Source organism: Streptomyces sp. NPDC101132 (assembly GCF_044759225.1).
Lineage (GTDB): Bacteria > Actinomycetota > Actinomycetes > Streptomycetales > Streptomycetaceae > Streptomyces.
Window position 1 is genome coordinate 244,959 of the sequence record NZ_JBIVYX010000007.1, and the last position, 172,879, is coordinate 417,837.

Genomic DNA, 172,879 nt, shown 5'->3' on the forward strand with positions numbered 1-172,879 from the left:
CTCGCCGCTGGCGGGCACGCCGGTGGCGTTCGACAGCGGGTTCACGAAGTTCGACCTGACGGTGCAGCTGTGGGAGGCGGAGGACGCGGCGGGCGGGCCGGCGGGCCTGTCCGGGGTGCTGGAGTACGCGACCGACCTGTACGACGCCCCGGTGGCCGCGCAACTGGCGGAGCACCTGTGCCGGGTCCTGCGGGCGGCCGCGGCCGACCCGGAGGTGGCGATCGGTGACGTCCGGCTGCTGGACGCGGCGGAGGAGCACCGGCTGCTGACGGCGTACAACGACACGGCGGCGCCGGCCGCCCCCTGCGGGCTGGTGCACGAGGTGTTCGCGGCGCGGGCCCGGCGTACCCCGGACGCGCCGGCCGTGTCGTACGGGGACGAGACCCTCACGTACGCCGAGCTGGACGCCCGGGCCAACGTGCTGGCGCACCGGCTGCTGGCGGCGGGGGTGGGCCGGGACGACGCGGTCGGGGTGCTGATGGACCGCACCCCGGACCTGCCGGCCGCGGCGCTGGCGGTGCTCAAGTGCGGTGCGGCGTACGTCCCGCTGGACCCGCGGCTGCCGGACGCCCGGGTGCGCATGGTGATGGAGGACGTGGCGGCGTCGGTGCTGCTGACGCAGGAGGCGCACCTGGAGTCGGCGCCGGTCCGGCAGGAGCGGGCGCACGGTGTCCGGGTGCTGGCGGCCGACTCCCCGGCCCCCGGGGGCACCCCGGAGCACGACCCGGGGATCGAGGTGGGCGAGGACGCGCTGATGTACGTGATGTTCACCTCGGGCTCCACCGGGCGGCCCAAGGGCGTGGGCGTGACCCACCGCAACGTGGTGGAGCTGGCCGCCGACCGGTGCTGGGACATGGCCAACCACCGCCGGATGCTGGTCCATTCGGCGATCGGGTTCGACGCCTCGACGTACGAGCTGTGGGTGCCGCTGCTGGGCGGCGGCGAGCTGGTCGTGGCGCCGGGCGACGGCACGGACGTGGCCGAGCTGGACGCGGTGGTCCGCGAACGCGGCGTGACGGCGGCCTACTTCACCATGGGCCTGTTCCACATCATGGCCGACGAGGGCCTGGAGACGCTGAAGCTGCTGCGGGAGGTGTGGACGGGCGGTGACGTGGCCTCGCCGGCGGCCCTCCAGCGGGTGCTGGACCACTGCCCGGACACGGTGCTCGTGCACTCGTACGGGCCGACCGAGACCACCTTCGCCTCGCACCACCAGCGCTTCGAGACCTCCCAGCGGGAGCTGCCCGGGGTGTTCCTGGGCGCGGCGATGGACAACACCCGGATCCACGTGCTGGACGGGCGGCTGCGGCCGGTGCCGGTGGGCGTGCCGGGCGAGATGTACATCGCCGGCTCGCACGTGGCGCGCGGTTACGTCGGCCGGCCGGGGCTCACGGCGGAGCGGTTCGTGGCCGACCCGTTCGGCGCGGACGGCGGGCGGATGTACCGGACCGGCGACCTGGTGCACTGGACGCCCGGCGGTGAACTGCGGTTCATCGGGCGGGCGGACGGCCAGGTCAAGCTGCGCGGCTTCCGGATCGAGCCGGGTGAGATCGAGGCGACGCTGGCCCGGCACCCGTCCGTGGGGCAGGCGGCGGTGGTGGTCTTCGAGGACCGTCCGGGCGACAAGCGCCTCGTCGCGTACGTGGTCCCGCGCGCCGGCGGCGCCGGGGTGGACCGGGACGCCCTGCTGGCCTGGGCGGCGCAGGAGCTGCCGGAGCACATGGTGCCGGCCGCGCTGACGGTCCTGGACGCGATCCCGCTGACGGTGAACGGCAAGCCCGACCGGGCGGCGCTGCCGGCGCCGGAGCTGCGGGCGGCGCCCTCGGGGCGGCGGCCGCGCAACCCGCGCGAGGAGGTGCTGTGCGGGCTGTTCGCGGAGATCCTGGGGCTGCCCGAGGTGGGCATCGACGACAACTTCTTCGCCCTGGGCGGGCATTCGCTGCTCGGTGTGCGGCTGGTCAGCCGGATGCGGACGGTGCTGGGCGTCGAGCGCGGGGTGCGGGACCTGTTCCGCACCCCGACGGTGGCGGGCCTGCTGGGCGGGGACGGGCAGGAGGACGGCGCGTTCGACCCGATGGGCGTGCTGCTGCCGCTGAGCACGCGGGGCACGCAGCTGCCGCTGTTCTGCATCCACCCGGGTACGGGCGTGGGCTGGCCGTACGCGGGCCTGGCCCAGCACCTGGGTCCCGACCAGCCGCTGTACGCGATCCAGGCGCGGGCCCTGAGCGAGCCCGGCCACTCGCCGGCGAACGTCGAGGAGATGGTGGAGGACTACCTGGAGCGGATCCGGCAGGTGCAGCCCTGGGGCCCCTACCGCTTCCTCGGCTGGTCCTTCGGCGGGACAGTGGCGCACGCCCTGGCCGCCCGGCTCGAGGAGCTGGGCGAGCGCACCGAGCTGATCGCGATGATGGACGTGCACCTGCTGCCGACCGAGCCGGTCCGCCGGGCCATGACCCCGGCGCAGAAGCGGGACATGCTGGTGGGCGACACGGATGAGCCCGAGGACGCGCCGTTCGACGTGGGCGCCCTGATCGAGCTGGTCCGGGCGCAGGACCCGGTGCTCGGCGGGTTCTCCGACGAGGAGATCACCTCGGTGATCGGGGCCTCGGTCAACCACGCCGAGATCATGAACCTGTACGCGCCGCGCCGGGTGACGGCCGACCTCCTGTTCTTCTCGGCGACGGAACCGGGCGTGCCGACGGACGCCCTGGTGACCAACTGGATTCCGTACGTCGACGGCGCCGTGGAGAACCACGTCATCGACTCCATTCACACGAGAATGGGCGAGCCGGAACCGCTCGCCCGTATCGGCCGCGCACTTTCCGAGAAATTGCAGACCCTTTCCCGCACCCGCGAGAATTACCCGACGAGGAGCCAGTGATGACCAATCCTTTCGACGACAACGAGGGCACGTTCTACGTCCTGGTGAACGAGGAGGGCCAGCACTCGCTGTGGCCCGGCTTCGCCGAGATCCCGGCCGGCTGGCAGATCGCCCGAGGTGAGGGCAGTCGGGCCGAGGCGGTGGCGTACGTCGAGGAGCACTGGACGGACATCCGGCCGAAGAGCCTCGTCGCGCAGTACGCCTGACACCGGCCCCGGAAATCCTTTTGCGAGCCGTGTCCGCGGCGCTTTCACAGCGCCGCGGACACGGCTTTTCCATTTCTCGCCGGCAGACCGGGACTTCCCTCTTCCTGCCGCTCCAACTTCCCCTTCCATTCCGGCTTGCCGCCGATAATTCCATCATGCGACGAGGGACTTTGAAGATTCTGCTGAGCGGCACGGCATCGGATTCCCACACATGGAACCTGGTCTACCTGCAGCTCTTCCTGGAGGAGCTGGGACACCGGGTCGTCAACCTCGGCCCCTGTGTCACGGGCGACCTGCTGGCCGCGGCCTGCCACGAGCACGCCCCGGACCTGCTGGTCATCAGCAGCGTCAACGGCCACGGCTACCGGGACGGGCTGACCGCCGTGTCCCGGGTGCGCCGCGAGCCGGCACTGGCGGCCCTGCCCGTGGTGATCGGCGGGAAGCTGGGGGTCGCCGGGGTCAGGGACCCGGCCGCCGCGGCGCGGCTCACCGCCGCCGGCGTCGACCGGGTCTTCGACGACGGGGACGTGGCGGCGCTGCGCTCCTACGTCGGCGCACTGGCGGAGGACCTCTCCCCCGCCCGGGTCCCGGCATGACCGCCGGGACCCTCGCCGCGCCGGCCGCGGCCCCGGCCGCCGGGGCCGGGGCCCTGGAGGCCCCGTCCTTCGGGGGGTTCGTGGCCGCGGCGGCGGCCGGGGGGCGGCTGGTGGTGCAGCCGCGGATGGGATTCTCCGACCCCGGCCTGATGCGGGCCGGCCTGGCCGCCACCCGGGGGGCCGCAGCCACCTCGGTCGGCACCCTGACCATCGACAGCTACACCCGGGTGGGCGACCAGGCGGCGGCCCGGGCCTGCCTGGCGGAGGGGGTGCCCCTCAACGGCTACCCCATCGCCACCCACCCCGGGCACGAGACCCGGGCCCTGCTCGACGGGGTGCTGGACGCGTCGTTCCCGGTTCAGGTCCGGCACGGCTCGTCCCGCCCCGAGGCGATCATCCGGGCGCTGGCCGCGGCCGGCCTGGACGCCACCGAGGGCGGCCCGGTCTCGTACTGCCTGCCCTACGGCCGCACCCCGCTCGGGGAGTCGGTGGACAACTGGGCGCGCGGCTGCGAGCTGCTGGCGGCCCTGGCGCCCGCCCCGCGGGTGCCGCACCTGGAGAGTTTCGGCGGCTGCATGCTGGGGCAGCTCTGCCCGCCCGGCCTGCTGGTCGCCCTCAGCCTGCTGGAGGGGCTGTTCTTCGTCCGGCACGGCATCCGCAGCGTCTCGCTGAGCTACGCGCAGCAGACCGACCCGGGCCAGGACGCGGAGGCGGTACGGGCGCTGCGCCGGCTCGCGGCCGAGTTCCTGCCGCCCGAGGTGGACCGGCACGTCGTGCTCTACACGTACATGGGCGTCTACCCGCGCACCCCGCACGGGGCGGTCCGGCTGCTGGAGGCCTCGGCGCGGCTGGCGGTCCGGGCGGGCGCCGCCCGGCTGATCGTCAAGACGGCCGCGGAGGCGCACCGCATCCCGACCGTCGCGGAGAACGTACGCGCCCTGGAGACGGCGGCGGCCACCGCGGCCCTCACCGAACGGCCCCCGGAGGGCGACGAGTTCACCGACAGCGAGGTGTACGCGGAGGCGCGGACGCTCGTGGAGGCGGTGCTCTCCCTCTCCCCCGACCCGGGCCGGGCCCTGCGCACCGCGTTCGCCCGGGGCCACCTCGACGTCCCGTACTGCCTGCACCCGGACAACGCGGGCCGGTCCCGCAGCTTCGTGGACCGGGACGGGCGGCTGCGCTGGTCGGCGGCCGGGGCGATGCCGGTCGCGCCGTCGGCGGTGACCGGCGGACGCACCGCGATGACGGCGGACCGGCTGCTCGCGGCGGTGCACGGCGTCGCCGCCCGCTTCGACCGAGAGACCACTTCACCGACGGATCCAAGGAGTTGACCATGCAGGAGTCGTACGAGGACCAGCCGGCGAGCCGGACCGGGGGCCGGGCCGCGGAGCAGCCCGAGGAGCAGGCCGCGGGGCCGCTGCCGCTGGGCGCCCACCTGCGCTCGCCGCGGCTGCGGGCGGCGATGCTCGTCCAGCAGGAGGCGCTGTTCGCGGCCCGTGCGTTCCTGCGCGGCGAGGGCTTCACGGAGCTGCTGCCGCCGCTGGTGGGCCCGGTCACGGACCCGGGCGGACGCGGCGCCAAGGCGCTGGACGTGGACTACTACGGGCACCCGTACAAGCTGATGACCAGCGCGATCCTGTACAAGCAGGCCTCGCTGCGCGGCTTCCCGAAGCTGTTCTACATCGCGCCGAACGTGCGGGTGGAGCCGCCGGAGACCGCGGGGACCGGCCGGCACCTGGTCGAGTTCCACCAGATCGACGTGGAGCTGGCGGGCGGCAGCCGCCGCGACGCCCAGGAGGTCGCGGCCGGACTGCTGACGCACGTGGTGCGGCACGTCTGGGCGGCCGTACCCGAGGTGCTGCGCGAACTCGGCCGCGACGAGCTGGACTTCGCGGAACTGCTGGCCGGCAAGTTCGACACCTGCACGCACGAGGAGGCGGTGGCGCGGCTGACCGGCCGGGGGCACGCGCAGAGCCCGGACGCGGAGATCGACTGGGCGGGTGAGCGGCTGCTGTCCCTGGAGGCGGACCGGCCGTTCTTCATCGAGGACTACCCCAAGGGCTCGCGCGGCTTCTACGACCGCGAGGACCCCGAACGCCCGGGTGTCCTGCGGAACTTCGACCTGATCGCGCACGGCGGCTACGGCGAGCTGGTCAGCGGCAGCGAGCGCGAGGCGGACTACGCGACGATCGTGACCCGGATGCGGGAGAGCGGGGAGAACCCGGCGAAGTACGCCTGGTACCTCGACCTGGCCCGCGAGGGCATCCCCGCCAGTGCCGGCTTCGGCATGGGCGTGCAGCGGCTGGTCCGCTTCCTGACCGGGCTCGACGCCCTCTGGCAGGTCAGCGCGTACCCGAAGCTCCCCGGGGTGGTGGCGCCGTGAGCGGGCTGCGGGCGGCCGGGTTCCCCGAGCACGAGGTGCGCGCGCGGGCCCGGAACGGCACGGCGGAGGTGTTCCCCGCGGCTGGTTCGTACGGCGGGGAGCTGTTCGGGGCGCGCGGGACGCACGCGCACGACGAGCTGGACCGGGCGCGGCTGGCGCCGCCGGTGTTCATGCCGCTGCGCCTGGAGAAGCTGATCGAGCTGGGCCGCGAGCCGGGGTACGAGGACGTGGACCTGCGCACCGGCATCGGCGGGTTCGCCGCCGAGCTGCCCCTGTACCTCTCGGCGTTCGGGTCGACCCGGGCCGGCAGCGGCGACCTCGGGGTGGCCGCCTCCCGCCAGGCGGCGCGGCTGGGCGTCCCGATGGTGATCGGCGAGAACATGGTGCCGGTGCACGGCTACTGGCGCGGGGACGGGGCCGTCCGCTCGGCGCTGCTGGCGCGGATCGCGGCGTACGCGGAGGAACTCCCCGACGGGGTGGGCGGCGTGGTGGTGCAGCAGTCCACGGAGGACGCCGACTCGGAGGTGTGGAACCTCGTCTACAGCGACCCGGGGACCCGGCCGCTGCTGGAATCCGGGCGGCTGGCGTTCGAGCTGAAGACCGGGCAGGGCGCGAAGCCCGGGCTCGGCGGGATGACCGTGGTCGGGGCGGCCGAGGCGGAGCGGCTGGCCGGGCGGTTCGACGTGCGGGAGGTCTTCGGGGAGGACTCGGAGCACCGGCTGCGCTGCGCCACGGCCGGGACCTTCACACAGGAGATCGTGCGCCAGCAGCTGCGGTTCATGCGGAACAACTTCCCCAAGGCCAGGACGTGGGTGAAGTTCCACCCGGGCCGGGACGTGGCGGAGGCCGCGGCGACGGCCTGGGCGGCCGGCGCGGACGCGGTGACGGTGGACGGCGCGGAGGGCGGTACCGGCTGGGCGCCCCGGGTCTTCCTGGACCAGGTGGGGCTGAGCCTCGCGGAGTGCCTGCACCGGATCGGCCGGCCGGCGGGCTGTCTGCTGGCCTCGGGCCGGATGTGGGAGGGCGGGCGCGCGGTACGGGCGCTGGCCCTGGGCGCCCGCGCGGTGGGCCTGGGCCGGGCGGCGCTGATCGCCGTGGACGAGGACCCGGAGGCGGGCCTGGTCCGGCTGGCGGAGGCCCTCGCGCTGGAGATCCGCCTGCTGACGGGTGCGCTCGGCAAGTACCGTACGGACGCCCTCGACCCGGCGGACCTGTGGTGGCCGGACGCGCCGGCGGTGCCGTCCCGTGCCGCCGCTCCGGAGGGGGAGGGCACGGCGGGACACGCCGCTCCCGCCCCGACGGGGAGCACGCGGTGACCCGGCGGGGCCTCCCCACCACGCGCGGCCGGGCCGGGGCGCTCGTGGCCGGGCGGGTCGCTTCGGGGCTGCCGCGGCACCCGGGCGCCGGGCGCTCCCGCGGGCCGGCCTCCGTACGGCCGGGTGGCCGCGCCGAGGCCGCGCGGACCCCGGCCGGGGGCCGCGGGCAGGTGCTGGCGCGGTTCACCTTCGGGCCGTTGCCGGGCGTCGAGGTCCGCCCCGCCCCGGCGGGCGCCGGGTGCGGCGCGGCCGCCGTACGGGTGCTGGCCGCGCACGGGCGGCCGTACCTCGGCGGGCTGCTGGAGCTGCGCACCACGGGCCGCCCCTCTGCGGCGGCCCGGCGGCGGGCCGCCGCGCTGGCCGTGACCTCCGCCCTCCGCGGCGGCCCCGGCGTGGCACGGGTGCGGTCCGCCGCGCCCTGACGCCGCCCACCCCTTCCTCTGGTCTTTCCCTCTCCCTCCCGATGACAGAAGCAGGCAGGTACTCGATGGACAGCTCCGCACGCCCGGCCACCCTCCACTGGGGGAAGGTGGGCTCGCTCGTCGGCGGTCAGGCCGCCGTACAGCTGGGCAGTTTCGCCCTGCTGATCGCCATGAACTGGACGGCGGTGCAGATCGGCGGCACCGGTGCCGTCACCCTGCTGATGCTGGCGGCCACCGTGCCCAGGGCGCTGATGCTGGTCTTCGGCGGGGCCGTGGCCGACGTCCTCGGGCCGCGCTGGGTGCTGCTGCGCACCACCACCGCGCGGGTCGCGGTGCTCGCCGCGGGCACGGTGATCACCGCGTCGACGGACCGGCTGTGGCCGCTGGCCCTGGTCGCCCTGGTGGAGGGGGCGCTGCTGGGGCTGGCCGGGCCGGCCTCGGGGGTGCTGATGCCGCAGCTCGCGGCGCCGGAGCACCTGGCCCGCGCCAACTCCCTGTACGCGATGGTGCTGCGGATCGCACCGGTCCTCGGGGCGCCCGCGGGTGCCTGGCTGATCACGGTCGGGGAGCTGTGGGTGGCGCTGGCGGTGGCCGCGGTCACCGGCCTGGTGTGGCTGGGCTGCCTGCTGTACGTCACGCACGGCTTCCGGCGGCCCGACCCCGAGCCGGGTGTGTCGATGGTGAAGCGGTCCGGCGACGGTTTCCGGCTGCTGGCCCGGAACCCGCGGCTGCGCTGGATGTTCGTGGCGTCGTTCTGCCTGGACCTGGCCTTCGGCTGGCCGGCCGAGGTGGCGCTGCCGCTGCTGGTGGACGAGCGGGGCTGGGGCGTCGGCGCGGTGGGCGTGGTGCTGGCCGCGTTCAGCGTGGGCGCGCTGGGGTCGAGCGCGCTGGGCGCGGTGCTGGCGCACCGGATCTCGCTGTTCGTACGGCTGGTGGTGTCCGGGGCCGGGCTGGCGGTCGGCATCCTCGTGATGGCGCTGATGCCGTCGGTCGTCTCGCTGACCGTGGTGGCGGCCCTGGTGGGGCTGCTGTCCGGGCTGAACGGGCCGGCGCTGGTGACGGTGTACCAGCAGGCGGCGCCGGAGGACCGGATGGGCGCGGCGATGTCCACGCTGTCGCTGGCCGGCATCGGCACGGCCCCGCTGTCGATCGCGGTGTTCAGCAGTCTGGCGCTGGTGCTGGGCGTGCAGACGACCTGGCTGATCTGCGGGACGGTGGCCTTCGTCTCGCCGGTGGCCGCGCTGCTGGCCCTGCGCCACCCGGTCGCGTCCGAGCAGCCGGCCGAGGAGGCGTCCGCCGGGCAGGCGCCCGCCGCCGCGGCACCCGCCGGGCAGGCCACCGCCGGGCAGGCGCCCGCCGGGGTCACGCCGGCGGCTGCCGCCGCCGACGCCTCCGGAGCCGTACTCGTCAGTCCCTCCCCCGCATCCGTGTGAGGTTGCCATGTCACGTGTGATCGCCCCTCCCGAGCTGATCGCCCCTCCCGAGCCCCGGGCTCCCCTTTCCCCCACCCCCCTCGCCGCCCTGTACGTGGCCCCGCCCCCGGTGCCCGGGGCCGGCGCGGCCCCGCAGGTGTGGCTGGTCGAGACCGCCGTGCACCGCGCGTCCTCGGCGCGGCTGGCGCCGGCCACCCTGGACCCCCAGGAACTGGCCCGCGCGGCCGGGTTCCTGCGGGCCGAGGACCGGGACGCGTACGTCTGCGCGCACGTCGCGCTGCGCCGGCTGCTCGGCGCCTACCTCGGGCTGGCCCCGCGCGGGGTGTCCGTGTCGCGTGCGCCGTGCCCGCACTGCGCGGAGCCGCACGGCCGCCCGGTGCTGCCGGGTGACACGCTGCACTTCTCCCTCTCGCACTGCGCCGGGCTCAGCCTGCTGGCCTTCGCCGCCACCCCGGTGGGGGTGGACGTGGAGGCGGTGCCGCCGCCGGCCACGGTGGCCGAGACGGCCGACGTGCTGCACCCGCGCGAGGCCGCGGAGCTGGCGCTGCTGGACCCCGGGGAGCGGGCCCTGGCCTTCACCCGGGTGTGGACGCGCAAGGAGGCGTACCTGAAGGGCCTGGGCATCGGGCTGTCGGAGAACCCGGCCGCGGACTACGTGGGTTCGGGCCCGGTGCCGTCGCACCCGCCCGGCTGGTCGCTGAGCGATGTGGAGGTGCCGGCCGGGCACTGCGCGGCGGTGGCCCTCGAACTGCCGTGAAGCGGCGGAGGGGGCCGGAGGGAGCGGACCTGTCGGTCGCTTCCTCCGGCCCCCTCGAAGGCCGTTGTTCAGTTGTGCGGCTGTCCGTTCGGCCGGTTCAGCCGTCCCGGGTGACTACCAGGGCTTGAAGAAGCTGGAGTCACCGTGCTTCGAGACCGCCCAGTAGAAGCCGTTGGCGGCGCCGTTGCAGACCGTCTCGATGAGCTTCGGCTCGCAGATCCGCTTCTTCATGTCGTACTTGAAGCGGGAGTCGATCCGGTCCTTGTTGGCCCGGGTCCGGCGGTTCTGCTTGCGGTAGTTGCGGTAGCCGAAGTCGTGCCGGGCGCAGGGCCAGTAGAACTGGCTGGAGTAGTAGGCCAGCGGGGCCCCGATGATGATGTAGCCGTACCAGGGGGCCGAGCAGCCGTCGTCGGACCAGACCAGGTCCCGGCGGTGGCCGGAGCGGCGCTTCTCGTCCCGGAAGGCCCAGAGGCCGCGCTCGAAGAGCCAGTAGTCCGTGGCGGACCGGGCGGTGCCGGTCGGGGAGCCGTAGGCCGTGACGCTCATCGTGGAGGCCAGCGGGGTGACCTTGCAGCCGGGGCACTGGCCCAGGAGGCTGGCCGCGCCGGTGACGTCCTGGCCGCTGATCTGGCCCGCCAGGGCGCCGCCGGAGGCGAGGCCGCCCGCGTTGTCCTGGACGAAGAAGGCGCCGGTGCCGGGGCTGTACTGGATCTGGCCCTCGTCGGTGGCCTCGTTGAGCTCGATGGTGACCGAGCCGTCGGAGTCGATCGCGGCGATGCCGTTGAGGTCGTCGACCTCGGTGATCAGGGTGCGGGTGATGCCGTTCGCGCCCTGGGTCCAGACGAGCTGGTCGGCGTCGTCGTAGTGGAACTTCTGGGTCTCGGCGACGGTCCAGGTGCCGGCGTTGCCGGTCTCGATGACGGCGCCGCGCTTGCGGCCCGCCGGGTCGAGGGTCCAGGTCTGGCGGCGGTCGCCGGCGGTCTGCCGCTGGAGCAGGTCGTTGGCGAAGTAGTCCGAGGTCAGTCCGTCCGGGCTGGCGGTCAGGCGGCCGCGGCCGTCGTACTGGTAGCCCGCGTCGACGATCCGGCCGGCGGAGTCGTACGTGTGCTCGGTGGCGGTGCCGGCCGAGGTCGGGCAGCCCGCCTCGGTGGTGCCGGCGGCCGAGGCCTCGCTCTTGCGGCTGCCGTTGGCGTTGTAGGTGTACGCGTACACGCTGCAGGTGCCGGAGCCGTCCTGCGCCTCGTTGGTGGTCTTCACCAGGCGGCCGGCTGCGTCGTACGTGTTGCTGGCGACGGTCAGGCCCGAGCGGTCGAGCAGCTGGCCGTGGACCGAGGTGCTGCCGGCGCTGGCGAAGAAGGGCTCGCTCTGGCCGTCGAGGGTGTAGGAGCGGGCGACCGTCTCGCCGTTGGGCGCGTTGGTCTGGCGCATGGTGACCCCGCCGGGCAGGGTCTGCTGGACGGTCTTGCCGTCACCGTCGTACTGGCTGGTGAAGACACCGGCGGCGGAGTCGGTCACCTTGGTGGCCAGGCCGCGGGGCTCGGCGTTCGCGTCGTACTCGTAGGTGATCGTGTACGGGGCGGAGCTGGCCGTCTTGACGACCCGGTTGAGCGCGTCGTACTCGGTGGAGGTGGTGGCGCCGTCGGCGTCGGTGTACTTCACCAGGCGGCCCAGGGCGTCGTACTCGGTGGTGAGCGTGCCGTCGGCGGTGGCGGTCCTGGCGACCCGGCCGCTGTCGGCCTCGTAGGTGGTGGTGCTCTCCGCGATGGCGGTGCCGAGGCCGGTGACGCCGGTCTTCACGAGGCGTCCGGCGGCGTCGTAGGTCTTGGTGGTGACCTTGGAGGTGCCGTTGGCGGTCTCGGTGACCTTGGTCTGCTGGCCGTGGCGGTCGTACTCGAAGGTGGTGGTGGGCACCTCGTCGGGGTTGCCGTTGCCGCCGGTGATCTTGGCTGCGGGGGCGGTCTTGCAGACCAGGTCGGCCCATTCCGGCCGGCCGGAGCAGTCGCCGGTGCCGCCCGCGGACCAGTAGGTGGTGACGGTCGCCGAGGCGTCCGTGCCGCTGGAGGCGGGGATGGTCGCCAGGATCGGGCGGCCCGCGGTGTCGTACTTGGTGGTGCGGGTCACCGCGAGGGCGCCCGGGTCCTCCGTCTTGGCGGTGGGCAGGCCCTTGGCCCAGTCGTAGGCGGTGCTGATGGTACGGGTCTCGGCCTCGGCGTAGCCGGTGACCTGGACGCCGACCGTCTTCCTGGTCTCCTGGTGGCTGACCTTGGCGCTGCCGTCGGTGGGGCGGCCCTCGTCGAAGGTGGTGCGGGTGTGCTCGCGGCCGGGGACCTCGCTGCCGGCGGCGACGGCCGGGAGGCCGTTGGTGGCCGGGAGGCCGGCGGCGAGGCCGGTCAGCTTCAGCGGGCCGTAGGCGTCGGTCTCGCTGACTCCGTCGGCGCTGTAGGAGCTGGTGGAGGAGAGCAGGTCGGCGCGCTCCGCGGTGCCGAGTTCCGAGATGTTCAGCGCGTCGAGCGTCTGGGTGGCGCCGGCGGCGGTGCCCAGGGCCAGCTCGCGGTTGGCCGCGGTGAGTTCGCGGACCTGGTTGCCGAAGGTGTCGTACTCGGTGGTGGAGATGTGCCCGCCGGGTGCCGCGGTGTTGACCTGGCGGCCCGAGGCGTTGGTGTAGGTGATGGCGGCGCGCTTGTAGTCGGCGGCCGTCAGCTGGTCGCCGGTGGTGCCGGCGGGGACCTGGTCGGCGGGGAAGAGCGCGGTGGCGTCCGTGGGGACGTCGCTCTGGCCCCAGGCCGCGACCTGGGAGGCGCCCATGCCGTACGGGGCCTTGGTGCCGGTGAGCGGGACCTCGTAGACCACGGAGGTGGCGGCCGTGCCGTCGGTCTCGGTGGCCGAGCCCTGCTTGAGGGCGGGGCGGGAGGCCTTGGTCAGCATGCCCTCGCCGGCGACCGGCGAGGTGCCGGCCTTGGCGTAGGAGAAGGTCCACGCGAGTTCGCCGATGGGGGTGAGCTTGCTGACGCGGCCCGCGCTGTCGTAGTCGTACTGCGTCTTGAGCGCCGGGGAGACCCGCGGGTCCCACATCTGGCGGAGCCGGCCGGCGTTGTCGTAGGCGTAGGCGACCGCGTCGGTGGCCGTGGCGGCCGCGGCGCCCGGGTTGGTGGCCCACAGCCGGATGCCGGTGACGCGGCCGGCGTAGTCGCCGAACTGCGTGTCGGTGGCGGTGGTGGTGGCGGCGTACACGTACTCCAGGACGCGGCAGCCCTTGGTGGCCGGGGTGGCCTTGCACAGGTCGATCGAGGCGGCGCTGGTGCGGGAGACCAGGTACTTGGGCCTGGCGACCTGCTTGCCGTTCTCGGTGACGACCGTGGAGATCAGCACGGTGCTGGGGTTGGCCGGGTCGTCCGCGGGGCGGGCGGTGCCGGACAGCGTCCAGGTGTCGGTGCCCGCGGGCTTGGTGAAGGTGCTGGTGACGCCGTTGGTGTCCTTCAGCGTGTACGTGCCGTCGGCGGCCTTGGTGAGGGTGAGGCCCTCGGCGCCGGGCTCGGGCTTCCAGCCGCCGCCGGTGGTGGCGGTGAAGCCGGTCTGCTTGCCGTCGGCGTCGGTGACGGTGGCCAGGCCGGTGCCGGGCTCGCGGACCGTGGCCCAGTTGCTGCCGGTGGTGGCGAGTTCCAGGCCGGAGGCCCATTCGGGGCCGAAGATCGCGGCCTGGCCGGACTGGGCGGCGCCCTGGCCGGGGCGGCGCGAGGAGGCGCTGCGGGTGACCGACATGCCGAAGACGGTGGTGTCGGTGGAGCCGAGCGTGAAGTCACCGGTGAGGGCGTTGACGCTGCCTGGTCCGACGGGGAGGTCGGGGGCGGCGCCCGCGGCGCGGTCGACGGTGACGGTGTTGGCCGGCGAGTACTCGGTGGAGGTGCCGTCGGTGACGACGGCGCGGACGTCGGCCGGTCCGTCGGCGGTGAGCGTCTGGGTGATGTTCCAGCTCAGCTCCGGAACGACGCCGCCGGTGATGGCGACGGGCCAGGCGGCCGGGGTCGCGCCGGTGGCGGCGACCCGTACGTCGGCGAGCGGGACGTCCTTCCAGGTGTCGGTCTCGCCGCGCCGGTACTGGTAGCGCACGCCGGTGTCGCCGGGCTTGGCCTGGGCGATCAGGGCGGTGCGGCTGGCGGGGCGGTCGCCCTCGGCCGGGGCCAGGAGGGCGGCGCCGGTGCCGGCGTAGAAGGTGTACGTGACGTCGGCGGAGGCGTTGCCCGCGGCGTCCCGGGTGTGCACGGTCAGGGTGTGCTTGCCGGCCCGGAAGGTGAGGGGCTTGGTGACCGCGGCGCCGGTGGTGGCGGCGGTGGTCCAGGTGCCCGCGTCGAGCTTGTACTGGATGTCCTTCACGTCGCTGGTGGGCGGGGTGAAGGTGAAGTTGCCGGTGAAGTCGCCGTTGGAGTTGGCGGTGCCGGACCACTGGCCGGCCGGGAAGGCCGTGGAGGAGACGGCCGTGGTGGCCGGCTTGGTGGTGTCGACCGTGAAGGTCTGGAAGGCGGACCAGGTGCCGTTCCACGTGTTGCCGTCGTAGACCGCGGCGCGCCACTTGTAGCTGCCGGGGGCGAGCGCGGTGGTGGGCGTCCAGGGGGCGTTGGAGCCCGAGGCCGTGTAGGCGGACTTGCCGGTCTGGAGGGCGGCGGTGCCGTTGGCGGCCCAGATCTCGTAGGAGAGCTGGACGGTGTTGCCGTCGGCGTCGGTGGCCTTGCCGGTCAGCGTGGGGGTGGTGTCGTTGGTCGAGGCACCGGTGAGCGGGGAGACCGGCACGGCGGCGCCCGGCTTGGTGTTGTAGCTGACCGTGAGGGAGGGCTCGTACGTGGCGTTGTGCGAGCCGTCGACGTAGTTGGCGCTGCGGTAGCGACGCCAGGTCAGCGGGTCCGCCTCGTTGGCGGAGGCCACGCGGAGGCCGTAGTTGGGCTGGCCGGCCGCCCAGTCGGCGGCGATGCCGTCGATCTCCCAGGTGGACTGGCCGCCGGGGCAGGAGGTGTTGTAGCCCTTGGCGTCCTTGTTGAGGGCGGCGGAGTCGGTGGTGGTCGCCGGCTGGTTGGCCCAGGTGATGGCCGAGGGGTCCCAGGCGGCGGTGACGCGGCGCACCTGGATGCCGGCGTTGGCGGTGTTGCAGGTCGACGCGTAGTACGAGTACATGCGCAGCTTGGCGTCGAGGATCTGCTTGCCCTTGTACTTGTCCACGTTGAACTGGAGGAACGAGCGGGCCTTCTCGTTGCCGTCGTACGTGCCGGCCTTCAGCTCGGTGGAGCCGCGCTGCGAGGTCAGGTAGTCGTCGTACTGGATCCAGGTGTCGGTGACCGCGCCCATCAGGGAGTCGGTGGGGTCGATCGTCACCGGGTACTTGAGGCCCGGGTCGTTGAGGAACGCGGCGCTCGGCTTGAGGACGAGGACCTGTCCGCCGTCCTTGCCCTTCTCGATCTCCACGTCGACCGCGGCGATCTTCTCGGGCTCGCCGGAGGCCTTGTCCATCGTGGCGCCCCACATGACGGGGGCGGGCGCGGTGGCCTTGGCCTTGTTCTTGGCGTCGTCCCAGCGCAGCCGCTTGTCGGCGGTCTCCTTGAGGGTCAGGCCCTCGGCCTCGACGGGCAGGCGGTACTCGACCGGGCCCTTGGGGCGCTCGCGGAGCACGACGTTGTGGGTGAAGCCCTCCTTGAGGGCCGTGACGACGAGGTCACCGCCGGGGACGGCGTCGGGGTAGGTGGCGGTGGGGCCGTCGAGCTTCGGCTTGGGGAGCTTGCCGAGCCAGGAGACGCCGAGGGAGTGCTTGCCCTTGTCCACGGAGGCGAGGGGTTCGCCGGTGCCGCCGTCGGAGAGTTCGACGTCGGCGGCGGCCTGCTTGGGCTGCACGACGCCGTCCTCGGTGACGAGGGTCATGTCGATCGGGGCCCAGTTGCCGTGCTCGTCCTTGGCGCGGATGGCACCGGTGAAGGTCTCGACGGTGGTGGTGCCGTCGGGGTTGGCGAAGGTGGTGGTGGAGTCGGTGCGCTCGGAGAGGATCTCGATCCGGCGCTTCTGCACCTTGGCCATCAGGCGGGCGGAGGCCGCGTTGGGGGCCTCGGCCGGCCCCTTGGGCTTCTTCACCGTGGGGGCCGCCGGGGCCGTGCGGGGGGCGGACTGGGCGGTGGTGGCGAGGGCGATGCCGGTGTCGCTGATCATCAGGACGGCGATCGCGGCGGCTTGCCACATGAGCCTGCGCCGGTTGTTGGGCAGCGCTCTTCTCTCGGACGAGTCGGGTATGTCGGACTCGTTCAGGCCGGAAGGCATGGGGGAGTTACCTCACTGTGAACTGGGAGGAAGGGGGGTGATGTTCAGGACCTGAGCGGGCTCAGGGAATGGGGTGGGGCTGTCCGGTGGAGCGCGCCCCGCCGGCGGCGGCGCGCTCGGGGACTACTGCCAGCCCATGGTGTTCTTGGCGGACGTGGCGGCCGGGGCCTGCCAGCCCATGGTGTTCTTGGCGGACGTGGCGGCGGGGGCCTGCCAACCCATGGTGTTCGCAGCCGTCTTGGCCGTCGGGGACTGCCACCCCATCGTCTTCGTCGGGGCGGTGACCGCCGAGGCGGCGGCCGGGGCCGTCAGGACGAGGGCGGAGGCGGCGACCGCGGCGGCCAGAACGGTGTGGATGCGAAGCATGGGGAGTCCTCGGAGATGCGGTGGGAGGTGGTCGGGAGAGGCTGGTCCCGGTCTTCGAGCGCCCCGCGGTGGCGCTGTCCGTTTCCGGTCCCTGGCCGGTTGCCCCGGCCGCTGACCACTAGTTTTCGGATCCCCAGAGGTGGTCGGAAGGGCTTCGGGATGGACGGATCCGGCCCTGACCGGAACCGTCCCGGCCCTCGGCGGAAGCGGCCGCGAACTCCATCAGGGGAGCGATGAGCGGCACCTCCGCGCACAGCACGGTCCAGCCGCGCAGGGCGGCGAGCAGTTCGGTGCCGCGGCGGCCGACGGCGTGCGCGGCGCGCTCGGCCTCCGCGAGGGAGCCGGACAGCAGGAAGAAACCGAGCACGGGGTACGGGAGGGAGTCGGGATGGGCCACCACGTGCTCCACGCGCTCCTCGGGACGCGCCAAGGACCGGAGCAGGAGGGGGAGTTCGCGAGAGAGGGCCGCGCCGGGCGGCGGGCGCAGCGCGACGTGTACGAGATACATGCACCCAGGGTGTGAAATCCGGCATGCCGGGATCCAGGGGACAGGCTGGCCGGTTCCGGGCCTGTCCTAAAGAGGCCATCTTTCGGACCGTCAGCTTTTCGACCGCACCGTGCAGGTTCTGCGAAGATCACGCAGGACCGCGCAACACAGGGGGACCCGTCATGCTCACGACATTGGGATTGGACACCACCGCCGAGCTCGTCTACCGGGCGATGCTCCGGCTGCCACAGGCGGGCGTGGCCGCACTGGCCCAGGACTGCGGGATCACCGAGGACGCGGTCCGCTCCGCCCTCGACCAGCTCAGCGCGCTCGCCCTGGTCCGCCCCTCGCACACCGGCGACGGCAGCCTGAAGGCCGTCTCACCGGACGTGGGCATGGAGCTGCTCATGGTCCGCCAGCAGGCCGAGATCGCCGCACACCAGCAGCGCCTGGAGCAGTCCCGGGCCGCCGCCGCCCAGCTGATCGCCGAGTACGCCGACCTGCGCCCCGCCACCTCCAGCCCGGGCGTCGAGCACCTGCTGGGCCTCGACGAGATCCGCGAACGGCTGTCCCGGCTCACCCGCGAGGTGCGCCACGAGGTCATGACGCTGGCCCCCGGCGGCGCGCAGACCCCCGAGAACCTGGCCGCCTCCCGCCCGCTCGACGAGGAACTGCTGGCCCGCGGCGTGCGGATGCGGTCGATCTACCAGTCCAGCGTGCGCAACGACCGGCCCACGGTCGAGTACACCGACTGGCTCGCCGAGCGCGGCGGCGAGGTCCGCACCCTCACCACCCTGCCCACCCGGATGATCATCGTGGACCGGGCGACGGCGGTGATCCCGGTCAGCAGTGACGACACCGGCGCCGGCGCCGTCGTGCTGACCGGACAGGGCACGCTCAGCGCCCTGACCGCGCTCTTCGACGGCCTGTGGGAGTCGGCCGAGCCGCTCGGCGGCGCGCACCGGGCCGCCCCGGCCGACGAGGAGGAGCTCTCCCCGCAGCTCGACGCGGTGTTGCGGTTCCTCGCCGACGGGCACACCGACGACGCGATCGCGAAGCGGCTCGGCGTCTCCCCCCGCACCGCCCGCCGGCTGGCCACCGACCTGATGGAACGCCTGGGCGCCCGCAGCCGCTTCGAGGCCGGCGTGCGCGCCGTACAGCGCGGCTGGCTCCCCATGCCCCGCTAGACCGGGCGGCGCCCCGGACGCGCCACCACCCCCGTGCTCACCCCCACCCCGGCTCCCGCCCCGCCGCCGCCGGGTACTTCACCGGCTCGCCCGGTTACTTCACCGGCGCCCCCGCAAACGCCACCGGCTCCCCCGCCCTGTCGGGCGGGGGAGCCGGTGCTGTGCGGGCCACCTCCGCGTCCGCCGGGCCACCGGAGCCGTCCGGCGGTGCGGCGGGGGTCGGCGCCGAAGGTCAGACCATCGGATCCATGTTCGGTCCCGCGCCGCCCCGACGACGGGAACCCAGCCGCGAGCCGCCACCGGTCATGGCCGCACCGGCCATGGCCAGCCCCAGCAGCAGCGCGACGCCACCGGTGATGCAGTTGCTGACGATGCTGCGGGTGGTGTCCATCTCACCCACGATGACCCACGGCGCGAGAACGGTCCAGGCGCCGATGGCGACGGCCGCCCAGGCCATGGAATGGGTGCGCTCGTACGCGTTGCCGAAGCCGCCCATGATCAGACAGTAGGCCACACCGCAGATCAGGTTGTTCACCGCGAGTGCGGTGAGGTCGTTGAACCCGGCGATCCACGGCGAGGCCGCCAGGTAGACACCCGTGAGCAGCGCCAGCGTCTCGATGGCCTGGGCCCGGGGGGTGGTGGTCGCCCGCTCGAACCGAGAGCGCATCTCGGCGAGGTCGGGGTGTTGCTCAATGCTCGGATGGGTGGTCATGTCGGGCCGCCTCCCGCTGAAGCTTTATATGCCCTTTATCCCTTTTGTAACGCTCACCCGATTCCCCGGTCAAGCGGCTTCGGGCCCGGAATCACGGGAGTGCCGGAGCGACCGTCCGGACGCCAACCGGCCTAGCCGGCACAGACCCCCGGAAGGCCTGCCAGGATCAGCCGGAGCCCCAGGCCGAAACCCCGCGCGTCCAGGCCGGCCAGGCCCCCGGCGGCGGCCTCGGCGGCCCCGAGCGAGTCGGCCAGGGCCGGGAACCCGGGCCGGTACTCGGCCGGGGCGCGGGTGAAGCCGGCGGTGAAGGTCTCCAGGGCGGAGCCCAGGACGAGGTTGTCGATCGCTGCGGCGGCCTCGGCGGCCTCGGCGGGCCCACACCCGGCACCGGTCAGGGCGGCGAGCAGCGCGTCGTACCCCCGCAGGGCCTTGTCGGAGGAGACCCGGTGGCGGGCGACGAGCGGGATCATGTGCGGGTAGCGGAGGTAGACCTGCCGGTAGCCGTGGGCGTACGCGGCGATGCCGGCGGTTCCGCCGGGGTCGGCGAGCGGGCCCAGGTCGATCTCGTCGTTGATGAGCTCCGCGACCGCGTCGAGCAGGTCGTCCTTGGACTTCACGTGGTGGTAGAGCGAGGCGCCGCGCACGCCGAGCCGGTCGGCGATGGTGCGCATCTTGAGCGCCTCCACCCCCTGCTCGTCCAGCAGTTCCAGGGCCGCGCGGGCGATGATCGCCCGGCTCAGCAGGGTCTGGCTCGGCCGTGGCATGCGCGGCTCCTTCCCGTCCGGTTCCGGCAGATTACCTGTCAGGAACGCTTCACAAGCACGTGGTGCTGCGGCTACATTCACGCCACCCGTTTACCTAACGCGGTTAGATTTATGGATGGGGTGATCATGAGCGAGGGCATGGACCAGCCGGCCGACGCGGACGCGGCACGGCTGCGGGACCTCGGTTACAGCCAGGAGCTGCGGCGCAGCCTCGGCATCCTCGGCAACATCTCGATGGGCTTCGCGGTCGTGTCACCGGTGGTCGCCCTGTACGCCGTCTCGATGGTCGGCACGACGGTCGCCGGGCCGATGTGGGTGTGGGCGCTGCCGCTGGTGCTGGCCGGCCAGTGTCTGGTCGTCAACGTGTACGCCGAGCTGTCCGCGCAGTGGCCCCTGGCCGGCGGCCCGTACCAGTGGGGCCGGCGGCTGCTCGGGCCGGCCTTCGGCTGGCTGGGCGGCTGGGTCTGGCAGTTCGCGGTGATGTTCGGCAACACGACCGTCGCGTACCTCGCGGCCCCGTGGGTGTACGCCCTGTTCGGCGCGGTCCCGACACCGGGCGGCCTGGTCGCGGTGGCCCTCGGCATCCTGCTCGCGGGGATGCTGGTGAACGCGTACGGGATCACCATCCTGCGGCGCTTCATCTCGCTGGGCATCGCGGCCGAGGCGGTGGCCTCGGTGCTGGTCGGGCTCGCGCTGCTGCTGTTCTTCCGGGAGCACGGCTTCGCCCTGTTCACGAAGACGCTGGGGGCCGAGGCACTGTCCGGCGGCTCCACCGCGCTGGGCCTGCTCGCCGCGGTCGCCGTCGCCGGCTGGGCGTTCATCGGCTTCGACGCCTGCGTCTCCACCGCCGAGGAGACCAGGGACGCCGGGCGCCAGGTGCCGCGCGCCATGTGGTGGGCGCTGCTGAGCGTGGGCACCGTGGTGATCCTCAACGCCATGGCGGTGGCGCTCGCCCACCCGCGCCCCGCGGACGTGGTGGCCGGCCAGGACCTCGACCCGGTGACCACCGCGGTGGTGCACGCCTTCGGCGGCTGGTCCGACAAGCCCTTCGTGGTGGTCGTCCTGATCGGCTTCCTGGCCTGCGCGGTGGCCTCCCAGGGCGGCGCCGCGCGCGGCCTGTTCTCGCTGGCGCGGGACGGGGTGTTCCCCTTCTCGCGGCAGGTGCGCAGGGTCAACGGGCGTCAGGCGCCCCTCGGCGGCCTGGTCGCCTCGACCCTGATCAGCGGCTCGGCACTCGCGCTGGGCCTGAACGCCACCGCCATCGGCTCGCTGATCGCGTTCGGCACGGCGGCGACGTACCTGCCCTTCTTCCTGGTGTCGCTCGCGGCGTTCATCGCACGGGTGCGCGGCACGTGGGTGCCGTCCGGGCACATCCGGCAGGGCGCCCGGGGCACGGTGCTCAACGCGCTGGCCGTGCTGTGGACCGCCTTCGAGGTGGTCAACGTCTGCTGGCCGCGGGCGGTGCTGGCGCCGCCCGGCGCCCCCTGGTACCAGGTGTGGGCCGCCCTGCTGGGGACCGCGGTCGTACTGGGCAGCGGGCTCCTCTACCTGCTGGCCAGGCGGCCGCAGGACCGCCTGCGCGACGGTGCCGGCGGCCCGAATCCGGCCCCGGCGGAGGGCGCCGTGGAGGGCGCCGTGGAGGACACCACGGAGGAGGATGCGGCGCACACCGCGGACGAGGATGCGGCGCCGGCCGCCCCCGAGGGCGCCGGGCCCGCCGCCCGCTGACGGGACGTCAGCCTGCCGCAGCAGCCCCGCGCGTACGCCCGTACGCGCGGGGCCCTCCGCCGTGCCCGCACACGCCCTTGGGTGAACACACAATGGAATCGGCAGCACTGAGCCGTACTTTCCATCGATTCCCAAGTTACTTACGGGTTTTGCTTTCGGAACATTGCCCCGCAGCCTTGCGTACGAGTGGTTCCTTCCGCCAGGATCAGTGCCCGTCGGGCCGTGGAACGGCCCGTTCCGCCTCGGCTCCCGGCCGCGCACCGGCAATCCCCGTGCCATCGGCCGTCCCATGCCCGCCCCATCCGCGCGGCCGGCCGCACACCTGCCCTGAGGCCCCTTCCTTCTCATTCACCTACCCTCAGGCAAGGCAGAGATGGCTCCTTTGGCCGCGCGCCGCAGAAACTCCGCATCCGTCCACCCCGTCGACGAGGTGCTCCCCCTCCCCAAGCTGTCGCTCTACGGCTTCCAGCACGTCCTCGCGTTCTACGCCGGGGCGGTCCTCGTCCCGGTGCTCCTCGGCAACAGCCTCGGCCTGCCGCGCCACGAGCTCGTGTACCTGATCAACGCCGACCTGGTCACGGCCGGCATCGCCACCGTCATCCAGGCCTGGGGCTTCTGGCGGATCGGCGCCCGGCTGCCGCTGGTCCAGGGCGCCACGTTCACGGCCGTCTCCCCGATGATCGCCATCGGCCAGGGCGCGGGCGGCGGCACCGCCGGACTGCTGGTCGTCTACGGCGCGGTGATCACGGCCGGCGTGGCGACCTTCCTGCTCGCCCCGTTCGCCGGCCGGTTGGCCGCGTACTTCCCGCCGATCGTCACCGGCACCCTGCTGACCGTCATCGGCGTCACGCTGATCCCGGTCGCGCTCCAGGACGTCGGCGGCGGCGCCGGGCTCATCGGGGGTCCGGGTTACGGCGACCCGGTCCACCTCGCCTACGCCGGCGGCACGTTGGCCTTCATCCTGCTCGTCACCCGGTTCGGGCCGCCCGCGCTGCGGAGCGTGGCCGTGCTGCTGGGCCTGGTGGGCGGCACCACCGTCGCCTGGCTGTGCGGCGACGCCGACCTCGGCGCCGTGGACCAGGCGGAGTGGTTCGGCGTCAGCACCCCCTTCCACTACGGGATGCCGCAGTTCTCGCTCTTCCCGATGCTGGCGATGGTGGTGGTCATGATGATCACCATGGTGGAGACCACCGGGGACGTGTACGCCATGGGCGAGATCACCGGCCGCCACGTCGACGGCGAGACGGTCGGCCGCGCACTGCGCGCCGACGGCGTCGCGACCGTACTCGGCGGGGTCTTCAACTCCTTCCCGTACGTGGCCTTCGCGGAGAACATCGGCCTGGTCCGGATCTCCCGGGTCACCAGCAGGTTCGTCGTGGTCGCGGCCGGCCTGTTCATGATCGCGCTCGGGCTGGTGCCCAAGGCGGGAGCCGTCGTGGCCTCCGTCCCGCACCCGGTGCTCGGCGGCGCGGCCGTCGCGATGTTCGGCATGGTCGCCACCGTCGGCATCCAGATCCTGGGCAGGGCGGACCTGAAGGAGGAGCGCAACGCGCTGATCCTGGCCGTCAGCCTCGGAGCGGCGATGCTGCCGACCGTGGTCGGGCCCTTCTTCGAGCGGATGCCCACCGAGATACGGGCCGTGCTGGGCAGCGGGATCACCCTCGGCAGCCTCAGCGCCGTCCTGCTCAACCTCTTCTTCCACCGCCGGGCCGACCGCGGGTCGGGCGAGGAGATCGACTGGGACGCACTGACGGAGGCGGACACGCCCGCGGGACGGTGACCGGCCCGTGTCCCCGCACCCGAACCCCTCGCCGCACCCGCCCTTCTCGCCCGCCGAGGCCCGCGCCGCGCGCGAGCGCATCGGCCTGACGCCGCACCAGGTGGCTTTGCACATGGCCCAGTTGGGCCTGGACCGCGACTCCGGGGCGGTCCTCGCCTGGGAGTCGGGGACGGCCGCCCCCAGCGAGCCGGAGCTGTTCGCCCTCGCGGACGCCCTGTGGTGCCCGGTCGCGGTCCTGATGGCCCGCCGGCCCGTCACCCTCCGGGAGCACCGGCTGGCCCGGCAGTTCACACCGGACCGCCTGGCGCTGCGCATCGGGATGGCGCCGGAGACGTACGCCCTGGCCGAGCGGGAGCACCGCTGGTCCGGCGACGACCGCCAGACCCTGCTGCTGGCGGACGCGCTGGGCATGGGCCCGGAGGAGGTACGGGCCCTGGTCGCCCGCACCTCCGAACTCGACCGGCTGCTGCGCCAGGCCGTCGAGGGCCGCTGGAAGCAGTACGTCGACCCGCTCGCCCGGCTCGCGGCGGCCGACCGGGCCGGGGTCGGCCGTGCCCTGCGCACGCTGCACCAGGAGTACGCCCGGTTCAACGAGCGGTACCTCGGGCACCTGGTGGCCCGGAGCGGCGACGAGCGGCTGCGCGAGGTCGCGGCCGACCGGGCCGCCTGGCTCCGCGCCCTCCCGGACCGCTTCCGCCACCTGGCCGGCGGGGCCTGACCCGAAGGCCGCCCCGGCCGACGGCGGGGCGGCGGCGGCCCGTACCGAGGCGGCCGGCCGGGACCCGCAGGGCGGGCCCCACACCGCGCCCCATCGGACCGGTACATCCGGCCGGTGGGGCGACGGCGGTACTCGCGGCGACCGGCAGCGGCAGCCGCCCGGCGCCGGCCACGCGGGTGTCCAGCCTCTCGCGTCCCCGGAGGACCGGCATCTCCGCGGCCGGGTGTCACCCGAACGGCCCCACCCGCCCTGCGGGTCGCCGTGCCGCGCCCGAGCCTGGTGCCCTGCCACCACACCACAGGGAGGGCACATGGCATCGATGGACGTCCCGGCCGAACTGCCGAAACGGGAGGCGGTACGGACCACCGCCCCGCCCACGCTCACCTGGGTGACGCTGGCGCTGATGACGACCGCTTCGGTGGCCAGCCTGCGCGCCGCGCCGACCATGGCCGTGTACGGCCTGGCCTGCGTGTTCCTCTACCTGCTGCCGGCGGTCGTCTTCCTGCTGCCGACCGCGCTGGTCTCGGCCGAGCTGGCGTCCGGCTGGTCGGGCGGCGTCTACCGCTGGGTGGCCGAGGGGCTCTCGAAGCCGCTGGGCTTCCTCGCCGTGTGGTGCCAGTTCGCGATGACGATCTTCTACTACCCGAGCCTGCTGGCCTTCGTGGCGTCGACCATCGCGTACGTCATCGACCCCTCGCTGGCGTCGAACGGCGTGTACACCGCGATCGTGATCATGGTCCTGTACTGGACCGGTGTCTGGGTCTCCTCCCGCGGCACCAAGGCCCTGGCGGGCCTGTCCAGTTGGGGCCTGATCATCGGCACGCTCATCCCGGGCACGCTCCTGGTCGTCCTCGGCATGGTCTTCCTCGGCCAGGGCAACCCCTCGGCCGCGCCCATGAACAGCAGCCACCTGCTCCCCCAGTGGACCGGTCTGGCGAGCCTGGTGCTGATCGTCAACAACTTCCTGTCGTACTCCGGCATGGAGATGAACGCCGTGCACGTCTCCTCGCTGAAGGACCCGGCGAAGGAGTACCCGAAGTCGATGTTCCTGGCGATGGGCCTGGTGCTGCTCATCTTCATCCTGCCGGCGCTCGCCATCAGCTGGGTCGTCCCCGCCGACCAGCTCAGCCTCACGGCCGGCGTGATGCAGGCCTTCGACGCCTTCTTCTCGTACTTCGGCATCGGCTGGATGACGCCGATCGCGGCCGTCATGCTGATCTCCGCCTCGCTCGGCGGCATGCTGACCTGGCTGGCCGGCCCGTCCAAGGGCCTGCTGGAGATCTCCCGCAGCGAGGGCTACCTCCCGCCGTTCCTGCAGAAGCTCAACAAGTACGGCATCCAGCAGAACATCCTGGTCACCCAGGGCATCGTGACCTCGGTGATCGCGCTCGGGTACGCGCTGATCCCGAACGTCTCCAGCGTCTACTGGATCTTCTCGACCATCACCACGCAGGTGTACCTCATCGTCTACCTGCTGATGTTCGCCGCGGCCATGCGCCTGCGGAAGACCCAGCCCGACCACCCCCGCGGCTACCGCGTCCCGGCGCTCGGCCTGGTGTGCGTGGTGGGCCTGCTCTCCTCCCTCGCGGCCCTCGCGATCGGCTTCGTACCGCCCTCGCAGTTCGGCGGCAGCAGCGTGCTCCAGTACGTCGTCATCGTCGGCGGCGGCCTGGCCCTGCTGGGCCTCCTCATCCCGTACGCCTTCCTGAAGCTGCGCAAGCCCGGCTGGCGCACCGCGGAGGCCGGGTCCGCCGACACCACGGGAGGCGCGTCATGAGCCCCACCCGGTTCGCCTCGGAGCACCGGTGGCTCTACATCGGGGCCATCGTGATCCTGGTCGGCCTGGTCGTCACCGGCCTGATCCGGTACAGCAGCGTCCGGCAGACCAACGAGACGGCGAAGAAGGCCAACCAGCTCCGCGAGGAGCTGACCGCGGCCGGCTACCCGGCCCCCGACCAGGAGACCACCGAGCGCCTCCTCGGCACCGACGGCGGCCCGGTCTGCGAGGACCCGGGCAACGCCCTGAAGCAGGCGCTGTACCAGCTCCAGCAGCTCTCCAACGGCGCGACCGGGCCCGGCATGCGGCCGGTCATCGCCGACTCCAAGGCCGTCGGCGTGGAGCGGATCGTCCTCCAGGTCTACTGCCCCGACCAGGTCGACGACTTCGACGAGGCGGTCGAGGACCTGAAGACCGACGACACGGTGAAGAGGTGACGCAGCAGATGGACCCGCAGTCCGCCCCGTCCCGCCGGCCCGCCGGCGACGACGGCCTCGCCGCGAGGATCGCCGCCCTGATGCCGCGCGCCCGGGAGGACCTCGCCGAGCTCGTGGCCATCCCCTCGGTCGCCGACCCCCGCCAGTACCCGCCCGAGGAGTGCCGGCGGGCCGCCCAGTGGGTGGCGGACGCCTTCGCGGAGGCCGGCCTGGAGGACGTACGGCTGGCCGAGACCCCCGACGGCAGCCACGCCGTCATCGGCCACCGCCCGCCCCCGCCCGGCGCCCCGACCGTGCTGCTGTACTGCCACTACGACGTCCAGCCGCCCCTCGACGACGATGCCTGGACCACCCCGCCCTTCACGCTCACCGAACGCCCCGACGGCCGGTGGTACGGGCGCGGCACCGCCGACTGCAAGGGCAACGTCGTCATGCACCTCACCGCCCTGCGCGCGCTCGGCGACGACATCCCCGTGGGCCTGAAGTTCGTCGCCGAGGGCTCCGAGGAACAGGGCACCGGCGGGCTGGAACAGTACGTCGTCCGGCACCCGGAGGAGTTCCGCGCCGACGCCCTCCTGGTGTGCGACACCGGCAACGCGGAGGTCGGCACCGGCACCGCGACCATCACCCTGCGCGGCCTGGCCAACCTGGTCGTCACCGTCGACACCCTGCGCGGCGAGATCCACTCCGGCATGTTCGGCGGGCCGGCCCCGGACGCCCTGGCGGCCCTGATCCAGATGCTGTCCACGCTGCGCGACCCGGCGACCGGCGCCACCCGGATCGACGGGCTCGACTGCGAGGGCACGTGGGACGGCGTCGGCTACGAGGAGGAGACGTTCCGCGCCGATGCCGGTGTCCTGGACGGCGTACGGCTGACCGGCACCGGGACCGTCGCGGACCGGCTCTGGGCGCGCCCCGCGGTCACCGTCCTCGGCATCGACTGCCCGCCGGTGGTCGGTTCCGCGGCCGCCGTCCCGGCCACCGCACGGGCCCGGGTCAGCCTGCGCGTCCCGCCGGGGACCGATCCGGAGACCGCGCGCGAGGCACTCACGAAGCACCTGACGGACGCGGCCCCGTGGGGTGCGCGGGTCACCGTCGAGACCGAGGGCACCGGTTCGCCGTTCCGCGCCGCCACCGACGGCCCGGCGTACGCGGCGCTGGGGTCGGCGATGCGGGAGGTGTACGGCAAGGAGCTGGCCTTCCTGGGCCAGGGCGGCTCGATCCCGCTGTGCAACGTCTTCGCCGCGACGTACCCGGAGGCGGAGATCGTCCTCATGGGCGTGGAGGAGCCGCGCTGCCTGATCCACGCCCCGAACGAGAGCGTGGACCCCACCGAGATCCAGCACATGGCACACGTGGAGGCCCTGTTCCTCCGGACCTTCGCGCAGCACCGCTGACGCCCTCGCCGCACGGCTCCGCCCCGGCCCCCTGAGGGGGCCGGGGCGGAGGGCGTGCCGCTGTGCTCAGTACCGCAGGGCGTTCTCGACCTCGGCCGTCACCTGACCGTCCAGCTTCCGGTGGCTCTGCGCGGTCCCCTCCCCCGTCTTCCCCGCGGCCACGTCGTCGACCGTCACCACGACGGTGTCGAGGAGCTTCCCGCTCCCGTCCTTGAACACGACCTGCACGCCGAAGGACTTGGCCGAGTCGGCCGTGTTCCGCACGGTCACCTTCACGGTGGTCCGCCCGTCCGGGTCGGTGGCGGCGGAACCGAGCGTCACGTCCCCCTTGGCGTCCACGCCGTCCTTGATCTCTTCCAGCTTCTTCCCGGCCTCGGCCGTGGCCGACGCGAGCACGTCGCCCGCCTCACTCGCCAGGGAGGAGCCGACGGAGGACAAGGCGGACGCCGCCTTGCTCGCCGCGTCGGAAGGCCCGCCGGAGTCGTCCGAGCACCCGGCCACACCCCCCAGCAGCACCCCTGCCACACCCGCGCCCGCCACCGCCCGCTTCCACCGCACCACCATGCCGCCTCCGTTCGCGCGTACCCGTCGGCCCGCCTGACCAGGGCCCGCCCTCCAGGCAACCCCGCGCCGCCACCCCCGGCGACCGGACCGACCCGGCCGGGTGACGTGCGCCACACCGTGTCACAACGGGACGTGCCGCGCCGTCCCGTATCCGACCCCGTACGACGCCACGCACCGGAAGCCGAGGACCCGATGGCCACGCACCCGCCGACCACCCGGATCGCGCCCCCGACCACCGCCCGTACCGCCACGCTCCTGAAGACCACCGCGGCGCTGCAGACCCTCACCCTCTTCTTCCAGGCCGCCACGGCCGGAGCCCTGCTCACCTCCTCCACCGCCCACGAGCTGCACCACATCGGCTCCCGCGTGATGTACGGCGCGTCGATGCTCCACCTCCTGGCGACGGTCCTGGCCTGGCGCCCCGGCGGCGCCTCCCCCCGCCCGGTCCTCCACGCCACCCTCTTCCTCGCCCTGGCCACCGCCCAGGTCGTCCTGGGCATAGCCCACGTCCCCTCCCTCCACGTCCCCCTGGGCGTCCTCCTCTTCGCCCTCAGCACCCTCACCCTCGCCCACCGCCTCCGCCCGGCACGCGGACACGGCTGACCGGGCCGGGCCGGGCCCGGGCGTCAGGCCGGCAGGCCCGCGCGCATCCGGCGGTCGCGGGGGGCCTGCGTCCGTTCCAGGCGGGCGTCCAGGAGGCGGGCCGCAGCGTCGCAGCGGCCGTCCGCCGTCAGCGCGTACAGCAGGGTCTCCTCGACGACCTCGCGCTGCGCCGCGCTGCCGCCGACCCGGCGCAGCACGGGCAGGAGCGCGTCGAGGCCGCGGGCGGCCTCCCGGAAGCGTTCCTCGACGAGCGCGGCGAACGCGTCGCACAGCGGGGCGATGACCTCGCGCTGCACCTCGTCGGCGGCCGCCGCGTGGTCGCGCAGGCGGCGCAGCGCGGCCAGGTCGCCGGCGGCGGTGAGGGTGATGGCGCAGTGCAGGGCGGTGAAGGCGGTCGCGGGGCGTTCCAGGACCTCCGCCTGCACCGCGTCCAGGACGTCCGCGGCGGGCAGGTCGCCGTGCCAGCTGTCGCTGAGCCGGGCCCGCCACAGCAGCGACCCCGAGTCCACCAGGGCGCGTACGCCGGTCACCCGGCCGGGGGCGAGCTGCGTGAACCAGCGCCTGCGGACGGCGGCGGGGTCGTCCAGGGCCAGTTCGTGCAGGGCGATGTGCCAGGAGAAGTGGGCCCGGTGCACGGCACCGCGGCCCCGTCCGGCGACCCAGCGCTCCAGCCAGTCGCGGCCCGCGCGGTGCGCGCCGCTCTCGTAGTGGACGTGGGCGAGCGCGTGCACGGCGTGCCCGGAGGCGGGCTCGACGGCCAGGGCGCGGTGGGCGAGTTCGCCGGCCTCGTGCAGGCGGCCCTGCTCCTGGCGCAGGAAGGCCAGCAGCGAGGTGTGGAACCAGTGGCCGTCGTACGCGGCCGAGGTCCGCTCGACGAGCCGCAGCGCGTAGTCGTCGTCGAGGTCGTCGACCCCGGAGAAGGCGATGGTGGGCACGGCCACGGCGAGGGCGAGCGCGTCGGCCGGGTGGTGCTCCAGGTGCCGTACCAGGGCCGCGTCGCCGTCGTCGCCGTGGACGCGGCGGGTGACGACCTCCACGAAGGAGCGCTCGCGTTCACACGCGCGCTCCCTGGCACAGCGCTGTGCCTCCGCCAGGGCTCTGGGTACGTCGACGGCGGCGCCGCACTCGTGCCCCAGCAGGGCGAGGGCCGCGTGGCCGAGGGCGAAGCCGGGGTCGAGGCGGACCGCGCGGGTGAGGGAGTCCTCGGCGCCCGCGCGTACCTTGAGGATCCGGTCGAGTCCGGTGCGGTAGGCGGCTGCCGCCTCGGCGTGGGTGGAGAGGGCGAGGCCGTGCCCGTCGAGCGGGCGGCGCGTGGTGCGCGGCCGGGGGGCGAGCGGTGCGAGCAGCTCCTGGGCGAGGGCCGCCGCCTGGACGCGGATCTCGGGGATGGCGGTGGTCTCCCACAGCTCGCCGCGGCGCGGGGCGCCGAGGGTGAACAGGGGCAGGCGCGCGGTCCCCTGCTCGTCGAGCAGACGCCCGTCGAGGGTGGCGACGCCCATGCCGAGCGGTCCCGGCACGGCGGCGCCGGCCTCGAACAGGGAGCCCCACAGGGGGTCCGCCTGCACCGGGCCGGGGCCCGTGCAGTCGATGACCCAGCCCACGCGGAGCCCACGCCCGCCGGAGAGCGCGACGTCGAGCGATCCGTCGGCGCGGACGGCGGCGCCGGTGACGGTGCCGGCGTGCAGGGCCAGCCGGCGCGCGGTGCGGGCGCGCAGGATGGACTCGCCGGTGGCGGGCGCCATGCGGTGGCGGTGGGTGTTCCACAACGCGCCGTCGCGGCGCAGGAATTCGGCGCGCTCCTCGGTCGTGAGGCGGCTCCACAGGCGTGCGGTGTGCGGGCGCAGGCTGTCGAGCGCGGGGCGCCAGTCGCCGTGCAGGCGCACGGCGCGGGCCACGTGGCGGTAGACGATGCGGCGCAGCCGTTCGTACGGGGCGTCGTCGTGGAGGCCCTCGGGGGCGGGCAGGGGGCCGGCCGGGGTCAGGGTGTGCGGCTGGGGCAGCAGCCCGTTGCGGGACACCGTGTGCACGGTCCGGCCGGGCCGTTCGAGGGTGAGCGCGAGATCAACAGACGTGAGACCGGAGCCGACGAGCAGCACATCGCTGTCGTCGCCGAGGGGCCCCTCCAGCGCGCCTCCGGCCCACGGCATGGCGATGAACCGCTCGGCGGTACGCAGCTCCGCGGGCGCCCAGGCGGCGGTCGGCGCGGCCGGCCCGGTCGCCAGGACCGCGGCATCGGCACCGACCCGCGTACCGTCGGCCAGCGTCACCGTCACCCCGCCGTCCGCGCCTGCCCCGACGTGCTCGGCACGGGTGGCGACCCGGCGCACGGACACGGTGCCGTGGGCGCGCACGATGGCCTGGGCGAGCGTGTCGGCGAGGTAGGCCCCGTACCGGTACCGCGTCGCGAACTCGCCGGCGGTGACGCCGGGCTGGCCGTGGCGGCACAGCCACCGCACGAAGTGGCCGGGGTCGTCGGGGTAGCAGCTCATGCCACCCGCGGGCACGTTGAGGCGGTGCCCGGGATCCCGCGTCGAGTAGGCGGTACCGCGGCCCGCTTCGGGGGCCGGGTCGACCAGGACCAGATCCACCGGCGTCCGGCGGCGCGTGGCGGTCTCGCAGAGATGAACGGCGGTCAGCGCGCCGGCCGCACCCGCACCGACAACGGCCACCGTGTACCGCTCACGAACTGGACTCATGTGATCCTCCGGAAGTGATCGGCGGAGCCGACGGACCGCTCTCCGCCTTCGGTTCGCACACGCTTTTCCCACCGACTAAGTAGGAAAAGCCCTCCCCCAGAGGAACTCACCAACGACTAGAGACCCACTCAGGCCCCACTCGCAACACCCCACAACCGGACCCGGAACCGCTCCGAAAGGGACACCCGATTCCCTGCGGCGCGGCACGCCCCGCCGGCAGGGTCGTCGCCCCTCCACGCTCGTGCGTCCCTCGAAAGGTGCCACATGCCCGAGCCCGCCGCGGTGGACCCTACGAAGGGCTCCCCCCGAGTCCCCCTGGACGAGCACGGCGTGACCTCGGGCCTGATCAAGGTCAACCTCGACTGGAACTCGCCGCAGGCCGCGGCGCGGCGGGCCGGCGGTGAGGCGCCTGGCCTGCTCGGCCGGATCCGGGCGTCACTGCGGTCGGCCGCGGCCAGGACGGTGGATCTCGACCTCGGCTGCATGATCCGCTGCACCGACGGCTCGACCTCTACGAGCCGAGGCCAGGACGTGGGCGAAACGGGCCGGCGTCCAGGTCCCGTCGCCGCCGGTGCACCGCGGACGACGTCGTCCGCTTCGACGTCAAGCCGCCCTCCGACCGGGTGCTGCTCCGGTCAGGAGGGCGGCTTTCGCGTGCGGGCGGCAGCCGGCCCAGGAGGTCAGGCCTGCGTCCGCACCGGGGGCGGCGTCAGGACGGATCGCCGTACTGGAGGCCGCGTCCGTTGGTGCCGACGTAGACGCGGCCGTAGGTGTCGGGATCGCCGGTGATGACGCCGACGCCTCCGATGGCGCCCCACCGGTGGGCGTCGTCGTTGACGCGGAGCCAGGTGGCGCCCTTGTCGGTGGAGCGGAAGACGCCGGTGACGTCCTTGACGGTGCCGATCAGGTACAGGGCCTGGTAGGAGGCGCCGGGTGCGGCCTTGCCGAAGCCGAGGGCGGAGGCGGACTGCACCGTGGTGAGGGTGGTGAAGGTCCGGCCGCCGTCGGTGGAGTGCAGCAGTCCCTTGCCGCCGCCGGCGATCCACAGGTCTCCGGCGGTGCCGGGGAGGGCCGTGAGCCGGCCGGCGGGCAGGTTCGTGGCGCGGGCGGCGAAGGTCGCCCCGCCGTCGGTGCTGGCGTGGAGCGTGCCGCCGGACAGGGAGTAGAAGGTCCTGGCCGAGGAGCGGTCGGCGACGACGGCGGCGTCGGCGCCCACGAGAAACGCCCGCATCACCGCGCGGTAGAGCAGCACGTTCGGTGCGGTGAGATGCGCGAACGGCCCGTAGCCGACCGGCGGATCGCCCGGCCGCAGCGAAGTCATGTCCATCGCCCGCCATTGTCCCGACCCCACGACCATGATCGGCAGGGACGAAAGCACTTGGCTGATTCACGCTGCCGCGGCACCAAGAAGACGTGCACGAACACCACAAAACAGATACGCGCATCCCCTCGGCCAGCAGCCACCGCCCTGTATCGGATCCCACCCCGCAGGCTGCATCCGGCCAGGACGAACGGGCCTACCCCGGACCGGGCCATACGTCGTATCCTTCGTCGCCGCCACCCGGTCTCGGGACACTCTCGCCATCTTCTGGCACGGCCGCCCAAGCCCGTTCCTCGACCCCCTCATCCGCCTGCCCACTTGATGCACGGAACAAGCCGCCGCGACTGGGCCCGCCTGAACGATCAGCTGGGGCCCATGTCACCTTCCGCCGCCGGACCCTGGGGCCTTCAGGGACGCTTCCTACCGAAGACAAGTAGCTGTAGTCCCGGCGGGGTTTCGATCGTCGATTGGTACGCCAAGTCGGCCGCGCTCGCGAGCTCGCGGAGCTGGGCCGCGGTCTGTTCCTTTCCGCCGAGGAACAGGAACATACGCAGATCCATGGCGGTGATCGCCCGGGTGTCGGCCTGGTCCACGAGTCGCTCCACGATGACGAAGGTGGAGTCCTCCCGACCTGCTTCGGCACACCGGCGCAGAATGGCGGCTGCCCGTTCGTCGTTCCAGTTGTGAACGACGTTGACGAGCGTGTACACGTCCGCGCCGGCCGGCAGGGGGTCGAAGAAGCTCGCGCTCACCGGGGTGAACCGATTGCCGAAGCCTGCCCCTGTAATACGGGCGGTGGCGGCCGCCACCGCAGCGGGGAGGTCCACAAGCACGGTGCGCAAGGTGCTGTGGGTGCGCATGAGGGCTTCGACGAGAACTCCCGTGCCGCCACCCACGTCGACCATGCACCTGGCCTGGTCCCAGGGATACGCGGCCATCAGGTCCGAGACGTAGCTCTCGGCGTGCATGTGGCGCAGGTCGTCGAAGGCCGGGCCGCTGCTGTGGAGGGCGAGGTCCTCGTAGAAGGGCCGCCCGTGCAGTCTGGCGTAGGAGGGCTCGCCACTGCGCAGTGCGCCGAGGAGGTCTCCGACCGCGGCGTCCATGCGTGCCCCGGCTCCTGAGGCGTCGAGCCAATCACGGAGGCCCGAGGGGTGGCCCTTCAGGAGGGTGAGGGACAGAGGGGTGAGCGCGTACGTTCCCGGGCGAGGCTCGGCGAACACGCCACGGCATGCGAGGAACCGGAGTACGCGACTGAGCAGGTCCGGGTCGGTGCCCGTCCGCTCGGCCAGCGACAGGACGGTGTCGTGGCCTGCGGCGATGTGGTCGGCCATGCGCAGAGTGGCGGCAGCACGGAGCGCGATGGGGGCAAGTCCGCTCGCCGCCTCGGCGAACTCAAGCTCGGCGGTCACTTCTGCACTCCCGAGAAGTCGGTGTGTTCGTCGTCCGTGATCTGGGTGCCCAGCAAGAGCCGGTAGTGCTCACTGGTGCGCACCAGTTCGTGATGACTGCCTGTTGCGACCACCTCGCCATCGTCGACGACGAGGATGTGGTCCGCGTCGCGCACCGTCGAGATGCGGTGGGCAACGATCAGCACGGTGACGCAGTCCCCGTGGAGGCGGCGCAGTCCGTCCATCACCGTCTTCTCGTTCTCCGCATCGAGACTGGAGGTCGGCTCGTCGAGAAGCAGGAGCGCCGGCCGGGTCAGCAGAGCCCGCGCGATCGCCAGGCGTTGGCGCTGGCCACCGGACAGCTGCGACCCGTGCTCACCCACCTGGGTGTCCACGCCATCGGGCAGGGTCTCGACCCAGTCATGCAGGTTGACCTGCCGGAGCACCCTGTCTATTTCGGCTGCATCCGCGGACCGTCCCATGCAAAGGTTCTCCCGTATCGATCCGTGGAGTACCGGGGCACTCTGCTCGACAAGCGAAACGAGCTGGCGGCATTGGACGCGGGTCAAGGCGGCTGCGTCGTGGCCGAGATAGCTGATGGTGCCGCCTGTCGGCTCGTAGAACCGGCAGATCAGGGAGAGGATCGTCGACTTGCCGGATCCGGAGGTGCCGACCAACGCCGTCCGCGACCCGCGAGCGACCTCGAAACTGACCCCGCTCAGCGCGGGTCGGTCGTCATAGGAGAAGCGGACGTCGGCAAAGACGAGCGCTGGTGCGCCCGGAACGGCTGCTGCGATCGCGCCGGGCGTGCCGTCGTCGGACTCGATGGGCAGGTCCAGTGCCTCCTGCACACGCTGAAGAGCTCCCAAGGCGCTCTTGAGCGTGGTCAGGCCTTCCAGCAGGTTGCCGAGGGGCATCACCAGGTAGGTGGCGTACAGCAGTACGGCGACCAACTCACCGAGTTGGAGTTCCCCGGAGGCGACGCGCATGCCACCGACCACGAGGACGAGGAGGAAGGAGCCGGACGCGGCGAGCTGGATCGCAGGGTGGGCGGTGGCTGCCAGGCGCGCGCCCCTGACCCCCGCATCGAACGCCGCGTCGGCCGAGGCCAGGAGCCGTTCCGTCTCCGACTGCTCCGCCTGGTGGATGCGGATGGTCCGGATCGCTGACAGGCTCCTTTCGAGATCCGCGGTCAGCACACCCACTGCCGTCCGCGACTGCTCCGCCGCTTCCCGAATGCGGTTCAGTACAACCGTCACCCCCAGCGCCGCGACGGCGAAGACGCCCAGAACGACAAGGAACAGCACGGGGTCGATCGCAACCATGAGCGCAGTCGCACCCGTGACAGTGAGGGCTCCCACCGCGATCTCCACGAGACCGCGGGTGACGCTGTCACGCAGTGCCAGGGTGTCACCGGTGGCCCGGGAGATCAGATCTCCGCTGCGATGGGTGAGGAGTGCGGGCAGCTGCAGGCGAATCAGGCGCCGGACGAGCAGCTGCCGCAGCCCGCGGACAACGCTCTCGCCGGTGCGTTCGAGGAGGTAGCGGCCGGCCGTGTCGATCAGGGTCTGCGCCACGAAGAGCAGGGTGAGGGTCAGCACGAGGCCGGCGATGGGCTCGGACGTGCGGACACGGTCGATGATCCGGCCGGCCAGCACCGGCTGCGCGAGACCGAGCACGGAGGCCGCGATCACCAGAGTGACCGCGCCGGCCACAAGACCCCGGTGCGGCCGGAGCACGCGAAGGAGTGCCGCGAGCCCCACGGGCCCGGCCGTGTCCCGGCTAGGAGACATCGGCAGCCCCCACGTGCATGAGCACCCCGTAGGCCGCCGGCGTACCCGGCTCGGCGACGACCCTCCCGTCCGCTTCGAGCCAGGCATGGGCCGCGAAGGGCGGCGTCCGGCGGACACCGACGTTCCAGTCTGGCCACCTGCCCTCCGCCCGGCACAGGAGCGCCACCGCGATCGAGCGGGGGAGGCATCCCTGCCACCCGGCACAGCGGGGGCTGGCCGCGGCTACAGCACGGTAGTAGGCGGCCACCGTCTCGTACTCCGCCTGCCGGGCTCCCCCCGCCGCCCGCCGCATGAAGAAGCGGATTCGATGCGGGGCCATCCGCGCCAGCAGCAGCCCGGCCAGGACAGCGGTCCTCACCTTCGCCCGCCGCCATAAGCCGCCCGGCTCTCGGGCGGGCATGGTCATTCCGGCGCTCACGGCTGGACCAGCTCCGCCTCACGCAGCTGGGCGATGAGTGCTGCGACATCGGAGGCCGCCTGCTCTTCGCCGATGTCGTACTCGGCCACGAGCCTCCTCGCGACGTGCGCCGCGTCGTGCTGCTCGATCAGACCGGTCACCACTTCCGTACCCGTGGGGTTCAGCTGGAAGTAGGCACCGCTGCGCTCGTCGAGCAGGACCGATCCGTATTCGGTAGGCACCATCGAGATGTGGTCGTACAGCTTGAAACCCATGAACATCTCCTGTCTGTGCTATTCGTGTTCCAGGCCGCGCAGCCACAGCTCGCAGGCCACTGTGGTGAGTAGCGCACCGTCGTCCAGTTCGACGGAGTCCGGGCGTGCGCACAGGCGCGCCAGGCGCTGCCCGTCGACCAGGCCAAGCTCCGCAAGCCGTGAGTCGGACCACAGCCGGCTGAGATGCGGTGCGTAGGTGCGCAGCCCCACTGCCAGGTCCATGCTCCCTACCCCCTTTGTCTCCCTTGTGAGCAGGTCGGGGGGCACGATGCCGTGCATGGCGGCGGCGAGCAGCGGCTTGTAGGCGAAGGGCCGTGCCCGGGCCTCGATACGCACTGCGAGTGCGGCTTCCATGACCCGGTCATCGAAGAAGGGAGTGGAGAGGGGCAGTCCGGCACAGGCGGTGATGTCCGTCAGGGCTCGTGCGAGGCGGGCTCCGTCACGTATCCCGTCGAGTTCGAGATGGCGTCCCGGGGTAGCGGCCAGCGGTGCCGCCGTCTGCGCGGCCTGCCTGACTTCCTCGTGAATCGCCTCCACGGCGGACGGTGTGAGCCAGGGCGGCATGGTCGCCCCGAGTCCCCAGGTGAGGATGGGGAACTGCGGGTCCGCCCCGGTGCCCGAGGTCGCCGACGTCGCCAACCAGCGTCGGTAGGAGCCGGGGCTGATCAGTTGTCTGGCCATGCCGATCCATGGCCAGCCGAACATGCCGCGATAGGCATTCATGTGGCGCAGTGCCAGCAGGGGCCGGCTGCGCAGGAGGTCTGTGGTCAGCGTCGGCAGTCCAACGAACAAGTGATCACCGCCGTGGCCGGTGAGGTGAAGGTCGGCGCCCTCCCGGCGCGGTATCTCCGTCATCGCCAGGACCCGTGCCCGGCTTGCGACGGCGATGGACGGCTCGTCCAGCGGCTCGGTCGCCCGGTCCAGCTGTGCGTAGACCAGCGGCAGGCGCTCGGCCGGGACCACCCGGTGGTCGACCTTGCGGGCGTGGCTCACCGCGCGTGCGGCCCACGCCGCGTCCTCGTCCAAGGGGTCGCGGCCGGCGGCCGTCACGGCCATGACCCGTTGCTCCCGCTCGGCGAGGAAGAACAGTGCCGTGGAGTCGAAGCCACCCGACAGTTCACTGCTGACTCTCGTCCGCCCCCGAAGATGCAGCCGCACCGCAAGGCTCAGGGCTTCCCGTACCCGATCCGCGCCGACGGACAGCGTTCTGCTCGGTGCCGGCGGGCGCCACCAACACTCGACCTGCCTGTCCCGCCCACCGTCCAGGACGAGACAGTGCCCCGGTGGCACCGTCTCGATGCCACGCCACAAGCCACGCTCAGGTAAGGGATGGGGTACGGGCTCCAGCAGCCGAAGCGCCAGCGCGGACCGATCCAGCGCTGCCCCCGTCAGCCGTGCGAGCGTGCGGGCCCGGTCGCTTGCCCAGATGTGGCCGGCGTGCTCTGCGTAGGACACCTGCCGGAGCCCGGACGCGGTGCCTTGCACACGAGATCTCCCGGCAACCCGCGCGATCACGTGGAACACCCCGGGCAACGAGTTGATGAATCCGTCCAGGTCCGCAACGCTCGCGCACGCTGAAAGGGCAGCTGCCATCTGGTCCTCGGGCACGTCGCCCGGCCCTATGAGAGCGAGCGTCTTCCCGTCCCCGTGGACGACGGAGAGAGTGGCAAAGGGCAGGTTCCCCAGGATCCAGGGCCGTCCGGAAGGGTGGGACACGACATGTGTCGGCTCGAAGGGAAGGCACCCGACAGCCGCCGTGGCCGCATCGTGGTCAGGTGCCACCACAAAACTGTCCATGGGATGCCGGGTACCTTCCTACGTTGTCGAGCTGCGGTTACGGGATCAGTCGGCCGACCAGCTGGTCGGCGAGGAGCCGGCCGAATCCGGCCGTTGCAGCCGCGAACGCGCCGCGTTCGATCAGAGCAGGGGCCTCGTAGAACTTCTTCATCTCATTCACCTCCTCCCGTGCTGTGATGACTCCACTCTGACCCCCCTGCGGCCCCACGCCCATTGGCTTCAGAGCCAGTCTTTGCGTGTATGCGAACGCGGTCAGACACACCTTCAGGCGTGACTGGAGTTCCAACTTCGAAAGGATGCTGCCGGTGTGGGCGCGTACCGTCCGCTCCGTCACCACCAGTGCGGCGGCGATCTCGGCGTTGCTGGCCCCGTCCGCAAGTAGCCGGAACACCTGGAGTTCTCTGCTGCCGAGCCGGCTGACGCGGTGCAGAGCCGGTACCCACTCGGGCATCGTTGATCTCGGTCGCATGACGACGTGCCTCCCCCTGTGCCTGAGGACGGAAAGAACCGCTGGCGGGCGAGTCGTAAGGCCTCATCGCTGCCACAACTCAGGTGAAGACCCAGTGAGCGGTGGGTCTTCACACCAGTGGAACTTACGTGAGGGGGACGATAACTTGACGACCTACGCCCTTCAACTCATGTCACGGAACTGGCAGGATCACTGTTGACACGGGTGGAGACCGGTGAGGGCCGGAGGGGACATGGACGACAAGGCAGGGCAGAGTCTGGCCGACAGGCTGAACCAGCTCTTCGCGACGGTCCGTCCCGATCCGCATCACGAGTACAGCAACGAGTACGTCGCCGCCGCCATCCGGCAGTCGACTGCAGACGTCTCGATCTCCCAGAGCTACATCTGGCAGCTCCGCAACGGGCGAAAGAACAACCCGACGCTCAAGCACCTTCAGGCATTGGCTGGGTTCTTCGGCGTGCCGACCGCCTACTTCGTCGAGGACGAGGCGGCAGACCGTATCACGCAACAGCTTGAGGCCCTCGCCGCCGAGCAAGCCCGCCTCCACGAGGCATCCAAGAGCAGCGACGTGAAACTGATGGCCATGCGAGCCGGCCAATTGTCGCCCGAGCATCGGAAGCAGGTGATGGACCTGCTCGATGTCGTCTATCGCCTGGAGCAGGCGGAACGGGAAATCCATCCTCGTGATTGACTGATTCTCCGCTGGCCGCATGCAGATTCGCGCTGTTGGATGGGGTCGCACCCTGGCAACGCGAGCGGAGAGAGCCTTGAAAGAGCGAGAGCTGAGACGCCACTGCAGGCGCACTCTCCAGTCCCTCGACATCCAGCCACCACTTCACGTGCCGACCTTCTGCCAGGTATGGGGAGAACACAGGCGGCGCCCCATCCGATTGATCGACTACCCGCTGCCCGTTCCCGGAGCGTACGGCGTGTGGATCGCCGGCAAATCGGCGGACTACATCTTCTACCAGAGGGAAACCAGCAGGGCGCATCAGGATCACATCATCCTGCATGAGGTCGGCCACATTCTGGCAGGCCATCAGAGCGACGAAATGGATGACGAGTTCTTGCAGTCGCTGGCCCCGGAGCTCTCCGTCGACGTCATCAAGCGAGCACTGCGACGAACCTCGTACGACGACGACCGGGAACGGGAAGCCGAGCTGGTCGCTACCATCATCCTGGAATGGGCCTCCGTGCTGAACCGCGTGACCCCGAAGACAGGGGGCGATCAGTCGGCTCGACGCATCCATTCCGCACTGGGTGACAGACTGGGGTGGTTATAGCCGTGGTGCTGTCCTCACTACTCGGTGGAATTCTCCTGCTGGCGCTGTCCTGGAAGATGAGGCAGCTGGCCAAGGCGCCCTCCGACAGGGTCCTCCGCTCGGTAGCGCTATGCATCCTCTGCGGCTCGCTGTCATTCCCTCTCGGGCTCAAGTCAGTTGCACGGTACGTCGATTCACTCACCACTGGCGGAATCGCGAAGCTGCTGCAGAACGCACTGCTGCTCCTGCTTGTCTACTTCCTGCAATGCGTCTACCTCTATTCGGCATCGGATCGGACGGCGGGCAATAGGCGCGCACGGTGGGAACTCGTACCCCTGGCATCCGCCATCGGAATCGCCACCTTGGCCATGGCCCTCACACCGGGACCAGAACGCGCCCACACGTACGCGACGGCGAACATGCGCGAACCGGGAGTCGCGCTCTTCTACCTGGCGGCAGGTCTGTACCTCGTCTACGGGCTGGCCTTGGCGCTGTGCTGGACATGGCGCTACATACGGGTGTCGAACGGCCCGTTGCGCACGGGGTTGCGGTTGGTGGCAGCCGCGTTGACCGCCATGGTGCTGATGGGGTCGCTTCGCGAGATGCTGACCCTGATGCGCTGGGCCGGCGGCTCCGTGCCGGCAACCCCCACAGTCGGTGCGAAGCTCCTGCTGGACATCGCGATCCCGCTCTTCGTCACCGGGATTCTGTATCCCGCGGCCGCCACGCGGTGGATGGCCATCCGGCTGTGGGCGCATCGGCGTCGGATGTACCGGCGGCTGGCACCGCTGTGGACGGCCCTGCACGAGGCCTTCCCGGAGGACTCACTCCAGCGCACGCCGACTGCAGGCTGGCGTGACGCGTTCCGCGTCCGGGGGGTTCACCGCCGGCATTACCGGCGAGCGATCGAGTGCCGGGACGGTCTCGTACGGATCAGCCCCTACCTGGCACAGCTGGAGGCCCCGATGGAACCCTCCGCCCCACTCCCACCAGGACGAGCAGCGGTACACCTTCGCGAGGCGCTGGCCGCGTACAGGGCGGGAGCACCGGTACCCGGACGAGCCATTGCCGTGGCCCTGCCCGGAGGAAATGACCTCGACGACGACGTGCGGCAGCTCGTGGCACTCTCGGACGCACTGCGCACCCACCAGGAAGGCTCATGATGAACACCGTGATTTCGGCGGGGCGGATGGTCGCCGCCCCCGGCGGGAGGGTGGTCCTCGACGGGGCCGTGCACGTCGAGCGTGGCGTGATCGTGGCCGCCGGTCCGCGTACGGAGGTCGAGGCGCGGGTCGAACCCGCCGTTCCCCGCCTCCACTTCCCCGACGGCACATTGCTGCCCGGGCTCATCGACGCCCACGTCCACCTCGCGCTCGACGCCGGTTCCGATCCCGTGGAGACCCTGCGCACCGCTTCCGACGCCGAGCTCTACGCGGGGATGGCGACGCGCGCGGAGCAGCTCCTCGCGACGGGGGTGACGACCGTACGCGATCTCGGCGACCGAGGAGGGCTGGCCGTCCGCCTGCGGAACGAGATCGCGGCGGGCCGGCTGCCCGGCCCGCGCATCCTCGCCGCCGGCACGCCGCTGACCGCACCCGGCGGCCACTGCTGGTTCCTCGGCGGGGAGGTCGAAGGCGAAGCCGCGATCCGCGCCGCGGTACGGCGCAATGCGGCGAGCGGTGTCGACCTCATCAAGGTGATGGCCACCGGAGGCGGCATCACCAAGGGCGGACCACCCGTCTGGCAGGCCCAGTTCACTCCGCGCGAGATGAGCGTCGTCGTGGAGGAGGCCCGCAGGGCCGGGCTTCCGGTGGCCGCCCACGCGCACGGTACGGAGGGCATCGCGGCCGCCGTGGCAGCAGGAGTCGACAGCATCGAGCACTGCACCTGGATGGCACCCGACGGCTTCGACGTACGCAAGGATCTGGTGGCGGCCATGGTCGGCCAGGGCATCGCGGTCTGCCCCGCGGCCAGTCCCGACTGGCGGGGCTTCGCCGAGCGCTTCGGTCCGGAACGGGCCGAGGAGATGTTCGGGCGGATCCGGTGGATGGCGGAGAACGGCGTACCGCTCCTGCCCGGAACCGACGCCGGCGTTCCCCGCGCGGTCTTCGACGGCTTCGTCTCCAGCCTGGAGTTCTTCGAACACATCGGAATGACGCCGGCCGAGATCATCGATCTGGCCACGGCAGGAGCGGCCACGGTCCTGGGTATCGCCCACGACACCGGCCGCCTCACCCCCGGCCACCGCGCCGACCTCCTCGTCGTCGAGGGCGACCCACTCACCGACCTGAGCGCCCTGCGCAGGGTCCGCCTGGTCCTGGCGCAAGGCCGGCCGCTCAGCCCCAGCCCGCGAACCCCCTCCCGTGCGCTGTCCTGAATCGGCAGGAGCACCCCTCCGACACCCGGCTCCTGACCGGCCGGACTCCGTCGCTGACAGCCCGGCCCGGCAGGTCAGGCGTCGTCGCGGATCGGCTCCAGGATCGCGACGCACTCCACGTGGTGGGTCACAAGAAACAGATCCATGCAAAACACGTTAAGGAAAATCGCAGGTCAGCTGCGCGCAGACCGCGAAACGGACACAAGACCAAAGTGCATTACGTGCATGACGGGCGCTACGCGCGGTCTCCGATGCCCGACCGCTCGGCACTCAGGGCTCTACGCCACCGAAATCCCGCGGCGCACTGCGCCATGTTCAGCTGCTCGGTGGGCACCTCACGATGGCGGCTGCACAAGCCCGGCGGACAGGGCGGGAAACCGCGTGCCTCCGGTACCGGCACAGGGCTCCGGAAGGGCAGTCGAGCCCTCGCCGCCGGTTCTGCGAGGATGGCATCTGACCAGGTCAGGTGGCATGCGCCAGGTAAGATGCGTCTCTTCGCTTATCGGATGGCTTCGGAGGATAATGTGGGGGATTCGCCGGAGAGGGGGCCTGCGTCGATCGCGGAGGTCCGATTCACCTTCCTCAGTGGTGTCGAAGCGCTGCAGGGCGACCGGCGGCTGCCTCTGGGGCCCCCTCAGCGGAGAGCGGTGCTGTGCGCGCTGGCGTTCCGGCGCCGCCAGTGGGTGTCCACCCAGAGCCTGCTCGCCGCCCTCTACGAGGACTCCGCGCCGGCGAGTGGTGTCGGGGTGATCCAGACGCATGTGGCCGGACTGCGCCGAGTGCTGGAGCCGGAGCGAAGACCGAGGTCTGCCGGTACCGTGCTGCTGTCGGGGCACGGCGGCTACCAGCTGCGCATCGAGGACGATCAGACGGACCTGGGCGAGTTCGAGCACGTGGTCGCCGAGGGCAACCATGCACGCGAGCACTCCGAGTGGCAGAAGGCCGAGCAGCTCTACGACCGAGCACTGCGGCTGTACCGTGGCGAACCCCTGGCCGGTATACCCGGCCCGTATGCCGCCATGTGGCGGGCGACCTTGACAGAGCGCCGTCTGGCCGTCCTGGAGGACAGTCTCGACGTCGAGATCGCGCTCGGCCGGCACGACTCCGTGATCGACCAGCTGAGGGTGCTGACGGCCGAGCACCCTTTGCGCGAACGCCCGCGTGCCCTCTTGATGCGCGCACTGCATCTGGCCGGCCGGCAGTCCGACGCACTGGAGGTCTACACACGGACCCGGCGGCTCCTGATCGACGAGCTGGGGGTCGATCCTGGCCCTGAGCTGCGCGCCCTCCACGGCCGGATCCTGTCCGGGTCGCCGTCCGGCGCGTACGAGGAGACGTCGCCCGTCATCGTGACCGCCACGGCCCCCGCTGTGCTTCCGCCGGCAACGAAGCCCTCCGCCGAGGCCGCTCGATTGGTGGAGCGAGAGGACCAGCTCGCCGCGATCGTGACGCTCGCCGAGCGGGCGGCAGTCGCCGAGGGCGGCTTGGCCCTCGTGTCCGGCATCTACGGGCACGGCAAATCGCGTTTCCTGGATGAAGCCGCTCGCCTGGTACCGGCTGCGCGGCGGCTCAACCTGCCGAGGACTCCTTCCGTCGCCGACGCGCCCCTCGGTCTGCTCAACGCGATTCTGGGCGGCATCGGTCGCGGAGCAGGTGACGGTCGTGCGGATTCGTCCGCTCTTCAGGCCCACGTCACGGACCACCGGCTGGCGGAGCAGGTGACGGCCCTTCTGGTCGACAGTGCCGCAGGGGCCCCGTTGGTCCTCCTGGTGGACGATGTCCTGTGCATCGACGAGCGCTCGATGAAGGTCCTCACGCTGGTGGCACAGCGGTTGCGTGCCACACGCGTCCTCTTGGTGCTGGCGGTGGAGGACCGCCCATGGGACCCGGAGGCGTACCGGCGGACTCTGGACCTGGGAAACGTCTCCTCGGCGACTCTGCACCTCGGCAGGCTCACCCGATCCGGGATCGCCGAGCTCGCGGCGGCTCGGGTGGACGCTCCTCACCTGCAGGAGTTCGCCAGGAGTGTCCATGAAGCGACGGCCGGCATCCCCAAGCTCGTCGTCGCGCTGATCGCGGACCTGTGTGCCCTGCCCGACGCCGACCTGCGGCGCGTGCCCGAGCACACCCCGGACGTCCGCTTCAAGCGGGCGCTGGCGCTGATGCTGGACAACTACACGGACGACCGGGCGCAATTGCTCCGGGCGATCGCGGTCCTGCACGAGTTTCAGCCGACGCCCGACGTACTCGCGGAGGTGTGCCAGGAGACCGTGGCCGAGATTCAGGCCCGGTGCGAACGCCTGACGGCGATCGGCATCCTGTCCACGGCCGCCCCCGCCCGCTTCCGGCACCCCCTGGTGCCCAACACCCTGCGCTGGCTCTGCTCGCCGGACGAGGACAGCCGGCTCCGGGTGGCAGCCGCGCGTTACTCCCTGAGCTCAGGGCACAGCGCCCGACAGGCCGCCCGGTACCTGGACGCGCTGACGGGCACCCAGTGGTCCCCGTGGACGAGCGTCCTGGTGGAAGCGGCCGACGAATGCCTTCGGCAGCACGCGGTCCGGGAGGCCCTCCACCACCTCCAGGCGGCGCTCCGCATCGCCGGCCCCGACCAGCGCGCCGCCGTGCTCGTCCAGCTCGGTCAGCTGGAGCTGTGGGTGAACCCCACCGCTTCGCTGACCCATCTCCACGAGGCACTCGAGGAACAACGTGCCGCGCGGAGGGAACCGACCGCTCTGATCCCCCTGGCCTGGACGATGGCATCCAACCGTCGCGCCAGAGCCGCACTCACCCTCATGGACGAGGTGATCGCCGAGACCGAACCGCTCGATCCGGCCTCGGCGGAGGCCGCTCGTGCTTCTGCTTGGATGGTGGCCGCGCTGACCCCCGAAAGCTGGGCCGTACATATCGAGCGGCTGCGTGCGGCGCGAGCGTCAGGGGACCGGGCCGACGACCTGGTGACGAATGCCGTCCTCACCTGGGAGGACACGTACCAGGTGCGGTACAGCGCCGCGGAAGCGATGTCCCGTTTCCCCGCGGAGTGCCACCAGGACGGGGCGTGGGAGAAACTGCCGCGCGAAGTGGTGGGCGTTCTGACGCACATCGCGAAATGGGCCGGGCAGTTCGCTCTCGCCGGACAGTTGAGCGACCTCCACGAGGACCGCTACTTCGGGACGATGGATATCTACCGACGCATCATGCGTTCCGAGGTCCACATGCGGGGCGGGGACTACCTGCGGGCACTCGAGACGTGCGCCCCCGTGGCCGGACTGTCCCTGGAGCAGGTGCCGCGCCGCCCGGCCGCACTGGTCGCCCAGTACGCCCAGGCCCTCCTGGGTCTCGGCCGGGCGGACGAGGCCGAGAAGTGGCTCGACAGCGCGACGGAGCACGCCAACACCGAGACGTGGGAACTACCGGTGGTGAAGTGGGTACGCGGCCTGCTCCACTCCGCGCGCGGGCAGGCACACCAGGCAGCTGCCTGTTTCCTCGACTGTGGTCGCCGCAATTCTGCCTGGGGTCTGCACAATCCCGGGTACCTCGCCTGGCGCAGCTCCGCCGCCATGGAGCTGCTCAAGACCGGTGAACGCGAGCGCGCCAGGGAGCTGGCGGCGGCCGAACTGGCCCTCGCGCAGCGGTGGGACACCCCCGTGACGCTCGGTCGCGCCTGGCGGGCCGTCGCACTGACGTCAGGTGACGACAGCACCCTGCCCCTGCTGGAACAGGCCGTCGGCCACCTGCGGGGCAGCGAGGCAGTCACCGAGCTGACCGCGGCCCTCATCGACCTCGCCCGTGCCCGCGCCGACCACGACGACCACGGGCGGGCCCGCGCACTCCTGCTGGAGGCTCGCGCGCTGTCCGAGCCCCGTGGCCTGACACTCCTCACTGCCGAGATCGACAGCGTCCTGCGCGACCTGCCCCGTGTCGGCTGAGTCACCCCACGTCGACACAGCGTTGTTCGGAGGACGTTGAGAGTGCGTTGAGAACGGGCTGCAAGAGTCCTCCCATGAACCTTGCGATGTCGTCGGCCGAGACCACGGCCATGAGGGAGCAGTACGACGGGAGTCGTGCAGCAGGGGCGGCCCATCGGTTCAGCCGCGTCGGCGGCGCTGCGCAGCCAGGTAGGCGGCGCTGCGGTCTCTCGCCAGCCGGTCGAGTGGGGCGGCGATGCCCTGCGGCAGGCGCAGCGGATCGAAACCGGGCTCCGAGGCGGGGACCTCCGCCCGTTCGAGGGTCAGGGTGCCCAGCGTCACCGACTGCTCCGAGGACCACGGACGGGTGGGGTCGTGTACCTCGTCCTGGGCGGCCGGGAGGTGGGCCACGAGGGCGAAGCGAGCAGGCAGTTCGGCGTGCAGCCCGGCACGGAGATAGTCCCGCGGCCGGCTGCGGGACTCCTCGGGGGTCAGCGGCTGCGCCGCGCGGAGCGGTCGCCAGCTCAGCCGGGCCCACAGGGTCGTACCGGTCGGGTCCAGCAGGCCGAACGCATGCACCGAGTGGTACGTCAGGCCCGTGAAGCTCGCTGCAGGGCGGGCTTGCCGGGCCAGGTCGAGGGCGACGGCCGCCTCGGGGTGGCGGGCCACGTACGCGGGTACGGCCGACGCCGGGTCCGGGGAGTTGGCGGCCCGGAGGAACTCGACCATGTCCGCGCCGGTGCGTGCGAAGAAGACCGGGAGGGTGAACATCACGAGGTCGAGGTCGCCGATCCGGGCGGCCATGCCGTGGTCCGACGGGTCCCCGTCGTGTCCGTGTGCGCCTCCGAGTGTGCTGGAGAAGCGGACCGTGGCAGGGGTCCTGGACACGGCGAAGATCTCAGCCGCACTCAGGGAGGCGGCGATCTCCGACGGAGTGAAGGCACCCGCCGCCCAGGCGCCTCGGGTGTGCAGGAGACGGTCGCTCGGGTCGGCGCCGGTCGCCGAGGCGACCTGGTCGGCGAGCCGGGCGCCGTCTTCGAAGGAATGACTGCTCATGGCGGTGACGGTAGGCGGCCCGGCCGGACGGGCGCATCGGTCACCGTATCGGTCGCACATGAAACTGCGACCTCCTCTTCGCTCGCGAGGGGAAGCACGTGTGATGTACGGGGAAGAAGCGGGGAGCACGGAAGTGAATCTGTACGGACGGGATCGAGAGCGGCAGGAGCTCGACCGACTTCTGGAGGAGGCACGGCGGGGAAACGGATCGGCCCTCGTACTTTGGGGAGATCCAGGCATCGGAAAGACGGCGTTGCTCGAGTACGCCGCCGCACAAACGACCGGCTTCACCGTCCTGGGCTGCCGGGGCAGCCGGATGGAGTCCAGACTGGCCTTCGCCGCCCTGCACGGGCTGCTGTGGCCACTGGTCGACCGGATCGGCACGCTTCCGAAGCCGCAGGCCGACGCGCTTCGCGGGGCCCTGGGACACACCCAGCACGCGACCGACCAATTCCTGATCGGCGTGGCGACCCTCACCTTGCTGACAGAGCTCGCGGCTGAGGAACCCTTGCTGATCACCGTGGACGACACGGACCAGTTGGACGAGCCGACTGCGGCGTGCCTGGCCTTCGTCGCCCGACGGCTGGACACATCACGGGTGGCCATGCTGCTCGCAGCCCACAGCGATCCGGCGGCCGAAGGCCCCTGGGAGGGCCTGCGAGCGATCGGCCTGGCCCCGATCTGTGACGCCGACGCGGAGCGGCTGGTCCGCACCGAACGTCCGACGGCACCCGAGGAGACCGTGCGCCGTACCGTCGCGGCCGCCTGCGGAAACCCGCTGGCACTCCGGGAACTGCCGACCCTCACGGCCGGCCCGGGGGCGCGGCTTCCCGTCGGCCCCCTACTGCGCCGCGCCTTCGGGAGCCGCACCTCGCTGCTCTCCCCCGGTGCTCGGTCTCTGATGCTCGCCGCGGCCGCGGAGGACCGCGGCGATCAGCACCTGGTGCGCGCCGCGGCGGCGACGCTCGGGGCCGGCGCGGCGGCCTGGGACGAGGTACTGCGGTCGGGGTTTCTCTCCCTCCAGGGCGCCTCGCTCCGGTTCAAGGCACCGCTGGTCGGAGCCGTCGTGTACGACGCGGCCTCCTTCGCCGAACGCCAGGCGGCCCACAGGGCCCTGGCCCAGGCACTCGAGCGGGACGCCGCCGAGGAGGGACTGCGGGCCTGGCACCTGGCAGCGGCCACCGACGTGGCCGACGAAGCGGTGGCGGAACTGCTGGAACGCACCGCACGCCATGACGCGGCCTCCGGCGGCAACGCATCGGCTGTCCGAGCGCTGCTCCGGGCCTCCGAGCTGTCGCCCGACCCCGTGAACGCGGCCCGCCGCTTGTCCCTCGGGGCCCTCGCGGCCTGGGAGTGCGGGCAGATGGCCAGGGCTCGGGATCTGCTGGACCAGGCGGGTCGGCTGGCGCCCACGCAGACAGTGGCGGAGGACAGCGGCGGTCTGAGCGGCCTCATCGAGTTCGCTCACGGTGACCAGGAAGTCGCGCACCGACTGTTGCTGCGCGACGCGAGTTCGGTGTCGGACCGTACCAGGGCCATGGAACTGGCCTGCCTGGCGGTGCGGGCCGGCTGGGCCGCGGGATCCCCCGACCGGCAAGCCGCGGCTTTGCGCCGGTTGTCGGAGCTGACGTGCGGGGCGGACACGCCGGAGGCGAGCGTCCTGTCCGCTCTCGCTCCGTGGTGGAGCGACGCCGAAGCGGTGCCGCCCTTCGCGGAGGACGTCACGGCTCCTCTTGGCACGGTGTCATGGCGGTTGATGCCACCCGCACCGCTCGCCGCGGCGTGGGGTGCCGAGCGGGCGGTCTCCGACGTGCTCGGCCGCAAACTGGAGGTGATGCGTTGCACGGACGCGACGAACGCCCTCGTCCTGACGGTGCCGCAGACAGCCACCCTGGACATCATCACGGGTCGCTGGAGCCAGGCCCGCGCCAGCGCCACCGAGACACTGCGGCTGGCCGAGGAGATAGGCGCCGACCACGCCGCCTCGCAGTGCCGCAACTCCCTGGGCTGGCTGGCCGCACTGAGCGGTGACGAAAAGGAGGTTGCCGAACTCAGCGCTGTCACCCTGCAGCTGTCGGTGCCACGGCGCGTGCGTGCGCTGACCGCCGCCGCCTACTGGAACCAGGGCCAGGCCGCCCTGTTCGCCGGGCGCGCCGAAGAGGCGCTCGAATTCCTGGTCCGGCTGACCGAACCCGGTCATGACGCGGCCCACGGCACCTTCGCGCTGCTCGCCGCTGCCGACACGGTGGAAGCGGCCGTCCGGGCCGGTCGTCCAGAGGTCGGCGAGGCCGCCGCCGAAATCCTCGGTTCCTGGGCCCGGCGCGCGGGCGTGCCCTGGGCCGTTGCTGCGGCGCACCGCAGCACGGCGTTGCTCAGCGGCGACCGGGCAGAGGAGTGGTTCGAGCGGGCGCTCCGCGTGCCCGGGGCCGCCGACCGGCCGTTCTGGCACTCCCGCACCCGTCTGCTCTACGGGGAGTGGCTGCGCCGTGCGAAGCGGCGCACCGAGGCACGGCTGCATCTCGCCGAGGCCGCCGAGACCTTCGCCCGACTCGGCGCCCAGCCGATGCTCGTACGGGCACGCAGTGAAATGGAGCTGACAGGGTTCCAGCCGAGGCCCGTCGGCGTGGCCGAGGAGTCCGTGCTGACACCTCAGGAGCTGCGGGTGGCCAAGCTCGCCGCAGGGGGCCTCACCAACAAGGAGATCGCCTGCCACCTGATGATCAGTCCCCGCACCGTGGGCCACCACCTGTCCAACGTGTTCCCGAAACTTGGGGTCGTTGCCCGCTCGGAGCTGGCCCGCGTCGATTTCGACAACGGGCTGCGGATGATCGCGTGAGAGCACGGCCGGTCGCCGCTCATCTGACGGATACGGTGACCGATGCCGGGACGCGCGCACCTGCATAGCGTCGTCGGCATGAACGACGCAGCCTTCACCACCATCGTCGTCGGAGGCGGCTCCGCCGGAGCCGTCCTCGCGACCCGCCTCACCGAGAGCCCCGACCGCCGCGTGCTCCTGCTGGAGGCCGGCCCCGCCTACGCACCGGACGCCTACCCCGCAGGGGTGGCCGACAGCGGCACGCTCGGCGGCTGGACCGGGCACGACTGGGGCTACCGGTCCGAGCCCGGATTCATCGGCCACCCCGTCGACGCCTTCCGCGGCAAGGTCCTCGGTGGCAGCTCGGCTGTGAACGGCTCCGTCGCGGTGCGATCCCTGCCCTCGGACTTCGCCCGCTGGTCGGAGCGCGGTCTCAAGGGGTGGACCTACGAGGACCTCCTGCCCGCGTTCAAGACGCTGGAGGCCACCGAAGCCGGCGACGACGAACTGCACGGCCGCTCGGGTCCGCTCCCCGTCTCCCAACTCACGCGCGACGACCTCAGCACCATGCAGCGCGCCTTCGTCGACGCTGCGCTGGCCGACGGCATCCGGCCCACCGACGACTTCAACGGCGCCGACCCGCACGGCGTGGGACCGTACCCGATGAACGCGCGCGACGGCGTGCGCGTGAACACCGGCATGGCCTACCTGACCGAGGAAGTCCGTTCCCGGTCCAACCTGACGATCCGTGCCGGCGTCCTCGTCGACCGCGTGCTCTTCGACGGCGCGAGCGCGACGGGCGTGCTCCTCGCCGACGGCACCGAACTGCGCGCCGCCGAGGTGATCCTCAGCGCGGGCGCCTACGGCAGCGCGGCGATCCTGCTGCGATCCGGCATAGGTCCGGCAGACGACCTGCGCGCGCTGGACATTCCGGTGATCGCCGATCTCCCGGTGGGCCTGAACCTCCAGGACCACCCCTTCTACTACAACGCCTACGCCGCCGATCCCGATCTGATCGGCGAGCAGACGCCTGTGATCGGCGCCAAGTCGTGGACGGCCAGCTCGACCGCAGCCGCGGGCGAACTGGATCTCCACATTACCGCGACGCACCTGTTCGACCACTCCACGAGCCCGACCGGTGTCGGCTTCGTGCTCGCCGTCGCCCTGGTCCGCCCCCGGTCCCGTGGCACCCTCACCCTGGTCAGCAGGGATCCGGCGGAGGCTCCCAGGATCGACCTCAATTTCCTCGCCGAACCGGAGGACCGCCGCCGGCTCCTCGAAGGCGTCAAGCTCGCCCGCCGGCTCGGGGCCACCGAACCTCTGGCCGGGTTGGTCGAGCGTGAGCTCAACCCTGGCCCTCAGGCGAAGGACGACACCGAGATCCTGGCCTCCGTACTGACCACCCTGGACACGTACCACCACCCGACGTCCACGGCTCCGATGGGAGGCGAGGGCGACCCGGCGGCCGTCGCAGACCGGCTCGGCGCGGTGCGCGGAGTGCCCGGCCTGCGGGTGGTCGACGCATCGATCTTCCCCGACGTCCCCTCCGCCGCCACGAACCTCACGGTCATCGCCGCGGCGGAGCACATCGCCCGTCAGATCTGAGCCGGCGCCGGACTACGGCCGCTCCCCTGGCGTGGCCGGCCGTAGTCCGGTCTCCGACCGGGCCCGGCCACCGCAGGCCGAGCGACGGATCACGTGACGGATGCGGCGCGCGCCCCGCACGGACCCAGTGGTGCCGTGCCGACCGGACAGGTCCGGCCGACGGCTCCCTGACCCGGTCCGACAGGCATTCCTGAAACAAGAGGACAGCAATGAGCACCAACGAGTTCGACAACATCGTCGTGGGCGCCGGTTCGGCCGGCGCGGTGATCGCACGGCGCCTGGTGGACGCGGGCCGCAGGGTCCTCCTCCTGGAGGCGGGCCCCGTGGACGACACCGAGGCCATCCACGACCCCACCGGCTCGATCCAGCTGTGGAACAGCGCCTGGGACTGGGCTTTCCAGACCGAGCCGCAGACCTACGCGGACGGCCGCCGGCTCCCCTGGCCGCGCGGCAAGGGACTGGGCGGTTCCAGCTCGTTCAACGGCATGATCTACGTCCGGGGCGCCGCGGCGGACTACGACTCCTGGGCGTACCAGGGTGCGGCGGGCTGGTCCTGGCAGGACGTCGAGCCCTACTTCCGCCGACTGGAGGCTTTCGAGGGAGGTGCGGCAGGAGGGCGCGGAACGGCCGGACCGCTACACGTCCAGCGCAACCCCGGGCCCGACGCACTGGTGCGGTCGTGGGTCGAGGCGGCCCAGCAGTACGGTCTGCCGTTCAACGACAGCTACAACAGCGGCGACCAGTACGGAGTGAGCTACACCGAGCACACCATCAAGCACCACCGCCGCCAGTCGACGTGGGTGGCCTACGGCCGCCCGGTGCAGGACAGTCCTCTGCTCACCGTGACCACCGGCGCCCTGGTGACCCGGATCGTGTTCGACGGCGACCGCGCGACCGGCATCGCCTACGCCGTCGACGGCGAGGAGCGGATCGCCCGGGCCGTGGACGACGTGGTCCTTTCCGGCGGCGTCTTCGGCACCCCTCAGCTGCTGATGCTGTCGGGCATCGGCCCCGCCGACCACCTGCGTGACCTCGGGCTGCGGGTGCGGGCGGACCTGCCGGGGGTGGGTCAGAACCTGCAGGACCACTGGTCGGCTCCGCTGGTCTGGAAGTCCAGGCAGCCGCTGCCGGCATGGTCGGCACAGGGCCTGGAGGCCCACTACTTCGCCTCGACCCGTCCGGGCCTGCCTGCGCCCGACGTCCAGCCGCTCTTCCTGTCGTTCGCCTACCCCGTACCCGGAGCCGACCTGCCGGAGCACGGCTTCTCCGCCGTGGGCCAGCTGCTGCACCCGCACAGCCGCGGAGAGGTACGGCTGCGCTCCACCGACCCGACGGCCCCGCTGGTCCTGGACCCGAAGGTGTTCTCCGATCCTCGCGATCTGGAGACGCTGGTCGACAACCTCGAAATGCTCCGCGACATCGCCGCACAGGGCGCGCTCAAGGAATGGAACGACGGCGAGGTGCTGCCCGGTCCCGGGACGGCGACCCGTGCCCGGCTGCGCGACCACGTCCGTGCCACGGTCGTCTCCGGGCACCACCAGATCGGCACCGCCCGGATGGGTCTGGACTCCCTGTCCGTCGTCGACCCGGAACTGCGGGTCCACGGCGTGGAGAACCTCCGCGTCGCCGACGCCTCCGTCATGCCGCACGAGCCCAGCGGGAACACCAACGCCCCCAGCATCATGATCGGCGAGAAGGCCGCCGACCTGGTGCTCGGCCGCTCCGCGCGCTAGTCGATCACAGCAGGGGTGGTGCGGCCCCGCTCCGCCTCACCGGCCCTCACCACCCCTGCCGGTCCCTCCCGCGGTACCCGGACTCATACCGGGACCGCACTCCTGAGCCTGAGAATGCGAGCACATCGCCATGCCCACCTCGGTCACTGCCGCCGTGTCCCGAAACGCCGGTTCGGAATTCCTCATCGAGGAATTGACGCTCGACGACCCGCGCCCGGACGAGATCCTGGTCCGTTACGAGGCCGTCGGAATCTGCCACACGGACCTGGAGGCGGCCGCAGGCCACCTTCCCACTCCGCACCCGGTCGTTCTGGGACACGAGGGCGCCGGCACCGTAGAGGCAGTCGGCGCGGCCGTGACCGGTTTCGCACCCGGCGACCGCGTCGTACTGAGCCTGGACTCGTGCGGCACCTGCCGCAACTGCCTGGCGGGCCAACCGGCCTACTGCGAGCAGCACATCCCGCTCAACTTCCATGCCCGCCGCCCGGACGGCACGGTCGGCCTGCGTGACGTGGCGGCCCGCCCCGTCCACGACCACTTCTTCGGCCAGTCCTCCTTCGCCTCGCACGGCCTGGCCCACCCCCGGAGCCTGGTCAGGATCGCGGACGACAGCCTGCCGCTGAGCACGCTGGCCCCGCTCGGCTGCGGGATCATCACCGGCGCAGGAGCGGTCCTCAACTCCCTCCAGGTCCGGGCAGCGAGCACGGTGGCGGTCTTCGGTCTCGGCACCGTCGGCCTGGCCGCCCTGATGGCCGCCGTCGCAGCGGGCGCCACCCGCGTCATCGCGGTCGACCGCAAGCCCGAACGACTCCTGCTCGCCAAGCAGCTGGGCGCCACCGACGTGGTGGACGCCGCGACCGCTGACGCCGCCCAGGCCGTCATGGACCTCACGAACGGCCGCGGGGTGGACTACAGCGTGGAGTCAACGGGTGTCATTCCCGTGATGAACACCGCCGTCGCGGTCCTCGCGCCGCTCGGCACAGCCGCCGTCCTGGGAGTGGCCGCCCTGGACGCCGACCTCAACGCGAACGCCTTCGAACTCCTCAAGGGCCGCACCGTCACGGGCTCCGTGATGGGCCACCAGGCCCCGGGCGTCCTCATCCCCCGCCTGCTGGAACTGCACCGCCAGGGCCGCTTCCCCTTGGACCGCCTCATCAGCACCTACCCGCTGGCCGAGATCAACCAGGCCGTCGCCGACATCCAGGCCGGCACAGCGGTCAAAGCCGTCCTCACCCACCACGCGTAACCGTCGCCCGGCGCACCCAGCTCATGAACTGGTATTCCCACACCCGGCGTGCCCTGGCCCTGCACGCAGCCTCCGGAGGAGGCGACGAGCTTCCGCCCAACGTGGAAGCCGCCCGAACCGATCCGGCCGTCGCGGCCCTGGCCGGCCCCGCGCCGGAGACCGGGACCACCACCGACCACGGGCTCGACACCTCAGGCGGCGCCCTTCCCGTACGGGTCTACGAGCCGTACGGCAGAGGAAAGCCGGGCCGATGCCTGCAGGGATCGTCTACTTCCACGGCGGCGGATTCGTCGTGGGCGGACTCTACAGCCACCACGCCTGGGTGGCGGCGCCGGCCGCGATCATCAACTGCCGCCCGGTACGCCCGCTCCCGATTACACGTCGTCCTGCTCCGCCCGGCCTTTCCCCATCACAGAGGTACTCACCCGCATGCCCAGCTCCCCGTTCAAGCGCTCAGCCGTCGACCGTTCACTGCCGCCAGAGGCGATGGGCGGTGCCTACCGGCCGATCACCGAGACCGGCGATCCCGTGCTTCACCGGCGCTGTGCCGACGTGGTGGAGTTCGGGACGCCGTATCTGGCCCGACTGCTGCGGGACATGTACTTCACGATGCACGCCGCTCACGGAGCCGGTCTGGCGGCCAACCAAGTAGGCGTCGACCTCAGGCTCTTCGTCTACGACTGCCCGGACGAGGAAGGCACTCGGCGTATCGGCCACATCCTCAACCCCGAGCTCCGGCTCGCCGGTGACATCTGGAGTACGCGTGGTGAAGGCTGCCTGTCCGTCCCCGGCGCCCAGCAGGAGCTGAGGCGCCTGACGGAGGCCACCGTGCACGGGCAGGACTGGGAGGGAAACGCCGTCACCGTCCATGGCACCGGCCTGCTGGCACGCTGCCTCCAGCACGAGACAGACCACACCAACGGAACCCTGTACCTCGACCGCCTCGGCGTCGAAGCCCGCACCAGAGCGCTGCACCAGATGCGCAGGAACCGCGCCCGCACCGTCGCCGAGCGCGACGAGCGAGCCCGGCTGCTGGCCGCCCAGCCCCAGACCCGGTGACGGCTGATCCCCATGCGCGAGGGCGGATCCACTCCGCCCGCAGGCGACCGTTCCCCAACTACCGGACGGCTCCTCGACACCACAGCGGAGCAGTCCCACCAGCGAATCCGGAAACCACCATGGCACGACCGTGCAAGACCGCCGTCTCCCGTCCCACAGCCTTCTCACGTGCCCCCGTCGCCGCTGTCAGGGCCGTGTCGGGACCTCTCCTGGCATTCGCTGCCGTCTACCTCGTCGCGGTATGGACGCCGTTCGGACAGCGGGCGGAGAACGCACTGGTGGTCGGCTACGCCGACGGTGCGTGGATGGCCGACGCCTCCCAGTCCTGGGGGCCTCCGCCACTGATCCAGGACCTGGAGACCATCGCCGTGGGCCTGACCGCGATCGCCTCCATCGCCCTCGCCCGGAGGCGTTGGCTCGCCGGCTGTACGGCGATCGTGACCGTCCTCGCCACCATCGCCGCGTCACAGGTGCTCAAGAACGTTCTCCTCATCCGCCCGGACCTCGTGGGGGCGGACGACAACCTCGTCGAGGTGAGCTTTCCGAGCGGCCACGTGGCACTCACCGCCGCCCTCGTCGCAGGTGTCGCGCTCGTCGCCCCGGAGCGCTGGCGGCCCGCCCTCGCCGCCGTCGGTGCCGCCTGGCTCGCGTTGACCGCCGGAGCGGTCCAGGCACTTTACTGGCACCGGCCGAGCGACGTGTTCGGCGCAACACTCCTGGCCTGCGCGGGCTACCGTGCCGCCCACCGCTTCCTGCGCCCCGGCAGCAGACCGAGCATGCCCCGGCCTTTGGCGTGGACAGCGCTTCTCCCGGCCGTGGCGGCCGCCGCGACAGGCGCCGGCCGCGAGGGGACCGTAGCGGGCCCACTCGTGTTCGGCTCGGTCGCCTGGGTCTGCTCGGCCCTCCTGTGGATCGTCATCGCCCGCACCGAGGCGGCTCCGCCTCGGCACCCATGCCCCGCACCGCCACGGCGATGACAGCACGTCCGCGCGTTCCGCCGGACGCACCGCCCGTCCACAGCCTCCACACGACCGGGCCGATCGCGCTGACCCGGCGCACGGCCACCTCCGATGCGGCTCTTGCCGCACACACCCCATAAGGAATCACGTGAGCAAGCAGAAGCGGACTCGCCGCTCCGTCACCCTCGCCGCCGCATCCGCCGTCGTGGCGGCCGCCTCCGTGGCCTCCCTGCCCCTCGCATTCGCGGACGCGGATTCCGACGCGGACCTCGGCGCGGACAGGGCGGCGCCCAAGCCCACCGTCGTCCTGGTTCACGGGGCCTTCGCCGACGCCTCGGGCTGGAACGGCACCGCCGCCAGACTGCGCGACCAGGGCTTCACGGTACGGGCGGTGGCCAACCCCCTGCGGGGCCCGGACTACGACGCGGCCTACCTGCAGAGCCAGCTCCAGAGCGTCAAGGGCCCCAAGATCCTTGTCGGCCATTCGTACGGCGGCGCCGTCATCACCAACGCGGCCACCGCCATCCCCGACGTCAAGGCACTCGTGTACATCGCCGCGTTCATCCCGGAGAAAGGCGAGTCGCTCGGCGGGCTGATGGAGCAGCATCCCGACACGGGGGTCCCGCCCCTGCCGACGGCGCCATTCCCGTTCACCCGGCCCGACGGCACCAACGCCACCGAGGTCATGCTCGATCCCGCCAGGTTCCACGCCGCCTTCGCGGCCGACGTCCCGGCCGCGACATCCGCTCTGATGGCCGCCTCCCAGCGGCCGATCGCGGCGGAGGCTTTCGGTCAGCCGCTCAAGAACGCGGCGTGGAAGGGCATCCCGTCGTGGGCTCTGGTCGCCAGGAACGACCAGGCGATCGGCCCGTCTCTGGAACGCTTCATGGCCAAGCGTGCCGGCGCCCGTATCACCGAGGTCAACGGCTCGCACGCCGTCATGGTCAGCCGCCCCGACGCGGTCACGAACCTCGTCAAGCAGGCGTACCGAGCCACTCGCTGACACCGCCGCACCGCCACCGGCCAGCTCTTCTCTTCCGAACGGGCCCCCGCCGATCAGCGCAGGGCCCGCTCCCACCTCCAGGCACCACCGATCGGATCACCTCAATGCCCGTCAAGACGTTCCTCGCCATCTCCGGCAGCCTCCGCCGGTCCTCCCACAACACCGGCCTTCTGCGCGCCCTGCAGGCACTCGCACCGACCGGCGTCACCATCGACCTCTACCAGGGCCTGGACACCCTCCCCTTCTTCACCCAGGACCTGGAGAACGGGGCGGGACCGGCCGCCGTCGCAGATCTGCGCCGACGCGTACGCGAGGCGGACGGCGTCATCATCGCCACGCCCGAGTACAACTCCGCCATCCCCGGTGTGCTCATGAACGCCCTCGATTGGCTCTCCCGTCCCGCCGACGGCGACCCGGTACTGCGCGACAAGCCGACCGCCATCCTCGGCGCCTCCCCATCCCAGTTCGGCACCGCCCGTGGCCAGCTGGTCCTGCGCCAGATCCTCCACCGCATCCAGACTCCTGTCGTCGCCCATCCCGAGGTCACCGTCTTCCAGTCCCACCAGCGCTTCGCCGCCGACGGCACCTTCGCCGGGGACGACTTCACCGAGAGCCTCCTGAAGGCTCTGCTGGCGGAGCTGGTTCTGCTGACCGAGCGCAAGTCCCTGGTCGGCATCGCCTGACCCGCACCGTCGCCGGCCCCGCCCTGGCGGGGCCGGCCTGGGCACCCCACCGAGGTCCCCCCGGTCGTCATGACCGATACCGTGACCGATTTCGCGAGGCAGACACCGCCGTAATGTCGAAGCAGTCGGGGTTGTCGACCGACGAGCAGCTCTACTCGCCGAGCTCGTGGGACCCCCGCCCCGCGCTGACGGGACCTCATCGCCCACCGGAACCGCCCGCACGCTCCCCCACGCCGGAGCCTGCACCTCACACATGCAAGGACCCATCACCATGCAGCACGCCCGCAACTTCATCGACGGCCAGTGGGTCGACTCGGCCAAGCAGACCGAGTCCCTGAACCCCTCCACCGGCACGGTCCTCGGCACCTTCGCCGACGCAGGAGCGGAGGAGGCGACAGTAGCGATCGCCGCCGCGCGTCGTGCCTTCGACACCACCGGCTGGTCGCGTGACCGCAACCTGCGCGCCCGGGCGCTCTTCGAGATGGCCGACCGCTTGGCCGAGCGCCGTGACGAGTTCGTCACGATGCTCGCCCGTGAGAACGGCAAGATCCTCGAAGAGGCCGCCTTCGAGATCGATCTCACGATCCCCAAGCTCCGCTACTACGCCGCGCTCGCCCTGAGCGACCACGGCAGCTCGGCCGAGGTCCGTCCAGGCCTCTACTCCATGACGCTCCGCGAGGGCGCGGGGGTCGCCGCCGTCATCGCACCCTGGAACTCCCCCGTCGTCCTGGCCGTCCGCTCCTTCGCCCCTGCCCTGGCCGCCGGCTGTACCGTGGTCATGAAGCTTCCGGGCCAGACCGGTCTCGTCAACGGTCTGCTCAGCGAACTCGTCGCGCAGACCGAGAGCCTCCCGGCGGGCGTGGTGAACATCTTCACCGAGTCGGGCAACGATGGTGCGCCACTGCTGATCAGCTCGCCGGATGTGGACGTCATCAGTTACACCGGCTCCACCGTGGTGGGCCGCCTCATCGCCGCGAACGCCGCGCCCACCCTCAAGGCTCTCTCCCTGGAACTCGGCGGTAAGAGCCCGATGATCGTCTTCGACGATGCGGACCTGGACGCCGCCGTCCCGGTCCTCACGAAGGCCATCACCACCTTCACCGGCCAGTTCTGCATGACCGGCAGTCGCATCCTGGTCCAGAGCGGCATCGCGGACGAGCTCCGGCGCCGCATGGTCGCCTCGCTGCAGGCCGTGAAGGTCGGCCCCGGAGACGATCCGGCCAGCGGGATGGGCCCGCTCATCGACGAGCACAATGCCCGGCGCGTCGAGGGCGTCGTCGCCGACGCTGCCACGTACGCCAAGGTCCTCGTACACGGCCGACGCGACGGAGCGTTCCTTTCGCCCTCCCTGGTCGAGGTCGCCGACCTGAACGCCCCGATCGTGCAGCAGGAGGTGTTCGGACCCGTCGCCACCTTCGAGGTGTTCGACACCGAGGCGGAGGCCGTCACCCGGGCCAACGCCACCGAGTTCGGCCTGGCCGCCTCGATCTGGACCCGCGACGTCGACCGTCCGCTGCGTGTGGGACGCGAGCTCGAGGCCGGGACGGTGTGGACCAACACCTGGGCGATCGTTCACGACATGTTCGAGGAGGGCGGCTTCAAGCAGTCCGGTGTGGGCCGCCTGAACGGAGTGCGCGGCCTGGAGGAGTTCCAGGAGACCAAGCACTACGTCCACGCCGCGCCCCGCGCCTGAACAACGGCCGTGGCCCCGCCATCACATCCCATCAGGAGCCCCGTGAACGCCCCGGCCGAGAGCACCGTCCTCAGTTCACGCGGAGACAGGGCGCTGATCGCCGCCCGGATCGTCGAGCACGGCCACGAGGAAGCGTTTCAGCGGTGGGCACAGGACGTCCTGGCAGCAGCAGCCACCATTCCCGGCAACCTGGGCGGCGGCCTCTTCCGCCCGGTGGATGACGGCGGCTCCTGGGTCGTCGTCCACCGTTTCCGGGACCGCGAAGCGCTGGAACGCTGGCTCAAGTCTCCGGTGAGAGAGAAGCTGTTCACACACCAGGAGCATCACCACGAGGTCGCCCGCCGGGAACTGGCCGGCCTTGAGGCCTGGTTCGCCGAGCCCGGCGGGACGGCGCCTCCTCCGCCCCGGTGGAAGACGGCGGTGAGCTCCGCCATCGGAATCTTCCCGATCTCCCTGCTGGGCAGCGTGTACCTGGCCCCCTCCTTGACGGTGCTGCCGCAGGTGGCACGAACCGCCGTCTTCGCCCTGCTGTTCAGCGTGCTGATGACCTACGTGGCCATGCCCGCCGTCACCCGCGTGCTACGCCGCTGGCTCAACCCCGACACCCCGCCTCGTCCCGTACCGAAGGAACGCCTCTCATGACCACAGCCATCATCGGCACCGGCAACATCGGCGGCCGACTGGCCGCGAACCTCGTCCAGGGCGGCGAAGACGTCCTGATCGCTGGCAGCGACCTCAAGGCCGCGCAGTACCTCGCCACTTCGCTGGGCAGCCACGCCACGCCGCTGACGGTAGAGCAGGTGATGGAGCAAGCAGACGTGATCGTCTTCGCCGTCTGGCTGGACACGATCAAGGAGTTCATCACCCGGTACGGCGGCAAAATGTCCGGCAAGATCCTGGTCGACCCGTCCAACCCGATCGCACCAGACGGTGCCGGCGGCTTCGTCAAGACCATCGGAGCCGGAGAATCCTCCGGCCGGCTCCTGGCAGACCTCCTCCCAGAAGGCGCCAAGCTCGTCAAGGCGTTCGGCACCCTCTCGGCCGGAAGCCTGACCTCCGCCTCCCGCAGGTCGCCCGAACGCGCAGTCGGCTTCTACGCGACCGATGACGACGCAGCCGGCCGGGTGGTGGCCGAACTGATCACGGCCGCGGGCTTCGACCCCGTCAAGGTGGGAGGCATCGACGAGTCGATCCGCATCGAGGTCTTCGGCGACCTCCACGAGTACGGGGCGCTCGGCAAGGCCGTGACCCGCGACGAAGCGTGCGCAGCCCTGTGACGCCGACCACCTCGGCTCAACCCGGCAACCCCTCGATCTGAAAGAGCAAGCACATGACAGAGCCAAGGCCTCTCACCGCCACGGACCGGTTCGAGATCTTCGAACAGCTCACACTCCACCAGCGCTGCATCGACAACGACGCGAGCCGCGAGTCCGCCGACAAGTACGTGGACCTGTACTGGCCCGAGGCCACCTTCACCGTTCACGACCTGCGCAGCCAGACCTTCACCGGCCGCGACGAGCTGAAGAACCTCTACGACTACGCGCACAGCGTGTTCCCGCTGGAGAAGTGGTTCCACGAGGTCGGATGGTTCGAGATCACCGGCGCGGGGGACGTCGCCACCGTGTCATGGCGCTGGCGCGTCAACTGGAAGCAGGATGGCGAAGGGGTGGTGTCGAGCGGCACTTACCAGGATCGCTTCGAGCGCCGGAAGGGCGTGTGGAAGGTGATCGAGCGCGTCTCGGACATCGACCCCAACTGGCCCGCAGCACTCTTCCAGCCGTACGTCGACCGCCAGAACGAGCTGTTCAGGGCGTCCTGACCACCCACGAGACCCGAGGCCGCAGCGGCAAGACGGCCGCGGCCTTTCTCAGCCCCCGGCGCCGCGCGCCGGTGCACCCGTCGAGTATGGGAACCGAATCGAACCGAACCGAACGCCCGGGCGCCGTTGCGGCATACGGAGTCGGCAAGCGCCCTACGCGCTGGATCTGGCACATGCCTCCAGGACAGTCCCGACGCGAAGCAGCCGCGTGAAGCGACTCCGCAATAGCACGCGTGAAGGGCTCAGTCTCTCCAAGCGCACACCTGCGGCTGATGGGCGTCCCCGAACTGCGAGCTGACGGTCTCGGGCTCTGAGTGCGTTGTGGCAAACCGGATCTTGTTCGAGCGGCAGCAGGTGATCGTCTGGACTGAGGTTCGGGTGCGGCCGCGGGCATGAGAGAACGGGCCCCTTGGTAGTGACGCGGTTACGACACCAGCACGACCAAGGAAGCCCGTTGCCTGATCAGTTGAGCAGTACCACTGTGGCTGCGTCCACTGCGGTCACCCCTGGGTGTGACTGCTACGTGCACCGGTTCGGATCGATCGCTCCGCGACAGCGGGCAGGCTGCTATCCGAGTGACATGACGGACGCGGAGTGGGCCGAGGTCCGCTCCGCGATGCCGGTGCCGGCCTGGCTCCTGAAGCGGGGCGGGCGTCCGGAGGCGTACTGCCATCGCGAGATGCTCGACGCTGTGCGCTACCTGGTCGACAACGGCGTGAAGTGGATGGCCATGCCGGTCGACTTCCCGTACTGGCGGGCTGTCTACGACTTCTTCCGCCGCTGGCGGGCCTGCGACTACGTGCGTGAACTGCACGAACGCCTGCGCCGCACGGCGAGGGAACGCTCAGGCCGCAACACTGAGCCCAGCGCGGGAGTCATCGACAGTCAGTCCGTGGACGCCTCCGAGACCGTCGGCGAGGACAGTCGCGGATACGACGGCGGCAAGTCACGTGACGGGCGCAAGCGCCACATCCTGACCGATACCGAGGGCCTGCTCCTGGAGGTGACCGTGACCACGGCCGATGTGCACGACTCCAAAGCCGCCCCCGCACTGCTGGAGACGTATCTGGACCAGCCGGGCCGGCTGCTGAAGCTGGTGTGGGTCGACAGTGCCTACCAGGGCCCCGCACTGGCCGAGGCGTTCGCCCGTCACGGAGTGCGCGTCGAGGTCGTGCGCCGCTCCGACGGGCGCCGCGGATTTGTCGTGCCGGCCCGCAGGTGGGTGGTGGAGCGCACGCTGAGCTGGCTGTCGCGCTCACGCCGCCTCAACCGCGACCACGAACGACGCCCCGACCACCACACCCAGATGGTGTGGTGGGCCGCCGTGATCAGGCTGTCGAGGCGCCTGGCCGCAGACGCTCCGCGCTGGCCGGAGAAGCGTCCCGGCCGACCGCCCCGGGCGCGGGCATGAACCGTCCGTCCCTCGCCCGCACCAGCCAGCCCCGCTTCTCCAGCACATAGGCACGGTGACGGATCTTCTCCACCTCGTTCTTGATCTCCGCTTCCCGGCCCACCGCCCGCGTCAACTCCACCCCGTTCACCGGCCCCGAAGCAGCCACCACCGCGGCGAACACCTCCCGATACAGGCCGCCGAGCACCTCCTCACCCATGCCCGACCGCCACACCGGCGGCCGCTCGCCATGCCCCGCGCCGGGGCCGCCCGATCCCACGGCGGCAGCCATTTCACCACCAGACGGCACGGAAACCGGCGTATCCACCGGGCTCTCCTCGGCCAGCACCGACATGAGCTCCTCACGCCCCACCCGGGCCCGATCGACTCGCTCCCGCGCGGCATCCACCTCCGCCTGAGCCTGCTTCAGAACCTCCGTCCAGGACTCCAGATCCCGCCTCGCCCGCGCCTCACGCTGCTCCATCAACCCCAGCACCGACGGCATCGCACCCTCCTCAATCCACAACAAGCCGTCCGCTGCCTGCCCCTACCCCGTCGCGATCATGCCCCGCACACGAAGAAGCCCCTGCTCATCGAACAGGGACTCCCTTTGCCACAACGCACTGAGGCGGCCTCACCGGAGACCCAACCTGGCTTCACGGAACGTCACTACCGAGAGACGGATGGGGCTCGGGTGCCCAACAGCTCGAACCCGTGCTCCAGCCGCTTCAAAATTCCATCCGTCGCACAGGCAAGGGCTCCGCCCAGCAGCCGCGAACAGAGGTGACGGCCCATCAGAACGTACGCCGTTCGTGCGTCAAACGTGCGTCACGTGCGTCGAATATGCGTCAAGATATCGCACCTAACGCACGTAACGCCCATAACGCACACTCGGAGAAACGGCAGGTCAGCGGCCCTTTTCAATGGGCTCAAGGATCGCGACACACTCGACATGATGGGTCATCGGGAAGAGGTCGAATGCGCGGAGGGTGCGGGGCTTGTAGCCGGCCTCGCGGAAGTACGCCAGGTCGCGGGCCAGGGCGGCCGGGTCGCAGGCGACGTACGCGATGCGGCGGGCCGAGAGGGAGGCCAGGTGGCGGACCGTGGCCTTGCCGGCGCCGGCGCGCGGCGGGTCCAGGACGATCAGGTCGCACTCCGTGATGCGGGTGCGCGGCAGGACCTGCTCCACCTTGCCCTGCTCGATGCGGACCCGCGGGAAGTCCGCCAGGTTGTGCCGGGCGTCCTCCACCGCGCGCTTGCCCGACTCGATGCCGAGGACGGCACCCGTCTCGCCGATGCGCTCGGCCAGGGCGCCCGCGAAGATGCCCACCCCGCAGTACAGGTCCAGGGCCATCTCGCCCTTGCGCGGCATCAGGCCCTGCATCACGGCGCGGACCAGGGTGTCGGCGGCCTGGGGGTGGACCTGCCAGAAGCCGCCCATGCCGACCCGGTACGTGCGGCCGTCGGAGCGCTCGCGGACGAAGGGGCGGCCGTGGACGCGGTGGACGCCGCCGTCCTTCTCCTCCACGCGGAGGACGGAGACCGGCTTGTCGAGCTCGACGAGCGGGAGGCGGCCGCCGGGGCGCGGGGTCAGCACGACCTGGCGGTCCTGGGAGCCGGAGGCCGCGATGGCCTCGACGGTGGCCATGTCCGGCCAGGTGCGCTTCTCGATGCCGAGTTCGCTGACGCCGGGGGCCGCGATCATGCAGTGGTCGATGACCTCGACGTCGTGCGAGCGGTGCTTGCGCAGGCCCGCGCGGCCCTCCTCGTCGACGGCGTACTGGACGCGGGTGCGCCACTGCGGGACCTCGCCCGCGGGGAGCTTGTCGCCCTCGGCCGGCATGACGGTGCCGTCCCAGCCGGCCTCCTCGGGCGTCAGCCCGGCCAGCCGCTGCAGCTGCTCGGCGATGACCTCGCCCTTGAGGCGGCGCTGGGCACCGGGCTTGGCGTGCTGCCAGTCGCAGCCGCCGCACTTGCCGGGGCCGGCGTACGGGCAGGGGGCCTCGACCCGGTCCTTGGACGCCGTCACGACCTTCACCGCGTCCGCGCGCAGGAAACGGGAGTCCACGTCGCCCTCGGTCACCTTCGCGACGACCGTCTCGCCCGGGAGCGCATGGCGGACGAAGAGGACCCGGCCGTCCGCGGTGCGGGCGATGCAGTGGCCGCCGTGCGCGACGGGCCCGACCTCGACCTCGTACTCCTCCCCGACCAGTGACTGCTTCTCGTTCTGGTTCTGCATGGTGGGGAGTGCTCCAGGGTTCATGGGGTGGGTGGGGCGTGCGCGCGGTGTGCCGCGCACCGCCGTGAAGCATGTGCAATGCCGCCGGACGCGAGCCGGATGCGAGCCGGACACGGGCCGGACGCGACCCGTCAGTCTACGTCGGGTCGCGTCCGGTCCCCAACCGCGCGGGGCGCGGCCTCAGCCCTTGCCGCTCGGCTCCTTGCGGCGCGTGTCCACGGGGCCGCGGCGGACGGCGCCCGGGGCGCTCCACTCCTGCCGCTTCTTGGCCCGCTTCTTCGCCGCCTCGGAGGACTGGAGCTGGTACGGCACCGAGGTGACCATGACGCCCGGCGTGAACAGCAGGCGCCCCTTGAGCCGCAGCGCGCTCTGGTTGTGCAGCACGTGTTCGTACCAGTGGCCGACGACGTACTCGGGGATGTACACGCTGACCGCGTCGCGCGGGTTCTCGGTGCGCAGCCCCTTCACGTACTCGACCACCGGCCGGGTGATCTCGCGGTACGGCGAGTCGAGGATCTTGAGCGGTACGTCGATCCCGCGCCGCTCCCACTCCGCCTTCAGGGCACGGGTCTCGGCCGGGTCCACGCTGACGCTGAGGGCCTCCAGCTGGTTGGCGTGCAGCAGCTTCGCGTAGGCCAGGGCCCGCAGGGTCGGCTTGTGCAGCTTGGACACCAGCACGACCGAGTGCACGCGCGAGGGGCGCACGTACTCGTCGGGGCGCTCCTCGGCGGCGGCGATCTCGGCCGCGACCTTGTCGTAGTGGCGCCGGATCGCGGACATCGTCGCGTAGAAGATCAGCATGCCGAGCAGGGCGACCCAGGCGCCGTGCGTGAACTTCGTGGCCAGGACGACGACCAGCACGAGGCCGGTGAAGGTGGCGCCGAAGGCGTTGATGCCGCGCGAGCGGTGCATCCGGCGGCGGGCCGCAGGGTCCTGCTCGGACCGCAGGTGGCGGTTCCAGTGCCGGACCATGCCGATCTGGCTGAGCGTGAAGGAGACGAACACGCCGACGATGTAGAGCTGGATCAGCTTGGTCGAGTCGGCGTCGTAGATCCAGACCAGCAGTATGGCCGCGCCCGCCAGCAGCACGATGCCGTTGGAGAAGGCGAGCCGGTCGCCGCGGGTGTGCAGCTGGCGCGGCAGGTAGCGGTCCTGGGCGAGGATCGAGCCGAGCAGCGGGAAGCCGTTGTACGCGGTGTTCGCGGCCAGGAAGAGGACGAGCGCGGTGGCGGCGGCGAGCAGGATGAAGAGGAAGCTGCCGTCGCCGAAGACGGCCTCGGCGACCTGGGAGATCACCGGGTCCTGTACGTACTCGGGGCCGACCGGCACGCCGTTCACGAGCAGGTCCTCGGCCGGCTTCTCGGCCATCCGCACGTCGGTGGCCATGGCCAGGCCGATGATGCCGCAGAACATGGTGACGGCCAGGGCGCCCATGAGGGCGAGGGTGCTGGCGGCGTTCTTGCTCTTGGGCTTGCGGAAGGCGGGGACGCCGTTGCTGATGGCCTCGACGCCGGTGAGGGCCGCACAGCCGGAGGAGAAGGCGCGCAGCAGCAGGAAGACCAGGGCGAAACCGGCGATGCCCTGGTGCTCGGGCTTGATCTCGAAATCGGCCGTGGGGGCCTTCATCGTGTCGTCGAGGACGAGGCCGCGCCAGGCGCCCCAGGCGATCATCAGGAAGACGCCGGCGACGAACACGTAGGTCGGGATCGCGAAGAGCTTTCCCGACTCCTTCACGCCGCGCAGGTTCATCAGCGTCAACAGCAAGATCATTACGACCGCGCTGAGGACTTTGTGCTCGATGACGAAATGGACGGCGGAACCGAGATTCTCCACGCCGGAGGAGATGGAGACCGCGACGGTCAGCACGTAGTCCACGAGCAGGGCGCTGGCGACGGTGAGTCCGGCCTTCGGCCCGAGATTGGTGTTCGCGACCTCGTAGTCGCCGCCACCGCTGGGATACGCGTGGACGTTCTGCCGATACGACGCGACCACCGTGAACATCAGCACCACGACCGCGAGCGCGATCCAGGGGCTGAAGTGGTACGCCGACACGCCCGCGATGGAGAGGACGAGGAGCACCTCACCCGGGGCATATGCCACGGAGGAGAGCGGGTCGGACGCGAACACGGGGAGTGCGATGCGCTTCGGGAGGAGCGTTTCACCGAGGCGGTCGCTGCGCAGCGCCCGGCCGATCAGGATCCGTTTGGGCAGGTCGGTCAGTTTGGACACGGAGAGGATGTTAAGCGTTCGAAAAGAGCGCTGACCAACCACCACCCGAACCCCGCCCCAATTACGCACCACCACCGCACAAGAGGTCACACTGGTGACCGCCCGTGTGTAGCTTGGGCCATGGTCTGAGACCCTGTGAAGCCAGAGGATCACCCGGGCGGAACGGGGTCCGAAACTATTGACAGCCGGAAGGACGGCCGTGCACATCGTCATTATGGGCTGCGGAAGAGTGGGCTCGGCCCTCGCGCAGACCCTGGAGCAGCAGGGGCATACGGTCGCCGTCATCGACCAGGACCCCACGGCGTTCCGTCGGCTGGGGTCGGGCTTCGGCGGCCGTCGCGTCACGGGCGTGGGCTTCGACCAGGACACCCTGCGCGAGGCCGGCATCGAGGACGCGGGGGCCTTCGCCGCGGTCAGCAGTGGTGACAATTCCAACATCATCGCGGCCCGGGTGGCCCGCGAGATGTTCGGCGTGGAGAACGTCGCCGCCCGCATCTACGACCCGCGGCGCGCCGAGGTCTACCAGCGCCTGGGCATCCCGACGGTGGCCACCGTCCGCTGGACCGCGGACCAGATGCTGCGGCGTCTGCTGCCCTCCGGCGCGGAGCCGCTGTGGCGCGACCCGAGCGGCGGCGTGCAGCTCGCCGAGGTGCACACGTCCCCGGCCTGGATCGGCCACAAGGTGAGCAAGCTCCAGGACGAGACGGGCGTGCGCGTCGCGTTCCTCACCCGGCTGGGCGAGGCCATGCTGCCGTCCTCCCAGACCGTGCTGCAGGAGGGCGACCTGGTGCACGTGATGATGCGCACGGACGAGATCGCCAAGGTCGAAGAGGCGTTCGCGCAGGGTCCCGAGGAGGCACACGCATGAGGGTCGCGATCGCCGGAGCCGGCGCCGTGGGCCGCTCCATCGCGGGCGAGCTGCTGGAGAACGGGCACGAGGTGCTGCTCGTCGACAAGGCGCCGACCGCCATCTCGGTCGAGCGGGTGCCGCAGGCGGAGTGGCTGCTGGCCGACGCCTGTGAGATCACCTCGCTGGACGAGGCCGCGCTGCAGCGGTGCAACGTGGTCATCGCGGCCACCGGTGACGACAAGGTGAACCTGGTCGTCTCGCTGCTGGCCAAGACGGAGTACGGGGTGCCGCGCGTGGTGGCCCGCGTGAACAACCCCAAGAACGAGTGGCTGTTCAACGAGTCCTGGGGCGTGGACGTCGCCGTCTCCACCCCGCGCCTGATGTCCGCCCTGGTCGAGGAGGCGGTGAGCGTCGGCGACCTGGTGCGCCTGCTCCGCTTCAGCCACGGTGACGCCAACCTGGTCGAGCTGACGCTGCCGCCGGAGTCCCCGATGGCGGGCGTGCGGATCAGCGAGATCAGCTGGCCGCAGGACACCTCGCTGGTGACGATCATCCGCGGCAACCGGGTGCTCACCCCGCACCCGGAGGAGAGCCTGGAGGCCGGCGACGAGCTGCTGTTCGTGGCCGCGCAGGCCCGCGAGGAGCAGCTGGAGGAGCTGCTGAACGCGGAGCGCACCGCGGAGTAGGCACCCCGCCCGTGTACGTGAGGAGGGCCCCCGGAACCGATCGGTTCCGGGGGCCCTCGTCACGTACGGGGTCCGCGCTACGCCTCCCCGCGCCGCGCGGCCGCGGCGGCCTCCTTGCGCTGCCGCTCGGCCTCCTCCTCCGCCTCCATCTCGGCGAAGACGTCGATCGGCGGCGGGGCCTTGGCCAGGAACACCCAGGTGAAGTACACCGCCAGCACCATCGGCGGCAGCTTGAGGGCGATCAGCACCCAGCCCAGCTGGGTGGTGTCGCCCCACCAGTACAGCGGGAAGAGGATGGCGTACTTGGCCAGGAAGACCAGGCCCCAGGCCAGGCTGGCCTTGGTGTACGCGGCCTTGCGGCCGGGGTTGCGGGTGCGCCAGGACAGGTTCTCCCGGAAGATCGGCCCCAGCACCACGCCGAGCAGCGGGAAGCCCACGAGCGCGGAGACGGTGAAGGCGACGCCGAGCCCGGCGCCGTAGATCATGCCCGGCAGGTAGAAGTCCTTGGCGTTGCCCGTGACCATGGCGAAGGCCACGCCGAAGCCCACGCCGAAGACGCCGCTGAAGGCGTGCTTGACGGTGTCCCTGCGGGCCAGCCGGACCACGACCAGCACGAGGGCGACCGCCACGGCGGCGATGGCGGAGAGCTTGAGGTCCTTGTTGACCGTGTAGATCCCGACGAAGAGCAGGCCGGGGAGCATGGTCTCCAGCGTGCCCCGGATCCCGCCGAAGGCGTCGAAGAGCGCCGCCTGCGTCACGGCCCTGGCGTCGGCGTCCGGGTCCGCGCCCGGCGCCCGGTCGCCCCGGATCTCCTCCGAGCCCTCGTGGCCCTTTTTGTCGAGTGACGTCACCGGCTAATGCTCCTGTCCGAGCGGTCGGAGTTCGTACTTCGGATTGAAGAGCACCCGGCGGCCGTGGCTCATCGAGATGCGGCCGGAGGCGATCATCTTGCGGCCCGGTTCGATGCCCACGATCGAGCGCCTGCCGAGCCAGACCACGTCCAGCGCGGCGGAACCGTCGAACAGCTCCGCCTCCAGGGCGGGAACCCCGGCCCGCGGTCGCAGGGTGACGGTGCGCAAGGTACCAGCCACCTTGACTATCTCGCGGTCGTGGCAGTCACAGATACGGGTGCACCCCGCGGCCTCCGCGTCCTCCTGGAGCTCCGCGGAGTGCAGCTCCTCCTGTGAGGAGGACAGCCGCTCTATCATCCGGCGGAAGCGCCCGGCAGGCTTCGCGGGCTTCTCGGAACGAGGTACAGCACTCATACAGGAAGCCTACCGGCGCGGGGGTCACCTCTCGAAGCGGTATCCCATGCCCGGTTCGGTGATGAAGTGGCGGGGGTGCGCCGGGTCGGTCTCCAGCTTCCGGCGCAGCTGCGCCATGTACACGCGGAGGTAGTTGCTCTCGGTGCCGTAGGACGGTCCCCAGACCTCCTGGAGCAGCTGCTTCTGGCTGACCAGGCGGCCGCTGTTGCGGACCAGCACCTCCAGCAGGTGCCACTCGGTCGGGGTGAGCCGTACGTCCCTGCCCTCCCGGCTGGCCTTCTTCGCCGCGAGGTCCACGGTGAAGCCGGCGGTCTCGACGGTCACCTCGTCCCCGCCGCTGCCGGGCACCGGCTCGGCCCGGCGGACGGCGGCGCGGAGCCGGGCCAGCAGCTCGTCCATGCCGAAGGGCTTGGTGACGTAGTCGTCGGCGCCGGCGTCGAGCGCCTCGACCTTCTCGTCGGAGCTGTGGCGGGCGGAGAGGACCAGGATCGGGACCCGGGTCCAGCCGCGCAGACCCCTGATCACCTCGACGCCGTCCATGTCCGGCAGGCCGAGGTCGAGCACGACCACGTCGGGGTGCCGGGCGGCGGCGAGCTCCAGGGCGGTGGCCCCGTCGGGGGCGGCGTCGACCTCGTACTTGCGCGCCTTCAGGTTGATCACCAGGGCCCGTACGATCTGCGGCTCGTCGTCCACCACGAGCACCCGCGTCATGGAGTTCCTGCTTTCTGTCGTCATCGCGTCACCACGTCATCCTCCACCGCCGCCCGTGACGTGTCGCGGTCACAGGTGGCGGCCGGCAGGCTCAGGACCATCGTGAGCCCGCCGCCCGGGGTGTCCTCGGCGCCGAGAAAGCCGCCGATGGCCTCGGTGAACCCCCGCGCCACGGCGAGCCCGAGACCGACCCCGGCACCGCGCGGGGCGTCCCCGTACCGCTGGAACGGGGCGAAGATCCGGTCCTTGGCCTCGTCGGGCACGCCCGGTCCCCGGTCCACCACGCGGATCTCGACACGGTCCCCGAGGGCGCTGGCCTTGACGTGGACCGGCGTCCCGGCGGGGCTGTACTTCACGGCGTTCTCGACCACGTTGGCCACCGCCCGCTCCAGCAGCCCCGGGTCGACGGCCACCATCGGCAGGGTCTCCGGTACGTCGAGCTCGACGCTGCCCTCCGGTACGCCGCCCAGCGCCATCGGCACGACCTCGTCCACGTCGATCTCGCGGATCAGCGGGGTCACGGTGCCGGTCTGGAGCCGGGACATGTCGAGGAGGTTCCCGACCAGGTGGTCGAGGCGGTCGGCGCCGTCCTCGATGCCGGCCAGCAGCTCGGCCCGGTCCTCCTCCGACCACTCCACGTCGTCGGACCGCAGCGAGCTGACCGAGGCCTTGATGCCGGCCAGCGGCGTGCGCAGGTCGTGGCTGACGGCGGCGAGCAGGGCCGTGCGGATGCGGTTGCCCTCGGCCAGCTCCCGGGCCTGCTCGGCCTCGCCGACCAGCCGCTGCCGGTCCAGGACCACGGCCGCCTGGGCGGCGAAGGCGCCGAGCACGCGCCGGTCCTCGGCGGGCAGCACCCGGCCGGACAGCGCGAGGGCCATGTGCTCGCCGACCGGCATGTCGACGTCGGCGTCCTCGGGGCGCTCCGCGGGGTGCGGGCCGACACTGGCGGCCGGCGTCCAGGGCTCGACCTCGCCCTCGCGTTCGAGCAGGGCCACGGACTCCATCGCGAAGGTCTCGCGGACGCGTTCCAGCAGGGCGTCGAGGGTGGTCTCGCCGCGCAGCACGCTGCCGGCGAGGAAGGACAGCACCTCCGACTCGGCCCGCAGCCGGGCGGCCTGGTGGGTGCGCCGGGCGGCCAGGTCCACGACCGAGGCCACCGAGGCGGCGACGGCGAAGAAGACGCCGATGGCCAGGATGTTCTTGGGGTCGGAGACGGTCAGCCGGTGCAGGGGCGGGGTGAAGAACCAGTTGAGCAGCAGCGAGCAGATGGCCGCCGAGGCCAGGGCCGGCACCAGCCCGCCCAGCAGCGCGGCGGCCACCGTGAGGGCGAGGAAGAGCAGCATGTCGTTGGCGAGGCCGAGATCGGTGTCGACGTGCGTGAGCAGCAGCGCGAGCAGGGTGGGCAGGACCACGCCCACCAGCCAGCCGGCGACGGTCCGGGTGCGGCTGAGGCGGGCCTTGCGGCTGACGGGCAGCCCCCGGCCCTTGGCCACCTCGTCGTGGGTGACGATGTGCACGTCGAGGTCGGGACCCGACTCGCGGGCCACCGTCATGCCGACCCCGGGACCGAACACGTACTGCCAGGGCCTGCGGCGGCTGGAGCCGAGGACGATCTGGGTGGCGTTGACGCCCCGGGCGAACTCCAGCAGGGCCTCGGGAACGCTGTCGCCGATCACGTGGTGAAACGTTCCGCCAAGATCCTCGACCAGGGTCCGCTGCACCGCCAGCTCCTTGGGCGAGGCGGCGGTCAGGCCGTCGCTGCGGGCCACGTAGACGGCGAGCACCTCGCCCCCGGCGCCCTTCTCCGCCAGCCGCGCGGCGCGGCGGATGAGCGTCCGTCCCTCGGGACCGCCGGTCAGGCCCACGACGATCCGCTCCCGGGCCTGCCAGGTGCTGCGGATGCCGTGCTCGCCGCGGTACTGCCGCAGGTACTCGTCGGCCCGGTCGGCGGTCCACAGCAGCGCGAGCTCGCGCAGGGCGGTGAGGTTGCCGGGCCGGAAGTAGTTGGAGAGCGCCGCGTCGACCTTGTCCGGCTGGTAGATGTTGCCGTGGGCCATCCGGCGGCGCAGCGCCTGGGGCGACATGTCGACCAGCTCGATCTGGTCCGCCCGCCGCACCACCTCGTCCGGCACGGTCTCCCGCTGCCGCACCCCGGTGATGGACTCCACCACGTCCCCGAGGGACTCCAGGTGCTGGATGTTGACGGTGGAGACCACGTCGATGCCGGCCCGCAGCAGTTCCTCGACGTCCTGCCAGCGCTTGGGGTTCCGCGAGCCCGGCACGTTCGTGTGCGCCAGCTCGTCCACCAGGGCTATGGCGGGCCGCCGGGCGAGCACGGCGTCCACGTCCATCTCGGTGAACACCGTCTCGCGGTACGCCAGCTCCCGCCGCGGCACCTGTTCGAGACCGGCCAGCATCGTCCGGGTGCGCTCCCGCCCGTGGTGCTCGACGAACGCCACGACGACGTCGGTGCCGCGCTCCACCCTGCGGTGGCCCTCGGAGAGCATGGCGTAGGTCTTGCCGACGCCCGGTGCCGCGCCGAGGTAGATCCGTAGCTTGCCGCGTCCCATGTCCCTATTGTCTTTCACGCCCTGGAAACTCACCGTTGCGGGGGGTCATCACCCTCCGAGGGAACCCCGGTTCCCCGGCGTCCCGGCTTCCGTTGACGCCCTCCATACGCCCGCGGCCGCGCCCTTGACGGTTTCCTGACGCCGCGCCTCCGTCCCGTCCCGGGTACGCCGATGGGCCGCACCCCGGAGCGGGGGTGCGGCCCATCGGCGCGAAAGTGCCCGTACGGCGCCTCCGGCGGGCCCGTGGGGACCGTCGGCGCCCGGTCCGGGACCGGGGCGGCTAGCGGACCTCGGTGATCTCCGGGCCGCGCTCCAGCTGGCCCATGCCGCCGGAGAAGCGGGAGCCCTCCTGGTCCTCGGTCTGCACGCCGTCCGGCACCATCTGCGCGTCGTTCGGCAGCTTGAGGACGATCGGGTCGCGCGGGGCCATCGGGCCCTCGCCGCGCACCACGACGGTGTCACGGAAGATCTGCTCCAGCAGACCGGCGGCCTCGGGCTGCACCGCGCCCTGGCCGGAGATCACACCGCGCAGGAACCAGCGGGGGCCGTCGACACCGACGAACCGCACCAGCTGGACACCACCGGTGCCGTCCGGCAGCTGTACGGGGACCTGCGCGCGCAGCTCCCAGCCCAGCGGGCCCTCGACCTCGTCGATGAGACCGCCCTGCTGGGTGATGCCCGAGGCGATCTCCTCGCGGACCTCGCCCCAGATGCCCTCCTTCTTGGGGGCGGCGAAGGCCTGCAGCTGGATCGCGCTGTCGCGCAGCACCACGGTCGCGGCGACGATCGCGTCCCCGGCGACCTCCACCCGCAGCTCCATGCCCTCGACACCGGGCACGTAGATGCCGCCCAGGTCCACGCGGCCCTCGGCGGGCGCGCCGACCTCGGAGATGTCCCACGGGCCGTCGGGCCGCGGGGCCGGCGGCAGGTTCACCCTGCGCTGCTCGCCCGCGGCGGGCCCGGCGAGCTCATCGGCGTCCTGCTCGACGCCGTCGACGACCTGCTCGGCCTCGCCCGCCACACTCTCGGCGGCGCTGCTCTTCTTGCGACGTCCGAACACGTCACTGTCCTTCCCGGTCGGATACGACCGAAGCGTAGCCATTCCCACCCTGCTGCCCAGCGCCGGATCCGGACACGGCCGCGTGACCGCCGGTCGATCCGAATCCCCCCTCGGCACGTGCCGAGCCGGGAAGTTCCGCCACCTCGTGGAAGCGCACCTTCTCGACCCGCTGGACGACCAGTTGGGCAATGCGGTCGAACCGCTCGAACCGCACGCTTTCACGGGGGTCGAGGTTGACCACAATCACCTTGATCTCCCCACGGTACCCGGCATCCACCGTCCCCGGGGCATTCACGAGCGCGAGCCCGCAGCGGGCCGCGAGTCCGGAACGCGGGTGCACGAAGGCGGCGTACCCGTCGGGCAGCGCGATGGACACCCCGGTGGGGAGTACGGTGCGCTCGCCGGGGGCCAGCTCGGCGGCCTCGGTGGTGACGAGGTCGCAGCCCGCGTCGCCGGGGTGGCCGTAGGCGGGCAGGGGCACCTCCGGGTCGACGCGCTTGATCAGCACGTCGAGGGGTGCGTGGTTGAAGGACATCAGGGGTTCACCTCGAAGGCGCGGGCGCGCCTGACCTGGTCCGGGTCGGCCATCGCCGCCTGGATCTCCTCGGGCCGACCGTTCTCGATGAAGTGGTCGACCTTGACCTCGATGAAGAGGGCGTCGGCGCGGACGGCGACCGGGCCCTCCGGGCCGCCTATCCGGCCCACGGCGGTGGAGTAGATCTTCCGCCCGGCCACGGCCGTGACCTCGGCCTCCAGGTGGAGGACGGTGTCGACCGGGACGGGGCGCACGAAGTCGGTCTCCAGCCGGCCGGTCACCGCGATGACCCGCAGCAGCCAGTTCAGCGAGCCGAGCGTCTCGTCGAGGGCGGTGGCCAGCACGCCGCCGTGCGCGAGGCCGGGGGCGCCCTGGTGCGCCGGCTTGACCGTGAACTCCGCGGTGACGCTGACGCCCTCGCCGGCCCGTGCCTCCAGGTGGAGGCCGTGCGGCTGGCCCCCGCCGCAGCCGAAACAGTGGTCGTAGTGCGCACCGAGGAGCTCACCGGGGGCCGGGGCGTCGGGGTGCCGCACCGGCGCCACGGCGTCGGCAGGGGGCGTCAAGGCTGTGTTTCGTCCACTCACAGGCGCAGACCTTACCCGCGCGGCTACCCGCCGGTCGCCCCGTGCCAAGCTTGGGGTCATGCAGCTCTCCCCCGCGCACCACGACGAACGCCTCACCGCTCCCCGCTCCTGGTGGGCGATCACCGCTCTCGTCGGCGTCTCCGGCGCGCTGATCATGCTGCCGCTGGGCCTGCTGCCGATGGTGGCCGGGCTGGTCGGCGGGACGGCGCTGGCGGGGGTGCTGGTGAGTTCGTACGGTTCCGCGCGCGTGCGCGTGGTGGGCGGCTCGCTGGCCGCGGGCGAGGCCCGGATCCCGGTGACGGCTCTCGGGGAGCCGGAGGTGCTGGACGCGGCGGAGGCGCGGGCCTGGCGGACGCACAAGGCCGATCCGCGGGCGTTCATGCTGATGCGCAGCTACGTGCCGACGGCGCTGCGGGTGCCGGTCACGGATCCGGCCGACCCGACCCCGTACGTGTACGTGTCCACGCGCGAGCCGGAGGCCCTGGCCGCGGCGCTGCGGGCGGCGCGGGGCGCCTGAGCCCCTCGGGGGCGGGGCTCACTCGCCGGGGCCCGGCTCCAGGGCGTGGGTGTTGTGCCCGGCCGCGGGCGGCAGGGGGTGCGCCGGTTCCTCCAGGGGCGGGAGCTGCTTGAGCAGGGCCCAGGGGACGGCGTTGGCGCGCAGGTCGCCGCGGACCTTCTCGGCGAGCTTCCTGGTGTCGCGCCGGTTCATCGCGGCGCCGACGGCGGCTCCGATCATGAAGGGCATCAGGTTCGGGAGGTTCCGGACCATCCGCTTCATGATCTGCTGGCGGAGTTCGCGCTTCATCTGCCCGCCGAGCGCCGCGTTGATGGTCGTGGGCTTGGTGACGTCGATGCCGCGTTCCTCGGTCCAGGCGCCGAGGTAGGCCAGGCTGCGCTCCCTGAGCCCGCCGGGGGGCCGGCGGCCGTAGACCTCGTGGAGTTCCGCGACGAGCTTCAGCTCGATGGCGGCGACGCCGGTGATCTCGGCGGCCAGCTCGGTCGGCATGGCGGGCGGCACCGGCAGCATGGCCGCCGCCCCGATGCTCGCGCCGACCGTGGACGTGGCGTTGCAGGCGCCCGCGATCAGCTTGTCGGCGAGCTGGTCGGCGTCGAGTCCGGGGAACTGCGCGCGCAGGGTGTCGAGGTCCCGTACGCGGACGCGCGGGGCGATCTCGATGACCCGGTCGGCGAGGTACGCGATGACCGTGCGGGCGCCCGTGAGGGCACCTTCTCCGCCCTTGCGTACGCCGTCCTTGACGGCGGCGCGCAGGCGAGCCCCGGCCGCGCCTCGGGGCCCCGTGGTGCCCTCCGTGACGGCGGGCGGCGGGGCGGAGGGTACGTCGCCGGCGTCGTGACCCGTCTCCGGGCCCGTGCCGCTGTCGTACGCCTCCGCTGAACCCTGCTGCCTCCGGAAGCGGCGCTTCCGGGACGGCGTCGAGCCTGCCACGGCGGCTGTCAGTCGCAGTCGCGACAGATCGGCTGGCCGTTCTTCTCGCGTGCCAGCTGGCTGCGGTGGTGGACCAGGAAGCAGCTCATGCAGGTGAACTCGTCAGCCTGCTTGGGCAGCACCCGGACGGCCAGCTCCTCGTTGGAGAGGTCGGCGCCCGGCAGCTCCATGCCCTCAGCGGCCTCGAAGTCGTCCATCTCGATGGACGAGCTCTGCTTGTCGCTGCGCCGGGCCTTCAGCTCTTCGAGGCTGTCGTTGTCGACGTCGTCGTCGGTCTTGCGTGGGGTGTCGTAGTCCGTTGCCATAGTCGCTCTCCCCCTCTGGGTGTTGGCGGTGTCTCAGCGCACGTAACGCGCGAGAGGCCGGACTTGTGCCCGACCTGAGGCGGAGATTTTGCCTCACATCAAGGTCTGTTACTCAATCGACACCCAGCCGCACGCCTGAAGGAGCGATCGGCGGGGATGTCGAGCGGGACCGTACACGGTTCGACGGTCGCGCCGCATCGGTGCCACCCCGTGTATTTCCCGCCATTCGGGGGGCCGGAAACCCGGACTTTCCCGGGCTTTCCGGCACCCCAGAGGGTCACTGAACGTACAGGACCCGGCACGGCACAATGTGATCGATCACACAGAAATCGACCTCTCGCCACCGTACCCGATTTCGCTCAGGGCGAAATTCCGTCCGGATGCTAGATGGGCAGCGTGACACGCATCACCAGGCCACCGCCCTCCCGGGGCTCCGCGACGATCCGTCCGCCGTGCGCCCGGGCGACCGAGCGGGCGATGGAAAGACCCAGCCCGACGCCCTTGTCGCTGCCGGTCCGCTCGGTGCGCAGCCGCCGGAACGGTTCGAAGAGGTTGTCGATCTCGTATGCGGGAACCACGGGACCCGTGTTCGACACCACCAGGACCGCCTGGCCGTGCTGGACCTCGGTGGTCACCTCGACCCAGCCGTCCTCCGGGACGTTGTACCGGACGGCGTTCTGGACCAGGTTCAGGGCGATCCGCTCCAGCAGCACGCCGTTGCCCTGCACCACGGCCAGGGCGCGCTCCCCGCGGATCTCCACGCCCTTGGCGTCGGCCTCGGCGCGCGCCTGGTCGATGGCGCGGGAGGCGACCTCGGCCAGGTCCACGGGCTTGCGCTCGACGATCTGGTTCTCGCTGCGGGCGAGCAGCAGCAGGCCCTCCACGAGCTGCTCGCTGCGCTCGTTGGTGGCCAGCAGCGTCCTGCCCAGCTGCTGGAGCTCCACGGGCGCCCCGGGGTCCGAGAGGTGCACCTCCAGCAGCGTGCGGTTGATGGCCAGCGGGGTGCGCAGCTCGTGGGAGGCGTTCCCGACGAACCGCTGCTGGGCCGTGAAGGCCCGCTCCAGCCGGTCCAGCATCTCGTCGAAGGTGTCGGCGAGCTCCTTGAGCTCGTCGTCCGGTCCGTCCAGCTCGATCCGCCGGGAGAGGTCCGAGCCGACCACGCGCCGGGCGGTACGGGTGATCTTGCCCAGGGGCGAGAGGACCCGGCCGGCCATCGCGTAGCCGAAGGCGAAGGCGATGATGCTCAGGCCCAGCAGCGCCATCAGGGAGCGGCTCAGCAGGTCGTCCAGGACCTGCTTCTTCTGCTGGTCCATGCAGGCGGAGATGGCCTGGTTGAACTGGTCGATGGTCTGGTCGCCGCCCACCCCGGGGCAGGTCGCGCTGGTGACCTCGATCTTCTGCCCGCCGACGATCTTGAACGGCGGGAAGCTGCCCCCGTGCACCGCCTGGGCGGCGAGCAGGTAGATGATCGACAGCAGCAGGATCCCGGCGATCAGGAACATGCCGCCGTAGAGCAGCGTCAGGCGTATCCGGATGGTCGGCCTGAGCCAAGGGAAGGGACCCTCGGGCTGGCCGGGGTCCCAGGTGGGCTTCGGAGGCGCCGGTGGCGGCGCGGGGGTCGATGCCACCGCCGTCAGATCCGGTATCCGGAACCGGGCACGGTCACGATCACCGGCGGCTCGCCCAGCTTGCGGCGCAGGGTCATGACGGTCACGCGCACCACGTTGGTGAAGGGGTCGGTGTTCTCGTCCCATGCCTTCTCCAGCAGCTGCTCGGCCGAGACGACGGTGCCCTCGCTGCGCATGAGCACCTCCAGCACCGCGAACTCCTTGGGCGCGAGCTGCACCTCGCGGCCGTCCCGGAAGACCTCGCGGCGGTTCGGGTCGAGCTTGATGCCGGCGCGCTCCAGGACGGGGGGCAGGGCGACGGTCGTACGCCGGCCCAGCGCCCGCACCCGGGCCGTCAGCTCGCTGAAGGCGAAGGGCTTGGGGAGGTAGTCGTCCGCCCCGAGCTCCAGGCCCTCCACACGGTCGCTGACGTCGCCGGAGGCGGTCAGCATCAGGACCCGGGTGGGCATGCCCAGCTCGACGATCTTGCGGCAGACGTCGTCGCCGTGGACCAGGGGGAGGTCGCGGTCGAGGACGACCACGTCGTAGTCGTTCACGCCGACGCGCTCCAGGGCGGCCGCGCCGTCGTACACGACGTCCACGGCCATGGCCTCACGGCGCAGTCCGGTGGCCACCGCATCGGCGAGCAGCTGCTCGTCCTCGACGACGAGTACGCGCACGTCGATTTCCTTCCTCATGGGCCCGTGGGGGGCAGCGTCTGTTGCGCGTCCATCCTGCCCTTTTCTCCGGTAAACCGGCTGTAAGGCGTCACTGGGCGACCCACTGCGGAGGCCGGAGGCGAGGATTCCCGCGCCCTGCGAGGTTTCTGCGTTCCGGGGGGCGGGGAGGAGGGGGTCACACCCTCGATCACCCGGCCGTGGCAGACCCACGCGTCCTGGTGACCGGCGATGGGCCCCCCGGCACCCCCGTGCCGGGCGACCGAACCCCCGGCACCCCCGTGCCACCGACCCCGACCCACGAAGAGGGGGCGCACCATGGACGCATTCACCGCAGGTCTTCTGCAGCGCATCAAGACCACGGAGTCCGACCTCACGCAGGCGCGCGAGACGGGCGACGACTTCCTCGCCGAAGTCGAGCAGGCCGAGCTGGAGGACCTGCACCGCCTCGCCGCCGAGCACGGCGTGCAGGTCAGCGCCGCATAGCGCGCACCGGCCGCACGAGAGGCGTCCGAGGCGATTCCGGACCTTCCGGAACCTTCGTAGCCGCTCGGTCCGTCACGACGCACGACACGGGGGCCCCGGTACCGCGGGACGGTACCGGGGCCCCCGTGCGTGCGCGTACGGGTCCCGGGCGGGACGCCGGGCCGGCGGGCGGTTCAGTCGTGCCAGGCCCCCGCCTCGTCCAGCAGGCCCTGGAGGGGCCCGAAGACGGCCGGGGTGGCCGCCACGGCCAGCTCGCCCGACGGGGGCAGTCCCGGCCGTCCGCCGGTCAGCGCGCCGGCCTCCCGGGCGATCAGGTCGCCGGCGGCCAGGTCCCACGGGTGGAGGCCCCGCTCGTAGTAGCCGTCGAGCCGCCCGGCGGCGACGTCGCAGAGGTCCACGGCAGCCGAGCCGCCGCGCCGGATGTCCCGGACCAGCGGGATCAGCCGCTGGGCGACGTCCGCCTGGTGGGCGCGGACGGTCTGCACGTAGTTGAAGCCGGTGGCGACCAGTGCCTGGTCCAGGGGCGCGGCGGCCCGGCAGCGCAGCGGCCCGCCGCCGGCCAGCCAGGCGCCGCCGCCGAGCACCGCGTGGTACGTCTCGCCGCGCATCGGCACGGCCACCACGCCGACCACCGTCTCGCCGTGGTACTCGGCGGCGATGGAGACCGCCCAGGACGGCAGCCCGTAGAGGTAGTTCACCGTGCCGTCGAGCGGGTCGACGATCCAGCGCACCCCGCTGGTGCCCGTGCTGCTGGCGCCCTCCTCGCCGAGGAGGCCGTCGTCGGGCCGATGGGCCCCGAGGTAGCCGGTGATCAGCTTCTCGGCGGCGATGTCCATCTCGGTGACGACGTCGATCGGGCTGGACTTGGTGGCGGCCACGCCGAGGTCGGCGGGGCGGCCGTCGCGCAGCAGCTCTCCGGCCTGCCGGGCGGCCTCCAGGGCGATGCCGAGCAGTTCGGCGTTGAGCGGGTCTGTCATGGATCTCCCCTCAGCGGGCGGGCGGGTGCGGGCGTCAGGCGTACGGGCTGTCCTCGCCGGCGGCGGCCGGGCGGGGCGCCCGGGCCGGGCAGCAGCCCACGGGGCACCGGTCGTGGCCGGCCCCCAGCCTGCCGACCCAGCAGCGCTCGGCCTCCTCGCCGCGCTCGACGGCGGCCCGCTCGACCACGAGGTCGCGCACGGCGGCCGCGAAGCGGGGGTCGTCGCCGACGGTGGCCGAGCGGGCGACCGGCAGGCCCAGTTCCGCGGCCTTGGCGGTGGCCTCGGTGTCGAGGTCGTACAGGACCTCCATGTGGTCGGAGACGAAGCCGATGGGGACCATCACGGCCGCCGGGGTCCCGGAACCGTGCAGGGCCTCCAGGTGGTCGCAGATGTCCGGCTCCAGCCACGGGATGTGCGGGGCGCCGCTGCGGGACTGGTAGACGAGGTCCCAGGCGTGCGCGACGCCGGTCCGGGCGGCCACGGCGTCCGCGATCAGCCGGGCGACGTCCAGGTGCTGCCGGACGTACGCGCCGCCCTCGCCGTGCTCGGTGTGCTCCCCGGCCGGGCCGGAGGCGTCGGCCGCGGCGGTGGGGATGGAGTGGGTGGTGAAGACGAGGCGGGCGGCGTCCCGGGCGTCCTCGGGCAGCTCCGCGAGGGAGGCGACCACGCCGTCGATCATGGGCTCGACGAATCCGGGGTGGTTGAAGTAGTGCCGCAGCTTGTCGACGCGCGGCAGCTCCAGGCCCTCCTCGGCGAGGGCGGCGAGCGAGTCGGCCAGGTTCTCGCGGTACTGCCGGCAGCCGGAGTACGAGGCGTACGCGCTGGTGGCCAGGACGGCGATGCGGCGGCGGCCGTCGCGGACCATCTCGCGCAGGGTGTCGGTGAGGTACGGGGCCCAGTTGCGGTTGCCCCAGTACACCGGCAGGTCCAGGCCGTGCTCCGCGAAGTCCTTGCGCAGGGCGTCCAGCAGGCGGCGGTTCTGGTCGTTGATGGGGCTGACCCCGCCGAAGCCGAAGTAGTGCTGCCCGACCTCTTTGAGGCGCTCGCGCGGGATGCCCCGGCCCCGGGTGACGTTCTCCAGGAAGGGGACCACGTCGTCGGGGCCCTCGGGGCCGCCGAAGGAGAGCAGCAGGAGGGCGTCGTACGGGCGGGCGTCGGCGGCGGTTTCGGGAGTCGCGAGCTGGTCTGGCATGTCCCGAATCCTGCCACCCGGCTCGGACACCCGGTAACCGCCCCGCCACGGGACCGCAGGTAAGGTTCACCTAACTTCTTTCCCCCGGGAAACCCCCTGCCGCCCCGTACCCGGCGCACGTAACCTGTACGGGCCATCTACGTCCCTTACGGAGGGCCCCTTGCCCAGTCCCTACCGCGCGATCTTCGCGGCGCCCGGCACCCGGGCGTTCACGGTCGCCGGATTCTTCGGGCGGTTGCCCCTCTCGATGCTCGGCATCGGCATCGTCACGATGATCTCCCGGCTCACCGGACGCTACGGCCTGGCGGGAGCCCTCACGGCCACGCTGGCGCTGTCCGCCGCCGTGCTCGGCCCGCAGGTCTCCCGGCTGGTGGACCAGTACGGCCAGCGCCGGGTACTGCGTCCGGCAGCGCTCATATCGGTGGCCGCCGTGGCGGGCCTGCTCGTGTCGGCGCGGGAGGGGGCGCCGGACTGGGTGCTCTTCGCCTTCACCGCCTGCGCCGGAGCGGTGCCCAGCGCGGGCGCCATGCTCCGGGCCCGCTGGGCGGCGCTCTACCGGGACTCGCCGGACCGGCTGCACACCGCGTACTCCTTCGAGTCCGTGATGGACGAGGTCTGCTTCATCGTCGGCCCGATCGCCTCCATCGGGCTGTCCACCGTCTGGTTCCCCGAGGCCGGGCCGCTGATCGCGACGGTCTCGCTGCTGATCGGCCTGTTCTGGCTGACCGCCCAGCGCGCCACGGAGCCCGTCCCCCACCCGCGCGAGCCGGGCGCCGACCGGAGCTCCGCGCTCCGCGCCCCGGGCCTCCAGGTGCTGGTGGCGACCTTCGTGGCGACCGGCGCCATCTTCGGCTCGGTGGACGTGGTGACCGTGGCCTTCGCCGAGGAGCGCGGCAACCAGGCGGCGGCCAGCGTGGTCCTCGCGGTCTGGGCGCTGGGGTCCTGCCTCGCCGGACTGCTCTTCGGTCTGGTGCGGCTGAAGGGCCGCAAGGAAAGGACCTGGGTCCTGGGCATCTGTGCGATGGCCGTGAGTATGATCCCCCTCCTACTGGCCGGGAACCTTCCGTTTCTGGCCGTGGCGCTCTTTGTCGCGGGCCTCGCCATCGCTCCCACGATGGTCACCACGATGGCCCTGATCGAGACGCACGTACCGCGCGCGAAGCTGACCGAAGGCATGACCTGGGTGGGTACGGGCCTGGCCGTCGGCGTCGCGCTCGGGTCCTCCGTGGCCGGCTGGGTGATCGACGCGGCCGGTGCGCGGAGCGCGTTCGTGGTGTCGATCTCGGCAGGGGCCGCCGCGGCGGCGGTCGCGTTCGCGGGTTACCGCAGGCTGACGAGGCCTGCGCTAGGGGAGGAACCCGATGGGCACGCAGAGCAGCACGAGGACGGCCGGCGCGACGACGCCCGGCACGTGGCGTAACTGGGCCGGCAACGTCACCGCGCGGCCCGCGCGCGTGGTCGCGCCCCGCACCGTCGAGGAGGTCCGGGAGGCCGTGCGCCGCGCCGCGGCCGACGGGCTGAAGGTGAAGGCGGTCGGCACCGGCCACTCCTTCACCTCGGCGGCGGCCACGGACGGGGTGCTGGTGCGCCCCCAGGCCCTGGCCGGCATCCAGCGCATCGACCGCGAGGCGGGCACGGTGACGGTCGCGGCCGGCACGGCCCTGAAGGACCTGAACGCGGCCCTCGCCCGGGAGGGCCTGTCGCTCACCAACATGGGCGACATCATGGAGCAGACCGTCTCCGGCGCCACGAGCACCGGGACGCACGGCACCGGCCGCGACTCCGCCTCCATAGCCGCCCAGATCCGGTCCCTGGACCTGGTCACGGCCGACGGGGAGCTGCTGACCTGTTCCGAGAAGGAGAACCCGGAGGTCTTCGCGGCCGCCCGGGTCGGCATCGGCGCGCTGGGCATCGTCACCTCGATCACCTTCGCCGTGGAGCCGCTCTTCCTGCTCACCGCGCGCGAGGAGCCGATGTCCTTCGAGCGGGTGACGGACGAGTTCGAGCAGCACTGGGCCGAGAACGAGCACTTCGAGTTCTACTGGTTCCCGCACACCGGCAACTGCAACACCAAGCGGAACAACCGCAGCGCGGGCCCCGCCGCCCCCAACGGCCCGGTGAGCGGCTGGATCGAGGACGAGCTGCTCTCCAACGGCGTCTTCCAGGCCGCCTGTTCGCTCGGCCGGGCGGTGCCGGCGACGATCCCGTCGATCGCCCGCGTCGCGAGCCGGGCACTGTCCGCGCGGACGTACACGGACATCCCGTACAAGGTGTTCACCAGCCCGCGCCGGGTGCGGTTCGTGGAGATGGAGTACGCCCTGCCGCGCGAGGCTGCCGTCGGCACGCTGCGCGAGCTGCGGGCCATGGTCGACGCCTCGGACCTGCGGATCAGCTTCCCCGTGGAGGTGCGCACGGCCCCGGCCGACGACATCGCGCTGTCCACCGCGTCCGGGCGCGAGACGGCGTACGTCGCCGTCCACATGTACAAGGGCACGCCGTACCAGGCGTACTTCACCGCGGCCGAGCGCATCTTCACCGCGCACGGGGGCCGTCCGCACTGGGGCAAGGTGCACACCCGGGACGCGGCGTACTTCTCCGAGGTCTACCCGCGGTTCGGCGAGTTCACCGCGGTGCGGGACCGGCTGGACCCGGACCGGGTGTTCGGCAACGACTACCTGCGCCGGGTACTGGGCGACTGAGGCGGCCGGGCCTCCGCGGCGGGTGCTAGTTCCCGCCGCCCGCCGGATCCGGGTCCGCGTCCGCGGCCGGGCCCGTGCCGCCGTCGGCCGGGCCGGGGCCGGTCTGCGATCCCGTCGACTTCCCGGGGCCCGGGGTCGGGGTCGGGGTGGGCCCGGGCGGGCTGGGCGTGGGGGTCGGCGGGGTGGGCTCCGGGGTCGGTTCCGCGGACTGCGACGGTGCCGGCCCGCCGCTCCGGCCGGGGGTGGCGCCGCCCGGCCGCGACCGGTCGGGCGCCGGGGTCCCGGAGTGCGTGCGCCCCGGCTCCTCCCGCCCGTTCCCCGGAGGTGCGTCCTCCGGGGTGGTGCGGTGCTGCTGCGACCTGGTGCCGCCGGTGGTGACGCCGCCGAAGGTGGAGGTGTTGCCGGAGACCAGCTCGTACGCGGCTATGCCGCCCATTGAGACCCCGAAGACCAGGGCGGCGGCGACCGCCTTGGCCTTCCAGCCGCGCACCCGGGTGCCGTGCGTGGTGGCCGTGCCGAACTCCGCCGGCGGGCCGGCCGAGGGACCCGGCCCGTGCGGTACGGCGTCCATGGCACGGGTGGCGTCCGGCGGTCCCACCGCGCCGAGCACCATGGTCCGGTCGTGGCGGGGCGGCGGGTCGGCCGGACCGGCGGACGGCATCGGGCGGGTGCACGCGTCGTCGTCCGCCACCGGCACCTGCCGGCCCTTGGGGCGGGCGGCCTCGCCGGTCTCCCTGAGGGTCTCGCCGGTGCGCTTGAAGAGGTGCTGGATGACCGGTCCGCCCGCGGTGGCGACGACGCTGACGACGCCGGCGCCCAGGATGGTCCCGTAGACGCCCATCTTCGACGCGAGGTAGGCGGCGGCGACGGTGGCGAGGGAGCTGCCCGCGACCTGGGCCACGCTCAGGTCGAGGCGCTTGTTGTCCGCGCCGTCCGCGTGCGCCCCGTCCGCGCCCTCGGCGCGCGCCTGCCGATCCGTCACTCCCGTCGCCGTCGTCCCAGCCGACGCGGTGTCCGTTTTCCGACCCATCCCCAGCCTCTGCCGTCACCGACCACTCCACTTACAGCAGTTACTGACATGTGGGCGAAGCGGATAGTTCCACCGAGAGGGATTCTGTGAATCAAGACACCAGAAAACGCCCGTCCATCAGGCCCGCCTAAGGAATCCCATGCCCCAACTCCCCTGCCGCGGGACAAGTTCGGCGGCGCGGCGGTCCACCCAGGTGGCCCGAATGGAGTACTGTGGCGAGCCCTGGGACCGCGCTTCCTTTCGGATGCCCGGACTCGGGAGAGGGGGCCGGTCTTCGGAGAAACGGCGCTCGCAACCGGCGAAGCCGTGGGTTCGTACGGTGCCCCGCTGCACAGAGTGACCACGTCGTCACTATGAGTGGCGAACAGGTAACCGTGCCATAACGGCGATCAAGGGCGCATGCCCGACACGCCGGTTTAACTCGGCAAGGTTGTGGCAGGCTGCACCCGGGCAGGCCACACTCGACTAGCGGAAGCAGCGACGCACGTGACGTCGGCAGGCACCACCCGGGAGGTCCCCATGCCCGAACTGCGTGTCGTGGCCGTCTCGAATGACGGCACACGACTGGTGCTCAAGGCTGCGGACGGCACGGAGTACACCCTTCCGATCGACGAGCGGCTGCGCGCGGCCGTGCGCAACGACCGGGCCCGGCTCGGCCAGATCGAGATCGAGGTGGAGAGCCACCTCCGCCCCCGCGACATCCAGGCGCGGATACGTGCCGGTGCCTCCGCTGAGGAGGTCGCACAGCTCGCCGGCATCTCGGTCGACCGGGTGCGCCGCTTCGAGGGACCCGTGCTCGCCGAGCGCGCCTTCATGGCCGAGCGCGCCCGCAAGACGCCCGTGCGCCGGCCCGGCGAGAACACCGGACCCCAGCTCGGCGACGCCGTGCAGGAGCGGCTGCTGCTGCGCGGGGCCGAGAAGGACTCCGTGCAGTGGGACTCCTGGCGCCGCGACGACGGCACCTGGGAGGTCCTGCTGGTCTACCGGGTGGCGGGCGAGCCGCACTCGGCGAGCTGGACGTACGACCCGCCCCGGCGGCTCGTCCAGGCCGTCGACGACGAGGCGCGCTCACTGATCGGCGAGGCCGACGACCTTCCGGCGCCGGAGCCGAGCTTCCCGTTCGTGCCGCGGATCGCGCGGCTGCCGCGGGACCGGCCACTGGACCGCGCCCTGGACCGGCAGCTGGAGCGGGCCCCCGCGCCGGCTCCCGAACCGGAGGAGGAGCGGGACTCGCTGACCAGCCTGCTGGAGGCGGTTCCGAGCTTCCGGGGCGACCTCGTCGTACCGGAGCGGACCGCGCAGGCCGAGGAGTCCGAGGCCGAGGCGGAGGAAGCGGCCGCGGCCGCCCCCGCCGCGTCGGCCGGGGCCGGGGCGGCGTACGCGGACGTGCTCATGCCGCGTTCGGTGGCGGGCCACCGGGAGCGGCTGATCGGGACGACCGACCGGCAGGCCGAGGCGGACGGCGTCCGTCCCGGCCGCCGCGCGGCCGTGCCGAGCTGGGACGAGATCGTCTTCGGCACGCGCCGCAAGAAGCAGGAGTAGCAGCAGCCGGGGCCGCGTCCGCGACCCCGGCGGACAGTCAGGGCGTACGGGCCCGGTACCGCGAGTGGCGCGGTGCCGGGCCCGTACGCGCGCACGCCCCCGCGCGACGCCTACTGCGGGTCCGGGCCCGTCGCCACCGGCCGGGACGGGTCGGAGCACCACTCCGACCAGCTGCCGGCGTACAGCGCGGCCGGCACCCCGGCCACCGCCAGCGCCAGCACCTCGTGGGCGCCGGACACCCCCGACCCGCAGTACACGCCCACCGGGCGCGCCCCGTCCGCTCCGAGCGCCGAGAAGCGCGCCGCGAGCTCCGGCGCGGGCAGGAAGCGCCGGTCGTCCCCCACGTTGTCGGTGGTCGGCGCCGAGAGCGCGCCGGGGATGTGACCGCCGACGGGGTCGATGGGCTCGACGTCGCCCCGGTACCGCTCACCCGCCCGGGCGTCCAGCAGCACACCTGCGCGAGCCAGCTCCGCGGCGCCCTCGGCGTCCAGCAGGCCCACCGCACCCGGACTTGGCTTGAAATCACCCTCGGCCGGCGACGGGATCTCTGCCGACAGGGCACCGCCCGCGGCCACCCACGCACCCAGGCCCCCGTCCAGCACACGGACGTCCTCGTGCCCCGTCCAGCGCAGCAGCCACCAGGCGCGAGCCGCGGCCCAGCCCAGGCCCCCGTCGTACACGACCACCGGGGTCTCCCGGCCCACGCCGGCCCGGCGCATCACCGCGCCGAAGGCCTCGGGGTCGGGCAGCGGGTGGCGGCCGCCGGCACCGGGCGGACCTGCCAGTTCGCGGTCCAGGTCGACGTAGACCGCGCCCGGGACGTGCCCGGCCTCGTACTCGGCCCGCAGGTCGGGACCGCCCAGCTGCCAGCGGACGTCCAGCAGCACGGGCCGCGCGGGACCGGCCGTCGCGGCCAGGAGCTCGGAAGCGGAAATGATCGGGTTCATGGGCACATCCTCCTCCAGCCGCCACGCCCGGCGTAACAGGCACGAAATCGCCCGGGGGCATCGATTCGGACATCTCTGTCCCGCGGGCCGGAAAGGCGGCGCGGCCGGGGCGCGCGGCGCGGCGGGGAGTGCCACCATCGTCACCATGACCGAGCAGGCGATGCGGCGCTCCCCCGGCACCCCGTGCTGGGTCAGCCTGATGGTGCACGGCCTCACGACGACCCAGGAGTTCTACAGCTCCCTCTTCGGCTGGGAGTACGTGCCCGGCCCCGGGCAGCTGGGCCCGTACGTGCGGGCACGGCTGGACGGCAAGGAGGTCGCGGGCATCGGGCAGCTGCCGCCCGACCGGCACCTGCCGACCGCCTGGACCCCGTACCTGGCCACGGACGACGCGGACACGACGGCCGAACTGATCCGCAGCTGCGGCGGCACGGTGGCGGTCGGCCCGCTGGACGCGGACCACGCGGGGCGGATGGCGATCTGCTCGGACCCGGTGGGCGCGGTCTTCGGCATCTGGCAGGCCTCCGCGCACGTCGGCTCGCGCCTGACCGGGGTGCCGGGCACGCCGGTGTGGAACGAGCTGGTGACCCAGGAGACCTCGACGGTGGCGAAGTTCTACCAGAGCGTCTTCGGGCACGAGCTGGAGGCGCTGGTGTCGGCGGACTTCGACTACGTCACCCTGCACCTGGAGGGCCGCCCCGTGTGCGCGGTGCACGGCGTGGGCCGGGCCCTGCCGCACGACCGGGGGGCGCACTGGATGACGTACTTCGAGGTGACCGACCCCGACGAGGCGACCCGGCAGGTCGTGGACCTGGGCGGCCACGTGATCCAGCCGCCGCGCGAGGGCGCGAGCGGCCGCCTGGCCACGGTCGCGGACCCCGAGGGCGCGGTCTTCACGATCATCCGTACGGAGCGCTGACGACGACGGCGGGCGGGGGGGGGGGGGGGGGGGGGCCGCCCCCCCCCCGGGGGGGGCGGGCCCCCCGCGCCCCCGCCGCGGGCCCCCCCCCCCGCCGGGGGGGGGCCGCCCCCCGCGCCCCCCCCCCCCCCCCCCGCCTGGTCGTCACGCCCGGCCGCCGACCGCGGTCTTCACACCCGGCCGGCGGGCGTCGGACAGCAGGGCTGCCGGGCATCGGACCGGACTAGCGGATGACGTCGAACTCCAGGGCGACCACGCTGGCGTCCTTGGCGTCGATGTCGAACTGCTCGGCCGGCGGGCGCGGCACGCCGTTGGCGGCCGAGATGCCGAGCTTCTTGAAGTAGCCCTCGGTGCCACCGGGCGTGTACCAGGCGAGCATCTTCACCGGGGTGTCGCCGAGGACGCTGTACGTGTGGGCCTTGCCGCGCGGCAGGAAGACGAACGAACCCGGTCCGGCCGTCTCGACGCGGCCCTCCCAGCGGAGTTCCAGGCTGCCCTCAAGGAGGTAGAAGGCCTCGTCCTCGCCGTGGTGGGTGTGCGGCGGGGCGCCGGAACCCGGGTGCAGCACGACCTCCAGCAGGCCGAACGCGCCGCCGGTGTCCTGCTTCTCCGCCTTGAAGGTGTAGTGGTCACGGAATACCCACCGGGTGTCACCCTCGCCCTGGGCGACGTGGATGAGTTCCGGAGCCGACTGTTCCTGAGTGGTCACTGCTCTCTCCCTCTGTGGAAAGTTCTTCTGTGTGGCCTTCGCGTGGGACGGCGCCGGTCAAGGGGCGTCACGTCCGCTTCGGTTGACGGTTCACGGACCCAATGGGCCACCACCTCCTCTCCCTGCCGCGGGACTTCGTCAAGCGGTTGCGTGGCGGCGGGCGGACCGGGCGGCGAGGCCGACGAGCCCGATGCCGACCACCAGGGCGGCCGCGAGGAGCAGCGCCAGGCTGGACAGACCCGGCATGCCCTGCGGGATCTGGGCGCCCAGCGCCACGCCGCCGTTGAGGATGAAGCTGTAGATCGCGGTCGCGGTGGCCCGGGCGGGTCCGGCGCTGGTGCCGACGGCCTGCACGAGGGCCGGGCTGACGGTGGAGATCGCCAGCACGTAGACGAAGAGCGAGACGCCCAGGCCGATCACGGAGTCGGCGTACAGGGCGGCCGCGAGCAGACCGACGGCGCCGACCGCGAAGCCGATGACCGTCCGGGTGAGCGCGGACAGGCGTCCCATGACCGGGGCGAGGAAGACGGCACCGACCATCGCGGGGAGGGCGCTGGCGCGGAGGGCCAGCATGGTGTCGTGGTTCCCGACCACCTCGGCCGGCCCGTAGAGCTGCACGCCGGTGTAGATCGCGGTGAGGCTGCCGAGGACGCCCAGGGAGGCCACGAAGAGCGCGACGATCGAGCCGTTGCGCAGCACGGCGCCGACGGGGGACGGGCCCTTGGCGCCGCGCGCGGGCAGGTCCCGGGCCTCGTCGGGCAGCAGGACCTTCCAGGCGACCGCCGCCACGACCGCCAGCAGCGGCGCCACCAGCCAGAACACGGACTGCCAGCCGAGCGAGGAGCCCAGGATCTGCGCCATGACCTGGCCGACGCACAGCGCGACGCCGAGCGCGCAGGACACCACGGTGAGGGCCAGGGCGAGCCGGCGCGTCGGGACCCGGTCGCTCAGGTAGATGTACACCACCGGCGTGAACACACCGGCCATGGAGCCCTGCAGGGCCCGCAGAAGGGAACCGGTCACGAGATCGGACGCGAGCGGCACGAGCGCCGTCATCACGGCCATGATCGCGATGCTCGCGACGACGACGTTGCGACGGCCGTACCGGTCGGCGAGGAAGCCGCTCGCCAGGGAGGCGCACGCGTAGGCGGCGGAGAACGCCGTGGTCGCCCACGCCGCGGACCCCTGGGACACGCCCCACGCCTCGCCGAAGTCCGGCATGAGCGGGATCGCCACGTAGCCCTGACTGACGACGACGACGGCGGCGAGGGCGAGGACCGCCAGGGTCGTGGCGAAGGGGAACTGCTCGGCGCGCTCCTCGGCCGTGAGGCCGTCCGCCGGTTTCGACGCCACTGTTCCGGTGGTGCGGACCGCGGCTGTTTCGCTGTCCGAGGCCGATGTGTTCGACATCAGAAATAATCTCCTTTGTGCGGCCAGGGCCGGGGAACGTACCTGGGCACGCTCGCGGTTGGCGCTCTCTTCGCAGCGACGGAGCACAGCCCGCCGGCCAACCTTTGTGAAGGTTGCGGAGCGGGCTCGGGCAGGGTCAAAGGGGCGGGCGCGGGTCCGTCAGGTCCTCGGGCCGGCCGCCGCGGAGGGCATCGGCGGGGCTCCCGCCACCCCGGTACGCGGCTCCGGGTGCACCGGGACCGCCGCTCCGGGTGCGCCCGGACCGGGCATCGGGTGCGCCCGGACCGGGCATCGGGCGGCAACCGACCACAGTCCTGACAAACTCCCGGAATCGGATCCCGGCTCCTCCGCCGCCTGCCGGAGCATGGCCGCTGGGTGCGCACGCGAGCACGATCCGCGCGCGGGCCCCGTACCCCACCACACCGGGAGATGACCATGCAGATTGACGCACTACCCGCACAGCCCGGCACCGAGCCGGACTGGGGCGCCGAGAAGCTCGACCTGGACGCCTACCTGGCCCGCGTCGGCTACGACGGCCCGCGCACCGCGGACGCGGCCACGCTCCGCGCGCTGCACCGCGCGCACCTCGCCACGTTCTCCTTCGAGAACGTCGCCCTGGCGCTCGGCGGCGCCATCGACATCGACATCGACGCGATCCAGCGGAAGATGGTCGGCGAGGGGCACGGCGGCTACTGCTACGAGAACAACCTGCTGTTCGCCGCCGTCCTGGAGCGCCTCGGCTTCCCGGTCTCCCGGCTGCTGTCGCGCGTACGCCGCGGGAACGCGCCGGTCCGCTGGCGCTCCCACACCGTCCTGCTGGTCGAGGCGGACGGGCGGCGCTGGATAGCGGACGTCGGCTTCGGCGACGAGGGCCCGCTGGAGCCGGTGCCCTTCGAGGCCGGCGGCCTGATGTCGGCGGGCGACTGGACCTGGCGCCTGGACCAGGAGGGCGACGACTGGATCCTGCGCAACGAGCACGCCGACGGCTGGTTCGACGTGTGGGCGGTCCGCCTTGAGCGGCAGCACGCCATCGACTTCCAGGTGGCGAACTACTACTCGTCCACGCACCCGCGCTCGCCCTTCGTGGGCCAGCTCGTCGCGCAGCGGCCCGAGGCGCACGTGCGCTACAGCCTGCGCAACCAGGAACTGGTGCGCACGTTCCCGGACGGCCGCAAGGAGACCGTCCGGCTGTCCGCCGACGAACTCGTCGACACCCTGCGCGAAACGTTCCGCATCGCGCTGACCGACGACGAGGCGAAGCTGCTCCGCGACCTCTTCCCGGCCGCGCAGTAACAGCCGCCCGGCGGCGCGTAACGGACCCCGCCACGCGCCGCCCAGGGCCGCCCACGCACCCCCGGCACCGCTCCCGGGCGCCCGCCCGGAGAGTCCCGGAACCGGGGGGTCAGCCGGAGGCGACCGGGAGGACGTCCGGGGAGAGGGGGCTGGCGTGGGCCGAGGCGCTGGTCATGTGGCGGCGGTGGTGGCGGCGGCACAGGACCTCGTAGCCGATCTCCTCCGCGGGGCGGTTCACATCGCCGACGACGACCTGTTCGCCTTCCACGACCATGACGCCGCCCACCGTGCGGGCGTTGTGCGTGGCGCGGGCGCCGCACCAGCACAGGGCCTCGACCTGGAGCTGCTCGATGCGGTCGGCCAGTTCGATCAGGCGCTGCGAGCCCGGGAAGAGCTTGGTGCGGAAGTCGGTGGTGATGCCGAAGGCGAAGACGTCCATGTCCAGGTCGTCCACGATCCGGGCCAGCTGGTCGATCTGGTCCGGCGTCAGGAACTGCGCCTCGTCCACGATCACGTAGTCGGCCTTGCCGCCCGCCGAGAGTTCCCTGACCAGGTACGCGTACACGTCCATCGAGTCGGTGACCTCGACCGCGTCCGTCACCAGCCCCAGCCGCGACGACAGCTTGCCCTCGCCGGCGCGGTCCTGCCGCGTGAAGATCACGCCCACCAGACCACGGGCCGAGCGGTTGTGCGTGATCTGGAGCGCCAGAGTGCTCTTTCCGCAGTCCATCGTTCCGGAGAAGAACACCAGCTCGGGCATGGGGAAGCGCTGACCTTTCGGGTCGGGGAGGAGAGGCGGGACGGGTCGCGGTGGCGTCAGGCGGCAGGCGTCAGGCGTCAGGTGCGGACTTCGAGGAGCGGCACGAACTGCTCCGCCGGGGTCATCGAGCCGTGCATGCCGGTGAGGGCAGACTCGTTGACCTCGGTGCGGGAGGCGATGATCGCGACGTCGTCCCGGGCCGCGGCGATCACGTCGCCGATCCGGCCCAGCACGCGCTCGTCGCACTCCCCCGGCGCCCCGAACCAGCCCAGGGCGAGGGCCTCCTCGCGGCTCGCCACCCAGAAGCGGTCCCCGAGCACCTCGCGCCAGACCGTCAGTACGTCGGCCTCCGCGCCCGGTACGGCGTACACGTGCCGCGCCCGGCCCTCGCCGCCGAGCAGCGCGACGCCCGCGCTCAGTTCCCAGTCCTCGTCGAAGTCGTAGCGGGACTCCTCGTCGAACGGGATGTCCACCATGCCGTGGTCGGCCGTGACGTACAGCGCCGACCGCGCCGGAAGCTGCTCCGCCAGCCGCTGGACCAGCCGGTCCACGTACATGAGCTGGCCGCGCCACGCGTCCGAGTCGACGCCCTGCCGGTGGCCGGCGCCGTCCAGCTCGCTGTAGTACGTGTAGACCAGCGAGCGGTCCCCGGCGCCGAGCAGCTCGGCCGCGAGGTCCATCCGCTCCTCGCCGGTGATCCGGCCGTGGAAGGTGCCGCCGCTCAGCGCGACCTTGGTCAGCGGCGTCTGGGCGAAGTCGGGGGACGACACCTGGGCCGTCGCCACCCCGGCGTCGTGCGCCATGCGGAAGACCGTCGGGTACGGCTGCCAGACGGCGGGCGCGGTCCAGGGCCGCCAGCGCAGCTGGTTCATCAGCTCACCGTCGGCGGGGTTGCGGACGGCGTAGCCGGGCAGGCCGTGCCGGGCCGGCGGCAGGCCCGTACCGACCGAGGCCAGCGAAGTGGCGGTGGTCGCCGGGAAGCCGGCGGTCAGCGGGCGGCCGGTGCCGCCGCGCGAGCTGCCGAGGAGCGAGGTGAGGTACGGGGCCTCGTCCGGGTGCGCCTTGATCTGCTCCCAGCCGAGTCCGTCTATCAGGAACACGCAGTTCCGGTCGGCCGGGGTCAGCTCGGTGATCGTGGCCGTCAGCCCGGGCACGCCCTGGCCGGCCGCGAGCGTGGGCAGCAGGTCGGCGAGCGAGCCCGACCCGTACTGGGGCACGGGCGCGCCGTCGAGGTCGAGGAGTACCGGCTCGGGCTCCTGCCAGGCTGAGTGCACCATCAGCGGGCGCCGGTGGCGGCCGTGGCCTCGGACAGGGCCTGGGCGAAGGCGAGGGTCTGGCGCACGGCCTCGGGGCCGTCGCCCGCCTCGCTGACGCGCAGGCTCAGGTCGTCGGCGGTTGAGTTGCCGGTGTAGCCGTGGTCGGAGTCACAGTTCGGGTCGCCGCAGGCGGCCGGCTCCAGGTCGATGCGGGAGACCGCGCCCCACCCGATGGTCAGGACGACCTCGCGGGGCGGGGTGCCGGGGGTGTAGGACTCGGGGTTCGCCACGACGCGGCTGACGACCACGGAGGAGATCGCGCTGATCTTGACCGACTCGGTCGAGGTGGTCGCGTACGGGGACGGGGAGCCCGCGTCGGCGGCCTGCTCGTCGGTGTGGCTCACGATGAAGCGGTTGCCGGTCAGGACCAGGACGGTGACGTGCCGCCGCACCTCGTTGGAGTCGAAGGTGGTCTCCTGGTGGACCAGGTACGACGAGATCGGCTCGCCGCCCACCGCGGCCTCCACGGCCTCGGCCACGAGGGCCGGGTAGTAGCCGCTGCGCTCGATCGCCGCGCGCAGCCCCTGGGTCGTCGTACCGGATTTCGCCATGGGGTCCATCCTAAGGCCCGCAGGAGGCGCCCAAGCCGCTCCGTACGGCCGCTGCCCGCGGCGCCGGTCAGTAGCTCGGCAGCGTGCGGGGCCCGAGGTCGGTCCTGACCGGCGGGCGGGCGATCCGCACCTGCGCGCTGAGCACCGACAGACCCTCGGTCGCGACCACCACGGGCTCCAGGGAGACCCCGGCGACCTCGGGGTGCTCGTCGACCAGCCGGGAGACGCGCAGCAGCAGCTCCTCCAGGGCGGGGGTGTCCACGGGCGCGCTGCCGCGCCAGCCGAAGAGCAGGGGCGCGGTGCGGATGGAGCGGACGAGGGCGGCGGCGTCCCGGTCGGTGGCGGGCACGAGGCGGTGGGCGGTGTCGCCGAGCAGCTCGGAGGCCACGCCGGCCAGGCCGAAGGAGAGGACGGCGCCGACCGCGGGGTCGATGACGGACCGGACGACGGTGTCGACGCCCCGCGGGACCATCGCCTGCACCACGGGCTGCAGCTCGGCCGGCTTGCCGAGCAGCTCGGTCAGCTCGCCGTAGGCCCGGCGCAGCTCGTGTTCGTTGGCAAGCTCCAGGCGTACGCCGCCCAGGTCGGCGCGGTGCCTGAGGTGCGGGGCGGTGGTCTTCAGGGCCACGGGGTAGCCGAGCCGGCCGGCGGCCTCCGCGGCGGCGTCCGGGGTGGGGGCGGGCAGCGTGGGCAGCACCCTGATCCCGTACCGGGCGAGCAGCGCGTGGGCGTCGGCGTCGGCGAGGGTGGTGCCGGCGTCGCCGTCGGTGCCGGCGAGCAGCGCCTCCAACTGGGCGGCGGCTCCGGCGGTGTCGATGTCCTCGTACTCGGGGACCTGGCCGGACACCGCGGTGCCGCGGCGCCACTCGGCGTACCGGACGGCCTCGGCGAGGGCCCGGACCGCCCGCTCCGGGGAGGGGTAGGCGGGGATGGGGCCGCGGGGCGGGCGGGTGGGCTCGGGGGCGGGGGCGGCATTGCCGGGTGCCGCGCTGCGGGCCGCGGGCGCGGAACCGCCGCGGGCGGCGGGCGTGGCGGAGGCATGAGCGGATCCGGCGGAGGCCGCGCCCGGGCGGGCCAGCCGCGCTGCGGTGGCCGCCGGGCCCGTCCCGGCCTGTGCGCCGGACGCCGGGCTTCCCGCGGCCGGCGCGGTCCCTCCGGTCGTCCCGGTCGCCCCGGTCCCGTCGGCCGCCACGGCTCCCTCCGCCGTCCCGGCCCCTCCGGCCCCTCCGGCCGGCGCCGGCACGCCGGTGCCCGCCGGGTCCTCCGCCGTACCCTCCGTACCCGCCCTACCGACCGTGCCCGCCGTCGTCGTCGAGGCCGCCGTCGAGAGCGCCTCCGCCAGGTCGCCCAGCTCCACGTGCACCACGGCCACCGGCTTCGCCGGGCCCTCCGCCGCGGCCGCCCCGAGCGCCTCGGCCAGGTCCTCGGTGAGCGTGCTCTCCCCCACGGACGGGATGGCGGTGACGATCACCGCGTCGTTCCCGGGGTCCCGCAGCGCCGCGCCCAGCGCGGCCCGGAAGTCCGCCGGCTCCGCGGCCGTGGTCAGGTCGAGCGGGGCGTGCGGGCGCAGCCGCTCGGTGAGGCAGGCGTCGTACGAGAGGAGGCCGAGGGACTCGGAGTTGCCGAGGATCGCCACGCGCGGCCCGGCGGGCAGCGGCTGGTCGGCCAGCAGCAGGCCCACGTCCACGAGTTCGGTGACCGTGTCCACCCGGATCACGCCCGCCTGCCGGAGCAGTTCGGAGACGGTGGCGTCCGGCAGCCGGGTCTCGGGCACGGTGTGGCCGGCCGGGCTGACCCCGCTGTGGCGGCCGCCCTTGGCGACGACCACCGGCTTCACGGCGGCGGTCCGCCGCGCGAGGCGGGTGAACTTCCGTGGGTTTCCCAGGGTTTCGAGGTAGAGCAGGGCCACGTCGGTGGCGGGGTCCTCGTACCAGTACTGGAGGAAGTCGTTGCCGGAGACGTCGGCGCGGTTGCCCGCGGAGATGAAGGAGGAGAGCCCCGCGCCGCGCCGCACCAGGCCGGAGAGCAGGGCGATGCCGATGGCACCGGACTGGGCGAACAGGCCGATGCGGCCCGGCTCCGGGGAGCCGGGCGCGAGGGAGGCGTTGAGCCGGACCTCGGGGTCGGTGTTGATGACGCCGAAGGCGTTCGGCCCGATCAGCCGCATCCCGTACGAGCGTGCCTGGCGGACGAGTTCGCGCTGCCGTTCCAGCCCCGCCGGGCCGCTCTCGGCGTATCCAGCGGAGAGCACGACCAGGCTCTGGACGCCGTGTTCGCCGCAGTCCGCGACCGCCTCGGGCACGCGTTCGGCGGGGACGGCGACGACGGCGAGGTCGACCGGGCCGTCGAGGCCCGCGAGGGAGCGGTACGCGGGTACGCCGGCCAGCGTCCCGCCCGTACCGTCCGGCAGGGCGGCGTTGACGGCGTGGACGGTCCCGGTGAAGCCGGAGTCCAGGAGGTTGCGCAGGGCGGCCCGGCCGACGCCGCCCTCGGTGCGGCTGACGCCGATCACGGCGACGGAGCGCGGCGAGAGCAGCCGCTGCACGGAGCGGGCCTCCGCGCGCTGCTCGCGGGCGCGCTGGACGGCCAGGGACTCGGCGGTGGGTTCGAGGTCGAGGGTGAGGTGGACGGAGCCGTCCTCGAAGCTGCGCCTCTGGGTGTAGCCGGCGTCCGTGAAGACCTTGATCATCTTGGTGTTGGCCGGCAGCACCTCGGCGGCGAAGCGGCGGATGCCGCGCTCCCTGGCCACCGCCCCGATGTGTTCGAGCAGTGCGGAGGCGACCCCGCGGCCCTGGTGGGCGTCCTGGACCAGGAAGGCGACCTCGGCCTCGTCGGCGGGGCCGGTGGCGGGGCGGCCGGTGGCGTCGATCCGGTCGTAGCGGACGGTCGCGATGAAGTCGTCCCCCACGGTGGCGGCCAGGCCGACCCGGTCGACGTAGTCGTGATGGGTGAAGCGGTGCACGTCCTTGGCGGACAGCCGCGGGTAGGGCGCGAAGAACCGGTAGTACTTCGACTGGTCCGAGACCTGCTCGTAGAAGCTGACCAGCCGGCCCGCATCCTCGGTGGTGATCGGCCTGATCCGGGCGGTGCCGCCATCGCGCAGCACGACATCCGCTTCCCAGTGGGCCGGGTACGAAGGGTCCGACGGCGTCCGCATGGGCCAAGAGTACGGCCCGGGGCCCGGCGGACCCCACGCGCGCGGCGGGTTGGGCAAGAGGGACAAACAGGGCAAGCTGGGAGGTCGAACGGCGGACTCCTTCGGGCCGAAGGTCGGTCGGATGCAGCCCGGCGGTCGTGAGATAGTGGTCTAGACAACCCGTAGAACCTGAAGGGCATCACCATGGCAGAGCGCCGCGTCAACGTCGGCTGGGCCGAGGGCCTGCACGCTCGTCCCGCCTCGATCTTCGTCCGGGCGACGACCGCTTCCGGTATCCCGGTCACCATCTCCAAGGTCGACGGCACGCCCGTCAACGCCGGCTCCATGCTCGCCGTGCTGGGCCTGGGCGCGCAGGGCGGCGAGGAGATCATCCTGGCCTCCGACGCCGAGGGCGCGGACGCCGCTCTGGACCGCCTGGCGAAGCTGGTCGCGGAGGGACTCGAGGAGCTTCCCGAGACCGTCTGAGCTTCCGGCCGGTTTCCGGCCGATCTCCGGCCGGTCTCCGGCCGCCGAATGAGCCGTACCCCGCTCGGCGGGGTGCGGCTCATTTTCATTCTCCACACCCGGGACTCCGGGCCGGGCAGGAAATGTCCGCGCCGATATCAGGGCACGGGAAATTGGCGGCCCAACAAATTCCGCAGTCCCTTTGTATACGGACTTTGTTAAAAGCGGCCACCCGCGGTGTTTACGGCAGGTTGCGAACCCCTCACTTGCCCCTCGCCCCGCGCCCGCCGCAGCCGGTGCGCCCCCGTGGTCCGGTGCATGTGCGCGGCGGTGAGCGCCCGCGCCCGGTCGGCGTCCCCGCGCGCCACGGCGTCGACGATGGCACCGTGCTCGGCCCAGGACTCCACGGGGTGGGCCGGGGCGTCCACCACGTACATCCAGGCGATCTTGTGCCGCAGCTGGGTGAGCATCGAGATCAGGCCCGGGCTGCCGGAGGCCTGGGCGAGCGTCTCGTGGAACCAGCCACCCAGGGAGCGCAGGTCCTCCCCCTGGCCCCGGCGGGCGCGTTCCTGGCCCAGGCGCACGAGCCCGCGCAGCACCTTCAGGTGGCCCTCGGTGCGGCGCTGCGCGGCCCGGGAGGCCCCCAGGGGCTCCAGCAGCACCCGCAGCTCCAGCAGGTCGGCCGCCTCCTGTTCGGTGGGCTCGGCGACGCAGGCCCCGGCGTGCCGGCGGGTGGTGACGAAACCCTCCGACTCCAGGGTGCGCAGGGCCTCGCGGACCGGGACGCGCGAGACGCCGTACCGGCGGGCGAGGAGTTCCTCGGTGAGCCTGCTGCCGCGCTCGAAGACGCCGGCGACGATGTCGTCGCGGATCGCCGTGCACACCGCGTGCGCGGGAATGCGCATGACCGGACCTCCGCTTAATCCCCGCGAAACGCGGTCGGCGTCGACATGTGTGCCGCCGACTCTATTGCAGAAACGAGGAATTCCGGAGCGCGGCGATGAATTCCGGAATGGTTTTTTGCCAGATCCGCACATGCCGGGTCCCGACCGCCGGTCCCGACCACCGGTCCCGACACGCCGGCTCTCCGCGCGCCGGGCACGCCGAAGGCCCCGGCTCGGGGAGCCGGGGCCTTCGGGAAGCGGGGGTCGCCGCGGGGCGGCGGGGGCGCGGCGTGGCGCGGGTCAGATGCTGACGCCGTGCGAGCGCAGGTACGCCAGCGGGTCGATGTCCGAGCCGTAGTCGGCCGAGGTGCGGGCCTCGAAGTGGAGGTGCGGGCCGCTGGAGTTGCCCGTGGAGCCGGAGAGGCCGATCTGGTCGCCCGGGGTGACGCGCTGGCCGACCGAGACGTTGATCGACGAGAGGTGGCCGTACTGGGTGTACGTGCCGTCGTTCATCTTGATGACGACGTTGTTGCCGTACGCGCCGCCCCAGCCCGCCTCGACGACCGTGCCGAGGCCGACCGCGTGCACCGAGGTGCCGGAGGCGGCGTGGAAGTCGATGCCGGTGTGGCTGCCGGAGGACCACATGGAGCCGCCGGCCTTGTACGAGGTGCTGACGTACGAGCCCGCGACGGGGGCGACGTAGGTGAGCAGACGCTTGCGCTCGGCCTCGCGGGCGGCGCGCTCGGCGGCCTCGCGCTCGGCCTTGGCCTTGGCCTCGGCCTTCGCCTTGGCCTCGGCGGCACGCTGGCGGGCCTCGTTCTCGGCCTGGGCCTTGGCGGCGGCGATCTCGGCGGCGGCCTGCTGGGACTCGGCCTGGGCCTCGATCTGGCCCGCGAGGTCGTCCGCGACGACGACGGCGTTCAGGCCGGTGTCCTCGGGGCCGCGGGAGTCGGCGTCGGTGGCGGCGAAGGCCGGGCCGGCCAGGGTGCCGACGACACCGGTGGTCGCGAGGGCGGCTATGCCGGCCACGTTCGCGCTCTTGCGGCTCAGACGGCTGGGGCCACGGTGCTTACCGGTGGCACGACTGCCAAAGGCCATGGAGAGGCTGATCCTTTCCTTCCCTCTCGCCTACCGGGTTAGCTGACGGGTTCGGAGCAGGAAGGTCTCCTACGGGCCACCTCTGGCGAGGCGGTCCGATTCACCCCAGGGACTGATGTGGGTCCCCGGCTCCCCAGGCTCGCGCCTGACGGGGACTCGGCGATTGCTGTCCGGTGCCGCGGGTGCGGCTGTTACAGCTGACGGACAGCGAGGTTGACGCTAGGCGGATCGTCGGACAATCACCAAACGGACACGCTGTTTTGTGGCGTACGCCACGGGTCATTCAGGCAACGAACGCCCTGAAACGGACAGAAATCGCAAACGGGGCCCTGATGGACAATCCATCAGGGCCCCGCTCCATGTCGGGCCGGAACCGGGTCAGTTGGTGACCACGGTCACCTCTCCGATGCCCAGCGCCCGCACCGGGTCCGCGATCTGGGACGCGTCACCCACGAGCACCGTCACCAGACGGTCCACCGGGAAGGCGTTCACCACGGCCGAAGTCGCCTCCACCGTGCCGGTTTCGGCGAGCCGCGCGTACAACTGCGCCTGGAAGTCGTCCGGCAGCTCCTGCTCGACCTGGTCGGCCAGGGTGCCGGCGACGGCCGCCGCGGTCTCGAACTTCAGCGGCGCCACGCCGACCAGGTTCTGCACGGCCACGTCGCGTTCGGCGTCGGTCAGGCCCTCGGCGGCGAGGGTGCGCAGCACCTGCCACAGGTCGCCCAGCGCGGGGCCGGTGTTGGGCGTGTCCACCGAGCCGCTGATGGCCAGCATCGAGGCGCCGGTCCCGTCGGCCGTGGAGCGCAGCACCTGCCCGAAGGCGCGCACGCCGTACGTGTAGCCCTTCTCCTCCCGGAGCACGCGGTCCAGGCGCGAGGTGAGCGTGCCGCCGAGGCAGTACGTGCCGAGGACCTGCGCGGCCCAGACGCGGTCGTGGCGGTCCGCGCCGATCCGGCCGATCAGCAGCTGGGTCTGCACGGCGCCGGGCCGGTCCACGATCACCACGCGGCCGGTGTCGTCCGCGGTGACCGGCGTGACCGGGTACGCCTCGCCGGAGCCGCCGGTCCAGGAGCCCAGGGTGTCGGCGAGGACGGCGTCCAGGTCGGTGCCGGTCAGGTCGCCGACCACCACCGCCGTGGCCGTCGACGGGCGCACGTGGGCCTCGTAGAAGGCGCGCACGGCCCCGGAGTCGATCCGGCCGACCGTCTCCTCGCTGCCCTGGCGCGGACGCGACATGCGCAGGGTGGCGGGGAAGAGCTCCTTGGAGAGCTGCTTCGCGGCCCGGCGCTGCGGGTTGGCCAGCTCGTGCGGGATCTCGTCGAGGCGGTTGCGGACCAGGCGGTCCACCTCGCTGTCGGCGAAGGCTGGGGCGCGCAGGGCCTCGGCGAGCAGGGTCAGGGCCTTGTGCAGGCGGGAGGCGGGCACCTCCAGCGAGACCCGGACGCCGGGGTGGTCGGCGTGCGCGTCGAGGGTGGCGCCGCAGCGCTCCAGCTCGGCGGCGAACTCCTCGGCGGAGTGCTTGTCGGTGCCCTCCGACAGGGCACGGGCCATGATCGTGGCCACGCCGTCGAGGCCCTCGGGCTCGGCCTCCAGGGGGGCGTCGAGGATGACCTCGACGGCCACGACCTGCTGGCCGGGGCGGTGGCAGCGCAGGACGGTCAGGCCGTTCCCGAGCGTGCCGCGCTCGGGGGCGGGGAAGGCCCACGGCTTCGGCTGTCCGGCCTGCGGCTGGGGGTGGAAGGTCATCGAGGAAGCGACGTCGGCGGTCACTGGTCTGCCCCTTCGGCGTTGTCTTCGGTGGCGGGCAGCGGTTCGTACACGAGGACCGCGCGGTTGTCCGGGCGGAGCCGGGCCGCGGCGACGGCCTGCACCTCTTCCGCGGTGACGTCGAGCACCCGCTCGACGGCGGTCAGCGCCAGCTGGGGGTCGCCGAACAGCACGGCGAACCGGCACAGTTCGTCGGCCCGGCCGGCGACGGTGCCGAGGCGGTCCAGCCACTCGCGCTCCAGTTGGGCCTGGGCGCGCTCCATCTCCTCGGAGGTCGGGCCGTCGGCGGCGAAGCGGGCGAGCTCCTCGTCCACGGCCGCCTCGATGCGGGGCACCTCGACGCCGCCGGAGGTCTTCACGTCCAGCCAGCCCAGGGAGGGCGCGCCGGCCAGGCGCAGCAGGCCGAAGCCCGCGGCCACGGCGGTCTGGTCGCGCCGGACCAGGCGGTTGTGCAGGCGGGAGGACTCGCCGCCGCCGAGGATGGTGAGGGCGAGGTCGGCGGCGTCGCACTCGCGGGTGCCGTCGTGCGGGAGGCGGTAGGCGGCCATCAGCGCGCGGGCCGGGACCTCCTCGACGATCTCCTCGCGCAGCTGCGCGCCCATGACGTCCGGCAGGCTGCCGTCCCGCGGCGGCTGCTTGCCGTCGTGGGAGGGGATGCTGCCGAAGTACTTCTCGATCCACGCGAGGGTCTGCTCGGGGTCGATGTCGCCGACGACCGACAGCACCGCGTTGTTCGGCGCGTAGTAGGTACGGAAGAACGCTCGGGCGTCCTCCAGCGTGGCGGCGTCGAGGTCGGCCATGGAGCCGATCGGCGTGTGGTGGTACGGGTGGCCCTCGGGGTAGGCCAGGGCGGTCAGCCGCTCGAAGGCGGTGCCGTACGGGACGTTGTCGTACCGCTGGCGGCGCTCGTTCTTCACCACGTCGCGCTGGTTCTCCATGGACTCGTCGTCCAGCGCGGAGAGCAGGGAGCCCATCCGGTCCGCCTCCAGCCAGAGCGCGAGCTCCAGCTGGTGGGCCGGCATGGTCTCGAAGTAGTTGGTGCGCTCGAAGCTCGTGGTGCCGTTGAGCGACCCGCCGGCGCCCTGCACCAGCTCGAAGTGACCGTTGCCCGAGACGCTCGCCGAGCCCTGGAACATCAGGTGCTCGAAGAGGTGAGCCAGACCGGTGCGCCCCTTGACTTCGTGGCGCGAACCGACGTCGTACCACAGGCAGACCGCGGCGACCGGGGTCAGGTGGTCCTCGGACAGCACCACGCGCAGGCCGTTGGCCAGGCGGTGCTCGGTCGCTGTCAGGCCGCCGGAGGCGGCCTGCGCTGTGGCCGTGTGACCCATGGGCATGTGATCCCTTCGATCGCGATGAGAGAAGTCCTGCCACTGTATGCAAGCGCGCCGACGGGCGGAGAAGTTCCCGGGGCCTTCCGCGGACCCTTCGCCGCACCCCGTCCGGGGGTACCCCCAGGGTCGGGGTCGGCGTTGTCGGCGGGGCGGTCCACAATGGACCGCGTCAGACCGATCTCGGATCACGAGGAGCCGCAGCAGCGATGGCCCGCCGCAGCACGAAGACCCCGCCGCCGGAGGATTTCGAGGAGAGGATCCTCGACATCGACGTCGTCGACGAAATGCAGGGCTCCTTCCTCGAGTACGCGTACTCGGTGATCTACTCCCGCGCGCTGCCCGACGCGCGGGACGGGATGAAGCCGGTGCACCGCCGCATCGTCTACCAGATGAACGAGATGGGCCTGCGCCCCGACCGCGGGTACGTGAAGTGCGCCCGCGTCGTGGGTGAGGTGATGGGCAAGCTCCACCCGCACGGCGACGCCTCCATCTACGACGCGCTGGTGCGCATGGCGCAGCCGTTCTCGATGCGCCTGCCGCTGGTGGACGGCCACGGCAACTTCGGCTCGCTGGGGAACGACGACCCGCCGGCGGCCATGCGTTACACCGAGTGCCGGATGGCGGACGCCACGTCGCTGATGACGGAGTCGATCGACGAGGACACGGTCGACTTCACGCCGAACTACGACGGCCAGGAGCGCGAGCCCGTCGCGCTGCCCGCGGCGTACCCGAACCTGCTGGTCAACGGCGCGTCCGGGATCGCGGTCGGCATGGCCACGAACATGCCGCCGCACAACCTCGGCGAGGTCATCGCCGCCGCCCGCCACCTGATCCGCTACCCGAACGCGGACCTGGAGGCGCTGATGCGCTTCATCCCGGGTCCCGACCTGCCCACCGGCGGCCGGATCGTGGGACTCCAGGGGATCAAGGACGCGTACGAGTCGGGCCGCGGCACCTTCAAGATCCGCGCCACGGCGACGGTGGAGAACGTCACGGCGCGCCGCAAGGGCCTGGTCGTCACGGAACTCCCCTTCACGGTCGGCCCGGAGAAGGTGATCGCGAAGATCAAGGACCTGGTCGGGTCCAAGAAGCTCCAGGGCATCGCGGACGTCAAGGACCTCACGGACCGCTCGCACGGCCTGCGCCTGGTCATCGAGATCAAGAACGGCTTCCACCCCGAGGCCGTGCTGGAGCAGCTGTACAAGCTGACGCCGATGGAGGAGTCCTTCGGCATCAACAACGTGGCGCTGGTCGACGGCCAGCCGCTGACGCTGGGCCTCAAGGAGCTGCTGGAGGTCTACCTCGACCACCGCTTCGACGTGGTCAGGCGGCGCAGCGAGTTCCGCCGGGGCAAGCGCCGCGACCGCCTGCACCTGGTCGAGGGCCTGCTGGTGGCCCTCCTCGACATCGACGAGGTCATCCGGCTGATCCGGTCCAGCGAGAACTCGGCGCAGGCCAAGGAGCGCCTGATCGAGCGCTTCTCGCTGAGCGAGGTGCAGACCCAGTACATCCTCGACACCCCGCTGCGCCGGCTCACGAAGTTCGACCGGATCGAGCTGGAGTCGGAGCGCGACCGCCTGACGGCCGAGATCGAGGAGCTGACGAAGATCCTCGAATCGGACGCGGAGCTGCGCAAGCTGGTCTCCTCCGAACTGGCCGCCGTGGCGAAGAAGTTCGGCACCGACCGGCGGACGGTCCTGCTGGAGTCGGCCGGCGCCGCGGTCTCGGCCGTGCCGCTGGAGGTCGCGGACGACCCCTGCCGGGTGCTGCTCTCGTCGACGGGCCTGCTCGCGCGTACGGTCACGGGCGACCCGCTGTCGGAGGGCGACGGCAAGCGCGCCCGCCACGACGTGATCGTCTCGTCGGTGCTGGCCACGGCCCGGGCCGAGGTCGGAGCGGTCACCTCCGCGGGCCGCCTGCTGCGGCTGTCGGTGATCGACCTGCCGCAGCTGCCGGACACGCACGCCGCGCCGAACCTCGCGGGCGGCGCCCCGATCACGGAGTTCCTCTCCTCCCTGGCGCCCGACGAGAAGGTGGTCTGCCTGACCAGCCTCGACGAGGCGAACTCCCAGGGCCTGGCGCTGGGCACCGAGCAGGGCGTGGTCAAGCGCGTCGTGCCGGACTACCCGGCGAACAAGGAGGAGCTGGAGGTCATCACCCTCAAGGAGGGCGACCGGATCGTCGGGGCCGTCGAGCTGCGCACCGGCGAGGAGGACCTGGTCTTCATCACCGACGACGCCCAGCTGCTGCGCTACCCGGCGGGCCAGGTCCGCCCGCAGGGCCGCCCCGCGGGCGGCATGGCCGGCATCAAGCTGGCGGACGGCGCGAAGGTCATCCACTTCTCGGCGGTGGACCCGGCCACGGAGGCGTACGTCTTCTCGGTGGCCGGCTCGCACGGCACCCTGGACGCGTCGGGTACGTCGGCCAAGCTGACCCCCTTCGACCAGTACCCGCGCAAGGGCCGGGCCACCGGCGGCGTCCGCTGCCAGCGCTTCCTGAAGGGCGAGGACCTCCTGGTGCTGGCCTGGGCCGGCTCCGCCCCGGTCCGCGCCGCGTCGGCCAACGGCACCCCGGTCGGCCTCCCGGACCCGGACCCCCGCCGCGACGGGTCCGGCACCCCCCTGGCCAGCCCGGTCGCCACCCTCGCGGGCGCCCCGCTGTAACCACCACGCGGAGGTCACGCACCCCTCGGGCCCGATCCACGGATCGGGCCCGAGGCACATCCCGCTCAACTACAGTCGAGCGGGGACTGTAGGTGGGGGAAGGCACAGCGGATGACCCGGCGATCGAGCGGTGTGTTCAGCACGTGGGCCGAGGCCCAGCGGCACCTCCAGCAGGCGCAGCTGGCGGAGCGTCGGGAGCTCGAACGCCTCCGGCGTGCCCAGGAGCGGGACCTCGCCCGCAGCAGGCGTGAGCAGCAGGCCGCCTACCGTCAGTACCGGGACGCGCAGGCGGCGCAGCGCACCACCGAGCTGGAGGCCAGGGTCTCGGAGCTGGAGGGCCTCCTCGCCCTCGGGTGCCGGGCCCCGGCCTTCAGGCTGGCGGCCATGCTCCGGCCCGAGCACGTCCAGGCGTACGACCCGGGCGACCTGGCGCATCCCGTGCCCATGCCGGACCCGGCCGCCTTCCAGACCCAGCCGGGCTGGGGGTTCAGCGCTTCGCGGCGCGCACAGGCGCAGCAGGAGGCCCAGGCCCGCTACACCCAGGCCTGGCAGGCCGCGCAGGCGGCCGAGGCCCAGCGGCAGCAGCGGCTGGCGGCCCATCGGGCACAGCACGACCGGTGGGCGGCCGAGCAGCCCGCCGAGGTACGCCGCCACAACGCCGGCGTCACGGAGCTGGAGGCCGCGCTGCGGACGGGCGACGCGGAAGCGGCGGTGGAGTTCTTCTCCGCCGCCCTGTACGCGTCCACCGCCTGGCCGGCCGACCTCCCCCGCCGGCTGACCGCCTCCTACGACCGCGGCGCCCGGCAGCTCGTCCTCGACTGGGAACTGCCGAGGTTCGACGTCGTGCCCGCGGCCAAGTACGTCCGGTACATGCCCGGCGTGGACCGGGACAAGGAGACGGCCCGGCCGGTGACCCAGCGTCGGGCCCTGTACCGCGGCGTGCTGGCGCAGTGCCTGCTGCTGGTGCTGCACGAACTGTTCGCCGCGGACTCCTTCGGGCTCCTCGACTCCGTCGCGGTCAACGGATTCGTCGACGACCACGACCCGGTGACGGGACGGCGCGCTCAGCCGGTGCTCGCCACCGTCGCGGCGGACCGGGCCGCCTTCGCCGGGCTGCACCTGGAGCGGGTGAGCGCGGTGGACTGCCTGGTCGAGGGGCTGCGGGGACAGCTCTCGGCGCGTCCCGACCAGATGGCCGCGGTGCGGCCGGGACGCACGCCCCAGGACGTCGGCAGCGACGTGGTGACACATGGAGCCGGGGGCGACGCCGGGGAACCCGACCTGTACGCCATGGACCCGATCGACTTCGAGGGCCTGGTCGCCGACCTCTTCCGGGCCATGGGCATGGACGCGGTGACCACGCAGCGGTCGAACGACGGCGGCGTGGACGTGGACGCCCTCGACCCGGCCCCGATCCGCGGCGGGCGGATCGTGGTCCAGGTCAAGCGGTACCGCAACACGGTGCCCCCGACCGCCGTCCGGGACCTCTTCGGGACCGTGCAGCACCGCGGTGCCAACAAGGGCGTGCTGGTCACGACCTCGTCCTTCGGCCCGAGCGCCCGGGCGTTCGCCGAAGGCAAGCCGCTGGAGCTGATCGCGGGGCCGGAGCTGGTGGACCTGCTGCGACGGCACGGCCTGCGCGGTCGTCTGGGCGACCCCGCCCAGGCCCCGGCGCAGCCGGTCCGGGACGCGGGCACCCGTACCGGCTCCGGCGCCCGGAACGGCCCGGCGCCCCGTACCGGCCCCGACCCGCGGACCGTCCCGGACCCACGACGCTCCGAACCCGCCGGCCACAACACCCTGGGCATGACGTGGTCGGGGTCGGTCCCCCTCGACGTCTGCGCCCTCGTCTGCGAGGGGAGCCGCGTCCTCGGGGACGACTGGTTCGTCTTCTACAACAACCCGCGGACCCCGGACGGAGCGGTGCGGACCGCCACCGGGAGCGGACCCGACAAGGCCGCCATCGACGTGGCCTTCGAAGCGCTGCCCGCCCGCGCCGACCGGCTCGTCATCGTCGCCGCGGTCGATCCCGAAGCCGCGCCGGGCGCGGACCTGACCGGATTCACCGGTGCCTGCATCCGCCTGCTGGACGGCGACGGGCAGGAGCAGGGCCGCCTCGACGTCTCCGACGGCCGGCCGCTGGAGACCGCCCTGGTCCTGGGCTCCTTCCGGCGGCGCGCCAACGGCGACTGGGACTTCGTCATGGGCGGCAAGGGCTACCGCGACGGACTCGCCCAGCTGCTCGGCGACTTCGGCGTGGACGCCACGTGAGGCCTACTCCTCCTCGGCTGCCGGTGCCGGGGGACGGGGGACGTAGCGGAGGACGGACCACATGGCCTCCGGCGGGGTGTGCCGGGGGGACGGTTCGCGGCAGGCGGCGAGGTCGCGGGTGAGGGCCTCGGGGTCGGTGCCGGAGCCGATCAGGACGAGCTGGGTGCGGCGCGGCTCGTCCCGGCCCCAGGGGGCCGGGTCGAAGCGCAGGAACCGGCCGACCGCGTGGACCTCGTACTTCTCCTCGTGGCCCGGCACCCCGAAGTACACGTAGCCCTTGATCCGGTACAGCCCGGCCGGGCGCCGGTCCAGGAAGTCGATCAGCCGGCGCGGGCTGAGGGCCTGGTCGGAGACGAACTCCGTGCTCTCGTAGGCGTGGTGGAGGTGGGCCTCGCCGCACGACGGGCCGCAGACGCCGGCCCCGGCGCCGGGGTCCGCGTCGCCGGCCGCCGCCTGCTCCGCCTCCGCGATCAGGTCCTCGAAGGACAGCTGCCCCCGGGTCTCGGTCCAGGGCCTGCGGTCGAAGAGCAGCTCCGGGTCGATCCGGCCGTGGTCCGCGCCGACCACCGGGATGCCGGGACAGAGCGCGCCGAGGACCCCCTCGGTCCGCTCCCGCTCCTCGGGTGCGGTCCGGTCCGTCTTGTTCAGCACCACGAGGTCCGCGATGCCGAGGTGCCGGTCGGTCTCGGGGTGCCGGGCACGGGTGGCCTCGAACTCCGCCCCGTCGACCACGTACACCAGTCCGCCGTACGTAATGCCCGGGACCTCGCTGGCCACCAGCATCCGGACCATCTCCTGCGGCTCGGCCAGCCCGCTCGCCTCGATGACGATCACGTCGATCCGGTGGACCGGCTGCGCCAGCTTCTCCAGGTAGGCGTCCAGCTCGCTGCCGTCGACGGCGCAGCACAGGCAGCCGTTTCCGAGGGAGACCATCGAGTCGCCGACCTGTCCGGCCACGGACATGGCATCGATCTCGATCTGCCCGAAGTCGTTGACCACGACTCCGATCCGGGTACCACGGCTGCTCCTGAGCAGGTGGTTGAGCAGGGTGGTCTTGCCGGAACCGAGGAATCCGGCGAGGACGACGACGGGGATGGGCTGCCTGCTGGTCACGCCGTCCGATCGTAGCCGGATCCCGCGGCCCGGCCCGCCCCGGGGCGGCCCCCATCACCTGACGGCCCGGAAGTACCGGAAAGCGCGGGCCCGGCTTACCGTTCTCAGTCATGAGCGCCGCCCCGGGAACCCTCCGCCGCACCGCCACGCACCCGTGGCGGCTCGGTCTGCCCCGCCGGGTCTTCTCCCAGGTGCTCCTGATGCAGCTGGCCGTCGCGGCCGGCGTGGCCGTCCTGGCCACCGGACTCTTCCTGGCACCGCTCGGCTCCCAGCTCGACGACCAGGCCATGCGGCGCGCGCTGGCCATCGCGCAGAGCACCGCCGCCGACCCCGGGATCTCCGCCGCCCTGATCTCCTCGGGCCCCGCCCCCGACGGCCCGGTGCAGGAGGCCGCGGAGCGGATCCGCCGGGCCACCGGAGCCGAGTACGTCGTCGTGCTCGACCGGCACGGCATCCGCCGCTCCCACCCGAGCGTGGAACGGATCGGCCGCCACGTGTCCACCGACCCCGCCCGCGCCCTGGCCGGCGAGGAGGTCATGGAGATCGACGACGGCACGCTGGGCCGGTCCGCCCGCGGGAAGGTCCCGCTGCGCGACGCCGACGGCGCGATCGTCGGGGCGGTCTCGGTGGGCATCGCGTACGAGGGGGTGCGCGACCAGCTGGTCGGCGCGATCCCCGGCCTCCTCGCCTACGCCGGCGGCGCGCTCGCGGCGGGCGCGCTGGCCGCGTACCTGATCTCCCGCCGGATCCAGCGGCAGACCCGTGACCTGGCCTTCTCCGACATCTCCGGTCTGCTGGCCGAGCGCGAGGCGATGCTCCACTCGATCCGCGAGGGCGTCGTGGCGCTCGACCGCGACGGGCGGGTCCGGCTGGTCAACGACGAGGCCCAGCGGCTCCTCGGCCTCGGCCCCGACGCCACCGGCCGCTCCCTGGACGAGCTGCTCGGCTCCGGCCGCACCACGGACGTGCTCGCCGGCCGCGTGACGGGCACCGACCTGCTCGCCGTGAGCGGCCCCCGGGTCCTGGTGGCCAACCGGATGCCCACCGAGGACGGCGGGGCCGTCGCCACCCTCCGCGACCGCACCGAGCTGGAGCGGCTGGGCCGGGAGCTGGACTCCACCCAGGGCCTGATCGACGCGCTGCGCGCCCAGGACCACGAGCACGCCAACCGCCTGCACACCCTCCTCGGCCTGTTGGAGCTGGGCCTGTACGAGGAGGCCACCGCCTACATCACCGAGGTGTCCGGCGGGCACCGGGCGACCGCCGAGGAGATCACCGAGCGGGTCCGGGACCCGCTGCTGGCAGCGCTGCTGGTGGGCAAGGCCACGGTGGCCGCCGAGCGCGGCGTGTCCCTGCGGCTGGCGGAGCGCACGCTGCTGCCGGCCGGGCTGGTGGACCCCGGCGGGCTGGTGACCATCGTGGGGAACCTGGTGGACAACGCCCTCGACGCCCTGGCCGGCACCGTCGACGCCCGGGTGGAGGTGGAGCTGCTCGCCGAGGACACCACGGTGGTGCTGCGGGTCCGCGACACCGGTCCCGGCGTGCCGCCCGGCCGGCTGGAGGAGATCTTCACGGAGGGCTGGTCCACGAAGTCCCCACAGGCGCACGGCGGCCGGCGGGGCCTCGGACTGGCGATGGTACGGCGCCTCGCCGAGCGGCAGGGCGGCAGCGCCCGGGCCGCCGCGGCGGCCGGCGGCGGCGCGGAGTTCTGCGTGGTGCTGCCGGAGGCCCTGCGGTGACCGGCGTACCCGGGACCCCGGCCGGCACCCGGCGGGCCGACGGGCCGGACGCCGCGATCGGCGTCCTGGTCGTGGACGACGACACCCACGTCGCGCGGATCAACGCGGCGTACGTGGCCAAGGTGCCCGGCTTCCGCGTGGTCGGCGAGGCGCACAGCGCGGCCCGGGCCCGGGCACTGATCGAGGACGGGCCCGTCGACCTGGTGCTGCTCGACCACTACCTGCCGGACGGGACCGGGCTGGACCTGGTGCGGGACCTGCGGCAGAGCGGCCACCACACCGACGTGATCATGGTGACGGCCGCGCGGGACCTGGCCACCGTCCAGTCCGCGATGCGGCTGGGGGCGCTCCAGTACCTCGTGAAGCCGTTCACCTTCGCGGGCCTGCGGGCCAAGCTGGAGGGGTACGCGGAGCTGCGGCGCAGCCTGGCGGGCGGCGGCGAGGCCGAACAGGCGGAGGTCGACCGCATCTTCGGCGCCCTCGCGACGGCCGCGGGACCGGTGGAGCTGCCCAAGGGCCACTCGCCCACCACCGCGGAGCTGGTGCGGCAGGTGCTGATGGCAGCCGACGGCTCCCTCTCCGCGCAGGAGATCGCCGACCGGGCCGGGCTCAGCCGCCAGACCGCCCAGCGGTACCTGAAGCTGCTGGAGCGCGGCGGCCGCGTACGCCTCAGCCTGCGGTACGGGGAGACGGGCCGCCCGGAGCACCGGTACGCGTGGCTGCCGGCGGGCCGGCCGGGCGGCTGAGCCGGGCCGTGGAGGTCAGACGGCCCCCGCTCCGGTGAGGGAGCGCACCTCGGTCTCCGCGTGCTTGGCCTCGTCCGGCACCTCGGACGAGGTGACCGTGCCGAGCCAGCCCGCGAGGAAGCCGAGCGGGATGGAGACGATGCCGGGGTTCTGCAGCGGGAAGAGCTGGAAGTCGACGCCCGGGAAGAGCGCGTCGGGGCTCCCGGAGACGACGGGCGAGAGGACCACCAGCAGGACGGCCGGTACGAGTCCTCCGTACACGGACCAGACGGCACCCCGTGTGGTGAACCCGCGCCAGAACAGCGAGTAGAGCAGCACCGGCAGGTTCGCGGAGGCCGCAACGGCGAACGCGAGGCCCACCAGGAAGGCGACGTTCAGGTCCTGGGCCAGCAGCCCGAGGCCGATGGCGGCGGCGCCGATGCCGACGGCCGCGATCCGGGCGACCGTCACCTCGCTGCGCTGCTTGGCCCGGCGCCGCTTGAGCGAGGCGTACAGGTCGTGCGCGACGGAGGCCGAGGAGGCGAGGGTGATGCCGGCGACCACGGCGAGGATGGTGGCGAAGGCGACCGCGGCGACGAAGGAGAACAGCACCGTGCCGCCCATGCCCTCCCCGCCCAGCAGCTTGGCGAGCAGCGGGATCGCGGTGTTGCCTGAGGCGCTGGAGGCCCGGACGGCGTCGGTGCCGACGAGGGCGGCGGCGCCGAAGCCGAGCACGATGGTCATCAGGTAGAAGCCGCCGATCAGGCCGATGGCCCAGACGACGGAGCGGCGGGCGGCGCGGGCCGTGGGCACGGTGTAGAAGCGCGAGAGGATGTGCGGGAGTCCGGCGGTGCCGAGGACCAGGGCGAGGCCGAGGCTGAGGAAGTCGAAGCGGGCGGTCCAGTCGACTCCGTACTTCAGGCCCGGCTCCAGGAAAGCCCGGCCGTGGCCGCTGCGGTCGGCGGCGGTGAGCAGCAGTTCGTTGACGTTGCCGTGGAAGCGGAGCAGGACGAGCAGCGTGAGGGCGACCGCGCCGCCCATCAGCAGCACGGCCTTGACGATCTGGATCCAGGTGGTGGCGCGCATGCCGCCGAGCGACACGTAGATGACCATCAGCGCGCCGACGCCGACCACAGCCCAGGCGCGGGCCGCCCCGCTGGTGGTGCCGAGCAGCAGGGAGACCAGGCTGCCGGCACCGACCATCTGGGCCACCAGGTAGAGCACGGAGACGACGACCGAGGAGGTGCCCGCTGCGATCCGCACGGGACGCTCGCTCATCCGGGCGGCGACCACGTCGGCGAGGGTGAACCGGCCGCAGTTGCGGACCAGTTCGGCGATCAGGAACAGCACGACGAGCCAGGCGACCAGGAAGCCGACGGAGTAGAGCAGCCCGTCGTAGCCGAAGAGGGCGATCAGGCCGGAGATGCCGAGGAAGGAGGCGGCGGACATGTAGTCGCCCGCGATGGCGAAACCGTTCTCCAGGGGCGAGAAGAGCCTTCCGCCGGCGTAGAACTCCTCGGCGGAGCCGTGGCGGTTGCGGCTGACCCAGGTGGTGATGCCGAGGGTGGCCGCGATGAAGAGGCTGAAGAGTACGAGTGCCAGGGTGCGGTCGCTCACCGTCCGGCCCCCCGGGTCCGCTCCTGGTCGCGGGCCTGCTCGAAGACCGTCCAGCGGAGGTCGAGGGCTGCGCGGTCCCTGCGGAGCCGGGCGTGGCGGGCGTACGCCCAGGTCAGCAGGAAGGTGGAGAGGAACTGGCCCAGCCCGGCGACCAGCGCCACGTTGACCGCCCCGGCCACGGGCCGGCTCATCAGGCCGGGTGCGGCGACGGCGGCGACGACGTAGGCCACGTACCAGGCGAGGAAGGCGGCACAGCCGGGGATGACGAACCGGCGGTAGCGGCTGCGCACTTCCTGGAAGGCGGCGCTGCGCTGGACCTCCAGGTAGATGTCCGCCGCTCCCGGGGCGCGGACCGCCCCGGCGGGCGAGGGGGCGGGGACGGCGCGGGGCTCCGGGCCCGCGTCCTGCTCGTCGCCCTCGCCCCAGCCGGAGGCCAGTGCGTCGTACCAGGGGTCGTCGAGCCGGATCGTTCCGGCATCGGGACCTTCGTGCTTGTCCACCGAACTCTCCTTGTCCGCCGCCGCATTGGCCGCGTGCGCACAAGGATGCGCGGAAGAGGTGGTTTCCGGACTGGTGTCCCGGTGCTCTTCACCCCATCAGGTGATGGGGTGAAGAGCGGACGGGATTCCGGAACGACCGGATCAGGCGTCGATGCGGGACCGGTCGAGGGTGGCCGCGGAGCTGGTGATGAACTCCTTGCGGGGGGCCACCTCATTGCCCATCAGCAGGTCGAAGACCTGCTCCGCGGAATCCAGGTCGCCGATGTTGATCCGTCGCAGGGTGCGGTGGCGGGGGTCCATCGTCGTCTCCGCCAGCTGATCGGCGTCCATTTCGCCGAGGCCCTTGTAGCGCTGGATCGAGTCCTTGTAGCGGATTCCCTTGCGCTGGTATTCGAGGAGGGTCTGGCGGAGTTCGTTGTCCGAGTACGTGTAGACGTACTTGTCCTGGCCCTTCTTCGGCTGGACCAGCTCGATGCGGTGCAGCGGCGGCACCGCGGCGAAGACGCGGCCGGCCTCGACCATCGGTCGCATGTAGCGCTGGAAGAGGGTGAGCAGCAGGCAGCGGATGTGCGCGCCGTCGACGTCGGCGTCGACGAGCAGCACGATCTTGCCGTACCGGGCGGCGTCGATGTCGAAGGTACGGCCGGAGCCGGCCCCTATGACCTGGATGATCGCGCCGCACTCGGCGTTCTTGAGCATGTCGGAGACCGACGACTTCTGGACGTTCAGGATCTTGCCGCGGATGGGCAGGAGGGCCTGGAACTCCGAGTTCCGGGCGAGCTTGGCGGTGCCGAGGGCGGAGTCTCCCTCGACGATGAAGAGCTCGCTGCGGTCGACGTCGTCGCTGCGGCAGTCGGCCAGCTTGGCGGGGAGCGAGGAGGACTCCAGCGCGGTCTTCCGGCGCTGGGCCTCCTTGTGCTGGCGGGCCGCGATCCGGGTGCGGGCGGCCGCGACGATCTTCTCCATCACGGCGCGGGCCTGCTGCTTGTCGTCCCGCTTGGTCGAGGTCAGGAACGCCTTGAGCTCCTTGGCGACCACGGCGGCCACGATCCGGGCGGCCGCGGAGGTGCCCAGCACCTCCTTGGTCTGGCCCTCGAACTGCGGCTCGGCGAGGCGGACGGTGACGACGGCCGTCATGCCCTCCATGGCGTCGTCCTTGACGACGTCGTCCTCGGCGACGCGGAGCAGCTTGGCGGCCCGGAGCACCTCGTTCACCGTCTTGGTGACCGCGCGCTCGAATCCGGACACGTGGGTGCCGCCCTTGGGGGTGGCGATGATGTTCACGAACGACCGGACCGTGCTGTCGTACCCGGTGCCCCAGCGGAGCGCGATGTCCACGCCCAGCTCGCGGGTGACCTCGGTGGGGGTCATGTGGCCGCGGTCGTCGAGGACCGGGACGGTCTCCTTGAAGGTGCCCTGGCCGGTCAGGCGCAGCACGTCGCAGACGGCCTTGTCCTCGGCGAGGTAGTCGCAGAACTCGCTGATGCCGCCGTCGTAGCGGAACGTCTCCTCGGTCTTGCCGGCGCCGTCGATCGCGCGCTCGTCCCGGACGACGATGGTCAGGCCGGGGACCAGGAAGGCGGTCTGGCGGGCGCGCTGGTACAGCGTCTCCAGGGAGAGCTTGGCGTCCTTGAGGAAGATCTGGCGGTCGGCCCAGTAGCGGATGCGCGTGCCGGTCCGGCCCCTGGCCACCCGCTTGCCCTTGCGCAGGCCGCTGCCCGGGTCGAAGGGCGCGTCGGGGCCCTGCTCCGTGAAGATGCCGGGGACGCCGCGGCGGAAGCTGATGCTGTGGGTGGTGCCGCGGTCGACCTCGACGTCGAGCCGGGCGGAGAGGGCGTTGACGACGGAGGCGCCGACGCCGTGCAGACCGCCGGAGGCCGCGTACGAGCCGCCGCCGAACTTGCCGCCCGCGTGGAGCTTGGTCATGACGACCTCGACGCCGGACAGTCCGGTCTTGGGCTCCACGTCGACGGGGATGCCGCGGCCGTTGTCCTTGACCTCGACGGAGCCGTCCTCGTGCAGGACGACCTCGATGTGGTCGCAGTACCCGCCCAGGGCCTCGTCGACGGAGTTGTCGATGATCTCCCAGAGGCAGTGCATCAGGCCGCGGCTGTCGGTCGACCCGATGTACATGCCGGGACGCTTGCGGACTGCTTCGAGGCCTTCGAGGACGAGCAGGTGCCGCGCGGTGTAATTGGAACCGTCCCGGTCTGCTCCGGTCAGCAGCGCGCTGGAAGGCACGGACGTGTCGGCGGTCACGCAGTTCGCTCCTCGCTGAATTTCTTTTCTGGCCCGGTCGGGCGCAGCCCTGGCTCACTAGCCGGTCTGAGGGTACCGAGGCCTGGTAGAGCCGATGCAACGCCACCCTCGTGGTTCTTCAGCCTAGTGCAGACTCGCATGGATGTTCGATCCCTCGTTGGAGTGAAGGAAACATCACGTTCCCTTCCAGGCATGAACCATTTAGGGTTCGGGCACGTCCTCATGAACAACCGGCAAGACCGCCGGAGGTGGACGGACCCGCTCGGCATCGAGGCCGGGCAACGACCAACAACGCGAAACCGTAAAGCAACGCAATACGGCTCCTTCGCCGCCAACCGGCAGCAGCCGACCAGCTTCGGGAAGGAAGTTTCGAGGAAAAGCCGAGGGCGGGAACGTTTTCGGCCTGGTTGGATGTTGACCCTGGTACGACAGCTCGTCGAGCTAGAGAAGAGGCGACGTGACTACTGTTCTGACCCCCGCGACCCCGCTGACGGCCGCTGACCGATGCGACCGTTGCGGCGCCCAGGCATATCTGCGCGTCGTCCTGATGAGCGGCGGTGAACTGCTCTTCTGCGCCCACCACGGGCGTAAGTTCGAGCCGGAACTCAAGAAGATCGCCGCGGAAATACAGGATGAGACTGAGCGGCTGACGGCCGTCCCGGCCAGCGCCGACACCGAGGAACGCTGACCCTCCCATCCCGACGAGCACGACCGGTCCCGGACCGGCCGACGGGCGGCACCCCTGAGAACCAGGGTGGCCGCCCGTCCTCGTGTCCGCGGCCGGCCGGGTCCCCGCCCGTGACGGACCGGCCGCACCGCGTCACCTTCCGCGGCCCCCCTTCGGCGCCGCCAGCAGTTCGAGCACCGGAGCGATCCGCGTGTAGACCCCGGGGCTGTCCGAGCGGCCGCAACCGCGCCCCCAGGACACCAGCCCGATGAGCCTGCCCTGAGCCACCAGCGGCCCGCCGCTGTCGCCCTGGCAGGCGTCCCTGCCCCCTTCCCGGTGCCCTGCGCAGACCATCGTCGCCCGGGTGTACCGGCCGGCCGAGTCTCCGGGGTAGGCCTCCTCGCACGTCTCGTCCGGCAGCACCGTCACGCGCGCCGCCCGCAGCCCGGACGCGTAGTCCCCGTACCCGCTCGTGTCCCCCCAGCCGTATACGGTCGCCTCGGCCCCGGCGGCGTAGCCGGGGTGCCCGGCAGCGGCCATCGGGAGTACGTACCGCGCCGGGAGCTCCTCGGCGAGGGTGAGTACCGCGAAGTCCCCCGAGTTCGTGACCGGGTCGTAGGCGGGGTTGGTCCAGGCGCCCCGTACGGCGATCTCGTGGCCGTCGGCGGCGAGCAGCTGCGTACGGCCGGCGATCACCCGGAAGTCCCGCACCGACTCGACGGGGCCGCCCAGCACCGCCCGGCCGAGGCAGTGGGCCGCGGTGAGCACCGCCGTGGGGGCGATCACCACACCCCCGCAGAACTGGCCGGCCCGCGTACGGCCGAACCGGTCACGGCTGGAGAGCGCCACCACCCAGGGGCTGTCGCCCGCACGGACCGCCTTGCCCCCGATGACGACGCCGTCGGCACGGGCGGAAGGGGCCTGGGCCAGGGGTGCCACGGCCGTCCCGGCCAGCAGGGTCAGCGCTCCCGCCAGGGCTCGGGCAAAGGAACGTCGCATGGGGCCTCCTGACTCCGGGTGTGCGTGACTCCACTCAGAGTGGGCCGCCCTCCCCCGGCGCGCACGGCGAAGGCCCGCGGTCCCCGAGGGGGCCGCGGGCCTTGGCGCGTACCGCCGGTGCGACTAGTCGAGGTAGTCGCGCAGCACCTGGGAGCGGGACGGGTGGCGCAGCTTCGACATCGTCTTCGACTCGATCTGCCGGATCCGCTCGCGCGTGACGCCGTAGACCTTGCCGATCTCGTCGAGGGTCTTCGGCTGGCCGTCGGTGAGGCCGAAGCGCATCGAGACGACGCCCGCCTCGCGCTCGCTCAGGGTGTCCAGCACGGAGTGCAGCTGCTCCTGGAGGAGCGTGAAGGAGACCGCGTCGGCCGGGACGACCGCCTCGGAGTCCTCGATGAGGTCACCGAACTCGCTGTCGCCGTCCTCGCCGAGCGGGGTGTGCAGGGAGATCGGCTCGCGGCCGTACTTCTGGACCTCGATGACCTTCTCGGGGGTCATGTCGAGTTCCTTGGCCAGCTCCTCCGGGGTGGGCTCGCGGCCCAGGTCCTGGAGCATCTGGCGCTGCACGCGGGCGAGCTTGTTGATGACCTCGACCATGTGCACCGGGATGCGGATGGTGCGGGCCTGGTCGGCCATGGCGCGCGTGATCGCCTGCCGGATCCACCAGGTCGCGTAGGTGGAGAACTTGTAGCCCTTGGTGTAGTCGAACTTCTCGACCGCACGGATCAGACCCAGGTTGCCCTCCTGGATCAGGTCCAGGAAGAGCATGCCGCGGCCGGTGTAGCGCTTGGCGAGGGAGACCACGAGGCGGAGGTTGGCCTCCAGCAGGTGGTTCTTCGCCCGGCGGCCGTCCTCGGCGATGATCTCCAGCTCGCGCTTGAGCTTCGGGGCGAGCTTGTCCGAGTTGGCCAGCTTGTCCTCGGCGAACAGGCCCGCCTCGATGCGCTTGGCCAGCTCGACCTCCTGCTCGGCGTTGAGCAGGGGGACCTTGCCGATCTGCTTGAGGTAGTCCTTGACCGGGTCGGCGGTGGCGCCGGCGACGGCGACCTGCTGGGCGGGCGCGTCGTCCTCGTCCTCGTCGGAGAGCACGAAGCCCTTGGCCTCGCCGCTCTCCTCCTCTTCCTCGGCTCCGCCCTTGGCGCCGGGGCCCTCCTCCAGGGGTTCTTCCTCGGAGAGCTCGTCGTCCTTCTTCGCGGCGGTCTTCTTGGCCGCGGTCTTCTTCGCCGCGGTCTTCTTGGCCGGTGCGGCCTTCTTCGCGGCCGCCTTCTTCGCCACGGCCTTCTTGGCGGGCACGGGCTCGGTCTCGTCGGCAGGAGCGTCCACGTCCACCGTCCCGGCCTCCGGCTCCGCGGGGGCCGTGGCCTTGGGGGCCGCGGTCTTCGCGGCCACGGTCTTGGTGGCCGTGCGCTTGGCGGGAGTCTTCGCTGCGACGCTCTTGCGGGGGGTGCGCTTGGGCGACTCCGCGGCACTGACCATCAGCGTCACACCCTCTTCCTCGAGGATCTGATTGAGGCTGCGCAAGACATTCTTCCACTGGGTCGGCGGAATCTGGTCAGCCTCGAAGGCCCGACGCACGTCATCGCCGGCGATCTGCCCCTCAGCCTTTCCCCGCTCGATGAGCGCCATCACAGACTCGGACTCGGAGATCTCCGGGGGGAGCGTACGGGATGTGCTGGCCGACACGAACAACCTCTCGGAACGAAGGGAACGGCTTCCGGCCCCCGTCCTGGTGCTGGACCGGAGCCGACGACCACCGGCTGGGAAGGTCCGGCGGCGCGGGCAGCGACCGGGGAGCTGCACAGCGCCCTGAGAGGCTGCTGTATTCCCTCCGTCGGCCATCACCTCTTAGGTCATCGCGTGACCTCGCGGAGCGTTACGCCCAATCTTCGTGGCCCGAGTCACACCCCGTTTGATCCGAAAACGGTTTGGACAGCCGTTCTGCGGGTCGTGCACGCACCCGCACACCCGTGTCGCCGGACCCGTCGGGGTCCGGCGACACGCGGTCCACGGGTACGGGCGGGAGGCCGTCCGCGGGGTCGCCGGGAGTCCCGTCCGGGGTGTTCCCGGGTCGTCGGCGCCGTCAGTGCTCGCGCGGGGCGGGGACGACGCGCTCCACCTCCGGATGCACCGTCAGCAGCTGACGCATGGCGTTCTCGGCCGCCTGGGAGTCGCCGGAGGCGAGGGCCTCGACGATCCGGGCGTGGTGGGCCACCGAGGTCTCGCTGGGGCGGTCGCAGGCGGTGGCGGGGTTGCCGGAGACCTGGAGGGCCGCCGAGACGATCCCGGAGAGGTGCTCCAGCATGCGGTTGCCGGCGACCTGGATCAGCAGCGCGTGGAACTCGTTGTCGGCGCGCGAGAAGGTGATCGCGTCGCCCTGGCCGAGGGCGTGGCCCATGATCTCGACCATGTCGGACAGCCGCTGCTGGATGTCCTGCCGGCCGTGGCCGGCCGCCAGCCGCGCGGCGAGCGGCTCGATCGTCCAGCGGAGCTCGTTCAGCTCGCGGCGCTGGTCGTCGCGCTGCGGGCCGAAGGCGCGCCACTCGATGATGTCGGGGTCGAGGAGGTTCCAGTCGCTGACCGGGCGGACCCGGGTGCCGACGTTGGGGCGGGCGCTGACCAGGCCCTTGGCCTCCAGGACCCTCAGGGACTCACGGACGACCGTGCGGGAGACCTCGAAGCGCTGGCCGATCTCCTCGGGGACGAGCGGGCGGTCCGCGCCGAGGTCGCCGGAGACGATCATCTGGCCGAGCTGCTGGACGAGTTGGCCGTGCAGGCCGCGGCCGCGGCTGCCCGCGGCGCGGCGGCCGACCCGGCTCAACTCGACGTCGGGGCCGTCCCAGTGGGGCGCGCCGACGCGGTCGGCGCCGGGGGCCTCCGCGTAGGGGTAGCGGTCGAGTTCGCCCGGTCCTGCGAGGCCTGATTCGGCATGGCGGGCGGCGGTCATCATGGTGTGCGCAAGGGTACTCACGAATCCTTTGTCGGCGCGGCTTCCACGACCCTTGAGGTCTTTGGTGAAAAGCACACGAAAGGGTGATCAGCGCCACCTGCGCAATTGACGCCTTATCGTAAAGAACCGGGCCTTTTGGGGGGAGTTGCGGTCCCCCCGGTCCGTTGCGGTCGCTCCATGATCCAAAACGATCACCAACGCACCCGACTGCGGAGTCCCGTGAACCCGTACGCGCACATGAGGACCGTCAGGGACAACGCCAGCGCGGTGCCGACGGGTTGGGCCATCACCCGCAGGGCCCCCATGACCAGCCGGTCGGCCTCCGGCGGCCACTGCGCCCAGGCGAGGCCGCGCAGCCGCGCGGAGAGCCCGGCCACCGGGTACGCGGAGGGGCCGTCGAACACCTTGCGGACCAGCGGCACGACCAGCACCGGTACGGCCAGCACCGCGGCCAGTCCGGCGGTCGCGGACCGGAACACGCCGGAGGCGAGCACCCCGGCCCAGGCGCAGCCGACCAGCAGCCCGGCCCAACTGACGGCGGGCGACATCCAGTCGGCCGGCGTCCTGATCAGGTCGGTGTCGAAGACGAGCCGCAGGGCGGCGGCATCGGCCGTGACGGCGAGCCCGCCGAGGAACAGGGCCAGGCCCGCGGAGACGCCGAGCTTGGCCAGGAGCAGGCCGAGCCGCCTGGGTACGGTGCCGCGGTCGGCCGCGAGCGCCGGGAAGCGGTACTCCTCCCCGAAGGCCAGCGCACCGAGCAGGCCGGCGGCGAGCGCGGCGGGGGGCAGCGGCAGGTACGTGGGCCAGGCCGCCAGGAGCCGGGTCTGCGGGACGTGGCCGCCGCGGGCGAGGAGGAGGGTGATCAGCACGGACAGGACGGCGGCGGCCGCGGTGACGACGGGCACGACGGCGGTGCCGAAGGCGCGGCGCAGCTCGTAGCGCCAGGGCCGCAACGGCCCGCCGACCCGCCGGACGGCGGAGACGGGCGCCCCGGTCCGCGCGTGCCGCGGCCCGCCGGCGGAATACCGCCCCTGCCCGGGCACGCCGTGGGCCCCAGGGCTCGGCTGACGGCCCGCGTCGGCCGCCGGCCCGGCGCCGGTGGCATCCGCAGAGTCCCCCCGGGCCGGCCGCGGACGGCCGTCGGCATCCGCACCCCGGGCCGCACCGCCCCGGCCGGACCGCACCCGGGCGTCGCCGTCGACGCCCCGCTCCGAGCCGGGCACACGGCCGGAGGCAGGCCGACCGCCGGCGTCGCGGCCCGAGGCCGGCACCCCGTCGGGCAGCGGCTCGTCGCCCGCCGCCCCCGTCCCGGGCACCAGGACGGGCAGAGGACGCGTGTCGGCGTCCGTCCCCTGACCCGACCCGGCGGGAACGTCGACGCCCAGCCGTCGCGCAGGCTCCCGGACGGCCAGGGACCGGGCAGCGGCCTCCGCCCCCTCCCCGGGCACCCGGAGGGGCCGGAGGGAGTGCGTGCCGGCGCCCGTCGCGAGGATGAGCCGCGGGTCGGCACCGGCATCCGGCGTGGGGGCGGGAGCCCGGACCGGCAGAAGGGGGGTGCCGGTCTCGGGCTCCGGGACGGCAGCCGGAGCAGGGCCGACACGCTTCGCGTCGGCGGCGACGCGAACGGGCCTGCTTCCCGATCCCACGAAGAACCCGCCGTCGGCACCCAGGACGGTCCCCGGCTCCGCGGCCCGCGCGGGTACCCGGTGGCCGACGCCGTCCGGCTCGTACCCGGAGAGGACTGCACCTTCCGGGGCGGCGCCGCCGTGAACGGCGGGGCCGTCAGCTCCGGGAACCGGGGCGGGCTCGTGGCGAGTGCCGGGTTCCGCCTCCGGCACGGACGGGGACGGGGACGGCCAGACGGACCCGGCGGCAGGCGCGGGCGGAATCCGGGCCGCACCGGCCGGGTCTCCGCCCTCGGCCGCCAGGAAGGCCGCTCCAGCGGCTCCGGGGGCCCGCACGGCGCCCGGCCCGTCACCGTACCCGGGTGCCGGGGCGGCTTCCGGCGACGCCGCCGGGATTCCCGCGCCGCGCGGGTCGCCGGCGGGCGCCGGGGGGTGGCCGGGCTCGGGGCCACTGGTGGCGGAGGGCGCCGTGGGCCGCCGGGAGGAGGTGGGGCCGGGGGTGCCGGCCCGGTCTGCCGTGGGGGTCGCTGCCTCCGCGGCGCCCGGGGGTGGCGTGAGTGCCGCGCGGGTCGCCTCGGCGCACGCTCCCGCCGCAGGACGCCCCGCTGCCGCGGGACGCGTCGTTCCGCCCGTGTCGGGGCGCGGGGCCGTGCCGGCCCCCGCCACGGAACGCGGCGCCGTCGGACGGGGCAGCGTGGGGCCGGAGTCGCCCGTTTCGTCGGCCAGCTGGTGGACCAGCACGCCGTGCCGGAAGGCGGTCTCGCCCACCTCCGCGCAGCTGCTGCCGTAGACCGACAGGCGGCTGCCGCTCTCCTCCACGATCTCCACCGACTTCTGCGCGGCACGGGCCTCCCGGCCCAGCAGCGCGGCGAGGCGGGCCGCGTGCGGGGTGCGCACGGCCACGCGCGGGCGCAGCCGGGTGCGGGCGAAGTCCGCGGCCTCCTGGTCGGCGACCAGCCGCCCTCCGGCGATGCTCACGACGCGGTCCGCGCTGCGGGCCGCCTCCTTGGCGTCGCTGGTGGTGAACAGCACCGCGCCGCCCAGCTCCGCGTGCCCCCGCAGCAGCCGGTACAGCCAGCTCTGGTCCCGCGGGGAGAGGCCGGCGGAGGGCTCGTCGAGCAGCAGGGTGCACGGGTCGGCGAGCAGCGCGGCCGCCAGGCCCACCCGGCGGTCCATCCCGAGGGACAGGGAGCCGAGACGCTGGTCGCGCAGCCCGGAGATGCCGACGACCTCCAGCATGGCGTCGGCCCGGGAGGCCGGTACGCCGACCGCCGCGCACAGCATCCGCAGCTGTCCGCGGACCGTGCGCGCCGGATGGCCGGGCACGTCGCCGAGCAGGACGCCCACCTCGCGGGCCGGATGCGGGATCCGGTGCAGGGGGCGGCCACGGAAGTAGGTGACGCCGCGGCCCGGTTCGAGTTCGAGCATCAGCCGGAGCGCCGTGGTCTTGCCCGCGCCCGGCTCGCCGAGGAGGGCGGTCACCCGGCCCGGGCAGGCCTCGAAGGTGAGGTCGTCCACGGCGGGCGGGAGGTCTTTGCGGGGGGCACTGGTGAGTCCGATGGCCTGGAGCATCGCTTCTCTCGCGGGGTGTGAGACCGCCATGCGGCAGGGAGGGTACCCCCAGAAGATAACGCGATATGTCCGATTTTGGGCGTAACTTGGCGGTTTCCTGTGTCGGACCGTCAGACCTCGGGCCGCAGCATCGGCGGGTTCAGCAGGGTGGCACCGCCGGCCCTGAACAGCTGTGCGGGCCGCCCGCCCTGACGGGTGGTCGTACCTCCGGCGGGCACGAGGAAGCCCGGCGTGCCGGTCACCTTGCGGTGGAAGTTGCGCGGGTCGAGGGCAACGCCCCACACCGCCTCGTACACCCGGCGCAGCTCGCCGACCGTGAACTCCGGCGGGCAGAAGGCGGTGGCGAGCGAGGAGTACTCGATCTTCGAGCGGGCGCGCTCGACGCCGTCGGCCAGGATGCGCGCGTGGTCGAAGGCGAGCTGGGCGGATTCCTCGCGGTCGAAGCCGGTCTCGGCGTCCAGGAGTTCGTCCACCGGCGCCCAGCGCGCGAGGTTGGCGTCGCCGCCGGCGCGCGGAGCCGGGAGGTCGGGGGCGAGGACGAGGTGCGCGACGCTGACCACCCGCATCCGCGGGTCCCGCCCGGGGTCGCCGTAGGTGGCGAGCTGTTCCAGGTGCGCGCCGTTGCCCGCGCCGGGCTGGGCCGGGTCGTGGGCGCACAGGCCGGTCTCCTCGGCCAGCTCCCTGGCCGCGGCGCCCGCCAGGTCCTCGTCGCCCCTGACGAATCCGCCGGGCAGCGCCCAGCGGCCCTGGAACGGCTGCTCACCACGGCGGACCACGAGCGCGCAGAGCGCGTGGCGCCGCACGGTGAGCACGACCAGGTCGACGGTGACGGCGAAGGGCGGGAAGGCCGACGGGTCGTAGGGCGACATGCGGCGATCATAGTCGTCTTCCTGACGATAAACAGTCCTTTCGCGATCTCCTTCACCACACGCATCACGGACCCCGTCCGCTCAGACACCCAGCTGGAGCGCACCGGCGGCCTCCTCCACCATGCCCAGCCCGAGCCTGCTGACCCGGACGGCGAACGGTTCGCCCGCCACCTGCAGCCCGGAGAGCCGCAGGGCTCCCAGGGGCGCGCTGCCGAGCGGTTCCAGGGCGACCGTGCCGGCGGGGGCGTCCGGGCGGATGCCGGCCAGGGCCACCAGGACGTGGATGCCGGCGGCGGCGGCCACCGCGGCCGGGCGGCAGGCGGCCGGATGGGGCAGCGGGGCGCTGCCTGCCGTGCGCTGGGGGGCCGCGTACATCTCCGGAAGCCGGTGGCCGAAGAACTCCGCGGCGTCGAGGAGCCCCTTCAGCAGGCCGCCGGCCTCCTTGTCGAACCCGGCGGCCGCCAGGCCGACGACGGCCACCGCGCTCTCGTGCACCCTGACCGCGCCGGACCGGTGGCCGAAGGGGTTGTGTCCCGGCTCCTTGACGCCCAGGCTGCGCAGTCCCCATCCGGAGTCCATGGCGGGGGCGCCCAGCAGCCGGGCCAGCTGCTCGGTGCGGACCCGGTCGAGCAGGCCGGGGGCGAGCCGGCCGCCGCCGAGCAGTCCGGTGTCGAGGAGGTGGGCGCTCGCGCCCGTGAGGTGGGCCAGGGGTCTGCCGTCGGGGTGGACGGCGGCGGCGGGCGCACCGCCGGACGGGGTCTCGGTCCAGAAGGAGGCGCGGAAGCGGCCCCGCAGGGCCTCGGCCCACTCCCGCCACTCGTCCGCTCCCGGCCGCCCGCAGTCCTCCAGCAGGTCCGCGCCGAGGAGGGCGGCCCGGTGGGCGTGGGCCTGGGTCTCGCAGCGGTAGGGGCCCGGGACGGGATCGGCGAGGAAGTCCGTGCCGTCGGTGCGGCTCCGGAGCCAGGCCAGGCACCGCTCGGCGGCGGGCAGCAGGGCCGCCACCTCGCGCTCCGGCATCCCCCACCGGCGGGCCTCGGCCAGTACCACCGGGAAGGCCAGGGTGGCCTCGGTTGCGGTGCAGCCGGGCGGCAGGCCGGGCCCGGCCGCCCGCAGCGGGCCGGGGATCCGCCCGCCGTCGGGTCCCCGGCCCTCGACCTGGGTGCGCGCGAGGGTGCGCAGGGTGGCGGCGGCCAGGCCCGTGCCCAGCGGCAGGGCCATCCTGGCCGCCCAGAGGGATTCCGCCGGGGCGAGACCGCAGCGCCAGGGCACCCCGGCGGCCGCGTAGGCGTCGGCGGGCTCGGCGGGGTCGCGCAGGAGCAGGGCGCGCAGGTCGTCCAGACCCGTGCGGAAGAGCGCCTCGGCGCGGGGGTCGTCGCCTTCGGCGCGGGCCGCGGAGAGGGGCCCGGCGAGCTGGGCCACCGGCGTTCTGGAGACGCGCTCCTGGGCGGTCCGCAGCTCGATGGTGACCGCCTCGCCGGGTCGCAGCTCCAGCTCCCAGCGGAGCAGGCCCAGGGACGCCAGCGCGTCGTCGGGCGGGGGCTCCGCGGTGGTGAAGGCCTGCGCTCCCCGGGTGCTCCAGCGCAGGCCCGCCGCGTGGACGCCGGCCGGGAGGTCGGGGCCCGCCCGGCCGGCGGCGACCGCGCCCAGGTCGGCGAGGTCGGTGCCGAGGGAGATCTCCACGGGCAGCCGGAGCGGGCGGGGGGCGTGGCTGCGGAGGGTGATCCGCTCGGTTCCGTCGGCGTGCCTGATCCGGTCGACGCTGACGTCCGGGTCGGGGCCGGGCGCCGCCCCGGTGCGCACGGTGGCGGTGAATCCCGCCCGGTCGGCGCCGAGGCTGCGGCCCTGGACGGCGACCGGGTCGCGTCCCGCGACCCGCAGGAGGCAGCGGGAGAGGAGGCGGCGGCCCGAGCGGTAGATGCCGTCGAGGCCCCGGCCGGTGAGCTGGCCGTGCTCTGGAGAGATCGCGAGGCAGGGCGCGGCCACGCAGATCACCGCGGCGTGGACCGGGGGCAGTTCGGCGGGTGCCCGTGCGGGGCCGCGTGGCCGTCCGGCGGATGGGCCCTGCGGGGGCGGGGACGTGGGTCTGCGGGCGGGGGGAACGGGGTGTGCCATGGGTCGCCTCGGGTGCGCGCCGGTCGGGTGGGTGGGGCGGCGGTGCGGCGGGGCGTCCTCCACCCCCCAACTGAACGGTGCGGCGGGCACCCGGGTCACGGGCCCCCGTCGGCGCTGACGGAGGCTCATTCCGGCTTCCTCTCGGGCTGCTTCGGGATCCGCAGGGACGGTGGGGCGCCCTTGGGCCGCCTGGCGCGGGGCCGCGCCCGCTGCGCCTCGGGCCCGCCCCGGCCGGGCCCCGTCGGCCCGGCCGGTCCCGCGGGGGCTGCCCCGGCGCCGGGCCGGCGTGCCGCCGGGTGCCCCGGGTCGGTGGGCTTCCGCAGGACGACGGGGCGCGTCGGGTCCGCGGACCCCCGCGGCACGGAGCGACCGTCCGACGCCCCCGCCTCCGGCGCGTCCGCACCCCCGCGCCCTGGGAGGCCCGCCGCCCCGGGCCCGTCCGGAGCGGGTCCGTCCGGAGCCGGGACCACGCGGTCCGGCACGCCCGCCGGGCCCTGCGCGGACCGGGACCCCTCCGGCACGGCGCCGGACGGGGCCGGGACCTCAGGCGCCCCGGGGCCGCCCGGCGCGTGGCCCGCCGGATCCCGGTCCGCCGGGCTCGGCCCGGACCCGGTACCGGACGGTGCGGGGCGGGCGGGGGTCCGTCCGGCGGGCGGATCCTGGTCGGTGCGGGGTCCGGTCGGGGCCGGACGGGACTCTCCGGGGGCCGGCTTCCGCGGTGCGGGGACGGCGTGCCGGGGGTCGGGCTCCGGGGGCCGCGCGGCCGGGGTGGCCGGTCGGGTGGTGCCGGGCGGGGGCGTGCCCCAGGTGCCCGGCGCCACGTCTCCCGCGCCTTCCGGGGCCGTGGCGGTGTACCGGCCGGGGTGTTCCGTGGGCCCCTCCCCCGGGCCGGCGGCGCGGCCGAGGTCCAGGCCGGTGCCCGGTGGTTCCGGGGCCAGGCCCAGGGGGAGCCGTTCCTGGCGGGGCCGCCGCCACCGGGCCTCGGCGAAGGCCGGCCCGTCCCGCCGGCGCCGCTCGTCGCGCAGGCAGCGGCGCAGGCTCTCCGGGTCGACGCCCTCGTTGCACGCGTGGTGGAGGAGCAGTGCGAAGCGGTAACCGGGGTCGGCCCGCAGTGCGAGGGAGAAGGCGATCCGGGCGTACGGCTCGTCGCCCATGGACCAGGTCACCCAGCCGGCCAGCGTCAGGGGAGCGGCGGCGTGCTCGTGGTACTCCCCCGCGCAGCGGCGCGCGAGCGCCCGCCAGAGGCGCAAGGCGGGCCCGGCCTCCTCGCCCTCCATCCATTCCGCGGCCACGTCACGTGTCTCGCGGTCCTGGAGCCCCAGGACGAGCAGGGCGGCCTCCTCGTCGTCGATCAGGGCGTCGTCCCATGCGTCCGAGCTCGGGCCGCCGTCGGACGGGGTGGCCCGGGCCAGCCGCCGCATCACGGTGCGGGCCAGGGCGAGGGTCTCGGCGGCGACCTGGCCGCGGTCGGTGCCTTCGAGGATCCGCGGCACGAGGGCGGCCGCCGCCCGGTCCAGGGCCCGCACCATGTCCTCCGCGGCGGGTCCGGTCACGGGACTGAACCTGGCCTGGAGCTCCTTGAGCGTGCCCCGCACCTGGAGTCCGGCGTACGTGGCGGCCGCCGCCATCACCGAGGTGCCCGGCATGGCGAGCGCGGTCCCCTCCGGAGGGCAGCAGCGCGGGTCGGGGCAGCAGTAGCTCCAGTACCGGCCGCCGGAGAGGCAGAGCGCCTCCAGGACGGGGACGTCGAGCGCGCCGCAGGCGAGCCGGATGCCCTGGGCCAGGGGCCGCAGCCGGGCCATCACCCGGGCGGGGTCCTCCCCCGCGGGCGGGTCCTGGCAGAGGAAGAGGACGATGCCGTCCGGCCGGGCGCCGCGGCGCTCGCTGCCGCCGATGAGGGTCTCGGCGACCTGGCCGGAGAGTTCCTCCCATTCCTCGGGTGCGGGTGGGATGCCGACCCGCAGCCTGCCGCCGAAGCGTCCGCCGCTGCCGTGGACGGTCACCATCACGATCGAGTCGTCGGGGTGGAAGCCGAGCATGTACGGCAGCGCGTCCGCCAGTTCCGCGGGACTGCGCAGGGTGATCTGCCGGCCGGAATCGGGACCTGTGGTGTCGAAGTGGTTCGTCATGCCCCGACGTTCCCGCGAACCCGCCGATCTCCGCGACCCCTGTGGATAAAGTTGTCCACAGGCTGGCGGGGGCGTTCGCGCGATGTCGGTGGCATCGGGTTGCATGGGGGTATGAACGCAGACCTCAGGGCCCAGGCCGATTCCGTACTCGCCCGCCTCGTCGGTGACCCGACGGGCTCCGCGCGGCTGCGGGAGGACCAGTGGCGGGCGATCGAGGCCCTGGTCGCGGACAAGCGCCGGGCCCTGGTGGTGCAGCGCACCGGCTGGGGCAAGTCGGCCGTGTACTTCGTCGCGACCTCCCTGCTCCGCGCGAGCGGGAGCGGACCCACCGTCATCGTGTCCCCCCTGCTGGCGCTGATGCGCAACCAGGTGGACGCGGCCGCCCGCGCGGGCATCCACGCCCGGACGATCAACTCCGCGAACCCCGAGGAGTGGGAGACGATCCAGGCCGAGGTCGCGGCGGGCGAGGTGGACGTCCTGCTGGTGAGCCCGGAGCGGCTGAACAACCCCGAGTTCCGCGACCAGGTGCTGCCCAAGCTCGCGGCGGCGACCGGTCTGCTGGTCGTGGACGAGGCGCACTGCATCTCGGACTGGGGCCACGACTTCCGGCCGGACTACCGCCGGCTGCGCACGATGCTGGCCGACCTGCCGCCCGGCGTCCCGGTGCTGGCCACGACGGCGACGGCCAACTCCCGTGTGACGGCGGACGTGGCGGAGCAGTTGGGCACCGGCGCGGGCACGGACGCGCTGGTGCTGCGCGGCCCGCTGGACCGGGAGAGCCTGAGCCTGGCGGTGCTGCGGCTGCCGGACAACCCGCACCGGCTGGCGTGGCTGGCCGACCACCTGGACGAACTCCCGGGTTCCGGCATCGTCTACACCCTCACGGTGGCCGCGGCCGAGGAGGTGACGGCGTACCTGCGGCACCGCGGCCACGCGGTCGCCTCGTACACCGGCCGCACGGAGAACGCGGACCGGATGCAGGCGGAGGAGGACCTGCTGGCCAACCGGGTGAAGGCCCTCGTGGCCACCTCAGCCCTGGGCATGGGCTTCGACAAGCCGGACCTGGGGTTCGTGGTCCACCTGGGCTCGCCCTCCTCCCCCATCGCGTACTACCAGCAGGTGGGCCGCGCCGGACGCGGCGTCGAGCACGCGGAGGTGCTGCTGCTGCCGGGCCGCGACGACGAGGCGATCTGGCAGTACTTCGCCTCGGTGGCGTTCCCGCCCGAGGAGCAGGTCCGCCGCACGCTGGACGCGTTGGCCCAGGCCGGCCGCCCGTTGTCGCTGCCCGCGCTGGAGCCGCTGGTGGACCTCAGGAGGACGCGCCTGGAGACCATGCTCAAGGTGCTCGACGTGGACGGGGCGGTGCACCGGGTCAAGGGCGGCTGGACGTCCACCGGGCAGCCCTGGGTCTACGACACGGAGCGGTACGCCTGGGTGGCCCGTCAGCGGGCCGCGGAGCAGCAGGCGATGCGCGAGTACGCGGCCACGGACGGCTGCCGCATGGAGTTCCTGCGCCGCCAGCTGGACGACGAGGAGGCCGCGCCGTGCGGCCGCTGCGACAACTGCGCCGGGGCCAGGTACACGGCGGACGTCTCGCAGGCCGCGCTGGACACCGCCCGCGGCGAGCTGAGCCGGCCGGGCGTGGAGCTGGAGCCGCGCCGGATGTGGCCGACCGGACTCCCGGCCGTGGGCGTGGATCTGAAGGGCCGTATCCCGGCCGGCGAGCAGGCGTCCACCGGGCGCGCGCTGGGCCGGCTCTCGGACATCGGGTGGGGCAACCGGCTGCGCCCGATGCTGGCCCCCGGTGCTCCCGACGGCCCGGTTCCCGACGACGTGACCCAGGCCGTGGTGAGCGTGCTGGCCGACTGGGCGCGGGGGCCGGGCGGCTGGGCCTCGGGGTCGCCGGACGCGCCGCCCCGTCCGGTGGGCGTGGTCGCGATGGCCTCGCGTTCCAGGCCGGTGCTGGTCGGCTCGCTGGCGGAGCGGATCGCGGAGGTCGGCCGGATGCCGCTGCTGGGCACGGTCGAATACGCCGCCGAGGCGCCGCCGTACGGGCTGCCGTCGTCCAACAGCGCCCAGCGGGTACGGGCCTTGCACGAGCAGCTGACGGTCACTCCGGAGCTGGCCGGGGCGGTCGCCGCGGCGGCCGGTCCCGTGCTGCTGGTGGACGACCGCTCCGAGAGCGGCTGGACACTGGCCGTGGCCGCGCGGTTGCTCCGCCGGGCGGGAGCGGGGGAAGTGTTTCCGCTGGTCCTCGCGGTTCAGCAGTAAGGCGATGCGTCAATAGCGGTGTGACTGGGCAAGGATATGAACGGCATACCGGCGCAATCCGGCCGGTGACGTCAATTGCTCGTTGCCGCGCACAGACGGGCCACGCAAGAATTGGAGTGCTCCCGCATGGCTCGTCAGCCCTCTCTTAGGGCTGCGCCGCGGCGTGCCTGCACCCACTCGTGCCCCACCGCGGGCACCACCGAAGGGAGGACCATGACCTTCGGATTCGCTCCGTCCGCAGCCGCTTCGACGCCCGCCTCGCAGGGCAGCGCCAGCCGCCACGGTCGCGTGCTGGAGCCGGCCGAGTGGGCGGCGGCGGGAATCCCCCTGCTGAGCAATCCGCGCGAGGTCGTCAGCGGCCTGCACTCCCGGCACAACCCCGGTGTCGCCACGGCCGTGATCGCCGTGCTCGGCCCCGAGGAACGCCTGGTCGCCAGCGCGTCCTTCACCCAGCGGACCGCCTCGGCGGACGGCTGGGACTACCGCAACTCCCTGCTGTCCGCACTGCGCCGGGTGATCCCGCACGACCTGCGGCGCAAGACGCCGGCCCGGACCGCCGTGCTGCTCTTGTGCCGCGAGGGCGACGAGCGGTGGACCGAGGAGGACGGGGCCTGGATGTGGGGGCTGCGCGACGCGTGCACGCTCCACGGGCTGCGCTGCGGCGCGTACATCACGCTCACCCGTGCCGGCTGGCAGGTGCTGGGCGAGGGCCGCGGCGGCAGACACCCCAGCGCCGGTTCCCGCCCCGTGCGGCTGGAGGACGCCGGGATCGATCCGGGGCCCCCGTCACTGCGCACGGTGGCCGGCGCGATCGAGCCCCTGCGCCGCACGGCCGCGCGCTGACCGCAGGGCGGCGGGCCGGCCCGGCGGCGGCCCGCTGACGGCATGCCGGCCCGTCGGCTGATGTCGGCCCGCTGACGGTACGTCGCCCCGCTCGCCGCACAGGGGCGCGCCCGCGTCGGCGCCGGGCCGGAGCCCGGACAGCGGGCGGTCCCGCCGATGTCACGCGGCGGGACCACAGAGCGTCAGACGCCCGCGCCCAGCACGGAGTTGATCTGCTGCGGGTCGCCGCACACGACCAGCAGCGCGGTGGCCCGTCCCAGCGCGACGGGAAGGCTGCGCGCGACGTCGTCCGGCGCACCGCCGTTGACGGCGAAGACCACGACCGGACGGGCGGCGGCCCGCTCGGCCTGCGCGGCGTCCGCGTAGAAGACGTCGTCCCGGGCGTCGTGCTGCGCCCAGTAGGCGGCCTCGCCGAAGGACAGCTCGTGCGCGGCCCACGGGTGGAGCTCGCCGGCGGTCAGGACCAGCACGTCACCGGGGGCACGGCCGGTGTCGAGGAGCAGGTCGACGGCTTCCTCCGCCGCGTCGAGCGCACCCTCCGCCGAAGCGGGGATCAGCTGGACCTGCGGCACCTGCGTGGAGACGGAGGGGGTGGTGGCGGCCGGTCCGGGCTTCGCCGCCTGCTGCGGGGTGCGCTGCGCGGGCGGGGCGGGACGGGGGCCGGGGCGCCCGGGCCGCGGTACGGCTGCGGGACGCGGACCAGGTACGGGGTGGGGGGTCGGCGCGGTACGGCTCGGGGCCGGGGTCGTCGCGGGACCCTGGGCACTCTCGTGAATCTGAGGCTCCTCAGGAGGCTTGAGTGGATGGGAATTTCAAACGCCGGTACGAGTCATACCGGATGGTGGCACATGCGTGCGATCAGAAATCGAAGCCGAGTTGGCCTCCGTTTTCCAGTTCGATGGCCTCTTCGCTCCTGCGGACCTTCTTCAGGTGCCGCCACTGCGGGAGCGCGTCGAGGTACGACCACGACAGGCGGTGGTGCGCGGTCGGGCCGCGGGTCTCCAGCGCCGCCCGGTGCACGGGCGAGGGATAGCCGGCGTTGGCCCCGAAGGCGAAGTCGGAGAGGTCCGGGCCGAGTTCGGCCATCATCCGGTCGCGCCGCACCTTGGCGATCACCGAGGCGGCGGCCACCGCGACGCAGGACTGGTCCCCCTTGATCACCGTACGGACCCGCCAGGGCGCCCCGAGGTAGTCGTGCTTGCCGTCGAGGATCACCGCGTCGGGCCGGACCGGCAGTCCGTCGAGCGCGCGCACCGCCGCCAGCCGGAGGGCCGCGGTCATGCCGAGTTCGTCGATCTCCTCGGGTGAGGCGTCGCCGAGGGCGTACGCGGTGACCCAGCTCTCCAGCACCAGGGCGAGTTCGTCCCGCCTCTTGGGGGTGAGCAGCTTCGAATCGGTGAGTCCCTCGGGCGGGCGACGCAGTCCCGTGATCGCCGCGCACACGGTGACCGGGCCGGCCCAGGCCCCTCGTCCGACCTCGTCGACCCCGGCGACGATCTTGGCGCCGGTGGTTGCGCGGAGGGAGCGCTCGACGGTGTGGGTGGGTGCTTCGTACGGCATGGCGCCATTAGGTTACGCCGCCCGGTTCGCCCGCGACACCCCGGGCCACGCCCCTCTCACCTGCTGGTCGGGGCGGAGGCGCTGAACCGCGCGTTCCGCCCCGGCACCGGGTGCCGCAGTGCTCAGCCCGCAGTGGTCAGCCGGTGGCCTCCGGGACCCATTCCGGCAGCCGCTCGGTCTGCGCCAGCCACGTGGCGGGGACGTGCCCGTCCCCGCGGCCGGCCAGCACCCCGCCCACGATCGCGCAGGTGGTGTCCACGTCGCCGCCGACGCCCGCGGTGGTCCAGAAGGCACCGGCGTAGTCGTCGAGGTTCCTGGCCGCCGACCAGAGCGCGAAGGGCACCGTGTCGTGGGCGCTCGTCCGCCGCCCGCAGCCGAGTACGGCCGCCACGGTCGTCGCGTCGCCGTAGTCCAGCATGTCCCGCGCCCGCCGCAGGCCGGCGCCCACGGCGCTGCGCGGCACGAGCGCGATGACCCCGTCCAGCAGGGCCTCGGCCGTCGGCGGCCCGGCCGGGTCGGCGGCGATGGCGGCGGCGGCCGCCACGGCCATCGCGCCCATCACCGCTTCCCGGTGCTGGTGGGTGGTGTAGGCGGAGATCTCCGCCTGGTGGGTGGCCTGCTCGGGGTCGTCGGCGTAGTACGCGCCGAGCGGCGCGATCCGCATGGCCGCGCCGTTGCCCCACGACCCCTGGCCGTTGAACAGCTCGGCGGCCAGCTCCCGCCAGTCCTGGCCCTCCCGGACCAGCCTCAGCATGCGGTTGACCGCCGGGCCGTAGCCGCGGTCGAAGTCGTGGTGGTGCGCGAAGGACGAGGCCAGCGCGTCCTGGTCGATCCGGCCGTGCTCGGCGAGCACGGCGAGCACGGAGCAGGCCATCTCCGTGTCGTCGGTCCACTGCCAGGGACCGGTGGGCAGCTCACGCCGCTTGAGCAGCGGATAGTTCGCGGGGACGAAGAACTGGGAGCCCAGGGCGTCACCCACCGCCAGTCCGCGCAGGCTGGCCAGGGCGCGTGCGTAGCGCCGGTCGGGAGAGGAGTCAGGGGTCATCCCGCGTAACTCTATCCCCAAAGGTCAAATGTCTGGGGTGTGGTCCACCTCTCGAAGGGGCGGTCCAGCCGATAGCGCCCGTCCGGACCCAGCACCAGCGTGCGGTGGGAGCCGTTCTCCGGGTTGGACAGGCACTCGAACTCGGCGACCGACCAGTGGAACCAGCGCATGCAGAACAGCCGCATGGTCAGCCCGTGGGTGACGAGCAGCACGTTCGGCGGGTGGTCGGGGGCCTCGAAGCTGCGGTAGAGGCTCTCCAGGAAGGACCCCACCCGGTCGTACACGTCGGCGCCGGACTCGCCCTGCGCGAACCGGTAGAAGAAGTGCCCGTAGGCGTCGCGGTACGCCTTCTGGAGCCGTACGTCGGCCAGGTCCTGCCAGTTGCCCCAGTCCTGCTCCCGCAGCCGCGGTTCCTCGCGCACCCGAACCCGCGCGCGGTCGAGCCGCAGCTCGCGGAAGGTCTCCAGGGTGCGCCGGTACGGGGAGACGTACGCGCTCACCCGCTCCTCGCCGAAGAGCGCGCGCAGCCGCTCACCGGCCTCGGCCGCCTGGGCGAGGCCGGTGGGGGTCAGGGACAGGGCGTGGTCGGGCTCGCGCTCGTACACGGTGTCGTCGGCGTTCCCCTCCGATTCCCCGTGCCGGACAAGGACGATGCGCCGCGGTCGTGCCATGCGTCGACCCTAAGCCGGGGGACGCCCGTTCGAGCGGCGCGACGGGCCGGAGCGTGCGCCGGGGTACGCTCCGGCGCGCCCGGCCCGGGCCCCGGTCAGACGGTCCAGGACGGTTCGAGGTCGACCACGTCGCCCGTGAGCCCCTCCAGGTCGGCCTCGATCTGCGCCCGCAGCGAGAGGCGTTCCACCCGCTCCTCGCGGTACTTGCCGTGTTCCGCGGCCGAACGCCACATCGACAGGATCAGGAACTCGCGCCCCGGCGCCTCGCCGAACAGCCCGCGGATCATGCCGGGGGAACCCGCCATCGCCGGGTTCCACACCTTCTCCTGCATCAGCGCGAAGTGTTCGAGACGGCCCTCCCGGACCTTGCAGTGCGCCACGCGCAGCACGTCCGAGTCCGTGAAGCGCGGCTCGAAGCCGGTCTTCACGTCGAAGCGGTGGTCGAAGAGGGTGACCCGGGAGTCCTTGTACGTGCCGTTCTGGGAGGCGGCCAGCCGGTCGTGGGAGCGCGCCATGAACGAGTCGTAGAAGGACCGGCTCTCCCAGAACGCGAAGACGTGCGCGACCCCCGGGCGGCTGCGGCTCCATCCCCCGCCCTGCCCCCGGAAGCCCGGTTCCCCCGGCAGTCCCGCCCACTTCCGCTGCCCGCGCTCGAACCCCCGGCGGTCCACCACCGTGCAGCGAATCCACTTGACCAGCACCGCGCCATCGTACGGGGATCAGCGCGGCCCCGTTCGGACTCCGGGCCAGTACGTGCCGACGAGTTCCGCCGTGTCCGCCTCGGACAGCCCGATCCCGAACTCCCGTGCCAGCAGCCCCGCCAGTTCCGCAGGCCCGGCGGTGCGGCGCGCGGTGCTCCCGTCCGCCCGCAACTCGGTGAGCGTGTCGCGTACGAGGGCGGCGCGCAGCCCCTCGCCGGCCTTCTGGACCACGATCTGGCCGGTGAAGTGGGAGCGGGGGTGGGTGGAGCTGTAGTGGTTCATCGGCACGAGGTCGACGGGGTAGGTGCGCTGCGGCGCGAAGGCGTACAGGTCCCGCCACCCCTCGTCCCGGAACATCCGCAGGACCAGGACCCCGTCGTCCTCCCGCCCGACGGCATACGTCCAGGCCCCCTGCCGCACCTCGCCCGGGGCGTCCAGCGGCACCGGCTCCAGCGGTCCCTGGTGACCGAACCCGGCATCGGCGAGCCAGGACCGCCCGCCGGCGGCGACGACCAGGACCGCGTGGGTGACCGGGGTCAGGCCGGCGCCCCGCGTGCGGTTGCGGGCGCCGCGGCCGGCGACCTCGAAGCCGAGCCGTTCCAACGCGGCGGCGAGCAGGGAGTTCTGCTCGTAGCAGTAGCCGCCCCGGCGGCGGCGCACGAGCTTGTCCTGCACGCTCGCGAGGTCGAGCGGCACCGGGCGGCCCAGCGCCACGTCGAGGTTCTCGAAGGGCACGGACGTCACGTGCGCCCGGTGCACCCCCGCCAGCGTCTCCGCCGTGGGCTCCAGCGGCCCCGCGTACCCGATCCGCTCCAGGTACGCGTCCAGATCCAGCTCGTCACCACTCCACATGACCCGTGCCCCCCGGTCGTCCGCGCACCGTGCGCGCGGGGAGCCTAGGCCGGGGGGTGGTAGCGGGGGAAACGATTACTCCCGGTGCAGGGAACGCCGGAGGGGACCGCCCCTTCCGGGACGGTCCCCTCGTCGGCTACTCAGCGGCGCGGATCAGCTGCAGCCGCTGGTCGAGCCGCAGCCCTCGCAGATGTAGCAGGAGCCGGCGCGCTGCATCTTGGTGCCGCAGGAGAAGCACAGCGGAGCGTCGGCGCTCACGCCCAGCTGCATCTCCACCAGCTCGGCGTTGGTGTGGGCCTGCTTCGGCGCCGGGGTCTGGACGACCGGCTTCGGGGTCGCGGGGACCGCCGCCAGCGGGGCCGACTGGGCCAGGCCCTCGACGTCGATGTCCTCCTCGACCGGCTCGTACGAGCCCGTCTCCAGGTGGCGCTGACGCTCCTCGGCGGAGTGGATGCCGAGCGCGGAGCGGGTCTCGAAGGGCAGGAAGTCCAGCGCCACGCGGCGGAAGATGTAGTCGACGATCGACTGCGCCATCCGCACGTCCGGGTCGTCCGTCATGCCGGCCGGCTCGAAGCGCATGTTGGTGAACTTCGAGACGTAGGTCTCCAGCGGGACGCCGTACTGCAGGCCGACGGAGACGGCGATGGAGAAGGCGTCCATCATGCCCGCGAGGGTCGAGCCCTGCTTGGACATCTTCAGGAAGACCTCGCCCAGACCGTCGTCCGGGTAGGAGTTGGCGGTCATGTAGCCCTCGGCGCCACCGACCGTGAAGGAGGTGGTGATCCCCGGGCGGCCCTTGGGCAGGCGCTTGCGGACCGGGCGGTACTCGACGACCTTCTCGACCTTGGCCGGCTCGACGACCTTGGTCTCCGCGGCCTTGTCGGCCTTGTCGTCGTCCTTCTTCTTGGCCGACAGCGGCTGGCCGACCTTGCAGTTGTCGCGGTAGATCGCGAGGGCCTTGACGCCGAGCTTCCAGGCCTCGAAGTAGATCTCCTCGACCTCCTCGACGGTGGCCGTCTCCGGCATGTTGACCGTCTTGGAGATGGCGCCGGAGATCCAGGGCTGGATCGCGGCCATCATGCGGACGTGGCCCATCGGGGAGATGGAGCGCTCGCCCATGGCGCAGTCGAAGACCTCGTAGTGCTCGGTCTTCAGGCCGGGCGCGTCGATCACGTTGCCGTGCTCGGCGATGTGGGCGACGATCGCCTCGATCTGCTCCTCCTGGTAACCCAGGCGGCGCAGGGCCTGCGGGACGGTGCCGTTGACGATCTGCATCGAGCCGCCGCCGACGAGCTTCTTGAACTTGACCAGGGCCAGGTCCGGCTCGACACCGGTGGTGTCGCAGGACATCGCCAGACCGATGGTGCCGGTCGGGGCGAGGACGGAGGCCTGCGAGTTGCGGAAGCCGTTCTTCTCGCCGAGGCGGATGACGTCCTGCCAGGCCTCGGTGGCCGCGGCCCAGACCGGGGTGTCCAGGTCGTCCATGCGCGGCGCGGCGGCGTTGGCGTCGGCGTGCTGCTTCATGACGCGCTTGTGCGGCTCGGCGTTGCGGGCGTAGCCGTCGTACGGGCCGACGACGCCGGCCAGCTCGGCGGAGCGCTTGTACGCGGTACCGGTCATCAGCGAGGTGATGGACGCGGCCAGCGCGCGGCCGCCGTCGGAGTCGTACGCGTGGCCGGTGGCCATCAGCAGGGCGCCGAGGTTGGCGTAGCCGATGCCCAGCTGGCGGAAGGCGCGGGTGTTCTCGCCGATCTTCTGGGTCGGGAAGTCCGCGAAGCAGATGGAGATGTCCATCGCGGTGATGACGAGCTCGACCACCTTGGCGAAGCGCTCGACCTCGAAGGACTGGTTGCCCTTGCCGTCGTCCTTGAGGAACTTCATCAGGTTCAGCGAGGCGAGGTTGCAGGACGTGTTGTCCAGGTGCATGTACTCGCTGCACGGGTTCGACGCGGTGATCCGGCCGGACTCGGGGCAGGTGTGCCAGTTGTTGATCACACCGTCGTACTGGATGCCCGGGTCGGCGCAGGCCCACGCCGCCTCGGCCAGCTTGCGGAAGAGCGCCTTGGCGTCGACCTTCTCGATGACCTCGCCGGTCATGCGGGCCCGCAGGCCGAACTCGGTGCCGTTCTCGACGGCCGTCATGAACTCGTCGTTCACGCGGACGGAGTTGTTGGCGTTCTGGTACTGGACGGACGTGATGTCGTCGCCGCCCAGGTCCATGTCGAAGCCCGCGTCGCGCAGGGCGCGGATCTTCTCCTCCTCCTTCACCTTGGTGGCGATGAAGTCCTCGACGTCCGGGTGGTCCACGTCGAGCACGACCATCTTGGCCGCGCGGCGGGTGGCGCCGCCCGACTTGATCGTGCCGGCGGACGCGTCGGCGCCGCGCATGAAGGAGACCGGGCCGGAGGCGTTGCCGCCGGAGGAGAGGAGCTCCTTGGAGGAGCGGATGCGGGAGAGGTTCAGGCCGGCGCCGGAGCCGCCCTTGAAGATCATGCCCTCTTCCTTGTACCAGTCGAGGATCGACTCCATGGAGTCGTCGACGGACAGGATGAAGCAGGCGGAGACCTGCTGCGGCTGGGGCGTGCCGACGTTGAACCAGACCGGGGAGTTGAAGCTGAAGATCTGGTGGAGCAGGGCGTAGGTCAGCTCGTGCTCGAAGATCTCGGTGTCCGCGGGCGACGCGAAGTAGCCGTACTCCTCGCCGGCCTTCGTGTAGGTCTTCACGATCCGGTCGATCAGCTGCTTGAGACCGGTCTCGCGCTGCGGGGTGCCGACCGCGCCGCGGAAGTACTTGCTGGTGACGATGTTGACCGCGTTCACCGACCAGAAGTCGGGGAACTCGACGCCGCGCTGCTCGAAGTTCACCGAGCCGTCGCGCCAGTTGGTCATGACGACGTCACGGCGCTCCCAGACCACCTCGTCGTACGGGTGCACGCCGGGGGTGGTGTGGATGCGCTCGATACGCAGGCCCTTGCTCGCCGCCTTGGTTCCCTTGGCGCGGGAACCACGTGCCGGACCGCTCGCCGTCTCTGTCATGCCGCTGCCTCCCATATACGGGCGAAAACGCCCTAAAGTGCCCGCGAAATTCCGTATCCGTTGGCACGGTGTGTGTCTGATGTAGCCGGTTCGTCCGCCCGCCCTCAGGCGTGCGGACAGGTCTGTGGTCCCGCCCTGCGGGACGGCCGCCGCGCGGCCGTCCGGTCAGTCGGCGGCGGAGGCGGGCACGGGGACCGAACCGGTCCCGCCGGGCTCGCACTCTTCGTGCGGAGGACGCCGGTCGCGCAGCTCGGCGATGGCGGCCTCGAAGTCTTCCAGGGTGTCGAAGGCGCGGTACACCGACGCGAAGCGCAGGTACGCGACCAGGTCGAGCTCCTGGAGCGGGCCGAGTATGGCCAGACCCACGTCGTGGGTGGTCAGCTCGGCGCTCCCGGTGGCGCGCACCGCCTCCTCGACCCGCTGGCCGAGCTTGGCGAGGGCGTCCTCGGTGACGGGGCGTCCCTGACAGGCCTTGCGCACGCCGGAGATCACCTTCGTGCGCGAGAAGGGCTCGGTGACGCCGGATCTCTTGATCACCATCAGTGACGCGGTCTCCACCGTGGTGAAGCGGCGGGAGCAGTCCGGGCACTGGCGGCGTCTGCGGATCGACGTTCCGTCGTCCGTGGTGCGGCTGTCTACGACGCGGCTGTCGGGATGCCTGCAGAAGGGGCAGTGCACGGCTCCCATCCCTCCCTCATGGCACGACTGAATCGCCCCGGAGCACCACCGGACAGGTCTCTGTCTGGGCTCTCGAAGCAGCCACCAGCATATGCGATGTCGGGACCCCCGGCAGACCGAGGACCACAACTTCTGGGTGGCCGCGCCAATCCAACCACTAGATCTTGGGTTTCGGCAGTACGTCACACCTGGGCGTGTCGCCCGTCGCCGAAAGAATCCGGACATGCCGGAAGCAGCTCACGAGCCTACTGGGGCGCGGGCCGGTCCGGGAATTCCGGGGCCCCGGATGCCACACTGTGCGAAGACCCCGAGCGGTGGCGATCCGACCGGGAAGGGTACCGTAATGAACGGATTCGACACCGAACCCTCGTTCGGTGCGCTGATCGTCCATACACCTCTTCATGTGATCACGTCCGGTGAACTGCGATTTTTCACTCGAACGTGTGTTTGGCGCAACCTTTCGAAAGCCACTACCGTTGTCCGCTAGGGAGAGCAAGCACATTTCGAGAGGGGCCGCCGACGTGACCACCACCGCAGACAGTGCCACCATCACTGCCCAGAACCGCTCCCACAGCCGACTCGAGCCGGTGCATGCCATGAACGACGCAGCCATGACCCCGGAGCCGGACGCGATGCGCCCCGCACGCTCGCTGCCCGGCCGGCCTCCAGGCATCCGGGCGGACAGCTCCGGGCTCACCGACCGGCAGCGGCGGGTCATCGAAGTGATCAGGGACTCGGTGCAGCGTCGCGGCTACCCACCGTCGATGCGGGAGATCGGACAGGCGGTCGGCCTCTCCAGCACCTCCTCCGTCGCCCACCAGCTGATGGCCCTGGAGCGCAAGGGCTTCCTCCGCCGCGACCCGCACCGCCCCCGGGCGTACGAGGTGCGCGGCTCCGACCAGCCCAGCACGCAGCCGACGGACACCACCGGCAAGCCCGCCGCCTCGTACGTGCCGCTCGTCGGCCGGATCGCCGCCGGCGGCCCGATCCTCGCCGAGGAGTCCGTCGAGGACGTGTTCCCCCTCCCCCGCCAGCTGGTCGGCGACGGTGAGCTCTTCGTCCTCAAGGTCGTCGGCGACTCGATGATCGAGGCCGCGATCTGCGACGGCGACTGGGTCACGGTCCGCCGCCAGCCGGTCGCGGAGAACGGCGACATCGTGGCCGCCATGCTGGACGGCGAGGCCACCGTCAAGCGCTTCAAGCGCGAGGACGGCCACGTCTGGCTGCTGCCGCACAACGCCGCGTACCAGCCCATCCCCGGCGACGAGGCGACGATCCTCGGCAAGGTCGTCGCCGTGCTGCGGCGCGTCTGAGCGACCGCCCTCCCTGAACCGGACCCCGGGACCCACTGCGCCGGTCCCGGGGTCCTGCCATGCCCGGTATCCCCTCTCCGGGACAGCAGGGAGAGGGGATACGGGATACGGACTACCTGCCGTCGGCCTTCGCGGCCGCGTCGATCGCCGCGAGGGACTTCCGCACCTGGTTGCGGTCGGTCGTGTACCAGAAGTCGGGCAGCGAGGACCGCAGGAAGCCGCCGTACCGCGCCGTGGCGAGCCGCGGGTCGAGCACCGCCACCACACCCCGGTCGCCCGAGGCGCGTACGAGACGGCCGGCGCCCTGCGCCATCAGCAGCGCCGCGTGCGTCGCGGCCACCGCCATGAAGCCGTTGCCCCCGGCCTCCTCGACCGCCTTCTGCCGGGCGCTCATCAGCGGGTCGTCCGGACGCGGGAACGGGATCCGGTCCATCACCACCAGCTGGCAGCTCGGGCCGGGCACGTCCACCCCCTGCCACAGCGAGAGCGTGCCGAACAGACAGGTCGCCGGGTCCCCCGCGAACGTCTTGATCAGCTCGCCCAGCGTCTCCTCGCCCTGGAGCAGGATCGGGTTGTCGATCCGCCCCCGCAGCTCCTCCGCCGCCGCCTGCGCGGCCCGCATCGAGGAGAACAGCCCCAGCGTCCGCCCGCCGGCCGCCCCGATCAGCTCGGCCAGCTCGTCCATCATGTCGCCGCGCGTGCCCTCCCGGCCGGGCGTGGCCAGGTGCTTCGCGACGTACAGGATCCCCTGCTTCGGGTAGTCGAACGGGGAGCCCACGTCCAGGCCCTTCCACACCGGTACGTCCTCCCCCTGCACGCCCTCGGGCGGCAGGCCCAGCGAGGCGCCCACGCCGTTGAAGTCGCCGCCCAGCTTGAGGGTGGCCGAGGTGAGGACGACCGAGCGCTCGGCGAAGAGCTTCTCCCGCAGCAGGCCGGAGACGGACAGCGGAGCCACCCGCAGCGTGGCCCCGGCGGGCCGGTACGCGGCTCCGCCGCGGGGCTCGTGCCGCTCGTACCAGACCACGTCGTACTCGGAGCCCTGGGTGATCCGCTCCGCCACGGCGTGGACGTTCTCCACCGAGGCCAGGGCCTGCTTGCGCACCGCGTCCTCGTCCTGCACGGACTTGTCGCGGGTGGCGCCCAGCGCCGAGATCACGTTCCGCGCCGCGTCCCGCAGGGCCAGCAGCGCGTACCCCAGGTCCTCCGGCACCTCCTCCAGGCGGCCCGGCAGCGCCAGCTCCATCACCCGCTCGAAGGACTCCGCGGCGGTCTGGAGGGAGTCCGCCGTCTTCTCGTTGACCAGCTTGGCCGCGCGCTTCACCGCGCGGTTGACCTGGCCCGGGCTGAGTTCGCCGGTGGCCACCCCGGTCACCCGGGACACCAGCTCGTGGGCCTCGTCCACGATCAGCACCTCGTGCGAGGGCAGCACCGGCGCGCCCTCGATCGCGTCGATGGCGAGCAGCGCGTGGTTGGTGACCACCACGTCGGCCAGCTTCGCCCGCTCCCGGGCGGCCTCGGCGAAGCACTCGGCGCCGTACGCGCACTTGCTCGCGCCCAGGCACTCGCGCGAGGACACCGACACCTGGGACCAGGCCTTGTCGGAGACGCCCGGGGTCAGGTCGTCCCGGTCGCCGGTCTCCGTCTCGTCCGCCCAGTCCCGCAGGCGCAGCAGGTCCTTGCCGAGCTTGCTGGTCGGCGCCGCGGCCTCGAACTGGTCGAACAGGCCGTCCTCCTCGTCCTGCGGCGCGCCCTCGTGCAGACGGTGCAGGCAGAGGTAGTTCGACCGGCCCTTGAGCATCGCGAACTGCGGGCGGCGGCGCAGCAGCGGGTGCAGCGCGTCGACCGTGCGCGGCAGGTCGCGCTCGACCAGCTGCCGCTGGAGGGCCAGCGTGGCGGTGGCGACCACCACGCGCTCCCCGTGCGCCAGCGCCGGCACCAGGTAGCCGAGGGACTTTCCGGTGCCGGTGCCGGCCTGGACCAGGCGGTGCGACTGTTCGTCGATGGCTTCGGCGACGGCTTCGGCCATGGCCACCTGGCCGGGACGCTCGGTGCCGCCGACGGCGGTGACGGCGGCGTGCAGCAGGTCGGGGAGGGAGGGCTTCGTCATAGCACTCACCACCCTACGCGGCCCCGCTGACAGCGGGGTTCACCGCCGGTACAGGGGGTTGGGCACCGTACCGTCGACCACCGCGTGCGGGCGCTCGGCGCGGTCCCGGTAGCCGTCGGCGTACAGCCGGTTGCGGTTCAGGCAGAGCCGCTCGATCCGCGGGGTGAGGAGGTCGAACATCTCGAAGCGCTCCTTCAGCTCCGGGAAGCGCTGGTGGTACCGGACGATCTCCGCCCGGACGAGCGACCAGAAGCGCTCCTCCGGTACGTCCAGCCTCTCCGCGCAGAGCGCCGAGAGGTACCGGAAGACGCCGACGAACAGGCCGGAGTGGATGAACTGCGTGAGGAAGCCGGGCGGCTCGGTGAGCAGCACCGCGCGCACCTCGTCCGGCATCGAGGCGTGCTCGGGCAGCGGGCGGGCGCTGACGTTGATGTCGTCGACGAAGTCCTTGACCGCCAGCCGCACCGGCACGTCGTGCTCGTCGTAGACCACGATCGCGTTCTCGCCGTGCGGGGAGAAGACCGTCCCGTACCGGTAGAGGAAGTGGAGCAGCGGCGGGAGCAGCGCGGCGAAGAGCCGCTGCAGCCAGACCTCGGGGGTGAGGCCCGAGCGGGCGACCAGTTCCTCCGTGAAGGCGCGCCCCCGCGGGTCGGTGTGGAGCAGGGACGCCAGGGTCCTGGCCCGCTCGCCGGGCGCGAGCCGTCCGGCGAGCGGCTCCCGCCAGATCGCGCCGAGCAGCTCGCGGTACTGGTAGGGGACCTCGGGCAGCGCGTCGTAGACCGGGTGGGCCACCGTGACCGAGGCGACCTCCCCCAGCAGGATCACGCCGCACTCGGTGTGCAGGAAGGGGTCGGCGTCGCGCAGCGCGTGCACCCAGGCCGTCACGGCCGGGGCCGCGAGCGTCCGCTCGGTGGGCAGGCCCCGCCAGACCAGGGTGTTGAGGACGGACAGCGGCAGCTTGACGGTGTGCCGCTCGGGCCGGCTCAGGTTGAGGAAGGTCCGGATCGACTGCTGGGGCAGGCGTACGTCGGGGTCGGCGCGCAGCGGCACGAGCGTCCCGGCCGCCAGCGCGGGCGCGAACAGCGGCAGCACCACCTCGTCCCACTGCCAGGGGTGGACCGGCAGGTAGAGGTAGCCGGCCGGGTCCAGTCCGCGTTCCCGCAGCTCCTGGTCGAAGGCGGCGCGGGTGGCCGGGTCGAGCTCGTGGGCGTACAGCCGCCCGGGGTCCGCCAGGGCGCCGGTGCCCCGGTAGGCCGCGAGCGAGGTGTGCGCGGCCAGCCAGGGCAGCCGCCGGCGGACCCGGGCCTCCGGTGCCCAGGCGGCGGTGTCGCTGCCGGAGAAGCCGAGCCGTCCCTTGTTGAGGACGAGCCAGGGGTGGCCGGTCTGGTGGCCTTCGAGCTCGGCGTAGTCGAGCCCGGCCAGCACGTCGGCCGTGCGGGCGGTGTGGTCGAGGCGGGCGTCCGCGGCCAGGGTGGTGCTCAGCTCCCGGAGCAGGTGCCCGAGGGTGGCCCCGTCCAGGTGCAGCAGGCTCCTGGCCAGGACGACGAACCGGAAGGGGTCCCCGAACTCCGCGGGCGCCGCGTCCGGTCCCGGCGGGGTGTGGGTGATCGACCGGGCGTCGACGCGCCAGCCGTCGTAAGCGCCCCGGCGCGCCCGGAAGCCGAGCGTGCCGCCGCCCTCGTCCAGCGGGAGGGCCCAGGCGTCCTCGCCCTGGGCGGGCACGGGGGTGACGATGCCCTCGTACGCGAACTCGCCGAGCATCTTGGCGAGGAGCCGCCGTGCCGCCGCCTCCCAGGTGGGGCCGTTGAGTTCGGGCGGGCAGTGCGGCGGCCGGGAGGCGGGGGGTTCTGCCGAGTCGTGGGCGGCGGGGAAGGACGGCACGGGACTCCTCGGTGGCGCTCGGGGTCAGGGAGCGGGGGCGGGACGGGTGACGGGGTGGGTCACGGTCACGGTCACAGGAGGGTGCGCAGCGCCCGTTCGCGGATCATCAGGGCGGCGCGCTTGGCGGGCAGTTCGATCTCCGCGGAGTAGCGGAAGCCGGAACTGAGGAAGGCCGACACGGACGGGACGTTCGCCAGGTCGGGTTCGGCGACGACCCGGGCGCACCGGGGCCGGTTGTCGAGCACCAGGTCGGCGACGGCGCGCAGCAGCAGGGTGCCCAGGCCCCGCCCGCGGTCCGTGGCGTTGCCGATGAGCAGGTGGAGGCCGGTGTCGTGGGGGCGGGCCGGGTAGTGGCGGGAGAGCGGGTCGAGGTCGGCCCGGTAGATCTCCCAGTAGCTCATCGGGGCGCCGTCGAGGGTGCCCAGACAGGGGATGCTGCGACCGTCGCCGTCGAGCTGGGCGCGCAGGTGGGCCTCGGTGAGCGCCTCGGGGCCGGCCAGCTCCCAGAAGGCGGCGACCTCGGGGTCGTTCATCCACCGGGTGATCAGGGCGAGGTCGCGGTCCACCCGTACGGGTACGAGCTGGAACGCGCCGGCGACGGTGGGGACCGGGCCCCATTCGGCGGGCGAGTCCAGCAGGTCGGCCTCGGCGAGGTAGGGCAGGGTGCTGACCGCGGTGGCCCGGGCGGTGGCGGCGGCGCTCTCGTCGGCGAGCAGGGCCAGGATCTCCGTGGGGATCCGCAGGTCGAGCGTGTCCTCGCAGCCGCTGCCGGTGCGCGGCGCGGAGGTGGGCGCGTGAGCGGGAGCGGGAGCGTGGGCGGGGGCGGTGTCGGCGTCCGTGGGCGGCATGGCGGGCTCCGGTCAGCTCGGGTCGTGGAGGGGGTTGGCGATGGTGACGTACACGGACTGGGTCTCGACGGGGCCGACGAGTTCGTCGAGCCCTTCGAGCCGGGTGCGCAGGTTGGCCTTGCAGCGCAGGGTGGGCGAGTCGAGCAGCAGGGCGGGCAGCGGGCCCAGCCGGCTGTTCTGGCCGAGGAAGCGGCGGAAGGCGGCGAGCAGGACCCGTTCGTCGGCCAGCCGCTGCGCGCCGAAGGCACCGATCAGGCCGAGGACGTTGTTGATCCCGACGTAGTACGCGAAGCGCTCGTCGGTGACGGCGTCGGGCACGAAGGTGTCGCTGACGGTGCCGATGCCGGGCAGCCGCCGGTCCAGCTCCGCGCGGCGGGAGTCGCGGAAGTAGTAGCCCTGGTTGTCGCGGTAACGGCCGCCGACGGGCCAGCCGTCGGGCGAGAGCAGCACGAGGGTGTTCTGCTGGTGGGCCTCCAGGGCGATGCCGGCCAGCGCGTCGAGGGCCAGCACGGGCCGGACGACCTGGTCGAGGTAGCGCAGGAACCACTCGGCGGAGACGGCGGAGCGGGGGCGGCCGGTGCGGGCGGCGAGCCGGGAGACGGTCTCGGCGAGCCGGGAGCTGACCGTGGGGCGGCCGGGCCAGGGGCGGAGCGAGGTGAGGGACGCGATGCACACGGCGTCGTCCGCGGGCCCGAAGGGGTTGTGGCGCAGGAGGACGTCCAGGCCGGGGACGGGGTCGCCGTCGGGGCCGTCGACGGCCACCCAGGCGGGGTCGCGCACGATGTCGAAGCCGGGGTGGCGGAACGTCCACTCCTTGGCCAGGCCGGCCCGGAGCAGCCGGTGGACCTCGACGCCGCGGTGGAGTTCCTTGCGGAGGTTCTCCCGGCGGGAGTTGGTGATGGGCAGGCCCAGCGAGAGCTTGAGCATCGCGGGCGCGCCGGGCCGGTGCACGGTGCGCACGGAGGACGTGGGGTGCCAGTCGGCGCCGAAGGGGCCGAGGTCGTGCAGGGCTCCGGTGTCGAGGAGTTCGCGGACGGCGGGCCGTTCCAGCAGGTCCCGGGCCTGCCAGGGGTGCAGGGGCAGCGGGGTGCTGCCGGCGGGGAGGGGCAGTCCGGGGGCGAGGCGGGCGAGCAGCTGCGCGGCGGGCACGGCGCGGCCGCTCTCGGTCCAGGCCGAGTCGGTGGCGAGTGCGGAGCGGTCGACCGCCGTCCAGTGCAGGGGGAAGGAGCCGTACAGCTCGGGCGAGTAGCGGCGCCCCTCGGCCTCGGAGAGTCCTTCGCGGCTCTTGGGGGTGGGGTGCAGCGGGTGGCCGAGTACGAGCGACTGCTCGGCGGCGAGGAAGGGGTCGGCGGTCTCCGGCGGGGCCGGGCGCCGGCGCCGGTCGGCGATGAAGGCGGCCGTGCGGCGCACGGAGTCGGAGACCCGGCCCACGAGTTCGGCCCCGCCGCGGGACCCGCCCTCGCGGACCAGCAGCCCGGCGAGGGTGACGGCGTCGAGGGCGGGCGCGCCGGGCGGCGCGGATTCGAGGCGCGCCGGGGCGAAGCGGTGCCAGCCGGCCTCGGACCAGTGGCGGACCGGCACGAGCAGGGCGGTGCCGGAGGCGGTGAGGGGGATGCGCAGCACGGGCCCGTCGGGGCGGGCGAGGGTGTTCTCACGGACCCAGCAGCGGAGCAGGTTCTCCACGGCGGCGGCCTCGGCGGCGACCGCGGGGTCGGCGTGGTCGAGCAGGTCGGGCTGGTCGGCGGGGTGGCTGCCGAAGTCGGCGGGGGTGGCCGGCCGGTGGCGGGTGACGCAGTCCTTCTGGCGGGGCACCGTGGCGGGCGGGGCGGCCGGGGCGGGGGGCTGGGGGCCCGACGGGCCGTCGGCGGGGGGCGGTTCCGGTGCGGGGGTGGAGTTCACGGGTGCTTCCTTGGAGGGTGTCCGGAGCGGTTCCGGAGGAGTTCGGCGGCGGCGACGGCGTCGGCGAGCCGGTCGAGCACGGCCGTGGCCTGTTCGTCGGTGAGGGTGAGCGGGGGGAGGAGCCGGACGACGCTCTGGTGCCGGCCGCCGAGTTCGACGATCAGGCCGCGCCGCAGGCACTCCCGCTGGACCGCGAGGGCGAGTTCCGGGTCGGCGGGCGCGGGTTGCCCGGGGACCGGTTCGGCTTCGGGGTCGACCAGCTCGATGCCGGTCATCAGGCCGCGGCCGCGCACGTCGCCGATGCCGGGGTGGTGTCCGGCGAGGGAGCGCAGGGCGGTCAGGATGCGCTCGCCGAGAGCGGCCGCGCGTTCGGCGAGGCGGTTCTCCCGTACGTACGCGAGGGTGGCGGTGCCCGCGGCCATGGCGAGCTGGTTGCCGCGGAAGGTGCCGGCGTGGGCACCTGGCGCCCAGGTGTCCAGTCCCGCCCGGTAGACCACCACGGCCAGGGGCATGCTGCCGCCGATGGCCTTGGAGAGGACCATCACGTCGGGGGTGACGCCCGCGTGGTCCACCCCCCAGAAGGCGCCGGTCCGGCCGACGCCGGTCTGCACCTCGTCGGCGATCAGGGGGATGCCGCGGTCCTCGGTGGCCTTGCGGAGGCGGCGCAGCCAGTCGTCGGGGGCGGGGTGGACCCCGCCCTCGCCCTGGACGGGTTCGAGGATCATCCCCGCCGGGGCGGGGACCCCGCTCTTGGGGTCGTCGAGCAGGTTCTCGGCGAGCCGGGCGCACAGGTCCGCCCCGCGCGCGCCGCCCTCGCCGAAGGGGCAGCGGTAGTCCTGGGGGTACGGAAGCCTGGTGACGCGTACGTCGGTGGCTCCCCCGGAGGCGTCGAGCGCCCCGGCGGTCATGCCGTGGTAGGCCCCGGTGAAGGCGACGATGCCCTGGCGGCCGGTGGCGTTGCGCACCAGCTTCAGGGCGGCCTCGACCGCGTCGGTGCCGGCGGGGCCGCAGAACTGGACCCGGGCGTCGGCCGCGAGGGCGGGCGGCAGGTTGGCGAACAGCTCGGTGGTGAAGGCGTCCTTGACCGGGGTGGCGAGGTCCAGCACCTGGAGCGGCGCCCCGGAGTCGATGACCTTGCGGATGGCCTCCAGCACCACGGGGTGGTTGTGGCCGAGCGCGAGGGTGCCGGCGCCGGAGAGGCAGTCGAGGTACCGGCGGCCGTCGGCGCCCTCGATGGTCAGCCCGCGGGCCCGCACGGGCACGACGGGGAGGGCGCGGGCGTACGTGCGCGCCGCCGACTCCCGCAGGGACTGGCGCCGCAGGATCGCGGCCGGTCCGCCGGCTCCCTGGCCGGCCGGGGCCCCGGGCGCGTCGCGCGGGACGGGGACGGTGGCCCGTACGCCGGCCGGGTCCGCGGCGCCCGCCGTGGCGGGGTCCGGCGCCCGTACGTCTGCCGGGTGGTCCGCCGCCCGGGCGCCCGCCGGTTCCGGCGCCCGCGAGCCCGGTTCCGGCGCCCCTGCGGCCGGTTCCGCCGCCTGCGCGCCGGCAGCCGGATCCTCCGCGGCCGGCTCGGTGCGGTGGTCCTCCGTCCGTACGGCGCGGGGGCCGTGGGGCGGGGCGTCCGCGGGCACGTCCGCCGGGCCCTCCCCCGGTCCCCCGGCCGGCACGGACGCGGCAGGCTGCTCGGTCACGGCCACGGTTCTGGTCCTCCCGCATCGATCGCATGTCGAATCGAACGCTGCCCTCGCGTTCCCCCGTACGTACCAACGACGCGGACCCCGGGGGATCACGGGTGGATCCGGAGATCCTTGCGAGCGGACGCCGCCGGCGGACGGGAACCGTGGACCCGGCCTGCACCGTCACCAACGGCAGCGGCATAGTGGGGGGGTTGCACTCCACGCCTCGAAGCACCAGGGGGATTCACGACATGCGACCGATCCGACCGGCCTCCGCCGCCCCTCGCGGGCGCAGCTCCCGTCGCGGATCCCGGACCTTCGCGGCCACCGCACTGTGCGCCGCCCTCGCGCTGACGGCGGCGGCCTGCGGGTCCGGTTCCGACCAGGCGGACGGGCAGCCTTCGGTGGCGGCCAGCGACCCGGCAGGTGGCCCCGAAGGGATCAAGATCCCGGACGACATCAAGCAGAAGCTCAAGGAACACGGCATCGACGTCGACAAGTGGCGGGACGGTGCGTGGAAGAACTGGGACCGCGACAAGTGGCTCCGTGAGGCCGAGGACTTCGTCAACCCGATCATCGAGGACCTGTGGGACCCGGACCGGATGGGCCGCGCCAAGCAGCCCGAGAAGCCGACGGTCGACCCCGACCTCGGCAAGGACCAGGGCGTCACCGATCCGGCCCCGGCCCCCGTCCGCGCGCGGACGGTCGAGGCGCCGTACCACCAGAGCGTGCCGGAGGCCGGCAAGGTCTTCTTCGACGGCCCCGAGGGGTCCATGGTCTGCTCGGCGACCGTGGTGGAGGACCCGGCGCACCCGGGCAAGTCCAACCTGGTGTGGACGGCAGGCCACTGCGTGCACGCGGGCAAGAAGGGCGGCTGGTACCGCAACATCGCCTTCGTGCCCTCGTACAACGACGCGGGCCGTTCGGCGGCCCGGCTGAAGGGCGCGACGCGCGAGCAGGTGGCCCCGTACGGCGTCTGGTGGGGTGACTGGGCGCAGACCTCCGACCAGTGGATCGCCGGCGGCGGCCCGACGGGCGGCGCGGGTGCGCCGTACGACTTCGCGGTCATCCACGTGACCCCGGAGAAGGGCAACTCGAAGTCCCTGGAGGAGACGGTCGGCTCCGCGCTGCCGGTGGAGTTCAACGCCCCGGCGGTGGCGAAGGTCAGCCGGATCACGGCCACCGGCTACCCGGCGGCCCCGCCGTTCGACGGCCAGCGGGCCTTCCAGTGCGCGGACCGGCCGGGCCGGCTGTCGATCGACGCGGCCGCGCCGGTGATGTACCGGATCGGCTGCACCATGACCGGCGGTTCGTCGGGCGGCGGCTGGGTGGCCGAGGGCCGCGACGGCCGGCCGGCTCTGGTGTCGAACACGTCGATCGGGCCGGTGACGGCGGGCTGGCTGGCCGGGCCCCGGCTCGGCCCCGAGGCGAAGGCCGTCTTCACCGCGGTGAGCGGGAAGTTCGCGCGGTAGTCGCACCGTGGAGCGCGGTGGTCGCACGGCGCCGCGGCGCGCATGACGGAGGGCCCGCCCCCTGGATGGGGGCGGGCCCTCCGTCGTACGCCGGCCTGGAGAGGCTGCGGTCCGCGGGCTGCTGCGCGTCAGTGCGCGGCGGGCACGAACGGCGCGAACTCCGCCGCCAGTTGCTCGTGGACCCGGGCCTTGAGCAGGGTGCCCTCCGCGGTGTGCTCCTCGGAGATGACCTCGCCCTCGGCGTGCGCGCGGGCGACCAGGCGCCCCTGCGTGTACGGGACGAGCGCCTCCACCTCGACCTCGGGCCGCGGCAGTTCGGCGTCGATGAGCGCGAGCAGCTCGTCGATGCCCATGCCGGTGCGGGCCGAGACGGCGATGGAGTGCCGCTCGATGCGCAGCAGGCGCTGGAGGACCAGCGGGTCCGCCGCGTCCGCCTTGTTGACGACCACGATCTCGGGGACGTCGACGGCGCCCACCTCGCGGATCACCTCGCGCACGGCCGCCAGCTGCTCCTCCGGTGCCGGGTGCGCGCCGTCGACCACGTGCAGGATGAGGTCGGAGTCGCCGACCTCCTCCATCGTGGAGCGGAACGCCTCGACGAGGTGGTGGGGCAGGTGGCGGACGAAGCCCACGGTGTCGGCCAGGGTGTAGATCCGGCCGGCCGGGGTCTCGGCCCGCCGGACGGTCGGGTCGAGGGTGGCGAACAGTGCGTTCTCCACCAGCACGCCCGCGCCGGTGAGGCGGTTGAGCAGCGAGGACTTGCCCGCGTTGGTGTAGCCGGCGATCGCGACGGACGGCACCTTGTTGCGCCGGCGCTCCTGCCGCTTGACCTCGCGGCCGGTCTTCATCTCCGCGATCTCCCGGCGCATCTTCGCCATCTTCTCGCGGATCCGGCGCCGGTCCGTCTCGATCTTGGTCTCACCGGGGCCTCGGGTGGCGAGGCCGCCGCCCTTGCCGCCGCCCATCTGGCGGGACAGCGACTGACCCCAGCCTCGCAGTCGCGGCAGCATGTACTGCATCTGCGCGAGCGCGACCTGCGCCTTGCCCTCACGGGACTTGGCGTGCTGGGCGAAGATGTCGAGGATCAGGGCGGTCCGGTCGATCACCTTGACCTTGACGACGTCTTCGAGGGCGATGAGCTGGCCGGGGCTGAGCTCGCCGTCGCAGATGACGGTGTCGGCGCCGGACTCGATCACGAGGTCGCGCAGCTCCAGAGCCTTGCCGGAACCGATGAAGGTCGCCGGGTCCGGCTTGTCGCGGCGCTGGTAGACACCGTCGAGGACGAGGGCGCCGGCCGTCTCGGCCAGTGCGGCGAGCTCCGCGAGGGAGTTCTCCGCGTCCTTCAGGGTCCCCGAGGTCCAGACGCCGACCAGCACGACCCTTTCGAGTCGCAGCTGGCGGTACTCGACCTCGGTGACGTCTTCGAGCTCGGTGGAGAGGCCCGCGACGCGGCGCAGGGCCGCGCGCTCGGAGCGGTCGAGCTGGTCGCCGTCCCGCTCTCCGTCGATCTCGTGGCTCCAGGCGACGTCCTCTTCCATCAGGGCATCGGCCCGAAGGCTCTCGGTGAAGCTCTGCGCGTCCTGCGCGTCCTGGGAAGGGTACGAAGAGGAGGTCATTGGATCCTTACGTCGATGCGAATCTTCTGCGTCGGCTACAACATGTGACGGCCGGCGATGATTCCCCGGCCTGCGGGAGACTACCCGGCCCGGGGAGATCCACCCGCGGCGCCCGCCGACACGTCGATGGTGACATGCCCCCGCGAAGGCCGTCACACGCTTTTCGCCGCCGGCCGCCGGGCCGGACCTGCCGCGGGCCGGGCCCGGTCCGGGCTCAGCCCCTCGGGGCGGGGACCGCGGCCGCCTTCCACTCCGGGTGGCCGGGCACCTTCGGGGTCTTCTGCCCGTAGAGCCAGGCCTCGAAGAAGCCGGTCAGGTCGCGGCCGGCCTCGGCGGACGCGAGCCGGACGAAGTCGTCGGTGCCGGCGACGCCGTCCCGGTGGTCGGCGACCCAGCGGCGCTCGATCCGGTCGAAGGCGGCGGTGCCGATCTCCTGCCGGAGCGCGTACAGGACGAGTGCGGAGCCGTCGTACACCACCGGCCGGAACAGGCCGATCTTCTGGCCCGGTGCGGCGGGCTTCGGGGCGGCCGGGGGGCCGCCGGCCGCCCGCCACCCGTCGGAGCGCTCGTACGCCTCGCGCATGCGCCGCTCCAGGGAGTACGTGCCGAGCCCGTCCGCGTACAGCGCCTCGTACCAGGTGGCGTGGCCCTCGTTGAGCCAGAGGTCGGACCAGCTGCGGGGGGTGACGCTGTCGCCGAACCACTGGTGGGCGAGCTCGTGGACCATGACGGCCTCGACGTACCACTCGGGGTAGCCGGCGTCGGTGAACAGGCCCCGCTCGAAGAGGGAGAGCGTCTGGGTCTCCAGCTCGAAGCCGGTCTTGGCGGCGGCGATCAGCACGCCGTAGTTCTCGAAGGGGTACGGGCCGACGCGCGCCTCCATCCACTCCAGCTGGCCCGGGGTCTTCGCCAGCCAGCGCTCCAGGGCGGCCCGGTCGGCGGCCGGCACCACGTCGCGGATCGGCAGGCCGTGCGGCCCGGTGCGGTGCACCACGGCGGACCTGCCGACGGACACCTGGGCCAGCTCGGTGGCCATGGGGTGCACCGTGCGGTACGTCCAGGTGGTGCCGCCGGCGGCGGCCGGCCGGCGCGCGGGGGCGTCGGCGATGCCGTTGGCCACCGCGGTGAGCCCTTCGGGGGCGGTGATCCGGAAGGTGAAGTGGGCCTTGTCCGAGGGGTGGTCGTTGCAGGGGAAGACGCGGTGGGCGGCGTCGGCCTGGTTGGCCATGGCCAGCCCGTCCTCGGTGACGACCCAGCCGCCGTCCCGGGCGCCCGTGGGGTCGCTGGTGTGGCGGACGGTGATCCGCATCAGGCCGCCCTCCGGGACCGGCCGGGCGGGGGTGAGCACGAGGTCCTCGCCGGCGCTCGCGAACGTCGCGGGCAGGCCGTTGACCTGCACGGACGCCACCTTGCCGCGGGTGAAGTCGAGGTTGATGCGGTCCAGGGGCGCGGTGGCGCGGGCGTCGATCACGGTGGTGGCGTCCAGCGGCTGCCGGTTGGTGCGGTACGTGAAGGACAGGTCGTACGCGAGCACGTCGTAGCCGGGGTTGCCGAGCGCGGGGAAGAGCGCGTCGCCGATGCCGAGGGGGCCCGGGGGCGGGACGGTGGCGGCGACCAGGGCGAGGGAGGCCGCGGCGAGCAGGACGGCGCGCGGGCGGCGGGAGGAGAGCTGCATCCCCCACCGCTACCAGCGACCGCGCCGCGGCCGGGCCCGACGCGCGACGGGCCCACCCGAACGGGAGACGGCCGGGGGTCAGGCCCGGCTGACGTCGTACACCCCCGGCACGTCGCGCATGGCCCGCATCAGCGCGGGGAGCAGGGTCGCGTCGGGGAGCTGGAGCGTGTAGGTGTGCCGTACCCGCTGCTCGCTGGGCGGCTCGACGGTGGCGGAGACGATGTCGACGCCCTCCCGGGAGATGGCCTCGGTGAGGTCGGCCAGCAGGTGGGGGCGGCCGAACGATTCGGCGACCAGAGTGACGCGGCAGTCGGCGGTGGCCCGCCAGTGGACGGCGACGGAGGTGCGGCCCAGGCCCCGCATCTGCTCGACGGCAGGGCACTGCACCCGGTGTACGGTCACGGCTCCCCCGCGTACGACGAACCCGGCGACGGAGTCGGGCGGTACGGGCGTGCAGCAGCCGGCCAGCCGCACCGTCGCGTCCGGCAGGTCCGCCACGGCGTTGCCGCCGCCGCCGCGGGCGCCGACCATCGGCAGCGGGGCCCGGGGGGCGGCGGGCTGCACCTTCGCCTCCTCGGGGTGCTCGCGCAGCCAGCGCTGGATGGCGATCCGGGCGGCCGGGGTGCGGGCGTGGTCGAGCCACCCGGACGCGGGCCCGGAGGCGGCGTCCTGGGCCAGCAGCAGCTGGACGGTGTCGCCGTCCGAGAGCCCGGTGCCGAGGGCGGCGAGGCGGCCGTTGACCCGGGCGCCGATACATCGGTGGGCCTCCTCGCCGTGCAGGGCGTAGGCGGCGTCGACGCAGCTGGCGCCCGCGGGCAGGCCGATGCTGCCGCCGTCGGCGCGGTAGACGGTGATCTCCCGGTCCTGGGCGAGCTCCTCGCGCAGGGAGCTCCAGAAGGTGTCGGGGTCGGGGGCGGACTGCTGCCATTCGAGGAGCCGGGACAGCCAGCCGGGGCGGGTGGGGTCGACGCGCTCCTCGCCGGGGTCCGGAGCCTCGGCGGGGGCGTAGGGGTTGCCGAGGGCGATGACCCCGGCCTCGGCGACCCGGTGCATCTGGTGGGTGCGGATGAGGACCTCGGCGACGTCCCCGCCCGAGGTGGCGACGGCGGTGTGCAGGGACTGGTAGAGGTTGAACTTGGGGACCGCGACGAAGTCCTTGAACTCGGAGATCACCGGGGTGAAGCAGGTGTGCAGCTCGCCGAGGACGCCGTAGCAGTCGGCGTCCTCGCCGACGAGCACGAGGAGCCGGCCGAAGTCGGAGCCACGCAGCCGGCCGCGCTTGAGGGTGATGCGGTGGACGGAGACGAAGTGCCGCGGCCTGACGTGCACTTCGGCGGGGATGCCGGCGTCGCGCAGGACGGCGCGGACGGAGTCGGCGATGGCCGGCAGGGGGTCCTGCTCGCCGGCGTGCGCGGCGATGAGGGCGCGGGTCCGCTCGTACTCCTCGGGGTGCAGGATCGCGAAGACGAGGTCTTCCAGCTCGGTCTTGAGGGCCTGGACCCCGAGGCGTTCGGCGAGCGGGATGAGGACGTCGCGGGTGACCTTGGCGATGCGGGCCTGTTTCTCCGGGCGCATCACGCCGAGGGTGCGCATGTTGTGCAGCCGGTCGGCGAGCTTGATGGACATGACGCGGACGTCGTTGCCGGTGGCGACGAGCATCTTGCGGAAGGTCTCCGGTTCGGCGGCGGCGCCGTAGTCGACCTTCTCCAGCTTGGTGACGCCGTCGACGATGTAGCAGACCTCATCGCCGAACTCGGCGCGCACCTGGTCGAGCGTCACCTCGGTGTCCTCGACGGTGTCGTGGAGGAGCGAGGCCGTCAGGGTGGTGGTCTCGGCGCCGAGTTCGGCGAGGATCAGCGTGACGGCGAGCGGGTGGGTGATGTACGGCTCGCCGCTCTTGCGCATCTGGCCGCGGTGTGACGATTCGGCGAGGACGTACGCCCGGTGCAGTACGGCGAGGTCGGCGTCCGGATGATGGGCGCGGTGCGCGTCGGCCAGATGGCTGATGGCGTCGGGCAGCCGGTCGCGCGGTGCGGGACCGAGGAGCGCGGCGCGGCCGAGCCGCCGCAGGTCGAGTCTGGTGCGGCCGCGGCGGCGGCCTGGAGCAGTGTCGGAGCGGAGCTCCGGGCCCGTGTCGGGGTTCGTGGCCTCTGCACTCATGGGCACCTCCGGCGGCTTCGACCGGCGGTGGCGGGCATGGGGTGAGCCCTGAGGGCCGGTGTCTGATGCTACCGACCCCACCACGTGGCGCAGTCCGCCTCTCGCCGAGCGTGAAACGGATCACCCATTCGAGGGAAGCTTCAGCCGAAAGCCGTTTCGGTCAGCCAGGCGGGGTCGATCTCGCCTTCGGCCACGATCACGGCGGGCCCGGTCATCTCGATCTCGCCGTCGGGGTGCTCGGCGATGACCAGGGTGCCGCCCGGGAGGTCGACGGTGTACGTGGCGGTCGTACCGGTGACGGCCGGGTCGGCGCCGTCCCGCCGGGCGGTGGCCACGGCCACGGCGCAGGCACCGGTGCCGCAGGAGCGGGTCTCGCCCGAGCCGCGCTCGTGGACGCGCATGGCGACGTGGCGGGGGCCCCGGTCGACGACGAACTCGACGTTGACGCCCGTGGGGTAGGCGGAGGCGGGGCTGAACGGCGGCGCGGCGTGGAGGGTCCCGGCGTCGGCGAGGTCGTCGACGAAGGCGACGGCGTGCGGGTTGCCCATGTTCACGTTGGTGGCGGGCCAGCTGCGCTCGCCCACGGAGACGGTCACCTCGCCCTCGGGCAGCACCGCGCGGCCCATGGAGACGGTGACGTCCCCGTCGGCGGTCAGCCGGACCGTCTTGACGCCGCCCCGGGTGGCGACGGCCAGCTCGCCCTCGCCCGCGTACCCGGCGTGCCGGAGGTAGCGGGCGAAGACCCGGACGCCGTTGCCGCACATCTCGGCGACGGAGCCGTCGGAGTTGCGGTAGTCCATGAACCACTCGGCGACGTCGGCCATGGCGCGGGCCTCGGGGTGCTCGGCGGACCGCACGACGTGCAGCAGCCCGTCGCCGCCGATGCCGGCCCGGCGGTCGCAGATCCTCGCGACGGCGGACGGGGGCAGGTCGACGGCGTTGTCCGGGTCGGGGATGATCACGAAGTCGTTCTCGGTCCCGTGGCCCTTGAGGAAGCTGAGCTGCGCGATGGTCACCCGGCCATCCTACAAAGCGCTGGTGGGACGGGGCGGGAGTGGCCGGAGGGTGGGACGGGCCGCTCGGGGCGGGCGCCTAGCGGAGGCGGGCGACGCGCCAGACGGCGAGGAACGCCAGGGTGAGCACCACGACGGCGTACAGGGCCACGATCCGCCAGTCGGGACGCTCGCCGGAGCCGCGGGCGGGCAGGCCCGGCCAGGAGTAGCCGACGCGGCGGGCGGCCATCATGCCCCAGCCCCCGGCACAGCAGCTGATCAGCAGGCCGAGCATGGCGACGACGGCGCCGCCGTCGCCGAACTCGAAGGCGAGGGGGAAGGCGAACATCAGGGAGCCGGCGGCGGCGAGCATGACGATGGGCGCGAGCTGCCAGATCCGCAGCTTGCGCTGCGGCCTCAGCTCGACCTCGACCTCCGGTACGGCGGTCTCGTCCTCGGGCCCGTCCGGCGTCAGCCGGGCGGGTTCCGCCGGAAGGCCGAGGTCACCGGGAAGGACAGACTCCGGATCAGGTCCGGTGCCGTTCCGCTCGGTGTCGCGAGGGCCGGCCTCCATCGCCACGCGCCCTCCCCATCAGAACTTCCTGGACTTCACTCGCTAGCGTGCCCGACGGTGCGTACGACCGGCGGGAATTTGATGATGGCACGCCACCGGGCCCCCAACAGGCGTGCGGGGCGTCCCGATGCCATCACGTGATCAGGCTGTAACCGCTCGTTCGACCAACGACTGCGCGAGTCCGGGGAGTTCCGCGCGGTCCTCGGCGGCCCCGCTGAGCCAGTGCACGCGGGGGTCGCGCCGGAACCACGAGTCCTGCCGGCGGGCGAAGCGCTTGGTGGCGCGGACGGTCTCGGCGCGGGCCTCGTCCTCCGTGCACTCGCCCGCGAGGGCGGCCAGCACCTGCTGGTAGCCGAGGGCGCGGGAGGCGGTGATGCCCTCGCGGAGCCCCTGCGCCTCCAGGGCGCGCACCTCGTCGACGAGCCCGGCCTCCCACATGCGGTCGACGCGCAGCGCGATCCGCTCGTCCAGTTCGGGGCGGGCCACGTCCACGCCGATCTGCACGGTGTCGTAGACGGAGTCGGGACCCGGGAGGTTGGCGGTGAAGGGGCGCCCGGTGATCTCGATGACCTCCAGGGCGCGGACGATCCGGCGGCCGTTGCTCGGCAGGATCGCCCGGCCGGCGTCCGGGTCGGCGGCGGCCAGGCGGGCGTGCAGGGCGCCGGGCCCGCGCAGGGCCAGCTCCTCCTCCAGCCGGGCGCGCACCTCGGGGTCGGTGCCGGGGAACTCCAGGGCGTCGATGGCGCCGCGCACGTACAGCCCGGACCCGCCGACCAGGACCGGGGTGCGGCCCTCGGCGAGCAGGCGGTCGATCTCGGCGCGGGCGAGCCGCTGGTACTCGGCGACGCTGGCGGTCTCGGTGACGTCCCAGATGTCGAGGAGGTGGTGCGGGACGCCGCCGCGTTCCTCGGTCGTCAGCTTGGCGGTGCCGATGTCCATCCCGCGGTAGAGCTGCATGGAGTCGGCGTTGACGACCTCGCCGTCGAAATGCCGGGCGAGGTGGACGCCCAGATCGGACTTTCCGGCCGCGGTGGGGCCGACGACGGCGATGACCCGCGGGGCGGGGGCTGCGCTTCTCACCGCCCCAGTCTCGCAAACCTCGGGGCCGCTCCCCGAACGGGTGAGGTGACGGCCCCGGGACGGGGTCGTTGCCCTGGCGGGGTCCCGGCCCGGGAGACGCCCGTTCGGCCTCTTGCGGCAACGCGGAACCCTGTCCTCACGAGTAACGTTATGGGAGTAGACATGGGCGTTTTCACATGGTTTCGCCGTAAGGACGCGGACAAGGCCGCCATCGAGGCGGCGACCGAGGAGGCACCGGTGACGGCCGGGGCGGCGGCGGACGCCGACGGAACGGCCGGGGCCGCGGCCCCGGAGGCCGGGACGGCCGCCGACGAGGCGGAGCAGCCGGGCGGCGGCACGGCCGCCGAGGGCGGTGCCGCGATCCCCCGGCAGCAGTCGGTCGAAGGGGCCGTCGACAGCGAGACCGGTGACGGCGCCCGTATGTGAACATCCGCCAAGAGAAGGTGACCCATGGGCCTGCTGGACAATCTCAAGGCCAAGCTCGCGCCCGCCAAGGACAAGGTCGGCGGCCTCGCGCAGCAGCACGAGGGAAAGATCGGCCACGGCCTGGACAAGATGGCGAAGGCCGTCGACTCCAAGACCAAGGGCAAGTACCACGACAAGATCGAGAGCGGTACGGGCAAGGCCAAGGACGCCCTGGGACGGATCGCGCACAAGGACGACGACGGCGGCACCGGAGGCACGACCGGCACCCCCGGCCCCACCCCGCCGCCGGCCGCCTGACACGGTCCCCGAGGAACGGGGCGCGGTTCGTCCGCGCCCCGTTCCCGCGTCCGGATGCCCCCGGGGGGCGGCCGGGTCAGGACCAGGCGGCCACGAAGTAGCCGACGCCGTACGGGGCGTCCTCGTACAGCAGCCGGCCCGCCAGGCCCGCGCCCTCGGCGGCACCCGCGAGCACCTGCCAGGGCGCCCGGCCGGCCGCCTGGAGCTCGTACGCGAGCCCGGCGTCGATCGCGGCCAGCGCGGCGGTGTCGGCCGCGGCCAGGGCCCGCGCGGCCGCGCCGTCGAAGCCCGCGGCGCGCTCGTCGAGGTATCCGGGCGCCTTGAGCGTCCGGCACGCGCTGCCGTCACCCATCACCAGCAGCGCGACCCGCTCCGGCCCGGCGGCCAGCTCGCGGCCGGTCTCCAGGCACCGCCCGGCCGGCAGCCCCTCGCCCACGGCGAGGCCCCGCACCGGCGCGGCGCCCCAGGCGACGTGGTCCAGCAGCCACCCGGCCACGGCGAGGGAGGCCGGCAGCCCGGCGGCGTCCGGCTCCCCGGTACCGGACTCCCCCGGGCCGAGCCGTACGTCGAGCGCGACGCCGAAGCCGCGGAACGTGCCGCGCGCCCCCTCGGCGTACTCCTCCGCCCCCTCCGGACCCCCGGGGCCCACCACGACGAGCCGGTCGGGACGCGCGGCGGCCAGCACCGCGAGCGCGTCGGAGCACGCGGTGCGGGCATCGGCGAGTTCGTCCGCGGCACCGGCCGCGACCTGCGGCACGAGGAGCGGCGGACACGGGCATACGGCAGCGGCTACCAGCATGATCCGCAGCCTAGCGGGGCGACCGGCCGGTCCGGCGCCCCGCGGGCTCACCCGAGGCGGCTCAGCAGGTCGAGGACCCGCACGCCGAACCGCCGGAGGCGACCGGCAGCGGCGCGGGCACGCCCAGCGTCGGGATGCCGAGCATCACGCCCTGCGGCTTGGCCTGCGCGGCCTGCCGCTTCTCCCACGCGTCGCCGGCGCGGGTGCGCCGCACCTCGGTGGTGGGGCCCTCGGCCAGCAGGTGGTGCGGGGCGGCGTAGGTGATCTCGACGGTCACCACGTCACCGGGGCGGACCTCCGCCTCCGGCTTGGTGAAGTGCACCAGGCGGTTGTCGGGCGCCCGGCCGGACAGGCGGTGGGTCTCGCCGTCCTTGCGGCCCTCGCCCTCGGCGACCATGACCTCCAGCGTGCGGCCGACCTGCTTCTTGTTCTCCTCCCAGGAGATCTCCTCCTGGAGGGCGACCAGGCGCATGTACCGCTCCTGCACGACCTCCTTGGGGATCTGCCCGTCCATCTCGGCGGCCGGGGTCCCGGGGCGCTTGGAGTACTGGAAGGTGAAGGCGTTCGTGAAGCGGGCCTCGCGGACCGTGTGCAGCGTCTGCTCGAAGTCCTCCTCGGTCTCGCCGGGGAAGCCCACGATGATGTCGGTCGAGATGGCGGCGTGCGGGATCGCGGCGCGCACCTTCTCGATGATCCCCAGGAAGCGCTCCTGGCGGTACGAGCGCCGCATCGCCTTCAGGATCGTGTCCGAGCCCGACTGCAGCGGCATGTGCAGCTGCGGCATGACGTTCGGGGTCTCGGCCATGGCGGCGATCACGTCGTCGGTGAAGTCGCGCGGGTGCGGCGAGGTGAAGCGGACGCGCTCCAGGCCCTCGATGCCGCCGCAGGCGCGCAGCAGCTTGCTGAAGGCCTCGCGGTCGCCCAGGTCGGAGCCGTAGGCGTTGACGTTCTGGCCGAGCAGGGTGATCTCGGAGACGCCCTCGGCGACCAGCGCCTCGATCTCCGCGAGGATGTCGCCGGGCCGGCGGTCCTCCTCCTTGCCGCGCAGGGCGGGCACGATGCAGAAGGTGCACGTGTTGTTGCAGCCGACGGAGATCGAGACCCAGGCGGCGTACGCGGACTCGCGGCGGGTCGGCAGCGTCGACGGGAAGGCCTCCAGCGACTCCGCGATCTCGACCTGCGCCTCCTCCGCGATGCGGGCGCGCTCCAGCAGCACGGGCAGCTTGCCGATGTTGTGGGTGCCGAAGACCACGTCGACCCAGGGAGCCTTCGAGACGATCGTCTCGCGGTCCTTCTGCGCCAGGCAGCCGCCGACGGCGATCTGCATGCCGGGGCGGGCGGCCTTCATGGGCGCGAGCCGGCCGAGGTTGCCGTACAGCTTGTTGTCGGCGTTCTCACGGACGGCGCAGGTGTTGAAGACGACGACGTCGGCCTCGCCCTCGCCGATGCCCTCGGGCGCGCGGACGTAGCCCGCGTCCTCCAGCAGGCCGGACAGCCGCTCGGAGTCGTGCACATTCATCTGGCACCCGTAGGTGCGCACCTGGTACGTCTTCACAGCAGCCTCGCCCTCAGCACTCACCCGACAAGGGTAAGGCTTGGGGTCGGCACGCCCTCCCGCCCACGGGCCGCCCGGGACGGGCCGGCCGTGACAGGGCGGAGGCGGGGTGGCAGGATCGCGGGCATGCCCGTCGTGCTCTCCCGGATCAGCAGGCGCCGCGCCCTGCTGGGGGCGGTGGCGCTGCTCGCCGTGGCCGGGGCCCTGCTCTGGTGGCTGCTGCCACTGGGCCGGCCGGAGCCCGCGGGGCGGCTGACCTTCAGCACGGGCGTGCGGTCGGGCGTCTACCAGAAGTACGGGCAACTGCTGCGCGCGGAGCTGGGGCGCGACCTGCCGAAGGTCGACGTGAAGCTGGTGAACAGCGAGGGGTCGCAGCAGAACCTCCAGCGGGTCGCGACCGGCGAGGCGGACTTCACGCTCGCGACGGCCGACGCGGTGGCGAAGTACCAGCTGGACCGGAAGCCGGGCGCGGACCTGCTGCGCGGCTGCGCGCGGCTCTACGACGACTACGTGCAGCTGGTCGTGCCGGCGGACTCCCCGGTGCGGTCGGCCGCCGACCTGCGGGGCAAGCGGGTGGCGATCGGCCAGCCGGGCTCGGGCGTACGGCTGCTGTCGGAGCGGCTGCTGGCGGCGGCGCGGCTGGACCCGGTGCTGGACATCAAGCCCGTGTCGATAGGGATCGACACCATGCCGGCCGAGCTGGAGGCGAAGCGGATCGACGCCTTCTTCTGGTCGGGCGGGCTGCCGACGACGGCCGTGAAGGAGCTGTCGGAGCGGTTCCAGATCCGTCTGGTGCCGCTGGGCGACCTGGTACGGGAACTCCAGCGGGCGGGCAGCCCCTCGCGCTACTACCGGGCGGCGGTGATCCAGCTGGACGCGTACAAGCTGGCGCGGAACACCTCGGCGGTGGCGACGCTGGCCGTACCGAACCTGCTGGTGACCACGGAGCGGACGGACCCGGCCCTGACCGAGGCCCTGACCCGGACGGTGATCGACAGCCGCGACCGCATCGGCGGCGAGGTCCACGCGGCCCAGCTGGTGGACCTCCGCACGGCCATCTTCACGTCCCCCCTGGAACTCCACGAGGGCGCGGCCCGCTACTACCGCTCGGCCAAGCCGTAACCCTCCGGGCGGACGGACCCCCTCGCGCCCACCGGCATCCGCCCGCGGACGTCACCGCTCCGGGGCAGTGGGCGGCAGCGGCGGCGCGACCACACGCACGGCAGATCACACCGGCAGGAGCTCCATGGCGGCCGCGGCGGCCCCGATGAGCCCCGCGTCGGTGCCCAGGGCCGCGGGCACGACGGTGAGCGACTGCACGAAGGACAGGGTGGCGTACGAGGACAGGTGGGCCCGCAGCGGACCGAACAGGGTGACGCCGGAGGCGGCCACCCCGCCTCCGATGACCGCGACGTCCACCTCGACCAGCGTCGCGGTCGCCGCGATGGCCGCGGCCAGGGCGCGTCCCGCACGGTCGAAGGCCGCGAGGGCCACCTCGTCGCCGGCGCGCGCCGCCGCGGCGACGCCGGCGGCGGTACGGTCCCCCGCGCCCGGGTCCCAGCCCTGGGCCAGCGCCCAGCGGGCGATCGACGTACCGGACGCGATGGCCTCGACGCAGCCCCGCGCGCCGCAGACGCACGGCTCGCCGTCGAAGGCCACCGAGATGTGCCCGATGTGACCGGCGTTGCCGGTGGGTCCCGGATGGAGCCGCCCGTCCAGCACCAGACCGCCGCCCACGCCGGTGGAGACGACCATGCACAGCGCGTTGTCGTGGTCCCGGGCCGCGCCGAGCCAGTGCTCGGCCGCGGTCATCGCCACCCCGTCACCGACGAGCACGGCCGGCACGTCGGCCCCGTGGGCGGCCAGGGCGGCACCGGTCCTCTCCAGAACCGGGAAGTCGCGCCAGGCACCGATGTTGACGGGGCTGACGGTGCCGCGCGTGGCGTCCACCGGACCCGCGCTGCCGATGCCGCAGCGCCGTACGTCCGCCCACGCCGGATGCTCGCCCAGCTCGGCGACGACCTCCTCGACCGCCGCCATGACCCCGTCGCCGTCCACTCCCCGCGGGGTGGGCCGCCGGGTGGCCGCCGCCATCGTGCCGTCGGGCCGCACCAGCGCCCCGGCGATCTTCGTGCCGCCGATGTCGACGGCGACGGTGACTCCGGCACCGCCGGAGGCTCGGGGCAACGGGACGGTCGACGACGCGGGGGTGATCACGAGGCTCTCCTGGAAAGGGGTCGGTTTCAGTATGCGCGCGAACCCCGCCCGCCACGCCCGCGGGTGCCCGCACCGGAAGTCCGCCCCCCTCACACCCCCGGCCGCGTCCGCGGCACCGACACCGTGACGCGAAGCCCATGCGGCGGGTTCGTCTCGTACGCCAGGGAGCCGCCCCCCGCGGCGAGCAGCGCACGGGAGATGGCGAGTCCCAGCCCCGACCCCTTGATGTTCTGGTGGCGGCCGCTGCGCCAGAAGCGGTCGCCCACCCGCGCGAGCTCCTCCTCCGTCAGCCCCGGCCCCCGGTCGGCCACCACCACGGTCGCCGCGCGCCCCTCGGCCGCCACGGAGACCGTGACCTCCTCGCCGGCCGGCGTGAACTTGAGGGCGTTGTCGATCACCGCGTCGAGCGCGCTGGACAGCGCGATGGGGTCCGCCCAGGCGGTCACGGCGCCCCGGCCGCCCTCGGTCAGCCGTACGCCCTTCTCCTCGGCCAGCGGCCGCCAGGCGGCCACCCGCTCGGCGGCCAGCTCCCCGATGTCGACCACGGAGATCTCGGCGGAGGCGTGCTCGGCCAGCGCCAGGTCGAGCAGGTCGTCCAGCACCTGCGCGAGCCGCTTGCCCTCGGTCCGCACGGAGGCGATCTCCTCGTTGCCCTCGGGCAGTTCGAGCGCGAGCAGCTCGATGCGCAGCAGCAGCGCGGCCAGCGGGTTGCGCAGCTGGTGGGAGGCGTCGGCGACGAACGCGCGCTGCTGTTCCAGCACTTCCTCGACGTTGTCGGCCATCTCGTTGAAGGACCGGGCCAGCCGCCGCAGTTCGGGCGGTCCGCCGGAGGCGGCGACCCGGGAGTTGAGGCGGCCGGTGGCGATGTCGTGGGTGGCGGCGTCGAGGATCCGTACGGGCCTGAGCACCCAGCTGGTCAGCCGGAGGGCCGCGCCGAAGGCCACCAGCATGGCGGCGGCGAGGCCGGCGCCGATCACCAGCCAGCCCGCGAGGATCCGGGAGCGCATCTGGCCGGTGGGCGAGTCGGTGACGACCACGGCGACGACGTCGCCGTCGAGGACGACCGGGGACGCGACGACCAGCCGGCCATTGTGCTGCCAGGGCCAGACCTGGGCCGGGTCGTGGCTGCGCCGGCCGGCCAGGGCCTCCTCGAAGGCGCGCCGGCCCTCGCCCTCCTCGGGCAGGGCCCACCAGCCGGGGGCACGGGCCATGGCGTTGTCGTCCCGGTAGAAGACGCCCACCCGGATGCCGTAGAGGTCGTGGTAGCGGGCGAGTTCCATCTGGAGGGTCTCGCGGCGCTCGTCGGAGCCCTCGGACCCGGAGTCGGCCGAGTCGCTGACGAACTGGGCGAGCGCGGCGAAGCGCACCGTGTCGTCGATCCGGTCGACGACCACCTGCTGCTGCCGGGCGGCGGCGAGGCTGGCGCCGAGGGGGAAGCCGAGGGCGATGAGGATGCCCGCCATGAGGACGACGAGCAGGGGAAGGAGCCGGGTGCGCACGGGTACGCCCGGTCAGGGGGCGGCCGCCGGGGCGACGAGCCGGTACCCGACGCCTCGGACGGTCTCGATCAGCGCGGGCATACCGAGCTTGGACCGCAGGGAGGCGACGTGCACCTCCAGCGTGCGGCCGGTCCCCTCCCAGCTGGTGCGCCAGACCTCGCTGATGATCTGCTCGCGGCGGAAGACCACGCCGGGCCGCTGGGCGAGCAGCGCCAGCAGGTCGAACTCCTTGCGGGTCAGGGGCACGTCGGCACCGTCGACGGTGACGCGGCGGGTCTCCAGCTCGACGGCGACCTGGCCCAGCCGGACCACGTTGCCGCCGGAGGCCGAGGCCCCGGCGGCCCCCGCGCGGCGCCGGGCGACGGCGTGGATGCGGGCCAGCAGCTCGCCGGTGTCGTAGGGCTTGACGACGTAGTCGTCCGCGCCGAGGTTCAGGCCGTGGATGCGGGAGCGTACGTCGGACCGCGCGGTGACCATGATCACCGGGATGGAGGTGCGCTTGCGGATCTTGCCGCAGACCTCGTAGCCGTCCTGGTCGGGCAGCCCGAGGTCGAGGAGCACTACGCCGAACGGCGGCGTCCCCGCGGGCAGCAGCGCCTGGAGGGCCTCCTCGCCGTTCCGGGCGTGCGTGACCTGGAAGCCGTGCCGGGCCAGGATCGCGGACAGGGCCGCGGCGACGTGGTCGTCGTCCTCGACGAGCAGCAGTCTCATGGGTCCCCCTTTCCGGATCGCGGGCCGGTCGCGCGCAGGTGAATGGTCAGGGTCGCGCACGTGGCCACCATGCATCCACGCCGATGGAGACGCCCACGTCAAGGGGGTTCCGGCCCGGCGCGCCTTCCGTTATGCACCCGGTACGAGTACAACGCCGCCCTTCACGCACTGTGTCCGGGTGAAGCCTTATCGTTATGCTCAATTTCCGCTCAGATGTGATGACGCTGCGCTCACGGGCTCATTAATGTCCTTGCAACCGAGGAGGACGGAGCAAGAGCCCGATGAGCGGAGTATCAGTGACCAAGGGCCCCGAGGACACGGCCCCGGCCGGCACGGACCTGGTCGTACTGAGCAACGTCAACAAGCACTTCGGCGCGCTGCACGTGCTCCAGGACATCAACCTGAGCATCGCCCGCGGTGAGGTCGTCGTCGTGATCGGCCCGTCCGGTTCCGGCAAGTCGACGCTGTGCCGGACGATCAACCGCCTGGAGACCATCGACTCCGGCACCATCACCATCGACGGCAAGGACCTGCCGTCGGAGGGCCGCGAACTCGCGCGCCTCCGCTCCGACGTGGGCATGGTCTTCCAGTCGTTCAACCTCTTCGCGCACAAGACGGTGCTCGAGAACGTGATGCTGGGCCAGATCAAGGTCCGCAAGACGGCGAAGGCGGAGGCCGAGCGCAAGGCCCGCGCCCTGCTCGACCGCGTGGGCGTCGGCACGCAGGCGGAGAAGTACCCCGCCCAGCTGTCCGGCGGCCAGCAGCAGCGCGTCGCGATCGCCCGGGCCCTCGCGATGGACCCGAAGGTCATGCTCTTCGACGAGCCCACGTCGGCGCTCGACCCGGAGATGATCAACGAGGTGCTGGAGGTCATGCAGCAGCTCGCCCAGGAGGGCATGACGATGGTCGTCGTCACGCACGAGATGGGCTTCGCCCGCTCGGCGGCCAACCGGGTGGTCTTCATGGCCGACGGGAAGATCGTCGAAGAGGCGACGCCCGACCAGTTCTTCAACAACCCGCGCAGCGATCGTGCCAAGGACTTCCTGTCGAAGATCCTGCACCACTGACCGGTCCCGGTCTGGTCTGGTACTGATCCGGTCAGCAGTATTCGTCAACGTCAACCACGTCTCATCCGAGGGAAGTTCACCATGAAGGTTTCCAAGGTCGGCGCCGCTGCCGCGGCCGTCGTAGCCCTCGCCCTGACCGCGACCGCCTGTGGCGGCGACAGCGACAAGGGCGACGGCGGCTCCGGCGACAAGGTCGTCGTGGGCATCAAGTTCGACCAGCCCGGCATCGGCCTGAAGACCGCGGACGGCAAGTTCACCGGCTTCGACGTGGACGTGGCCAAGTACGTCGCGAAGAAGCTCGGCTACGACGAGAAGAACATCGAGTTCAAGCAGGCGCCCAGCGCCCAGCGCGAGACGATGATCCAGAACGGCGACGTGAAGTTCATCGTCGCGAGCTACTCGATCAACGACAAGCGCAAGGCCAAGGTCGACTTCGCCGGCCCGTACTTCCTGGCCCACCAGGACCTGCTGGTCCGCGCCGACGACAACTCGATCACCAAGGCCGAGGACCTCAACAAGAAGAAGCTCTGCTCGGTCACCGGCTCGACCTCCGCGCAGAACGTCAAGGAGAAGCTGGCCCCCGAGGCCGACCTCAAGCAGGTCGGCGGCTACTCGGAGTGCATCACCGGCCTGGAGAACAAGTCCGTCGACGCGCTCACCACGGACAACTCCATCCTCGCCGGCTACGCCGCGCAGCCGGACCACGCCGGCAAGTTCAAGCTCCTGGGCCTGACCCTGAGCGACGAGAACTACGGCATCGGTCTGAAGAAGGGCGACAAGGACCTCCAGACCAAGATCAACCAGGCGCTCAAGGACATGGTCGCGGACGGCTCCTGGGACAAGTTCGTGAAGGCCAACTTCGGCCCGGCGAACTACAAGAACGAGCCGGCCCCGCAGGTCACCGAGGGCAGCTGAGCCACTGACGGGGCCCGCCGCCGGCCTGCCACCGGCGGCGTGCCCCACCAGCCATCCTGAGGAGAGCGCAGGGCAACGACGTGTTCGATTTTCTAGACAATCCGCAGTACGACCTGCTCGGCGCCTTCTGGGTGACGGTGCAGCTCACCCTCTGGTCGGCGGCGGGCTCCCTGATCTGGGGAACCATGCTGGCCGCCATGCGGGTCAGCCCCGTCCCGCTGATGCGGTCCTTCGGCACCGCGTACGTCAATCTGGTCCGCAACACCCCGCTGACGCTGATCATCATCGGCTGCTCGCTCGCCCTGGGCGACACCCTGGGCGTGACACTGGGCGGTGACACCTTCGAGCAGAAGGGCTTCCGCCTCGCGGTCCTCGGCTTCATCGCATACACCGGCACCTTCGTGTGCGAGGCCCTGCGCTCCGGCATCAACACCGTGCCGCCCGGCCAGGCCGAGGCCGCCCGCGCGCTGGGCCTGAGCTTCACCCAGGTCATCCGGCTGATCGTGCTGCCGCAGGCCTTCCGCGCGGTGATCACGCCGCTGGCCAACGTCCTGATCGCTCTCACCAAGAACACCACGGTGGCGGCCGCGATCGGCGTCGCCGAGGCGGCCACGCTGATGAAGACCATGCTCGAGAACGAATCCGACGCGATCCTGGCCGTCTTCGCGGTCTTCGCCTTCGGGTTCATCGTGCTGACCCTCCCGACCGGTCTGTTCCTCGGCTGGGTGGCCAAGCGGATGGCGGTGAAGCGATGAGCTCCGTGCTGTACGACACCCCGGGCCCCAGGGCCAGGCGGCGCAACGTCCTCTACACCATCGCCTTCGGCATCGTCTTCTGCGGCGCCCTGGCGTACGTGATCGCCACGATGGCGGACAAGGGCGAGATGGAGGCAGCCAAGTGGCTGCCGTTCGTCGAGGACGGCGACGTCTGGACGACCTTCCTCCTCCCCGGCCTCGGCGAGACGCTCAAGGCGGGCATCCTGGCGATCGTCATCGCCATCCCGCTGGGCGCCCTGCTGGGCATCGGGCGGCTCTCCGAGCACCGCTGGATCCGCGTGCCCGTCGGCGCCTGGGTGGAGTTCTTCCGCGCCATCCCGGTGCTGATGCTGATGCTGTTCGCCAGCCAGCTCTACGTCGAGTACACCGCCATCGGGTCCGAGATCCGGCCGCTGTACGCCGTGGTCACCGGCCTGGTGCTGTACAACGCCTCGGTCATCGCGGAGATCGTCCGGGCGGGCATCCTCTCGCTGCCGCACGGCCAGTCCGACGCCGCCAAGGCGCTGGGCATGCGCAAGGGCCAGACCATGCAGTTCATCCTGCTGCCGCAGGCCATCACCGCGATGCTGCCCGCGCTGGTCAGCCAGCTGGTCGTGATCCTCAAGGACACCGCGCTCGGCGGCGCCATCCTCGGCGTCGAGGACCTGATGTCGGCGTACCGCACCATCCCGGCCAACTACGGCTCGAACACCATTGCCACCCTGGTCGTCATCGCGGCCGTCTACATCGCGGTGAACTTCGCGCTCACGGCCTTCGCCTCCTGGCTGGAGAAGTGGCTGCGCCGCTCCAAGCGGAGCACCGGGACCACCCTCACCACCGAGGAGGTCGAGGAGCTCGCGGCCCCGCACGCCGGCGGCAACGACGAGAAGATCTGACTCCGGATCACCCACCCGCTGAGAGAGGTGTGGGGGGGGGGGGGGGGGCGCCCCCCCCCCCCCCCCCCCCCCCGAACCCACACAAAAAAAACAAACAAGCACCCCCGCGGGGGGGGGGGGTGGGGGTGGGAAAATAAAACCACGCCGCCGACGCGGCGG

The 172,879-nt window shown here is 72.8% G+C and carries 137 protein-coding genes, 2 pseudogenes and 1 riboswitch (1 of these 140 running past the window's edge); of the genes and pseudogenes, 61 read left to right on the plus strand and 78 right to left on the minus strand.

Translation table 11 applies throughout. The annotated features are described in order from the left end of the window. The 9 genes from ACIQUR_RS18380 to ACIQUR_RS18420 form a co-directional block, all read left to right on the plus strand. Positions 1 to 2,881 carry the 3' portion of an amino acid adenylation domain-containing protein gene (locus tag ACIQUR_RS18380; protein ID WP_403665225.1) on the plus strand. 4,364 nt of this gene lie to the left of the window's left edge, so only the last 2,881 of its 7,245 coding nucleotides appear in the window; its start codon lies off the left edge, out of view; its stop codon occupies positions 2,879 to 2,881. Beyond that, positions 2,881 to 3,087 (plus strand): MbtH family protein, encoded by a 207-nt coding sequence (locus ACIQUR_RS18385; protein ID WP_403665227.1) that lies wholly within the window; start codon positions 2,881 to 2,883, stop codon positions 3,085 to 3,087. Before ACIQUR_RS18380 ends, ACIQUR_RS18385 begins: the two co-directional genes overlap by 1 nt. Positions 3,088 to 3,242: 155 nt before the next feature. Next, positions 3,243 to 3,683, plus strand: coding sequence for a cobalamin B12-binding domain-containing protein (locus ACIQUR_RS18390; RefSeq protein ID WP_403665229.1), 441 nt, complete (start codon positions 3,243 to 3,245; stop codon positions 3,681 to 3,683). Beyond that, positions 3,680 to 5,014, plus strand: a complete 1,335-nt coding sequence (locus tag ACIQUR_RS18395; RefSeq protein ID WP_403665231.1) for a methylaspartate mutase — start codon at positions 3,680 to 3,682, stop codon at positions 5,012 to 5,014. The genes ACIQUR_RS18390 and ACIQUR_RS18395 overlap by 4 nt, the downstream gene beginning before the upstream one ends. A 131-nt stretch (positions 5,015 to 5,145) precedes the next feature. Continuing rightward, entirely contained in the window at positions 5,146 to 6,066 is a 921-nt protein-coding gene (locus ACIQUR_RS18400) for an asparagine synthetase A (RefSeq protein WP_403665558.1), read from the plus strand. Further along, entirely contained in the window at positions 6,063 to 7,382 is a 1,320-nt protein-coding gene (locus tag ACIQUR_RS18405) for a glutamate synthase-related protein (RefSeq protein ID WP_403665233.1), read from the plus strand. The genes ACIQUR_RS18400 and ACIQUR_RS18405 overlap by 4 nt, the downstream gene beginning before the upstream one ends. Continuing rightward, complete coding sequence (locus ACIQUR_RS18410; protein WP_403665235.1) at positions 7,379 to 7,804, plus strand: hypothetical protein; 426 nt, start codon at positions 7,379 to 7,381, stop codon at positions 7,802 to 7,804. Before ACIQUR_RS18405 ends, ACIQUR_RS18410 begins: the two co-directional genes overlap by 4 nt. Before the next feature lie 65 nt (positions 7,805 to 7,869). Beyond that, positions 7,870 to 9,237, plus strand: coding sequence for an MFS transporter (locus ACIQUR_RS18415; RefSeq protein ID WP_403665237.1), 1,368 nt, complete (start codon positions 7,870 to 7,872; stop codon positions 9,235 to 9,237). 7 nt (positions 9,238 to 9,244) lie between these two features. Beyond that, positions 9,245 to 9,994 (plus strand): 4'-phosphopantetheinyl transferase family protein, encoded by a 750-nt coding sequence (locus ACIQUR_RS18420; protein WP_403665239.1) that lies wholly within the window; start codon positions 9,245 to 9,247, stop codon positions 9,992 to 9,994. A gap of 114 nt (positions 9,995 to 10,108) precedes the next feature. Here ACIQUR_RS18420 and ACIQUR_RS18425 read toward each other — a convergent pair whose 3' ends face one another. The 3 genes from ACIQUR_RS18425 to ACIQUR_RS18435 form a co-directional block, all read right to left on the minus strand. Continuing rightward, positions 10,109 to 16,285, minus strand: coding sequence for a phospholipase A2 (locus tag ACIQUR_RS18425; RefSeq protein ID WP_403665241.1), 6,177 nt, complete (start codon positions 16,283 to 16,285; stop codon positions 10,109 to 10,111). A gap of 123 nt (positions 16,286 to 16,408) precedes the next feature. Continuing rightward, entirely contained in the window at positions 16,409 to 16,651 is a 243-nt protein-coding gene (locus tag ACIQUR_RS18430; RefSeq protein WP_403665243.1) for a hypothetical protein, read from the minus strand. Between the two features lie 118 nt (positions 16,652 to 16,769). Beyond that, positions 16,770 to 17,159: a hypothetical protein gene (locus ACIQUR_RS18435; RefSeq protein ID WP_403665245.1), complete on the minus strand. Its 390-nt coding sequence runs from the start codon at positions 17,157 to 17,159 to the stop codon at positions 16,770 to 16,772. A gap of 161 nt (positions 17,160 to 17,320) precedes the next feature. On the opposite strand from ACIQUR_RS18435, the gene ACIQUR_RS18440 reads away from it, so the two are divergent. Then, entirely contained in the window at positions 17,321 to 18,325 is a 1,005-nt protein-coding gene (locus tag ACIQUR_RS18440) for a helix-turn-helix domain-containing protein (protein ID WP_403665247.1), read from the plus strand. A gap of 232 nt (positions 18,326 to 18,557) precedes the next feature. Here the strand turns inward: ACIQUR_RS18440 and ACIQUR_RS18445 are convergent, their stop codons facing one another. Further along, positions 18,558 to 19,037: an SPW repeat protein gene (locus ACIQUR_RS18445; protein WP_403665249.1), complete on the minus strand. Its 480-nt coding sequence runs from the start codon at positions 19,035 to 19,037 to the stop codon at positions 18,558 to 18,560. A gap of 131 nt (positions 19,038 to 19,168) precedes the next feature. After that, positions 19,169 to 19,801 (minus strand): TetR/AcrR family transcriptional regulator, encoded by a 633-nt coding sequence (locus ACIQUR_RS18450; RefSeq protein WP_403665251.1) that lies wholly within the window; start codon positions 19,799 to 19,801, stop codon positions 19,169 to 19,171. Between the two features lie 126 nt (positions 19,802 to 19,927). Between ACIQUR_RS18450 and ACIQUR_RS18455 the strand changes: the two genes are divergently transcribed. The 6 genes from ACIQUR_RS18455 to ACIQUR_RS18480 all read left to right on the plus strand — a co-directional run bounded on the left by ACIQUR_RS18455 (position 19,928) and on the right by ACIQUR_RS18480 (position 27,638). Continuing rightward, complete coding sequence (locus ACIQUR_RS18455; RefSeq protein WP_403665253.1) at positions 19,928 to 21,529, plus strand: APC family permease; 1,602 nt, start codon at positions 19,928 to 19,930, stop codon at positions 21,527 to 21,529. A gap of 373 nt (positions 21,530 to 21,902) precedes the next feature. Continuing rightward, on the plus strand, positions 21,903 to 23,309 hold the full coding sequence (locus ACIQUR_RS18460; protein ID WP_403665255.1) for a nucleobase:cation symporter-2 family protein: 1,407 nt from the start codon (positions 21,903 to 21,905) through the stop codon (positions 23,307 to 23,309). Positions 23,310 to 23,316: 7 nt separating this feature from the next. After that, on the plus strand, positions 23,317 to 24,027 hold the full coding sequence (locus tag ACIQUR_RS18465; protein ID WP_403665257.1) for a helix-turn-helix domain-containing protein: 711 nt from the start codon (positions 23,317 to 23,319) through the stop codon (positions 24,025 to 24,027). A 310-nt stretch (positions 24,028 to 24,337) separates the two neighbouring features. After that, positions 24,338 to 25,804: an APC family permease gene (locus ACIQUR_RS18470; protein WP_403665259.1), complete on the plus strand. Its 1,467-nt coding sequence runs from the start codon at positions 24,338 to 24,340 to the stop codon at positions 25,802 to 25,804. Continuing rightward, positions 25,801 to 26,241, plus strand: a complete 441-nt coding sequence (locus ACIQUR_RS18475) for a hypothetical protein (RefSeq protein ID WP_403665261.1) — start codon at positions 25,801 to 25,803, stop codon at positions 26,239 to 26,241. The genes ACIQUR_RS18470 and ACIQUR_RS18475 overlap by 4 nt, the downstream gene beginning before the upstream one ends. 80 nt (positions 26,242 to 26,321) lie before the next feature. Then, a complete protein-coding gene (locus ACIQUR_RS18480) occupies positions 26,322 to 27,638 on the plus strand; it encodes a dipeptidase (RefSeq protein WP_403665560.1) in 1,317 nt (438 codons plus the stop codon). A gap of 66 nt (positions 27,639 to 27,704) precedes the next feature. On the opposite strand, the gene ACIQUR_RS18485 is transcribed toward ACIQUR_RS18480, so the two are convergent. Continuing rightward, positions 27,705 to 28,202 (minus strand): hypothetical protein, encoded by a 498-nt coding sequence (locus ACIQUR_RS18485; protein WP_403665263.1) that lies wholly within the window; start codon positions 28,200 to 28,202, stop codon positions 27,705 to 27,707. A gap of 192 nt (positions 28,203 to 28,394) precedes the next feature. Between ACIQUR_RS18485 and ACIQUR_RS18490 the strand changes: the two genes are divergently transcribed. Then, positions 28,395 to 28,805, plus strand: coding sequence for a hypothetical protein (locus tag ACIQUR_RS18490; protein ID WP_403665265.1), 411 nt, complete (start codon positions 28,395 to 28,397; stop codon positions 28,803 to 28,805). Positions 28,806 to 28,828: 23 nt separating this feature from the next. Here ACIQUR_RS18490 and ACIQUR_RS18495 read toward each other — a convergent pair whose 3' ends face one another. The 8 genes and pseudogenes from ACIQUR_RS18495 to ACIQUR_RS18530 form a co-directional block, all read right to left on the minus strand. After that, positions 28,829 to 31,501: an FAD/NAD(P)-binding protein gene (locus ACIQUR_RS18495; RefSeq protein WP_403665267.1), complete on the minus strand. Its 2,673-nt coding sequence runs from the start codon at positions 31,499 to 31,501 to the stop codon at positions 28,829 to 28,831. Positions 31,502 to 32,210: 709 nt separating this feature from the next. After that, a pseudogene (locus ACIQUR_RS18500) lies at positions 32,211 to 32,717 on the minus strand (WD40/YVTN/BNR-like repeat-containing protein); the annotation flags it as partial. A gap of 512 nt (positions 32,718 to 33,229) precedes the next feature. Beyond that, positions 33,230 to 34,231 carry a methyltransferase gene (locus ACIQUR_RS18505; RefSeq protein WP_403665269.1) on the minus strand — a complete coding sequence of 334 codons (1,002 nt, stop codon included), beginning with the start codon at positions 34,229 to 34,231 and terminating at the stop codon, positions 33,230 to 33,232. Next, complete coding sequence (locus ACIQUR_RS18510) at positions 34,228 to 35,925, minus strand: ABC transporter ATP-binding protein (RefSeq protein WP_403665271.1); 1,698 nt, start codon at positions 35,923 to 35,925, stop codon at positions 34,228 to 34,230. The genes ACIQUR_RS18505 and ACIQUR_RS18510 overlap by 4 nt, the downstream gene beginning before the upstream one ends. Positions 35,926 to 35,992: 67 nt before the next feature. Then, on the minus strand, positions 35,993 to 36,409 hold the full coding sequence (locus ACIQUR_RS18515) for a lasso peptide biosynthesis B2 protein (protein WP_403665562.1): 417 nt from the start codon (positions 36,407 to 36,409) through the stop codon (positions 35,993 to 35,995). Between the two features lie 8 nt (positions 36,410 to 36,417). Continuing rightward, positions 36,418 to 36,675 carry a lasso peptide biosynthesis PqqD family chaperone gene (locus ACIQUR_RS18520; RefSeq protein WP_403665273.1) on the minus strand — a complete coding sequence of 86 codons (258 nt, stop codon included), beginning with the start codon at positions 36,673 to 36,675 and terminating at the stop codon, positions 36,418 to 36,420. 18 nt (positions 36,676 to 36,693) lie between these two features. Then, positions 36,694 to 38,472: an asparagine synthase-related protein gene (locus ACIQUR_RS18525; RefSeq protein ID WP_403665275.1), complete on the minus strand. Its 1,779-nt coding sequence runs from the start codon at positions 38,470 to 38,472 to the stop codon at positions 36,694 to 36,696. Positions 38,473 to 38,509: 37 nt separating this feature from the next. Further along, positions 38,510 to 38,923 carry a response regulator transcription factor gene (locus tag ACIQUR_RS18530; protein ID WP_403665277.1) on the minus strand — a complete coding sequence of 138 codons (414 nt, stop codon included), beginning with the start codon at positions 38,921 to 38,923 and terminating at the stop codon, positions 38,510 to 38,512. 250 nt (positions 38,924 to 39,173) lie between these two features. Between ACIQUR_RS18530 and ACIQUR_RS18535 the strand changes: the two genes are divergently transcribed. The 5 genes from ACIQUR_RS18535 (at position 39,174) to ACIQUR_RS18555 (ending at position 46,506) form a co-directional block, all read left to right on the plus strand. Further along, positions 39,174 to 39,632, plus strand: coding sequence for a helix-turn-helix domain-containing protein (locus tag ACIQUR_RS18535; RefSeq protein ID WP_403665279.1), 459 nt, complete (start codon positions 39,174 to 39,176; stop codon positions 39,630 to 39,632). A 199-nt stretch (positions 39,633 to 39,831) separates the two neighbouring features. Next, complete coding sequence (locus ACIQUR_RS18540; RefSeq protein ID WP_403665281.1) at positions 39,832 to 40,224, plus strand: hypothetical protein; 393 nt, start codon at positions 39,832 to 39,834, stop codon at positions 40,222 to 40,224. 2 nt (positions 40,225 to 40,226) lie between these two features. Then, positions 40,227 to 41,366: an MAB_1171c family putative transporter gene (locus tag ACIQUR_RS18545; protein ID WP_403665283.1), complete on the plus strand. Its 1,140-nt coding sequence runs from the start codon at positions 40,227 to 40,229 to the stop codon at positions 41,364 to 41,366. Next, entirely contained in the window at positions 41,363 to 42,580 is a 1,218-nt protein-coding gene (locus ACIQUR_RS18550) for an amidohydrolase family protein (protein WP_403665285.1), read from the plus strand. Before ACIQUR_RS18545 ends, ACIQUR_RS18550 begins: the two co-directional genes overlap by 4 nt. 506 nt (positions 42,581 to 43,086) lie before the next feature. Then, entirely contained in the window at positions 43,087 to 46,506 is a 3,420-nt protein-coding gene (locus ACIQUR_RS18555) for a BTAD domain-containing putative transcriptional regulator (RefSeq protein ID WP_403665287.1), read from the plus strand. Between the two features lie 159 nt (positions 46,507 to 46,665). Here the strand turns inward: ACIQUR_RS18555 and ACIQUR_RS18560 are convergent, their stop codons facing one another. Next, positions 46,666 to 47,541, minus strand: coding sequence for a catalase (locus ACIQUR_RS18560; protein ID WP_403665289.1), 876 nt, complete (start codon positions 47,539 to 47,541; stop codon positions 46,666 to 46,668). Between the two features lie 133 nt (positions 47,542 to 47,674). Here ACIQUR_RS18560 and ACIQUR_RS18565 point away from each other — a divergent pair, with 133 nt between their 5' ends. The 13 genes from ACIQUR_RS18565 to ACIQUR_RS18625 all read left to right on the plus strand — a co-directional run bounded on the left by ACIQUR_RS18565 (position 47,675) and on the right by ACIQUR_RS18625 (position 63,567). Continuing rightward, a complete protein-coding gene (locus ACIQUR_RS18565; protein WP_403665291.1) occupies positions 47,675 to 50,377 on the plus strand; it encodes an AAA family ATPase in 2,703 nt (900 codons plus the stop codon). A gap of 78 nt (positions 50,378 to 50,455) precedes the next feature. Continuing rightward, positions 50,456 to 51,961, plus strand: a complete 1,506-nt coding sequence (locus tag ACIQUR_RS18570) for a GMC family oxidoreductase (RefSeq protein WP_403665293.1) — start codon at positions 50,456 to 50,458, stop codon at positions 51,959 to 51,961. A gap of 209 nt (positions 51,962 to 52,170) precedes the next feature. Beyond that, positions 52,171 to 53,694, plus strand: a complete 1,524-nt coding sequence (locus ACIQUR_RS18575) for a GMC family oxidoreductase (protein ID WP_403665295.1) — start codon at positions 52,171 to 52,173, stop codon at positions 53,692 to 53,694. A 154-nt stretch (positions 53,695 to 53,848) separates the two neighbouring features. Then, the gene (locus ACIQUR_RS18580; RefSeq protein WP_403665297.1) at positions 53,849 to 54,940 is read left to right on the plus strand and encodes an NAD(P)-dependent alcohol dehydrogenase; all 1,092 of its coding nucleotides are present in this window, start codon (positions 53,849 to 53,851) and stop codon (positions 54,938 to 54,940) included. A 429-nt stretch (positions 54,941 to 55,369) separates the two neighbouring features. Further along, positions 55,370 to 55,999 (plus strand): peptide deformylase, encoded by a 630-nt coding sequence (def, locus tag ACIQUR_RS18585; RefSeq protein WP_403665299.1) that lies wholly within the window; start codon positions 55,370 to 55,372, stop codon positions 55,997 to 55,999. A 194-nt stretch (positions 56,000 to 56,193) separates the two neighbouring features. After that, a complete protein-coding gene (locus tag ACIQUR_RS18590) occupies positions 56,194 to 56,976 on the plus strand; it encodes a phosphatase PAP2 family protein (RefSeq protein WP_403665301.1) in 783 nt (260 codons plus the stop codon). Positions 56,977 to 57,106: 130 nt separating this feature from the next. Continuing rightward, positions 57,107 to 57,961, plus strand: a complete 855-nt coding sequence (locus ACIQUR_RS18595; RefSeq protein WP_403665303.1) for an alpha/beta fold hydrolase — start codon at positions 57,107 to 57,109, stop codon at positions 57,959 to 57,961. Positions 57,962 to 58,065: 104 nt separating this feature from the next. Then, positions 58,066 to 58,644, plus strand: a complete 579-nt coding sequence (locus ACIQUR_RS18600) for an NADPH-dependent FMN reductase (protein WP_403665305.1) — start codon at positions 58,066 to 58,068, stop codon at positions 58,642 to 58,644. Between the two features lie 271 nt (positions 58,645 to 58,915). Next, positions 58,916 to 60,337: an aldehyde dehydrogenase family protein gene (locus tag ACIQUR_RS18605; RefSeq protein WP_403665307.1), complete on the plus strand. Its 1,422-nt coding sequence runs from the start codon at positions 58,916 to 58,918 to the stop codon at positions 60,335 to 60,337. A 42-nt stretch (positions 60,338 to 60,379) separates the two neighbouring features. Continuing rightward, positions 60,380 to 60,979, plus strand: a complete 600-nt coding sequence (locus ACIQUR_RS18610; RefSeq protein ID WP_403665309.1) for an antibiotic biosynthesis monooxygenase — start codon at positions 60,380 to 60,382, stop codon at positions 60,977 to 60,979. Next, positions 60,976 to 61,614 (plus strand): NADPH-dependent F420 reductase, encoded by a 639-nt coding sequence (locus tag ACIQUR_RS18615; RefSeq protein WP_403665311.1) that lies wholly within the window; start codon positions 60,976 to 60,978, stop codon positions 61,612 to 61,614. The genes ACIQUR_RS18610 and ACIQUR_RS18615 overlap by 4 nt, the downstream gene beginning before the upstream one ends. A 53-nt stretch (positions 61,615 to 61,667) precedes the next feature. After that, complete coding sequence (locus ACIQUR_RS18620; protein WP_403665313.1) at positions 61,668 to 62,156, plus strand: nuclear transport factor 2 family protein; 489 nt, start codon at positions 61,668 to 61,670, stop codon at positions 62,154 to 62,156. A gap of 580 nt (positions 62,157 to 62,736) precedes the next feature. Further along, a complete protein-coding gene (locus ACIQUR_RS18625) occupies positions 62,737 to 63,567 on the plus strand; it encodes an IS5 family transposase (RefSeq protein ID WP_403665315.1) in 831 nt (276 codons plus the stop codon). Here ACIQUR_RS18625 and ACIQUR_RS18630 read toward each other — a convergent pair. The 3 genes from ACIQUR_RS18630 to ACIQUR_RS18640 all read right to left on the minus strand — a co-directional run bounded on the left by ACIQUR_RS18630 (position 63,485) and on the right by ACIQUR_RS18640 (position 68,014). Further along, a complete protein-coding gene (locus ACIQUR_RS18630) occupies positions 63,485 to 64,051 on the minus strand; it encodes a hypothetical protein (protein WP_403665317.1) in 567 nt (188 codons plus the stop codon). The genes ACIQUR_RS18625 and ACIQUR_RS18630 overlap by 83 nt on opposite strands. A gap of 402 nt (positions 64,052 to 64,453) precedes the next feature. Then, entirely contained in the window at positions 64,454 to 65,785 is a 1,332-nt protein-coding gene (locus ACIQUR_RS18635; RefSeq protein ID WP_403665319.1) for a class I SAM-dependent RNA methyltransferase, read from the minus strand. 180 nt (positions 65,786 to 65,965) lie between these two features. Continuing rightward, entirely contained in the window at positions 65,966 to 68,014 is a 2,049-nt protein-coding gene (locus ACIQUR_RS18640; protein ID WP_403665321.1) for an APC family permease, read from the minus strand. A gap of 199 nt (positions 68,015 to 68,213) precedes the next feature. Between ACIQUR_RS18640 and ACIQUR_RS18645 the strand changes: the two genes are divergently transcribed. Beyond that, positions 68,214 to 68,882: a potassium channel family protein gene (locus ACIQUR_RS18645; RefSeq protein WP_403665323.1), complete on the plus strand. Its 669-nt coding sequence runs from the start codon at positions 68,214 to 68,216 to the stop codon at positions 68,880 to 68,882. Beyond that, positions 68,879 to 69,550 carry a potassium channel family protein gene (locus ACIQUR_RS18650; RefSeq protein WP_403665325.1) on the plus strand — a complete coding sequence of 224 codons (672 nt, stop codon included), beginning with the start codon at positions 68,879 to 68,881 and terminating at the stop codon, positions 69,548 to 69,550. The genes ACIQUR_RS18645 and ACIQUR_RS18650 overlap by 4 nt, the downstream gene beginning before the upstream one ends. A gap of 77 nt (positions 69,551 to 69,627) precedes the next feature. Here the strand turns inward: ACIQUR_RS18650 and ACIQUR_RS18655 are convergent, their stop codons facing one another. The 7 genes from ACIQUR_RS18655 to ACIQUR_RS18685 form a co-directional block, all read right to left on the minus strand. Then, complete coding sequence (locus ACIQUR_RS18655; protein ID WP_403665327.1) at positions 69,628 to 70,401, minus strand: DUF3159 domain-containing protein; 774 nt, start codon at positions 70,399 to 70,401, stop codon at positions 69,628 to 69,630. Between the two features lie 3 nt (positions 70,402 to 70,404). Further along, positions 70,405 to 70,815, minus strand: coding sequence for an OB-fold nucleic acid binding domain-containing protein (locus tag ACIQUR_RS18660; RefSeq protein WP_403665329.1), 411 nt, complete (start codon positions 70,813 to 70,815; stop codon positions 70,405 to 70,407). A 24-nt stretch (positions 70,816 to 70,839) separates the two neighbouring features. Continuing rightward, positions 70,840 to 71,526, minus strand: coding sequence for a response regulator (locus ACIQUR_RS18665; RefSeq protein WP_403665564.1), 687 nt, complete (start codon positions 71,524 to 71,526; stop codon positions 70,840 to 70,842). Between the two features lie 20 nt (positions 71,527 to 71,546). After that, positions 71,547 to 74,096 carry a DUF4118 domain-containing protein gene (locus tag ACIQUR_RS18670; protein WP_403665331.1) on the minus strand — a complete coding sequence of 850 codons (2,550 nt, stop codon included), beginning with the start codon at positions 74,094 to 74,096 and terminating at the stop codon, positions 71,547 to 71,549. A gap of 280 nt (positions 74,097 to 74,376) precedes the next feature. Then, entirely contained in the window at positions 74,377 to 75,156 is a 780-nt protein-coding gene (locus ACIQUR_RS18675) for a DUF3710 domain-containing protein (RefSeq protein WP_403665333.1), read from the minus strand. A gap of 1 nt (position 75,157) precedes the next feature. Continuing rightward, a complete protein-coding gene (gene dut / locus ACIQUR_RS18680; RefSeq protein WP_403665335.1) occupies positions 75,158 to 75,691 on the minus strand; it encodes a dUTP diphosphatase in 534 nt (177 codons plus the stop codon). Continuing rightward, positions 75,691 to 76,275 carry a PaaI family thioesterase gene (locus ACIQUR_RS18685; RefSeq protein ID WP_403665337.1) on the minus strand — a complete coding sequence of 195 codons (585 nt, stop codon included), beginning with the start codon at positions 76,273 to 76,275 and terminating at the stop codon, positions 75,691 to 75,693. The genes dut and ACIQUR_RS18685 overlap by 1 nt, the downstream gene beginning before the upstream one ends. A gap of 58 nt (positions 76,276 to 76,333) precedes the next feature. Here ACIQUR_RS18685 and ACIQUR_RS18690 point away from each other — a divergent pair, with 58 nt between their 5' ends. Next, on the plus strand, positions 76,334 to 76,792 hold the full coding sequence (locus ACIQUR_RS18690; RefSeq protein WP_403665339.1) for a DUF3093 domain-containing protein: 459 nt from the start codon (positions 76,334 to 76,336) through the stop codon (positions 76,790 to 76,792). Between the two features lie 18 nt (positions 76,793 to 76,810). On the opposite strand, the gene ACIQUR_RS18695 is transcribed toward ACIQUR_RS18690, so the two are convergent. The 4 genes from ACIQUR_RS18695 to ACIQUR_RS18710 form a co-directional block, all read right to left on the minus strand. Then, entirely contained in the window at positions 76,811 to 77,722 is a 912-nt protein-coding gene (locus tag ACIQUR_RS18695) for a hypothetical protein (protein WP_403665341.1), read from the minus strand. A gap of 8 nt (positions 77,723 to 77,730) precedes the next feature. Further along, positions 77,731 to 78,027, minus strand: coding sequence for a DUF4193 domain-containing protein (locus ACIQUR_RS18700; protein ID WP_399953278.1), 297 nt, complete (start codon positions 78,025 to 78,027; stop codon positions 77,731 to 77,733). A gap of 383 nt (positions 78,028 to 78,410) precedes the next feature. Then, the gene (locus ACIQUR_RS18705) at positions 78,411 to 79,655 is read right to left on the minus strand and encodes a sensor histidine kinase (protein ID WP_403665344.1); all 1,245 of its coding nucleotides are present in this window, start codon (positions 79,653 to 79,655) and stop codon (positions 78,411 to 78,413) included. Positions 79,656 to 79,660: 5 nt separating this feature from the next. After that, positions 79,661 to 80,314: a response regulator transcription factor gene (locus ACIQUR_RS18710; protein ID WP_030206113.1), complete on the minus strand. Its 654-nt coding sequence runs from the start codon at positions 80,312 to 80,314 to the stop codon at positions 79,661 to 79,663. A gap of 315 nt (positions 80,315 to 80,629) precedes the next feature. Here ACIQUR_RS18710 and ACIQUR_RS18715 point away from each other — a divergent pair, with 315 nt between their 5' ends. Next, entirely contained in the window at positions 80,630 to 80,797 is a 168-nt protein-coding gene (locus ACIQUR_RS18715; protein WP_403665346.1) for a hypothetical protein, read from the plus strand. A 173-nt stretch (positions 80,798 to 80,970) separates the two neighbouring features. Here the strand turns inward: ACIQUR_RS18715 and ACIQUR_RS18720 are convergent, their stop codons facing one another. Both ACIQUR_RS18720 and ACIQUR_RS18725 read right to left on the minus strand, forming a co-directional pair. Next, positions 80,971 to 81,774, minus strand: coding sequence for an inositol monophosphatase family protein (locus ACIQUR_RS18720; RefSeq protein WP_403665348.1), 804 nt, complete (start codon positions 81,772 to 81,774; stop codon positions 80,971 to 80,973). A 34-nt stretch (positions 81,775 to 81,808) separates the two neighbouring features. Further along, positions 81,809 to 82,966: a ferrochelatase gene (locus ACIQUR_RS18725; RefSeq protein WP_403665350.1), complete on the minus strand. Its 1,158-nt coding sequence runs from the start codon at positions 82,964 to 82,966 to the stop codon at positions 81,809 to 81,811. 160 nt (positions 82,967 to 83,126) lie between these two features. On the opposite strand from ACIQUR_RS18725, the gene ACIQUR_RS18730 reads away from it, so the two are divergent. Then, entirely contained in the window at positions 83,127 to 84,386 is a 1,260-nt protein-coding gene (locus ACIQUR_RS18730; protein ID WP_403665352.1) for an MFS transporter, read from the plus strand. After that, a complete protein-coding gene (locus tag ACIQUR_RS18735; RefSeq protein WP_403665354.1) occupies positions 84,328 to 85,665 on the plus strand; it encodes a D-arabinono-1,4-lactone oxidase in 1,338 nt (445 codons plus the stop codon). The genes ACIQUR_RS18730 and ACIQUR_RS18735 overlap by 59 nt, the downstream gene beginning before the upstream one ends. Before the next feature lie 25 nt (positions 85,666 to 85,690). Here ACIQUR_RS18735 and ACIQUR_RS18740 read toward each other — a convergent pair whose 3' ends face one another. Beyond that, entirely contained in the window at positions 85,691 to 86,647 is a 957-nt protein-coding gene (locus ACIQUR_RS18740) for a hypothetical protein (protein WP_403665356.1), read from the minus strand. Positions 86,648 to 87,181: 534 nt separating this feature from the next. On the opposite strand from ACIQUR_RS18740, the gene sepH reads away from it, so the two are divergent. Continuing rightward, positions 87,182 to 88,237, plus strand: a complete 1,056-nt coding sequence (gene sepH, locus ACIQUR_RS18745; RefSeq protein WP_403665358.1) for a septation protein SepH — start codon at positions 87,182 to 87,184, stop codon at positions 88,235 to 88,237. 110 nt (positions 88,238 to 88,347) lie between these two features. On the opposite strand, the gene ACIQUR_RS18750 is transcribed toward sepH, so the two are convergent. Then, positions 88,348 to 89,184: a sulfurtransferase gene (locus ACIQUR_RS18750; RefSeq protein ID WP_403665360.1), complete on the minus strand. Its 837-nt coding sequence runs from the start codon at positions 89,182 to 89,184 to the stop codon at positions 88,348 to 88,350. A 145-nt stretch (positions 89,185 to 89,329) separates the two neighbouring features. Between ACIQUR_RS18750 and ACIQUR_RS18755 the strand changes: the two genes are divergently transcribed. Continuing rightward, positions 89,330 to 90,103 carry a VOC family protein gene (locus tag ACIQUR_RS18755; RefSeq protein ID WP_403665362.1) on the plus strand — a complete coding sequence of 258 codons (774 nt, stop codon included), beginning with the start codon at positions 89,330 to 89,332 and terminating at the stop codon, positions 90,101 to 90,103. 223 nt (positions 90,104 to 90,326) lie between these two features. Here ACIQUR_RS18755 and ACIQUR_RS18760 read toward each other — a convergent pair whose 3' ends face one another. Continuing rightward, on the minus strand, positions 90,327 to 90,812 hold the full coding sequence (locus ACIQUR_RS18760; protein WP_403665364.1) for a cupin domain-containing protein: 486 nt from the start codon (positions 90,810 to 90,812) through the stop codon (positions 90,327 to 90,329). 138 nt (positions 90,813 to 90,950) lie between these two features. Next, entirely contained in the window at positions 90,951 to 92,222 is a 1,272-nt protein-coding gene (locus ACIQUR_RS18765; RefSeq protein ID WP_403665366.1) for an MFS transporter, read from the minus strand. A gap of 435 nt (positions 92,223 to 92,657) precedes the next feature. On the opposite strand from ACIQUR_RS18765, the gene ACIQUR_RS18770 reads away from it, so the two are divergent. Then, positions 92,658 to 93,515, plus strand: coding sequence for an arylamine N-acetyltransferase (locus tag ACIQUR_RS18770; RefSeq protein WP_403665368.1), 858 nt, complete (start codon positions 92,658 to 92,660; stop codon positions 93,513 to 93,515). 109 nt (positions 93,516 to 93,624) lie between these two features. Here ACIQUR_RS18770 and ACIQUR_RS18775 read toward each other — a convergent pair whose 3' ends face one another. From ACIQUR_RS18775 to ACIQUR_RS18790, 4 genes are all read right to left on the minus strand, one after another. Continuing rightward, positions 93,625 to 94,275 carry a thymidine kinase gene (locus tag ACIQUR_RS18775; RefSeq protein ID WP_403665370.1) on the minus strand — a complete coding sequence of 217 codons (651 nt, stop codon included), beginning with the start codon at positions 94,273 to 94,275 and terminating at the stop codon, positions 93,625 to 93,627. 77 nt (positions 94,276 to 94,352) lie between these two features. Further along, on the minus strand, positions 94,353 to 95,552 hold the full coding sequence (locus ACIQUR_RS18780; protein WP_403665372.1) for an alkaline phosphatase family protein: 1,200 nt from the start codon (positions 95,550 to 95,552) through the stop codon (positions 94,353 to 94,355). Then, complete coding sequence (locus ACIQUR_RS18785; RefSeq protein WP_403665374.1) at positions 95,552 to 96,151, minus strand: DUF5998 family protein; 600 nt, start codon at positions 96,149 to 96,151, stop codon at positions 95,552 to 95,554. The genes ACIQUR_RS18780 and ACIQUR_RS18785 overlap by 1 nt, the downstream gene beginning before the upstream one ends. A 58-nt stretch (positions 96,152 to 96,209) precedes the next feature. Then, positions 96,210 to 99,299: a GNAT family N-acetyltransferase gene (locus ACIQUR_RS18790; protein WP_403665376.1), complete on the minus strand. Its 3,090-nt coding sequence runs from the start codon at positions 99,297 to 99,299 to the stop codon at positions 96,210 to 96,212. A 183-nt stretch (positions 99,300 to 99,482) separates the two neighbouring features. Here ACIQUR_RS18790 and ACIQUR_RS18795 point away from each other — a divergent pair, with 183 nt between their 5' ends. Next, a complete protein-coding gene (locus ACIQUR_RS18795) occupies positions 99,483 to 99,764 on the plus strand; it encodes an HPr family phosphocarrier protein (protein WP_403665378.1) in 282 nt (93 codons plus the stop codon). A 197-nt stretch (positions 99,765 to 99,961) separates the two neighbouring features. Here the strand turns inward: ACIQUR_RS18795 and ACIQUR_RS18800 are convergent, their stop codons facing one another. The 4 genes from ACIQUR_RS18800 to ACIQUR_RS18815 form a co-directional block, all read right to left on the minus strand. Continuing rightward, positions 99,962 to 100,648 carry a GntR family transcriptional regulator gene (locus ACIQUR_RS18800; RefSeq protein ID WP_403665382.1) on the minus strand — a complete coding sequence of 229 codons (687 nt, stop codon included), beginning with the start codon at positions 100,646 to 100,648 and terminating at the stop codon, positions 99,962 to 99,964. Between the two features lie 279 nt (positions 100,649 to 100,927). Continuing rightward, positions 100,928 to 101,725, minus strand: coding sequence for a M23 family metallopeptidase (locus ACIQUR_RS18805; protein WP_403665384.1), 798 nt, complete (start codon positions 101,723 to 101,725; stop codon positions 100,928 to 100,930). Between the two features lie 12 nt (positions 101,726 to 101,737). Then, positions 101,738 to 101,897, minus strand: a riboswitch (cyclic di-AMP (ydaO/yuaA leader). Between the two features lie 206 nt (positions 101,898 to 102,103). Next, positions 102,104 to 103,471 carry a M16 family metallopeptidase gene (locus ACIQUR_RS18810; RefSeq protein ID WP_403665566.1) on the minus strand — a complete coding sequence of 456 codons (1,368 nt, stop codon included), beginning with the start codon at positions 103,469 to 103,471 and terminating at the stop codon, positions 102,104 to 102,106. A gap of 20 nt (positions 103,472 to 103,491) precedes the next feature. Continuing rightward, positions 103,492 to 104,829, minus strand: a complete 1,338-nt coding sequence (locus ACIQUR_RS18815; protein WP_403665386.1) for a M16 family metallopeptidase — start codon at positions 104,827 to 104,829, stop codon at positions 103,492 to 103,494. 203 nt (positions 104,830 to 105,032) lie between these two features. On the opposite strand from ACIQUR_RS18815, the gene ACIQUR_RS18820 reads away from it, so the two are divergent. Together ACIQUR_RS18820 and ACIQUR_RS18825 are read left to right on the plus strand one after the other, a co-directional pair. Then, positions 105,033 to 107,489, plus strand: coding sequence for a DNA topoisomerase (ATP-hydrolyzing) subunit A (locus tag ACIQUR_RS18820; protein ID WP_403665388.1), 2,457 nt, complete (start codon positions 105,033 to 105,035; stop codon positions 107,487 to 107,489). A 111-nt stretch (positions 107,490 to 107,600) separates the two neighbouring features. Then, complete coding sequence (locus ACIQUR_RS18825; RefSeq protein ID WP_403665390.1) at positions 107,601 to 109,760, plus strand: restriction endonuclease; 2,160 nt, start codon at positions 107,601 to 107,603, stop codon at positions 109,758 to 109,760. A 3-nt stretch (positions 109,761 to 109,763) separates the two neighbouring features. Here the strand turns inward: ACIQUR_RS18825 and ACIQUR_RS18830 are convergent, their stop codons facing one another. Then, complete coding sequence (locus ACIQUR_RS18830) at positions 109,764 to 110,873, minus strand: CobW family GTP-binding protein (protein ID WP_403665392.1); 1,110 nt, start codon at positions 110,871 to 110,873, stop codon at positions 109,764 to 109,766. Positions 110,874 to 110,983: 110 nt separating this feature from the next. Here ACIQUR_RS18830 and ACIQUR_RS18835 point away from each other — a divergent pair, with 110 nt between their 5' ends. Together ACIQUR_RS18835 and ACIQUR_RS18840 are read left to right on the plus strand one after the other, a co-directional pair. Further along, positions 110,984 to 112,612: an ATP-binding protein gene (locus tag ACIQUR_RS18835; protein WP_403665394.1), complete on the plus strand. Its 1,629-nt coding sequence runs from the start codon at positions 110,984 to 110,986 to the stop codon at positions 112,610 to 112,612. After that, complete coding sequence (locus ACIQUR_RS18840; protein WP_403665396.1) at positions 112,609 to 113,358, plus strand: response regulator; 750 nt, start codon at positions 112,609 to 112,611, stop codon at positions 113,356 to 113,358. Before ACIQUR_RS18835 ends, ACIQUR_RS18840 begins: the two co-directional genes overlap by 4 nt. 15 nt (positions 113,359 to 113,373) lie before the next feature. On the opposite strand, the gene ACIQUR_RS18845 is transcribed toward ACIQUR_RS18840, so the two are convergent. The 3 genes from ACIQUR_RS18845 to ACIQUR_RS18855 all read right to left on the minus strand — a co-directional run bounded on the left by ACIQUR_RS18845 (position 113,374) and on the right by ACIQUR_RS18855 (position 117,713). After that, on the minus strand, positions 113,374 to 114,954 hold the full coding sequence (locus tag ACIQUR_RS18845; protein ID WP_403665398.1) for a cation acetate symporter: 1,581 nt from the start codon (positions 114,952 to 114,954) through the stop codon (positions 113,374 to 113,376). Continuing rightward, positions 114,951 to 115,454, minus strand: a complete 504-nt coding sequence (locus ACIQUR_RS18850) for a DUF485 domain-containing protein (protein WP_403665400.1) — start codon at positions 115,452 to 115,454, stop codon at positions 114,951 to 114,953. The genes ACIQUR_RS18845 and ACIQUR_RS18850 overlap by 4 nt, the downstream gene beginning before the upstream one ends. 141 nt (positions 115,455 to 115,595) lie before the next feature. Then, positions 115,596 to 117,713, minus strand: a complete 2,118-nt coding sequence (locus tag ACIQUR_RS18855) for a type IIA DNA topoisomerase subunit B (protein ID WP_403665402.1) — start codon at positions 117,711 to 117,713, stop codon at positions 115,596 to 115,598. 457 nt (positions 117,714 to 118,170) lie between these two features. On the opposite strand from ACIQUR_RS18855, the gene ACIQUR_RS18860 reads away from it, so the two are divergent. Then, positions 118,171 to 118,401, plus strand: a complete 231-nt coding sequence (locus ACIQUR_RS18860) for a hypothetical protein (protein WP_403665404.1) — start codon at positions 118,171 to 118,173, stop codon at positions 118,399 to 118,401. A gap of 132 nt (positions 118,402 to 118,533) precedes the next feature. On the opposite strand, the gene ACIQUR_RS18865 is transcribed toward ACIQUR_RS18860, so the two are convergent. From ACIQUR_RS18865 to ACIQUR_RS18895, 7 genes and pseudogenes are all read right to left on the minus strand, one after another. After that, positions 118,534 to 119,379, minus strand: a complete 846-nt coding sequence (locus ACIQUR_RS18865; protein ID WP_403665406.1) for a S1 family serine peptidase — start codon at positions 119,377 to 119,379, stop codon at positions 118,534 to 118,536. 123 nt (positions 119,380 to 119,502) lie between these two features. Next, a complete protein-coding gene (locus ACIQUR_RS18870) occupies positions 119,503 to 121,068 on the minus strand; it encodes an RNA polymerase sigma factor (RefSeq protein WP_403665408.1) in 1,566 nt (521 codons plus the stop codon). A 391-nt stretch (positions 121,069 to 121,459) separates the two neighbouring features. Then, on the minus strand, positions 121,460 to 122,347 hold the full coding sequence (locus ACIQUR_RS18875) for a FadR/GntR family transcriptional regulator (protein ID WP_403665410.1): 888 nt from the start codon (positions 122,345 to 122,347) through the stop codon (positions 121,460 to 121,462). Positions 122,348 to 124,647: 2,300 nt separating this feature from the next. Beyond that, positions 124,648 to 125,523: pseudogene (locus tag ACIQUR_RS18880) on the minus strand (ATP-binding cassette domain-containing protein); the annotation flags it as partial. A 110-nt stretch (positions 125,524 to 125,633) separates the two neighbouring features. After that, complete coding sequence (locus ACIQUR_RS18885) at positions 125,634 to 126,392, minus strand: NUDIX domain-containing protein (protein WP_403665412.1); 759 nt, start codon at positions 126,390 to 126,392, stop codon at positions 125,634 to 125,636. 81 nt (positions 126,393 to 126,473) lie between these two features. Further along, a complete protein-coding gene (locus ACIQUR_RS18890) occupies positions 126,474 to 128,504 on the minus strand; it encodes a glycogen debranching N-terminal domain-containing protein (protein ID WP_403665414.1) in 2,031 nt (676 codons plus the stop codon). Positions 128,505 to 128,629: 125 nt separating this feature from the next. After that, complete coding sequence (locus ACIQUR_RS18895) at positions 128,630 to 130,633, minus strand: DUF4192 family protein (protein WP_403665416.1); 2,004 nt, start codon at positions 130,631 to 130,633, stop codon at positions 128,630 to 128,632. A gap of 111 nt (positions 130,634 to 130,744) precedes the next feature. Between ACIQUR_RS18895 and ACIQUR_RS18900 the strand changes: the two genes are divergently transcribed. Together ACIQUR_RS18900 and ACIQUR_RS18905 are read left to right on the plus strand one after the other, a co-directional pair. After that, on the plus strand, positions 130,745 to 132,904 hold the full coding sequence (locus ACIQUR_RS18900) for a RecQ family ATP-dependent DNA helicase (RefSeq protein ID WP_403665418.1): 2,160 nt from the start codon (positions 130,745 to 130,747) through the stop codon (positions 132,902 to 132,904). Between the two features lie 213 nt (positions 132,905 to 133,117). After that, positions 133,118 to 133,747, plus strand: a complete 630-nt coding sequence (locus tag ACIQUR_RS18905; protein WP_403665420.1) for a hypothetical protein — start codon at positions 133,118 to 133,120, stop codon at positions 133,745 to 133,747. A gap of 182 nt (positions 133,748 to 133,929) precedes the next feature. Here ACIQUR_RS18905 and ACIQUR_RS18910 read toward each other — a convergent pair whose 3' ends face one another. The 8 genes from ACIQUR_RS18910 to nrdR form a co-directional block, all read right to left on the minus strand. Continuing rightward, on the minus strand, positions 133,930 to 134,523 hold the full coding sequence (locus ACIQUR_RS18910) for a hypothetical protein (protein ID WP_403665568.1): 594 nt from the start codon (positions 134,521 to 134,523) through the stop codon (positions 133,930 to 133,932). Positions 134,524 to 134,605: 82 nt separating this feature from the next. Further along, positions 134,606 to 135,307: a ribonuclease HII gene (locus ACIQUR_RS18915; RefSeq protein WP_403665422.1), complete on the minus strand. Its 702-nt coding sequence runs from the start codon at positions 135,305 to 135,307 to the stop codon at positions 134,606 to 134,608. Positions 135,308 to 135,443: 136 nt separating this feature from the next. Further along, positions 135,444 to 136,352: an ADP-ribosylglycohydrolase family protein gene (locus tag ACIQUR_RS18920; protein WP_403665423.1), complete on the minus strand. Its 909-nt coding sequence runs from the start codon at positions 136,350 to 136,352 to the stop codon at positions 135,444 to 135,446. Between the two features lie 11 nt (positions 136,353 to 136,363). Beyond that, positions 136,364 to 137,023, minus strand: a complete 660-nt coding sequence (locus tag ACIQUR_RS18925) for a histidine phosphatase family protein (RefSeq protein ID WP_403665425.1) — start codon at positions 137,021 to 137,023, stop codon at positions 136,364 to 136,366. A 95-nt stretch (positions 137,024 to 137,118) separates the two neighbouring features. Beyond that, positions 137,119 to 137,724 (minus strand): YdbC family protein, encoded by a 606-nt coding sequence (locus ACIQUR_RS18930; protein ID WP_399953414.1) that lies wholly within the window; start codon positions 137,722 to 137,724, stop codon positions 137,119 to 137,121. A gap of 18 nt (positions 137,725 to 137,742) precedes the next feature. Beyond that, positions 137,743 to 138,576 (minus strand): arylamine N-acetyltransferase, encoded by an 834-nt coding sequence (locus ACIQUR_RS18935; protein ID WP_403665427.1) that lies wholly within the window; start codon positions 138,574 to 138,576, stop codon positions 137,743 to 137,745. Between the two features lie 153 nt (positions 138,577 to 138,729). Further along, a complete protein-coding gene (locus tag ACIQUR_RS18940) occupies positions 138,730 to 141,612 on the minus strand; it encodes a vitamin B12-dependent ribonucleotide reductase (RefSeq protein WP_403665429.1) in 2,883 nt (960 codons plus the stop codon). 165 nt (positions 141,613 to 141,777) lie between these two features. Continuing rightward, complete coding sequence (nrdR, locus tag ACIQUR_RS18945; protein ID WP_403665570.1) at positions 141,778 to 142,290, minus strand: transcriptional regulator NrdR; 513 nt, start codon at positions 142,288 to 142,290, stop codon at positions 141,778 to 141,780. 521 nt (positions 142,291 to 142,811) lie between these two features. On the opposite strand from nrdR, the gene lexA reads away from it, so the two are divergent. Next, positions 142,812 to 143,603 (plus strand): transcriptional repressor LexA, encoded by a 792-nt coding sequence (lexA, locus tag ACIQUR_RS18950; protein WP_399953422.1) that lies wholly within the window; start codon positions 142,812 to 142,814, stop codon positions 143,601 to 143,603. A 112-nt stretch (positions 143,604 to 143,715) separates the two neighbouring features. Here lexA and ACIQUR_RS18955 read toward each other — a convergent pair whose 3' ends face one another. The 5 genes from ACIQUR_RS18955 to ACIQUR_RS18975 form a co-directional block, all read right to left on the minus strand. Beyond that, positions 143,716 to 145,710: an ATP-dependent DNA helicase gene (locus ACIQUR_RS18955; RefSeq protein WP_403665431.1), complete on the minus strand. Its 1,995-nt coding sequence runs from the start codon at positions 145,708 to 145,710 to the stop codon at positions 143,716 to 143,718. A 39-nt stretch (positions 145,711 to 145,749) separates the two neighbouring features. Next, positions 145,750 to 147,591, minus strand: coding sequence for an IucA/IucC family protein (locus tag ACIQUR_RS18960; protein WP_403665433.1), 1,842 nt, complete (start codon positions 147,589 to 147,591; stop codon positions 145,750 to 145,752). A 71-nt stretch (positions 147,592 to 147,662) separates the two neighbouring features. Beyond that, positions 147,663 to 148,439 carry a GNAT family N-acetyltransferase gene (locus ACIQUR_RS18965; protein WP_403665435.1) on the minus strand — a complete coding sequence of 259 codons (777 nt, stop codon included), beginning with the start codon at positions 148,437 to 148,439 and terminating at the stop codon, positions 147,663 to 147,665. 12 nt (positions 148,440 to 148,451) lie between these two features. Beyond that, positions 148,452 to 150,338 (minus strand): IucA/IucC family protein, encoded by a 1,887-nt coding sequence (locus tag ACIQUR_RS18970; RefSeq protein WP_403665437.1) that lies wholly within the window; start codon positions 150,336 to 150,338, stop codon positions 148,452 to 148,454. Further along, a complete protein-coding gene (locus ACIQUR_RS18975) occupies positions 150,335 to 151,663 on the minus strand; it encodes a diaminobutyrate--2-oxoglutarate transaminase family protein (protein WP_403665572.1) in 1,329 nt (442 codons plus the stop codon). Before ACIQUR_RS18975 ends, ACIQUR_RS18970 begins: the two co-directional genes overlap by 4 nt. A gap of 602 nt (positions 151,664 to 152,265) precedes the next feature. Between ACIQUR_RS18975 and ACIQUR_RS18980 the strand changes: the two genes are divergently transcribed. Beyond that, entirely contained in the window at positions 152,266 to 153,486 is a 1,221-nt protein-coding gene (locus ACIQUR_RS18980) for a trypsin-like serine peptidase (protein ID WP_403665439.1), read from the plus strand. Between the two features lie 128 nt (positions 153,487 to 153,614). Here the strand turns inward: ACIQUR_RS18980 and hflX are convergent, their stop codons facing one another. From hflX to miaA, 6 genes are all read right to left on the minus strand, one after another. Next, positions 153,615 to 155,102, minus strand: coding sequence for a GTPase HflX (gene hflX, locus ACIQUR_RS18985; RefSeq protein WP_403665441.1), 1,488 nt, complete (start codon positions 155,100 to 155,102; stop codon positions 153,615 to 153,617). A gap of 214 nt (positions 155,103 to 155,316) precedes the next feature. Continuing rightward, on the minus strand, positions 155,317 to 156,777 hold the full coding sequence (locus ACIQUR_RS18990) for a M1 family metallopeptidase (protein ID WP_403665443.1): 1,461 nt from the start codon (positions 156,775 to 156,777) through the stop codon (positions 155,317 to 155,319). Between the two features lie 78 nt (positions 156,778 to 156,855). Beyond that, positions 156,856 to 158,937 (minus strand): RelA/SpoT family protein, encoded by a 2,082-nt coding sequence (locus ACIQUR_RS18995; protein WP_403665445.1) that lies wholly within the window; start codon positions 158,935 to 158,937, stop codon positions 156,856 to 156,858. 140 nt (positions 158,938 to 159,077) lie between these two features. Further along, positions 159,078 to 159,953: a diaminopimelate epimerase gene (gene dapF, locus ACIQUR_RS19000; RefSeq protein ID WP_403665447.1), complete on the minus strand. Its 876-nt coding sequence runs from the start codon at positions 159,951 to 159,953 to the stop codon at positions 159,078 to 159,080. 76 nt (positions 159,954 to 160,029) lie between these two features. Next, on the minus strand, positions 160,030 to 160,503 hold the full coding sequence (locus ACIQUR_RS19005; protein ID WP_403665574.1) for a hypothetical protein: 474 nt from the start codon (positions 160,501 to 160,503) through the stop codon (positions 160,030 to 160,032). Between the two features lie 141 nt (positions 160,504 to 160,644). Next, positions 160,645 to 161,583 carry a tRNA (adenosine(37)-N6)-dimethylallyltransferase MiaA gene (miaA, locus tag ACIQUR_RS19010; RefSeq protein ID WP_403665449.1) on the minus strand — a complete coding sequence of 313 codons (939 nt, stop codon included), beginning with the start codon at positions 161,581 to 161,583 and terminating at the stop codon, positions 160,645 to 160,647. Positions 161,584 to 161,745: 162 nt separating this feature from the next. Here miaA and ACIQUR_RS19015 point away from each other — a divergent pair, with 162 nt between their 5' ends. Continuing rightward, entirely contained in the window at positions 161,746 to 162,009 is a 264-nt protein-coding gene (locus ACIQUR_RS19015) for a hypothetical protein (RefSeq protein ID WP_403665451.1), read from the plus strand. 24 nt (positions 162,010 to 162,033) lie between these two features. Next, complete coding sequence (locus tag ACIQUR_RS19020) at positions 162,034 to 162,306, plus strand: antitoxin (RefSeq protein WP_403665453.1); 273 nt, start codon at positions 162,034 to 162,036, stop codon at positions 162,304 to 162,306. Between the two features lie 76 nt (positions 162,307 to 162,382). On the opposite strand, the gene ACIQUR_RS19025 is transcribed toward ACIQUR_RS19020, so the two are convergent. After that, positions 162,383 to 163,105: a class III extradiol dioxygenase subunit B-like domain-containing protein gene (locus tag ACIQUR_RS19025; protein ID WP_403665455.1), complete on the minus strand. Its 723-nt coding sequence runs from the start codon at positions 163,103 to 163,105 to the stop codon at positions 162,383 to 162,385. 61 nt (positions 163,106 to 163,166) lie between these two features. Continuing rightward, positions 163,167 to 164,684: a tRNA (N6-isopentenyl adenosine(37)-C2)-methylthiotransferase MiaB gene (gene miaB, locus ACIQUR_RS19030; protein WP_403665457.1), complete on the minus strand. Its 1,518-nt coding sequence runs from the start codon at positions 164,682 to 164,684 to the stop codon at positions 163,167 to 163,169. 102 nt (positions 164,685 to 164,786) lie between these two features. Here miaB and ACIQUR_RS19035 point away from each other — a divergent pair, with 102 nt between their 5' ends. Continuing rightward, the gene (locus ACIQUR_RS19035) at positions 164,787 to 165,782 is read left to right on the plus strand and encodes a TAXI family TRAP transporter solute-binding subunit (protein ID WP_403665459.1); all 996 of its coding nucleotides are present in this window, start codon (positions 164,787 to 164,789) and stop codon (positions 165,780 to 165,782) included. A 105-nt stretch (positions 165,783 to 165,887) separates the two neighbouring features. Here the strand turns inward: ACIQUR_RS19035 and ACIQUR_RS19040 are convergent, their stop codons facing one another. From ACIQUR_RS19040 to ACIQUR_RS19050, 3 genes are all read right to left on the minus strand, one after another. After that, positions 165,888 to 166,874, minus strand: a complete 987-nt coding sequence (locus tag ACIQUR_RS19040; protein ID WP_403665576.1) for an ROK family protein — start codon at positions 166,872 to 166,874, stop codon at positions 165,888 to 165,890. Between the two features lie 92 nt (positions 166,875 to 166,966). Continuing rightward, positions 166,967 to 168,376: an ATP-binding protein gene (locus tag ACIQUR_RS19045; RefSeq protein WP_403665461.1), complete on the minus strand. Its 1,410-nt coding sequence runs from the start codon at positions 168,374 to 168,376 to the stop codon at positions 166,967 to 166,969. Positions 168,377 to 168,388: 12 nt separating this feature from the next. Continuing rightward, a complete protein-coding gene (locus ACIQUR_RS19050) occupies positions 168,389 to 169,087 on the minus strand; it encodes a response regulator transcription factor (RefSeq protein WP_403665463.1) in 699 nt (232 codons plus the stop codon). A gap of 281 nt (positions 169,088 to 169,368) precedes the next feature. Here ACIQUR_RS19050 and ACIQUR_RS19055 point away from each other — a divergent pair, with 281 nt between their 5' ends. The 4 genes from ACIQUR_RS19055 to ACIQUR_RS19070 all read left to right on the plus strand — a co-directional run bounded on the left by ACIQUR_RS19055 (position 169,369) and on the right by ACIQUR_RS19070 (position 172,720). Further along, on the plus strand, positions 169,369 to 170,154 hold the full coding sequence (locus ACIQUR_RS19055; RefSeq protein ID WP_403665465.1) for an amino acid ABC transporter ATP-binding protein: 786 nt from the start codon (positions 169,369 to 169,371) through the stop codon (positions 170,152 to 170,154). Positions 170,155 to 170,235: 81 nt separating this feature from the next. Beyond that, positions 170,236 to 171,069: a glutamate ABC transporter substrate-binding protein gene (locus tag ACIQUR_RS19060; RefSeq protein ID WP_403665467.1), complete on the plus strand. Its 834-nt coding sequence runs from the start codon at positions 170,236 to 170,238 to the stop codon at positions 171,067 to 171,069. Between the two features lie 80 nt (positions 171,070 to 171,149). Beyond that, positions 171,150 to 171,824 (plus strand): amino acid ABC transporter permease, encoded by a 675-nt coding sequence (locus ACIQUR_RS19065; protein ID WP_403665469.1) that lies wholly within the window; start codon positions 171,150 to 171,152, stop codon positions 171,822 to 171,824. Further along, on the plus strand, positions 171,821 to 172,720 hold the full coding sequence (locus ACIQUR_RS19070; RefSeq protein ID WP_403665471.1) for an amino acid ABC transporter permease: 900 nt from the start codon (positions 171,821 to 171,823) through the stop codon (positions 172,718 to 172,720). Before ACIQUR_RS19065 ends, ACIQUR_RS19070 begins: the two co-directional genes overlap by 4 nt. Positions 172,721 to 172,879 lie beyond the last annotated feature (159 nt).

Excerpts from the sequence above, each read along its gene's own strand:
- ACIQUR_RS18385 (WP_403665227.1), top strand. The coding sequence starts at position 2,881 with ATGACCAATCCTTTCGACGACAACGAGGGCACGTTCTACGTCCTGGTG.
- ACIQUR_RS18390 (WP_403665229.1), top strand. The coding sequence starts at position 3,243 with ATGCGACGAGGGACTTTGAAGATTCTGCTGAGCGGCACGGCATCGGAT.
- ACIQUR_RS18395 (WP_403665231.1), top strand. The coding sequence starts at position 3,680 with ATGACCGCCGGGACCCTCGCCGCGCCGGCCGCGGCCCCGGCCGCCGGG.
- ACIQUR_RS18400 (WP_403665558.1), top strand. The coding sequence starts at position 5,146 with ATGCTCGTCCAGCAGGAGGCGCTGTTCGCGGCCCGTGCGTTCCTGCGC.
- ACIQUR_RS18415 (WP_403665237.1), top strand. The coding sequence starts at position 7,870 with ATGGACAGCTCCGCACGCCCGGCCACCCTCCACTGGGGGAAGGTGGGC.
- ACIQUR_RS18420 (WP_403665239.1), top strand. The coding sequence starts at position 9,245 with ATGTCACGTGTGATCGCCCCTCCCGAGCTGATCGCCCCTCCCGAGCCC.
- ACIQUR_RS18425 (WP_403665241.1), bottom strand. The coding sequence starts at position 16,285 with ATGCCTTCCGGCCTGAACGAGTCCGACATACCCGACTCGTCCGAGAGA.
- ACIQUR_RS18430 (WP_403665243.1), bottom strand. The coding sequence starts at position 16,651 with ATGCTTCGCATCCACACCGTTCTGGCCGCCGCGGTCGCCGCCTCCGCC.
- ACIQUR_RS18435 (WP_403665245.1), bottom strand. The coding sequence starts at position 17,159 with ATGTATCTCGTACACGTCGCGCTGCGCCCGCCGCCCGGCGCGGCCCTC.
- ACIQUR_RS18440 (WP_403665247.1), top strand. The coding sequence starts at position 17,321 with ATGCTCACGACATTGGGATTGGACACCACCGCCGAGCTCGTCTACCGG.
- ACIQUR_RS18445 (WP_403665249.1), bottom strand. The coding sequence starts at position 19,037 with ATGACCACCCATCCGAGCATTGAGCAACACCCCGACCTCGCCGAGATG.
- ACIQUR_RS18450 (WP_403665251.1), bottom strand. The coding sequence starts at position 19,801 with ATGCCACGGCCGAGCCAGACCCTGCTGAGCCGGGCGATCATCGCCCGC.
- ACIQUR_RS18455 (WP_403665253.1), top strand. The coding sequence starts at position 19,928 with ATGAGCGAGGGCATGGACCAGCCGGCCGACGCGGACGCGGCACGGCTG.
- ACIQUR_RS18460 (WP_403665255.1), top strand. The coding sequence starts at position 21,903 with ATGGCTCCTTTGGCCGCGCGCCGCAGAAACTCCGCATCCGTCCACCCC.
- ACIQUR_RS18470 (WP_403665259.1), top strand. The coding sequence starts at position 24,338 with ATGGCATCGATGGACGTCCCGGCCGAACTGCCGAAACGGGAGGCGGTA.
- ACIQUR_RS18475 (WP_403665261.1), top strand. The coding sequence starts at position 25,801 with ATGAGCCCCACCCGGTTCGCCTCGGAGCACCGGTGGCTCTACATCGGG.
- ACIQUR_RS18480 (WP_403665560.1), top strand. The coding sequence starts at position 26,322 with ATGCCGCGCGCCCGGGAGGACCTCGCCGAGCTCGTGGCCATCCCCTCG.
- ACIQUR_RS18485 (WP_403665263.1), bottom strand. The coding sequence starts at position 28,202 with ATGGTGGTGCGGTGGAAGCGGGCGGTGGCGGGCGCGGGTGTGGCAGGG.
- ACIQUR_RS18490 (WP_403665265.1), top strand. The coding sequence starts at position 28,395 with ATGGCCACGCACCCGCCGACCACCCGGATCGCGCCCCCGACCACCGCC.
- ACIQUR_RS18495 (WP_403665267.1), bottom strand. The coding sequence starts at position 31,501 with ATGAGTCCAGTTCGTGAGCGGTACACGGTGGCCGTTGTCGGTGCGGGT.
- ACIQUR_RS18515 (WP_403665562.1), bottom strand. The coding sequence starts at position 36,409 with ATGACCATGCCCGCCCGAGAGCCGGGCGGCTTATGGCGGCGGGCGAAG.
- ACIQUR_RS18520 (WP_403665273.1), bottom strand. The coding sequence starts at position 36,675 with ATGGGTTTCAAGCTGTACGACCACATCTCGATGGTGCCTACCGAATAC.
- ACIQUR_RS18525 (WP_403665275.1), bottom strand. The coding sequence starts at position 38,472 with ATGGACAGTTTTGTGGTGGCACCTGACCACGATGCGGCCACGGCGGCT.
- ACIQUR_RS18530 (WP_403665277.1), bottom strand. The coding sequence starts at position 38,923 with ATGCCCGAGTGGGTACCGGCTCTGCACCGCGTCAGCCGGCTCGGCAGC.
- ACIQUR_RS18535 (WP_403665279.1), top strand. The coding sequence starts at position 39,174 with ATGGACGACAAGGCAGGGCAGAGTCTGGCCGACAGGCTGAACCAGCTC.
- ACIQUR_RS18550 (WP_403665285.1), top strand. The coding sequence starts at position 41,363 with ATGATGAACACCGTGATTTCGGCGGGGCGGATGGTCGCCGCCCCCGGC.
- ACIQUR_RS18555 (WP_403665287.1), top strand. The coding sequence starts at position 43,087 with ATGGCTTCGGAGGATAATGTGGGGGATTCGCCGGAGAGGGGGCCTGCG.
- ACIQUR_RS18560 (WP_403665289.1), bottom strand. The coding sequence starts at position 47,541 with ATGAGCAGTCATTCCTTCGAAGACGGCGCCCGGCTCGCCGACCAGGTC.
- ACIQUR_RS18570 (WP_403665293.1), top strand. The coding sequence starts at position 50,456 with ATGAACGACGCAGCCTTCACCACCATCGTCGTCGGAGGCGGCTCCGCC.
- ACIQUR_RS18575 (WP_403665295.1), top strand. The coding sequence starts at position 52,171 with ATGAGCACCAACGAGTTCGACAACATCGTCGTGGGCGCCGGTTCGGCC.
- def (WP_403665299.1), top strand. The coding sequence starts at position 55,370 with ATGCCCAGCTCCCCGTTCAAGCGCTCAGCCGTCGACCGTTCACTGCCG.
- ACIQUR_RS18600 (WP_403665305.1), top strand. The coding sequence starts at position 58,066 with ATGCCCGTCAAGACGTTCCTCGCCATCTCCGGCAGCCTCCGCCGGTCC.
- ACIQUR_RS18605 (WP_403665307.1), top strand. The coding sequence starts at position 58,916 with ATGCAGCACGCCCGCAACTTCATCGACGGCCAGTGGGTCGACTCGGCC.
- ACIQUR_RS18615 (WP_403665311.1), top strand. The coding sequence starts at position 60,976 with ATGACCACAGCCATCATCGGCACCGGCAACATCGGCGGCCGACTGGCC.
- ACIQUR_RS18620 (WP_403665313.1), top strand. The coding sequence starts at position 61,668 with ATGACAGAGCCAAGGCCTCTCACCGCCACGGACCGGTTCGAGATCTTC.
- ACIQUR_RS18625 (WP_403665315.1), top strand. The coding sequence starts at position 62,737 with ATGACGGACGCGGAGTGGGCCGAGGTCCGCTCCGCGATGCCGGTGCCG.
- ACIQUR_RS18630 (WP_403665317.1), bottom strand. The coding sequence starts at position 64,051 with ATGCCGTCGGTGCTGGGGTTGATGGAGCAGCGTGAGGCGCGGGCGAGG.
- ACIQUR_RS18635 (WP_403665319.1), bottom strand. The coding sequence starts at position 65,785 with ATGCAGAACCAGAACGAGAAGCAGTCACTGGTCGGGGAGGAGTACGAG.
- ACIQUR_RS18650 (WP_403665325.1), top strand. The coding sequence starts at position 68,879 with ATGAGGGTCGCGATCGCCGGAGCCGGCGCCGTGGGCCGCTCCATCGCG.
- ACIQUR_RS18660 (WP_403665329.1), bottom strand. The coding sequence starts at position 70,815 with ATGAGTGCTGTACCTCGTTCCGAGAAGCCCGCGAAGCCTGCCGGGCGC.
- ACIQUR_RS18665 (WP_403665564.1), bottom strand. The coding sequence starts at position 71,526 with ATGACGCGGGTGCTCGTGGTGGACGACGAGCCGCAGATCGTACGGGCC.
- ACIQUR_RS18670 (WP_403665331.1), bottom strand. The coding sequence starts at position 74,096 with ATGGGACGCGGCAAGCTACGGATCTACCTCGGCGCGGCACCGGGCGTC.
- dut (WP_403665335.1), bottom strand. The coding sequence starts at position 75,691 with ATGTCCTTCAACCACGCACCCCTCGACGTGCTGATCAAGCGCGTCGAC.
- ACIQUR_RS18690 (WP_403665339.1), top strand. The coding sequence starts at position 76,334 with ATGCAGCTCTCCCCCGCGCACCACGACGAACGCCTCACCGCTCCCCGC.
- ACIQUR_RS18700 (WP_399953278.1), bottom strand. The coding sequence starts at position 78,027 with ATGGCAACGGACTACGACACCCCACGCAAGACCGACGACGACGTCGAC.
- ACIQUR_RS18715 (WP_403665346.1), top strand. The coding sequence starts at position 80,630 with ATGGACGCATTCACCGCAGGTCTTCTGCAGCGCATCAAGACCACGGAG.
- ACIQUR_RS18720 (WP_403665348.1), bottom strand. The coding sequence starts at position 81,774 with ATGACAGACCCGCTCAACGCCGAACTGCTCGGCATCGCCCTGGAGGCC.
- ACIQUR_RS18725 (WP_403665350.1), bottom strand. The coding sequence starts at position 82,966 with ATGCCAGACCAGCTCGCGACTCCCGAAACCGCCGCCGACGCCCGCCCG.
- ACIQUR_RS18735 (WP_403665354.1), top strand. The coding sequence starts at position 84,328 with ATGGGCACGCAGAGCAGCACGAGGACGGCCGGCGCGACGACGCCCGGC.
- ACIQUR_RS18750 (WP_403665360.1), bottom strand. The coding sequence starts at position 89,184 with ATGAACCCGATCATTTCCGCTTCCGAGCTCCTGGCCGCGACGGCCGGT.
- ACIQUR_RS18755 (WP_403665362.1), top strand. The coding sequence starts at position 89,330 with ATGACCGAGCAGGCGATGCGGCGCTCCCCCGGCACCCCGTGCTGGGTC.
- ACIQUR_RS18765 (WP_403665366.1), bottom strand. The coding sequence starts at position 92,222 with ATGTCGAACACATCGGCCTCGGACAGCGAAACAGCCGCGGTCCGCACC.
- ACIQUR_RS18770 (WP_403665368.1), top strand. The coding sequence starts at position 92,658 with ATGCAGATTGACGCACTACCCGCACAGCCCGGCACCGAGCCGGACTGG.
- ACIQUR_RS18775 (WP_403665370.1), bottom strand. The coding sequence starts at position 94,275 with ATGCCCGAGCTGGTGTTCTTCTCCGGAACGATGGACTGCGGAAAGAGC.
- ACIQUR_RS18780 (WP_403665372.1), bottom strand. The coding sequence starts at position 95,552 with ATGGTGCACTCAGCCTGGCAGGAGCCCGAGCCGGTACTCCTCGACCTC.
- ACIQUR_RS18785 (WP_403665374.1), bottom strand. The coding sequence starts at position 96,151 with ATGGACCCCATGGCGAAATCCGGTACGACGACCCAGGGGCTGCGCGCG.
- ACIQUR_RS18790 (WP_403665376.1), bottom strand. The coding sequence starts at position 99,299 with ATGCGGACGCCGTCGGACCCTTCGTACCCGGCCCACTGGGAAGCGGAT.
- ACIQUR_RS18795 (WP_403665378.1), top strand. The coding sequence starts at position 99,483 with ATGGCAGAGCGCCGCGTCAACGTCGGCTGGGCCGAGGGCCTGCACGCT.
- ACIQUR_RS18800 (WP_403665382.1), bottom strand. The coding sequence starts at position 100,648 with ATGCGCATTCCCGCGCACGCGGTGTGCACGGCGATCCGCGACGACATC.
- ACIQUR_RS18805 (WP_403665384.1), bottom strand. The coding sequence starts at position 101,725 with ATGGCCTTTGGCAGTCGTGCCACCGGTAAGCACCGTGGCCCCAGCCGT.
- ACIQUR_RS18810 (WP_403665566.1), bottom strand. The coding sequence starts at position 103,471 with ATGACCTTCCACCCCCAGCCGCAGGCCGGACAGCCGAAGCCGTGGGCC.
- ACIQUR_RS18815 (WP_403665386.1), bottom strand. The coding sequence starts at position 104,829 with ATGCCCATGGGTCACACGGCCACAGCGCAGGCCGCCTCCGGCGGCCTG.
- ACIQUR_RS18820 (WP_403665388.1), top strand. The coding sequence starts at position 105,033 with ATGGCCCGCCGCAGCACGAAGACCCCGCCGCCGGAGGATTTCGAGGAG.
- ACIQUR_RS18825 (WP_403665390.1), top strand. The coding sequence starts at position 107,601 with ATGACCCGGCGATCGAGCGGTGTGTTCAGCACGTGGGCCGAGGCCCAG.
- ACIQUR_RS18835 (WP_403665394.1), top strand. The coding sequence starts at position 110,984 with ATGAGCGCCGCCCCGGGAACCCTCCGCCGCACCGCCACGCACCCGTGG.
- ACIQUR_RS18865 (WP_403665406.1), bottom strand. The coding sequence starts at position 119,379 with ATGCGACGTTCCTTTGCCCGAGCCCTGGCGGGAGCGCTGACCCTGCTG.
- ACIQUR_RS18885 (WP_403665412.1), bottom strand. The coding sequence starts at position 126,392 with ATGTCGCCCTACGACCCGTCGGCCTTCCCGCCCTTCGCCGTCACCGTC.
- ACIQUR_RS18890 (WP_403665414.1), bottom strand. The coding sequence starts at position 128,504 with ATGGCACACCCCGTTCCCCCCGCCCGCAGACCCACGTCCCCGCCCCCG.
- ACIQUR_RS18895 (WP_403665416.1), bottom strand. The coding sequence starts at position 130,633 with ATGACGAACCACTTCGACACCACAGGTCCCGATTCCGGCCGGCAGATC.
- ACIQUR_RS18900 (WP_403665418.1), top strand. The coding sequence starts at position 130,745 with ATGAACGCAGACCTCAGGGCCCAGGCCGATTCCGTACTCGCCCGCCTC.
- ACIQUR_RS18905 (WP_403665420.1), top strand. The coding sequence starts at position 133,118 with ATGACCTTCGGATTCGCTCCGTCCGCAGCCGCTTCGACGCCCGCCTCG.
- ACIQUR_RS18915 (WP_403665422.1), bottom strand. The coding sequence starts at position 135,307 with ATGCCGTACGAAGCACCCACCCACACCGTCGAGCGCTCCCTCCGCGCA.
- ACIQUR_RS18920 (WP_403665423.1), bottom strand. The coding sequence starts at position 136,352 with ATGACCCCTGACTCCTCTCCCGACCGGCGCTACGCACGCGCCCTGGCC.
- ACIQUR_RS18925 (WP_403665425.1), bottom strand. The coding sequence starts at position 137,023 with ATGGCACGACCGCGGCGCATCGTCCTTGTCCGGCACGGGGAATCGGAG.
- ACIQUR_RS18935 (WP_403665427.1), bottom strand. The coding sequence starts at position 138,576 with ATGTGGAGTGGTGACGAGCTGGATCTGGACGCGTACCTGGAGCGGATC.
- ACIQUR_RS18940 (WP_403665429.1), bottom strand. The coding sequence starts at position 141,612 with ATGACAGAGACGGCGAGCGGTCCGGCACGTGGTTCCCGCGCCAAGGGA.
- ACIQUR_RS18955 (WP_403665431.1), bottom strand. The coding sequence starts at position 145,710 with ATGACGAAGCCCTCCCTCCCCGACCTGCTGCACGCCGCCGTCACCGCC.
- ACIQUR_RS18965 (WP_403665435.1), bottom strand. The coding sequence starts at position 148,439 with ATGCCGCCCACGGACGCCGACACCGCCCCCGCCCACGCTCCCGCTCCC.
- ACIQUR_RS18980 (WP_403665439.1), top strand. The coding sequence starts at position 152,266 with ATGCGACCGATCCGACCGGCCTCCGCCGCCCCTCGCGGGCGCAGCTCC.
- hflX (WP_403665441.1), bottom strand. The coding sequence starts at position 155,102 with ATGACCTCCTCTTCGTACCCTTCCCAGGACGCGCAGGACGCGCAGAGC.
- ACIQUR_RS18990 (WP_403665443.1), bottom strand. The coding sequence starts at position 156,777 with ATGCAGCTCTCCTCCCGCCGCCCGCGCGCCGTCCTGCTCGCCGCGGCC.
- ACIQUR_RS18995 (WP_403665445.1), bottom strand. The coding sequence starts at position 158,937 with ATGAGTGCAGAGGCCACGAACCCCGACACGGGCCCGGAGCTCCGCTCC.
- ACIQUR_RS19005 (WP_403665574.1), bottom strand. The coding sequence starts at position 160,503 with ATGGAGGCCGGCCCTCGCGACACCGAGCGGAACGGCACCGGACCTGAT.
- ACIQUR_RS19015 (WP_403665451.1), top strand. The coding sequence starts at position 161,746 with ATGGGCGTTTTCACATGGTTTCGCCGTAAGGACGCGGACAAGGCCGCC.
- ACIQUR_RS19020 (WP_403665453.1), top strand. The coding sequence starts at position 162,034 with ATGGGCCTGCTGGACAATCTCAAGGCCAAGCTCGCGCCCGCCAAGGAC.
- ACIQUR_RS19025 (WP_403665455.1), bottom strand. The coding sequence starts at position 163,105 with ATGCTGGTAGCCGCTGCCGTATGCCCGTGTCCGCCGCTCCTCGTGCCG.
- ACIQUR_RS19035 (WP_403665459.1), top strand. The coding sequence starts at position 164,787 with ATGCCCGTCGTGCTCTCCCGGATCAGCAGGCGCCGCGCCCTGCTGGGG.
- ACIQUR_RS19050 (WP_403665463.1), bottom strand. The coding sequence starts at position 169,087 with ATGAGACTGCTGCTCGTCGAGGACGACGACCACGTCGCCGCGGCCCTG.
- ACIQUR_RS19055 (WP_403665465.1), top strand. The coding sequence starts at position 169,369 with ATGAGCGGAGTATCAGTGACCAAGGGCCCCGAGGACACGGCCCCGGCC.
- ACIQUR_RS19060 (WP_403665467.1), top strand. The coding sequence starts at position 170,236 with ATGAAGGTTTCCAAGGTCGGCGCCGCTGCCGCGGCCGTCGTAGCCCTC.
- ACIQUR_RS19070 (WP_403665471.1), top strand. The coding sequence starts at position 171,821 with ATGAGCTCCGTGCTGTACGACACCCCGGGCCCCAGGGCCAGGCGGCGC.